We start from the raw sequence: 226387 nt of genomic DNA on the forward strand, positions 1-226387 counted from the left end.
CGAGATCCGTTCGCTGCTGACCGTGGGCTTCACGCTCGAGGACGCCAGGCCGTTCGTCGACTGCCTGCGCGCGGGGCACGCCACGGGCTCCTCCTGCGCGGAGTCGATGGCCGTCTCACGGCGCAAGCTCGCGGAGATCGACGAGGAGATCCGCGTCCTGCTGGCCCGGCGCGCCGAGGTCGCGGGACAACTCGGCAAGAGCTGCTCTGGATGCTTCGCCAAGGGAGAGACATGATCAAGCTGACCACCGACAACTTCGAGGAGCTCGTGCTCAAGAGCTCCGAGCCCGTCCTGGTGGACTTCTGGGCGGAGTGGTGCGGTCCGTGCAGGATGGTCGCGCCCGTCCTCGAGCAGATCGAGGCCGAGCGCGGGCTCACGATCGGCAAGCTGAACACCGACGAGAACCCCGAGATCATGACCCGCTACGGCATCATGGGCATCCCCACGCTGCTGCTGTTCGAGAACGGCGAGCCAGTCAAGCAGGTCGTCGGCGCCAAGCCCAAGCGCTTGCTGGAGGCAGAGCTCGGCCTGTCCTGACCCACTCGCCGTGTCCTGCCCGGGCCCGGTCGTGCCGAACCGATCGCGTCGGGCTGATCCGATCGGGGGGCGGCGGATTGTCGGCGGAGCAGGCTAGCCTGCTCGGCATGGCACCCAAGACCGCACAGAAGCCCGGTTACCGCTGCGCCGAGTGCGGTTGGCGCACCACCAAGTGGGTCGGCAGGTGCGGCGAGTGCCAGGCGTGGGGCACGGTCGACGAAGAAGGCGCACGGGCGGGCGTCCACGTGGTGCAGCCGGGCGCGACCAGCGGCCCCGCCGTCCCCATCGGCCACGTCAAGGCCGACATCGCGGCCGCCCGCACCACCGGCGTGAGCGAGCTCGACCGCGTGCTGGGCGGCGGTCTGGTGCCCGGCGCCGTCCTGCTGCTGGCCGGCGAGCCCGGCATCGGCAAGTCCACGCTGCTGCTCGAGGCCGCCGCCCGCATCGCCGAGCGGTCCACCGTCCTCTACGTCACGGGCGAGGAGTCCGCCGCCCAGGTGCGCCTGCGGGCCGACCGCATCGGCGCGATCCGCGACAACCTCTACCTCGCCGCCGAGACCGAGCTGTCGGCGCTGGTGACCCACGTGGAGAAGGTCGAGCCCCAGTTGCTCGTCGTCGACTCCGTGCAGACCGTCGGCTCGGCGCAGGCCACCGGCGTCCCCGGCGGCGTGACGCAGGTGCGCGAGGTGGCGGCCAATCTCGTCCGGCTGGCCAAGGAGCGCAACATGGCCACCGTGCTGGTCGGCCACGTCACCAAGGAGGGCTCGATCGCCGGCCCCCGCACCCTCGAGCACCTCGTCGACGTGGTGCTCAACTTCGAGGGCGACCGCCACTCCCGGCTGCGCATGGTCCGCGCGATCAAGAACAGGTTCGGCCCCACCGACGAGGTCGGCTGCTTCGACCTCCACGAACGCGGCATCGAGGGCATCACCGACCCCAGCGGGCTGTTCGTCTCGCGGCGCAGCGAGCCGGTTCCCGGCACCTGCGTCACCGTCACCGTCGAGGGCACCCGCCCGCTTCCCGCCGAGGTGCAGGCGCTCGTCGCCCGCACCGAGGCGCAGCAGCCGCGCCGCACCTCCTCCGGCCTCGACCCCTACCGCGTGCAGATGGTCCTGGCCGTCCTCGAACGCAGGCTCAACGCCCGCCTGGGCGGCTGCGACGTCTTCACCGCCACCGTCGGCGGCATCAAGCTGGCCGACCCCGCGGTCGATCTGTCCGTCATGCTCGCCGTGGCGAGCGCCGCCGGCGACAAGCCGCTTCCCTCGGGGCTCATCGCGCTGGGCGAGGTGGGGCTGGCCGGCGAGCTGCGGCCGGTGCGCGACGTCCGCCGCCGGCTGTCCGAGGCGGCGCGGCTGGGGTTCAAGCGGGCGCTGGTGCCCCGCGGCTCCCTCGAGGACGGCGGCCGCCGCCGCCCCGACGAGGAACGGGCTCTCGTCCCCGTCGGGCCCGTCGCCTTCGCGCCCGGGTTCGAGGTGATGGAGGCGGAGAACGTCTGGGACGCGCTCACGCACGTCACCTGACCTTGGCTTTTTCGGAAAACCTGGCGTAACGGCGCCCCGCCGCATGGGCCCGCAGTAGCGTGAAGGACGTGGGCCGGCCATGGGGCTGCCTTGGCCTATCGTTGGCTTGCCGTAGACGACGGAGAAGTAAAGCGTCAGCGGCGGACGGCGGAGGTCGGCCGGTAAGCTGAGATTTGACTAGGACACGGGGGTCAGGTGGCAAACGACAGGAGTCTTGACGACCGTCGTCGCACAGCCCTTGCCTCGGTCGCTCCGGGCACGGCACTGAGAGACGGTCTGGAGCGCATCCTGCGCGGCCAGACGGGCGGGCTCATCGTGCTCGGCTACGACAGCGTGGTCGAGGAGCTGTGCAGCGGCGGCTTCGAACTCGACGTGGAGTTCTCCGCGACGAGGCTGCGCGAGCTGGCCAAGATGGACGGCGCCATCGTGCTGCGCAGCGACGACCACAAGCTCGTGCGCGCGGCCGTGCATCTCGTGCCCGACCCCTCGATCCCGACCGACGAGTCGGGCACCAGGCACCGCACGGCGCAGCGCGTCGCCAGGCAGACCGGCTACCCGATCATCGCGATCAGCAAGTCGATGCGCATCATCGCCCTCTACCTCGACGGCATCCGCTACGTCCTGGAGGAGTCGGCGGCGATCCTCTCCAAGGCCAACCAGGCCCTGGCCACGCTCGAGCGCTACAAGCACCGCCTCGACGAGGTCTCCGGCACGCTGTCCGCGCTCGAGATCGAAGACCTCGTCACGGTCCGCGACGTCGCCGCGGTCGCCCAGCGGCTCGAGATGGTGCGCAGGATCTCCGAGGAGATCCAGGGCTACGTCGTCGAGCTCGGCACCGACGGGCGGCTGCTCTCCCTCCAGCTCGACGAGCTGGTGGCGGGCGTCGACTCCGACCGCGAGCTGATCGTCCGCGACTACCTGCCCACCTCGGCGGCGCGCGGCAAGCGCAAGGTCACCGACGTCCTGCAGGGCTTCGACGCCCTGTCGGCCAGCGAGCTGCTCGACCTGTCCGCGGTGGCGAAGGTGCTCGGCCGGGGGGCCAGCGAGACCCTCGACAGCCCCGCGAGCCCGCGCGGCTTCCGCCTGCTCGCCAAGGTCCCCAGGCTGCCCGCCACCGTCGTCGACCGGCTGGTCGACCACTTCGGCGGGCTGCAGAAGCTGCTCGCGGCCAGCATCGACGACCTCCAGGCGGTCGGCGGCGTCGGCGAGTCGCGCGCCCGCAGCGTCCGCGAGGGGCTGTCCAGGCTGGCCGAGTCCAGCATCCTCGAACGCTACGTGTAGCCCGTCAGCGCAGGTGGAAGACGGCCTTCGGGCTGCGCAGCCCGCCGGTGCGCACCACGGCCACGTACGTGCCGGGCAGCGCCGCGGCCCGCGTGCCTCCACACTCGCTCCCTGAGCGGCGGCGGTCCCAGTCGAGGCTGCGGACATAGGGGATCCCGCGCTCCAGCCTGCGCAGCTCCACGCCCTCACCGTTGACGCAGTCGGAGGTCGACCACACCCGATCGCTGCCCGAGGTGATCCGGACCTCCATCGAGCGCGCCCCCACATCGGCCACGCACATGACCGGGCCCGTGTTCACCAGGGTGACCAGGAAGTTCGGACGGGCGCCCGCGCCGTAGACCTCCTGGCGTCCCTGGAGGTTGAGCACCAGGTCCTTCTCCGCGCACGGCATGCCCGGCTTCGGCTTCGGCTTCGGCGTAGGCGTGACAGGGAGCGCCGCTCGCGGCTTGCCCGGCCTGGACGGCTTGGGCGTCGGCGTGGGCGCCATCGTCACTGTGGGCAACCCCGCCAGCACCGATTGCTCCGACGCCGACGAGCTCGGCGCCGACGTGCCGCTGGACGTGCTCTGCGGTCCGTCGGGGCTGCCGGAACAGGCCCAGGCCACCACGGCCACGACGACCAGCACTCCGACGAGCACGGTCATGCGCCGCCGCCAGTAGACATCGCCAGAGCCGCCACGCAGAGTATCCGGATCCATACGCACAGCATGCTTATTCCTTGCGCACGCAGCGTGACGACACGCCGTAACGCACTACGCTGGGCGGGTGGCCGACCCGAACCTCCTACGAGAGCCCATTCTCGACTGGTACGCGGACAATGCCCGCGATCTTCCCTGGCGCCGCTCCGACGCCACGCCCTGGGGAATTCTGGTCAGCGAGATCATGCTGCAGCAGACCCCCGTCGTCAGGGTGCTGCCGGTCTGGGAGCAGTGGATGGAGCGCTGGCCCGCCCCCGCCGACCTCGCCGCACAGCCCCCAGGCGAGGCCGTACGCCACTGGGGCCGCCTCGGCTACCCGCGCCGCGCCCTGCGCCTGCACGCCTGCGCCAAGGCCATCACGGCCGAGCACGGCGGCGAGGTGCCCGCCGACCACGCGACGCTGCTCTCGCTGCCCGGCATCGGCGAGTACACCGCGGCGGCCGTCGCCAGTTTCGCCTTCGGCGGCACGCATCCCATCCTCGACACCAACGTCCGCCGCGTCCTGGGCCGGGCGGTGCGGGGCGAGGAGTATCCCCCGAACGCCACCACGGCCGCCGAGCGCCGCCTGGCCCTCGATCTGCTGCCGGCGGTGGGCGCGCCGCTCTGGGGCGTGGCGGTCATGGAACTCGGCGCCCTCGTCTGTACGGCCCGCAGCCCACAGTGCGGGGCGTGCCCGGTTCAAACGGTGTGCGCTTGGCGGCTGGCGGGCAGGCCGCCGGGGGTGGCGCGCAGGGGCCAGACGTACGACGGCACCGATCGGCAGTGCAGGGGACGCCTGCTCGCGGTGTTGCGGGCGGCGCACGGGCCCGTCCCCAAGGCGGCGCTGGACGTGGTGTGGGACGAACCGATCCAGCGGGAACGCGCCCTGGACGGGCTGGTCACGGATGGCCTGGCGGAGGTCATGTCCGACGGCACCTACCGCCTCCCTGCCTGACCCGCCTCCCTACCTGACCCAGCCGCCCTGACCCTCGCCGCTCCCCACCAACGAAACCTCGACGACGGCCATGCTCCCCCGACCACCGACCACGCCCTCATCGCCGCACCTGGGCCTACGGGTCGTCAGGCCCCCGGGGTTCTCCTGATCGGCCCCTCAACTTCGGGCCCGGAGCCCTCAGCTCGGGCTCGGAACCCTCGATTCAGGGACGCGTGATCCTCAGCTCGGGCCCGGACCCTCGATCCAGGGACACGTAATTCTCGACTCGGACTCGGACCCCTCGGCTCGGAGGGCGTGACCCTCGACTCGAGCTCGACCCCTCAGCTCGGAGGGCGTGACCCTCGACTCGAGCTCGGGACCCTCGGTTCAGGGGTGAGCGCCCTCCGACTCGGGGATGAGACGGGGACCTCGGCCCGGGGTTCGGCTCGGATGGGTCCGGGGGACCGCCGCCGGGTCCTGCGTTGGCACCCTCGGGCCGGGCCCATAGTGAGGTCGCGACCTCGGGCCGGGCCCATAGTGAGGTCGCGACCTCGGGCCGGTTCGGAGTGGGGTCGCGACCTCGGGCCGGGATGTCCGGTTCGGGTCAGGCGGCGAGTTGGAGACCCAGGGCGGTGAGGTTGGTGCGGGCCCAGTCGAGCTCCTCAGCCAGCAGGGACACCAGCGCGCCAGGACCCTTCGCCCGGCCCGGCACCATCAGGTTGTGGGTCTCGACCTCGATGTGCGCGGTCCCGTTGACCGCGCCCGACAGGATCGCGTTGAGCGTGTCGTGCAGCACCGCGCCCGTGTCGGTGTGGTTGTGGACGTGCCCCAGCTTGACGACGGGCGCCCCCACAGCGGCCAGCCCTCGCAGCGCCGCGCCGGACTCCTCGCCGCCCCCGCAGGCCAGGTGGCACGCGTCGAGACAGACCCCGAGGTGCTCGGAGTCGATGCCGCCCACCCGCTCGACGGCCTGCTCGGTCGTCTCCAGCACGCATCCGGGCCAGGGCTCGAAGCCCACCCTGATCGTCTTGCCGGTCACGCTGTGGATGCCGCGCAGCTCCCTGGCCAGCCGTTCGAGCCTGCGCGTGGCGATCGAGTGAAGGTCGGCGGGCCAGTCGCGGCGCCACCCGATCGGGATAGTGGAGATGCTGCCGAACCGCACGTCCTCGGGCAGCAGGAAGGCGAGGATCCTCGCGAGGGCCATCGTGTAGCGGTAGCGCTCGGGCTTGGCCCAGTCGGGGCCTGGCACTTCCTGGTTGCGTCCGCCGGTGCCGTTCAGGCTGACGACCTCCAGCCCGCGCTCCTCCAGCGAACGGCGCAGCCGGACCAGCTCGATGCGGTCGGCGGTCAGGTGGTCGGCGACCGCGGGTGACAGCCACAGCCCCACACCCATCCGCTCCACGCCGAGGCGCTTGCGCACCGGCACGGCATAGCGGGTGAGGTGGGCGATCAGGTTCTCGAGGTCTTCCGCGGGGTGCACGCCGGCGTTGTAGGCCAAGTGAACGAGCGTTCCGTCATCGTGACGCAGGCGCATCGGCTTCCTCCACGGCTTGCACTGGGTGTCTGTGTCCATCGCCTCGGACTGTGCCGAGCTTGCCCGCCCGACGGGCGCCTGCGCGTCCGCCCTGGGTTGATTCCTTCGTACGCCCCAGGGATGAGTCCAACGTAGGGACGCCGTCTTGCGGGCCACTTGTGCGGGACTTGGCGACTCTTCTTTGCTCTACAGATTGTAGTACTACTTCTGGTGGCGGTATAGCCGATCTCCACCTGGAGTTCCGATCCGACATCGAACCGATGCATGCCCCCAAAACGCTTCGAAGGCGGCGTGACGGATCGCCGTTGCGGCGGTCGGCCGGTGAGCTCGAGGAGCGTTTCCCTGGAAGGAGCCTGGCCGGTGACGAGGGTGGCGCTTACGGTGGCTTGCCGTACGAGAAAGAAAGAGCAAGACGGCAAAGGGCCCGCGCGGAGAATACCGCGCGGGCCCGTTGTGCCGGTTGCTACTTCTTGATCGGCTCCACGATGGACGCGGCCGAGTCGGGGACCTGCGAGGCGGCCTCGCCGGTGAAGGTGAACTTGGCGGCGTCGCCCTCACCCTCGATGCCGACCTTGACCACCTGGCCGGGACGCAGCTCGCCGTACAGGATCTTCTCGGAGAGAGAGTCCTCCAGCTCGCGCTGGATCGTACGGCGGAGCGGACGAGCACCCATGACCGGGTCGTAACCGCGGTCGGCCAGCAGCTGCTTGGCGGCCGGGCTGACGTCGAGGCGCATGTCGCGGTCCTTCAGCCGCTCGTCCACCTGAGCGAGCATCAGATCGACGATCTTGATGATCTCGTTCATGGTGAGCTGGTGGAAGACCACGATGTCGTCGACACGGTTGAGGAACTCGGGCCGGAAGTGCTGCTTGAGCTCCTCCTGCACCTTGGACTTCATCCGGTCGTAGTTCGACTCGGCGTCGTTGGACTTCGCGAACCCGACCCCGATGCCCTTGGAGATGTCGCGGGTACCGAGGTTGGTGGTCATGATGATGACCGTGTTCTTGAAGTCGACCACCCGGCCCTGGGCGTCGGTCAGGCGACCGTCTTCCAGGATCTGCAGCAGCGAGTTGAAGATGTCGGGGTGGGCCTTCTCGATCTCGTCGAACAGGACCACGGAGAACGGCTTGCGCCGCACCTTCTCCGTCAGCTGGCCGCCCTCCTCGTACCCGACGTAGCCGGGAGGCGAGCCGAACAGCCTGGAGACGGTGTGCTTCTCCATGAACTCCGACATGTCCAGCATGATCAGAGCGTCTTCGTCGCCGAAGAGGAACTCCGCCAGAGCCTTGGACAGCTCGGTCTTACCGACACCGGACGGGCCGGCGAAGATGAACGAGCCGCCGGGACGGCGCGGGTCCTTCAGACCGGCGCGGGTGCGCCGGATGGACCGCGACAGGCCCTTGATGGCGTCGTCCTGGCCGATGATCCGCTTGTGGAGCTCGTCCTCCATGCGGAGCAGGCGCTGGGACTCCTCCTCGGTCAGCTTGAAGACCGGGATGCCGGTGGCGGTGGCCAGGACCTCGGCGATGAGCTCCTCGGTGACCTCGGCCACGACGTCCATGTCGCCGGCCTTCCACTCCTTCTCGCGACGCTCGCGCTTGAGCTGGAGCTGCTTCTCCTGGTCGCGGAGGGCAGCCGCCTTCTCGAAGTCCTGCGCGTCGATCGCGGACTCCTTGTCGCGACGGACGTTGGCGATCTTCTCGTCGTACTCGCGCAGGTCCGGCGGAGCGGTCATCCTGCGGATGCGCATCCGGGAACCGGCCTCGTCGATGAGGTCGATCGCCTTGTCGGGCAGGTAGCGGTCGCTGATGTAGCGGTCGGCCAGCTGCGCGGCGGCGACCAGCGCGCCATCGGTGATCGAGACGCGGTGGTGCGCCTCGTAGCGGTCGCGCAGACCCTTGAGGATCTCGATCGTGTGGCTGAGCGACGGCTCGGCCACCTGGATCGGCTGGAAGCGGCGCTCCAGAGCGGCGTCCTTCTCGAGGTACTTGCGGTACTCGTCGAGAGTGGTGGCGCCGATGGTCTGCAGCTCGCCACGGGCCAGCATCGGCTTGAGGATGCTGGCGGCGTCGATCGCGCCCTCCGCGGCGCCCGCGCCGACGAGCGTGTGGAGCTCGTCGATGAACAGGATGATGTCGCCGCGCGTGCGGATCTCCTTGAGCACCTTCTTCAGGCGCTCCTCGAAGTCACCGCGGTAGCGGGAGCCCGCGACCAAGGCGCCGAGGTCAAGCGTGTAGAGCTGCTTGTCCTTCAGCGTCTCGGGCACCTCGCCCCTGACGATCTTCTGTGACAGGCCCTCGACGACGGCGGTCTTGCCGACGCCGGGCTCGCCGATGAGAACGGGGTTGTTCTTGGTCCTCCTGGAGAGGACCTGCATGACCCGCTCGATCTCCTTCTCACGGCCGATGACCGGATCCAGCTTGCCCTCGCGGGCCGCCTGGGTCAGGTTGCGGCCGAACTGGTCGAGCACCAGGGAGGTGGAAGGCGCGGACTCCTGCGGACCACCCGCGGCGGCCGGCTCCTTGCCCTGGTAGCCGTGGAGCAGCTGGATGACCTGCTGCCGCACACGGTTGAGATCGGCTCCAAGCTTGACCAGCACCTGGGCTGCCACACCCTCACCCTCACGGATGAGCCCGAGCAGGATGTGCTCGGTGCCGATGTAGTTGTGACCCAGTTGCAAAGCCTCACGGAGCGACAGCTCAAGAACCTTCTTGGCCCGCGGGGTGAACGGAATGTGCCCCGACGGAGCCGACTGGCCCTGGCCGATGATCTCCTCGACCTGCTGGCGCACACCCTCAAGGCTGATGCCGAGGCTCTCCAGAGCCTTGGCGGCTACGCCCTCACCTTCATGGATCAAACCAAGAAGAATGTGCTCAGTGCCGATGTAGTTGTGGTTGAGCATCCTGGCCTCTTCTTGGGCCAGCACGACAACCCGCCTTGCTCGGTCGGTGAACCTCTCGAACATCTTGTCGCTCCTCACAGAGCGGTCAGTCAGGCCGGTAAATCCGGTCCCGTCCTCCCGCATGCTAGCCCTGGCTCGGCGAACCATGCCTCTTGCCGCTGACACGCTCTATAGCAGAGACGTTCCCCGAGAGCAGGGCGTTCACCCTCCATCCAACTACTGTCTGGGGGTGCTGTGTTCCCGATACGCCGCAAGCGAACGACGTTTACCCACCTGGCGATCGGCTGCGCGACACGCCCGGTATTCGCAGGCAAACACGATCATGCGCTTATGGCGATCTCCGGGGTTCTAGGCGATCGTCATAAGCGCATGATGTCAGTGAGCCGCTTCGTACTTCTCCACGACGGTGGAGGCGATCCTGCCGCGCTCGCTGACGGGGAGCCCGTGAGCCTTGGCCCACTGCCGAATCTCCGAGCTCTTCTCACGGCTCATCGAACGCGTGCCGCCCCGCACCCTGCGACGCGCGGTGGCAGCACCCGACTTGCGTGCGGCCTGCTGGAAAGGCGACAGCGCGTCGCGCAGCTTCTTGGCGTTATCGACGCTGAGGTCAATCTCATAGGACGCCCCGTCAATGGCGAAGCTGACCGTCTCATTGGCCTCGCCCCCATCGAGGTCATCGATGAGAATCTCCTGGATCTGCTTGGCCATCTACGGAATCCTTTCCCGGAGCATTGTTTCATTCGCCTGCCAAACATATACCCGAAAAGGCAGCGAGACAATTCAGCGCTTCGCGGATTCCGCTGACTAGTGAGCCAGGTCTGGTTCTCCGGTGGATCCGCCCGGTTTGGACGATGTCCAGCGGCTGCATTCCGTCCCCACGGCGCCTCATCAGGTTTGTGGGGACGCGCCCTTTATGCACAAGCTGCCGACGACACCTACGGGCGGCTGGATGGTCGCCGCCCGCCCCGACCATAGCGCCCCATAGACGGTGGCTACCTGGCGGGGGTGTCAGACCCAGCCTAATGCCAGTCTCTCCAGACTCCTTACCCGATCGCCCGGAAAATCCCGAAAAATCTGGATCTGGGGTGGATGCACACTTCAGCGGGGCTCTTTGATCACTCGGGAGCCGGCCACTCTGTCATGGAACCCCTGCTGGAACGGCCTGTCGATCAAGATGGACAACCCCACGGCGAACGCGAGGATTCCGGCAAGGAGATTGACCCCGGGAATCCCCACGAGGAGCATCGCGCCGGGATACAGGAGCGCTCGTTTCGCCAGATCTCCCCGAGTAAGGCTCCGGCCCGGTACGGCCACCAGCCTAATCTTCATGATCACCTTGCCGAACGTGCGACCGCGCCGGTAATGCGCGAGGCAGTCATAGGCCGCATAACCCGAGCCGACCACGAGCCAGGCGAACAACCCGGGCAGCCGCCCCTCGAAGCTGTCGAGAAGCCCGACAGTCCGCAACAACCCCCAGGCCGCGATGAACAGAATGTAATAGAAGACACCGATGACGAGTGTCTCAATACTTCGCGCCGCGAGCCGTTCCCACCAATCCGCGGGTACGGCAGGCACTCCGGACGCGACCATAACGCCCATTGTGTACGGCGGGCGACCGCGATTACAGGGCCCACGCGCGAAATCAGGGGCCGGCGTCAAGCCGACCCCTGATTTCTTAAGATTCCGCTTACTTGATCTTCACGACGACCGTCTTGGCCACCTTGTCGGCGAAGGTCTGGTGAAGCGGCTTGTCCCAGAACTGCGAGACGGCGTTCACGATGATCAGCAACGCGCCGATGAGGCTGCCCAGAGCGAACGGAAGAACGCCCAGGATGTTGCCGCCCCACGTGACACCCGCCCGCTTCAGCGCGGCGTCACTCGGGAGCCCGCCCTGCGTCAGCGGCGCGCCCACCTGGGCGATCTTGATGCCCATGACCATCTTGCCGACGGTCTGCCCCTTGGACTTCGTGAGGAAGAACTCGTAGGCGACGTAGAGCACGGTGACGAGCACCACGGTGATCGCGTTGAGGGTCCAGTAGCCGGAGCCCTGCGTGAGGATGCCCGTGTTGATGTCGTAGCTGGCCTGGGTGACCAGGATGCCGCCCAGGATAAAACCGAGGATCAACCCGATGATCACACCGCCGACACCGATGATCAGACCGTCGATGATGCGGGCGACCAGACGCTGCCACCACTCGGCGAGCGGAGCGGGCGCGCCGGGAGGCTGCACCCCCGCGGGCGCGCCGTACGGCTGGCCGTAGCCGGGCTGCTGACCGTAGGCCGGCTGCTGCTGGCCGTACCCGGGCTGGCCGTACGGCTGCTGCTGGCCGTAGGGCGACTGCTGCCCGTAGCCGGGCTGCGACTGCCCCTGCTGGCCGTAACCCTGCTGCGGCTGCTGGCCGTAGCCGGGCTGCTGGCCGTAGTCGGGCTGCTGGCCCTGCTGGCCGTACGAAGGCTGGCCGTAGCCGGGCTGGCCCTGCTGACCCTGACCTGGCTGGCCGTAGGCAGGCTGACCGTAGCCGGGCTGCTGACCCGAGGAAGGCTGCTGCTGGCCGTAGCCGGGCTGGCCCTGCTGGCCGTACCCGGGCTGCTGCCCGTAGCCGGGCTGACCGTACTCGGGCTGCTGGCCCGAGGCGGCCTGCTGGCCGTAGCCCTGCTGCCCGTAGGACGGCTGCTGCTGGCCGTAACCCTGCTGCCCGTAGTCGGGCTGCTGGCCCTGGCCCTGCTGGCCGTACGAGGGCTGGCCGTACGAGGGCTGGCCGTAGCCGGGCTGCTGGCCGGAGGAGGCGGCCTGCTGGCCATACCCCTGCTGGCCGTGGCCCTGTTGGCCATAACCCTGCTGCTGCTGGCCGTACTGCTGCTGACCGTAGCCCTGCTGGCCGTAGTCGGGCTGCTGCTGGCCCTGGTGACCGTAGCCGCCGCCGTCTTGGCGATAGCCCACGATCGTCACGTCTGGATCGGGGTCGCCCTGGCGTCCCGCGTTCTGCTGACCGTACCCAGGAGTCCCGCCGGAATTGTCGTCAGGTTGGTCCTGCGGATACGGCGGCTGTCCGGTGCTCACCGTGTCACCTCGCTTCGATGGCGCATGTGGCACATGTCAGGACACATGCTTGCTGTTGCCCAACGTATCGACATGAGTATCAACAATCACCTTTCCCCTTGGTCAACCCCGTAGTCAACTGCGTCCAGATGGAGCAACATGCGGGTGTTGCCGAGGGTGTTCGGCTTCACATGCTCAAGATCGAGAAACTCCGCTACGCCTTCGTCGTAGGAAGCCAGCAACTCGGCATAGACCTCGGGCGATACGGGCGCGCCCTCGATCGGGACGAAGCCGTGCCGGGCGAAGAAGTCCACCTCGAACGTCAGGCAGAAGACCCTGCGCAGACCCAGGTCACGGGCGGCCGCGACCAGCGCGGTAACAATACGGTGACCGATTCCCGCGCCTCTGCATTCGGGGTCCACCGCGACCGTGCGAATTTCCGCGAGGTCCTCCCACATCACGTGGAGCGCGCCGCAGCCGACGACCTCACCGCCGCGCTCGGCGACCCAGAATTCCTGGACGTCCTCGTACAGCGTGACGGTCGCCTTCTCCAGCAGCCTCGGGCCCGCCCCCGCGTACGTGTCGACCAGGCGTCGAATGGCCCGGACGTCGGGCGTACGGGCACGCCGTACGACGATCTCGGTGTCCTGCGCTGTGCGCTCGGCGACCTGCTCCATGGCCCTTCAGCGTACCTAGCTTGTTTCGGACAATACTTAACTACCGTCCCATGACTCTCTGTATTTGGCCGCATACGGCGTGCAGTACCGGAGCGCCTGCCGGACAAATGCTCCTAAAGTCGAGCAAAGAGCCCGCAACGGCCTGGTAGATCGAGGTTTTACGTGATCACGCCGTGATCTTTCGGTGGCGGAACCTCAACTGGATTGACAGTTCTGGTTGAGCACGAACCTGGCTTGCACTAGTGTCCAGCGACGATGTCACCCACGCGACCATGCGTGGAGACGCGCCTAATCCCCGCACGCGGGGAGCCGGGGACCCGCCGGCGGCCTGCGCCGCCAATGGGGTGAGTCCGAGCCCGTGCTCGGTAGGGCTGCTCCGGCCCGAACCCGTCAGCTAACCCGGTAGGCGGCAACGAGAGGAGCTGGTTGGTGAAGCGCACGCGTACCCACGAGGGGAAGTCCGCGGGCAAGCATGCCCGCCCCCACGAACCCAGCCCCCTCAGGAAGCGGTTCGCGATCGTGGGCGCGGCGGTGGCCGCCCTGGCCCTCACCGTCCCTCTCGGCTCGGCCGCCGCCGACCCCAAGCCGACGCTCAAGGAGCTCTCCCAGCAGGTCGAGAAGCTCCACAACGACATCGAGACGCTGACCGAGCAGTACAACGGCCAGCGCGAGAAGCTCAAGAGCGTCAAGAAGTCCGCCGAGGCGGCCAAGAAGGTGCTGGCCACCAGCGAGGCCGACCTCGCCGCCAAGCGGGCGCGCGCCACGCTCCTGGCCGAGAGCACCTACATGAGCGGCGGCTTCGCCGACGGCCTGGCCTTCGCCACGTCGTCCGACCCTGACGCCTTCCTCGACGGCGCCGCCACCTCCTACGCTCTCGGGCAGCAGCAGGGCCAGGAGGTCAAGGAGCTGGCCGACTCCATCGCCGCCGCGGAGCGGGCCAAGGCGACGGCCAAGACGCGGCTGGCCGAGGTGCAGAAGCTCGTCGACGACCTCGGCGCCAAGCGCAAGAAGATCACCTCGATGGTGACCAAGGTCGAGAGCAACCTGTTCAGGCGGGCGATCGGCGAGGCAGGACGGCCCGGCACCAGGGCCACCAAGGTCAACCTTCCGATCATCGGCAGCGGCAAGGCGGCCGAGGCCGCGCGATGGGCGCTCACGCAGCAGCTCAAGCCGTACGTGTGGGGCGCGGAAGGGCCCAACTCCTACGACTGCTCCGGCCTGGTCATGGCCGCCTACCAGCGCGTCGGCATCAGCCTGCCGCACTACACGGGCGACCAGTGGACGGCCGGCACCCACATCACCCGCGAGCAGATGCGCCCTGGCGACCTGGTCTTCTTCTACAGCGACCTGCACCACGTGGGCATCTACATCGGCGGCGGGATGATGGTCCACGCGCCGCGCACCGGCGACGTCGTCCGCATCGCCACCATCGGCAACCGCCCGTTCGCGGGAGCCGTGCGCATCGCGGACTGACGCCGCCTAGATCAGTCTTCGGCGCGCGGCCCAGGCCACCGCCTCGATCGCGGTGGCGACGCCGATCCTGTCGCAGATGACGCGCAGGCGGCGACGCACCGTCCGGCCGCTGATGTCCATGGCCCGACCTACGCGGTCGACGGTGACACCCTTGGCCAACTGCGCGAGGAGATCCAGGTCGTCCTGGCTCAGCTCGACGCCTTCGGTGAGCACATCCATCGGGAGCCCTCCCCCCAACAGCACAAACTCGGAGACGTCTCGCTCAAGCTGGCTGCTCGTCCCGCAGACGGTAAACGCATACCGGAAAGGTCGTCAAGGCCGATTCGGGCCGTTACTTGACGACTGCCATTGACTTGATCGTTCCTATCTGAAGAACATTCCATGCCTGGAGTGCTGAGAACGGTCCACAAGGCCCTTACTGCAATCCATCCGTCTCATGAATTTCACGGCGAATTTCCAGAATCGGCGTGATAACGATGGCGCCGCCTCGACGTCCTCGATGCTGACACGGGCGTGAGCGATGGGGAGTCCTACCGTCCCCGCGCCGTCGTCGACGGTGAGACCTCGACGAGGTGGAGCGGCACCTGGGGTCGAAAAGGCTGTCTACTGGAAGTCGGCGGAGGCACATCGCCGGAGACCGTCCCAATGAGGCTGGGCTCGCTCTGCATAACGGCGTCAGCTTGCGATCCCGCCTCACTCGAAGGAACCCGCCGAACCAGGCCAACGTCGCGGGGGCCGGCAGGCCGCCCGGCAAGGGGGTGTGGGGGAGCTCGGCTCCCCACACGGACCAGCCCGCCTCAGACACGCGCGAAGCGCGCCACCGGGAGACCCTTGCCCTTGAGGCCCGATGCCAGACCGACCCCGAGACGTGCGAAGGCTTAGTGGGACGGCTTGACCAGGGGGAAGAGGATGGTTTCCCTGATGTTCTTGCCGGTGAAGGCCATGATCATTCGGTCGATGCCCGCGCCCATCCCGCCCGTCGGCGGCATCGCGTACTCCAGGGCCTGCAGGAAGTCCTCATCCAGTTGCATCGCCTCGGGGTCGCCCCCGGCGGCGAGGATCGACTGCTCGGTGAGGCGGCGGCGCTGCTCGATCGGGTCGACCAGCTCGGAGTACGCGGTGCCCAGCTCGGTGCCGAACCCGATGAGGTCCCACTTCTCGGTGAGCAGCGGATTGTCGCGATGCTGGCGGGTGAGCGGGGAGGTCTCCAGCGGATAGTCCATGACGAACGTCGGCTGGACCAGCGTGTGCTCGACGAGCTCCTCGAAGAGCTCCTGGACGAGCTTGCCCTGGCCCCACTTCGCGTCCCAGTGGATCTCCCGCTTGTCCGCATATTTCCTGACCTGGTCGAGCGGGGTGTGGGTGGTGATCTCCTCGCCGAGGGCCTGGGAGACCGAGCCGTACAGCGTGATCCTCGGCCACTGCGCGAGGCCCAGGTCGATCTCGACGCCGTCGTGCACGACCACGGTGGTGCCCAGCGCGGCGACGACCGCCTTCTGGTACATCCGCTGCGTGAGGTCGGCCATGTCGTTGTAGTCGAGGTAGGTGCCGTACGCCTCGAGCATGGTGAACTCGGGGTTGTGCGTGGAGTCCGCGCCCTCGTTGCGGAAGTTGCGGTTGATCTCGAAGACCTTCTCGATGCCGCCCACCACGAGCCGCTTGAGGTAGAGCTCGATCGCGATGCGAAGGTAGAGCTCCATGTCGTAGGCGTTGATGTGCGTCTTGAAGGGACGCGCCGCCGCGCCGCCGTGGATCGGCTGTAGCATCGGCGTCTCGACCTCGAGGTAGCCCTCCTCGTGCCAGAAGTCGCGCACCGCGCGGACCGTGGCGCTGCGGACGTGGGCCATCTTGCGCGCCTCGTCGTTGACGATGAGGTCGACGTAGCGCTGCCGTACCCGGGCCTCGGGATCGGTGAGGCCCACGTGCTTCTCCGGCAGCGGGCGCAGGCACTTGGAGGTGATCTGCCAGCTGTCGGCCAGGATCGACAGCTCGCCGCGGCGGGAGGTGATGACCTCGCCCTCGATGCCGACATGGTCGCCGAGGTCGACGTCGCGCTTCCAGGCGGCGAGCGACTCCTCCCCCACCTTGTCGAGGGAGATCATGACCTGCAGGTCGCCGCTGCCGTCGCGCAGGGTGGCGAAGCACAGCTTCCCGCCGATGCGGTTGAGCATGACGCGCCCCGCGACGCCGACCTTGTCGCCTGTCGCGGTGTCCGGTTCGAGGCCCTGGTATTTCTCCCTCACCTCGGCGTTGGTCGCCGTACGGGGAAAGGACACCGGGTAAGGATCGACGCCCTCGTCGCGAAGGCGGTCGAGCTTCTCCCTCCGGATGCGCATCTGCTCGGGAAGTTCGTCGGTCACAACCCCCAAGGGTACCGATATGGCGCGATGCAAGAGTTCGTCAGCTCTTTGCAAAGGGAGTGCAACCAGGCGGGGTTATCAATGTCCTACAGAGCCCAGGGGGGATCCGGCAGGGAGCCGGAACCGTGGGGGCTCAAGGAGAGATCATGATGAAGAAGCTCGCGACAGGCTTCCTCGCAGTGGCCGCCACCGGCACACTGGCCCTGTCGCTCCCCGCCTCGAGCGCCGGCGCCTCGACTTCCCCGGCCACCACCAGCGCCTCCGACTGGGACGACTACTGGGGCCCCTACTACGCCAAGCACGGCCTCGCCAAGGCCGGCGGCTGGATCGGCGTCGAGGGCGACTACGAGGACGGCAACTCCGTCCACGTCAAGGGCCGCCTCTACGACCTCGACAACCGTACCTACAACCAGGGTGGCAAGTGCGCGTACGTGAAGTTCGAGGCGGCCGACGACGAGTACGACTGGTACCAGGTCTACGCCCGTCACTACTGCGGCTACCCCGGCTACAAGACCTTCCAGTTCCACGAGGACGACGTCTACGCGGTGCGCGCCAAGGTCTGCCAGTACAACCCCTACACCCACAAGGTCAGCAAGTGCGGGAGCTGGTGGGACATCTACGACGCCGAAGAGGTGTGATCGGCCGTAAGGAAGGGCCCCTCGGAAGAGGGGCCCTTTGTCATGTCGTGTTGCGGTGGTAGATGAGCCTGAGCCCGATCAGCGTGAGCCACGGCTCGTGCACGTCGATCGAGCGCGACTCGCTCACCACGAGGGAGGCGTGGCCGCCGGTCGCCACCACGGTGACGTCGTCGGGGTCCTCGGCCAGCTCGGCCGCCATGCGCTCGACGATGCCGTCGACCTGGCCGGCGAAGCCGTAGATGATGCCCGCCTGCAGCGCCTCGACGGTGTTCTTCGCGATGACCGAGCGAGGCCTGATCAGCTCGACCTTGTGCAGCTGGGCGCCCGCCGCGGCCAGCGCGTCGACGGAGATCTCGATGCCGGGGGCCGTGACCGCGCCGACGTACTCACCCTTGGCCGACACGGCGTCGAAGGAGGTCGCCGTGCCGAAGTCGACGATGATGCAGGGCCCGCCGTACTGGTCGATGGCGGCCAGCGAGTTGACGATGCGGTCGCTGCCGACCTCCTTGGGATTGTCCATCCTGACCGGCACACCGGTGCGGATGCCGGGCTCGACGATGACCGCGGTGACGTCGCCGTAGTAGCGGCGGCACATCTCGCGCATCTCGTTGAGCACCGAGGGGACGGTCGAGCAGATCGCGATGCCGCTCACGTCCGCGCCCTTCAGCAGGGGCGACTGGGCCAGCAGCCCCTGCAGGACGACCGCGATCTCGTCGGCGGTACGGCGGGCATCGGTGGCGATCCGCCAGTGCTCGATGACCTCCTCGCCCTCGAAGAGGCCGAGAACCGTGTGCGTGTTGCCGACGTCGATCGCGAGCAGCATCAAATCCCCCGGAGGTCCAATGCGATGTCCAGCGCGGGAGCAGAGTGCGTCAGCGCTCCCACAGCAACGTAGTCCACGCCAGTGTCGGCTACATCACGGGCCGATTCCAAGGTCAATCCTCCGCTGGATTCGAGTCGCGCCCTCCCGCCGACCAGTCGTACGGCCTGCGCCAGCTCCTCGACGGTGAAGTTGTCGAGCAGGATCTCCTCAGCTCCCTCGGCCAGTACGGGCTCGATCTGGTCGATCCTGTCCACCTCGACCTCGATCGGCAGTCCTGGATACATGTCTCTCACCTTACGGAAAGCCTCGGCGACACCTCCAGCGGCGACGACGTGGTTGTCCTTGATGAGCGCGGCGTCCGACAGCGACATGCGGTGGTTGACCCCGCCGCCCGCCCTGACCGCGTACTTCTCCAGCGCCCGTAGTCCGGGCAGCGTCTTCCGGCTGTCGCGCACCTTGGTCCCCGTGCCTTCGACGGCCTCGACCCAGCGGGCGGTCAGCGTCGCGATGCCGGACAGGTGGGTGAGCAGGTTCAGCGCGGTGCGCTCGGCGGTGAGCAGGCTCCTGGCCGACCCGGAGACGGTCATCAGCACGTCGCCGCGCCGCACGCGCTCGCCGTCCTTGGCCCGCGGGTCGATCTCGGTCACGCCGAGCCTGCGGAAGACGGCCTCGGCGGCGGGCAGGCCCGCGACCACGCCGTCGGCCCTGGCGACCACGTCGGCGACCGCCCGCTGCTCCTCGGGGATGGTGGCGCGGGAGGTGACGTCGCCCGCCTCCTGGAGGTCCTCGGCGAGCGCGCGCGTGACGACCTCCTCGATCACCGCGGGGTCGAGTCCCTCGGCCTCCTCGTGCGGCGTGTAGGTCATGTGCAGCCCCTCCCTGGTGAGCGTGATGTCGAGGTGTCCGAGCCAGTTCTCGTCGTCGCGGTCGGGGAAGTCCTCCCGCCAGTGCGACCCTCTGGTCTCCAGCCGCGCGTGGGCGGCGGCGACCAGCACCGTGGCCACGGTGAGGAGGTTCGTGGTCTCCCACGACTCCACGCACGGCTGGACCGCGACGGGGGTCCACCTGGCGTCCCGCAGCGCCGCGGCGGCCTCGGCGACCGACGCCCTGCTGCGGAGCACACCCGCGCCCCTGCTCATGTGGGCCTGGATCCTGCTCCTCGCCCGGGGGTCGATCAGGCCGGGGAGCAGGTCGTCCTCGACGGGCTCGCCCGGCGCGTGCCGTACCTCGTGGAGGTCGGCGGCGATGCGCTCGGCGAAGACCAGCCCTTCGAGCAGCGAGTTGGAGGCCAGCCTGTTCGCGCCGTGGACACCGGTGCAGGCGACCTCGCCGCAGGCGTACAGGCCCTCGATGGAGGTGCGCCCGCGCAGGTCGGTGCGGACCCCGCCGCTGGCGTAGTGGGCGGCGGGCATGACGGGCACCAGGTCGAAGGCCGGGTCGATGCCGTGGTCCTGGCAGATCGCGTAGATGGTCGGGAAGCGCGATTTCCACTTCTCCAGCCCGAAGTGGCGGCCGTCGAGGTAGACCTGGCCGGGCTGACGCATGATCGCCTTGGCGACCACGTCGCGCGGGGCCAGCTCGTCGGTGAACCTGTTGCCCTCGGCGTCGACCAGGTAGGCGCCCTCGCCGCGCACGGCCTCGGAGATCAGCGGCTGCTGGCCCGTCGACTCCTCGCCCAGCCAGAGCACGGTGGGGTGGAACTGGACGAACTCCAGGTCGCGGACCACCGCTCCCGCCCTCAGCGCGAGGGCCACGCCGTCACCCGTGGAGACGACCGGATTGGTGGTGGCGGCGTAGACCTGGCCCATGCCGCCCGTGGCCAGCACCACCGCCCTGGCCCGCACCGCGCCGACGCCGTCGCGCGCGCCCTCGCCCATCACGTGGAGCGTCACCCCTCGCGCCCTGCCCTCGGCGTCCTTGAGCAGGTCGAGCACCAGCGCGTGCTCGACCACCTCGATCCCGCCGTGCGCGATCACGGCCTCGATGAGCGCCCGCTGCACCTCCGCGCCCGTCGCGTCGCCGCCCGCGTGCACGATGCGGTCGCGGTGGTGGCCGCCCTCGCGGGTCAGCTGGAGCTCACCCCGCTCGTCGGTGTCGAACCTGGCGCCCCGGGCGATCAGGTTCCTGAGCGCGCCCGGCCCCTCGGTCACCAGAGTCCGTACGGCCCGCACGTCGCACAGCCCCACCCCCGCGACCAGCGTGTCCTCGAGGTGGTCGGCGGGCGAGTCGGCCGGGTCGAGAACGGCCGCGATCCCGCCCTGCGCCCACCTGGTCGAGCCGGACGACAGCACGTCCTTGGTCACGACCAGCACCTTCGACTCCGGTTCGAGCTCGGCGTAGCGCAGGGCCACGGTCAGGCCCGCGACGCCCGAGCCCACCACGACCACATCGGCCTCGACCGTCCATCCGGGGGCGGGGGTGAGCTTCAGGGGGATCGCCGGTGCACTCATGGGGGCCTCCTCACAGGCTTTCGTCAACATGACGATAACGCCCGCGAACCCGTGCCGTCTTCCCGCCCCCGCCCTAGAACGTGACGAGGACGTTGTCGATCAGCCGGGTGGACCCGACCCTGGCCGCCACCGCGAGCACGGCCTCGCCCCGGTAGGAGTCGGGCACCTCGGCGAACGTGGCGGGATCGACCAGCACGAGGTAGTCGACCTCGAGCGCCGACGAGGCCAGCACGTCGAGGGCGGCGGCCCTGACCGCCGCCGGCGCGGACTCGGCCGCTCCCGCGCGCAGGGCCCGCGACAGGGCGAGCGCGGCGTGGCGGTCGTCGGGCGTCAGGTACCGGTTGCGGCTGGACAGCGCCAGGCCGTCGGACTCGCGCACGGTGGGCGCGCCCACGATCTCGATGGGCAGGTCGAGGTCGACGACCATCCGCCTGATCAGCGCCAGCTGCTGAGCGTCCTTCTGGCCGAACACCGCGACGTCGGGCCGGACCAGGTTGAACAGCTTGAGCACCACGGTCAGCATGCCGTCGAAGTGTCCTGGGCGGACGGCTCCTTCGACGATCGTGCCCATCTCCCCCGCCGAGACGCCCACCTGGCGGTCGGGGCGGTACATGTCGTCGGCCGAGGGGGCGAAGACCACGTCCACCCCCTCGGCCGCGCAGACGTCGAGGTCGGTGGAGAGCGTGCGGGGGTAGCGGGCGTAGTCCTCGCCTGGGCCGAACTGCAGGGGGTTGACGAAGATGCTGACGACGACCTGGTCGCCGAGAGTGCGGGCCAGGCGCATGAGCGAGCGGTGCCCCTCGTGCAGGGCGCCCATGGTCGGGACGAGCGCCACGCTCCCCGAGGAGCGGGCTTTGTCCAGTTCCGCGCGGTCGTGCGCGACGATCGGTTCCATCGGTGACCTCCTAGACTGATCAGGTCCAGGCGGAACGTCCCGGCCCGATCAGGTCCAAATGTTCCCACCGAGCGCGTCGAGCAGTCGCTCGGCCGCCTCGGGTTTGAGCAACCCGGCGGCGAGCGCCCGGTCCGCCGTGAGCCTAGCGAGTGCCACGTATGCGTCGGCCGCCTCGGGCGCGGCCAGGATGAGCGCGTCGACGTGCCTGCGCACGGTGGCCGCGTCGCCGCGGACGACGGGGCCGGTCAGCCCCGAGATGCCCAGCCTGAGCACGTTGTCGAGCGCGGCCCCGAGCAGCGGGCCCAGCATCCGGCCCGGATGCTCGACGCCGATGCGCTCCAGCAGCTCCGAGGACTCGGCGATCAGGGTCACCATGTGGTTGGCCGCACCCGCCAGAGCGGCGTGGTAGAGCGCCCGATCGGCGTCGGCGATCCAGACGGGCTCGCCGCCCATTTCGATGACCAGCGCCTCGGCGATGGGCCGCAGCGGCTCGGGCGAGGTGACGCCGAAGGAGATGCCGGTGATGCGGTTGAGGTCGTCGTCCCTGCCGGTGAACGTCATCACCGGGTGGAGGGCGAGCGGCAGGGCGCCCTTCTCGGCGGCGGGGTCGAGGACGGCCAGGCCGTACGCGCCGCTGGTGTGGACGAGCAGCTTGCCACGGAGGTCGGCGCCCGTGGCGGCGAGCCCGGTGACCAGGCCGGGCAGCGCGTCGTCGGAGACGGTGAGCAGGATCAGCTCGGCCGCGCCGACGACCTCCTCGGGGCTGCGCGTCCGCACGCCGAGGCGCTCCGCGGCCCAGCGCTGCGAGGTGTCGGAGACTCCGCTCGCGGCCACGACCCGGTGGCCCGCCTGGGCGAGCGCGGCGCCGAGCACCGATCCCACCCTGCCTGCGCCGAGCACGCCGACGGCCAGCCGACCCGGGCGATCCCCTGCGTCCATGACGTCCTGCCCCCCTGTCAACGACACTGCTGAACAGGGTAACCGCCGGTGCTTCACGGCTCGGGTCATGGCTCTTTTGCCGCCCATGAAGATGCCACAAGGACGGATAAGGAGAGATAAAAAGTACACCGCTGCCAGAAGCGGGCGTCGAGCCCAGGTGACCTGATGCCCGCGCTGCGACAAGGAGGCCGGCCCACCGCCGACGGGCCGGCCCTCGCGTGCCGGTGCACGCCCGCAGGCTCCGCCGCCCGCGGGCTGCGCATCGGAGCGTCAGTGCTGGTGGACGTCCACGGAGGCGCCACCCTTGCAGCCGGCGACAGCCACGCCGAACACCGCGATGGCGTTGCCGCACACATTCACCGGCACCGAGATCGGGGCGAAGATCTGGTTGCCGGAGAGCACGCCGTTCCTGCCACTGGTGTTGTTGTCGGCGTGGGCGGCGGGGGCGCCGAGCGCCATCATGGCCATCACACCGGCGACGACGACAGACTTCTTCAGCATGGGGGTCTCCTCTCATTGCGCGGCCTGAGAGCCGCTATCCGGGTGCCTGCGCCGGGGACCGGACCGCGCCCACTGGGGGTAGGGCCGGGCGATCGCCCGGTGACGTTCCGTAACGCTAGCGCAAAGCGAAGACAGTAAGTAGTCATACGGTCACTTGGCGTGCCAGCGGAGCCTCATGAGATAGTCCGTTCCATGTGGCTCACCTGGCGGGCGGCGATGGAGCGGGCGCTCTACGGGGACAACGGGTTCTACCTGCGCGAACGGCCTTCAGGGCACTTTCGCACCTCGGTCGGCGCCTCTCCTCTCTTCGCCGAGGCGATACTGACCGTGCTGATGCGACTCGACGAGAAGCTCGGCCGGCCCGAGCCACTCGACCTGGTCGACATCGGCGCGGGTGACGGAGCGCTGTCGGCCGGCGTGCTGGCCCTCGCCGAGCCCGGCCTGCGCAAGAGGCTGCGCGTCACGGCCGTCGACCTGTCCTCGCGCCCCGCCGAGCTGCCCGAGGCGATCGCCTGGAGCCACACGACGCCACCTGCGATCAGCGGCCTGGTGATCGCCAACGAATGGCTGGACAACATACCGTTCGACGTGGCCGAGCAGACCCCCGACGGACCGCGGCTGGTGCTGGTCGACACCGAGACCGGTGACGAGCGGCTGGGCCCTCCCCCCGACGAGGAGGACCTGCGCTGGATGGAGCGCTGGTGGCCGCTGCGCGCAGTGGGTCAGCGCGCGGAGCTGGGGAGGTCACGGTGCGCGGCGTGGGCGGGCGTGATCGGACGGCTGGTCCACGGTCAGGCGATAGCCATCGATTATGCACACCCTGTGGATAACCGGCCCGCTCGCGGCACGCTGACCGGATACAGGGACGGTTCGGTCGTTGCGCCTATACCCGACGGGACCTGCGACATCACCGCGCATGTCGCACTTGACGCGTGCGCGGAGGCGGGCGAGCGGGCCGGTGCGATATCCACAACCTTGTCCACACAGCGCGACATGCTGCGCTCTCTCGGCGTCACCGGCACGCGTCCCTCACTCGACCTGGCGCGGACCGATCCGCCCGCCTATCTGAGGGCGCTGGCGCGCGCCTCGCAGGAGGCCGAGCTCATCGACGCCGAGGGCCTTGGTGCGTTCGGGTGGCTCAGCCAGCTACGTTAAAAGGCGTGGAGATCGAACAGACCTCGCTTCCAGGCATCGGGCTCAAACACGAGTTCAGCACCCATTCGGGTCGCCGCGTCGCCGTCGTCTCACACCGCTCGGGGCGGCGTGACCTGATCATCTACGACCGGTCGGATCCCGACAGGGCGTGCGAAGCGATACAGCTCAACGACGAAGAGGCCGACGCGCTGGTCGAACTGCTCGGCGCCCCGCGCATCGTCCAGCGGCTCAACGCCCTGCACAGCGAGATCGAAGGGCTGGTGAGCATCCAGCTCCCGATCCTGCCCGGCTCGCCGTACGACGGCAGGACGCTGGGTGACACGCGCATCCGCACCCGCACCGGCGCCTCGGTGGTGGCCGTGGTGCGCGGTCCGCAGGTCAACGCCAGCCCGACCCCCGACTTCAGGTTCACCGCGGGAGACGTCGTGGTCGTCGTCGGTGACGATGAGACGACCCGGGCGGTCGCCGACATTCTCACGGACGGCGGATGAGAAACGAGCTCATCAGCCCGCCATACCGCCTTTGCGGGGGCCGGGCAGCGTGATGGCGGTCCATTTGGCACGTTTCTCATCCGAAGTGCACGACACCGCGATCGTCTTCCTCGAACTCGGCGGCATCATCCTCGCTCTCGGGGTGCTCGGCGCGCTGGCGTTGCGAGCGGGAATCTCCGCCATCCCCCTCTATCTCCTGGCCGGTCTCGCCTTCGGGCAGGGCGGCCTGCTCCCTCTCGCCACCAGCGAGGAGTTCATCGCCATCGGCGCCGAGATCGGCGTCGTGCTCCTGCTTCTCACGCTCGGCCTCGAGTACAACGCGAGCGAGCTGGTCTCCAGCCTGCGCGGCAACGCCAGGGCCGGCCTGGTCGACATCGTCCTCAACGCGGCGCCTGGCGCGATCGCCGCGCTGCTGCTGGGCTGGGGCCCGGTCGCGGCCGTGGCCATGGCGGGCGTCACCTACGCCACCTCGTCGGGCATCACCGCGAAGGTGCTGTCCGATCTCGGGTGGATAGGCAACCGCGAGACACCGGTGGTGCTGTCGCTTCTCGTCTTCGAGGATCTGGCGATGGCCGTCTACCTGCCGTTGCTCACCGCCATGCTGGCGGGCGTCTCGCTGATGACGGGCGCGATCTCGCTGGGCATCGCCCTCGGCACGGTCACCGTCGTCCTGGTCATCGCGCTGCGCTTCGGCAGGTTCATCGAGGCGTTCGTCTCCAGCCCGAACAACGAGGTGCTGCTGCTCAAGGTGCTCGGCCTGGCGCTGCTGGTGGCCGGCATCGCCCAGGAGCTCCAGGTGTCGGCCGCCGTGGGCGCGTTCCTCGTCGGCATCGCGCTGTCGGGCGAGCTGGCGCACGAGGCGAGAGCGCTGCTGATGCCGCTGCGCGACCTGTTCGCCGCGGTGTTCTTCGTCTTCTTCGGCCTGCAGACCGACCCCACGAAGATCCCGCCCGTGGCGCTGCTCGCGCTGCTGCTCGCGCTGGTCAGCATCATCACCAAGCTGCTCACCGGCGCCTATGCGGCCCGCAGGGCAGGGATCGCCAGGGCGGGCCGCATGCGCGCGGGCATCGCGCTGGTCCCGCGCGGTGAGTTCAACATCGTCATCGCGGGCCTCGCGGTCGCGGCGGGGGCCCATCCCGATCTCGGCCCGCTCGCCGCCACCTACGTGCTGATCCTCGCGGCCTTCGGCCCGCTGGCCGCCAAGCTGGTCGAGCCGATACTCACGCGGCCTCCGTCGTCGGCCCCGTGAGTCGCTTCGCTCACTCGCAGGAAACGTCGAGCGAGCGAAGCCCTCGAATGATGTAGCCGGGGTTCCACTCGGGCTCCCTGGTGAGCTCGAGCGAAGGCGCCCTCTTCAGGAGGGCGCCGAAGGACTCCACCAGCTCGATCCTGGCCAGCGGCGCGCCCAGGCAGAAGTGGATGCCCGCGCCGAAGGAGATGTGCGGGTTGTCCGCCCGGCCGACATCGAGGGTGTCCGGATCGGCGAAGACCTCGGGGTCGCGGTTGGCCGAGCCGAACAGCAGGGCGACCTCCACGCCCTTCGGAATGGTCACGCCGCCTACCTCGATGTCCTCCAGCGCCCAGCGCTCGAACATCTGCAGCGGCGTGTCGTAGCGCATCAGCTCCTCGATGGCCGTGGGCAGCAGCGAGAGGTCGTCGCGCAGCCGTACGAGCTCGGCGGGGTTGCGGAACAGCGACCACCAGCCGTTGCCCGTGACGTTCACGGTCGCCTCGTGACCGGCGTTGAGCAGGAGCACGCAGGTGCCGACCAGCTCGTCCTCGGTCAGCTCCTCGATCTGGGCGAGCGCGCTGATGAGGTCGTCGCCAGGAGCCGACCTGCGGGCGCGGGCCAGGCCCTTGAGATAGTCGGAGAACTCCGCCGCGGCCCTGACCGCGGTGTGCTGCGCCGCCGCCGAGGGGTTCAGCTCGTACATGCCGCAGATGTCGGCCGACCACGGACGCAGCAGGTGCCGGTCGGCGTCGGGCACCCCGAGCATCTCGGCGATGACGGTGACCGGCAGGGGCTCGGCCACCTCCGCGATCAGGTCGCCGCCGCCCTTCTCGACGAAGTCGTCGACGAGGCCCTCGACGATCGCGCGGACCCTCGGGCGCATCGACTCGACCATGCGCGGCGTGAACGCCTTGGAGACCAGGCGGCGCAGGCGGGTGTGGACGGGCGGCTCGACGTCGAGCATGCCCGCCCTGATCACCCGCCAGAAGGGCTCCTGGAAGTCCGGCTCGGGCTCGCGCCCGAACTCCTCGTGCGTGGCCAGGTGCAGGTAGGACCTGCCCAGCCTGCGGTCGCGCAGCAGCGCGTTGACGTCGGCGTGCCTGGCGATCAGCCACTGCCCCGTGGGCTCGAAGAAGCTGACTGGCGTCTCGCGCCTCAGCTCGTCATAGACCGCGTAAGGCGAAGCCACGAAATCCGGATTCCAAGGATCAAAGCGCACTAGTCAATACTAGATTCCGCCTTCGCGTGCCTGCTCCGCATCTTGATGTTGAGCAGCTCCACGACCACCGAGAACGCCATCGCGAAGTAGATGTAGCCCTTGTCGATGTGCTGCCCGAACCCCTCGGCCAGAAGCAGGACGCCGATCAGCACGAGGAACGCCAGCGCCAGCATCTTGATGCTCGGGTGCCTGTCGACGAACCTGCTGATCGGCCCCGAGGCGAACAGCATCACCAGTACCGCGACGATCACCGCGGCGACCATCACGCCCAGTTCCTCGACCATGCCGACGGCGGTGATGACCGAGTCGAGCGAGAAGACGATGTCGAGCACCATGATCTGCAGGATCACCGAGGTGAAGGAGGTGACCTTGCGCTGCTTGCCCTCCTTGTCCTTCAGCTCCATGCTGTCGCCGATCTCGATCACGCTCTTGGCCAGCAGGAACAGGCCGCCCAGGATGAGAATCAGATCTCGGCCCGAGACCCCGTGCCCGAAGATCTCGAACAGCGGCTCCCTCAACCGCACCACCCATGCCAGCCCGAGGAGCAGCAGGAGGCGGGAGATGAGCGCGGCGGCCAGTCCGAGGACCCTGGCTCTGTCGCGCTGTTCGGGTGGGAGTTTGCCCGCCAGGATCGAAATGAAGATGATGTTGTCGATGCCCAGGACGATCTCCAGGGCCACCAGGGTGAAGAACCCGATCCAGATCTGGGGGTTTGTCACCCAGTCCAGCATCACATACCTCCTCGGTTAGTCGTCCCCAACCCCAACGAGCCGATCACTCCGAAAGTTCGTGGCCCTCCGCACCCCCGGCCCGCCAACCGGCACCCGATGGCGCGGGCTTGCGAAATGGGGCCACGTGTCGGTTATAGTTCCGGCGTAGGTCATGAGTGCCAGCGCTTAGCCCCGGCTTGCTGGCCGGCAACCCTCGCGTCCGCGGCGGGGTGCCCCGGGTGAAGACCTGGTCCGTCACGAGGTGTGGCGGGCAAGCGCGGGCTCCGAGGTGCCACAGCCGGGGGTCCGATGACCCCAGGAAGGCTGTGCCATGTCCGTTGCGACGATCTCCGCCCCCGTTGCCGTCAAGGTGCTCGGCGAGGACCTCGAGGTGCCCGTCAAGGGCGGCCGTCTGGTCTCCTACGCCAACCTCGACTACGCCGCCAGCGCCCCGTGTCTCGAGCCGGTCAGCGCGGCCGTCGCCGCCGCGCTCCCGGCCTACTCCAGCGTGCACCGCGGCGCGGGCTACGCCTCCCAGCTCACCACCGCCCGTTACGAGCAGGCGCGCCACACCGTCCGCGCCTTCGTGGGAGCCCGCCCCGACGACGCGGTGATCTTCACCCGCAACACCACCGACGCCACGAACCTGCTGGCGAGCTGTCTTCCTCCGCAGACGACCGTGGTCGTCTTCGACACCGAGCACCATGCGTCGCTGCTGCCGTGGGAGCGCGTCGTCAGGCTCGCCCCGCCCGCCTTCCCCGGCGAGGCCGTACGGCAGGCCGACGCGGCGCTCGCCGAGATCGACGGCCCCAAGCTGCTCGTCGTCACCGCCGCCTCCAACGTGACGGGCGAGCTGTGGCCGATCGCCGCGCTCGCGCACATCGCGCACCGGCACGGCGCCCGCATCCTGGTCGACGCCGCCCAGCTGGTCCCGCATCGCAGGCTCAACCTGACCGCGCTCGACCTCGACTACGTCGCCTTCTCCGGTCACAAGCTCTACGCTCCCTTCGGCGCGGGTGTACTGGTCGGGCGGCGAGACTGGCTGTCGGCGGGCCAGCCGTACCTGAAGGGCGGCGGCGCGGTGAAGGCGGTCACCGACAGCGCCGAGTGGCACGAGGACGCCGAGCCCAGGCACGAGGCGGGCACCCCGAACGTGCTCGGCGCGATCGCGCTGGCCGCCGCGTGCGACGCGCTGACCGCCACCGGCTGGACGCCCCTGGTCCGTGAGGAGGAGCGCCTCGTCGCCAGGCTGCGCGAGGGCCTGTCAGCCATCGAGGGCGTGCACGAGTTGTCGCTGTGGGGCCCCGACCACCCCAGGGTCGGCATCGTGTCGTTCGTCGTGGACGGCTACACCGCGCGCGAGGTCGCCGAGGCGCTGTCCGGCGAGTACGGCATCGGCGTGCGCGACGGCAAGTTCTGCGCGCACCCGTTCGTGCGCCACCTGCTCGGCACGTCGAGCGCCGACGGCGGCTGCGAGGACGGGACCACCGCGGCCGTCAGGGCCTCCATCGGCATCGGCACCACCGAGGAGCACATCGACCGCCTGATCGGCGCGTTGCGCGACCTGGTCACGCGACACTAGGGGCTCGACAGCTCGCGGTGCTGCTGCGACACGTCGATGGGAGCACGGGCCGCGGCCTGGTCTTCGGCCCGGCGGCGGGCCCGTCTGCCGAGGACCCCCTTGTAGATGCCGTCGACGCCGAAGCGGCCGCCGCCCGTCGCGGCGAGCACCAGGTTGGCGGCCCCCAGCGTGCCGACCAGCTCCCACCCTCGGTCGGCGAGGAAGATGCCGTTGTCCACGTGCACGAACAGGAACGCCCCCGCCATCACCACCACCAGGGCCAGTGCCGCGATCGGCACGAACAGGCCGATGACGAGCAGGAAGCCGCCCACCGGCTCGGCCACCATGGTGAAGGCCGCGGCCAGCCGCGGCTGCGGCACCCCCCCTTGGGTGAATCCCTGCGCCGTGGCGTCGTAGCCGTTCTGCCACTTCTGCACGCCGTGTGCGATGAAGATGAGGCCGACCACCACGCGCGCGACCAACGCGGCGAGATCGAACAAGACTCTTTTCATGCCTTTCTTCTCCCCTGGCTCACCAGCGGAAATGCGCGAATAGACCATTCCTTGACTGGATCACCCCCACCGTCGGTGGCAGCATGGCGGGTATGGAAGAACGCGTGGTCGGAATCGGCGCAGGCGCCAAGGAGCTGGCCACGGAGGACATGATCCTCAACATCGGGCCACAGCACCCCTCGACGCACGGCGTTCTGCGCCTTCGCCTCACCCTCGACGGCGAGCGCATCGCCACCGCCGAGCCGATCATCGGCTACATGCACAGGGGCGCGGAGAAGCTGTTCGAGGTCCGCGACTACCGGCAGATCATCATGCTGGCCAACAGGCACGACTGGCTGTCTGGGTTCGCCAACGAGCTCGGCGTGGTGCTGGCCGCCGAACGCATGCTCGGCATGGAGGTACCCGCCAGGGCGGTGTGGACGCGCACGCTGCTCGCCGAGCTCAACAGGGCGCTGTCGCACCTGATGTTCCTCGGCTCGTACCCGCTCGAACTGGGCGCGATCACCCCGATCTTCTACGCGTTCAACGAGCGCGAGCGGATCCAGGCCGTCATGGAGGAGATCTCCGGCGGACGGATGCACTACATGTTCAACCGGGTGGGCGGGCTCAAGGAGGAGCTGCCCGCGGGCTGGCTCGACCGCGTCAGCGCGACCGTCGCCGCCACCAGGGCCAAGGTGCCCAACATCGAGAACCTCATCCTCGGCAACGAGATCTTCCTGGCCCGCACCCGCGGCGTCGGCGTCCTCGACCGCGAAACGATCATGCAGTACGGCGTGAGCGGCCCGATCGCCAGGGCCTCGGGCGTCGACTTCGATCTGCGGCGCGACCAGCCGTACCTCGCCTACGGGGAGCTGCCGGTCAAGGTGGTCACCAGGACGGCGGGCGACTGCCACGCCCGCTTCGAGGTGCTGCTCGAGCAGCTCAAGGTCTCGCTCGACCTGGCCGACGCCTGCGTCGAGCGGCTGCGCGCGCTGCCCCCAGGCCCGATCAACCAGCGCCTGCCCAAGGTGCTGAAGGTGCCGGAGGGCCACACCTACGCCTGGACGGAGAACCCGCTGGGCATCAACGGCTACTACCTGGTCTCCAGGGGAGACAAGACCCCGTGGCGGATGAAGCTGCGCTCGGCCTCCTACAGCAACGTCCAGGTGCTGCGCGAGATGCTGCCAGGGCACCTGGTCGCCGACATGGTCGCGATTCTCGGCTCGATGTTCTTCGTGGTGGGTGACATCGACAAGTGAGGGACAAATACGTCGACTGGCTGCGCGCGGTCAGCCTGATCACCGTCGTGGTGTGGCACTGGGCGTTCACCATCCTCCGGTGGTCGCCCGACGGGCCCACCCCCACCAGCCCGCTGGGCTTCACCTCAGGGCTGTGGATCCTCACCTGGCTCTTCCAGGTGCTGCCACTGTTCTTCTACGTCGGCGGCTACGTCCACCTGCTGTCGTGGAACAGGGCCTGCGAACGCGGGACCGGCATCGGCGCCTTCGTCTGGCGGCGCATCAAGGCCCTGGCCGTCCCCGGCCTCACCCTGTCGGGCGTCTGGATCGGCATCGGCGCCGTCGTGACCGCGCTGTTCGACATCCCCTGGATGTGGCGGGTGGTGCTGCTCGTCCTCAGCCCTCTGTGGTTCCTGATCGTCTACCTGATGCTGATCGCGCTGCTGCCCGTGGCGCTGTGGCTGCACCGCCGCTACGACGTGCTCGCGCTCATCTGGCTGGGCGGCGCGGCCCTGGTCGTCGACGTCGTCCGGCTGCGCTACGGCGTCGAGTGGGCCGGCTGGCTCAACATGATCCTCATCTGGGGCCTGGCCCACCAGGCGGGCTTCTTCTACGAGCGGGTCGTCGTCCTGCCCCGCCGCTACGACGTGGCCATCCTCTGGACGGGCCTGTTCGGCCTGTTCGGCCTGGTCTACTCGGGGCTGTATCCGGGCTCGATGGTCGGCGTGCCGGGCGACAAGCTGTCGAACATGGCGCCGCCCACCTTCGTCATCGTCAGCCTGCTCATCTTCCAGATCGGCCTGGTCGAGGTGCTCCGCCCGACCATGGAACGGGTGCTCGAACGGGTCAGGTGGAAGCGGGTCAACGAGACGATCAACCGTTTCGCGCTGCCGCTGTTCCTCTTCCACACCACGGGGATGGCGATCGCGCTCGGACTGTGGTGGGGGGTGTTCGGCTTCCCCGCCGCCGATCCCCGGCCCAACCTGATGTGGTGGCTGGAACGGCCCTTCTCCATCGTCGGCCCGCTGCTGTGCACCCTGCCCGTCATCTACCTGTTCTCCAGGAGAAAAAGAGCAGAGCGCGCTCCCGTGTCCACGTGACCGCTACCTGCTGAAGTCGTGCCGCTCTCCCTCGGGGTCCTTGGGCACCCTGCAGGAGTTCTCCAGGTAGAGGGCCGCGGCGATCAGCGCCACGGAGGCCAGCAACGACCCTGTCGCCACGAAGAACTCCGAACGAGGCGTCTCGCTGGTCAGCAGTTGCACCGTGGTCAGCGAGAACCCGGCGAACAGACCCGCGAAGACCGCCCCCGCGTAGGCCGACGCCTTCGCCAGAGCCGCCAGACGGGCGACGGCGAGCGGCTCGACCGGCTTGGTGTCGGGCTTGCGGGCGATGCGCGCACGCGTCATCCAGCCGCTGTAGCCCTCGCCGACCGCCAGCAGCAGCACGGTGGGGATCGCGGTCCACGGCAGGAGCGGCAGGTCGGAGTAGATCTGCCTGACGATCAGCCAGGTCAGCAGGGCGACGACGACGAAGATGCCGACCAGGACGGCCGGGCGGGTGGGCTTCAATCCGGCCCCTGCAGCTTGAGGTCGTCGCGCAGCCGTACACCGCTCTTGTCGAGCCCCGCCAGCAGGTCGGCGACGGGACCGCGGCCGGGCAGCACGGCCTCGGGGTCGGCCTTGAGCCACGGGATGAGCACGAAGGCCCGCTCGTGGGCGCGCGGATGCGGCAACGTCAGCTCCGGGTTGTCGGAGACGACGTCACCCGCGGCGATGACGTCGACGTCGAGCGTGCGCGGGCCCCAGCGCTCCTCCCTGACCCTGCCGAAGGCGTTCTCGACGCTCTGCGCGCGGTCGAGCAGTGTTTCGGGGGTGAGCTTGGACTCGGCCACGACCACGGCGTTGAGGTACGGCTGCTGCCCGTCGGGGCCGCCCACGGGGTCGGTCTCGTAGACGGGAGAGACGGCGACGAAGCGCAGCCCCGGCGCGTCGAACAGGGAGTCGAGGGCGCCCTGGAGCGTCTCGAAACGAGGTCCGAGGTTGCTGCCGAGAGCGAGGACGACCCTCATGCCCGGCTCCGCAGAATCGTCACGGCCACGTCGTCGAAGGCGAGCGGGATCGGCGCGGCGGGTTTGTGCACGGTGACCTCCGCGGCCTGGACCAGCTCGCGAGCCAGGGAGACGTCGGCCAGGCGCTCGGCGAGTGTCTCGATCAGGTTGACGGGCTCGCCCTCGGCGACCTTGGCCAGCTCGAGGGCCAGCTCGCCGTAGTGCACCGTCCTGGTGACCTCGTCGCTCTCGGCGGCGGGTCTCGTGTCGAGGAACAGGGTGATGTCGATCACGAACTCCTGTCCCAGCTCGCGCTCGGCGGGCAGGACGCCGTGGCGGCCCCTGAAGCGCAACCCCTTGAGGGTGATCCGGTCAGCCGTCAAGATCGGCTTCCTCCTCCTCGTCATCGTCGCTCTGCAGTACGGGCGAGCCGTGGTGCATCCACAGCCGCCAGCCCTGACCCGACCTGACGTAGACGTTGCTGGCCACCACCTTGCCCGCCGCGAAGCTGGCCTCGCCCTCCTCGCCCGCGGTGAGGATGTTCTCCACGCAGGTGAGCACGGCGAGGTCGCCGAGCACGGTGGTGCGCACGTCGGTGAGCACGAACTGGATGTAGGTGGTGTTGGCCATGATGAGCGCCCACGAGCGCAGCACCTCGCCCCTGCCCGCCAGCATCGACCAGCCCGGATGCACGCAGGTCACCTGGCCGTCGGCGGTGTCCTCGGCCCAGATCTCGGTCATCTTGTCGAGATCGGCGTCCTCTATGGCGGTATAGAAGGACTGGTTGATCGTCTCGATCGCAGCGGTGTCGACGCTCATCGGCCGCCTCCTCGCTTCCAGGCGGCCGCCACGCGGACGGCATCGGCGTTGGGCCCCACCTCGTGCACCCGCACGCACCACGCGCCCGCGTAGGCGGCCAGCGCGGTGACCGCGGTGGTGGCATGGTCGCTACGGCTGAAGGGGCGCGGGGTCCCGTCGGGATCGGCCAGCAGGCGGCCGAGGAACCTCTTGCGCGAAGCCCCGATGAGCAACGGATAGCCCAGCTCGTTCAACTCCTCGATGCCGTTGAGCAGCGCCCAGTTGTGCTCGGCGTTCTTGGCGAAACCCAGGCCGGGGTCGAGGACGATCTGGCTCTCCGCCACGCCCTCGGCCAGCACCAGATCGACCCGCTTGGCCAGCTCCTCGCGCACCTCGGTGACGACGTCGGAGTAGACCGCCCTGCTGTCCATGTCGTGACTGTGACCGCGCCAGTGCATGACGACGTAGGGCACACCGGTGTCGGCGACCACCCGTGGCATGTCGGGGTCGGCCAGCCCACCGCTGACGTCGTTGACCAGCTCCGCGCCCGCCTCGACCGCGGCCCTCGCGACCTCGGCCCGCATGGTGTCGACGCTCACCCGTACACCCTCGCCGCTCAGGGCGCGGATCACCGGGACGACCCTGGCCAGCTCCTCTTCCAGCGGCACCCTCGCGGCGCCGGGCCTGGTGGACTCGCCGCCGACGTCGACCAGGTCGGCGCCCTCCTGGACCAGCTCGAGGCCGTGACGGACGGCGGCGCTCTCGTCGAACCACAGGCCGCCGTCGGAGAAGGAGTCGGGGGTCACGTTGACCACGCCCATGACGAGGCAGCGCTCCTCACCTGGCAGCCCCATCTTCATATCCCCAAGCCTAGGTGCATCACCCGCGTCGCCTCCCCAGGGGGTGTCCGGTTGTGGATAACGATCTGGGTGGCCGGTCCGTTGGAGCGCCCGGCCCCGTGCGCTCGGTGACGCGTGTCCCTGGACGGACGCCGGCCCCGCGCCTTGGGGGGCGCGGGGCCGGGCATGCCGTACGTAAGAGGAACGATCAGCGGCCGATGATGAGGGACATCGCCTCGGCGCGCGTCTTGTCGCTGGTGCGGAAGTCGCCACGGACCGCGGAGGTGAGCGTCTTCGCCCCCGGCTTGCGCACCCCGCGCATGGTCATGCACAGGTGCTCGCACTCCAGGACCACGATGGCCCCGCGCGGCTCGAGGATCCGCATCAGCGCGTCGGCGATCTGCGAGGTCATCCGCTCCTGCACCTGCGGGCGCCTGGCGAAGACGTCCACCAGGCGGGCCAGCTTGGACAGGCCCGTGACCTGCCCCTTGTCGTTCGGGATGTAGCCGACGTGCGCCATGCCGTAGAAGGGGACCAGGTGGTGCTCGCAGGTCGAGTAGACCTCGATGTCACGTACGAGGATCATCTCGTCGTGGTCGACGTCGAACACCTTGTTCAGCACGTCCTCGGGGCTCTGGTTCAGCCCCGAGAACTGCTCGGCGTACGCCCTGGCCACCCGGGCCGGGGTGTCGATCAGGCCGTCACGGTCGGGATTCTCGCCGATCGCGTAGAGGATCTCCCTGACGGCCTTCTCGATCCGAGCGTGGTCGACGTCGTGCGGCTTCACGCACCCTCGCCGGAGGGAAGAGCGTTGTCCGCGTGCCCCGCGGTCAGAGCGCCGTTGCCGGACTGCTCCTTCGGGGTGAGCACCGGCGGGCGGTCCGAGGGGAGCCGCTTGCCGTAGCCCGCGTAGGACGGGCGGTGCTCCCTGACGACCACCGGGGAGAAGATCTCCACCACCTGCTGGCGGGAGAGGGTCTCCTTCTCCATGAGCTCGAGCACCAGGTTGTCGAGGACGTCGCGGTACTCGACCAGGATGTCCCACGCCTGGTCGTGCGCCGTCTCGATCATCCGGCGGACCTCCTCGTCGATCGTGGAGGCGATCTTCTCGGAGTAGTCGCGCTCGTGGCCCATCTCGCGGCCGAGGAAGACCTCGCCGTTGCCGGTGCCGAACTTACGGGCGCCGAGCTGCTCGCTCATGCCGTACTCGGTGACCATGCGGCGGGCGACGGCGGTGGCCTTCTCGATGTCGTTGGAGGCGCCGGTGGTGGGCTCGTGGAAGACGAGCTCCTCCGCCGCGCGGCCGCCGAGCAGCATCGCGAGCTGGTCCATCATCTCCGACCGCGTGGCGAGGAACTTGTCCTCCATCGGCAGGGTCATGGTGTAGCCGAGCGCGCGGCCGCGGGAGAGAATCGTGATCTTGTGCACGGGGTCGCTGTTGGGCAACGCGTGCGCCACGAGCGCGTGACCGCCCTCGTGGTAGGCGATCATCTTCTTCTCCTTGTCCGACATGACCCGCGTCTTGCGCTCCGGGCCCGCCATGACGCGGTCGATCGACTCCTCGAGGATCTCCATCGTGATCAGCTTCTGGTCGGCGCGCGCGGTGAGCAGCGCGGCCTCGTTGATCACGTTGGCCAGGTCGGCGCCGGTGAAGCCGGGCGTGCGGCGCGCGATGACGTCGAGCTCGACGTCGGGCGCGAACGGCTTGCCGCGACCGTGGACCTTGAGGATCCCCTTACGACCCTCGAGGTCGGGACGGTCGACGGTGACCTGCCGGTCGAACCGGCCCGGACGCAGCAGCGCGGGGTCGAGGATGTCGGGCCGGTTCGTCGCGGCGATGAGGATCACGCCGCCCTTGACGTCGAAGCCGTCCATCTCGACGAGCAGCTGGTTCAGCGTCTGCTCGCGCTCGTCGTGACCGCCGCCGAGGCCGGCGCCACGGTGGCGGCCGACGGCGTCGATCTCGTCGATGAAGATGATCGCCGGGGCGTTCGCCTTCGCCTGCTCGAAAAGGTCGCGCACGCGGCTGGCGCCGACACCCACGAACATCTCGACGAAGTCTGAGCCGGAGATGGAGTAGAACGGCACGCCCGCCTCACCCGCGACCGCGCGGGCGAGCAGGGTCTTGCCGGTGCCGGGCGGGCCGTAGAGCAGCACGCCCTTGGGGATCTTGGCGCCGATCGCCTGGAACTTGGCCGGAGCCTGCAGGAACTCCTTGATCTCCTGCAGTTCCTCGATGGCCTCGTCCGCGCCGGCGACGTCGGCGAAGGTCGTCTTGGGGGTGTCCTTGCTGATCAGCTTCGCCTTGGACTTGCCGAACTGCATCACCCGGCTGCCGCCGCCCTGCATCTGGTTCATGATGAACAGGAAGATCAGCACGATGATGACGATCGGCAGGAAGCTCACGAGGAGGCCGATCAGGAAGTTCTCCTGCGGCACCTCGACGGTGAAGCCGCCCTTGACCTTGCCTGCGGCGTCCTGCTTCGCCAGCTCGTCGACGAGCTGCACACCTTGACCCGTCACCCAGTTCGACTGGATGCGGTTGGTGGAGGTCTCGCCGACACTGACCGGGCTATTGAGCGTGAGCTCGATGCGCTGGTCCTTGTCCACGACCTTCGCGTTGGATACGTTGCCGTCGCGGATCTGCTTGAGCACCATGGACGTGTCGGCGGTCTTGAAGTTGCCCTCGCCGCTCCACATTGTGGTGACAAGCAGGAGCAGCACGACGATGCCCAGGATCCACAGCAGTGGCCCACGTGTAAATCGCTTGAGATCCATCCGATGCGGAACCCCTGCGGGCCCGTCCCTTCCTGACCAAGGCCTGGAACCCCGGTGTGACCCGGGGCTGCGGCATCCGTCACCGCTCCTTCTGACTACCCGAGGGCGACACTGGGTCACCCCCCGCGTGTCAGAAGGTACACCGGGGGAGGCGCAGGGTCACTGCCCGCTCCTCCGGCCGTTGCCCTACCAACGTACGTCAGGTCGCGCGATGTTCCCGGCCATTCCTCGTCGATGAGCCTCGACTATGGGCTCCGTCTACGAACCGCTGTAGACGTGTGGGGCGAGAGTGCCGATGAAGGGGAGGTTGCGGTAGCGCTCGGCGTAGTCGAGTCCGTAGCCGATCACGAACTCGTTGGGGATGTCGAAACCGACGTACTTCACTGCGATCGGCACCTTGATGGCGTCGGGCTTGCGCAGCGCCGTACAGATCTCCAGGGAGGCGGGATTGCGCGACTTCAGGTTGTCGAGCAGCCAGCTCAGCGTGAGGCCGGAGTCGATGATGTCCTCGACGATCAGCACGTGGCGGCCGGTGATGTCGGTGTCGAGGTCCTTCAGGATCCGCACGACGCCGGACGACTTGGTGCCCGCGCCGTAGGACGAGACCGCCATCCAGTCGGTCTGAACGGCCAGGTGAAGGGCCCTGGCCAGGTCGGCCACCACCATCACCGCGCCCTTGAGCACGCCGACGAGCAGCAGGTCCTTGCCTGAGTAGTCTGCGTCGATCTGAGCGGCCAGCTCCTTGATCTTCGCTTGGAGCTCGTCTTCGGAGATGAGGACCTTCTCGAGGTCCTTGCCCATGTCGGCTGCGTCCACCTGGGTGTCCTTACGCTTGGTTCTCTTGCGCGGGGGCGAAGACAAGGGTGCCATACCGCCGAACCACGCCGACTCCCCCGGGTAGGTCGGCCCTTCCCTGCCCGCGCCACGCCGTGATCAGCCGATCCGCCGCCATCACATGGGTCGCCGACAGCGCGCCCGCGGGCGCGCCCGCCGCGATCGCCGCCCGCCGCAGCACCCGCCGCCTGACGGCGTCGGGAAGGTCTTCAAGACCCGGTACGGCCAGCGTCACAGCTTGGTCGATATCGCTAAGAGCGCAATCGGCGAAGGCTCTGCTCGCCCATTCGTCGAGGGCGTCCGAGTCTTCTCTCGCCAGATCCGCGGTCCGCGCGAGCGCCTGGGCGACCCCCGGGCCGAGCTCGGCCTCGAGCAGCGGCATGACCCTGGTTCGCACCCTCACACGGGTGTAGCGCGGGTCGGCGTTGTGCGGGTCGTCCCAGAAGGGGAGCAGCAGCGCCCGGCAGGCGCGCTCGGTGGTGTCCCTCCCCAGATGGAGGAAGGGCCTGCGGTAGCGGCCCGCCCTCGGCGCCATCCCCGAAAGCGACCTCGGCCCGCTGCCCCTGGCCAGACCCAGCAGCACGGTCTCCGCCTGGTCGTCACGGGTGTGGCCGAGCAGGACCGTGCGGGCGCCGAGGCGGTCGGCGGCCGTGGCCAGCGCCTCGTAGCGGGCGTCGCGCGCGGCTGCCTCAGGACCTCCGGCGGCGCCGACACGGACCGTCAGCACCTCGGCGGGCGCGAGGCCCATCGCGGCCGCGCTTTCCAGCACCTCGGCGGCCCGCCGCGCCGAGCCGTCCTGGAGCTGGTGGTCGACGGTGAGCAGGCCCGCCCGCAGCCGGGCCCTGGGCGCGACGAAGGCCAGCGCGGCGGCCAGCGCGAGGGAGTCGGCCCCGCCGCTGCACGCGGCCAGCACCAGGTCGCCCGGGCTCAGGTCGGCCAGCGCCTCGCGTACGGCACGCCGGACGTCGGCGACGGCGGGGTGTGGGCCCATACCCGTCATTGTCCCGCCCTCGCGGCCACGGGCTCACCGCGCCGCCGCCGCGAGGGAGGCGGTCAGGCCTCGGGGTCGGCGGGCTGTGCGGGGATGGCCGGCGGCTCCTGCGGGACGACACGGGCGAGCCAGCGGTCGGGCGCCGCGATCTCGTCGGAGGTGGGCAGGGTCTCGGGCGAGGTCCAGACGCGGTTGAACCCGTCCATCCCCACCTTGCCGACCACGTGGCGGACGAAGGCGGACCCCTCGGCGTACTGCTTCATCTTCATCTCGAGGCCCAGGAGCTTGCGCACGGTGCGGTCCAGGCGCGAGCCGCCTTCGCGGCGCTGGCTGAACTTGGCCCTGATGTCGGCCACGGACGGCACCACGGTGGGCCCTACGGCGTCCATCACGAAGTCGCCGTGCCCCTCGAGCAGGGTCATCACCGCGGTGACCCGGTCGAGGATCTCCTTCTGCTCCGGCGTCTGGATCGCGTCGATGAGGTTCCCCTCGCCGGTGCCGCGCACGACGTCCGCCACGGTGTCGGCGGCGTTGCGCAGCCGCTCGAGCAGGGTGGGCAGGTCGAGGTCGGAGGCGAGCAGGAACTCGGTCATCTGCGACCTGACGTACTCGCGCAGCCACGGGACCCCGGTGAACTGCACCCGGTGGGTCTCCTCGTGCAGGCACACCCACAGGCGGAAGTCGCGGGGGTGCACGCCCATCTCGCGCTCGGCGTTGACGATGTTGGGCGCCACGAGAGTGAGGCGGCCGATCGGCTCGCGCCCCGTGGGGTCGGGCGGAAGGAACAGCTCGTACTGGCCGAGCACGCGCGAGGCGAGGAAGGCGAGCACGGCGCCCACCTCGACGCCGGTGATGCGGGAGCCCACCGCGCTGACGATGGCCGGCGGCGGGTTGTCGCGGCTGGCCATCCGCTCGGTGAGCGGTTCGAGCACCACGCGGAAGCCCTCGACGTTGGCCCTGATCCAGCCGGGCCTGTCGACGATGGTCGCGGGCTGCGGCGGAGTCGCCGCGTCTATCCGGGTGAACTCGCGGACGTGACCCTCCGCCTCTCGGGAGAGGGTGCGCAGTTCGGTGACGGCGTGGCGGGCCTCCTCACGAGTCACCTGTGGTCCGGGGCGCACCAGGCGCGTGCCGGTCGAGACGGCCAGATCCCAGTCGATCACCTGCATAACGTCCACCGTACGTGGTTCCCTCCCCACCCGCGAAGAACTGCCCCCGGGGTTCGGGTCCAGCCGGGGAAAGCGGGGAGAGCGCGGGGGTCAGGAGCGGGCGACGATGGCGGCGAGGCGGTCGAGGACCGGTTCGGCGGTGCCCGGCACCTTGTCGGCCATGAAGGCGAAGGTGACCAGCCGCCCGCCGCGCGTGGTGGCGAAGCCCGCGAGCGTGTTGACGTTGTTGAGCGTGCCCGTCTTGGCGCGGACGAGGCCGACCTCTCCCTTGCTGTCATCACGGGTGAACCTGCTGCCCAGCGTGCCGGTGAACCCCGCGATGGGCATGCCGGACAGGATCGGCCTGAGCGCCGGGTCCTTGCTGGCGATGGCCAGCACGCGGGCCATGCCGTCCGCGCTGACCCGGTTCCTGATCGACAGGCCGGAGGCGTCGGAGAGCATGACGCCCTTGGCCACGCCGATCCGCTTCAGCACCGCCGCGATGGCCCGCGAGCCGCCCTCGAAGGAGGCGGGCTGCCCCTCCTTGATCGCCACGTGCCGCGCCAGCGCCTCGGCGAGGTCGTTGTCGCTCATCGTCAGCGTGCGCTCGACCAGCGCGTAGACGGGTGCCGACTCGACCGTCGCCAGCGCGGGGGCGCCGGCCTGGGCCTTCGAGGGGCGCACGGTCTTGCCGACGCTGATGCCGTACTTGCCGAGGAGCCTGGCGAAGGCGGCGGCCGCGAAGGCGGAGGGATTGGCGACGCGCGGCGCCCTGGAGGAGGGGTGCCGGCGGCCCACGTCGATCGTCAGGGCGTGGACGGGAGCCACCTCGCCGTCGGGGATGTAGTTGGGCTTCCAGCCCAGGGCGCTGGTGGGGCCGGTGAAGAGAGTGGCGTCGTAGGAGAGCGTGACCTTGGTGACACCCGAAGATTTGAGCGCGGCGGCCGTGCGGGAGGCCAACTGCGCCATCGACGCCTGCTTCGGGTACGCGCCCGCCTTGGCGAAGGGGCCCGCGAGAGTCGGGTCGCCGCCGCCGACCAGGACGATCGAGCTCTTGTTCGCACCCTGCACCACCGAGGTCTTCAGGCGCGCGTCGGGGCCGAGGGAGGCCAGGGCGGCGACGCAGGTGACCACCTTCGTGGTGGAGGCGGGGACGATGCCCGCCGCGGGGTTGGCGGCGAAGATCTGCTGGCCGGTGGCGGCGTCGAGGACCACGGCGCCCACCCTGCCGCCGAGCGCTTCGTCCCCCAGGGCGTCCGTGAGCTGCGAGGTCAAAGTACCCTTAGTCGGGAGAGGTCCGTTCCCACCCGTGGCCAGCACTGGTCCCGAGGTGATCACCGGAACGGGAGAAGGCTCCGCCGGCACGCTCGGTTGTGACTCTGGCCTCGTCAGCGCGCCCAGGCTGAAGTCGTTGGTGACGGCGTACGCGCCGGTCACGATCGTGACGGCCTGGAGCATGGCGAGCGTGGTCAACGTCACCCACCGCTCGCGCCGTACCACGTCGCCGACCTCTCTCTTAGTTCGCCTACGAGACATTAACGCCCATCCGGGGGTGCCCGGGGGATCGAGCGGAGGAACCGCGGTGGAGTTCGACGTTGTCGTTGAAATTCCGAAGGGACAACGGAACAAGTACGAAGTGGACCACGAGACCGGCAAGATCAGACTTGACCGGCTGCTGTTCACCTCCACGCAGTACCCCGCCGACTACGGGTTCATCGAGAACACCCTCGGTGAGGACGGCGACCCCCTCGACGCACTGGTGCTGCTGCAGGAGCCGACCTTCCCCGGCTGCTACATCACCTGCCGCGCCGTCGGCATGTTCCGCATGACGGACGAGAAGGGCGGCGACGACAAGGTCCTGTGCGTCCCCGCCACGGACCCGCGCATGGAGCACATCCGCGACATCCACCACGTCCCCGAGTTCGACCGGCTGGAGATCCAGCACTTCTTCGAGGTCTACAAGGACCTCGAGCCCGGCAAGTCGGTCGAGGGCGCCAACTGGGTGGGCAGGGTCGAGGCCGAGGCCGAGATCGTGCGCTCCTTCCAGCGGGCCAAGGACGAGGGCTACGGCGCCCACTGACGCCCGTCGCCGAGAGCCGCGGGGTCCACGGGTCCACGGCTCCCGGCGTCAACGGGGCCTGGTCGCGCCGACCAGGTCCCTGCGCCACATCGAGGCGACGCGGACGACGTCGCCAGTCTGCGGGGCGTGCACCATCAGGCCTCTGCCGATGTACATGCCCACGTGGTGGATGTCGCCGGGGTCGTCGGTGATCTTCCCGAAGAACAGCAGGTCCCCCCTGCGCAGCTGGTTGAGCGGGATGTGCGGGCCTGAAGTCCACTGGGTGCCCGTCCAGTGGTCGAGCCGCACCCCGACCTGCTCCCACGCCCGCATCGTGAGCCCCGAGCAGTCGTAGCTGGAGGGGCCGTCGGCCGCCCACACGTACGGCTTGCCGAGCTGCGACAGCGCCCAGTCGGCGGCGATGTCGCCCATCGTGGCGCTCGACCCGCCGGAGGCACCGAACCCGTGCCTGGTCAGCTGGGCGGCCGCCCGCTCCTCGCGTTCGAGCCTGGCACGTTCCAAAGCCGCTTCACGCTGCCTCGCCAGGCGCTGGGCCTCGCTCCGTGCCGCGTCCACTCTGCCCTGGAGCCGCTCCTTCTCCGCCTCGATCCGCCTTGCCTCGCCGGCCTGCCGGTCGAGCGCCTCCTGCGCAGCGGCCTTGGCCGCCTCTGCCTGCCTGAAGGCGTCCTGCTGCTCGAGGTAGGCCTCCTCGGCCTGCGCGCGGAGGACGTCCGCCACCTCCTGGGCGGAGCGCGCCTGCTTGAGCGTCTCGCCCTGCTCCTCGCCGATGGAGGCGAGCATGCCCGTCCTGTGCAGGTATCCGGCGATGCCGCCGTCGTCGCTGAACAGCCCGACCATGGGGTTGCTCAGGTCCATGCCGCCGTAGGACTGCGCCGCCAGCATGGAGACGGCCGCCCTCGTCTCCTCCACCTTGGCCTCGGCCGCCCGGAGCCGCTCCTGGGCCGTGGCGTGGTGGACCTTGGCCTGCTCCAGCCGTACACGCTGGCCGTTGTAGACCTCCACCTTCCGCTCGGCGTCGGCCGCCAGTTCCTCGAGGCGGGTCTGGGCGGTGGCCAGCTTGACGCTCGCCGCTCCGAGCGCCTTGGCCCGCTCCCGTACGGCGGCGCGCGCCTCGGCCACCTCGCCCGCGGAGGGGGCGGGCTCTGCGGCGGCGGGCGGGCACAGCGCCAGGACCAGGCAACAGGCCACCAACAGCCGTTGATGGACGGTGTGCATAGATTCCCCCTCCGCGCATGCGTCGTCACTCTATGCACACAGTTCCCATTGCTCACGCTGCGCACACATGTACCTCACGTACCGTCATCATCGCAGGCGAAGCAGGCGTTCTATCCAGGGACGAACGGACATGGCGGCAGGTATCGCCCCTCGGGGATAGGTGAAGACCGGGGTCTCACTCCCATACGCAGCGTGAAGTTCAGCGGCCTTGCACCAGTCGGCGGTGACGCGGGCGGCGGCCCACGCCGCGGCGATCGCTGGCCTCGACTCCGGGTAGCGGTCGTAGGTCTGGAAGAGGGTCATGGTGGCGTGCGCGGCCTGGTGACCGTCGCGCGGGTAGGCGCTGCCCGCGAGGTAGGGGGCGGTGACCCTGCCGCCGTAGGCCGTGCCGAGCACCCAGGTCCAGTCGGCGACGACCAGCGCCAGGACGGGGTCGGGCACGGCGGCCGCCGCGCCGTACATGCGCTCCTGGCGGGGGCCCGTCAGCCTGCGCCGGGTCCACAGCCATTCGAGGTCGGCGGGCGACTCGCCGCAGGCCAGCCACGAGAGCGTGGCCAGGGCGCGGGCGGTCAGCAGGCGGCACTCGTCGAGGACGTCGCGCAGCATGCGGGGGCCGGGATCGAGCCAGGTCGGCCAGTCGACCTCATGGATGCGGGGCACCAGGTCCGCCAGCTCCCCCTCGACTGGGAGGGGGCAGACCCGGTGCCCCTTCACGGTGAAGCGACTGCCCTACGCGTTCTCCCTCGCGCCCGACGGCTCGCCGGCCTGCTGCTCTTGTGCGGGGGTTTCCACGAGGACCGGCGGCTGCTCGGCCGCCGCGTCCGACGGCGTGGCGGCGCCACCCGACCCGTCCCCCGAGCCGCCGCCCGGAGTGGTGGAGCCGCCGTCGGAGCCCTGCTGGGGGTCCTTCGTCGGCGCCGGATCGGTGGGCGTGAAGGTGGGAGTGGGGTCGGGCTTGGGGGGATCGGTCGGGGTCACGGTGGGCGCGGGGGTCGGCGTCGGCTCCGGCCTGGTCGTCGGTGTGGAGGTGGGCGTCGAGGTCGCCGTCGGTCGCTTCGTCGGGCACGGCGACTTCGTGGGGCTGCCATGGTGGTCACGCGGCGGGTTCGGGCCTTGTGGCTCACCCGGCGACAGCGTCGGCGGCGGCTCGCCAGGCGCCGTCGGAGAAGGGGCGGGCCCCGTGCGCGTCGGCACCGGGACGACGGGCAGATCCCTGCGCGTGGGCACCACGTCGGGCGTCGTCACGGTCACCGGGGCGGTCGAGCGGTAGGCCCCGATCGGGTAGGTCGCCGAGCTGTCGAGGATGGGCTCCACCGTGATCGGCGTCTCGTGGGGATCGGGCAGCCACGGCAGTCTGATGCCCGGCGGCTCTCCGGTCGCGGGAAACGCCCCCGAGGCGATGCCCGTGAGTCCGTCGCCGTCGTCGCCGAAATAGCTGAAGATCATCCCGATGGCCGCGACGGTGGCCACCGCCGCCAGCGCGCCTGCCAGCGCCTGTGACCAGCGCCGCCCCCTGCCGTCTCCGGCCAGGGGAAACCCCGCGGCGTCGAGCGCCGCCGACCTGCGCGCCACATACCTCCTGTATGGCAGCAGCTCGGGATCGACGAAGCAGCTCATCACCCTGACCCTGAGCGTCTCGGGCAGCACCACGGTCGGCAGCAGCTCGAACACCTTCGCCGTCGACACCTGCCTGGACCGGTGCGGCGCGCAGGTCTCGCACCTGGGCAGGTGGGCCACCACCTCCTCGCGCATCTCCGCGGTGAGCTCGCCCGCGAATCCGGTCAGGATGGCGACCCGCTGCGCGCAGTCGTAGGGCCCCTTCCTCGCCAGGACCTCGGCCGTGACCACGTCGCCGAGCCGCTCGCGCGCGCTCTCGTGCGCGGTTTCGACCTGGCGCGGCGTGACCCCGAGAACCGCCGCGACGTCGAAGGTGGACAGCTCGTGCCTGGCGGTCAGCTCCAGCAGCTCGCTCTCGGCGGCCGTGAGGGCGCGGACGGCGTTCCACGCCATGACCCGCAGCTCCGCGTCGGCGGGATCGGCCACCGGAGGAACCGCGACCATTGTCTCCGTCGCGTCGTCCGTCACGTCGGCCGACTGCCGCCGCAGGCACTCCTGCCGGGCCAGCGCGTAGAGCCACCCTCGCAGTCGGTCAGGGTCGGCCAGCGCGCCGACGTGCGCCTCGGCCGCGATCAGCGTGTCGCGCAGGGCGACCTGGGCACTGTCGGGGCTGTTGAGGATGGACCAGCAGTATCGGTAGATGCCCTCGGCGTGCGAGTCGTAGAGCGCTGCGAGGGCACCCGGGTCGCGGGAAAGGAGAGCTTCGACCAGGACGCGGTCATTCATGTGACCGAAGGTAATGGATTGGTAACTAGTAGTTCTACCGATTCATTCTTGCTCGCAGAGAAAAGGGCCGCACCGCATGCCAACAATGACCGATTTATCGTCTTATCGGAGCACGAGAGAGCCGCCGACGTCGGTCTTTCCCCCGGCGACGGCGGCCCCAAGCTGCTCCGGAGCCAGGATCCCGGAATGCGCCCGGAGAGTCCGGATATTTCGCTAATTAACGTTGGATAACGCTCGGTCAGGGCTTGTTCTCGGCGGTGACGGCGTACCGGCCCCTGTCCTTGGCGAAAGGCGGGGTGCTCGGCTTGACCGTGTGGACGGGTACCGCTCCCCCCACCGCCAGCTCCTCGTAAGGACGGCCCGTCGACCCCCAGGTCCGCGCCACCACCTCGGTCCTGGCGACCTGCGTCGAGGCCGGCAGCCCTTCGACGGTGAGGATGAAGCGCGGCGTCTTGCCCGCCCGCACGTCGTCCACGAACGTGCTGGCGCCGCCCAGCAGCTTGCCCGACCTGTCGCGCAGCAGCGCGCTGACCGTCAGGCTGCTAGCGGGCAGCACGTAGGGGTTGCCGACGTCGCCGGTGACCAGGTAGGTGCCGTCCTTCTGCTTGATGGTCTGCACCCGCGAGACGGGGAACTTACGGAGCGACGAGGGGATGCGTGCCACCTGCCGCCACTGCGCGGACCTGTGGGTGATCGTCACCCTCTCCGGCTTGGCCCCGGTGACGGCCTGCCCGGTGAACGCCAGCGTCCCCGAGGGGGGCACCGCGTCGAGCGGCTGGTCCATGCGGAGCACCTCGGCGCCCTTGGCGTCGATGCCGACGATCGTGGCCACGACGTTCTCTCCGAAGTGCCACGGGTTGCTGTTGCCGAGCACACCCGCCCAGCTCACGACGTACCCGCCGTCGCCCTTGGCGACCGAGGAGGCCTGCTCCTTGAGCGCGAGCGGCTGCATCTGCTGCGTGGAGGGCTCCTCGGCGGTGGAGGAGCAACCCGCCACGAGGATCAGGGCAAGGGCGGCGAACATACGGCTACGCGGGATCACTTTGCCGTGATAGCCCGTCAGAGAGGTACAGCAGGCAGGGACACGCGCCTGCCGTACCAAGTCTTTAACGCCGGCGTGCGACGCGGGCCTCGTCCCAGACGGGTTCGGGCGATTCGTACACTTTTCCATCCGCGCCGAACACCAGGAAGCGGTCGAAGTCGGCGGCGAACCATCTGTCGTGGGTGACCGCGACCACGGTGCCGTCGAAGGCGTTCAGACCGTCCTGGAGCGCCTCGGCGCTGGCCAGGTCGAGGTTGTCGGTCGGCTCGTCGAGCAGCAGCAGCGTCGCGCCGGACAGCTCCAGCAGCAGGATCTGCAGGCGCGCCTGCTGCCCGCCCGACAGCGTCTCGAAGCGCTGGTCGGCGACCAGCCCCGCCAGCTCGTAGCGGGCCAGGATCTTCATGGCCTCGTTCTTGAGCCTGGCGTGCTCGGTCATGACGATCTCGCACGGCGTGCGCGCGTGCAGTTCGGGGCGGGCGTGGGTCTGCGCGAAGTGACCCGGCACGACGCGCGCGCCGAGCCTGGCGACGCCGGTGTGGCTGACCGGCTCCTCGGCGAGCAGGCGCAGGAAGTGGGACTTCCCCGAACCGTTCGAGCCGAGGACGGCGACCCGCTCGCCGTACCAGATCTCGAGATCGAAGGGCTTCATCAGCCCGGTGAGCTCCAGCTCCTCGCAGATGACGGCGCGCTTGCCCGTGCGACCGCCCCTGAGCCGCATGCTGATCCGCTGGTCGCTCGGCGCCACCTCGGGCGGGCCCGCCTCCTCGAACTTGCGCAGGCGCGTCTGCGCGGCGTGGTAGGCGGCGGCCATGCCGTCGTTGTACCTCGCCTTGTTCTTGAGCATGTTGACCAGCGCCTTGAGCTTGGCGTGCTCTTCGTCCCATCGCCTGCGCAGCTCGTCGAGGCGCGCGTTGCGGGCTCGGCGCGCCTCGGCGTACGTGGTGAACCCGCCGCCGTGGATCCAGATGCCGCCCGACTCGACGGTGACGATGCGGTCGGCGGCGTTGGCCAGCAGCTGGCGGTCGTGGCTGACGAGCAGGACCGTCTTGGGAGTCTCCCTCAGTTGCTGCTCCAGCCAGATCTTGCCGGGCACGTCGAGGTAGTTGTCGGGCTCGTCGAGCAGCAGTGTCTGGTCGGGACCGCGCAGCAGCGCCTCCAGGACCAGGCGCTTCTGCTCCCCGCCCGACAGCGTGGACGTCTCCCGGTACTTCACCCTGTCGTACGGCACGCCGAGCGCCGCGATCGTGCAGGTGTCCCAGAGCACCTCGATGTCGTAACCGCCCGCGTCGCTGTAGTCGGTGATCGCCTGGGCGTAGCGCATCTGGGTCTTCTCGTCGTCGCGCTCCATCATGGCCAGCTCGGCCTCGCCGAGCTTGTCGGCGGCCTGCCGTACGGCTGGAGGGGCGACGCTGAGCAGCAGGTCGTGCACGGTGCTGTCGTCTCGGACGCTGCCGATGAACTGGCGCATCACGCCCAGGCCTCCGGAGCTGGCCACGCTGCCCTCGACCGGCTGGAGGTCGCCGGCGACCAGGCGCATCAGCGTGGTCTTGCCCGCGCCGTTCGGCCCGACGAGCGCGGCCTTGACCCCCTCGCCGATGCGGAAGGACACGTCGTTGAGCAGCGGCCTGCCGTCAGGCAGGACGTAGGTGAGGTGCCCGACCTCGACGTGTCCCATGACGTTTCCCTCCCTGTGGCCCTCGCGCAGGCTATCCGGCTATGTCAGGGCCCGGCATCTGGATTTCGCTGTCGGACCGAGCTGCTCCTACGAGGGACCGCCGTCTCCGGAACCGCCATGATCACTGGCAAGATCACGCAATGGCCCGATGCCTGCGACAGAGGGGTACCGCGCCCTGCGCGCAAGGGCCGGGCTGCTCGATGCGAGGCGACGCCCGAACCGCCGACCACGTAGCGGCTGGGGGCATTGAGCGGAATATCTTGATCAATGTAAAATATGATAGCGATATAAGCGGTGGGCGGAAAAGAAACTGTTCATCGTCCCACCGATGCCCAGGGGCTTTCCGAAGGCCTGACCCTTCCTTAGCGGGATCTGGATCGACACTCACAGGCCGGAAATCTAGCGTGTTCAAGGATCGGTACTGGTAACTCGGTCAGATTAACCAACCATTTCGGAAAGGGGTTAATCATGGTCAGAAACCTGTTCACCGCCGGCGTCATAGTGGCTTCGGCATTCGTCGCCCCGGTCACCATGACCGCCACACCTCTCCTCGCGCCGGCCAGCGCCGCAACATCGTCGCCGACGAGCACTGCCGAGAAGGCCGACTGGCACAGGGGGCCCACGTTCGGCAGTCGATCGGCATGCCGGTCATACGGGGAAGACCAGCGCTGGAACCGGTGGGAGTGCCGTCAGCACAACGGTTCCTGGACCTACTGGTACTGGAACTAGAGACCACCGACCCCGGTTTCCAGTAGCGCCGCGCAAGGTAACCGCCGAACACCGGCTACTCGGCGGTGCCCGCCGTACGCCGTTTCGTCACCTAGGTAGCGCGTCAACGCCTCAGGGCTCAAGGCGGACGTGGTCACCGGTCTGGGCGCCTCCCCTCCTCTCCCAGGCGGCCTACCGGTTTCCAGGGGGCGGGCATGCGAGAATTCGCCGCCAGGAGCACCGACGGGACGGCGGGGTGGGCATGAACGGACTCGAACCCACGGCGGACGTGTCGGTGGGCGACTGGATAGCCGAAGGGCTGGGCGGGCCGCTCGGCACGGTCGGCTCGGTGGTGCCACGCGGCTTCGCGGCCTATGCCCGCATCCTGCACCCGGTGGAGTTCGACGACGACGAGAGGCCGCCGGTGACGTGGGCGGAGGTCTGCATGCTCACGGGGCGCGTCCCGCACGCCCTGATGCAGTGGGCCGCCGTCGTCACCCCGGCGGCGGGGGCGGCGGTCGTGGCGGGACCGTCAGGGATATGGGAGGACGGGGACGTGCGGGTCGGCGATCTGGCTCCTGCCGCGCTCGGCGCGCTGATCGACGTCCTGGAGCCCGCAACCGGCGAGCAGGACTGCTTCCACGCCCTGTGGGAGGGCTGGGGCTGGGTGGACGGCAGCGGCGTGGCGATCTTCAGCGTCAGTGACGACGGCCGCGTCGAGCGGGGTCCCGCGCCGGAGCCGGGCGTGCCCGCCGAGGTGTGGGCGCTACCCCGCCTGCGCCTTCCGGACCGCGACTACCTGCTCTTCCGCGGGCCGTTGCGGGCGGCGCTCGACATGGGCTGGCAGGGGTCGCCGCTCGGGTTCGAGCCGCAGTCGCCCAGCCTGCTGTGGCCCGCCGACCGCTCGTGGTGCGTCGGCACGGAGATCGACTTCGACTCCACCCTCGTCGGCGGGTCCGCCGACCTCATCGCCGCCGTGCTGGCCGCACCCGATCTCGAGGCGTGGCCCGTCGAACCCGACGACGACCTCAGCGCATCGGGCGACCTGATCAACCCCGCACCCGCGGTGGACGGCTGACGCAGGAGCACTCAGGGGGCGAAGTAGACCATCACGAGCGCCACCATCGGCGGCGGTGCCCTCGCGGGATGGCCGGACGCCAATGGGCGAGCAGCAGGGCCACCCCCGCGACCACGTACGGCACCGCCTGCGCAGAGGGCCAACGAGCGGCGGCGAGGACGGCCAGCAGGGGAACGGCCAGGAGGGCCACGAGGCGACGGCCGGTGAGGTGGGCGGCGGTCACGGCGACCGCGACGAGCACCGCCCAGAGGAACCCGGGGTCGAACACGAAGGCCGGGTCCCGATAGCCGGCCCCCAGAAAGCGGCCGGCGTCGCGCTCCCACGCCCAGGAGAGTGCGTGGACCAGGCGTTCCAGCTGTTCCCACGCTGTGGCGGCAACCGCGACCGCCCAGGCGAGGCCGGTGAACAGCGCGGGCCGCTCCCCACGGAAGCCGCGCCGCCACACCAGCGCCAGGACGACGAGTGCCGTCACGTGGCAGGCGATGGCGAACCAGGTCCCGTCGCCGGTCACCAGCGTCTCCACCGCGAGCGCCACACAGGTCGCCGCCACACCCACGGGCCCCAGCAATCGGGGCGCCCACAGCGCCAGCCCACACAGGACGAACGGCAGCCACGGCACGTCCGGAAGCGGCGCCGGGGCGTACGCGAACCAGCCGAAGCTCGCGGCCGGAGGAAAGGCGTCCACCAGCGACGGGAGAGCGGACAGCAGGATCGCGATCAGAGGCATGCCCGCATTCCACCAGAAAGTCCTGGACAGCAAGTGATCTGATGACTAGAACTATTAACAGATCCCCCAGCCGATAAGGGGCTGCGATGCGGCGTCTTCTGCTTTCCCTCGTCCTCGTCCTCGTCTCCCTGGCCGCTCCACCGGCCGTGGCGGCGGCGACCACCACCTGCGATCTGCCCACCTTCCGCGCCACCACCACCGATGCCAGGCTGACCGCCCTGTTCACCGCCCAGGGCAACGACAACAGCCGCACCGACGACTGGACCGGCGCCGACGGCACCTACTCGGTGCGGCTCCCCGGCGGCAAGGAGCTGTGGATCTTCTCCGACACCTTCCTCGGCCAGGTCAACCCCGACGGCTCACGCCCGCCGGTCAGGGAGGAGGGCGGCACCACCGTCTTCCTCAACAACACCTTCGCCGTGGAGAGGGACGGCAGGCTGTCCACGATCTACGGCGGCACGTCCGAGGAGCCCAAGGCCGTGATGCCGCCGCGGGACAAGGACCACTGGTACTGGGCGGGCGACGCGACCCTCGCGGGCGGCGTGGTCGAGGTGACCTACCAGGAGTACGAGCGGTACGGCCCCGGCGCGTGGGACTGGCGCTGGCACCGCAACGTGGTCGCCCGCTTCGCCCCCGGACGGCTTGACCGGCCGATCAGCGTCCACGACCTGCCCTCGGGGCACAAGGTTGCGTGGGCCTCGGGCATCCACAGGGACGGCCGCCACACCTACGTCTACGGCGTGGAGGACCTCGGCGCGACCAAGTACATGCACCTGGCCAGGGTGCGCGGCGCCAGCCTGCTCGGCAGCTGGGAGTACCTGAAGGCCGACGGCACCTGGTCGGCGAACGAGGCCGACTCCGCGCGGGTGATGGACGGCGTGGCCAACGAATACTCGGTCAGCCGGGTCAAGGGCGGCTACGTCCTGATCACGCATGACACGACCGAGATCCTGAGCGCCAAGATCGTCGCCTACACGAGCTGCACGCCGTACGGACCGTTCACGAACAAGACCACCGTCTACACGACCCCGGAGACCGGCGGGAACATCTTCACCTACAACGCCCACGCGCATCCCGGGATCGCCGGGCCGGGGCTGGTGGTCTCCTACAACGTCAACAGCTTCGTCAACACCGACCACTACCGCGACGTGACGATCTACCGCCCGCGCTTCCTCGACCTGGTCTTCGAGTAGAAGAGTGAGGCGCAACTGGGCCGCCAGGCTGCGGGAGATCACGATCGAGGGCATGCGCGCGCTCGTGCTGGAGAACGAGCACCTGCGCGTGACCGTGCTGGCCGACAAGGGCGGCGACGTCGTGGAGTTCCTGCACAAGCCGTCCGACACCGATCTGGTGTGGCTCTCGCCCCAGGGGCTGCGCCGGCCGCTGCCCCCGCAGGCGGCCGACGACGTGGGCGCCTTCGTCGACCACTACGAGGGCGGCTGGCAGGAGGTCTTCCCGAACGGCGGCGCGCCCAGCGTCTACCGGGGCGCGCGGCTGGCCCAGCACGGGGAGGTCGCGGGGCTGCCGTGGTCGGTCGAGGTGCTGACCGACTCGGCCCGCGAGGTGGCGGTACGGCTGGCGGTGCGCACGCGGCGCCTGCCGTACCGGGTGGAGAAGACGTTCAGGCTCGCCTCGGGCACGGCCGCGCTGGAGGTCGAGGGGCGGGTCACGAACGAGGGTGCGGTGGCGCTGCACGCGATGTGGGGCCACCACCTCGCCTACGGCCGGCCGTTCCTGCGGCCGGGGGCGCGCATCAGGGTGCCCGAGGGGGTGACCGTGATCCCGCACGCCACGTCCATCGATCCGCAGGGACGGCGGGCCGCCGAGCTGTTCACGGTGCCGCCGCCCGGCTCGCCGAGCGACATCGTCTACCTGACCGGCTTCGACAAGGGCTGGTACGAGGTGGAGTCGCAGGTCGGGCTGCGCGTGGACTGGGACGCCACGGTCATGCCCTACTTGTGGCTGTGGCAGGAGCTCGGCGCCTCGACGGACTGGCCGTGGTGGGGCAGGGCGTACGTGGTGGGGCTCGAGCCGTTCTCCAGCATGCCCACCGACGGGCTGGCGGCGGCCGTGGACAACGGGACGGCGATGCTCCTCGGCCCCGCCCAGTCGAGGACGTCGCGACTGCGCGTGGAGGTGATCGGGTGAGCGAGTTCGAGGGCAAGGTGGCCCTGGTGACCGGCGGATCGCTGGGCATCGGGAAGGCGGTCGTCGAGCGGCTGGCCGCGGGCGGCGCGTCCGTGGTCTCCTGCGGTCGTGAAGCGGGGGACGGCAGCGCTCCCGGGGTCACCCAGGTGGCCGACGTGCGCGACGAGGGCCGGATGCGCGAGCTGGTCGACCTCGCCGAGCGCACGTACGGCGGGCTCGACATCGTGGTGACCTGCGCAGGCGTGCAGCGCTACGGCACGGTCGAGGACACGCCCGCCGAGGTGTGGGACGAGGTGCTCGACATCAACCTCAAGGGCGTCTTCCTGACCTGCAAGGCGGCCGTGCCCGCGCTGCGCAGGCGCGGCGGCGGGTCGATCGTGGTCATGTCGTCCGTGCAGGCCTTCGCCTCGCAGACGCAGGTGGCCGCCTACACCGCGAGTAAGGCCGCGCTGAACGGCCTGACCAGGGCGATGGCCCTCGACCACGCCCCCGACGGGATCAGGGTGAACGTGGTCTGCCCCGGCTCGGTGGACACCCCGATGCTGCGGTGGGCGGCCGACCTGTGGCGCGGGCCGCTGTCGCAGGAGGAGCAGGTCGCGCAGTGGGGCCGCACGCATCCGCTCGGGAGGGTGGCGCGGCCCGAGGAGGTCGCCGAACTGGTCGCCTTCCTCGCCGGGCCGCGCTCGTCGTTCATCACGGGGGCCGAGCACCGGGTGGACGGCGGCCTGCTCGCCCGCAACCCCGCCGCCCTGCCCGACTAGCTCACGGCGCCGCGTAGGGGTCGGCGAAGCGCTCATTCGGCACCTGGGCGTACCAGCCGGGCCGCCCTGGGTCGCGGTCGTAGGGGTAGCCGCCGAGCTCCTTGTAGAGCTCGGCGTAGCGGGCCAGCCGCTCCCTGTCCAGCCGCACCCCGAGCCCCGGCCCCTCCGGTATTGCGATGCGCCCGTCGCGGTAGGCCAGCTTGCCGCCCACGATCACGTCGTCGCGCAGCTGGTGGTAGTGGGCGTCGGCGGCGTAGGTGAGGTTGGGCAGCACGGCCCCCAGGTGCAGCATGGTCGCCAGCTGGATCCCCAGCTCGCCGGAGGAGTGCACCGCCACCCCTAGCTGGAAGGTCTCGCACACCCCCGCCGCCTTGAGGCAGGGCCTGATGCCGCCCCAGAACGTCGTGTCGAGCAGCACGACGTCCGCGGCGCGGCGCAGCACGTTGGAGGCGAGCTGCTCGAAGTTCACGACGACGGTGTTCGTCGCCACCGGCACCCTGACCTGCTCGCGGACCAGCCGCAGACCCTCGAGACCGAAGACGGGGTCCTCGAGGTAGTCGTTGTCCAGCCCCTCGATCGCGCGGCCGAAGCGCAGCCCCTCGGCCATGGACAGCACCGCGTTCGGGTCGTAGCGCAGCCGGTCGCCGGGGAAGGCGGCGGCCAGCGCCCGGTAGCACTCCAGCTCGTAGTCGGGAGGGAACACCCCGCCCTTCAGCTTGTGGACGGTGAACCCGTGCGCCCGCTTCAGCTCCCTGGCGTGCTCGACGAGCTGGTCGGGGGTGCGCACCTCGGCGAAGCCCTCGCCCTCGTACCGGAAGAAGAGGTAGGAGGCGAACGGCACCTCCGCGCGGAGCGTGCCGCCCAGCAGGTCGTGGACGGGCACGTCGAGGTGCTGGCCCATGAGGTCGAGGCAGGCGAACTCCAGAGCGGCCAGCAGCTGGGTGCGGTTGTTGTAGAGCGACGCCGTCGGATTGGCGATCTTGAAGCGCAGCGCCTCCAGCTGGAAGGGGTCGTGCCCCGCCAGGTACGGCAGGAGCGCGCGGAAGGCCGCCTCCGCGCTCTCTCCCCCGCCGCCCATCTCGCCGAGCCCGACCAGGCCGTTGTCGGCCTCGACCTCGACGATCGTCCTGACGAAGCGGCCCCAGTGGGCGCCGTTGCTGTGCCGCAGCGGCGCCTCGAGGGGAACGGCGACCGTCGTGGCCCGGATGTCAACGATCTTCACAGGTCCCCCAAACGGCGGCCACTCCGCAGGCGGGCAGCCGTACCCTGACCTTCTCCGCACTGACCTCGAGCGGCGTCCTTCCCCGCGCGAGCCCGGCGCTCACCTGCGCCGACCGCAGCCCGCGCAGGCCGACCTCGACCTCCACGGGCTCGTCGGCGAAGGACTGCAGCCTGACCACGACGCCCTCGTCGAAGCGGCCCAGCGAGGTGATCTGCACCTCGGGATGGTCCACGGTCGCGAAGACGCCCTCCTTCGCCGGAGGAGCGGTTCCCGTGGCGAGGACGCCGAGGAAGGGGTCGGTGAGACCCGCGGCCGCCAGCGCGCCCAGCGCCACGCCCTTCACCTCCGTCGAGGAGGTCACCGCGTAGCGGAAGGTCGTCTCGCCCTGCTGCTGCGTGGGGAAGTTGGTGTCCCAGATGTTGTTGAGCGCCCAGGAGTAGACCGTTCCCTGCTCCTCGTCCAGCGTGGCGGGGAAGGGCGCGTAGGGCATGTGGATGGTGCCGAGCTGCACCAGCGGCGCCTCCAGCGTCGCCCACGCGATGGACAGGGCCGGGTCGTCGAAGGTGATCCAGTGCCTGATCGGCAGCATGTAGGCGGCCGAGCCCGGCACCCTCGCGCCCCCTCCGACGCCGCCGGTCAGCTCCCACGCCGACGGTGGACCTTCGCTGGCGAAGGGGAAGGCCACGAAGACCGCCTCCTTGGCGGGCGTGCCCTGCTTGGCGAGCTGGTAGGTCAGGTCGAGCCTGGGCACGCCGGCGTGCAGCTCGATGGTCGTGCGTACCCAGTCCACGCCCTTGGCCTGCAGCTCCACGACCAGCTTCTCGCCGATCGCGGTGCGCTCCGCCTTGACGACCGCGGCGTGCCGGCCGATGGCCCGGTCGCCGAGGAGCGTTCTGTCGTGCGCGCCGACGTGGCCCGACATGTGGTTGAAGTGGGGGGCCGTGGCGTAGCGGTCGTAGACGTACTGCCCGAACCCGGCGGCGGCGTCGGCGTTGACCAGCTCCCTGCCCGCCACCTTGTCGAAGATCGAGCGGAGGTAGCCCTCGCGGATGTCGTAGCTCACCCGGTAGAACTCGTTCTCGATCGCCGCCTCGTCGATCTCCCGCGTCTCGACGGGCTCGCCCGGCTGGATCGACACGAACGCGTAGCCGTACCCGGGAAGATCCCTGACCACCGCGCTGACGTGCCGGCCGATCGGCCGCGTCGGCCAGTCGACGGGGTGCACGACCTCCTCGTGGTGCGCGATCCGCTCGCCCGTCCGCTCGTCCACCAGCGCGATCGGCTGCTCCAGCGGCACGATGTCGCGCGGCAGGAAGGCCCGCACCACGTCGGTGCGGGTCTGGGTGCCGGGGTTGACCACCACGAAGCCGGTGCCGCCGAACTGCCGCCCGAATCTGCGCATGCCCGCCTGCAACAGATCGGCCGAGTCGTCCTGCGCGTCGTAGGCGCCCGCCGACTTGCGCGTCCACTGCAGCCCGCCCGAGTCGCCGGCCTCCTCGGCGTCCTCCCACGGGTTGGCCGCGCCCCAGGTGTGCTCGTTGAACAGCGCCACCTTGTCGTAGGCCAGGTCGATCCGCTCGGTGGCGTCGGCGCCCGCCAGCGTGTGGAGCGTCTCGGCGGCCCGCAGCGCGCTCTGCGCCCGCCGTACGTAGCCCAGCGGGCGCGCCCCCGACCCGAGCCCGTCGGCCCACCAGTCGGTCCAGTCACCTTCGTGTACGGCGAGGCGGTCGTGGTAGCGCTCCTCGACGTGCGCGAAGAAGTCGCTGTTGATCGCCGAGCGCAGCCGGGGATAGGCCCACCTGGTGTTCCACTCGCGCACGATCGACGCCGGGACGATCGAGGGGCCCGCGTTGTCGGCGTGCGCTCCCTGCACGCGCAGGTGCAGGGCGTCGAGCTCGTAGGGGGCCCGGTCGGCGTCGGGCCCCTGCCAGCCGAACGTGCCGGGGCCGTACGGGTAGCCCTTCCCCGCGAGCGCGGACAGGTAGCGCGGCAGCAGGTCGTCGGCCAGCTCGAAGGAGTCGGCCAGGCCGACCGTGTTGCCCTCCATGTAGGCCATGCCGTGCGGGGTGTCGGTGAACCAGACCAGCAGCTCGTTGCCGCTGGGCGCGCGCCACCTGAAGGGCCGCGTCAGCTGGTCGCCGCCGTGCAGGTACGGCACGGACCGCCCCGCCCAGTTGTGCGCCGCCGCGAGGTAGCGCACCCCCGCCGCGTTCAGCGCGTCGACCAGGCCGACGACGGCGCCGGGCACGTCGGTGTGCATCGCCGAGCGGGTCGGCAGCTCCTGGGTGAAGCGCAGCTGGCGGTAGAGCTCCTCCGTCGAGCAGGCCTCGGTGTGCAACTGGAAGGGCAGCGCGGTCACCTCGATCAGCCCTTCGCGCACCCGCTCCTTGAACGCCTCCACCAGGTCGCGGGGCCGTACGGCCAGCCAGCGCAACGCCGGCATCGACGACTCCACCGTCCAGCGGAACCTCGCGTCGTCGGGCCAGTCGGCGCTCTCCTCCGTCAGCCGCAGCGCCGCGTCCAGATAGTCGAGATGGTGACGCAGCACGGTGCCCTGCGGGTCGGTGTAGCCGATGTCCAGATGGGAGTGGTGCACGACGAAGACGTCCCAGTGGCGCTGGGGCGTGACCGTGATCGTCGCCTCGCCGATCAGCCCCTCGCCGTCGCTCAGCCGCAGGGTGAAGTCGGTCGGCCGCGACACCTCGGGCACGAGCAGGGTCACGTCCGCGCCCTCGGCCCGATCGACGCCGACCAGCTCGTGTTCCATCCGGGCGGGCACCAGGCCGGTCACCGAGACCCTGACCGCCTGGCGCCCCTCGTGCGTGATCAGCGGCAGCACGGAGGCCCGCGCCTCCAGACCTCTGACGGAGATCACCGGGACGGAGGTGTCCTCGCGCAGCGCCTGCCGTATGCCGTCGTAGTCGGGGGAACCGAGGCTCGGCTGCAGCAGCCGACTGGTCATGACAGTCCTCCTAGGGCGAGTCCACGGGCGAACATCCGCTGGGTGGCCACGAACAGCACCACCGTGGGCAGTGACACGACCAGCCCCGCGGCGAGGCCGACGGGCACCGGGGTGCCCGCGTAGACGTCGGTCACCAGACCGGCCAGCGCGGTCATCACCGGCCGCACCTCGGCGGTCTGGGTCAGCGTCAGGCCGAAGAGCAGGTCGTTCCAGATGAAGGTGAAGTTGAGGATGAAGACGGCGGCCAGCGCGCTGGTGGCCAGCGGCAGGTAGACGCGCCAGAAGATGCGGAAGGTGGAGGCGCCGTCCATCCTGGCCGCCTCGAAGATCGAGAAGGCCACCCCGGTGAAGAAGTTGCGCAGCACGAAGGCCGACAGCGGCACGCTGATCGCGGTGTAGACGAGGATCATGCCGAACCTGGAGTCGTACAGCCCCGCGGCGCTGTACCCGACGAAGAGCGGGACCAGGAGCATCTGCGAGGGGAAGACGGTGCCGCCGAACAGCAGCATGAACCACCAGAACCCGTAGCGCAGGCGCAGCACCACGATCGTGTACCCGGCCATCGCGCCGATCAGCACGCCCAGAGCGGGCGAGACCAAGCTGTAGAGCGCGGTGCTGGCCAGGCTCTCCTGGAGGTTCGCCGACTCCCACGCCTGGGCGAAGTTCCTGAACAGCGCCAGGTCGGGCGAGGGGATCCAGGCCCTCGACGCGTCGTAACCGTCGGCCGGGCGCGCGGCGTTGACGAGCAGCAGGTAGGTGGGGCCGAGCCAGATCAGCCCGAGCACCACGAGAACGGCTCTCCTGATCACTTCCGCCCCCTCAGGTAGAGGTAGGAGGCGAGCCCCGTCACGACCGTGAGCAGCACCGCGACGGCCGAGCCGTAGCCGTACTCACTGGCCACGAAGGTGTCGCGGTACATGGTCACGGCCAGCGTCTCGGAGTTGCGTCCCGGGCCTCCCTGCGTCATCACCCAGACGATGTCGAAGCTCTTCAGGCTCGCCACCAGCGCCAGGCCCACCACGACCGCGGTGAGCGGCGCCATCAGCGGCCAGATGACGTGCCTGAACAGCCGCCATCCCGTCGCCCCGTCGAGCCGCGCCGCCTCGATCGGCTCCTTCGGGATCGACTGGAGCCCGACCGCGAACAGCAGCGTGTTGACGCCGAGCTGCTGCCACGTCCAGACCAGCAGCATCGCGATCGTGTTGTGCGGCGCCTCCTGCAGGAAGGCGGTGTCGACGCCGAGCAGCTTGTTGGCGATGCCGTCGTGCGACAGGATCGGGCTCCACACCAGGCCGAGCCCCGCCCCGCTGAGCGCGTACGGCAGCATGAACGGCACGCGGAACCACGCGCCGCCCCTGATGTCGTAGGACAGCACCGCCACCAGCAGGCCGAGCCCGACCGGCAGCACCATGGTGCCCGCGACCCAGATGAGCGTGTTGCGGATCGCGGTGAGCAGCGCCGGGTCGTCGAACAGCTTGGCGAAGTTGTCGAAGCCGACCCACTCGGGCGGGATCAGGCCGTCGTAGCGGGTGAGGCTGAGGTAGCCCGTCCACACGAAGGGCGCGTAGAGCAGCCCCGCCACCAGCAGCACCGACGGAGCCACGTACCCGGCGCGGAACCTGCCCAGCAGCGGGGCCGCCCTGCCTGTCACTGGTGCGTGCTCCAGTACTCGTCCGCCTTCTTCTGGATGTCCTCGAGGACCTGCCGGTAGCTCTCCGGTTTGGTGACGAACAGCCCGAACCCGTCGAGCGCGGCCGTCAGGATCGGCGGCGGCGTCGCCTCGAAGTAACGGTTGACCAGGCGGTACTTCCCGCTGCCCGCGTCCTTGGTGACCTGTCCGAGGACCTCGCTCTTGATGGTGACCTTGGGGTTGGCGCTGACGTCACCGCGGGCCGAGGCCCACTTCGCCTGCGCCTGCTCGGTCGTCCACCACTTGAGGTACTTCGTGCTCGCCGCGGGGTCGGGGGCCTTGGCCAGCGAGCACAGCGGGCCGCTCTCGAAGATCATCGAGGTCTTCGGGAGCGACGCGTTGACGTTGGGGATGACGAAGAAGCCGGCGTCGAGGTTGCGCTGGGTCATGCTCGTGTTGAACCAGGTGCCGAAGGAGACCATCGCCACCTTCTCGTTCTTCAGCGCGTCGGCGGGGTCGGTCTTGTCGCCCGGGTTGCTGAAGTATCCGGCGTCGATGAGCGACTTCCACTTCTCCATCACCTGGACGACACCGGGGTCGGTGTACTTCGCCTTGCCCGTCGACAGCCGGTCGTAGAGGTCGGGGTCGGTGCCCGCGAGGAGCTGCTCGAACCAGACGAAGGAGAACAGCACGGAGGTGTGGTAGAAGGCCTTGATGTTCGCCTTCTTCAGCGTTTCGGCGACCGTGATCAGCTCGTCCCAGGTCGTGGGCGGCTTCAGTCCGTGCGCGTCGAAGATCTTCTTGTTGTAGAACATCCCCCAGTAGGCGACGTTCAGCGGCACGCAGTATTGCTTGCCGTCCACGGTGTAGTAGGTGGCGACGTCCTGCGAGAGGTCGCCGTTCTTGATCGCCTCCTGCCAGATGGCGGTGGTCTCCGCGACCTGCTTCTGCCCGACGATCTCCTTCAGCTGGCCCCCCGTCTGCCAGGTGAACAGGTCGGGTTTCACGTCGGTGCGGAAGGAGGCCTTGATGAAGGCCTGGTAGGTGGGCTCGTCGGTGTAGCCGACCGGCTTCATGCCGAGGCCGATCTGCTGCTTGGACAGCGCGCCCATCTCGGTGAAGTACTTACTCCATGCGCCCTTGTCGTTGTAGAGGGTCAGCTCTGTCTTGGGCTGGCCCGTGGGAGTGCTTCCACACGCGGCCAGCAGGACTGATGCGGCAATCAGGATGGGGGTACGCCGGATCATGACCGGCCTCCTGTTCTACACGAGCCGTTGCTGGATCACCGTTTTCACGTCAATCAGATGCGCGCGCATGAGCTCCTCAGCCGCCTGCGCGTCGCCTGCCTCGATGGCCTCGAGGATCGTCAGGTGCTCGTCGTAGTCGCGGCGCCTGTCGTCGTAGATGCGCAGGATCTCCCGCTGCTCGGAGGCGTGCACGCTGAGCAGCGAGTCGACGACCTCCTCGAGCACGATGTTGCCCGCCAGCCGCGCGGTGACCCGGTGGAAGGTCATGTTCGCCTCGTGCAGCTCGGCGTCCCTGCCGCGCAGGTGCCTGGCGGCCTCGCTCAGCACCTCCCGCAGCTCCTCCACCCCTGGACGGCCCGCGGCGCGGCCCGCCAGCGGCGGCTCGATGAGGATGCGCGCGTCGAGCAGGTCGAGCAGCTGCCCTCCGGGCATCGAGCGCATGTTGGGGTTGGGCAGCACGATGCGCTCGATGTCCGCGCCGACGTACAGCCCGGAACCGTGACGCATCTCGATCGCGCCCGTCGCCTCCAGGCGGCGCAGGGCCTCCCTGAGGGTGGGCGTGGTCACCGCGAACCGCTGCGCGAGTTCGCGGGTGGTGGGCAGCCGGTCGCCAGGCTGCAACCCGCTGTCGCTGATCAGACCGAGCACCTGCTCGGTCAGCACGCCTGAGAGGGAGGGCCGGGCAACCATCATCTAATGATTAGATCACTTATCGCCTGCATTTTCACCCCATCAGAGTCTCCCGAGGGGACCGTCGCCTTTAGGCGACGGGGGAATCGGGAGCGGGAGGGCCGCCAAGGCCCGAGCGTGCCCTGACCTATCAGTTCTGCGCATCACAGACTTCCTTCCGGGTTTTGTCGGTGCCGGCCGATACCGTGGTGTTCTCGTTACCGAACGTGGGAGGTGGGCGTGCGCAGGTCGTTCAAGTTCCTGCTGCGCCCCACCAGCAAGCAGGCCGCCGCGCTCACGCGGTGCCTGGAAGACCACCGGGAGCTGTACAACGCCGCTCTCGAACACCGCCGTGCGGTCTACCGCAAAGCCGGGGTGACGGTGCGCTACGGCGACCAGTCAGCGGAGTTGAAGCACATCCGCGCCGACGACCCCGACGGTCAGGGCCGGTGGTCGTTCTCCTCCCAGCAGGCCACGCTCCGCAGGCTGGACAAGGCGTTCCGCGCGTTCTTCGACCGCGTCAAAGCAGGCCGCACGCCAGGATTCCCGCGTTTCAAGGGGCGGGGCTGGTTCGACACGGTTGAGTGGCCCAAGGACGGCGACGGGTGCCGGTGGGACTCCCAGCCCCACCACCCGAGCGCGACCTACGTGCGGTTGCAGGGCGTCGGGCATGTCCAGGTCCACCAGCACCGCCGGGTGCTGGGCACCGTCAAGACGATCAGCATCAAGCGGGAAGGCGCCCGCTGGTTCGTTGTGCTGTCGTGTGACGACGTGCCCGCCGAGAGGCTGCCCGCGACGGGCGCGGTCGCCGGGATCGACATGGGAGTCGCGTCGCTGGTGACGACCAGCGATGGCGAACATCTGGCCAACCCGCGCTACCTCGCCGTGACCGCTGACCGTCTCGCGGCGGCACAGCGTGACCTTGCCCGGAAGAAACGGGGCGGTAAGCGGCGGCGTAAGGCCGTCGCTCGTGTCGCTGCTTTGCACGCGAAGGTGCGGCGGCAACGCCTCGACGGTGTACACAAGGCTGCGCTCGCGCTGGTCCGCGACCACGACGTGATCGTGCACGAAGCACTCAAGGTCACCAACATGACCAAGCGGGCAGTACCCCAACCGGACGGCAACGGCGGCTACCTGCCCAACGGCGCCGCCGCGAAGTCCGGGCTGAACCGTTCGATCTTGGATGCGGGTTGGGGGGCGTTCCTGACGATCCTGTCGCACAAGGCTGAAAGCGCCGGTCGAGAGCTGATCGCGGTGAACCCTGCCAACACCTCCCGCACATGCGCCGAATGCGGGCATTGTGCGAAAGAGAACCGCGTCACCCAGGCCGTGTTCCGATGTACGGCGTGCGGGCACACCGCGCACGCCGATGTGAACGCGGCGATCAACATCTTGAGGGCAGGGCTTGCCCTTCGCGACGCTGCGGGAGCGGCTTAGCGAGAAGCCGCTCCCTTCAGGGAGCGGAGGAGTCACGAAGAGAATCGTCGGCTGGGTGGGTGGCCGCCTTATCAGCGGTCCTCGCCCTGGTCGGCGTGGCCGGCGCGGGCTGGTACTACTCCGGCATGGTCATCGACCCCTCCCACGGCGCCTCCTACCCGCTGGAAGTGGTCTCCTACGACGGCTCCCGGGTGACGCTGAAGGGCGGCTCCGACACCGACGCCCCCGGCGTCTACGGCCTGACCTGGGCCTCGGGCAACGCCACGCTCGGCGCGGTGGTCTCCCGCGCTCCCGGCACCGTCACCCGCAAGGTCTCAGCAGTACGGCGGGGCACGCTCAAGCCCGGCGTCCGCGCCTATCTCGACAGGTGGATGTGGGGCCACGAGGACCCTCGCTCGGCGGTCGGCGTGCCGTACACGAAGGTGAAGATCACCTCGAAGCTGGGCGACTTCCCCGCGTGGCGCACCGAGGGCACCGCCAAGACGTGGGTGATCGCCGTGCACGGGCGCAACGCCGGCCCGGCGGAGGCGCTGCGGGTGGTCCCGCTCTTCCACAGGCTGGGGATGCCGGTGCTGAGCATCACCTACCGCAACGACGAAGGCGCCCCCGCCAGCGACGACGGCAAGTTACACCTCGGCGCGACCGAGTGGGAGGAGGTGGCCGCCGCGATCTCCTACGCCCGCGGCGAGGGCGCCACGGACGTCTACCTGTACGGCTGGTCGATGGGCGGCGGGATCGTCCCGATGGCCGCCAGGCGGTTGCCGGGCGAGCCGATCAGGGGGCTCATCCTCGACAGCCCCGTCATGGACTGGACCTCACCGATCGAGCTCGGCGCCCGGCAGCGGGGAGTGCCGCTGTGGCTGGCGTCGGTGGGGAGATTCGTGGTCGAGCGGCGGACCGGGCTGTCGTTCGAGGAGCTGGACCACGTGGCGCACGCGGCCGACTTCAAGGTGCCCATGCTGATCTTCGTCGACACGGACGACCGGACCGTGCCGGTGGAACCCGCTGTGGAGTTCGCCGCCCTCCGCCCCGACCTCGTCCGGCTCGTCAAGACAGCGGGCGCGGGGCACACGGGGTCGTGGAACCTCTCGCCCGACGCCTACGAGCGGGCCGTGACCGCGTTCGTCACTGCTCCAGCACGGTGAGCAGCAGGTCGATCTGCGCCTTGCGCGACGCCGCGACCTGCCTGGCCCACTCCTTCACCTTGGGGTTCTCGCCGTTGTAGACCTCGACCCTGGCCATCTGGACGGCATCGTCCTGGTGCGCGATCAGCAGGTTGACCAGGTCGCGCTCGTTCTTCACCGCGGCGATCCGCTCCCTGTCGGTCTCCGGCAGACCGCCGTGCCCCGCGTGGGCGTCCGTCGGCGCGGTGAGCGGCTGGTCCCATTCGGTCAGCCACTTCGTCATCGCCTGGACCTCGGTGGCCTGGGTCCGCTCGATCGCCGCGGTCAGGTTCCTGACCGCGGGCGTGGTGGCCTTGGGGCCCGCCAGCCGGACGATCTCGATGCCCTGCTTGTGGTGCGGGATCATCATCTGCAGGAACATCACGTCGTCGGCGTTGACCCGCTCAGGCGGCGGCCCGCCGCAGCCCGCTCCGAGGAGCAGGGCCGCGGCGAGGGCTGCGATCAGACGCGCTTCCACAGCGCCGGAACGTTGGGCGGCTCCCACCCGGCGATGGCCGTGTGCGGCTGCAGGCACTCATAGGACAGACCGGCGTAGGTCACGCGGTCACCTCCCTTGTACGCCTTGCCAGCCTGCCACGTGCCCGCGGGGACTGTCGAGGTCGGCGTCGGGGTCGGCGTCGGGGTGGGCGTGGGGGTCGGCGTCGGGGTCGGCGTGGGTGTGCCGCCACCGCCGAAGTCCACGTCCGAGCAGGTGTAGAAGGCTTCGTTGCTGCCGACGACGCGCTGCCAGATCGAGTAGAGGATGTGCCGCCCCGAGCGCTGCGGCAGGTTGATCGTCCAGTTCGTGAACGTGGTGGGGTTCTGGTTGTTGAACGTCCTGAGGTGCACCAGATCCGACCACCTGAGGGGCATGGTCGGGTTCCAGCCGTCGCGGGTGATGTAGAACTCGAAGTTGCTGTTGGAATGGGGTGCGGTCGCGTGGTAGGTGAGGGTGAAGCTGCCGGGCCGCACCGAGGTGGCGGGCCAGTCGGCGCGCTGGAGGTCGAGCCCCCGGTACTTGTCGCGGCCCGCGCTGCAGAGCTTGCCGTCGGGGATGATCTCGCGGTGCCGTCCGCCCGCTTCGAGCAGGGAGACCTCGTTCCAGTCGTAGAAGGCCTGGGTGCCACCGGCGGCGACGGCCGCCTTGCAGGCGGCCGACTTCGGCGCCTCGGGGCCTTCGTTCTTACAGACGTAGACGCGGCTGGGCGGGTTGGACATCGTGCCGTGGGCGTTGGCGGCGCCGGCGGGGAGGAGGACGAGGGCGGCCGTGCCTGCGGCTAAGGCGGCGGTCTTCTTGTTCACGGGAGCTCCCGATGGGGTTAACTAAAAGGAAACCTTCCTAAGAATTAACTCCTTTGCAACCGCGCGCGCAAGGGCCCCCTGTCAATCAGATCGCCGGCGCCATCCACCAAACGGTGGATTTTCCGGTCAGCCGCATTCACCCGAGATCATGGCTTCGCGGCCGATTCGCGCGGCGGGCCCGCGCCAGATGCTTGTGCCATGGCAGTCATCGAAGTCACCGACCTCACCAAGAGGTACGCGGGCCAGACGGTTCTGGACAGGGTGTCGTTCTCCGTGGAGGAGGGCGAGATCTTCGGCATCCTCGGCCCCAACGGCACCGGCAAGACCACCACCGTCGAGTGCGTGGAGGGCCTGCGGCGGCCTGACGGCGGGTCGATCAGCGTGCTCGGGCTCGACCCGATCAAGGACGGCCGACGGTTGCGCGAACTGATCGGCGTCCAGCTCCAGCACACCCAGCTGCCGGAGAACATCAAGGTCTGGGAGGCGCTCGACCTCTACGCCTCCTTCTACGCCAACCCGCGCGACTGGCGGGAGCTGCTGGACCAGTGGGGACTGGCCGACAAGCGCGACGCCCGGTTCGGAAAGCTGTCGGGCGGCCAGAAGCAGCGGCTGTTCATCGCCCTGGCTCTGGTGGGCAATCCGAAGGTGGCCTTCCTCGACGAGCTCACCACCGGACTCGACCCGCAGGCCCGCCGTGCCACCTGGGAAGTGATCAAGCAGGTCCGCGCGTCCGGTGTGACCGTGGTGCTGGTCAGCCACTTCATGGACGAGGTGGAGGAGCTCTGCGACCGGGTCGCCGTCTTCGACCGGGGCGACATCGTCGCCATCGACACTCCGGCCGGACTGATCGACGGGATCGACGCCGAACACCAGATGCGGTTCAGGCTGATGACCGGAGACGCCGCACTGCGGGTGGACGCACCCGACGGTCTCCAGGGCGACGTACCCGGAGCTCTGTTGAGCGACGTTCCCCGTGCTCTTCTGAGCGGTGTTCCCGGGGTGACCGGGGTGACCAGGACGGGAGACCAGGTCGTCGTCACGGGCAGGGGCGACTTCGCCACCGCCGTCACCGCCGTCCTGGCCCGCAACCACATCCTGGTCGCCGACCTGCGCATCGACAAGCGCACCCTCGACGACGCGTTCGTCGCTCTGACCGGCCGCTCGTTCCACCTCTGAGGAGAACCCCCCATGACCAAGCTCACCATCGTCGAACTGAAGCTGCTGGCCCGCGAGCCGGGCTCGATGTTCACGATCCTGATTCCCCTCTTCATCCTGGTGATCTTCGGAAGCTCGATCTCGCCGGGCGACACGGTGCTCCTGCCGATGACGCTGGCGATCGCCGTCGGACTCGTGGGCCTGTACCTGCTGCCCACCACCCTGGCCACCTACAGAGAGAGGGGCATCCTGCGGCGCCTCTCCACCACTCCGGTGCGCCCGCGAAGCATGCTGGTGGTGCAACTGCTCCTGCAGCTCGTCCTCGCCCTGACCGCCTGCGCGCTGCTCCTCAGCGTCGCGGGCACCGTCCTGGGCGCGCACCTGCCCACCCGGGTGCTGCCGGTCGCGGTCACCTTCACGCTCGGTACGGCCGCCATGTTCGCCGTCGGCCTGCTCATCGCGGCCGTGGCCCCGAACGGACGCACCGCCAACGGCGTGGGAATCCTGCTGTACTTCCCCATGGCCTTCCTCGCCGGGCTGGTCCAGCCCACGCACCAGATGCCGGTTATCCTGGCCCGCATCGGCGAGTTCACCCCCCTGGGCGCTTTCAGGCAGGCGCTTCAGGACGTCTGGGCGGGCGGTTCTCCGAGCCCCCTGCTGCTGGGGGTCATGGTCGCGTACGCCGTGGTCATCAGCCTCGCCGCAGCCAAGTTCTTCCGCTGGGAGTAGTCATGCCGACGCGCCTCGACGAATGGGAAGGTCGGCTCGACCGGCTCATGGGCGCCGTGCCGTACGTGCTCCTGGTCGTCTCCACGGCGCTGTTCCTGCTCACCGACACCCACTCGGGTGACTACCGCCTCGTCACGCTCGGCCTCGCCGTACTGACCGCCGGATGGATCCAGCTGATGACCGGGCGGCCCGCGGCTGGGTGGAACCAGCTGAAGACGAGCCGGCCCGCGCTCTACGTCGCCGGCTTGGTGATCCTGATCGCGGCGCTCAGCGCACGCGGGGTGTGGTTCGCCAGCTTCTTCGCCTTCACCGGATACCTCCACTCGTGGCAGTTCCTGCGCGGGAAGTGGAGGTTCGTCGGGGTGACCGCAACGGCGGCGATCAGCATCGTCGCCTACAACGGCGGGCTCCCCGAGCCCACCCCCACGGCGATCCTCACCTACCTGTTCTTCGTCGCCGCCATCGTGGCCCTGGTCGGACTGTTCAGCTTCGTCGGCGAGCTCACCACCGAGCGCAGCGCCGAGCGGAAGCGCATGGTCGCCCAGCTCGAGGAGGCCATGCGCGAGAACGCCGGCCTGCACACCCAGCTGCTGGTCCAGGCGCGGGAAGCCGGCGTGCTCGACGAACGCCGGCGCATGGCGGGCGAGATCCACGACACCCTCGCGCAAGGGCTGACCGGCATCATCACCCAGCTCCAGGCGGCCACCCACGCCAAGGAGGCCGGCGACCGGCAGCGCCACATCGACAACGCCACCCGCCTGGCGCGCGAGAGCCTCGCCGAGGCGCGCAGGTCCGTGCACGCCATCGCGCCAGGCCCGCTGGAGGCGGCCCCGCTGGCCGACGCGCTGGCGGAGGTCGCCGCCGAGTGGGTGCGACTCAACGGGGTGCGCGCCGACGTCACCACGACCGGGACGGTCCGGCCCATGCATCCCGAGGTCGAGGCGACCCTGCTCCGCATCGCCCAAGAGGCCCTCGCCAACGTGGCCAAGCATGCCGGGGCCACGCGGGTCGGTCTGACCCTGTCGTACATGGAGGACCTGGTCACCCTGGACGTACGCGACGACGGCGCAGGCTTCGACCCCGAGCGGGCCAGGGACGGCGGAGGCTTCGGCCTGACGTCGATGCGCAAACGGGTGACCCGTCTGGCGGGCACACTGGAGATCGAGTCCGAGCACGGCGTCGGCACCGCGATCTCCGCGGCCCTTCCCGCCGTCCCCAGGGAGGTTCCCGGTGTCTGAGACCCCCGTCCGGCTGCTGATCGCCGATGACCACCCCATCGTCCGCGACGGCATCCGCGGCATGTTCACCGGCGACCCGCGCTTCGAGGTGCTCGGCGAGGCGGGTGACGGCGCGCAGGCTGTCGAGCTGGCGCGGGCGCTGCGACCTGACGTGATCCTCATGGATCTCCGGATGCCCAGGATGGACGGCGTCGCGGCCATCAAGGAGCTCGGCAGGCTGGGCATCGAGGCCCGCGTCCTGGTGCTCACCACCTACGACACCGACAGCGACGTCCTGCCCGCCATCGAGGCGGGCGCCACCGGCTACCTCCTCAAGGACGCCCTGCGCGAGGAGCTCATCCGCGCCGTCCAGGCGGCGGCCATGGGCGAGGCGGTCCTGTCACCATCGGTCGCCACTCGGCTGCTCAGCCAGGTACGCACACCGGTGGACCCGTTGAGCGCGCGGGAACGCGAGATCCTGGAATTGATCGCCCAGGGCACCACCAACCGCGAAGCGGCGGCCCGCCTTTTCATCAGCGAGGCGACGGTGAAGACGCACGTGCTGCACATCTACACGAAACTCGGCGTCAACGACAGGGCGGCGGCGGTCGCCGTGGCCTACCAACGCGGCCTCCTCAGCTGACCGGCCCGCTCCTGCACCATCCGCAGGACGCGTATCGTCCGAGGACCGGCATGGCGTCGACGGTCAGACGTCGCTGAAGCCGTACTCCCTGGCCAGGTCGGCGACGCGCAGTGTTCGGCCCGCGTGCCGTCCCACCTCGGGGTCCTCCAGCAGGACACGGACGGCGCGCCCCGGGAACTCGATCGAGTCGGCGCCCGGCACGTCCTCGCCGAGCGCCGCCGTGATCGCCTCGGTGCGCGTGAACCCGGGAGACACCGCGAGCGCGGTGACCCCGTGCGGACGCAGGTCATGGGCGAGCGAGCGGGCGAGGCGGCTGACGCTCGTCATCGCCAGGTCGTAGAAGAGGTGGCCGGCGATCACCTCGGCGTCAGGATCGGCGTACCCGGTCAGAACGGCCAGCCCGCGCCGCTCGATCAGCAGCGGCGCCGCATACCAGGCCGACACCAGGTGGCTGCGAACCCCGATGTCGATCATGTTGTGCCAGTGCTCGAGCGGGAGCGTCCAGAACGGGCCACCGGCGAAGGGCAGGGCGTTGCCGTCGCAGGCGTTGGCCACCAGCAGATCCAGACCGCCCTGCTCGTCGCGGACCCGGTCGAACAGCGACTCGACGGCCTTGTCGTCGGCGTGGTCGACCCGCACGGGGATGCCGTGCCCGCCTCGCTCGGTCACCTGCTCGGCGGTGTCCTCGACGGTGCCGGGCAGCTGCGAGTGGCGGTGGTCACGGCTCTCGCGGTCGGTGACGTAGACGGTCGCCCCGGTCTCGCCGAGCACGAGGGCGACGCCGCGCCCGACGCCTCGGGCGGCTCCGGTCACGACAGCGACAGTGCCTTCCACCCCGCCAGAGTCCCCGGCCCTGCCCGCGAAGTCAACGCCCTCAGAACTCCGGCAGGCCCGGCGCCGTTCGCCCGCCCACCGGCTTCATCACCCGGCGGGGGGCCGGCCTTCCGGGCCGCCCAGGTCCTTCCACGACGGGTCGTCGACGAGGACGCCCGGCCTGACCTGGCCGGAGATCAGCACATGCTCCAGAGCGCCCGCGGCTGGTCCTCGTTCTCGACGACCTCCCTCGAGTGTCGATCGTCACCCCGCCGTCCTCATGGGTGAGTACGGCTTTTCCGCAGCGAGGAGTCGACATCCGGATCTCCCGCTCTCGAGGACGACGAGTTCGCGGAGGAGCCTAGACCTGATCGCTCGAGCCGTACTTGAGTCACTGCCGGGCCCCTGCTCCGGATCGTTCAGCGGCGGCCGTGACAATGTTTGAACCTTTTTCCCGATCCACAGCCGCACATGCCGTCCAACGTGTGAGAAATGCTCTGCCGCAGGGTCTTTGCTTGCGGATGGTCGGGGCCCAGCGCCGCCTCGGTGATGGCCAGCGCCCGCTCGAACAGGGCCACCGCCTCACCTGCCCGGCCCAGAACTCGAAGGCTCACCGCCAGATTCCCCAACCGGATGGCCACGGTCGGGTGATCAGGGCCCAGCGCCGCCTCGATGATGGCCAGCGCCCGCCGCTCCAACTCCACCGCCTCGCCTGTCCGGCCCAGATCGCTAAGGCTCACCGCCAGGTTCCCCACCCGGAGGGCCATGTCGGGATGATCGGGTCCCAGCGCCGCCTCGGAGATGGCCAGCGCCCGCCGCTCCAACTCCACCGCCTCACCTGCCCGGCCCAGAACTCGAAGGCTCACCGCCAGATTCCCCAAGCAGGTGGCCACGTCCGGGTGGTCAGGGCCCAGCGCCGCCTCGGCGATGGCCAGCGCCCGCTCCTCCAACCGCGCCGCCTCGCCCACCCGGCCCAGATCCCGAAGGCTCGCCGCCAGATTCCCCAACCGGATGGCCACGTCCGGATGGTCAGGGCCCAGCGCCGCCTCCGTGATGGCCAGCGCCCGCTCGGACAGGGGCACCGCCCCACCGGCCCGACCCAGCGCGTGCAAGCTCGACGCCAGATTCCCCAGCAAGGTGGCCACGGTCGGGTGGTCGGGGCCCAGGGCCGCCTCGGTGACGGCCAGCGCCCGCCGCTCCAACGGCACCGCCTCACCTGCCCGGCCCAAGGCGGTGAAGCTCGCCGCCAGATTTCCCAACCAGATGGCCGCGTACGGGTGGCCAGGACCCAGCGCGGCCTCCGTGATGGCCAGCGCCCGCTCGAACAAGGGCACCGCCTCACCCACCCGGCCCAGATCGCGGAAGCTCACCGCCAGATTCCCCAACCGGATGGCGACATCCGGGTGACCAGGGCCCAGCGCCGCCTCGGTGATGGCCAGCGCTCGCTGGAACAAGGGCACCGCCTCACTCGCCCGACCAAGATCGCGGAGGCTCGACGCCAGATTCCCCAAGCAGGTGGCGACGTCCGGGTGATCGGGACCCAGCGCGGCCTCGGCGATGGCCAGCGCTCGGCTGGAGAAGTCCCGGGCATGCTGGTGCCGGCCTTGTGTGGAGGAGAAGAGGGCGGCCTGATTGAGGACCCTGCCGAGTTCCTCTGGTTCGCTTCCTTGCCGGTAGCGAAGAACGAGCGCGTTCACATGCGGGAGGAGATCACGCCAGAGGGGCCAGCCCGCCACGTTGGAATGCGGGTCGGCCGGGAGCGCCTGACTCAGACGGGCGAGGGCGCTCTCGCGCGCGGCGTGGCTGCGCGGGTCGTGGTAGTCCAGGCCGTTGTAGATCACCGATTGGAAGAGCCGGTGCATGCTCACCGTCTCCTGCTCCTCCCCCTCCCGCGTGATCATGCTGTAGGAGGCGAGCAGCTCCAACGCGTCATCGAGATCCAGGTCGTCGGCGTCCCCTATCAACAGAGTGCGGGGGACGTTGTCCGGGGCGTAGCACGCCAGCGTGCGCAGCAGGTGTTCCGCCTTCAGGTCCGCACGCTCGCGGACGGCCTCCAGGTGGGTGTCCCACAGGCGCGCCATCGTCTGTTCGGCGCTGCCCCCCGCCGTCGACGTGGCATACATCCGGGCCGGATGACGGCGGAGCCGCGCCAGGTAGCGGCCGGGACTCTTGTGCGATTGGCGGATGTAGGCGGCGGCCTGTTCCAACGCCAGCGGCAGGTGACCGAGCTCAGCGGCGATCGCCGCCACATCCGCGTGGTCCTGCGGCCTCTCGCACCCGCCGACCTTGGTGATCAGCTCTACCGATGAGCGTTCGTCCAGGACGTCCAGGGAGACGACGCGGGTTCCCGGCCAGTGCACGTCACGGCGCGTGGTGATCAGAACATGGCCGGCGGCCAGGTGGTCGAGCCAGGGCCGCACAGCGGCGGGATCATCAACGTTGTCCAGCACGACGAGCCATCCCGGATGGGCGCGCAGCCAGCCGAGCGCCCACTGGGAGGCCTCCCGCACGTCCCCGACCAGTGCGATGGGCGGGTGGATCTCCGCGGCCAGCGCGGCGAACCCCTTCTCGATGTTCTCCACCGTGTCCGCGGTGATCCAGTAGGCCACCGGGTAGCCGGCCTGATGGGCGTGGGCGTAGTGCCGGACCAGTTCTGACTTGCCCACGCCCCCCATCCCGCGCACGAGCTGGCGAATGACCACCTGCTCGCCGTCGCCGGCGAGCATCTGTTCCAAGGCCGTCAGCGCGTCCTCGCGTCCGACGAACTCCGCCGCGCGGGGCTCCTGAAGGAACCTGATCGGAGCGGCCACGTCGACCTGCCCGGGCGCCAGCAAACTTCCCGGCTCCAGTCGAGCCGTCCTCGCGTCGATCGGCGAACCATCGCCCGTGGTCACCGGCCCGGTGATGTCACGGCCCGCCGCCACCGCGCGATTCGATGCGGTGAGCCGCTCCCCCTGCTGGGTCATGGCCTAGCCTCCGGTGATGGACGAGTCGTCTCCCGTGGTCACCGGCCCGGTGATGTCACGACCCGCCGCCACCCCGCGATTCGACGCGGTCACCATGTTGCCTGCGACCGTGTGGCCGGTGGCGGTCTCGGCCTGCTCCAGCATGTCGCGCACGTCGTCGGCCAGCTGCGGGTCCTCCTGCAACTGCTCCGCCAGGTAGACCCGCAACGCGGCCTGGAAGTCAGCGTTGTCAGGGTCTCGGATCAGCCTTTCCAGCTCCCTGGGCACCTCTGCCTGCTCGGGCTCGGCGCCGAAGAACCGCTGAAGGATCTTCCGCCCCCACTGCACCGTGGCGTCGGCCGCGTCCTCCTGCACCCGCCCGAGGACCGCTCCTCCATACGCACTCACCGCCGCCACCACGTAAGGCGACGCCGTACCGACTAACGCTACGAGTTCCCCGCTCATGAGACACCCCTCTGGACGGCACCGACCCCCGGGCGATGCGACCACCACACCTCGTCAAGAGAAAGGTAACCCGCCCCTCCCGACAACGGCTTCGCCGAAATCACGGCTCTCGTCTGGATGGTCCTCCCACCGGTCGCCTCCCAGCTCTTCCACGTCCTCCTGATCCAGGAAGTCGAGAAGACGGCTCGGCTGATCACCTGGGCGCCCCCATCTACCCGGCCACGGTCACGAACCAGCCCCGGCAAGCTGATCGAGGCATCTGCACTGCTCTTGGAGGGCGTCCCCCTTTACGTCGCCGCTGCCCCGCTCGCGGCCTACCTCGTGGACCGCGATCACCCCGAGCACTCGGCGATGATCGCGGACCACATCAAGCCCGTCCTGTCTGGCGCGCCGCCGTGCAGTTCAACCTCGAGGCGCCTCGTCGGTCCAGCCGAGCCGCTTGATTATCGCTCGGGGTCGGCGACCGCTCCGTCGAGGGACATAGTCATGCAAGGTTCTCTCTTGGCGGGGAACATGGATAACAGTGATTGCCCGTTCCCGGGAGACCCTTCCGTCAGATCGCCCCACCGACCGCTACGAACCCAAACGCCTGTTCGCCGCGGCCGCACGCGTGCGCAAAGACCACCGATGGCGTCGGTGTAGCCGACGACCACGCGTACAGCCGCAGCTCGATCGGGCCGGGTCACCTCGATGGGCGCATCCAGGATCGGGGTGCTCGGGGCGAGCCGTTCCTGTCGGTTCCCGCTCCTCGCTGATCGCGTCGAACACCTCATCCCCGCTCACCCGCAGCAGGCTCGTCACCGAACACGCCGGCCCGGAGGCGCGCCGGGTCTTGCGGTTCGTCCCAGGACTTCGTACGGTTCGCCCGGATCCAGTGAGCACAAGTGAGCACCGAATGGCCTGCTTCTCGCCCTCGTAAGTGAGCGATCACCGGCGTTAGCCTCCCTGCGGTCCGGCCCCATCCTCGCCGCCCCCCGGGAAAGTGCCACGCACGATCGGCCTGCGCGTGCTTCGGCGCCGTTTTGACATGCCATTCCAGGTGAACCGACCCCGGTGACCTGACCTCTCTCAGGAGGAGACCTGTGTATCTCACTCAAGGACTGCACCGAGCCGTCCAGCTGACGCCGGACCTGCCCGCCACCATCTGCGGAGACCGAGTGCGCACCTGGCGGGAGAGCGCGGACCGCGTCGCCCGGCTCGCCGGGGCGCTGCGCGAGCTGGGCGTGACCAAGGGAGACCGGGTCGCGATGCTGTCGCTCAACTCCGACCGCTACCACGAGTACCTGCTGGCCGTCTGGTGGGTGGGCGGCGCGGTGAACCCGGTCAACATCCGCTGGAACCCGGTGGAGATCGGATACTCGCTGAGCGAGTCCGAGACCACGGTCCTGCTGGTGGACGACCTCTTCGCCGCCTATGTCCCGGCGCTGCGCGACTACTGCCCGGACCTGGCCACCGTGATCCACTGCGGGGACGGCGCCACTCCCGATGGGATGACGCCATACGAAGAGCTGATCACGAACGCCGACCCGGTCGCCGACCTTCGGCTGGGCGGAGACTCCCTGGCCGGCCTGTTCTACACCGGGGGCACAAGTGGACGTCCCAAAGGCGTCATGCTCAGCCATGCCAACATGCTGGTTTCTGTGATGGGCTCCGTGGCGCAGGGCGGCCCCGCGGTGCCGGGCGGGCGGATGCTCCACTCCGCCCCGCTGTTCCACATCGCCGGCCTGGCGGCATGGATCGGGCAGTACCTGGTCGGCGGCACCCATGTCATGGTTCCGGCGTTCGACCCGGTGAGCGTCATGAAGGCCGTCCAGGAGCATGAAGTCACCTCGGCATTGATGGTCCCCTTGATGATCCAGGCCCTGGTGGATCACCCTCAACTCGGTTCCTACGACCTGTCGAGCATGACCTCGATCATCTACGGGGCCTCGCCGATCTCCGAGGACGTCCTCACTCGCGCCATGAAGGAGTTCCCGGCGGCCGGGTTCACCCAGGGTTACGGGATGACGGAGCTGGCGTCGACGGCGACCCTGCTGAGGGCCGAAGACCACGTGGCGGGGGGCAGGCTACTGCGCAGTGCGGGACGGGCCGCCACACACTGCGAGGTACGGATCGTGGACGCCGACGGCAACGAGGTACCGCGCGGCACCGTCGGCGAAGTAATCGTCCGTGGCGGCCATGTGATGCTCGGCTACTGGAACGATCCGGACGAGACCGCCGCCGTGGTGCGCGACGGCTGGATGCACAGCGGCGACGGGGGCTACATGGACGAGGGGGGGTACTTGTACATCGTCGACCGGATCAAGGACATGATCGTCACGGGCGGGGAGAACGTCTACTCCACCGAGGTGGAGAACGCCGTCTCGCAGCATCCGGCGGTCGCCGCCTGCGCGGTGATCGGCGTACCGGACGAGCAGTGGGGCGAGCGCGTCCACGCCATCATCGTCCTCCAGCCGGGCGCCACCGCGACCGCCGAGGAGATCCGCACGCACGCGAAGGGCCTCATCGCCGGCTACAAGGCCCCCCGCACCTGCGAGTTCGTCGAGGCACTCCCCATCTCTGGCGCGGGCAAGATTCTCAAGCGCGAGCTGCGCGGAAAGTACTGGGACGACAGCGATCGGCAAGTCGGCTGACAGGACTGATCTATGAAGTGATCGGCTACACCCTGAGCCTGTTGCGACCCGTGCTTGTCCGAGTCATTGATCAGCCCAGACCTCATCGTTACCGTGTGTGAGTGGCGAGGATTTGCTATGCGATGCGGCTCTTGCTGCTCATCGCGGCCACCAGCCGGCCCCTTGAGCGAGCAAGGGCAGCGGCTTGCACCAGCGCACGCCCAGCGCAGTTGCCGCAGTTCCATGCGGGCACCCTTTCCAGGCTGCATTCAGCCGATTCTCCCGTCTGGCCCTCAAGGAACGTGGGGCAGCCAGCGGCCGCCTTAGCCGTAAGAGATCACCGGCTATGGCTCGTCAGACGTGCCCCAGCTCTAGCCTGAACGCAGAAGACCGGCCAGCGGGAGTCGGTGACCTGGACGTCGTAGTCGCCCTGCGCCAGCAGATGCGCGTCCTGTCAGCTCGCCTCGCGCTCATGGGAGAACATCGCCAGGCGTTCCCCGGCATCGGCGGGACGGTGAAGGTTGCCCCGCGGTCCACGCTGACGAACCGGTGGGTGTGGCGGTCGACCCATGTCTCGTAACTCGTCGATGCCGACCACGTCGGCCAGCGGCCCGCGCCGCGTCGCGCGCCGCATCCAGGGCTCAAGCGCGGGCGGCGAGGCCGGCGAACGCGCGAATCCTGGCGTTCTCCCTCGTGGTGTTCCAGACCAGCCGCAGGCGGCCTCCGGCGCGTCCGCGATGGGGATGTAGGCGATGTCCGGCCCGTAGTAGCGGGTGGCCTGGCAGGTGAGCGGGACCACCGCCCTGCCCGCCGCCACCAGAGCGAGTGCCGCCTGGAAGGTTGTCACCGACGGACTGCCTGCGCCCCATTGGTGAAGATTGCTCACCAATGGTGAGCCAGATCGCGATTGTTCCAGCAGGCCCGCGCATCGAGGCTGGATGCGCGTCACCAACCGTGACGATCAGAAGAGAGAGGCAGAAATGCAGGACCGATTCCACACCCCCTTGACCGCGGACAACGCCGCCCTCCTGCTGGTGGACCACCAGATCGGGCTGTTCACCGGGGTGCGCGACATTACCGTGAGCGAGCTGAAGCACAACGTCACAAGCCTGGCCAAGGCCGCACTGCGCCTGAAGCTGCCGATCGTCGTCACCACCACGGCCGCTGACAGCATGTGGGGACCGCTCATCCCTGGATTGCAGGCCGTACTCCCCGAGGAGCTGAAGGTGATCGACCGGAGCTCGGTGAACGCCTGGCAGGACGACCGGGTACGCGACGCCGTCGAGGCGACCGGACGCAGCAAACTCCTCATCGCGGGGATCTCACTCGAGGTCTGCGCCGCGTTTCCCGCGATCTCCGCGACCGCGGCAGGCTATGACGCTTACGTGGCCGTCGACGCCTGTGGCACCTTCTCCCGGACCAAGCGGGAGACCGGGCTCCTCCGGTTGCAGCAGGCGGGTGTGATCGTGAGCGACTACGCCACGCTCGCCGTAGAGATCCTCGCCGACAACGCGCACCCGATCGCCGGCGAGGTCTACGGCGACCTCGACATGCCGTTCGCCACCCTCGTCGGACAGCTCGCCGCGGCCTACAGCCGCTGACCCCGGTGTGGCCTGCCCGCCTTGAGACCAGAGTCGGAATTCACTCGCGATCCTGAGCGGAGCAGGCCCACGTAACCAGAGGAAGGAGCCGCGAAATGGCGGTCATCGTTTTCATGCACGCGTTCGGATCCAGCGGGCGCGCCTGGCAGCCGCAGATCCGCCAGTTGGGAGACAGCCATCGGGTGCTCGCTCCTGACCTACCCGGTCACGGCGCGACGCCGGGACCGTTCTCGCTGGAACGGGCAGTCGCATCGATTCGTTCGGTGATCCTTGGCGAGGCCGAGCCCGTCCACCTCGTGGCTGTCTCCGGTTCGGTCAGCGTGGCGCTGCTGGTCGCGCTGGCCGAGCCAGCTCAGGTCGCTGGCTTGATCTTGTCCGGGGGTACGGCACACGGCGGGCGCGGAGACGCTGTGCAACGCCTCATGGTGCGCCTGATGCCGGAGGGGCTGATCGTGAGCATCCTCAAGGGCATGTACGCCGGAGGCAAGGCCGAACACCTGGACCAGGCCGCCCAGGACCTGCGCCACGCGGGGAAGGCCACCATCCTCGCGGGACTGGCGGAGCTGGGCCGGCTCGATCTGCGCGACCGACTCGGCGAGATCAAGGTCCCGGCCCTCGTGCTCAACGGAGCCAAGGACAAGGCCAACCTGCCGCATGCCGAGGAGATCGCCGCCGGCATTCACGGCGCCGAACACCGGGTGATCCCGAACGCCGGTCACATCTGGAATCTCGAGCAGCCCGAGCTGTTCACCCGGACAATCCACGAGTTCGTCAGGGCGGTGTCGGCGCCCAGCCCGTCCAGCACCCGGGCGTAGGCACTTTCCAGCGCACTGGCCATCTCGGCAAGATGCCCGGCTGGTTCCAGTGCTAGCGAGGTCAGCACGCGTGGCCGCCCCTGGTCCCACGCATCCCCGCCCAGCAGTCGGGCCCGCGGGTCGCTCCATCGATCCGAGCCCTCGGCGAACACATCCCGCCGCCGCAACCCCTGGTGCCAGTGCATGAGGGCGCACAGCACGAACGCGGCCTTGTCGATGTGCCTTTCAGGGAGGTCGAGGTTGCGGTAGATCAACGGCCGCCACGATCCGGGAATCAGTTCATCGTGGTCGGCGATGTTCGCCGGGCCGTGGCGGCGGTGGTTCTTGGCCATCGCCGCAGCGGCGCGCACCATCGCCGGCACCGCCGCCCCGGCCTCGACCGCCCGGAACTGGATGGTGGTCAGCAGCGACTCGATGAAGCCCTGCACCGTGCGCAGGGCGTATGACCACGTCTTCCTGACCGCCTGGGGCGGCCCCATCTACCCCACCACGGTCACGAACTTGCCCCGCAAGCTAATCGAGGCCCACAACAAGACCACCGCCGACAAGCTCCCGATGATCCGCCTACACGACCTCCGCCACCTGCACGCGACCATGCTGCTCCTGGCTGGCGTCCCCGTTCACATCGTCGCGGCTCCGGCGAGCTGTCTCGCGCGGCTGGGACTACGAGCAGCGAGGCTCTGCGTTCGCCCTCACCGTCGCTGAGGATGAGCTGGCCACCCCGCCAGGCCACTACGACACCTGATTCTGATCCCTGTTAGCCGCGAGTCCAGAGGATGGAGCTACCGAAGATCGACTAAGGCTCTGTCAGCAAGGGTGTTAGCCAAAGGCCCCCTGTGATCATCACAGAGGGCCTTTCACCTGGAGCCGCCTTCGGGATTCGAACCCGAGACCCCTTCATTACGGAGCAAAATCGAACATAGGTTCGATGATTGAGATAGCCCTCTACGGCCAGCATCGGACCGTCCGTCGGCGTCCACCTACGTCCGCGATCGACTTCCGTCGTTGTCACCCAGTTAGACACCCAGAGCCCAAAGCAAAGAAGGCGCTTCGCGCGCCCCTTGGGCGCTCCGCGCTGGGACGCTTCGCGCCCAAAAGCGGCTGCACCATCTTTTGGGGTTGATCTCGAGATGCAGCAGGGAGGGGCCTACATGTCCGGCACGGCTCACGATGACTGCGCCCGGTGATCCCCCCAGAATGGTTCAGCCGCTCCTGGACGCGAAGCGTCCCAGCGCGAAGCGCGGACAAGGCGCGCGAAGCACCGCTACGGAACTCAGACTTCACACTGTAGCCGGGGACAGGGGGACAGCCTGTCCCCGACAGTGTCCCCGGACGTTCTCAGCGTTTCCCCTGGTCAGCACTCGTTCGGGGACAGCAGGGACACTTCCTACCTCACTGCCCCGGCGGGCTCTCGCTCCAGATCGCTCAGCAGTACGAGAAGCTGCTTGGCCAAAGCGTGTTCAAGCCTCCTGAACTCATCGAGCTGGATCGAGACGTTGCGCTGAACCTGGATTGCCCTTCCGCCGGTGGAAGGCTCGAATAGGTCCGCCACCACGCCGTAGGGCTCACTGCCGCCGACGGAATAGACGACCGCTCCCCGCCGCAAGCGTGGACATGAGACCAGCGCGTCGGGGATACAGGTCAAGCAGGTTGGGGGCGCGTTCGTGTACCCGGCCGTTCCCGGCGCGCCATTGGGCCCGTCGGCCAGCAGCCACCAGATTCGGCCAGTGGCACGGTCAACGGCGGAGTCTCCGCACACCTGGCACAACCGGTGAAGCATGCATCGTCGCTATCTGAGGGTGTTCACCAACTTCCACTCTGGGCGCCCTCGTGTTGAGAGCCCCTGCCGAGCCCATAGGACGCCGTACATCCAGTCCTGTGGGCGTGGGTCTGCGTAGGCGAGCCGGAGTCCAGCCGCTTCGTCAGCCCACGCGAACCCGAGAGGGTGCGGCACGGTCTCCTCGAACCAGGCCGTGATGTAGGGCACGCGAAGGGCTGTGGTCAGGCAAGGCTTCCCGTGTGGAGTGGGTCAGCACACCTCTATGGTTGGGCTATTACGCAATAGCGTAAAGGTGCAGGAGCGCTATAGCGCCAGAATCATGGGACGGTGCAGGTTGATCCGAACTCATTCACGCCGCTCTACCGGCAGGTGGCCGACCTTCTGCGCGCCCAGATCGAAGAGGGCGAGCTACGGCCCGGAGACAAGCTCAAGAACGAGGATGCCCTGGCGGAGGAGTTCGGCACCGGTAAGGCCACGGTCCGCCAGGCGCTTCGACTGCTGCGGGCTGAGGGGCTCATCGATACGGAGAACCGGCGCGGCAGTACCGTGCGGAAGCCGCCGGAGCTGACGGTGGTAAGCCTCGAAAAGCCCGCGAGGATCACTGCACGAATGCCGACAGCCAAGGAGCGTACGGCCTTGAGCGTGCCCGAGGGTGAACCGGTGTTGGTCATTACCTACGCCGACGGCCGCACTGAGGTGCTGGCGCGGTCAGCGATCGACGCTGGCCCGTTGACGGACGATCAGTGACGCGCCCAAGACAAGAGTCTGGCTCGCCCACTCGATAATGGGCTATGGCCAAGCTTCCCGAAGAAGTCCGATCCAGCCTGCGCTTTTTCGCCTTCTACCTCGCCAACGGAACCCTAGACATGGAGTTGCTCGAGGACATCGACTACAGGCCAGCCTTGGTTGACTTCGGCTCCACGCTGGAGATGGTCTTCACCATCTACACCAACGTGCTGGAGATCGATGAAGATGGTCTGGTAGACGACGGACACGCCCAGTACCGGGTAGCCCAATGGATCCGCCGATACTGCGATCCTAGCTACGTGGTCGACCCCCCGTTCGAAGAGTGGGAGACCCGTTTGATCGGCCCTTGATGCCGCCAGCGGTCCCGGCCCGTGCTCACTTCGAACCTGCAGGCAATAGACACCCAGTTAGACACCCAAAGGCCCCCTGAGATCTCTCAGGGGGCCTTTGACCTGGAGCCGCCTTCGGGATTCGAACCCGAGACCCCTTCATTACGAGTGAAGTGCTCTGGCCGACTGAGCTAAGGCGGCGCGCCATACGGCGTGTTGAAGTCTACAGGAGCCGGAGGGGTCCTCGCGCCCTCCGATCACTCGATCTCCGGACACCGCATGCCATCCCTCGGAATCCGCCCCCACACCAGGTATGCGTCCACCGTTCCGTCCACACAGGACGAGCCGTTCAGGTACGCGGTGTGGCCGTCGCCGTCCAGGGTGAGGAGCACACCCGACTCCAGTTGCGCGGCCATCGCGCGGGCCCAGCCGTACGGCGTGGCGGGGTCTCGCGTGGTGCCCACGACCAGGATCGGGGGCGCGCCGCGCGCCGCCAGCGGTCGGTTGGGCTCCGCGGCGGGGACGGGCCAGAAGGCGCACGGCAGCGAGCCCCACATCACGTACGCCCCGAACCCCGGCGCGCGCCGTTCGGCCGCCTTCGCCGCCGTCGCGAAGGCGGAGAGCTTGCCGGGGTAGGGGCTGTCGACGCAGTTGACGGCCATGTTGGCCTCGGTCTGGTTGGAGTAGGTGCCGTCCCGCGCCCGTCCGACGAGCTGGTCGGCGCTGTGCAGGAGCAGCTCGCCCTCGCCGGTCGAGGCCTGGCGGAGCGCCTCCGTGAGCACGGGCCACGTGCGCCGGTCGTAGAGCGGCGTCAGCGCGCCCAGCGTGGCCAGAGCCTCGGTGACCGAGCGTCCGTCTCCCCGCAGGGGTTCCTCGTCGGTACGGCGCAGCAGGGACGTGAGCTCGGCCACCGCCCCGTCCACCGTACGGCTCGTCAGCGGGCAGTCGGGGATGGCGAAGCAGTGCTCGGCGTAGGCCTTGAACGCGACGGAGAAGCCCTCCGCCTGCCCCTCGTTCAGCTCGACGCGGTTCAGGGCGGGATCGACGGCCCCGTCGAGGACGAGCGCACGCACCCTGGTGGGGAACAGGTCGGCGTACATGGCGCCCAAGTAGGTGCCGTACGACTTGCCCAGGTAGGTCAGGCGCTCGTCGCCGAGGGCGGCGCGGAGCACGTCCATGTCGCGGGCGGCGTTCGCCGTCCCGATGTGGGGCAGCAGGCGCGGCGACATGGCCTGGCAGCCATCGGCGAACCTGCGGGAGCCCTCCTCCAGAGCGGCCAGCTCGGCCGGGGAGTCGGGGGTCGCGTCGAGGGCGAGGAAGGCGTCGAGCCCCTTGTCGCTCAGGCACTCCACCGGCGCGGATTCGCCGACGCCGCGCGGGTCGAAGGCGACGACGTCGAACCGGTCGCGCACCTGGGGGCTGAGCACCGATCGCGCGGCCCTCCCGTAGTCGATGCCGGATCCGCCCGGACCGCCGGGGTTGATCACAATGGAGCCGAGGCGGTCGCCGGTGGCGGGGAGGCGGATCACGCTGATGGCGAGCTCTTCACCCCGAGGGTGGCGGTAGTCGAGGGGGACCCTCAGCTTGGCGCACTCGAACCCGTCACCGCAGTCGTCCCAGGCCGGCCGCTGGTCGTAGAAGCCTTGAGACAGGGTGTCGGTGCCGCATGCCGTGATCGTCAGGCTCACGGCGACACCCATCACGGCCGCGCGACGCCACAACCGCCCGAGCCGCCTCCTCACCTCGCCCGTCGCCCTCCTCGCCTCCCGCCTCGAGCCCCGTGGTGGGTCCTACGCCTCGTCGGCTGGAGGGCGGTCGTCGGCTCCGTACGTCGAGTCGTAGGCCTTGCGGGGACCGCACACGCTCGCCTTCGAGCACGAGCATCTCCGGCCGCCGTCGTTGAGCCTGACCACCACCGAGTCGGAGGGGACGTTGTGCCCCACCACGGTTCCGGCGCCTTCGGGCGTGTCGACGGCGAGGCCGACGCGTGGTGCGGTGGCCCTGAACTCCTGGTAGAGCGGATGTTCGTACTTCAGGCAGCACATGAGCCGACCGCAGGCCCCCGCGATGCGCAGCGGGTTGACCGGGAGGTCCTGCTCCTTGGCCATCCGCACCGAGACAGGCTCGAAGTCCTTGAGGAACGTGGCGCAGCACAGGTCGCGTCCGCACGGTCCGATGCCGCCCTGCAGCCTCGCCTCGTCGCGCGGTCCGATCTGGCGCAGTTCGACCCTGGCGCGCAGGTTACGAGCCAGGTCGCGGACCAGCGCGCGGAAGTCGACGCGATGCGGGGCCGAGAAGTAGACCGTGTAGACGTTGTCGCTGTCGAGGTAGTCGACGCCCACCACCTTCATCGGCAGCGTGTGACGCTTGATGAGCCGCTTGGAGACGCTTCGGGCCTCGGCGCGCCTGCGTTTGTTGGTCTCGTCGCGGGACAGGTGCTCGTCAGCCGCGAGCCCCTGACACACGGGCAGGCCGTCGATCTCCTCGCTGGTGTACTGCGGCGCCCACACACACTCGGCGACTTCCGGGCCCGAGTCGGTGGGCACCAGCACCTTGTCGCCCACCTTGGGAGTGTGCCCGCCGGGGTCGAGGTAGTAGAGCCTTCCGTAACGGGTGAAGCTCACGGCCATGATCATTCCCATGGGCTCGCGCTCGCCTCCTGACGGCCTCGTGGTTCGTACGGCCTTCCGCCCCCACCTTACGAGAGGCTCTGCCCGTTAGGGAGCTGTGCAGACCCCGCCATCCTGGTCGTAGACCCCCGACGTGAAGCGCTCGATCAGGTCGGCCTGGTCGCGGAAGCATGCGTGATTGACCACCGTTGCCACGCCGTCGAGGTCACTCGCCGCGACGACCACCGCCCCGCCGCCGACGCCCGGCCGCAGCTTCACCCTGAACGATTCCGGCATGTCGCTGACCTTGACGATCGAGCGAAGCTCGCCGCTGGAGCTGGACTGCTGGAACTTCCTGTAGGCGGTCTCCTGATCCTCGAACACCACGGACTCGACCTCCGGTCTTGCCAGGAGCGCCTGCTTGATCGCGCCGCGGTCAGGGGGCGGACTCTGCAGGCACCTCACGAGCGGTGAGTTCTCCCGGCAGAGAAACACCGCGATCTCCGGCTCTCCCTGGCTCCATTTCGCCGGCACCATGCCCGCCGCCAGCACGGGAAGAGGCGCCTGGTGCATCGGTCTGAGCACGAGGAACATGGCCACCCCGGCCACCGCGGCCGCCACGGCGACCAGGCGCAGATCGACGCGAGAACGCCGGCCCCCCGCCGGTGCTCGCAGCGGTGTCACCGTCTCGTGCTCGATCGTGGCGCCGGCCGCGACCAGGGCATCGCGAAGGCGGTCTTCCATCGGGCTGTTCATGCGTCCTCCCCAAGTGCGCGGGCCAGAGCCGACAGGCCCCTGGCGATGGTGGATCGGGCGGTGCTCCCGCTCACGCCCATGGCGGCGGCCACTTCCTGGTCGGTGAGGTCGAAGTAGTAGCGCAGCGTCAGCGCCTCGCGCTGACGCTGGGGCAAACCCTGCAGCGCCACGAGCACCTCCCTGCGCTCCTCACCGAGCAGGGCCGCGCTCTCCGCCGACCAGACCGGCGGCTCGTACGGCACCGGCCGTCTGAACACCGTGGCGCGGCGCCGCAGCACCGACCTGCAGCCGTTGAGCACGGCGGAGCGGACGTAGGCCAGCGCGCTGTCGGGATCTCGCAGCCTGGCCCGACCCGCGTGGGTGCGGGCGAACGCCGGAAGACGAGGAACCGGAAGATGACGGGCCGAGGACTCCCGGGGAGCCAAGCTCAGGGGCGGCGCAGGCCCAGCATCATCGCCTCCACCGCGATCTGGGGGTTCACGTTCGCCGCCAGCCGCTCCCTGCACTGCATGATCACATCGATCCGCCGCAGCGTCTCCTCAGCCGTCGACCCTCTGGCGATCGAGTCGAGCTCGAACCGATGGTCGTCGTTGGCCAGCTCCACCGTCGCCCCGAGCTGCATCGCCAGAACGTCGCGGTAGTACGACACCAGCTCGAGCAACGCGCCGTCCAGGGAGTCGCGCTTCACGCGGGTGGCGCGCGACTTCTGCCGGTCCTCGAGCTCCCTCAACGCCCCGGCGCCGCCCCTGACCAGCCCCCTGTTCAGGCCCTTGCCCGTGGACCCCTCGCCGTAGAGCCTGCGCAGGTCTGACGTCTCGCTCTCGTTCAGGAGCGTGGTGGCCGCGGCGGCCTCCTCCTCGGCGGTCTTCACCAGCCGCTCGGCCGCCGTGATGCACTCCCCCACCCCGCTCAGCGAACGGGGGATCGCCAGCACGGCGTCGCGGCGCCGCCGTACGCCTTCGTCGAGAGCGAGCTGGCGGGCACGGGCGAGGTCTCCCTGGGAGGCCCGCGCGGCGAAGGTGGCCATCTCCCACGGCACACCGTCGCGGGTGGCCAGCACGTGCGCGACGGCCTCGCCCGAGGGCGTGACGAGGCTGACGACCCTGCACCTGGACCTGATCGTGATGATCATGTCGTCGGGGGCGGGCGCGCACAGCAGCCAGACGGTCCGCGGCGGCGGCTCCTCGATGGCCTTGAGCAGCGCGTTGGCCGCCGACTCCGTGACCCGGTCGGCGTTCTCGAACAGGATGACCCGCCACCGGCCCTGGGTGGGCGCGCCCGCAGCGCGCAGGATGAGCTCGCGGGTCTGCTTGACGCTGTAGGACAGCCCCTCGGGTTTGACCGCCTCGAGGTCGGGGTGCGAGCCGATCATCACCTGGTGGCACTGGTCGCAGTGGCCGCAGCCGCCCGACGGGCACATCAGCGCGGCGGCGAAGGCCCGCGCCGCGTCCTCGCGGCCCGATCCGGGCGGTCCCGTGAACAGCCAGGCGTGCGTCATGCCCGCGCCCCGCCCGCCCGCGACCGCCTCCGCGGCGGCGTGGGCTGCCCGCGAGAGTACGGCTGAAGCCTGCTCCTGGCCCACCAGGTCGTCGAAGACGCTCACCGGCCCAAGGTTAGTCGCGGATGGCGGGCATGGTGCCGGTGATGTCCTCGGACTCGCTCGGCACCGGGTCGGGCAGGATCTCGCGCACCCTGTCCTGGACGGCCCTGCTGATCTCCTCCTGCGACAGCGTGCCGTCGACCACGAGATAGCGGTCGGGCGCGGCCGCGGCCAGCGAGCGGAACTCCTTGCGCACCCGCTCGTGGAAGGCGAGCGGCTCGGACTCGATCCGGTCGGCCGCGCCGCCCAGCCTGGTCAGCCCGATCGACGGCGGAGTGTCGATCAGCACGGTCAGATGCGGGACGAGGCCGCCCGTGGCCCAGGCGTTGACCTTGGACACGTCGGAGGGGTCGAGCGCCCTGCCCGCCCCCTGATAGGCGAGCGAGGAGTCGACGTAGCGGTCGGTGATCACCAGCGCGCCCCTGTGGAGGGCCGGCCTGATCACCTTCTCCACGTGCTCGGCCCGGTCGGCGGCGTAGAGGAGGGCCTCCGCCCTGGGTGACAGTCCCTTCTCGGCCGCGTCGAGCAGGATCGCGCGCAGCCGCATGCCGACCTTGGTCGAGCCGGGCTCCCTCGTCTGCACGACATCGAACCCCTGGTCACGCAGCCAGATCGCGAGCAGCCTGGACTGCGTCGTCTTCCCCGAACCTTCGCCGCCCTCGAAGGCGATGAACACCCCCGGCACTTCTTCCACGACCCCCGGTGAATAGCTCTCGCCACGCAGCGCGGCGAGCAGGTCCTCCGAGAGTGGCACACCTCGCCTGTCGTCCATGTGGCGCAACGCCAGCATGCCCACGACCATCGCGAACACACCACCCAGGAGCAGCACCAGGTTGGCGCCGTCGAAGACGTAGGAGCCCACCAGATGGCTGCCGAACAGGCCCGCGACAGGCCCGGCCACCGCCACCACGAGCAGGAGCGTGACCCGCGCGGTGGACTGCAGGAAGGAGAACGTCCGCCCGCGCAGGGAGTCGTCGACCTCCAGGCCGATGAGGGTGTAGCCGATGATCCACGCGATGCCCGCGCAGGCGCCGAGCACCACGGTCAGCATGACCACGATCACCAGGTTGTGGATGAGCGCGATCGCCGCCAGTGTCAGGCCCGCCACGGTGATGGCCAGCCCGAACAGCCGCCGCCGCGACAGCCCGGCCAGCAGCCGCGGCCCGAAGAACATGCCCGCCGCCATGCCGACGAAGACCGCGCCGAACACGACACCGTAGGCCGCGTCGCCGCCGCCCAGCGAGACCACGTAGACCTTCGCGACACCGATGACCGCGCCGCCTGCCGCGAACGCGCCCAGCATGCCCACGATCAGCCCGCGCACCAGCTGGTCGCGGCCCACAAAGCGCCAGCCCTCGACGATCTGCTTCAGCACCGAGGGCGTGGAGATGCCGCCGTCGCGCCCGGGCAGGTCGCGCAGCGTGAAGATCAGCGCTGCCGACACCAGGTAGGCGACCGCGTTGACGCCCAGCGCCAGATCCGTCGGCCGCATCCACGACAGGGCGGGTACGGCGGAGCCCGCCAGCTCCCCCGTCAGCGAGAGCACGGCGAACAGCAGCGCAGCGACGGGCGCCGTGCCGTACGTCACCAGCAGGTTGAGCTGGTTGGCCTGCTCGAGCCGCTCCTTCGGCACCAGGTTGGGCACCGTGGCGTCCTTGGCCGGCACCCAGAACAGGTTCACGCACTCGACCAGGAAGGTCGCGACGATCACCCACTGGTAGACGCCGACCAGCGGGATCGTCAGCACCAGGGCGAAGCGCGACAGGTCGGCCACGACCATGGTCAGCCGCCGGTCGAAGCGGTCGGCGAACGCCCCCGCCAGCGGCCCGAGCAGGATCGCGGGCAGCATCTTGGCGAGGAAGACGCCGCCGACGGCCAGGGACTGCGTCTGGAAGCCCTGTCCGGCGGTGAGGTTCCCGGCCAGGGCGGTCAGGGCGAGGATGTTGAGCCAGTCGCCGAGGCTGCAGACGGACATGGCCATCCACAGCCGGCGAAAGGGAGCAATAGCCAGCACATGGGCCGGTCTGCGGATGGTCATAGTGTCACAGTATCCAGGGGGGTTCGGGGGGCGAGCCTGATATGCCCGGCTGCTCGTGGCCTGAGGGTAATACCTAGAGACCCCCCTCGTGAGTGAGTTCGGCCAGCGTGATCTCAGGAGGTGCGCCCACGCGCACCGGTGGCCCCCAGAACCCCGCCCCTCTCGTGACGTACACGCGAACGCCGTCGATGGTCGCCAGGCCCGAGACCACCGGCTGCTGCATCGGGACGATCAGGTTGAAGGGCACCATCTGGCCGCCGTGGGTGTGCCCCGACAGCTGCAGATCGACCCCGTAGCCCGCGGCCTTCGCCACCTGGACCGGCTGGTGCGCGAGCAGCACCGAGGCCCTCGACCTGTCGCGCCCGCCCAGCGCCCGCTCGAAGTCGGGCCTCCCCGTGACGTCGTCGACGCCGGCCAGGTCGAGCACCGCTCCCCTGTGGACGATCTCCACCCGCTCGTTGCGCAGCGGCCGCACGTCGAGCCGCTCGAGCTCGGCCATCCACTCGCCGGGCCCGTTGGCCGTGTAGTACTCGTGATTTCCGGTCACGAAGTAGGACCCGTACCGCGACTGGAGGTCCTTGAGCGGCTCGGCCAGCGGCCCCAGCTCCGCGACCGTGCCGTCGACCAGGTCGCCGACGATCGCCACGTCGGCGTCGAGCTCGTTGATCATGCGGACGATCCGCTCGGTGTGCCGCCGCCCGGTCAGCGGCCCCAGGTGGATGTCGCTGACCACCGCGAACCGCAGCCCGCTCAGGCGCGGGTCGAGCCTGGCCAGCGCGATCCTGACCGGCTCCACGACCGGCGCGCCGAGCGCGGTGCTGATGCCGTACCCGACCGTGGCCAGGGCGCTGACGCCCGCTACCGCGGCCGTCGCGCGCCCCAGGAACAGCCGCCTGCTCCAGAGATCGGGCTCCGCGGGATCCACCTCTTGTACGGCAGGCGGCACGGTCAGCGCCTGGACCACCGGCGTCTTGCGGCGCAGCAGCACCACCGCCACGCCCCGCGGGATCTCCAGCAGCGCCAGGAAGACCACGAGGTAGAACATGAGCGCCAGCCACAGGAAGCCCGGCCAGGCCAGCCAGTGAGCGAACCCCGACCTCGAGGCCACCAGCGTGACCGGCACCAGCACGCCGAGGCCGACCAGCGACCAGGTGAGCGCCCTGCGGGCCCGGCCCGGACGGGTGGTGCCGCGCACCAGCCGCCGCCACAGGTAGTAGTGCACCCCTGCGACGGCCAGCGTCAGCACCAATCCGAAGACCACGGCGCCATGCTACGAGCCCCCACCGACAACCCGCGCCGACGCCCCTGAGAGTCTTCTCAGGACTTGGCGGCCGGCTTCTTCTTCGTCGTGGTCGTGGCCTTCTTGGCCGGAGCTTTCTTCTTCGGCGCGGGAGCGCGCTCCCGCCGTTCGGCCAGCAGTTCGGCGGCCCGCTCGATGGTGATGTCCTCGACCGTGTCGCCCTTGCGGAGCGAGGCGTTGGTCTCCCCGTCGGTGACGTAGGGCCCGAAGCGGCCCTCCTTGACCACGACCGGCTTCTTGGAGTTGGGGTCGTCGCCCAGCTCACGCAGCGGCGCGGCGGCGGCCGCGCGACGACCGCGCTGCTTCGGCTGCGCGAACAGCTCCTTGGCCTGCTCGATCGTGATCGTGAACAGCTCCTCCTCCGAGCCGATCGACCGGGAGTCGGTGCCCCTCTTGATGTAGGGGCCGAACTTGCCGTTCTGCGCGGTGACCTCCTCGCCGTCGATCTCGCCGACCACACGCGGGATCGACAGCAGCTTGAGCGCGTCGTCCAGCGTGATGGTGTCGAGCGACATCGACTTGAACAGCGAGCTGGTGCGCGGCTTCGGCGCGTCGGCCTTCTTCGTCCGCTTCTTCGGAGCGTCCTCGTCCTGCTCGGCAGGGAGAATCTCCGTCACGTAGGGCCCGAAGCGGCCGTCCTTGGCGACGATCATGTTCCCGCTCACCGGGTCCTTGCCCAGCTCGCGGTCGCCGGTCGGGCGGGAGAACAGCTCCTCGGCCTTCTCCGAGGTCAGCTCGTCGGGCGTCATGTCCTCGGGGATGTTGACCCGGACGCCCTCGCGGTCGAGGTAGGGACCGTAGCGGCCCACCCTGATCACGATGTCGCTGCCCCTGATGGGGAAGGAGCTGATCTCCTTGGCGTCGATCTCGCCGAGGTCGGTGACCATCTCCTTCAGGCCCTCGTCGCCCTCCTGGCCGTAGTAGAAGCGCTGCAGCTCGGGGACGCGCTCGGCCCTGTCGTTGGCGATGTCGTCGAGGACCTTCTCCATCTCGGCGGTGAAGTCGTAGTCGACGAGGTTGCCGAAGTGCTGCTCCAGCAGGTTGACCACGGCGAACGCCAGGAAGGAGGGCACCAGCGCGGTGCCCTTCTTGAACACGTAGCCCCTGTCGAGAATCGTGCCGATGATGGAGGCGTAGGTCGAAGGACGACCGATCTCGCGGTCCTCCAGCTCCTTGACCAGCGAGGCCTCGGTGTAGCGGGCCGGCGGCTTGGTCGAGTGCCCGGAGACGTCGAGCCTGCTGAGGTCGAGCGCGTCGCCCTCCACCAGGTTCGGCAGCCGCTTCTCGGAGTCGTCGCGGTCGGTGGCGGGGTCGTCCGCGCTCTCCACGTACGCCTTCAGGAAGCCGTAGAAGGTGATCGTGCGGCCCGAGGCGGTGAACTCGGCGCCGCCGCCGTCGACCTTCACGGTGACCGACTCGCCGACCGCGTCCTTCATCTGCGAGGCGACGGTGCGCTGCCAGATCAGCTCGTACAGGCGGAACATGTCGCCGCTCAGCCCGGTCTCGCCAGGCGTGCGGAACTCCTCGCCCGAGGGGCGGATCGCCTCGTGCGCCTCCTGCGCGTTCTTCACCTTGCTGGCGTAGACGCGCGGCTTGTCGGGCACGTACGCCGAGCCGTACAGCTTGATGGCCTGTGACCTGGCGGCCGCGACCGCGGTCTCCGACAGCGTGATGCTGTCGGTACGCATATAGGTGATGAAACCGTTCTCATAGAGCCGCTGCGCCACCTGCATGGTGTACTTCGCCGAGAAACCCAGCTTCCTGCTGGCCTCCTGCTGCAGCGTGGTCGTCCTGAACGGCGCGTACGGCTTGCGGGTGTAGGGCTTGCGCTCCACCGACCTGACGGCGAACGACGCGCCCCTGAGCCGGCCGGCCAGCTCGCCGGCGGCCTGCTCGGAAAGGTGAAGGACGTTGGCGTTCTTCAGCTGCCCATCGGAGCCGAAGTCGCGGCCCTGCGCGACGCGCTTGCCGTCGACGCCGGTCAGCGTGGCGGTGAAGTCGCGCGGCGTCTCCTCGGGCTTGCGTGAGTCGAACAGCGCCGACAGGTCCCAGTAGTGGGCGGCGGTGAACGCCATGCGCTCGCGCTCGCGCTCCACGACCAGGCGCGTCGCCACCGACTGCACGCGGCCGGCGGACAGCCGCGGCTTGACCTTCTTCCACAGCACGGGACTGACCTCGTAGCCGTAGAGGCGGTCGAGGATGCGCCTGGTCTCCTGAGCGTCGACCAGCCGGAGGTTGAGGTCGCGCGGATTGGCCACGGCGTCACGGATCGCCTGCGGGGTGATCTCGTGGAAGACCATGCGGTGCACGGGCACCTTGGGCTTGAGCACCTCACGCAGGTGCCACGCGATGGCCTCGCCCTCGCGGTCCTCGTCAGTGGCAAGGTAGAGCTCGTCGGCGTCCTTCAGCAGCTGCTTGAGCTTGCTGACCTGAGCCTTCTTGTCGGGATTGACGACATACAGCGGCTCGAATTCGTGGTCGACGTTGACGCCGAGGCGTGCCCATGCCTCCCCCTTGTACTTCTCGGGGATGTCATCTGCCTTCTCGGGCAGGTCGCGGATGTGGCCGATGCTGGACTCGACGATGTAGCCGCGCCCAAGGTAGCCCGCGATCGTCTTCGCCTTGGCCGGCGACTCGACGATCACCAGGCGGTTTCCGCCGGCGCTGCCGTTGTTGGCTGGCACGCTGCTTCCTACCTCGCTGTTCGCTTGCTTATCCCCCTGCCGGGAGCGGGCACAGATCTGAAAGGTAACCCGTGTCGGGGGATTTTCCTTCCCCCGGGCTCACTGTCTCACTCAAGGACGCAGAATAAGGCCGAGTGAGTGCCGTCGCTCCCTAACTCACCCTGGAGACTAATCGCTGTGCTGGCCTACTCCTACATGGATGTCTATATCCCCCGCGACACTTCGCGCGAAGCCGCACGTCAGATGCTGACCGAACATGCTGAATACGGGCAGTGGGAACTGGCCAGGGTGCGACTGTACCCCGACGGCAGCAGACATGTACGGCTACGCCGCAAGATCATCCGTGTCCGAAGCACTCTCTGACATGGCTTTGCCCGTTCCGGGGCCGCGCCCCCCAGAACGGGCAAAGCGTCTACCTTTGCCCACCCCGGGACGATGCGCCCTCTCGGTGCGGGCAAAGCGTCTTTCTCCAGGCCCGCGTCCGATGAACCTGCGGGTCTAGCGGTCTACCTGTGCCCGCCCCGATGAGTCTGGGGGCCTGGCGGTCTGCCGCTGCCCGCTCACTGTGAGCTTACGGGCCTTGCGGGTCTAACTGTGCCCGCACCCCGATGAACCTGCGGGTCTAGCGGTCTGCCTGCGCCTGCAGCTGATGAGCCTGGGGCCTGACGGTCTACCTGTGCCCGCACACCGTGAGCCTACGGGCCTTGCGGGTCCACCTGCACCCGATGAACCTGAGGGCAGCGCGTCCGCTTGGGCCCCGCCGAGGACGTGAGTCGCCACTGCGGGCCAGGCATCCGGTGCTCCCCTTCGGGAACGGGCTCCCCTTCGAGAACGGGCTCCCCTTCGAGGCATGGGCTCCCTCTTCGGGCGCTCCCCCTTCGGGAAGTGGGCTCCCCTTTGGGGAACGGACTCCCCTTCGAGGAACGGGCTTTGCCCGCCCCCTGGATGGGAGCGGGCAGTGGGGTCCTTGGCTACTCACCCGCCGGCTGCGGGCGGTGCCGTACCGTGATCAACCGGAATGCCGCGCCGCCCTACTTCTTGCCAGGGCGGAAGCGGCGGGTGGTCGCGAACAGCGTCGCCGACGCGGCGAACATGGCGCCCATGACCAGCGCGAGCAGCGAGTTGGAGTTCATCCCCGTGACGCCGGACGGCTGAGCGGCGCTCATCAGGCCGAGGTCGCCGACGGGCAGGGCGCCGGTGGCAGAACCGACCGCCCCACCGACCGGGGTCGAGGAGACGAGCTGCGTGGCGGGGCCGAGAGCCGAGACGGGGCTGCTCGGGGCAGGAGTGGCCTTGCCCTGGCGCTGGGCGGGCGTGGCGGGCTGGCCGGGCAGACCGGGCAGGCCCGGCAGCTCGGGCAGGCCGAGCGTGCTGGCGAGGTCGCCGACGACGGGCAGCGGAGGCAGACCGGCGCCGCTCATCTGCTGGGTGACGTTGCCCACATCCTTCAGCCCGGCCATGGCGGGCACGACGGGAAGGGCGGGCAGCAGGCCGCTGGCCTTGGAGTTGGCGACCTTGCCGCTGGAGCGCGTCCAGTGGTCGTATCCGTGGTCGTGCTCGTCGACCGGCTTGCCGACCCTGGCGCCGCCGAGGCACCCGGCGGCGGCGTCACCCAGGACGGCCACCGCGTTGCCGCAGACGTTGACGGGAGCGGTGATCGGCGCGATCACCTGGTTGCCGGCGAGGACGCCGGACCTGCCGGAGGTGGTGTTGCCACCGCCACCCACGCCGTCCTTCGGAGAGACGCTCGCGCCGCCCTTGCAGTGGGCCTCAGCCAGGCCCAGCGCCGCCACGGCGTTGCCGCAGGCGTTGATCGGAGCGGTGATCGGCGCGATCACCTGGTTGCCCGAGCCGACGCCCGACTGGCCCGAGGTCCTGTTGCCACCCGCGCCCTTGCCGCCGTTCTTGACCGAGACGCCGCCCTTGCACCCGGCGAAGGCCTCCCCGGCGAGCGCGACCGCGTTGCCGCAGACGTTGACGGGAGCGGTGATCGGCGCGACCACCTGGTTGCCGGACAGGACGCCCGAGCGACCCGAGGTGGTGTTGCCACCGGCGCCGCTGCCCGCGGCGGTGTTCTCGACCGTGCTGCCGCCCTTGCACCCGGCGGGGGCGTTGCCCACGGCGTTGCCGCAGGCGGTGATCGGCAGGCTGATCGGCGCGATCACCTGGTTGCCGCTGCCGGCGCCGAAGCGCCCGTCGGTGTCGTTGCCCGAGGAGCCCGGACGGCCGTGACCGCGGTGGTAGCCGTGCCCCGGCTTCTCGCCGCCGTTGGTGACGCTGGAGCCGCCCTTGCACCCGGCGAACGCCTGGCCGAAGACCGCGATCGCGTTGCCGCAGATGTTGATCGGGCCGCTGATCGGCGCGATCACCTGGTTGCCGCCCAGAACGGAGTTCCTGCCCGAGGTGGTGTTGCCACCGGCGCCGATGCCGGTGTTCTTGACCGACGAGCCGCCCTTGCACCCTGCCGTGGCGTCCCCGAAGATCGCCAGCGCGTTGCCGCAGGCGTTGATCGGCGCGCTGATCGGCGCGGTGACCTGGTTGCCGCCCAGGACGCTGTTGTCGCCGGAGGTCCTGTTGCCGCCCGCGCCGCCCTTGCCGGTGGTCTTGACCGTGGCGCCGCCCTTGCACCCGGCCTCGGAGCTGCCGAACAGCGACAGCGCGTTGCCGCAGGCGTTGATCGGCGCGCTGATCGGCGCGTTGACCTGGTTGCCGCCCAGGACGCTGCTGTTGCCCGAGGTCTTGCCTGGGATGCCGCCGCTCTGGCCGGTGTTCTCGACCGAGGCGCCGCCCTCGGAGCCGGCGGTGGACTCGCCGGCCACGCCGACGGAGTTGCCGCTGATGTCGACGGGAAGTGAGATCGGCAGGTTGACCTGGTTGCCGCCGCCGATGGAGGAGTCTCCGGAGGTGTCGGCGACAGCGGTACCGCTGCCGAAGGACATGACCGCTACCGCGAGCAGAGCCGCGGGGGTCGATGCCTTAGCCCACGTACGCATGATGAATGCTCCTAGTGGTTCTTGGGGGGAATGCCTGACCTGGTCGCGGGCAGCCGAGGCCGAACGAGGTCCACTGACGACCGCGCACAGCGGGAACCTCGGATTCGCGAACCAGCAAAGTGACTGATGTGTCACACGCTCTGCGGAGGGGACTCAGCCCACACTCCTGCTCTTGAGCGGAATCAGTCAGGTGAGAAAGAAGGGTCGTCCGCCGCTGTGCGGACGACGGGGGGCAGCACGCACGCCAGGGGGGCGCGCTGAGCCGTGTCCCGCGGGTCGATGACCGACCCCGCGATGTCCCCCATGCCCGGCCCGAACGGGCCGTTGCCTCCGCCGTTCGGCGCCAAGCCCTTGGCGCCCATGCTCTTGCCGGCGGAGGAAGGTGCGGGGAAGCCGGGCTTCGACTGGCTGGTGAGCCCGTCTACTTCAGCCCCGGCCATGGCCTCGGTGTTGTCCAGCACCAAGGCGGCGCCGTCTGCCGTGGGGAATCCGGCGACGGCTTGAGAGGTGTCGGCCCCTGTGGCCGCGGTGGTCTCCGCGGCCGCCGGAGCTGCTGCGAGCAGTCCGAAGAGCATGGCGAGCAGCCAACCGGCGACCAGCAGGCCGCCTACCGTGAGTGCTCGTGCGATGACCGGGCGGGCGCCGGCCGCGAACCGCGCCATCCGGGCGGCCCGATCGGTGGTCGCACGCTCTTCGAAGACAGCCACGGGCACGCGCCGAGCAGGGAAGGCCGTAGCCCTCCACTGCTGCACCGGCGTGCGTGCCACGTGACCTCCCGAGCTCCAGAACCGACCTCACTTGTGAGGCCAGTCCGTGGACTCACCCCTCAACGCTCGGTAACCGTAGCAGCACTCAAGGTGGCCGCAAGGGCTTTTCAGCAGAGTTCCAGGAATCGGTCAAGCACCCGGGTCCCAAACCGGAGCGAATCGACCGGCACCCGCTCGTCCACCCCATGGAACATCCCGGAGAAGTCCAGGTCGGCGGGGAGCTTGAGCGGCGCGAAGCCGTACCCGGTGATTCCCAGCCTGCTGAACGCCTTGAGGTCCGTCCCCCCTGAAAGCGTGTACGGCACGGCGACGCCGTCGGCGTCCTCGGCGGTGAGCGCCTGCGCCATCGCCCGCACCAGCGGCCCCTCGAAGGCGAACTCCAGCGCCACCTGGTGCTGCACGAACTCCCGCGTCACGTTCGGCCCGAGCAGCTCGTCGAGCGTGGCGAAGAACTCCTCCTCGTGCCCCGGCAGGAACCGCCCGTCCACCACGGCCTCGGCGCTCTGCGGGATGACGTTCGCCTTGTATCCGGCCTGGAACATCGTGGGGTTGGCGGTGTTGCGGAGCACCGCGCCGATCATGCGGGACAGCGGGCCGAGCCGGTCGACGTCGTCAGGGCCTATCTCCAGCTCCTCGAGCAGGCGCTTCACCGTGGGCGTCAGCCGTACGGGCCATTCGTAGCGGCCGATGCGGGCGACGGCGTCAGCGAGCTCGGTGACGGCGTTGTCGGCGTTGAGCATCGAGCCGTGGCCGGCCCGGCCCTTGGCCTTCAGCCGCATCCACGCCATGCCCTTCTCCGCTGCCTCGATGAGGTAGAGCCTTCTGTCGCCGAGAGTGACGCTGAAACCGCCGACCTCGCCGATCGCCTCGGTGACGCCCTCGAACAGCTCCCGATGGTTGTTCACCAGCCAGTTGGCCCCGTAGGCGCCGCCCGCCTCCTCGTCGGCGGTGAACATCAGCACCACGTCCCGCGGCGGCCGCCTGCCCGCGCCCGCCCACTGCCTGGCGACGGCCAGGATCATCGCGTCCATGTCCTTCATGTCCACGGCGCCCCTGCCCCAGACGCAGCCGTCGGCGATCTCACCTGACAGCGGATGGTGCGTCCAGTCGCCCGCGTCGAACGGCACGACGTCCAGATGGCCGTGCAGGAGCAGCGCTCCCCTGCTCGGGTCCTCGCCCGCGAGGCGGGCGACCACGTTGGCCCTGCGGTCGTCGCTCTCGAGAATGCGCGCCTCCAGGCCCACCTCGGCGAGCTTCTCGGCCACGTATTCGGCGGCCTGCCGCTCGCCCGGGCCCGCGTTGTCGCCCGCGTTCGTCGAGTCGATGCGGATCAGGTCTCGGCAGAGGTCGACGACCTCGTCCTCACCGGTGCGCGGGGTCATGCGGACTCCTTCGATCGGGTCTTGAGGAATCACGGTATGACGCACCCCGCAGAGTTTGCTAACCTTACTGAGCCGACGCGGGATGACGGTCCCGCGTGCAGGCACCAAGTCCGGGTGGCGGAATAGGCAGACGCGCTAGCTTGAGGTGCTAGTGCCCTTTGCGGGGCATGGGGGTTCAAGTCCCCCCTCGGACACAGACCCGTACCTCATATGGTCCTGGTTGCTGGAGACAGCGACCAGGACTTTGTGTTGTGAGGAGTGGTAGACCAGCTCCAGGCCGAGGTTGCCTGTAGATCTTTGCCTTGCGGGTTGGGTCGGCTCTCCCCAGAACCTCAACGAGACTCCCAAGTTCGCGCAGGGATGCGGCCAGGTGATCGCGGTCGAAGGGATCGGGACTGAGCAACGGGGAGACGCCTGAGCCTGTGTTCCAGCTCAGTCTTTCGGCCTTGTTCCTCGGCCATCCGAAGCCGAGCAGACCAGGGTCGGCGGCAGACGGGATGAGGCACGCGCATGCGCAGGTGCGCCATGGGATACCGCGTTCCATCGAGCGTCAGCCGAGCGCTTAGGGTGGCGGCATGGCGCAGATGACCTTGGTGGCCACAGCTCGATCCATGGCTGTGCCGGCTCTTCCTGAAGGGCTCGTGCTACGCGAACCCGAGCTCGCCGACGCCGAGGAGCTTGGCCGACTGTACTTCGAGTCCTACGCACCGGGGGTGGCGTGCGCCAGCCTTGCCGAGGCTATCGAGGAGATCCGCGCCGCCTTCAAGGGTGACTTCGGTGATCTCTGGACCGAGGCGAGCGCCGTGGTCGAGTCGCAGGGCGAACTTGTGACCGCGACTCTCGTCGTTCACCGGGCTCCGTGGCCGGATACGCCGGACTGCCCCTTCGTCACGGACCTGTTCACCGCCCCCAGGTGGCGACGCCAAGGCTTGGCTCGCACGCTATTGGCCCGCAGCCTCACGCGCGCGAGCATGATCGATCGACCCCGCCTTGCGCTTCGCGTCGAGAGCACCAACAAGCCAGCCGTCGCGCTGTATCAAGCCTTGGGCTTCCACGCCACTGACTAACACGTCACCGCAGCTCGCAGCCCTTAGGCTCCGCTACGGCGAACCAGCTGCCGCACGAGGCGCGAGACCCCCCATGCCTGAAACCAGCCCGCGACCATGAGGAACAAGGTCAGCGCGATCGGATTCGTCAGCTCTATCGGCAGCAGGTCCCACGCCTGCCAGATCAACCAGCCAAGGGGGAACGTGAGGTAGATGAGAGCCACTCCGGACAGCAGGATCGGATCCTGGACTGTCAGCAGGACCACGATCGAGTAGATACCCAGGGCCAGGACCAGGCCTGAGTATGCGAGAGCAAGGCACCCGACAGGACCGAGCTTGTGGGGCTTCGTCATTCTCACTCCAAGCGTTGACCTAGGCAAACGCGCCGAGTGTACTCACGGGTAGCCTGTTCGGCTCTCTCGATCACCTAGTCCACGGTTTGTGGTGCTCGTCACCGTGGTGGCCCCCTCGGGCCGGGTGGTCAGCGAGGTGTTCCCCCAGGCCACGGAGCGAAATGGCCTCCTTGCACGATCTGGAGATCGTCGTCCGCCGCCGGTGAAAACCGAGTGACATCTCACATCCCTTGCCGCAAGGTTGGGCACGGTCGACGAGTTTTTGTCGGTGGTGCCCGTCAGTATGTGCATGGCCATGACTGACCGTGAGACCGAAGGCTGGGACTCCAGCCACGACCCTGAGCCAACCAACCCAGATCGAGGTGCCGTGTCCAGCCCGCTGCTCGACTCACCCGCCAAATCCGCGGCGACCGCTCCAGGTCGCACCCCGCCCGTGATCCGGCTGCTGGTGCTCGCCACGTTCGTGGTCATTCTCAACGAGACGATCATGATCAACGCGATCCCGCGGCTGATGGGCGCGCTGCACATCACCGAGCAGACCGCGCAGTGGCTCTCGACCGCCTTCATGCTGACCATGGCCGCCGTCATCCCGATCAGCGGGTGGTTCCTGCAGCGGGTGTCCACCCGCCGCGCGTACGCCACCGCGATGAGTTTGTTCCTGCTCGGCACGGCGTTGGCCACCGTCGCGCCGTCGTTCGAGGTGCTGCTGGCCGCCCGCATCATCCAGGCGTCCGGGACGGCCGTGATGATGCCGCTGCTGATGACCACGCTGATGCAGGTGGTGCCCGAGTCAGATCGGGGCCGGGTGATGGGCAACGTCACGCTGGCCATCTCGGTCGCGCCCGCAATGGGCCCGGCGGTCTCGGGGGTCATCCTCCAGTTCGGGGACTGGTGGCTGCTGTTCGCCGTGGTGCTCCCCATCGCCGCCGTGATCACGTGGCGCGGCCTGAAGCAGCTCGAGAACATCGGCGAGCCCCAGTTCAGCACCATCGACTGGTTCAGCGTGGTGACCGCCGCTGCCGGCTTCGGCGGCCTGGTCTACGGGCTCAGCCGGTTCCAGGGCGGTGATGTCCGCGTTGCCGCCGCAATCGTGGCGGCCGGCCTGGTCACCATCGCCGTCTTCGTCTTCCGCCAGCTGTCGTTGCAGAAGCGCGGTGTGCCGCTGATGGACCTGCGTACCCTGCGCCACCGCACCTACACGGTCGCGCTGATCCTGATGTCGGTGGCCTTCATGGCCATGCTCGGCTCGATGATCCTGCTGCCGCTGTACCTCCAGAACGTCCGCGAACTCAGCGCCCTGCAGACCGGGCTCCTCGTGATGCCGGGCGGCCTCGCGATGGGGCTGCTCGGTCCGACCGTCGGCCGCCTGTTCGACCGGTTCGGCGGCCGGGTTCTGGTCATCCCAGGCGCGATCGGGATCACGCTCTCGCTCGCCGGCTTCACCCAGGTCACGATGACCATGCCGTACTGGCAGCTCCTCGGCCTGCACGCGCTGATGATGGTGAGTCTGGCCGCGACCTTCACCCCGGTCTTCACTCTCGGGCTCGGAGCAGTTCCCCCGCATCTCTACTCGCACGGCAGCTCGATCCTGAGCACGCTGCAGCAGGTCGCCGCCGCCTTCGGCACCGCGCTCGTGGTCACCGTGATGAGCGCGCGAGCCGACGCCCTGAAATCCGCGGGAGTCACCGAGGCACTCGCCAACCTCGACGGCATGCGGCTGGCCTTCATCATCGGCGCGGTGCTGTCCGTGGCTGTGGTCGTCACCGCCCTGCTCTTGCCAGCCCGGGCGGACAACGCCGGCAAGCTCGAGGGAACCGGCCACTGAAGTCGATCTCCCTTGCCGGACGGGCTCACCCTTCCTGGCGAGCATGCATCTCGCGGACGCGGTCGAGTACGCGAGCCGACCGTTGACGTACAGGGTTCGAACTGGACCGCGATGAACGGGATGTCCGCGACCGGCGGCGGTGGCACGGGGTGAGCCGCCGCCAGGCCCCAGTCACACGTCGACATACGGGGAAGAATCTCGTGCGGATCTTGGTGGGATGCTTAGCCGCCGTGGTGGTCGTTCCTTTGGCCGGGCTGCTCTTACTGTTTGTGCCGCCGATCTGGGAGGGCAATGGCCGGCTCGACGAGTTCCATGAGCGCGTGACTGCGTATCCGCTCCCACCGAAGGCTCAGGTCCGCGACAGCGACACATCAATCAGCAGGGCGCCAACCAATGGCGACTACTGCGAATATTCGGTCCGCCTGACGCTTCAGACCGATCTGTCTCCGGCGGCTGTCCAGGGTTACTACGGCAAGGCCGCCATCGTTGGATTGTCCGGGCCAGCGCAAGTCTCGGTGCGGCCCGGCGACAGTGATTCTGTCGTCGTGGAGTTCTTTGACCTCGACGGCAACCCGTGGGACCTACGTTGCACCTAGGTATCACCAACCAGGATGTACGGTGCTACGGAGGAGGGCAGACGCCATATGGCAGACGAGCAGATGACGACGATCGGCAGATGCTATGGATGCAAGCGCACCTTCAGTTTCATCCCTGGGAGCGTCACGACAGTCACGATCGACCCCGAGACCGGTCTTCCTCCCGGCATGACGGTGTTGGGTACCACCCGCGAGCCGACACCCGAAGCGACGGCCAGATCGGTTAAGGAACCCATCTGCCCCGACTGCCTGAACAAGGCGAAACAATTCATGCATCCGCCCGCCCCTCAATTCGAAACCTGGCAGAGCAACCCTGGAACTGATTGAAGGGCAGAGCGCACCGATAAATCGCCGATACCGCAAGAGCGGGCGCGACCACAAGGCGGCCAAGCCGGTCACACATGCAGGCGATCGCCCGAGCCAACCTCATGAACCAAGGGGGTCCGCGGGGGCAGACAAGACGATCAGGCAGGCGATGATGTCGGTCGGCGTTCGAAGCCCTGGCTGCGGGTCACAAGCGGCAGTGTCAGCCGATGCTTCCGGAGGCGAATGAGGTGATCTCGCCCGTTGTGGTGTCGGTGCTGCCGATGGCCGAGACTACGGCCACTATCGGCGCAAAGTCGTGCAGCACCTCTGTGGCCCGCACGACCTCTTCGCGCTTCAGCCCCACAGCAAGGGTGCAGTGTGGCACCCAATTGCCGGGGAGATAGCACGGCCAGTGCTTGATCGACTGATTCGCGAGAGCGGCGTGAACCCGGTTGTGGAAAGTCAGCAGCTCGTGGGTCACCGTCGCACCGAGAAAGAGCACACCTTCGGCACCGGGGAAAAGTCCCAGAGAGCTCAACTTCAAGGTGGGCCTGCTTTCGGCCAAGACCGATCGCAAGTCGCCCAGGTCCGTGCCGGTGAGGGATTCGGCGACGGTCAGTGACACATGAGGACGGTGGCGACGGTGAGTCAGCGTCGCCAGACTAGGGAGCCCGTGATCGTCGAGGATCTCCCACAGCTGATGGACCGCCGCTTCAGCGTGATCATCCAGGAACATCTCGATCGCGTGCGCCACTTGTTCACCTTGTCATGAGCGCCGTTCACCGGGCCAGGTCTGCCGGCCTCCCCGCTGTCGGCGCCGGTCAGGCTCCAGTGGTACGGGGTCGGGGTAGTTCCCAAGCTGCGGCCCGAAGGCGAGGGAGGAGCAAGCCCTTGAACCGAGGGCCGCAGGAGGGAACTCGTCATCTGCTGGTTGCCACGCATACCGGCTCACTGCTGGCCCAGTGCTCCCACCATGTCCGTCACCTCTCTTCGGCAGAGAGACGCCCGCCCAGACCCGTCTCCGGCCTGGTGTCATACGGCGAGCGGGCCGCCCGTCGGCGGTTTCCTAACGGGCTCGTCGACAACCGCGTCCGACCCGCCCGCCGTGCCGGGTTCCGCTGGTCGTCAGGTGAGCCTGGACCGGTAGATCGCCCTGGCTCGCTCGTACAGCGTCAGATGGGCCTCATACTGCTCCTCGGTGTCGAACCTGCCATCCACCTGAAGCAGCGACTGCAAGAGGTCCAGCCACCGAAGGCACCACTCCACATCGGCTCGCCTGGCCACGTGCCGGCCCGCCACATCCAGGTAGACCGGGCTGGTGTGCGCGTAGGCGCCAGACGGATGACATGACCGCGGATGCGGCCCTCCGGTGGCGACCGCGACCACGTAGGTCGGCTCGCGGACCACCAGTTCGGTCATCAGCTCGCCTGGGGCGCCATGGGCGATGATGCCCTCGTCGGTGCGAATCTCCAGTCTCTCCACCTCGGGCCCGATCGATCTGACCCTGATCTCGACGCTGTCGCCTGGAGCCAGCTGCGCGGTGTCGCCCGGGCCGTACCCACTGATCGTGAGATCCAGCCAAGGACCGGTAGTGGCGAACGTACGGCCCAGCCGGATCGCCTCGGCGAAGGACTCGGCGGTGAGGGCTTCGCCGACGTGGGCGTAGACCCGCTGCCAGCCGGGCGGGCTGGAGGCGGTCCCGCGGCGCGAGATCGACAGGACCGAATCGCTGCCGGCGGTGACCGCCAGCCGATTGCCCGCCCCGATCAGGCGCCGGTACACCACCGCCGTGGCCTGAATGGAGGAATGGTTGAGCACGTCGAGCGAGTCGACGAGACCGAGCGCCGCGTCGGCGACGATCTCTCTGGCCGAGCAGTTGCGCCCGGCGGCCACGCCCCCGTCGGGCGGGTCGGTATCCGAAAGGTCCGTGTGGAAGGGGTGACCGTAGCCGGTGACCGCCCCCAGCGCCCGTAACTCCTCGAGCGCGAAGGCGTTGGGCTCCCGGTCGGCTGTTGCGGCGAACCCGGAGTGAAACCGTGCCGGCGGGGCGGCGAGCCCGAAGGCGGTGACGTGCCCGAGCAGGTCGTTGCGGTATTCCACCCCGAATCTGGCCAGGTGCCGCTCGTCCGACCAGGGCAGGTCCTGGCCCGCCCAATGGGCCAGCGCCTCACGATCGTAGACGCGATCTCCAGCGACGTTGCCTGCCACCAGGTTGAGGACGTGCAGGTCCTCACCGTGCTGGACGGCCGCGGCCAGCTCCGGCGCCGCCGGTTCGTCGCCCATCCAATTGAGGTGGACGTGGAGGTCGCCGCCGTACCAGCCGAGGGCGGCCGCGTCGTAGAGCCGTTCGGGAGTCAGCTCGATCAGCCGTTCCTCGCCGGGCGCGAGATGGAGCGAGATCTCGGCGGTGGCGTACTCCATGCCACGAGTCACGGACACGCTGATCGGCTCGGCCGGGACCTCGAGCGTCACGTCGTCGCCGTGGAAGTACGGCCTGCGGTGGTGGTCGAGCTTGCGTGGCACGCCCTCGGGGTACCAGCCTTGGCCGTTCGTTCCTGCCACGCTCCACCGGCAGGGCATCCCTGCGCGCAGCCGGATCCTGGCCCCTTCGACCCGCCTGGTGAGCGTGCCGAGGTCGACCGGGTGTCCGTCGACGACCACCTCGTCGGTGCTGTCGATCTCGACCAGCCTGGCTCCGTGCGGTTCCAGCTCGTACGGCACGCCGCCGACGACGACCCTGACGGGCTCTTCCCTGCTCGAGTCGAGCATCAGCGTGGTGCGCAGCGGCGTGTCGTCGAGCACGACCAGGGTCGTGGCCTCGACCATGGAGCCCCGCGGGGTGAGACGCAGGGCGGCCAGGTTGTCGAGCACGTCACCGGCCAACGCGTCACGCACGACCTGGTCGAGATCGAGATCGGCCATGTAGTGATCCAGATCGCGGCGCCCCGCACCGGGGACCGAGCCGGCAAGCCGGCGGAAGCAGGCCCCCCAGTAGTCATAGCCCTTCATCAGGTACGCGCTGGTCCGCACCTCACCGACGTACGGGATGAGCTGCTCTCCCCAGCACACTCCGTGCCGATCGCGCAGGGCCCGGTACTCCCGCAGTGCACGGGCGACGGTCTCGGGCAGCAGCGGATCCTCTGGCACAGCTGCCTCCTCAGATCGGCTCGAGTTCCTCGAGCGCCTTCCGCACGTCCGCGTCCTCGGGATCGAGTTCGGCGGCACGGGCCAGGTCGAATCGGGCGGTCTCGGTCCTGCCGAGGTCGCGCAGGGCAACCGCCCTGTTGAAGAGGAAGGTCGGGTTCTCCTCCAGCTCGATGGCACGGCCCAGGTCGGCGACCGCGGCCTCGAGATCGCCGGTCTCGTATGCGAGCGCACCGCGGCTGGCAAGGGTCGCCGCGGAGCGCGGGTCGATCTCCAGGGCGGCCTCGAACGCCTTCCACGCCTCAGCCTGGCGGCCCGTGGCGGCCTCGGCCTGCCCCAGCGCCGACAGCAGGTACGCGTTACGTGGATCCAGTTCGAGACCTCGTACGGCATCGGCCCTGGCCTTCTCATACTCCCCGAGCGCCGCCCAGATCCCGGACCGGTTGATGTAGGCGTCGACGAATTCGGGGTCGAGTTCGAGCACGTAGCCGAGGTCGGTCAGTGCTCCTTCGAGGTCGCCTGCCGCGAAGCGGATCTCTGCCCGGTTGTAGTACGGCTCGGGGAACGGCAGTCCGACCCGCATCGCCGTCTCGTAGTCGGCCACGGCCTCGTCCGTACGGCCCAGCCGGTTCAGGAGGTTGCCTCGCTCGATGTAGTAGTCGGGGTAGCCGGGATCGGCGGAGATCGCCGCGTCGAGGTCGGGTAGAGCCCCTTCGGGATCGCCCATCATCGTCAGGAGGCTCGCCCGGTTGGCCCTCAGCACCAGGCGGTGGATCGGATGCTCGCCCTCCCCGAGGTCCCGGTCAGCTAGCGCGATGGCTTCCTCGACGAGTTCGAGGGCGGTGTCGAGCCGGTCGCGACGGGTCTGGACCAGAGCGGCGCCGTTGAGGTCGAAGCTCAGATGGAAGGCCCGCTCACGCCGGTCGGGCAGCAGCGAGGTGATGGTGATCGCCTCGTTGATCCAAGCCATCGCCTCCTCCGGGTCCCTGCGGGCGGGCACGTGGTGGCGGACCAGCGACATCGCGGTGGCGTAGGCCGCTGTCGCGCGGGCCTTCGGCTCGACACCCCGCCGACGCGCCTCGTCGAACAGTGCTCGCGCCGCGTCTTCGCGATCAGTGGCCGAGTAGGCCAGCGCTGTGCCGTACGAGATCCGCCACCAGGTCTCCACCTCGGCGCCGGGGTCGAGCAGCGCCAGCGCGCGCTCTCCGAAGTCGGCCGTGGCGTGGTGGAAACCCTCCATGAGGCAGCGGCTCATCGCCCCCCACAGCGCCTTCACCGCGAGCTCCCTGTCGCTGCCTCGCTCCCGGTGAAACGTGATCTCCCCGAACTGCGGTCGGATCAGCCCGGACTCCTCCAGCTCGTCGGCCAGCCTGTCGTGCTCCTCGGGGGCAAGTGGCTCGTACGGGCTCGCGTCGCCCTTGACGATCTCAAGCAGACTTCCATCCAGGCGGCGCTCCACCACCTCGAGGAACTCCCTGTCGGCGGCGTCGGCCCGGTCGGCGTTCGTCACAGTCAAGGTCATCGGCCCGACCGCGGCGAGATGATCGCGGACGAACTCGGCCAGGCCGTTGGCGATGCGCAGGGTGTGGCGAGAGCCGGGGATCAATATCCGTTCGGACTTGGCGAGCTGGGCTGCGATGGACTGGCGACGGGCAGGGACGTGCAGATCGGGGGCGACGGCACGCAGCTCCACGTCGTGCGCGGCGACCAGTTCGGGATGGCGCTCCATGGCGACGGGGACGAGGGCGTGCGCCAAGGTGGCGGCGACCGCGTACACGCCGTGTAGCCGCCCGTCGGCGTCGGCCGACAGCAGATTCATGGGTTTTCCTCCTGGGAACGAAGGGCGTGTCCGGTGTGGACGGGTACCTCGTGGAGCGACCGCAGAGGAGAGGCGAGCAGGACGGCGGTGGGCACGGAGAAGAGCACCGCCCCCACGGCGAGCGTCGCCCACAGGCCCCACCAGGTGGCAAGCAGGCCGAACAGGATGGCGAACACCGGCTTGGAACCCAGGGCCAGCCAGCGGGACGTAGCGTTCATCCGGCCCATGAGCTGGGGCGGGCAGATGAGCTGGCGGAAGCTGCGATTGGCGGCGATGTAGGCCATCTGAACGGCGATGGCCAGGCAGTGACCGACCGTGACCAGCACGTATCCCGCAAGCCCTGGCCCGGCGACCAGGGTGGGGATCAGGTCTAGCGCGTACCCGGTCACCGAAAGCAGCATGAGCCGGGGCAGTCCCAGCCAGTTGGTGAGCCGCTTGGTGAGCAGCCCTCCGGCGATGCCGCCCGCGGCGCTGATGGCCATGCAGATCCCCGTCTCGGCGGCCGTCCAGTGCAGTTCGCGGTAGACGTACACGATCCACAGCGACCACACGCCGCCGATCCCGGCTGAAACGAGCGCGTTGGCCACGACCGTGGGACGCATCAGCGGGTCGCCGAACACATAGCGCAGGCCCTCGGCGATGTCCGAACGCAGCCGCGAACCGGCCGGCCGCGGCGCCGGGGGCGGCTCGGGAGTCTTGATCAGCATGAGACAGACGGCGCTGACGAGATAGGACACCGCATCCACTGTCACCGCTCTGGCGGCCCCGATCACCGTGATCAAGCCACCGGCGCCGCCCTGGCCGACGACGGTGGCGAACGACATCGAGACCCCGAGCTTCCCGTGGCCCTCCACGAGCTGGTCGCCCCGGAGCAGGGTCGGCAGATAGCTCTGGTATGCCGTGTCGAACACCACGGCGAACAACGCCGCCACCAACGCCACCGCGTACAGCTGGGCGAAGCTCAGCGCCCCCATCGCGGCGGCGAAGGGAATCGAGCCGAGGACCACGGCCTGGCAGAGATTGCACCACACCATCAACGCCCGCCGTCGCCGCCGGTCCACTAACGCGCCAACCGGCAGCGACGCGACCAGATGGGGGATGTAGCCGGCCGCGCTGAGCAGGCTGACCTGCAGCGGGGAGGCCGACAGCATCGTCAGCGCGACGAAGGGAAGGGCGAGGGCGCTCAGCTCTGTTCCGGCCATGCTGATCGACTGGCCACCCCAGAGAAGCATGAAGTCACGGTGCCTCCAGAGTGACCTCGCACGGGCCATATGTGCCCTTCCTTTCGCCACGAAGATCACTCATCCTAATTAACGATCAGGTATGTGGCTAGACTTTCGATCTCTGTACGCACCCGTGATAGTGAGGATGAAATGACGAGAGAACCGAGATTTTCTCCTGGTCAAGCCCTCATTGACAGGGGAATCGCGCAGCGCAGGGCCGGAGAGTTCAGACGCGCGGAAGGGACACTCGCCCAGGCCTTGACGTTCTTCCGGGAGCGGGAAGACCGGCTCGGTGAGGCGGATACACTCGCCGAACTCTCCCTCGCGCACTCGACAATGGGTGATTCCCCGCTCGCTATCCGTGAACTGCTGTCCGCCATCGACCTCTACCGCGACGCGGACAATCGGCTGGGGCAGGCGGAAGCACTCGACCGGCTCGGCACCGTGCAACATCTCACCGGCGAATGCGCCGCCTCGATCGAGGCCTTCACCGAGGCTCTCGCCATCTTCCGGCAACTGGAGAATCGGCAAGGAGAAGCCAGAGCCGTCAAGAATCTCGGCTTCGTGCTCTACCTGACCGGCGACTATCCGCATGCGAAGAAACACCTTGCCACGGCGCTGACCCATTACCGGGAGTTGGGCGATCGGCTCGGCGAAGCCAACACGCTGAAAAACATCGGGGTCGTGCAGCAGTTGACCGGCGACCATTCAGCCGCGACCGTCAACCTGACGCAGGCCCTCGACCTCTACCGTGAGCTGGGAAACCGGATGGGCCAGGTCAACGCCCTCAACTGCCTTGGCGTCGTCCAATACCTCACCGGCGCCCTTGCCGCCGCGAACGCCGGCGTCTCCGAGGCGTTGACCCTGGCCCGCGACCTTCCCTATCGGGTCGGGGAGGCCGATTCCCTGCGGGAGCTGGGCTTCATCCATCACCTGACCGGCGACCACGAAGCCGCGCTACGCACCCTCAGGCAGGCCATTGAGGTCTTCCTCGAAACCGGCGATCGGCTGGGTCGCGTCGAAGCGCTCAACCGGCTCGGCCGGGTGCTTCTCGACGGCGCGCAGGCGCCGGAAGAGGCGCTTGCCGCCTATGTCGAGGCGCGCGAACTCGCCCATGAAACCGGCAGCCGACACGAGGAAGCAAGGGCTATGGAAGGCGTCGGCCGCTGTCTCACTCTTACGACGAACGGCACGGACGCAGCTATCAGGGAGCTGAATCGAGCACTCGAGCTCTACCGAGATTTGGACGTGCCAGAATTCGCTCGCACCGCCGAGTTCCTGAAGCACGTCCAACTCGCCACCAATCTCCCTATTGACACATGTGATCTCTCGACAGAAAGTGGTCAGGGCGTTCATCGATCATGAAGGAGTACACAATGAAGAAGGTCATCATCCACAAGCCTGGTACGGTGCGGCTGACCGGAGCGGCTACGCCGAAGCACGCTGACCCGACCTGCTGATTTCCGCTGAGGGCACGTCGCCGTATCCCACTTCAGGTGTCGGCCGGCGAGCAGGCGCATGCTTTCACGATCCATCTCTTTGCCAGAAAGGGCTTGCGCCTGCATGCCCCCTTGTCCCGAGTTGCTTTGGGCCTTTTCCGGAGAAGCGTTGACCAGTACTCCAGCACTTCCGGACGTAGCCAGAGAAACGCCAGGATCTGATGCTCATTCGGCGGCGGCTCTTGTGAGGAGCCATCCTCGGCGGGTGCTGCGCCGCATCCAGGTCACGGCTGTGCTCCTCATGCCCGCGGGCGGCATCCTGCAGATCCTTCCGTGCCACACCGATCAGCGCTGACATCACATCGCCCGCCACGGCAAGTGCTGCCCTGACCCGGTCGCTCCCCTGGCTGCGGCGAGCGCCTTCGCGTGACTCGACAACCAGCACGTCATCCTGGATTCCGCCAGCACGTCGACGGGCGGGCCACGTCGTGGTCGCTCCTGAGGGGCGGCGTGAAGGGAAGATCACAACCGGCCTGCACGGCTGGTCCTCATGTGCTGAGATATGGCGACATGGCGCAGACGAATGCACGGACCTCCGTCGTCAGGGGCGCGGTGGTGGGTCTGGTGGTCGGTCTGGCGGTGGCGGCCATCCACGCGGACGCGGCGGCCCAGGACCACGAATTCGGTACGGAGCTCTATTACCTGGCGATGCTCGCCGTTCCCTTTCCGCTCGGCGGCGGTGCGGCCCGCCTGCTGCGGATGTCGCGCTGGGGCGTCGTGTCGATCATCGGCGCGATCGCGACCTTGCTCCTGGGCACGGCCGTGTGGCGCGTTGTACCCGAGAACACCCTCTTCGGCGTCGACGACCCGCGGGCCGGCGGCGTGTGGGTGCTCGCCGGATTGATCGGCTACCTCGCGGCGGCCTGGTGGGCACGCGAGACCGGGGGCTGGTGGGGCCGGATCACCATTGCCGGCCTGTTGGTCACGGCGCAGGTGGCCACGCTCCAGGTGGAGGAGCCGTTGCGCCGCTCGCGGGAGGTGTCGGCTTTCGAGCGGGCGGGCGTCCCGTTGGTGGCCCCGGAGGTCGCGGGCCACACGTTGAACCGGGCCGAGGTGTGGTCCGGCGATCAGGAGGAAGGCGGCTCGGCGATCCTCCTCGAATACGAGCGTGGCCGCGGCGACGCCTATGACAGCACCTGGTCACAGGTCCGGGTGTTCGTCCGCCCGGTCTCGGCCGCCACCCCCGAGGCGGCGTGCGCCACGCCGTACCCGCTCCTGATGTGGGGCACCGAAGGCGGCCCGTGCCGGTCGGCCGGCGGCGGCCGGTGGGTCCGCCAAGACCCCGACGGCGTGACCGCGGTGTTCGCCAGGCACGGGAACGCCCTGGTCCAGCTCGACAGCGGAAGCGCGTCCGAAGCGGACCTCCTGGCCGTGCTCCGCACGGTGCGCCCGGTCTCGGCCGTCACTCTCGCGAACGTCTAGGTCGTGTCTCGAAGTCCGGTGTGTTGGTGTTCGTGAAGTAGATGAGGTCTCCGGTAGATGGGTTGATCGACCAAGAAAAACCTGAATACCGGAGACCTCGTGGCCACCCTAGCTGTGTCGCGGCGGTTCGATCTGACCGATGCGCAGTGAGCGCGGCTGGAGCCACTGCTGCCCGTGCCCGTCCGGTCGGGACGACCGCCTTCATGGACGAAACGGCAGCTCATAGACGGGATCCGGTGGCGGGTGAGGGTCGGCGCACCGTGGCGGGACGTCCCGGAACATTACGGATCCTGACAGGCGGTGTACTCGCTGTTCCGCCGATGGCAGCGGGCCGGTGTCTGGGCGGGGATCATCACCAAGCTGCAGGCCCGGGCTGACGCGGTCGGCCGGATCAGCTGGGAGATCAGTGTGGACTCCACAACAGCCCGCGCCCACCAGCACGCCGCCGGCGCACGATCTGCCCCGCAGAAAGAGCCCGCCGGTGGCGTCACGACCGAGCCCGCCGACCACGCTCGGGGACGTTCCCGAGGCGGGTTCACCACCAAGATCCCCCTCGCCTGTGAGCAAGGCCAGAAGGTGATGTCGCTGCTGCTCACCGCGGGCCAGCGTGGTGACTCCCCGCAGTTCCGGAACGTCCTGAACGCCATCAACGTCCCCCGGATCGGGGCCGGTCGTCCGCGCACCCGGCCTGACCGGCGACAAGGCCTACAGCTCCCGCGCCAACCGCGCCTACCTGCGCAGGCGCAGCATCCTCGCGACGATCCCCGAACCTGCCGACCAGATCCGCCACCGCAAGGACCGAGGCAGAGCCGGGGGACGTCCACCCCGCTTCAGCTGCGAGGACTACCGAGGCCGTCACGCCGTCGAATGCGGCATCAACCGACTCAAACGCCACCGCGGCGCCGCCACCCGCTACGACAAACTCGCCGTCCGCTATGAGGCCAGCCTCCACATCGCCATCATCAACGACTGGCTGCTGACCTCGCGTTGAGTCAGGGTCCTAGTCGTGCTTGGGCCAGGTCGGGCCCTGGTCGGTCCAGATGACACCCTTGTTGCGGCACAGGCAGAAGGGGTGGCCAATCGGGTCGGTATAGACCCGCCAGCCGTAGCCTTCGGGGCCGATGAAGTCCTGCTGCAGCGTCGCGCCGAGTTCGAGGACGCGGCGCTGCTCGGATTCGATGTCGTCCACTTCGAAGTCGAGGTGGAACTGCTTGGGGTGCTCGCTGTCGGGCCACTGCGGGGCGCGGTAATCGTCCACCCGGATGAAGGCCAGCTCGATCTCACCGAATTGGATACCGGCCCAGTTCTCGTGGCTGCCTTCCTTGATCGGGCGGCCTGTCACCTCGGAGTAGAAAGCCGCCAGCTTCATGGTGTCCGGGCAGTCGATGATGAAATCGGTGAGTTTGAGCATCCCGCGAGCTTGCCAGAAGATCACGGGAGCCTGAGAGTTGCCCCGAACACGAGGCCAGGCTCGGTAGTCCTCGAGCTTGGCAACGTTGGCACCGACCGCGCCATTGCTCATCAAACAGACTTCGAAACAGGCCCTAGGTCGGTCCCGAGATCGATCAACGAGCGGGGAGCGGCTCCGTGATGTCGGCGTCGAGGGTGTCGGGGTCGTCGGTGGCGGCGTCGTCGGTGGCGGCGTCGTCGTCCGAGGGGCGCGGCGCGGGCCTGCAGTGCCGGCTGCAGCCGCCGAACCTGGACGTGTTGATCGGGGTGAAGGACGCGGGCTCGACGTTCCTCAGCGCGGCGAGCATGGTGTCCTTCCAGATCGGCCCGGGGATGCTGGCGCCCTGGACCGAGCCGTAGTACTGGCCGCCGATCGTGACGCCGATCAGCTTGTGGTCCGTCGAGCCGCGCGGGTCGCCGATGCTCACCGCGCCGGCGAGGTCAGGGGTGAACCCGGCGAACCACGCGGCGGCGTAGCCGTCGGTGGTGCCGGTCTTGCCCGCCGCGTCGCGGCCGATGCCGCCGACGCCCCGCATCGTGCCGTGGGTGAACACGCCGGACAGCACGTCGGCCGCCGCGTCGGCGATCTCGGGGTCGAGCGCCTGGCGGCACTTGGGCTGGTATCTGGTGGTCCGTCCGTTGCGGTCGGTGATGTGGGTGATCGCCATCGGCGCGCAGTACCGGCCGCGGGCGGCGATCGCGGCGTACGCGTTGGCCACGGTGATCGGGTCCATCTCGTTGATGCCGAGCGCGAACGTCTCGAACTCCTGGAGCGCGAGCCCGTCGGAGCGATGGATGCCCAGCGACTTGGCCGTCTTGACCGTGTCGCAGAGTCCGACCCGCTGCTCCAGCTCCATGAAGAAGGTGTTCACCGAGCTCCAGGTGCCGGTTCGGAGGGTCTTCCAGCCGGGGCTGCCCTCGTCGTTGGTGACGGTGTGGGTCGGGTCGCCGATGCTCTTGCCCCGGCAGTTCTTGAACGCCGAGTAGCCCGAAGCGCGGTAGCCGGCGCCTGCGGTGAGGCCGTCGTCGACCTTCATGCCCTTCTTGAGCGCGTTGAGCAGGGCGAAGGTCTTGAAGGTGGAGCCGGGCTGGAAACCGACGCTGCCGCCGTGAGCGGCGTCGGCGACGACGTTGTACGCGATCTGCTTCCTGGCCTTGCTCCGGCCGTACGGCCTGCTGGCCGCCATGGCTCTGATCGCCCCGGTGCCCGGCTGTACCAGCGCCTCCGATGCGACCGGATCGTCGGAGGCGTGCACCCACCGCCTGATCGCCTTGTCCGCCGCCGCCTGCATGGCCGGGTCGATCGTGGTCCTGATCGTCAGCCCGCCGCGGTTGAGGAAGTCCAGGCGGTCCTCGGCCGTCTTGCCGAAGTCGGGGTTGCTGAGGATCTCGTGGCGGACGTAGAGGCAGAAGTACGGATAGGTGCTGGCCTCGCAGCCACCTGGCAGCTTCGTTCCCTTGTAGCCGAGCTTGGTGGCCTTCGCCTTCGCCGCCTCGGCCGCGGTGATCTTGCCGAGCTCGGCCATCCGGTTCAGCACGACGTCGCGCCGCTTCTTCAGCCGCTCGCGCTGCTTCCTGCCCAGGTTGGGGTCGGTGGCGTTGGGGTCCTGGACGGCGCCCGCCAGCGTCGCGGCCTGAGGCAGGCTGAGGGCGCTCGCCTTGACGCCGAAGAACCGCTTGGCCGCCGCCTCGACCCCGTAGGCGCCCGCGCCGAAGTAGGCGATGTTGAGGTACTTCTCCAGGATCTGGTCCTTGGTGTACTTCTCCTCGACGGCCATCGCGTGGCGCAGCTCGTTGAGCTTGCGCGCGTAGGTGGCCCCCAGAGCCCTGTTCCTCTCCTCGTCGGTGTCGGCGGCGTTGAGGAGCACCTGCTTCACGTACTGCTGGGTGATGCTCGACCCGCCCTGGCTCACGCCGCCCGCCTGCATGTTCCTGACGAAGGCGCGGATCGTCCCCTCGATGTCGATCGGACCGTGCTCGTAGAACCGGTAGTCCTCGATCGAGACGATCGCCGTCTTCATGATGTCGGCGATCTGGTCGAACCTGACGACCTCGCGGTACTCCTCGTAGAACCTGGCGATCTCGTTGCCCTTGGCGTCCCGCACGATCGTGACCTCGGCCGGCGGCGGCGCGATGAGGTCCGCGGGCTTGAGGTTCAGCTCCTCGGTCGCCGACATGAAGCCGAAGCCCGCGCCCCCTACGGCGGGGAGCGCGATCCCCGCGACGAGCGCACCCGCCAGTGCGCTCGCGGCGGCCAGGCGTGCGATCTTCGACGCGGCGCCCGAGCGACGCCGGCCTTGTTCTGGCATGAGGAGAGACACCTATCTGGAAGGGGACGGCACGACCAGAAGGAAAACAGAACGGATCATTTGCTGTCTAATACCGATATCACGAAGAGGCTGATATCGGTTTCCGTATAGGTGCAGCTCAGAGGGCGATGAAGCGGCCGAACCTGCCCTGGTGGTAGAGAAGGGGACGGCCCGGGTCGTGCACGTTCGCCTCGGCGACCAGCCCCACGACGAGGACGTGGTCACCGACGTCGAGCGTCTCGTGGGGCAGGCAGATCAGGTGCGCCGAGACGTCCTGGAGCAGCGGTGCCCCGAGCGGCCCCGGCCGCCACCTGGTGGGCTCGGCGAACCTGTCGATGTCCTTGCGCGCGAACCTGGCGGCCAGCTCGGCCTGACCGCTGGCCAGGACGTTGACCGCGAAGTGGTCCGCCGACCGCAGCCAGGGCCACGTGGTGGAGCTCTGGTCGACGTAGAAGGAGACCAGAGGGGGGTCGAGGCTGACCGAGGAGAAGGACGTCGCGGTCAGACCCACAGGGATGCCCTCGCTCTGCGCGGTGATCACCACGACGCCCGCGGCGTGCACCGCGAGAGCCCGGCGATAGTGTTCCGCGTTCACCGTACGGTCCGGCAGGGTGTCCGTCATGAGGTCGCCACCCTCTCCTTGAGGGGCACGGCCACCTGCGGAGCGACCCGGTCCGCCCATGCCCCGAGGCGCTCCTCCCGGTGCGGGATCTCTGATTCGAGCAGGGCGAGGCCAGGGGTGGGCACGGTGGCTCCGAGCTCCACCAGCAGGGGCCGCAGGTGCACCTCGACCGCCAGGGAGTGGGCGGGATCGCCCATGACAAGGAGCGGCAGCGCCGTGGTGCCGGCTCGGGCATGTTTGATCTTGATCACGAATGCTTCCTCTGGAGGAGGCGCGTCAGTACGCGAGACGCGCGGGGGGAAGGGGTCGCAAGGGAAGTGATCAACGACACTGCGCGCTGGCGACGTGGCCGAAGTCCACGTGCGGGCGCCTGGTCAGGTAAAGGCCCTGGCTCATACCGCGAACGTACGAGCCTGATGAAGCAAAGTCAACATTTCCTACTTGATATACATGGATGTCCTGGCCTTGGTCAGCATCGGCCTCGAGTTCGGGTCTCCTCACTACGCGAGGCGGGCTGGCGCCCGATCGCCGTGTTCGCCGGTGCCACGGTGGTCAACGTGGTCGTCGCGCCGGCCTTGGCCGCCCTGCTGTTCAGCGGCTTCACCGCCGGATGGGCCGACGCCCATGCTTAAACACGAATTTACCCATTGATCCATTTCTGTCCCAGGCGCACACTGACGCTGCCCGCGTGACCCGATCGAGGAGAAGTACGGCATGCGCATGCGTCACGGATTCGCCGCGATTCTGTCCGGCGTCCTCTGCCTGACAGGCCTCCCGGCGACAGCCGACCCCGGCCACCAGCCAGGCGGACCCTGCATCCAGGACAACCAGAACGTGAGCCTCAGCAGCGTCGCCAACTACGCCGACGTGGTGCAGGGCCTGGACCGCATCGTCCGCACCAGCAAGGGCCTGGTCACCGTCCACAACGCCGGGCGGTCGGGCGAGGGACGCGACCTGTTGTACGCCACAGTCGGCCACGGACCGGACGTGTTCTGGCTGCAGGCGCGCATCCACGGCAACGAACTGCACTCCACCGAGTCCGCCCTGCAGATGCTCGACCACCTGGCCTCCGGTGACCCCGACGCCCGGCTCATCAGGGAGCGGATGACCGTGATCGTCATCCCGATGTACAACCCCGACGGTGCCGAGGCCAACATCCGGCAGAGCACCACCCCGGCCCGCGTCGACCTCAACAGGGACTGGGAGAACTTCGCGCAGCCCGAATCCCGCGCCTGGTACGCCGTCTGGGCCGCCAAGCGCCCCCGCCTCGCGCTCGACCTGCACCACATGGGCACGGCGCCGGTGGTCAACGGCACGGACGAGCTCAACCAGTTCCAGATCGGTGTCCGCCCGATCGACCCCAGCCGCATGACGGCGGCGCAGTGGCTCACGAACCGGCAGATGTCCATGGTGTCGGTGAAGGCGCTGGACGGCTTCGGGCAGACGCACGTCGCCCGCTACCCCGACATCGACATCACCAACGCCGTGTTCTCCCGCATGCTGCTCGGCGGGCCCGGGCCTGACGGATCCCGTCCAGGCTTCACCACGCAGGGCGCCATCTTCTACGAGGTCCGTTCCGTCGGCCAGAAGAGTAACGGCTACCTGGAGCGGCTGTTCACCGTCCCGGCCATGGCGCTGCTCACCTCGGTGGCACGAGGCGAGCTGTCCGGCACCGACGTCTCCGGCGTCGACGCCGTCCCTCGCGCCACCCAGGGCCCGTGCGGCGTGTGATCGCGGGCATCCTGATCGAGACGGGGCGTGCTCGGCGGCTCACCGATGAGCCGTCCCGTCTCATGGGAGCAGGCTGAGGGCCTTCGCCAGGCCCGGGTCCTTTCCTGTGGAGAGGTCCTTCGCGGTCAGCGGGACGTAGTGGTCGGGCGCCACGCCGATCCCGTTGACGACCGCCCGGTCGGGCCCCCGGTGATGCCGGTCGGGCAGGGACAGGATGCTGTTGTCGTCGAGCAGGAGCGGCCGGCCCGCGCCTGAGACGACTCCGGCGGTTCGGGTGCCGACCACGGGACCGAGCTTGTGGTGCTTGACCGCGGAGACGAAGTGGTCGCACGCCGAGGCGCAGTCGCGGTCGACGAGCACGACAAGCGGCAGGTTCAGCAGCGCCACGCTGTCGTCGGTGCGGTCGGCGGCACACCTCTCGTCGGCGTCGCAGTGGTAGGCGGTGATCTTGCCATGGGCGAACGCGCCGAGCAGCCTGTTGACCTCGCCGGGGATTCCGCCGGTGTTGCCGCGCAGGTCGAGGACCACCCCGCGCTGCTTCTTGCCCTTGCCCAGGTCGGAGATCGCCTTGCGGGCCGTGTCCGCCACGCGCGGTCCGAAGGCGGCCACCCTGGCGTACGCGACGCCTCCCTTCAGTGCCTTCGCCGTCACCATCGGGGTGGTCTTCGGGTTCGGCCGGTAGCCGGCGGGCTTCATGGTCACCGTCCAGGTGCGGCCGGTGGCGGGGCGGTGCAGCCTGAGCTCGACCTGGTCGCCTGGCCGGCTCTGGAAGAGCGGCCGCACGGCGCCGACGGACAGGATGCCGCCGACGAACGGCGGTGCCCCATTGACCGACCGGATGATGTCGCCTGGACGCAGGCCCTTGTCCGCCGCGGGTCCGCCGCGGACGACGGTGACGTGGAGCGGCGGTGTCGTCTGCTGCGGCGCGCCGGTCACGACGCCTGCGAAGGGAGAGGTGTCGAACCCCAGCCCGAACTCCGTGCCGGGTCTGCGGTCGACGCCCCCTTCGGGACGCACCCATCGGGCGTGGTTGTCACCCAGGCTGTCCACCATGCCGTTGATCGTGGCGGCGGCCAGGTGCTGACGCAGGTCGTCGCCCGCCATCTGGTCGATGACGCGGGTGTGGACAGCGCTGAACGCCGCCCAGTCGCTCTGCCGCTGACCGGACAGCGCGGGCATCGCGGCCTCAGGCAGGTCGCGTCCGCGCCGGTGGAGCTCCCGCGCGAGCCCGGCGAAGGCCGCGGTCAGCAGCCGCCGGCTGTCCAGCTTCTCGCCGCCGTAGTAGTGCTTGAAGAGGCAGTGGTACACCTGCTCGACGGTGCTGATCGTGGTGGCCGTCACCGGCCGCGGCTGCGGCCGTCCGGTCGGCTCGGCGCAGGCAGGGGCGGTTCCGGCCGGAGCGGTGCTGGCCGGAGCGGTGCTGGCCGGAGCGGTTCTTGCCGGAGCGGTTCTGGCCGGTACGGCCTGCGCGGGTGCGCAGGCCCCCAGCGCCACCACCGTGCCGAGGCATACCGGTACGGCGGCGAGCCATCCCCTGGTCTTCGAAGGGCGCGTCATGTCGTCTGTCACGGGCACCGGTTCTACCGGGACGGCGGTTTCCCGAGTGTTTCCGCTACCCGTTGACCTTCTTCTTCGGGAGGTTCTGCGGCTGGTGCTTCGCGCAGGCCGCCTCCGCCTTCTTGAACCGCGGGGACCGGGGATCGACGCCCTCAGGGAGGATCAGGCGGCTCCGTCGAGCCGTACGGTGACCGTCGCCGAGCCGCCGTCCAGGTCGGCCGGCCGCTCGAAGGCCAGGGTGAGCCGCGGCCCGGTCGTGGTGGCGGCCAGGGAGGGATGACCGTCGAGCACCCCGGCCACGGGCCGGTCCCAGGTCACGGCCAGCTCGCTCAGGTCGCATCGCGGATCCGACACGGTCAGCGTGGCCGTGCCGTCGCCGCGCTCCCGTACCAGGACCGCGCACGGGTCGGAGGCGGTCAGGCCGCCGGCGGCTCCGCCGTTCCAGAAATTGACCGCGGTGAGCCCCAGCGACGGCACGTGGATCCCCTGCCGCCCGGCGGTGTTGGCGAGCACGCGCGCCCACAGCGGGTCGGCGGCGCGCGCCCTGGTCCGCGACAGGCTGGCGCCCGGCATGAGCTGGTAGACGTACGCGGCCGAGCGGGGATCGACGCCGTGGTCCAGCCAGAGGGTCACGTAGCCCCTGCTCGCCGAGCCGCCGGAGCGGTATTCCCGCACCGTGCGGAGGCCGTCGCCGGTGGGCAGGACGTAGCCGCCGTGCCCCTCCAGATGGGCCAGGCCGGCGTCGAGGGTGAGGCCCCCGTCGGCTCGGCGGTTGTCGACGATGGTCTCGACCGGCACGCCGTCTCGGGAGGTGATCCCCGCGCCCATGCAGACGATCGTGTCGTCGAGGAAGAACCACGACTTGAAGGCCTCCATCGTGCTCTCGAGGCCGTACAGGTGCTGGCCGACGGTCGCGTACCAGCCGTCGGTGGCGCCGCCCACCCAGCGGGCCGGCGGGCAGGTGTCGCCCCACCCCTTCCCCGCGCCGTCGGGCAGCCGCCGCATGGAGACGGTGGTGCCGGGCAGGCGGTAGGGGTCGACGGTGTGCCAGAAGGAGTCGGAGTACTGCTCGCCGTGGCCCTCGGCCCACCAGTAGAGCATGCCCGAGCCGGTGTGCCAGCCGCGTTCGTTCTCCCCGTTGCCGTGCTCGTAGTGGCCGATCCGGTGGGAGGCCATGCTGAGCCCCGCGCACCAGCCCTGCCTGCGGTGGACGGCACGGGCGCTCATCGGCAGCAGCCGGTGCCCCTCGGGCTCGGGAAGCGCCGGAACCGTGTCGTCGGCCACGAGTGCGGCGAACCGGCCGTCGGTGCGGGCGCTGCGCGTCGCCCATCCCTTGACCATGCCGCGCCAGCGGGCCCGCTCGGCGGCCGGGGCCGACTCGCTCAGCAGGAGGATGGCCGAGCCGAGGGCGTCTCCCCTCCGGTAGTCGCCGTACGCGCGCCTGCTGATCCCCCGGCCGTTGACCAGGTCCATGCAGAAGCCGTCGTGGACGAAGGGCGCGAACGACCTCTCGACGCTGTCGAGGACGACCTTGCTGGTGATCTCCCAGGGCGAGCCGCGCAGCACCGCGAACAGGGTGGCGAGTCCCGACAGCAGCACCACGCCGTACCCGCCCTGGTAGGGGACGGACGTGTGCTGGATGAACGAGCCGTCGCGGTAGAACCCGTCGCCCTCCCTGACGTAGGAGAAGACGGGCGACAGCGCCGAGACCGCCAGCGCCACCTTCCCCGGGTCCGACCTGAGGACGGCGCGCAGCAGCATCACCGTGCACAGGTCCACCCTGTTGGCCCCGGTGCTGGTGCGCCGGTAGTCGGCCAGGCGGCGCTCGGGCACGAAGTGGTCCACCGCGTCGCGCAGCGCCCTGCTCCGCCGCTCCGTCAGGTGCGGGGCGATCAGCACGGCCGCGTCGAGCAGCCGTTTCGGGACGCCGATCTGCCAGGTCCACCAGTTGCCCACCGGGTCCCTGCCCGCGGTGTACACCCGCCGCCGGTAGTGGTCGAGGCCGGTGGCGACGGCCGCCGCCAGGCTCGCGTCGCCGGTGAGTCCGGTCCCCTCCATGGCGTACGCGCGGGCCATCGTGAGGAGCCGCTCGGGGGTGTCGTCGAAGGAGGGGAAGGCCAGATCGGGCCAGAGCGACGCGCGGGTGGGCGCCATGGTGTCCCGGTAGCCGGCCGCCGTCATCCCCAGGCGCTCCGGCCTGCTCCGGTACGGCTCGACCGTCACGTCCCGCCACCGGTTGCGCAGCAGGGCGAAGGACTCGGGCCAGATGTGCTCGGCGGAGGAGCGGGCGGCGCTCGCGGGGATCACCGCTCCCGCCGCGGCGACGCCGCCGAGCCGGAGAGCCAACCGCCTGGAGTATCCACCCACGCCTGGGATTTTGACTTCCTCCTCACGGCTCAAAGCCGGGGGATTCCAGCCGGCGGCCGTGACCGCCCGATTGGTGGTTGACGTTTCGCAGACCGCCCAACGGCGAGGTCTCCACGTCCTGACACGGACTGCCCGCCCGCGTTCTTGATGTTGATGGCGGCGTTCACGTCGGCGTGCGCGACCAGGCCGCAGGCCGTGCACCGAAACACCGCTTGACTCTCGCGGGACTTCGGGTTCACATGCTCGCAGGCCGCGCACGTCTGGGACGTGTACGCCGGATTCACTTTCACGATCTGCGTGCCCGTATAGCGGGCCGCTCCCGTCAGGGCGATTTCCAGCCCGTGCCAACCTTTGTCCAGGATGGCGCGGTTCAGCCCGGCCTTCTGCCTCACCCTGCCGCCGGGGGTCTCGACGGTCCCGGACGCCGAGCTGGTCATGTTCCGGGTCTTCAAGTCTTCCAGCACGACCGTGCCATACCGAGACACCAGCACGGCAGCGGTCTGGGCGTTGAAGTCCTGACGGCGTTGCCGTACCCGAGCCATCACCGCCCCCAGCTTGGCCACCACCCGCTTGCGCCGGTTCGATCCCTTGCGGGTGCGAGCGAGCTGCTGCTGAATGTTGCCGTTCGTGCGGAGGGTCACGGCCACACGATCATTATGCCGCGATGCGGTGTCTGACCGCTCAAAGATTCGAGAGAACGGCTTACCCCGATGGCTGAAACCAGGGGTCCGCGCCCTCGATGGTTGATGCCAAGGCGTAGCTGCGGCGATAGGGAGAGGGCGCCGATCCTCGAAGTGTGACAAACCGCCGCCGGCCGCATGCGGATGGCGGCCAAGCCCCTCCCGTGGCCGAGCTCAGGGCCGGAGGGTAGGCAGCAAGCGACCCGGGACCCCGCCGCGGAGCCTCGCACGCCTGTGAGGGGCCGCGGCGGGGTGGGGGCCGTTCCGCGTGGCCGTGGGGGTGGTCACGCGGCGGGGATGGTCACGCGGCGGGGGTGGTCATGCGGCGGGGGTGGTCATGCGGCGGACGCGGCGGCCTTCGTCGCCCGGGCGAACTTCAGCACCCGCTCGGTCTGGACGCGGGCCGCGGCGCGGGTGATGTCGTCCACGGCGTGCGTGCCGCCCCTGTCGCAGTGGGAGGTGCCGTACGGGTTGCCGTCGGCCCACTTGTCGGGGTGGGTGTAGCCCGGCGGGACGATGACGCCGCCGAGGTGGATGAAGGTGTTGTACAGCGCCAGCAGCGTGGACTCGTGGCCGCCGTGCGCGGTGCCGGTGGAGGTGAAGCCGCTGTAGACCTTGTCGGCGAGCAGATTCTGGCTCCACGGCCCTGACAGCGTGTCGAGGAACTGCTTGAGCTGCGAGGAGATGTTCCCGAACCGGGTTGGCGAACCCATGATCACCGCGTCGGCCCAGACCAGGTCGTCGGCCGTGACGATGGGGACGTCCGCGGTGGCGGCGGCATGGGCGGCCCAGGCGGGGTTGGAGTCGATGGCGGACTGCGGGGCGAGCTCGGCCACCCTGCGCAGGCGTACCTCGGCACCCGCCTTCTCCGCGATCTCGGCCATTTCCTGGGCGATCGCGGCGATCGTCCCCGTGGAGGAGTAGTAGACGATGGACAGGTTCACGGGAGTGTTCACGATGGCTCCTGAAAGAAGGATGCAGCGGGAACACCGACGATATAGTCAGAATCCTTTATAGTCAAAAATCGTGACTGTTTGCTCAACCGACGATGACTCGCTCCTCGGGGAGCTGGTAGCGACGGGTGCGGTCCTTGAGCGCCAGGGCCGAGCCGAGGGTGAGCGGCCCGGTCCTGCCGACGAACATGAGCAGAACCAGCAGCACCTGGCCCGCCGTGCCGGTCTGCGCGGTGATGCCGGTGGACAGCCCCGTCGTGCCGAAGGCGGACACCACCTCGAACAGCACCTGGTCGAGCGTGTGCGGGGTCAGGACCAGCATCACGTAGGTGGAGACGGCGACCAGGGCGACGCTGATCAGGCTGATCGAGATGGCCTGACGCTGCGCCGTCTCGGGCAGGCGGCGGTGGCCGATGTTCACCTCGGGCTCGCCGCGCATCTCGGCCCAGATGACGAACGCCAGCAGGCCGAACGTGGTGACCTTGATGCCGCCGGCCGTCCCCGCGCTGCCGCCGCCGATGAACATCAGCAGGTCGGTCGCCAGCCAGCTCGACGGGTACATCGCCGCGATGTCCAGGCTGTTGAAGCCGGCCGTCCTCGGCATGACGGCGGTGAAGAAGGCGGCGAGCACCTTGCCCGGGTCGTCGAGCGCGCCCAGCGTCCTGGGGTTGTGCCACTCGGTGGCCAGGAACACCAGGGTCCCGCCGACCAGCAGGATCGCGGTGATGCCCACGGTCAGCCTGGTGAGGACGGACCACTTGCCCGGGTGCCGCCACGAGCGGACCAGCTCGAACATCACGGGGAAGCCGAGCCCGCCCACGATCACCGCCACGGCGATCGTCAGGCAGATCCACGGGTCGGACACGAAGCCCATGAGGTTGTCGGACCACAGCGCGAACCCCGCGTTGTTGAACGACGAGACGGCGTGGAAGACGCCCAGGTAGACCGCCCTGCCGAACGGCTCGCCGTACCCGAAGGCGAACCTGGCGGTGAGCAGCACCGCGACGACGGCCTCGCAGGCCAGGCTGAACAGCACGACCTTGCGCACCACGTGCCTGATGTCGACCATGCGCACCGTCTTGGTCTCGGCCTGGGCGAAGATCCGCACGCGGAGCCCGACCCGGCCGGAGACCAGCACGGTGAACAGCGTCGCCAGGGTCATGATGCCGAGACCGCCGATCTGGACCAGCGCCGCGATCACCACCTCGCCGAAGACGGACCAGTGTGTCTCGGTGTCCACGACCACGAGGCCCGTCACGCAGACCGCCGACGTGGCCGTGAACAGCGCGGCCAGCCAGCCCGCCGACTGCCCCGACGTGGTGGCCAGAGGCAGGGCCAGCAACGCCGTACCGAGAAGGACCGCGGCCCCGAACCCGGTGACGATGACTTGGGCGGGGTGCTGAAAACGCTCGAGTACGGCTGACGCCCGCCTCATGACCAACCTCTTCCGCTGATGGAGCAGCACACCACTAGGGGATATACAGCGCCAAAAGCGGGATTCGTCCAATCTTGACGGCGTCTTGACGGCCTGGGAGCCGCATGTCACAGCCCGTCAGGCGGGGGCTTTCATCAGAGGAGGCCGCGCCGGTAGGCGCGGATCAGGCGGCGGGGAACCAGCAGCTCGCGGCCCGCCACCGTGATCGGGACCAGGTCGGGCCTGGCGGCCTTCCACTGGGCGCGGCGGTGACGGGTGTTGGCACGGGAGGTCTTCCGCTTGGGAACGGCCATGGCTACCAGCTCGCCTTCGTGATGCCGGGCAGCTCGCCGCGGTGCGCCATCTCCCTGAACCGCACCCGCGAGAGGCCGAACCTGCTCAGGTGCCCGCGCGGCCTGCCGTCCACGGAGTCGCGGTTGCGGATCCTGGTGGCGCTCGCGTCGCGCGGCTGGCGGGACAGCTCGCGAGCCGCCGCGACCCGCTGCTCGGGGTCGCCGGTGCGGATGAGCTCCTTGAGCTCGGCGCGGCGAACGGCGTGGCGGGCGACGACGGACTTCCTGCGCTCGTTGGCGGCGATCTTGCTCTTCTTGGCCATCAGACCCTCTCTCCTCTGGCGCGGATGCGGGCGACGGCCCGTTCCACACCGATCTTGTCCACGGTCCTGATCGCTCGGGCGCTCAGCGTGAGCCGGACGAACCGGTTCTCGCTGGGGAGCCAATAGCGATGGTGCTGGATGTTGGGGTTCCAGCGGCGCCGGGTGCGCCGGTGGGAGTGCGAGACGTTGTTGCCGAAGACCGGTTTGGTCCCGGTGAGCTGACACACGGCCGACATCAGATCCTCCTTCTCGGTTGACAGCGCATGCCATGATACCGATAACGATTTTCATTTTGCTTCGGAGGAACTCGTGCCGACACCCGTCGTCCTCGTCGCGGGCCTGCATGCGGGCGCCCGCGCCGCCGCCGTGGATCGACTGCTCCAGGAACATCAGGGGGCGGTCGCCCTCCACCACGACCTGCGCGCCGTCACCACCGGCCGGGTCAGCAGGCTCGTCCGCGACCGCTTCCGCGTGCTCGACCTGACCGAGATCCGCCTGGCCCACGGCTGCGTCACGTGCACCGTCCGCGAAGACCTGCTCCCCCAGCTCGTACGGCACGCCGCCACGGCCGCCCCGCTGATCGTCGACCTGTGGGACTCCGTCGAGCCCCGCTCGGTGGCCGAGGCGCTCGACCCCGAGCTGTTCGCCCTGACCTGCGTCCTGACCGCGCTGGACGCCGAGCACCTGCCGCACGACCTCAGCAGGGGCGAACCCCTCGCCAGGTCGGGCAGGCACGCGGCGGCGGGCGACGAGCGCCACCTGGCCGAGGTGCTGGCCCGCCAGATCGAGTACGGCACCGCGCTGTACCTGCACGGCTCCGACGAGGACGACGTCGAGCTCTCGACGGCCGTGCTCGGCCACCTGGCCCCGCACACCCCCGTCCTGCACGACGCGCTTCCCCCGGTGACCGGCGCGGCGCTGTGCCCGCAGGAGCTGGCCGACCGCGTCGACCCCGCCACCGCCCAGCTGCCCAGCGAGGCCACGACCGACGAGATCGTCACCGTCGTCTGGAACCGGCGCGGGCCGCTGCACCCCGGCCGCTTCTTCGACGCCGTGGACGAGCTGGTCACCGAGTCGGTCCGGTCGCGCGGCAGGTTCTGGCTGGCCACCAGGAGGGACCGGATGCTCGCCTGGGACGCGGTCGCGGGCGTGGTCTCGGTGGAGGACGCCGGGCCGTGGCTGGCCGCCCTTCCCGAGGCCGCGTGGGAGCTGACCTCGCCGGCCCGCCGTACGGCCGCCGCCCTCGACTGGGACCCGGTCTTCGGCGACCGCGTGCAGCACCTCGTCTTCACCGGGCCCGACCTCGACCGCGAGCGCTTCCACGCGCTGCTCGACTCGTGCCTGCTCACCCAGGGGGAGTCCGTCCCCTGTGACGATCCGTTCGCCCACGTCCTCGACCTGAGGGAGATCGCATGAAGCCGCGCCGTCCGCCGAGGAAGAAGAGCAACCCGCTGGAGCACGTCGGGTTCGTCGACTACAAGGACACCGACCTGCTGCGGAAGTTCATCTCGGACAGGGGGAAGATCCGCAGCAGGAGGGTGACGGGGGTGACGGTCCAGCAGCAGCGGCAGCTGGCCAGGGCGATCAAGAACGCCAGGGAGATGGCGCTGCTGCCGTACGCCACCAGGCAGCGGTCATGACTCCTCGAGATAGGGGTCGGTGACACCCTCGATCCTCGGCACCAGCGCCGCGTCGCAGCCGGTCAGCTCCGCGCCCGCCTGGTAGGCGCTCTCCAGGAAGCCGAGCACGGTGGCCACGGGGTCGTCACTCAGCCTGGCGTCGTCGTACTTCAGGATCGCGAGGTGGCTGCCTCTCGACGGAAACCAGACCGCCTGGTCGGGCCAGAGCGGGCGCGTGTCCAGGCCCTCGGGCTCGGGCGCGGTGTAGGAGTAGAACGCGGGCCACGGCCGCTCCTCGTCGCCGAACCAGAACCCAGCGCTGATCACCTCCCAGCTGTAGGCCTCCCTGGTGACGGAGTCGCTCTCGCGCGAGACGCTCACCACCCTGCCGGTGAAGCGCGTGACCGCGATGTCGAAGGTGTGCCAGAAGTGGTGGACGGGGCTGGTCTTCCCGGTGAAGTCGGCGGCGTAGCGCTCCAGCACCTGCCCGACCTGCGACAGGACCGTCCAGTAGCGGGTGACCAGCGCGGGGTCGTAGGCCGCGTGCTTGGTGTCCTGCGCGAACGGGGTGCGGTCCGTCAGGTCGTATGGCACCGCGAGGATCTCCACCCCTATCCCGAGATCGTCGAGAAGCTGGAAGAGGTTGGCGTAGAAGTCCGCCACCGACAGTCCGATCAGCGAGAACTCCGCGCAGCGCCCGTCCGCCTTGTCGACCACCAGCCGATGCCTGACCAGGTCGAAGTCGATGCTGAACGGCTCGGGCAGGCCCATGGGCCTGGTCGTCAGGCCACGCCCGGTGAGGTGGAAGGGCACGTTCCACCAGTGGTTGCGCCGCGTGCTGACGGCCAGCCGTACCTTCCCCACGATCTGCGCGAACCTGTGGACGGTGTCCTTGGTGTCGAGCCAGTCCTCGTAGGGAATGGCGGGAAACAGCTCCATGCGCCCATGCTGCCCCTCCGCCCACCACGGCGAACGTGGCTTTGGTGCTTTTTGTCGCAGGCCACGACAGAGCCAACCGACGCTAGGCCATACCCCTTGGCGCCCACCCCTGCCACGCCACTTTTCGCCCGATCAGGCATAGCGCAAGTCAAACCTCTACTCGCAAATCCCGACATACAGCGCTTTTGTCGTACGTAGGGGCATGAACGCGATGGGGGAGGGATTGGCATGTTGAAGAGAATCACCAGCGATCTCGCACTGCTCGTGGCCCGCATCGTGGTCGGCGTCATCTTCATGGCGCACGGGCTGCAGAAGTGGCAGGGCGGCCTGGAGAACACCACTGCCATGTTCTCGCAGCTCGGCGTGCCCAGCCCACAGCTGGCAGCCGTGTTCGCCACCGTCGTCGAGATCATCGGCGGGGCGATGCTCATCATCGGTCTGGGCGTACGGCTGGCGGCGGCGTTGCTGTTCGCCGACATGGTCGGCGCGGGGTATTTCGTCGAGAGCCGTGCCGGTGTCTTCAACAGCACGCCGAGGTGGGAACTCGTTGTCGCTCTCGCCGCCGCCTGCCTGCTGCTGATGGCGTTGGGGGGCGGCCGGATCAGCGTGGACGGCCTGCTGAACCGCGCCATGGCCAAGCGCAGGGACCGTCGCGAAACCGAGGCCGCGACAGCCGCGGCGGCGGCGGCGACCGCCGAGCCCCGAGGCTCCGTGATCGTCTCGCGTCCATCCGACGAGCCGGGCTCGGCCGCCTCCCAGCCCGACACCACCCAGCCCGAAACCACGCCGACGCTCGCCGACAGCACGACCACCGCACCACTCGCGGGCGCGACGGCCGTGAGCCCCCTCCCAGGCGACGCGGACGCCACCGGCACCGAACGAGCGGACAACGACTCGGACGCCGAACGTCCGCCCTCCGGCCCGCGCCCGGACCAGCACACCGAACCTCCGTCCACCGGCCGCCCACCCTCCGGCGAGGGGGCCTCTGACGCTGACACCGAGCGCAGGATCCCCGGCACGAGCGCCGAAGGCCCGGCCTCCGGCTCGAGGACCGGCCCCGCCGACGCCGACGCCGAGCGCCGTCCGTCCGGCACGGGTTCGGGTCCTGGCCCTGTCGCCATGGGAGCGGCCGGGATGGCCGTGGGCGCCATGGGGATGTCGGCGATGTCCGGCGGCTCGAACTCCCGCCACGGCGCCGACAAGTTCCATGACGCGGGTGACCCTGCCCACGACACCCTCGGCGAGATCCCGCACAGCGCGGAGGACACCCCGCCCAGCCCCATCTACGACTCGTTGATGGGGTCATCAGGTGGACCGAGCGAGGACAAGTGGGCCGGCATGGCGGGCCGCATGCCGGGAAACCCCGGCCCGACCCCCCGCGACCCGGCCGACGACAGAAGCGACATGAACCCGGACGAAGGACGCCCGAGCTGGCTGGACGAACCCGCCAGGCCCGGAACCACCGCCTCGGATCACTCCACCGGCGAGGACGAGACGAGACCGCGCCCCTTCATGGGCAGCGATGACGCCGCGTCGGAGCGGCCCGGCGGAAGCGAGGAGAAAGCGGAGCCCGACTTCCGCAAGACACCCGAGGATCTGCAGCCCAGGGACGCGGCCGAGGAGGAGAGCCCCTCGGATCCCGATGTCCCCGAGGGCGAAAGGACGTCCGAGCCCAGACCGCTCGACAGCGCCAACGGCTTCGAGGAAGAGGCGGCGCCGGAAGATCGGGGCACCCCGGGGAGCGGCACGCGGGAGACGCCGATGGGCGGGCATTCCGTGCCGGCGCAGGGAGGAGCTCCCGAACCGCCGTCCGACGACGAGCGCCAGGCCTACCGGACCGAGCTGGAGGAGCTGCGCGCCGAGGTGGACCGGCTGAAGGGCGAGCTGGCCGCGGTCAGACGCAGGCTGGGCGTCGGCGGACAGGTGTGATCCGGCGGGAACCCGCGAGCCGTCAGCAGAGCACGGGTTCCTGGGGCGGCTCGGTGGCGGGTTCGGCCGGTTCGGGACGGTCCGGGTCGTCGGCCGGTTCCTGACCCGGCAGGTCCATCGGCGGCACCGAGACCCGCCTGCCCGCCCGCGGTCGCCGCTCGCGGGCCGGTCCGGTCCCGTCCGGATGTCGCAGTCGCATGAGAGCCCCTTCCCCCTGCCATTTCCGCCGGGGCGCAGGAGATTTCCCCGGAAACGACGTCGTCGTCCCTGAGCTACCTGTCTATCGGGGCCTCGCATGGGATTACGCGCGTGCGGAGAAGATCCGGTTAGCCGCGTGTCGGGAGAAAAGGCAGGGGAAGGGCGGCTCAGGCGGACCAGTGGGGGTCGCGGCCGAGGTAGCGCAGCAGGGTCGCCACGTCGTCGCCGTCCTCCGCCTCCAGCGCGGCGGCGTAGACGCCGTACGCCCGCAGCGGCTCGATGTGCTGCTTGGCGATCTCCAGCAGTTCGCGGGCCATGGCGGGAGTCAGGGGGGACGGCTGCCGGGTGGCCATCGCGATGTCCCACGCGTGGACGGCGGCGTCGAGCGCGCAGGCGCCGATGCCCAGCGTGTAGGTCATCGTGTTCGGCGGCACGGGAACGGGCACTTCCTCCGCGTCGGGAGAGACCGTCGCCCAGGCGTCGGCGGAGGCCTTCATCGCCTGCTCGGCCACCACCTCGGGCGCTTCGGCCAGCCGGCCGGAGGGGGCGAACGGGTTCTCGGCGGGCATCGGGCCACCGGTGATGAAGGCGGCGTAGCCGATCTGGTCGCCGGCCGCGTGCTGGAGCACCTGGGTGACGTTCCACTCGGCGCAGGGGGTGGGCAGCTCCCAGCCGTCGGCGGGAACGTTGCGGACGACGGTGCGAAGGGCTTCGTGTGCCTCGTTCAGGATCATGTCTCCACTATAGCAGAACGGAACACTCCATTCCACTGTTTTCCCGTTAGGCTCGGTCGAGTGCGCCAGAAAGACAGCCTGTACGGCAGAACCCCCGAACGGACGGCCATCGCCGAGGTCCTGACCAGCGCGGCGAAGGGCGAGGGCAGAGCGCTCGTCGTCCGGGGCGAGGCGGGCATCGGCAAGTCGGCGCTCCTGGAGTACGCGTCAGCCGAGGCGGGGCCGATGCGGGTGCTGCGCGCCACCGGCGCCGAGAGCGAGACCGGCCTGGCCTTCGCCGCCCTCCACCAGCTGCTGCACCCGGTCACCGGCGGCCTCGACGCCCTTCCCGCACCGCAGCGGGACGCGGTGGCCGGAGCGCTGGGCCTGGCCGCCACCAGGAGCGACGACCGGTTCCTCGTCTCGGCGGGCGTCCTTTCGCTGCTGATCGAGGCGGCGGCCGACGACGGCCTGCTGGTCGTCGTCGACGACTTCCAGTGGATCGACCAGGCCTCCGCCGACGCCCTGCTCTTTTCCGCCAGGCGGCTCGGGAGCGAGCGCGTCGCGATGCTGCTGGCCGTACGAGGTGAGGCCCGCACCCCCGGACTGCCCGAGCTGGCGCTGACCGGGCTCGACCAGGAGAGCGCCACCGCGCTGCTCGCCGAGCGCGCCGCGCCCGCGCAGGAGGTCGGCGCGCGGCTGGCGGAGCTGACCGGCGGCAATCCGCTGGCGCTCAGGGAGACGGTGGAGCTGCTGACCGCCGACCAGCTGGCGGGCCGGGCCGCGCTGCCCGAGCCGCTGCCGGTGGGCGCGGGCATCTTCGGCGAGCAGGTGCGGCAGCTGCCCGGCGACACCAGGCGGCTGCTCCTGGCGGCCGCGCTGGAGAGCGGGGGTGAGCTCGGGCTGGTGCTCGACGTCGCGGGCGTCGGCGCGGAGTCCCTGCGTCCCGCCGAGAACGCCGGACTGGTCACCGTCGGCTCGGCCATCAGGTTCAGGCATCCGCTGGTGCGGTCGGCGGTCCACGCGAGCGCCGACCCCGCCTACCGGCGGGAGGTGCACGAGGCGCTCGCCGCGCGGGTGCGCGACCCCGACCGGCGCGCGTGGCACCGGGCGGCGGCGACCGTGGGCCAGGACGAGGAGGTCGCCGCCGAGCTGGCCGCCTCGGCCGAGCGCGCCAGGGAGCGCGGAGGGTACGCCGACGCGGCCACGGCGCTGGTGCGGGCGGCCGAGCTGACGCCGGACCCCGAGGCCCGCGCCGTACGGCTGGCGGCGGCGGCCACCTCCGCCTGGCTCGGCGGCCGTCCAGGTCAGGCGGAGAGCTGTCTGGCCGAGGCCAGGTCGCTCGCCGACCGGCCGGAGTTCGCGCAGCTCAGGGGCAGGTTCGAACTCAACTCGGGTGACGCGGCCGAAGCGCTCAGGATCCTGGAGGGCGGCGAGACCCTGGAGATGCTGGCCGACGCCGCCGAGGCCGCCTCCTACGTGGGCGACGTCGAGGCGCTCGTGGCGCTCGGCCGCCGCGCGGAGGCCTTCCCCGAGAGCTTCCTGCGTGACGCGGTCGCGGGTATCGGCGCGATGCTCGCCGGCGACCAGGACCGGGCGACGCCGATGCTGCGCAGGGTGCTGGCTCGTCGGGAGGAGCTGCGGGAGGCCGCCCAGTTCCTGTGGGCCTCGGCGGCGGCCACGTATCTGGGCGAGGCCGACGTCTCCACCGAGCTGGTCGCCATGGCGGGCCGCGCGGCCAGGGTCTCCGGCATGGTGGGCCAGCTGCCCGTCGTCCTGGAGTTCGTGGCGACGGCCGAGCGCATCGAGGGCAGGTTCGCCCACAGCGCCGCGCTCGCCGAGGAGGGCCTGGAGCTGGCTCGAGAAGCCGGGTACACCAACTCCGTCGCCGCTCACCTGGCCAACCTCGCGGCGGTCGCGGCGATCCAGGGAAGGGAGGACGACTGTGCGCGCCACGCCCACGACGCCCTGACGATCGCGATCCCCCATCACCTCGGCATGCGCGCCAGTACGGCCCGCTACGCGCTGGGCCTGCTCGACCTGGGGATGGGGCGCTACGCGGCGGCCCACGACCGCTTCCAGTCCCTGGCCGCGACCGGGCATCCGACCGCGGTGTGGCGCTCGACGCCCGACAGGGTGGAGGCCGCGGTCGGCTGCGGCGAGCTCGACGCGGCCCGTGCCGCCTTCGCCTCCTACGCGCGCTGGTCGGCCACGGCGGGCACGCCGCAGGCGAAGGCGCTGCTGGCCAGGTGCAGGGCGCTGACCGGCGATGACGCCGCCTTCGACGAGGCCATGGAGCTGCACCCCGAGGGCTTCGAACGGGCCAGGACCGCCCTGCTTTACGGCGAGCGCCTGCGCAGGTTGCACCGCCCGGGAGAGGCCAGGTCGCACCTGCGGTACGCCGCGGAGACGTTCGAGCGGGCGGGCGCCGACCCCTGGGCGCGCAGGGCGCACGACGAGCTGAGAGCGGCGGGCGAGACCAGGACCAGGCCCGAGCGGGACGTCTTCGCCACCTTGACCCCGCAGGAGCTGCGCATCGCCAGGCTGGTGGCGGGCGGCGCGTCCAGCAAGGAGGTGGCCGCCCAGCTCTTCCTCAGCCCGCGCACGGTGGAGTACCACCTCTACAAGATCTATCCGAAGCTGGGCGTCACCTCACGTACTGAACTGGCACTAGTAGTCCTACGGATGGCGGGCGAGTCCGCCCACGGCATGCTCTGACCCATGCAAAAAAACATCTTCACCGAAGAGTTCGGCGACAGCGCCCACCAGCCCATCCTGCTCATCGCGGGCTCCATGTCCCAGGGACCCGCCAGCTGGCCCGACGCGTTCGTCGGCCGCCTGGCGGCCGGAGGGCGCAAGGTGATCCGCTACGACCACCGCGACACCGGCCGCTCCGCGACGACCGACTTCGCGGCCGACCCCTACACCTGGCGCGACATCAAGGACGACGCGCTGGCCGTCCTCGACGCCCACGGGATCGAGTCGGCGCATCTCGTCGGGCACTCGGCCGGCGGCCTGCTCGCCCAGTGGATCGCGGTCGAGCACCCCGAGCGGGTCACCACGCTGACCGCGATCGGCGCCTCGCCGCTCGGCAGGCAGGAGGGTCTCACCGTCATGCGGGCCCTGATGGGCGAGGAGCAGCCGGAGGGCAGCCTGCCGCCGCCCACGCGGGAGTTCGTGGAGTTCTACCGGAAGATGATCACCTCTCCTCCGCCCGCGACCAGGCGGGAGCAGATCGACTTCCAGATCGCCGAGGCCAGGGTGCTCGCGGGCGGCGGCTTCCCGATCGACGAGGAAGAGGAGCGCCGCCAGGCCGAGCGGCTCCACGACCGGGCCCTGGACGTGTCCGCCCTGGCCAACCACCGGCTGGCCGCGGCGGCCGACATGGCCTTCGAACCGGTGGGGCTGCTGCACACGGTGAAGGCGCCCACGCTGGTCGTCGAGGGCACCCACGAGCCCGTCAAGCCGGGTCACGGCGCGCTCATCGCCGAGGCCATCCCCGGGGCGGAGTTGCTGCTGGTCGAGGGCATGGGGCACATGCTGGCCCCTCAGGTGCACGAGACCCTGGCCGACGCCGTCCTCCGGCACACGGATACTGTGCGAAGGTGACCTATCGTCGCCGGATGCTGGTGCTGGCGATCTGCTGCATGAGCCTGCTGATCGTCAGCCTCGACACCACGGTGCTCAACGTCGCGCTGCCGACCATGCGCCGCGAGTTCGACGCCTCGGTCTCAGGGCTGCAGTGGACGATCGACGCCTACACCCTCGTCCTGGCCTCGCTGCTGATGCTCTCGGGCTCCACGGCCGACAGGTTCGGCCGCCGCCGGATCTTCCGGCTCGGCCTGGTGCTGTTCACGCTCGGTTCGTTGCTGTGCAGCCTCGCGCCGGGCCTCGGCTGGCTGGTGGCCTTCAGGATGATCCAGGCCGTAGGCGGCTCGATGCTGAATCCGGTGGCCATGTCGATCATCGCCAACGTCTTCACCGAGCCGCGCGAGCGGGCCAGGGCCATCGGCGTCTGGGGCGGCGTGGCCGGCATCAGCATGGCGGCGGGCCCGCTGGCCGGTGGCCTGCTGGTGGACACGCTCGGCTGGCGCTCCATCTTCTGGCTCAATCTGCCGCTCGGCGTGGCGGCGCTGGTGCTGACCATGCTCTTCGTGCCGGAGTCCAAGGCGCCGAAGGCCCGCAGGTTCGATCCCGTCGGACAGCTTCTGGTGATCGTGCTGCTGGGCTCGCTCACGTTCGGGATCATCGAGGCCCCCACCGCGGGCTGGACGTCCCCTCTCATCCTCGGCTGCCTCCTGCTGGCCGTGATCTCGCTGGCCGTCCTGCTCCGCTACGAGCCCAGGCGCCAGGACCCGCTCATCGACCTGCGCTTCTTCCACAGCGCGCCGTTCACGGGCGCCACCGTGATCGCGGTGTCCGCGTTCGCCGCGCTGGGCGGGTTCCTCTTCCTCAACACGCTCTACCTGCAGGACGTGCGCGGCCTGTCGGCGCTCCAGGCGGGCCTGTACATGCTGCCCATGGCCGGGATGACGCTGGTCGCCGCGCCGCTCTCGGGACGGATCGTCGGCAGCAGAGGCCCCAGGCTGCCCCTGCTGCTGGGCGGGATCGCCATGCTGGCCAGCGGCGTGCTGGCCGCCGGGTTCGGCGCGGAGCGCTCCGACCCGCTGCTGTTCACCGCCTACGTCCTGTTCGGCATCGGCTTCGGCATGGTCAACGCCCCCGTCACGAACACCGCGGTCTCCGGCATGCCTCGCGACCAGGCGGGGGTGGCCGCCGGCATCACCTCGACCAGCCGTCAGATCGGGACCTCGCTGGGCGTCGCCGTGATCGGCTCGGTGATCGCCGCCGCCGGTCACGCCCAGGCCGCGGGTGACCCCGCGTGGTGGATCATCGCGGGCTGCGGCGCGGCGGTGCTGGTCGTCGGCCGGCTCACCACGGGCGCATGGGCTGCCAGGACGGCCGAGCGCGCGGCGGCGCGCATCGCCGGCGCTCAGCCGGTGCGCTCGTAACCGGCCAGGCGCCAGAGCGGCCGCACCCGCTACCGGGCCGGCAGCACGACCGCCCCCCGGCAACGAGCCCGCCGTCATCAGGACTCCGCCACCCCTGGCGTCGAGCACTCGCCCGACCACCGGCGCGACCAGCCCCACACCAGGACGGCGAGCGTCAAAGCGCCCGCCACCTGTGTGATGCTCGCTCGCAGCTCCACCCGCACAGGGGGAGAAAGACCGAGGAGGCGTAGAGCACGCCGTAACCAGCGGTCTGGGTGACGGCCGGCGCGGCGGCCATCTGCCCGGTTCGGGCGATCACGCCAGGTACACCCCTGGCCGACCGCCCGTCATACAGTGCTGAGCGTCACCCGGAGGACGACGTCGCCGAATCGCGCGACGACTCCGTGGACCTCGTGTCTTCCCTCGGCGAGTCGGCGCCGAGCTCTTCGCGCAACCGCTCGTAGTCGATGTGGTGGTTGGTGTACTTCAGCTCGCGAGCGACCTTCGTCTGCTTCGCCTTGGCTCTGCCTCGCCCCATGGCTCCACTCCCTCGATGCCCGCCATCATCCTATCAAGTTGAAGAATTGTGCAACTCGGTATATTACGATAGTCGCATGCCCGTTCCGCTGTACCAGGCCAAGGCAGATTTCTTCCGCACGCTCGGGCATCCCGTGCGCATCCAGGTTCTAGAGCTCCTCCGGGAGGGTCCACGACCCGTCCGAGACCTGCTCACCGAGATCGAGATCGAGGCCTCCAGCCTTTCGCAGCAACTGGCGGTGCTGCGCAGGGCCGGGATCGTGAACGCCACCCGTGACGGCGCGACCGTCGTCTACGAGCTGTCGAGCCCCGACCTGGCCCACCTGCTCGCCGACGCCAGGCGCATCCTCACCGACATGCTCGCCGGGCAGGGCGAGCTGCTGGCCGAGCTGCGCGCCGAGGGGCGGAAGGTGGGCTAGGCACGACGCGGCGGGAGTGGGCCGGGTGGGCCGAGCGGCAGATCCGTTAGGCTCTTGAGCCATGGTCTCCGAGCTGTTCGACCCCAAGGCCTGGCAGGTCGTCGAGGGTTTCGACTTCACCGACATCACCTACCACCGAGCCGTCGACCAGGGCACCGTACGCATCGCCTTCAACCGGCCCGAGGTGCGCAACGCCTTCAGGCCGCAGACCGTCGACGAGCTCTACCGCGCGTTCGACCACGCCAGGCAGACCACCGACGTGGGCTGCGTGCTGCTGACCGGCAACGGCCCCTCACCCAAGGACGGCGGCTGGGCGTTCTGCTCGGGCGGTGACCAGCGCATCCGCGGCAAGGACGGCTACCAGTACGCCGACGGCACCGCGTCGACCGGCCGCCTGCACATCCTCGAGGTGCAACGGCTCATCCGCTTCATGCCGAAGATCGTCATCTGCGTGGTGCCCGGCTGGGCCGCGGGCGGCGGGCACAGCCTGCACGTCGTCGCCGACCTCACGCTGGCCAGCGAGGAGCACGCCCGCTTCAAGCAGACCGACTCCGACGTGGCCAGCTTCGACGGCGGCTTCGGCTCGGCCTACCTGGCCCGCCAGGTGGGCCAGAAGTTCGCCCGCGAGATCTTCTTCCTCGGCGACACCTACACGGCGGCCGACGCCCATCGGATGGGCATGGTCAACGCGGTGGTGCCGCACGCCGAGCTGGAGTCGACGGCGCTGGAGTGGGCCCGCAAGATCAACGGCAAGTCGCCGACCGCGCAGCGGATGCTGAAGTACTCCTTCAACCTCATCGACGACGGCCTGGTCGGCCAGCAGCTGTTCGCGGGCGAGGCCACCCGGCTCGCCTACATGACCGACGAGGCGGCCGAGGGCCGCGACTCCTTCCTCGAGAAGCGCGCGCCCGACTGGTCTCCCTTCCCCTGGCACTTCTGATGATCGAGGTGCCCGCCGAGCTGGCGGCCTACCACCTGAAGTACGCCCACGACTCGGGTCCCGAGTGGACCGCCGACCTGCCCGCCCTCGTCGAGACCTTCCTCGACCTGTGGGAGCTGCGGCCCGACGGCGGCGTCATGCACGGGGTGGTGTCGCTGGTCCTGCCCGTCGTGCGGGCCGACGGCACCCGCGCCGCGCTCAAGCTCCAGCCCGCCACCGAGGAGAACATCGGCGAAGGGGCGGGGTTGCGCGCGTGGGCGGGCGACGGCATCGTCCACCTGCTCGACGAGGCGACCCTGCCCGCGCCCACCTCTCCGCACCTGGCCAACGCGCTGCTGCTCGAACGGCTCGACGGTGACCGCTTCCTCGAGGAGGTCCCCGACACCACCAAGGCGCTGGAGATCCTCACCGGGCTGCTCGCCCGGCTGGTCGCCCATCCGGGCCCCGAGGGCGTCCGCACGCTGGCCGACATCGCCGCGGACATGCTGGAGGAGGTGCCCGAGCAGTTCCGCAAGGCGCACCCTGACGACCTGCCGTGGCTGGAGCGGTGCGCGGCGGCCGTACGAGAGCTCGTGGGCGAGCCCGGTGACCGGCTGCTGCACTGGGACCTGCACCTCAGCAACGTCCTGGCGGCCGAGCGCGAGCCGTGGCTGGCCATCGACCCCAAGCCGCTGGTGGGCGACCCGGGCTTCGAGCTGCTGCCCGCGCTGCGCGACCGCTTCCCGTCCACCGACGTGCGCAAGACGGTGCTGCACCGGTTCGACCTGATGGTCGACGGGCTCGGGCTCGACAGGGACAGAGCGGTCGGCTGGACACTCGGCCGCGTCCTTCAAGACTCCCTATGGGACCTCGAGGACGGCGAGAGCAGGATCTCGCCGGACGAGATCGCGATCGCGGAGGCGCTGCTGAGCCGGTGATACCTGACCCGGCACTCAGCCGAAGACCGGCCGGCGAGCACCTGATCTCCGCGGTTGACTCACGTGAGACGGGGTAAAACATGATCGCCCCCGGCCACGGTATTCCAGCCGGGGGCGCCAATCCGGTCAGCAGGCGCAGGCCACGCCCGACACCGGAGCGGTCAGGGGGTCGATGGCACGCCTGGCCACGCCGCTCGCCGTCTCGACAGGGAAGCCCTCGCGCGCCCAATACTCGAAGCCGCCGATCATCTCCTTGACGCGGTAGCCGAGCTTGGCGAATTCCAGCGCCGCCCTCGTCGCGCCGTTGCACCCGGGGCCCCAGCAGTAGGTCACCACGGTCGCGTCCCGCGGCACCAGGGTCTCCGCCCTGGCCGCGATCTCGCGGGTGGGCAGGTGGAGGGCGCCCTCGACGTGCCCCTGGTTCCAGCTCTCCAGGCTCCGCGAGTCGACGACCACGACGCCCTCCGCCTTGTCGGCGAGATCGGCGGCGACATCGGAGACGTCCGTCTCGAACGCCAGCCGCGCCGCGAAGTGAGCGAGCGCGGCGGCGTTGTCGGCGGCGGGGACGACGGTGACAGCGGACATCGGGGGCTTCCTTTCACTGCGGGGAGGTACGCACCCATGGTGACCGCCGAGGGCCCACCCGAGACAGTGGCGGGAAAGCCGCCTATCGCTAAGATTCCGCCAATTCGATCATGACACCAGGATGACCACCTTGCCCCTGCCGTGTCCCGTCTCGATCTCCCTGTGCGCGTCGGCGGCCTGGTCGAGGCGGTAGGTGCGGCGAACGGGGAAGGTGAAGGCGCCCTCCGCGATCAGCGCCGCGTACCTGCCGAGCCGCTCCGCCGTACGGCCCGCGTTGACCACCTTGATGCCCAGCTCGGCCGCCCTGCCGTGCTCGACCAGCGTGATGATCCGCGACCGATCCTTCACCAGTTCGAGCGACACCTCGAGCGCCTGACCTCCGGCGCCGTCGAGGACCGCGTCGATCTGTCCGAGCGCCCGCACCCTGTCGGCCAGCCCCTCGCCGTAGACGACGGGGATCGCGCCGAGGGAGCGGAGGTGGTCGTGGTTCTCGGCCCGGCCGGTGCCGATCACCTTCGCGCCGCGCCGCCTGGCGATCTGCACCGCCGCCGTGCCCACCGAGCCGGAGGCCCCGTGCACCAGCAACGTCTCGCCGTCGCGCAGGCCGATGCCGTCCAGCGCCAGTTCGGCGGTCTGCACCCCTGCCGTCAGGCCGCCGGCCACCTCCCACGGCACCTTCGCGGGCTTGGGCGCCACCTGGTCGGCGCCGACCACGATGTACTCGGCGTAACTGTTCAGCAGGGAGAAACCGAGCACCTCGTCACCCTCGGCGAACCCGGTGACCCCCGGGCCCACCTGGTCGACGATGCCCGCGAACTCGTTGCCGGGAACGCGGGGCAGGTCTCCCGTCACGCCCTGCGGGGTCCATCCCGCCCGCACCGCCGCGTCGTACGGCTGGACACCCGCCGCCTTCACCCGCACCCGCACCTCGCCAGGACCCGCGTGCGGGGTCTCGATCTCCATCACCTGGAGCACCTCGGGACCACCGGGGGTCGCGAACGCCGCTGCCTTCATCTGGATCAACTCCTCGTCGTCAGTCACCCCACTCTGCAACCTCGACTTTGGTTGAGGTCAACTCGGCGAACGGATCGGGATAGGTCTCCCACACCAGTGACCCCGCGACCGCCTCCTCGGGAGTGAGCAGGCAGGAGTCGAGCAGGGCGATGACGCGGTCGGGGTCGAGGCCGCCGCAGCCGGTGAAGACGAGGTGCTGGACCCTGTCGCCCGTGATCGGGTTCCAGTCGAGCGCGGCGGCGGCTCTGCGGGCCGTACCGACCTGGTCCCATGCGGCCTCGGGGAGTGCGGCCAGCCACGTGCCCGCCTCGGCCACCGAGACCGCGCCCGCCACGGCGTCCCACGCGAGCAGCGAGGCGTGCCTGCTCGCGAGCCAGAACCTGCCCCTGCTGCGCACGGTCGTGGTGACCAGCTCGTCCATGGCGTCGAAGAGCCGCTGGGGATGGAGGGGGCGCAACCTGCGCCACACGATGGTTTCGAAGTCCTGCGTCTCGAGCGCGCACGGCAGCTGCGCGGTCGCCGGGTCGACCCGCGCGCCCAGCTCCTCGACGTCCACCGCCGGACCCGTCACGTCGGGCAGACCGATCGGCGTGAGCGGCGCGAGGTGGGCGAGCGCGGGCAGGGCGAGCTCGGGATCGTCGCCGACCACGACCAGTCCTGTGGCGTACTCGATCTGCCTGGCCAGCACCGCCGCCACGTGCCTGCCGCAGGGCAGGCGATCGCCCCTGCAGATGTCGAGCGGCATGTGGTCGGCCTCCAGCGCGGCGAGCACGCCGGTCAGCCGCAGCTCGGGCCGTACGGCCAGCGCCTCGGCCACGGGGCGCGGCTCGTCCGTGTCCCCCAGCTCGACGATCAGCAGCGGGGCCGCCACCGGTGGATCACCTGGCCCGATCGTCACGGCCCCCGGATGGCGGCGGGCCAGCTCGGCGACGACCTCGGCGCGGGCCTGCGCGTGTATCCCTGCGACTATCACCACGGGGACCGACATCAGAGCTCCCTTCCTTCAGGGGCATCATGCTATCGATAATCATTTTCAAAATCCCTCCCGAGAGTGAGCCAAGACCGCTCCCACCGGCGATCCGCGACTCCTCTCCGATCGCCGACGATGTCTCGGGACGATCCGCATAACTCCGGACCAGGCTCGGAGCATCCCCAAAGAGGAGGAAGATTGGACGCCGTGTCCGATCTGCCGCAAATCGCCAGGCTCAAGGAGCGCTTGCGGGCGCTGCCTGCGGTGCAGGTGGATCTCGCGCTGACCGCGTTCGTGCTGCTCATCCAGCTGTGGCCGTTCTTCGGCGAGAACCGGGACGGCCGGCCGTGGCACTGGTGGGGCTACGTGGTCGTGGTCGCGGCCGTCCTCCCGCTCGTCTGGCGGCGCCGGGCCCCGGTGACGAGCATGCTGGTCTCCCTGCTGGCCCTCTCGCTCTACGACCTGGCCGACGCCGTGCCGGCGCAGCCGATCTGGTACGGCAGCCTCATCAGCATGTACACCGTGGCCGCCCACACGCCCCGCTGGCCCAGGCTGGCGATGCTGGCGATCACCGTCGGCGGCGGGCTGCTCCTGGTCGGCTCCTCGGAGACCGCCGTCCGGGGCACGGTCGGCGCCGTCGCCGCCTACGCGATCGGCAGGGCCACCGCGACCTCCAGGGCCTACGCGGCCGCGCTGGAGGAGCGGGCCGTACGGCTGGAGCGCGAGCGCGCGCTGGAGGCGGAGCGGGCCGCCGAGCTCGAACGCGCCAGGATCGCCCGCGACATGCACGACATCCTGGCGCACGCGGTCAGCCTGATGGTCGTGCAGGCGGAGGCGGGCCCGGTGGTGGTCAGGAGCGACCCGGCGCGCGCCGAGGCCGCCTTCGACGCCATCGCCGGCGCGGGACGCGACGCGATGGTCCAGATCCGGCGGATGCTCGGGGTGTTGAAGGAGGAGGAGAGCTCGCGCGCTCCCCAGCCGACGGTCGCCGACCTGTCCACGCTGACCTCCCGGCTGCCGCTGCCCGTCTCGCTCGAGGTCCGCGGCGCCGAGCGGGAGCTGCCGCCCGACGTCGAGGTGGCGGTCTACCGCATCGCGCAGGAGTCGTTCACGAACATCGTCAAGCACTCCGGAGCGACCAGGGCCGGGCTGCTCCTCAGGTGGGAGGCGGACGCGCTGCTCATCGACATCACCGACGACGGCAGGGGCGCGGGGCTGCGGCTCCCGTCGGGCGGTCACGGCCTCATCGGCATCCGCGAGCGCGCCGCCTCCTGCGGTGGCACCGCGACCGCGGGCCCCCGGGCCGACGCCCCCGGTTTCCAGGTCTCGGTACGGCTCCCGCTCCCCCCGACCCACGCCATGGCCGAATCCCGCCCCGTCACCGGAGAACCCGTCTTCTTGGGAGAATCCGCCCGCAGCGCGCCCGTCCCGCCGGGAGGACCGGCGGCCGCGGGGTCGACGTCCGCAGACCTCTCGAAGGAGAGCCGATGAGCATCACCGTGGTGGTCGCCGATGACCAGGAGCTGGTCCGCGGCGGATTCAGCATGATCCTCGACGCCCAGCCCGACATCGACGTGGTCGCCGAGGCCGGTGACGGGATCGAGGCGGTCGCCCTGGTCCGCGAGCACCGCCCCGACGTCCTCCTCCTCGACATCCGCATGCCCAGGATGGACGGCATCGAGGCGGCCCGCCTGGTGGGCAAGGAGACCAAGGTCCTCATGCTCACCACCTTCGACCTCGACGACTACGTCTACGACGCGCTGCGGGCGGGGGCGAGCGGGTTCCTGCTGAAGGACGTGCGAAGGGACGACCTGGTCAACGCGGTCCGCGTGGTGGCGGCGGGAGAATCGCTGCTGGCGCCCAGCGTCACCAGCCGCCTGATCGCCGAGTTCACCTCGCGCCCCGCCGCCGCCTCGGTGTCGGCCGAGCGGCTGGCCGTCCTCACGACCAGGGAGCAGGAGACGCTCGCGCTGATCGCGCGGGGGCTGTCCAACGCGGAGATCGCCGTCGAGATGGTGGTGAGCGAGCACACGGTGAAGACACACGTCAGCAACGTCCTCACCAAGCTGGGTCTGCGCGACAGGGTGCAGGCCGTCATCGTCGCCTACGAGACGGGGCTGGCGACAGCAGGGCATTAAGCCCTTTTCAAGCGGTTTGCAACCCCTACTTGGATATATTCGCCCCACTACGGGGCCATTATCCGAGGGAACTGATGCCCGCTTTTGTCGACGCCGCGTTGACCTTCCCGACCGTTCTCTTCACCTTTCTGCTCGTCGTGGTCGTCGGCTACTGGCTCGTGGTCATGTTCGTGGGCGGCGACGCCGACCTGGACGGCGTGCAGTTACCGCTGGGGCTCGGCGGCATCCCCGCGACGGTCGCCTTCTCGCTGTTCGTCGCACTGTCGTGGTTCGTCAGCCTCGCAGGGGTCGTGCTCCTCGGCCACGGACCGCTGGTGCTCGGCGCGGCGCTCGCGGCCGGATGGGTGGGCACGAAAGCCCTGATCATCCCCATGCGCAGGCTCTTCCCCGAGCAGCGCGAACCCTCGCGCCACGACTTCGTCGGCCGGCGGTGCGTGGTGCGGACCGGCAGGGCGGACGCCGCCTTCGGTCAGGCCGAGGTCACCGCGCCCGACGGCTCCTCCGCCGTCGTCCAGGTCAGGACGACGGGCGGCGACGTGCTCACTCGCGGCCAGGCCGCGCTGATCTTCGACTACGACGCAGAGGGCGAGTTCTTCTGGGTCATGGAGGACCACTCATGAGTGTCATCTCGACCGGATTCGGCATTCTGCTCGCCGTCATCCTGATCATCGTCATCGCGTTGATCTTCGTCATCAGCCGGCTGTTCAGAAAGGTCGAACAGGGCAAGGCGCTCATCGTCTCCAAGGTGCGCAGGGTCGATGTGACCTTCACCGGCGCCGTCGTCCTGCCGGTCCTCCACAAGGCCGAGGTCATGGACATCTCGGTGAAGACCATCGAGATCGCCCGCACCGGCGGCGAGGGCCTGATCTGCCGCGACAACATCAGGGCCGACATCCGCATCACGTTCTTCGTGCGGGTCAACAAGACCATCGAGGACGTCATCAAGGTGGCGCAGGCCATCGGCACCGAGCGGGCCAGCGACGAGACGACGCTCCAGGCGCTGTTCAACGCGAAGTTCTCCGAGGCGCTCAAGACGGTCGGCAAGCAGCTCGACTTCGTCGACCTCTACACCAAGCGCGACGAGTTCCGCGACCAGATCATCCAGGTCATCGGCACCGACCTCAACGGCTACAGCCTGGAGGACGCGGCGATCGACTACCTGGAGCAGACCCCGATGGCCAAGCTCGACCCGGCCAACATCCTCGACGCCCAGGGCATCCGCAAGATCACCGAGCTGACCGCGACGGAGAACGTGCGGACCAACGAGTTCAGGCGCAGCGAGGAGAAGGAGATCACGCGCCAGAACGTCGACGCCACCGAGGCCATCCTCGAGCTGAAGCGCCGCCAGGCCGACGCCGAGATCAAGCAGAAGCGCGAGATCGAGACGATGAAGGCGCGCGAGGAGGCCGAGATCGCCCGCGTGCAGGCCGAGGAGCGGCTGCGGGCCCAGGGCGCGCACATCAAGACCGACGAGCAGCTCGGCGTGCAGACCGAGAACCGCAACCGCGAGATCGCCGTGGCCGAGAAGAACCGCGAGCGGGTCATCGCCATCGAGAGCGAGCGGATCGAGAAGGACCGCATGCTGGAGGTCATCGCCCGCGAGCGGGAGACCGAGCTGTCGCGCATCGCGAAGGACAAGGAGGTCGAGACGGAGAAGCGCTCGATCGCCGAGGTCGTGCGCGAGCGGATCGCGGTGGAGAAGACGGTCGCCGAGCAGGAAGAGAACATCAAGAAGCTGCGCGCCCTCGAAGAGGCCGAGCGGTTCAGGCAGACCACGATCATCCACGCCGAGGCCGAAGCCCAGGAGGGCCTGGTCAAGGACATCAAGGCCGCCGAGGCCGCGGAGGCCGCCGCCAAGCACAAGGCCCGCGAGGACGTCGTGCTGGCCGAGGCCAGGCAGCAGGCGGCCGAGCTCGACGCGCGGGCCAAGATCCGGCTGGCCGAGGGCCTGCAGGCGGAGGCCGCCGCCAAGGGGCTGGCCGACGTGCAGGTCCGCGAGCGCGGCGCCGACGCCATCGAGAAGGTCGGCCGCGCCGAGGCGATGGCGACCGCCGAGAAGCTCAAGGCCGAGGCCGAGGGCGCCAAGGCGATGGCGCTGGTCGAGGGCGACCGGCTCAAGGCGCAGGCCGAGGGCGAGCAGGCGATGGCCCTCGTCACGGGGGACAAGCTGAAGGCCGAGGCCGAGGGTCTGATCGAGAAGGCCAAGGCGATGGCCGCGATGGACGAGGCCACCAGGACGCACGAGGAGTACCGGCTGCGTCTGGAGGCGGAGAAGGAGATCAGGCTCAAGCACATCGACGTGCAGCGGCAGGTCGCCGAGTCGCAGGCGAGCGTTGTGGCGGCGGGCCTGGCGAAGGCCAACATCGACATCGTCGGCGGCGACACGATGTTCTTCGACAGGGTGGTCGGGTCGATCACCGCGGGGAAGGTCGTGGACGGCTTCGTCGAGCACTCGTCGGTGACGCAGACGCTGGCCGAGCCGTACCTGAACGGGACGGCGAGCCTGACGGACGACCTGGCCAAGCTGGTCGGCGGCGTGAGCAGCGAGGACGTGAAGAATCTGACGGTCTCCGCGCTGCTGATGCAGCTCATCTCGCACGGCGGGCCTGACACCGCCAAGCTGAACGAGCTGCTGGAGAGCGCGCGCAGGCTCGGGGTGGCCGAGTCGTCGGTGGCGGCGCTGCGGTGACCACGTCTCTCGAGGCCGGGACCTACGAGGTCCTGCGCAACCGTCTCGGCGCCCAGGCCAAGGAGCTGGCCAGAGCGGCCGAGGCGGTCAACGCCGAGCGGCTGGCGGTCTTCGGCGGGGCCGAGCTGCGCCTGATCGGCACCGAGCGGATCCGTACGGAGAACAACTGCGTCCCCCGCGACATCGTCTCGGTCGGCGACCTGATGCTCTTCGGCTACAACGTCTTCATCGGGCTGAAGCCCGAGACGGCCGTGGACGACGTCTTCTCCGTCCACCGGTTCACCCGTGACGGCGACGCGTTCAGGTTCGACGCGGAGCAGCTGGACGCGCTCGGCGACCCCGCCTTCCGCAAGGACTTCGCGGAGCTGTACCGCTACTACAAGGAGACCAGGCTCCTGCAGCTCAGGCGCCTGGAGGGCAAGCTGCTCGCGGTCTTCCAGACCGGCCCCTCCGACCTGCGCGTGCTCAGGTGGAGCGTCGGCCACGACGTGAAGTACCTGGACAACAGGGGCGAGCGGGACCACGTCTTCCCGCCCTCGCACGACTTCGAGTGGACCCCGACGACCCGCGACGACCACGTGCTCGGCAGGCACCCGCACATCTCGATCCAGGACGAGGTGTTCGTCGAGACGGTCGGCGGCGACCTCACCATCAAGATCGAGAACAACACGGAGTCGGGCGAGGGCATCTACACCGAGCCCGTCGCCGAGCCGCTGCAGTCGCTGGCCGACGCCGAGGTCGACCACGCCAGGATCGGCCCGCTCATCCTGCTGCGGGTCAGGCCGTACAAGGAGAGCGAGTGGCGGCACCTGGTCTTCAACACCCGCACCAGGACGGTCACCAGGCTGGACGGCATCGCGCTCGCCTGCCAGCGGCTGCCCGAGGACCAGGGCATCATCTTCCCCGGCGGCTATTACCTGGCCACGGGGGTGTCCAAGACGTTCGACACCCAGGTGGCCGACCTGGAGTTCGAGCGGGTGATCCGCTCCCCCAACGGCGAGGACGTGCTCTACGTCTTCCACGCGCGTGAGGACGGCCGGTCGCTGCTCCTGCCGTACAACGTGATCAGGAAGGAGGTCGCCAACCCGCTGCCGTGCCACGGGTACTCCCTGTTCGACGACGGCACGCTGGTGGTGTTCAGGGCGACCTCGGACGAGCCGACCAGGGTCCACCCGATGCAGGTGTGGCAGACGCCGTACGTCTCCGACACCTACGCCGCCGCCCAGCCGACCGGGACCGGGCCGCTGGAGCGGATCGGCAACGCCGAGCTGGTGCGGGGCATCTCCGACTGCCTGTCGGTCGCGCGCATGGTCGAGGAGATGGCCCCTTCGGAGGCCACCTTCGAGGCGCTGATCGCGGCGTGCACGCGGGCGTTCGACCACTACCACTGGCTGGGCGAACACGGCCTGAGCACCCCGCTCGACGACGTCAGGGCCACCGCCGAGCAGGTGCTTGACGAGTACGAGAACGTCGCCCAGCTCACCGCGCAGGCCGCCGCCACACTGGAGACCGCCACGGCGCGGACCCTCGCTCTCGTGCGGCACTCCGAGACCCTCACCAGCGCCGACGCCTGGGTGTCCAGGCTCGCGTCGCTGCGCAGGGCGCAGGGTCACCTGGTGACGCTGCGGGAGGTCCGCCACATCGACCTGGCCGGCCTCGACACGCTCGGCGCCAGGGTGAGCGAGGAGCTGCGGTCGGTGGGACGGAGGGCGGTCGACTTCCTCCAGGGCGCCGACGCCTTCACCGGCTACCACGCCGCCGTCGCCCAGCTGGAGGCCGACGCCTCGGCCATCGCCACCGTCGCGGAGGCGGCGCCCGTCTCCGAGCGGCTGGTCGCCCAGGCCGAGGGGCTCGAGGTCGTCACCGAGGTGGTCGGCTCGCTCGACATCGCCGACGCCACGGTCCGCACCGCCATCCTCGAACGCATCGGCGAGGTCCTGGGCGGGGTCAACCGGGCCCGCGCCGTCCTCGAAGGCCGCCGCCAGGAGCTGCTCGCCACCGAGGGCAGGGCCGCCTTCGCCGCCGAGTTCGCGCTGCTCGGCCAGGCCGTGACCGGCGCGCTCGCCATGGCAGACACCCCCGAGCGCTGCGACGAGCAGCTCGGCCGCCTCATGCTCCAGCTCGAGACCCTGGAGTCGCGCTTCGGGGAGTTCGACGACTTCGCGCTCCAGCTCACCGCCAAGCGCGAGGACGTCTACGAGGCCTTCTCGGCCCGCAAGCAGACCCAGCTCGACGACAGGGCGAGGCGCGCCGACCGCATCTCCGCCTCGGCCGACCGCATCCTCGCCAGCGTCGCGCGCCGGGTGGCCACGCTGGCGTCGCTGGACGAGGTCAACACCTACTTCGCCACCGACCCGATGATCGCCAAGCTGCGCTCGTCCGCCGACGAGCTGCGCGGCCTCGGCGACGGCGTGCGCGCGGAGGAGCTGGAGGGCCGGATCAAGGCCGCCCAGCAGGAGGCCGGCCGCGCCCTGCGCGACCGCCTCGACCTGTTCTCCGCCGACGGCGAGACCCTCAGGCTCGGCAGGCACCGCTTCGCCGTCAACACCCAGCCCATCGACCTGACCCTCGTGCCGCACGACGGCGCCATGCACTTCTCCATCACCGGCACCGACTACCGCTCTCCCGCTCCGGACTCCTTCGCGGAGACCAGGCCGTTCTGGTCGCAGCTGCTGGTCTCCGAGACGGCCGACGTCTACCGCGCCGAGCACCTCGCCGCCGCCCTGCTGCCCGCGGTCCCGCCCGGCGCCGACCTGGCCGCGCTGGTACGGCTGGCCGCCGAAGAACGCTACGACGAGGGCTACGAGCGCGGCGTCCACGACCACGACGCGACGGCGATCCTGGAGACCCTGCAGCGCCTCCACGACGGCGCCGGGTTGCTGCGCTATCCCCCTGCCGCTCGGGCGTCCGCGCAGCTCTTCTGGGCGTTCGGCGTGGACGATGTTTCACGTAAAACATTGGCCACGCGCGCGGGATCACTGGTCAGGGCTCGTGACGCCTTCGGCGGCATCGACGCCCTCGACGCCTTCGGGGGCGAGTTGTCGGCGGCGATCTCCGGTTTCCTGCCCGGCTTCGGGGCGCACCCCGATCTCGCCGCCGAGTACCTCATCGAGGAGCTGGCCGGGAAGCCCGAGGGCTTCGTCACCAGCCAGGCCGCCCGGGGGATCCTCGACCGGTTCCGCCAGACGCTCGGCCCCTCGCGCGTCCGCGAGTTCGAGGAGGACCTGGCGGCGCTGGACCTGCCCGACCGTATCCAGCTGGCCCAGGCGTGGCTCGGCGCGTTCGACCGGTCCGACGAGCTGCCGGAGGCGCTGGCCGTCCAGCTGTGCGACCTGCCGAGGCACGACTCCAGCGCCGCGCTCACGGCCACCGTCGAAGGACTGCTCGGCACCCACCCGAGGATCACCGACAGGTCGCTCACGCTGCGCCTGGACGAGACCCTGGCCAGGACCCGCGCGTTCAGGACCGAGCGGGTCCCCGCCTACCGCGCCTACCAGAAGCAGCGCGGCGAGCTGGTCGCGCGGGAGCGCGACCGGCTGCGCCTCGAGGAGTACAAGCCGAAGGTCATGAGCGCGTTCGTGCGCAACCGCCTGCTGGACGAGGTCTACCTGCCGCTCATCGGCGACAACCTCGCCAAGCAGCTCGGCGCCGCGGGCGAGGGCAAGCGCACCGACCAGATGGGCCTGCTCCTGCTCATCTCGCCGCCCGGCTACGGCAAGACGACGCTCATGGAGTACGTGGCCAGCCGCCTCGGCCTGCTGTTCGTCAAGGTCAACGGTCCCGCGCTCGGCCACGAGGTCACCTCGCTCGACCCCGCGGACGCTCCCGACGCCACCGCCAGGCAGGAGGTCGAGAAGATCTCCTTCGCCCTGGAGTCGGGCAACAACACCCTGCTCTACCTGGACGACATCCAGCACACCTCGCCCGAGCTGCTGCAGAAGTTCATCTCGCTCTGCGACGCCCAGCGCCGCATCGAGGGCGTGTGGAACGGCCGGACGCGCACCTACGACCTGCGCGGCAAGCGCTTCGCGGTGTGCATGGCGGGCAACCCGTACACCGAGTCGGGTCAGCGCTTCCGCATCCCGGACATGCTCGCCAACCGCGCCGACGTCTGGAACCTCGGCGACGTGCTGTCCGGCAAGGACGACCTGTTCGCGCTCAGCTACATCGACAACGCGCTCACGTCCAACCCGATCCTCGCTCCGCTGTCCACGCGCGACAGGGGCGACGTCGAGCTGCTGGTGCGCATCGCCAGGGGCGACTCCGACGTGCGCACCGACCAGCTCAGCCATCCCTACTCGAAGGTCGAGCTCGAGCAGATCCTCAGCGTCCTGCGCAAGCTCGTCAGGGTGCAGGAGGTGGTGCTGGCCAACAACCAGGCCTACATCGCCTCCGCCGCCCAGTCGGACGACTCGCGCACCGAGCCGCCGTTCCGCCTGCAGGGCTCCTACCGCAACATGAACAAGCTGGCCGAGCGCATCGTCCCCGTCATGAACGACGCCGAGCTCGAGCAGCTCATCGACGACCACTACCTCGGTGAGGCGCAGACCCTCACCTCCGGCGCCGAGTCCAACCTGCTCAAGCTGGCCGAACTGCGCGGCAGGCTCACGCCCGAGCAGGAGGCGCGGTGGGCCGCGGTCAAGACGGCCTACCTCAGGACGAAGGCGCTGGGCGGCGCCGAGGACGACCCGATGACGCGCGCGGTCGGCGCCATCGGGCTGCTGGCCGATCGGGTGGGTGACATCGGCCAGGCCCTCAGGCCGCCCGGCGACGGGTCGCGATCTCACCCCGGGCCAGCTCCAGGCGCGTCCCGCTGAACGCGGCCCTGATGCCCCTGTCGTGCGTGACCATGACCACCGCCCCCGAGTAGCCGGCCAGCGCCTCCTCCATCTCGCCCACCAGGAGCGGAGACAGGTGGTTGGTCGGCTCGTCGAGCAGCAGCAGGTCGGCGGGCTCGCTGACCACCCTGGCCAGCTCGATCCTGCGCCGCTGCCCGACCGACAGCGCGCCCACCCTGACGCCCAGCTCGGCGGGGCGGAACAGCCCCAGCGCGAGCAGGGCGTCCGCGTGGTCGTCGAGCGTGCCCGGACGCCCGTGCGCGTAGGCCCGCAGCACGGTGTGCCGGGGATCGGCGCCCGACGACTCCTGCCGGAGGTAGCCGATCCTGGCCGGCCGCCGTACCGTGCCCGCGTCGGGAGCGATCAGGCCGGCCAGCACCCGCAGGAGCGTGGTCTTCCCCGCTCCGTTGAGCCCGGTGACCAGCAGGCGCTCCCCCTGCTCGACGCGGAACGAGGGGATCCACAGCCGCGACCCCACGCGCACGCCGTCCAGCTCCACCAGGGCGCGCCGCCCGTCCTGCGAGGCCCGGCGAGGCGTGGCGGTGAAGCGGAGCGGCTCGGGCGGCGGCGGCACCGGGTTGGCGTGCAGCCACTCGACCCGCTGCTGCGACTGCCTGATACGGCCGGCCGCGCCGTGCACGCGGGAGCGCGCCCGCCACGAGCCGGTGCCCATGCCGGCCTTGGCCATCTTGCGGGGGATGGCGGCCATCCGTCCCGCGTTCGCCACGACCAGTGCCTCATGGCGGGCCAGCTCCGACTTCCACTCCTCGTGCTCCTCGGCCCACGCCGCCCTCTCGGCCGCCTTGGCCGCGAGGTAGCCGGTGTAGCCGTTGCCGTAACGGCGCACCTTGCCGAGGTCCACCTCGAGGATGGTCGAGGTGATCCGCTCCAGGAACACCCGATCGTGGGTGATCACGATGACGGTCCCCCTGTGCCCGCGCAGATGGTCCTCGAGCCAGGACACGGCCGAGTCGTCGAGATCGTTGGTCGGCTCGTCGAGCAGCAACAGCTCGGGCGCGGAGGCGAGCGTCGCCGCCAGCGCGAGCCGCGACCGCTCCCCTCCGGAGAGGGTGCCGAGCCGCCGCGACCTCGCCAGGTCGGGCAGGCCGAGCCCGTGCAGCGCCACGTCGACGCGGGCGTCGGCGGTGTAGCCGCCCCTCGCCTCGAAGCGGGCGATCAGCTCGGCGTAGGCGTCGAACCGCGAGGGCGTCAGCGACGCCTCCATCGCGCGCATCTCGGCGGCGAGCTCACGGATCTCGGCCAGCGCCAGGTCGACGGCGTCCTGCACGGTGGCCGAGCCGGGGAGCTCCAGGGTCTGCGGGAGGTAGCCGATCCCGCCGGGGACCGACACGGTGACCGAGCCGTTGGCCGGCACGACCCGGCCCGCCAGCAGCCGCAGCAGCGTCGACTTGCCCGACCCGTTGTCGCCGATCACCCCGACCTTCTCGCCGGGCTTGATCGTGAACGAGACCTGGTCGAGCACGACCCGGTCGGCGTAACGGTGGGAAACATGAGAAAGGGCTATTTGGGCGGCACGCATGGAAGCGTCCTCCTGGATTCTGGTATCGCGAAACGGACATGACAGCGCTCAACGCGTCGCGAGAATCACAGGGAACCCATGCCGGAGAGATTATGGGACGGACCTAAGTTTGTCCAGCGATTTATTCGAGCAGTTCCAGCGCGTGTGAGACCGACGCCGACGTGGCCGGCACCAGCGGAAGCCGGACGTCGGGGGTCGGGATCAGGCCCTTCGCGTGCAGGACGCCCTTGATCACGGTCGGGTTCGGCTCGGCGAACAGCGTCGCCGACATGGCGGCCAGCCGGTGCCCGAGCGCACGGTCCCACGAGGCGGCCATCGACACGAACGACGCGGTGCGCAGGTGCGCGGAGGCGAGGATGCCCCCGGAGGCGCCGAGGGCGAGCATCGGCGAGAGGTAGAGGTCGTCGCCGGTCAGCACCGAGAACCCGGACGGCGGGTTCCCGAGCAGCGAGACCGCGTCCTGGTCGACGGCGCCCGTGGCGTACTTCACCCCGGCGATCATCGGGTGCTCGCCGAGCCTGCGCAGGACGCCGGCGGTCAGCGGCTGACCCGTCCGGTAGGGGATGTGGTAGATCACCAGCGGCACCTCGGAGCGGGCGGCGAGGTGCTCGAAGTGGGCGATGACGCCGCGCTCGCCGGGGCGGACGAAGGCGGGCACGGTCACCAGCGCGGCGGTGGCCCCGTCCGTGAGGTCCAGGTCGCCCACGATCAGCTGCGCGTCGTAGGACGCCGCCACCTCCCGGCAGATCCGGACGACGGAGCGGCGCTCGGCGGCGGACAGCGTCGACGGCTCCCCCGTCGTCCCCAGCGCCACCAGCCCCGCGGCCCCCTGGTCGAGCACCGAGGCGGCGAGCTTCTCCAGCGCGGCGTGGGCCACCGCCCCCGAGTCGTCGAAGGGCGTGATCAGCGGCACGTAGATTCCCGAAAGCATGCCTCCAGCCTGCAGGGCAGGCGACCTTCAGCACCAGTTCACGTTTCTGCGGTCGCCCATAAGCTGACCTTATGCTCGATCCGCGAAAGCTTCGGCTGCTGCGCGAACTCTCCCGCAGGGGCACGATCGCCGCCGTCGCCGAGGCGCTCACGTTCACCGCCTCCGCCGTCTCCCAGCAGCTCAGCGCCCTCGAACGCGAGGCGGGCCTGCCGTTGCTCGAAAGGACGGGCCGCACGGTCGTCCTCACGCCGGCGGGCCGGGTGCTGGTCGAGCACGCGGGAGCCGTACTGGAGAGCCTGGAACGGGCCGAGGCCGCGCTCGCCGCCACCCGCACGGGGCCCGCGGGGCCGCTGCGGATCGGCGCGTTCCCCACCGCCGCCCGCGCCCTGCTGCCCGAGGCGCTGACCATCCTGGGCGAGGAGCACCCCGGGCTGGAGCCGATGGTGGCCGAGATCGATCCCGCCGACGTCTCCGCCGCCCTGCGGGCGGGCACGCTGGACGTCGCGCTGGTGCACGAGTACGACTTCGTCCCGCCCGTCGTCGACGACAGCGTCGAGACCAGGCCGCTCCTCACCGAGCCGATGTACCTGACGACCAGGAGCACCCTCGAGGAGGCGAGCCTGGACCCGTGGCTCGTCAGCACCCCGGGCACGCTCTGCCACACGATGACCGTGCGGGCCTGCCAGGCCGCGGGGTTCGAGCCGCGCGTGCGCCACCACATCGACGACTTCGACACCGTGCTGCTGCTCGCGGCGGCCGGGCAGGGCGTGGCCCTGGTCCCGAGGCTCGCCGCGGCGAGCCCGCCCGAGGGCGTACGGCTGACGCGGGTGGAGATCCAGCGCCGCACCCTCATCGCCTTCAGGAGAGGGTACGGCGAGCACCCCGCGCTGAGCCCGTTCACAGCCGCTCTCAGGAAATCCACAGCACGCGCGACGCAGGCTGGAGGACATGGATGAGCTGTTGAACACCCCCGCCATCGCCCACGGTCTGCGCAAGGTCGAGACCAGGATCAGGCGCCTCGCGGGCTCCTCCGCGCTGCCCGGCATCAACACGAGCGCCGGCCGGATCATCACCGCCGGAGGCAAGCGCCTGCGCCCCGCGCTGACCCTGGCCACCTCGCTGGCGTTCGGCAGGACCCCCGACCGCAGGGTGATCACCGCCGCGGCCTGCGTCGAGCTGATCCACGCCGGCTCGCTCGTCCACGACGACCTCATGGACCACGCCACCCAGCGCAGGGGCGCCCGCACGCTCAACGCCGAGCTGGGCGAGGGCAAGGCGCTGGTCATCGGTGACTTCATGCTCGCGAGGGCGGGCCTGGCCGCGATCACCTCCGTCTCCAGGCCGGTGGCGGAGGTGCTGGCCGCGACGGTGGTGGAGCTGGCCGAGGGCCAGTACCTGGAGACCACCGACCTGCACGACCCGCACCGCACCATCGAGAGCGCGCTCCGCTCCATCACCGGCAAGACCGCCGCGCTCTTCCGCGCCTCCTGCCTGGTGGCCGCCATCTGCGCGCGGGCCTCGGCCGAGGAGCGGGCCAGGATGGCCGCGTACGGCGAGCGCTTCGGCCTGATCTTCCAGATCCTCGACGACCTGCTCGACCTGACGGCGCCCGCCGAGACGCTGGGCAAGCCGGCGGGCAACGACCTCAGACAGGGCGTCTACACCCTGCCCTTCCTGACCGCCCTGGCCAAGGACCCCTCGCTCCTGCACGACGACGTGGACGCGACCCTCGCCGCGCTCAGAAGGTCCACGATCGTGGAGGACACCCTGGAGCACTGCCGCGGCCTGGCCTCCGACGCGCTCGCCGCCCTCCCCGTGATCCACGACAGGGAAATAGCCGCGATCATGTACGGCCTGCCCACCGCCTACATCGACCACGTCGAGCGGCAAACTTTGACCAGAGCAAGTTGAGATTTGTTGGTACAAAACTCAAGACGGCCGCTCATACTGGAAGCAGCTGGCATTCCAGGAGCACGCTCATGCGGAAACCCCCGACGCCGCTCGAAGCGACGCAGTTCCTCCAACTGGCCGCAGTCGATTTCAGCGGGATCTACGCGGTCCATCTAGCCGCCAAGGACGAGCGGCTGAAAATGACGAGGCTGGCGATGAGCCTGCTCTCCGCCCCGTTCGCCGCCGCGATCGCACTGGCCAGCACGAAGGTGGTCGATCCCGCCGACCTGACCAGGTGGGACACCGTTCCCTGGTACCTCTACGCCCTGGTCGCCGCCTTCGGCCTGCTGGCCGTGCTGCCGTTCCTGCGACTGATCGAGGCGGTGAACGCCCACGCCAGGACCGCCCGCGCGCTCAACAACTTCAGGCTGCTCTACGTCACCCGCCTGAAGGACGAGTTCGACTGGTCGCCGAACCTCCCCGTCGACCCGCGATTCCCCGAGACCTACGCCCCGCTGGCCTGGCCGGGGATCAACGTCATGATGCTGTCGATCGTCAACTCCGCCTACCTGACGGTCGGCGTCACCGGACTGAGCAAGGGCGAGCTCAACGTGCCGCTGCTGCTGCTCAGCATCATGCTCGTGGCGCTCGTGCACTACTCGGTCTACTACGTGCGGTGCAATGTCACCCGACGGCGCCGCCTTCCCCGTAACCCCTACAACTTTCCGAACGTGGAGACCTGATGGACGAGCCCACCAGGTGGGCGTCTTGTGGGGAGGCGTGGATATGGCTGATGCGGCACGTGCGGTCGTCGGGCGAGCCCGCCGACGACGACCGGGGACCCGTGCTCGAGGGCCCGGCGGTGCTGTTCGAGATCAGCGACGTGCGGTGGGACGACCCGATACTCAGGGAGTACGGCGACGCCGCCAAACGCTCGCTCTACGCCCGTAAGTTCACCGAGGCCGAGGTCATCCCGCCGTTCAAGTACAGCTACGGGCAGCGTCTGACGCCGCAGATGGAATGGGCGATCACGCTGCTGCGGGCGCGGCCGTACAGCAAGAGCGCATGGGTGTCGCTGACGCGGCCGGGCGAGCCGTACGACGCGGTGCCCTGCCTGGCGGCGGTGGCGGTCAGGATCAGGGACGGCGCGCTGGCACTGACGGCCACCTTCCGCTCGCAGAACGCCTACACCTGCTACCTGAACTACGTGCCGCTCAGGGAGGTCCAGGCCGGGATCGCGCGGGAGCTCGGCCTGGGCTGCGGCCCCATGCGGGTGTTCGTGGACGTGCCGCACCTCTACCTGGCCGACCTCTCCCACGTCGAGCGGATCGCGCGGTCGTGAGGGAGCCCGGCAACCGTTCTGCAAGCCCGGGTGGCTACGGTGCTCCGTGTGAAGGCGCGCATAGTGGACATAGCGACATATCTCCCCGGCCATACGCGGAGCAGCGCGGAGGTCGAGGAGCGGATCGAGGGGTTCAGGGCGCCCAGAGGGATCATCGAGCGGCTGACGGGCATCGCCACCCGCCACGTGGCCGCCGACGACCAGCAGGCCTCCGACCTGGCCGCCGAGGCCGCCAGGCGTCTCGACACCGACGTCGACCTGCTCATCTTCGCCTCGGCCTCACAGGACATGGTGGAGCCCGCCACCGCCCACATCGTGGCGGCCAAGCTGGGCCTGTCGTGCCCGGTGTTCGACGTGAAGAACGCCTGCAACAGCCTGCTCAACGGGATCCAGGTGGCCGAGGCGCTGATCCGCATGGGCGCCCACCGCCGGGTGCTGGTGTGCACGGGCGAGATGCCGTCCAGGGCGATCAGGTGGCAGGTCAGGAACCGTGAGCAGTTCGTGGACTCCTTCGCGGGCTACACGCTCTCCGACGCGGGCGCGGCGGTGCTGGTCGCCGCGGACCGGCAGCGCGGCATCTTCTATCGCGATTTTTCGGCGCGAAGTACGGCGTGGGCGGTCGGCACCCTTCCAGGTGGCGGCTCGGCGCATCCGCGAGATCCCGAGTACTCCTACTTCCGCGGCGACGGCCGCCGTCTGAAGGAGGCGTTCGAGCAGGTGGGGCCCGACCTCTTCTTCAACGCGCTGAAGCGCACCGGCCTGACCTGGGACGACTTCGCGATCGTGGCGGTGCACCAGGTGGCGCTGCCGTACCTGCGCTTCCTGGCCGACACGCTGGGCATCCCGGAGGACCGGCTGGTCGTCACGCTGCCCGGGCACGGCAACTGCGCGTCGGCGACGCTCCCGCTGCAGCTCCAGCTCGGCGGCTGGGCTCCGGGCGACAGGGTCGCGCTGCTCGGCCTCGGCGGGGGCATCAGCATGGGCGTCATGCTGGCGGAGATGTAGATGAAGCTCTGGGTGATCGTGCCCGCCTACAACGAGGCGGCGGGCATCGGGGCGACGCTGCGCGCCCTCGAGGCACAGCGCGACCGCGACTTCACCGTGCTCGTCGTGGACAACGCCAGCACCGACGGCACCGCCGAGGTCGCCAGGGGCTTCGGCGTCGAGGTGATCCACGAGCCGCGCAAGGGCACGGGCGCCGCGTCCGACACCGGCATGCGTCACGCGATCGCCCACGGCGCGACCCACCTGGCCAGGACCGACGCCGACTGCCTGCCGCGCGCCGACTGGACCGCCAACATCCGCCGCGCCTTCGCCGACGGACTGGAGCTCGTCGGCGGCAAGCTGCGGGCGAGGACCGACGAGTTCCCGCTCAAGCTGTGGGAGCGGCGCCTCATCCCGGCGGTGGTCGAGATCGCCGCGTTCTTCGGCAAGGCCAGGCCGAGCAACCGCGCGCCCGAGTACCGGGGACCCTACGTCATGATGCCGGGGGCCACCCTCGCCATCACCGCGGACCTCTACGAGCGCGCGGGAGGCTTCCCCCGCACCGCGATCGAGGAGGCGCACGAGGACCGCGTGCTGGTCAACAGGGTCCGCCGGATCACCGGCGCGTACGGCTCCCGCCGCGACGTCGTGGTGTTCGGCTCGGTCCGCCGCCTGCGCGCCTACGGCCTGGTCCGCACCCTCGCCTGGTACATCGACCATCACTACGAACCCGAGGTGATCGACATCCGATGACCGAAGAGACCAGGCTCTACCTGGCGGCCCACCCCTTCGCCTACCCGTTGATCCGCCTCCTGGCGCGCCTCGGGCCCGTCGTGCGCGTGCCCGGCGTCGGCGTGGTGGTCAACGACGCCGCCACCGCGCGCCGCGTGCTCATGGACCCCCGCTTCCGCAAGGACGGCCCCGGCTCGCCCGGCGACCTGTGGACACCCGTGCTCGGGCCGTCCGTGCTGCTCAACATGGAGGGCGCCGCGCACGCCGCGCTGCGCGCCAAGCTCGCTCCGCTGTTCACGCCCTCGTCGGTGTCGGCGCTGGTGTCCGACGTGCTCGCGCAGCCGCTCAAGGACCTGTCCGCACGGCTGGAGCGGGGCGAGAGCGTCGACCTGGTCCACGCGATGCGGCTGATGGCGGGGGCGGTGATCTGCAGGGTGATCGGGCTGGGCGAGGTCTCGGCAGAGCGCGCCCTGGCCCTGTTCGCCGACGGGGAGCGGGTCGCCTCGATGGTGTCGCTCCGCACGAGACGGCTCAGCACCCGCCAGGTCGCGGTCGCCCGCGAGGTCCTGGACGGGATCGGCGACATCGCCTCGACCGCCTACCGCGCCGAGGACCCGTCCACGGTCATGGGCCGCATGCGCGCGCTGGGCCTGTCCGAGGCCGAGGCCAGGGGCGCCGCCGGAGCCTTCTTCCTCACTGGCACCGAGACCGTCGCCACGTTCGTCCCCCGCCTCGTCGCCCTCCTCCACGACCACGGCGCGGGCGACGGGTTCGACCTCGATGTCGCGATCGAGGAGGCCATGCGGGTGACCACGCCCACCCCCGTGATGCTCCGCTCGGTCGCCGAGCCCGCCCACGTGGCCGCCACACCGGTACGGCCGGGCGACCGCGTGCTCATCGCCACCCACAACTGCGCCCGCGCCTACGGCCCCTTCGACCTCTCGCGGCGGCACCCGCCTGAGCTGCGCAGGCTGTGGTTCGGCGCGGGCGCGCACTTCTGCCTGGGCTACCCGCTCGCGCTCGCCGAGATCCGCGCCGTCGCCGCCGTGCTGCTCCGGCACGATCTGCGCATCGTGGGACGGCGCGCGGCCAGAGGCGTCCTCATCCCCACCTACGAGCACCTCTGGATCAGAGCCGCATGATCGACATCGTCTCCGGCGTCCTGGACGTCGCCTCGGCCACCCCCTCCAGGACCGCCCTGATCGCACCCGACGGCACGCCCGTCTCGTACGGGACGCTCCGCGAGCGGGTCCTCACCATCGCCCACGCCCTCTCCTCCGAGGCGGCCGGCTCGGGCGACCTCGAGTTCGGGGTGCTCTTCGCCGTCCGGCCAGGCCCGGACGCGGTCGCCATGGCGCTCGGCGCGGTGGCGGCCGGAGGGACCCTCGTGCTGGCCGATCCAGGGCTCGCCCCCGAGGTCTTCGCCGGGCGCATGGCGCTGACCAGGCCCCGCTGGGTGCTCAGCGAATCGCTCCTCTACCTGCTCAGCGGCCCGCTGAAGGGGCTGGCCAGGCGCAGGGGGCTGTCGCTGCCCGCCCTGCGCGACCCGTTCCCGCACGCCCGCCACCTCTACACCGGCCGGTGGCTGCCGGGCGTGCCCAGGGGCGCGCTGCGGCTCGGCGGGCTGCCGGCCGTCCAGGCCATGCCCCGCGTCCACGACCACGCGGCCGTGGTGGCCTTCACCTCCGGGACCACCGAGCAGCCGAAGGGCGTCGTCCACACCAGGCGGTCGCTGTCGGAGGGGCTGCGGCTGTTCAGCACGGCCGTCTCGCTCGGCCCCGAGGACGTGGTGCACACCGACCAGTTCATCCTCGGCCTGCCCGCGCTGATCGCGGGCGCCACCTGGTCGATGCGGGGCCGCGGCGACTACGCCGAGGAGCTGGCCGCGCGCCGGGCCACCCACGCCTTCTCGGTCCCGGTGCAACTGCACGAACTGCTCTCGCGCACCCCGGCTCTTCCCGACACGCTCCGCTGCCTGCTTCTCGGCGCCGCCCCCGCGCCGCCAGCCGTCCTGAGGAAGGCCATGGCGGCCGCGCCCCGGGCCCGGGTGCTGTCGGTCTACGCGATGACCGAGGCGCTGCCGATCGCGATCGCCACCGCCGAGGAGAAGCTCGCCACCACCGAGGGCGACCTGCTCGGCGCGCCGCTGCCGGGGGTGGGCGTCCGCGTCGCCGACGACGGCGAGCTCTTCGTCGGGGGCCCGCACCTCGCCCGCGGCTACCTCGGCCACGAACCCCTCACCGAGCTGCCCACCGGCGACCTCGTCAGGCTCGACGGCGAGGGCCGCCTCGTCCTGCTCGGCAGGAAGAAGGACATGATCCTCAGGGATGGCGTGAACATCTATCCCGGCCTGTACGAACCGGCCATCGCCGCCCTTCCCGGCGTGCATGAAGCGGCCATCGTCGGGCTGCCCGACCAGGAGACGGGCGACGAGGAGGTCGTCCTCGCGCTCACCACGACGACGGGCTACGACGAGAGGTCGCTGCGCAGGGCCCTGCCGGAGCTCGTGGACGCCGCCGCGCTCCCCGACCGCGTGGTGACGCTCCCCGAGCTGCCCCGCAAGGGGCGCAGCGACAAGCTCGACCGGGCGGCGATCAGGACCATGGTGGCCCGATGAGGATCGCGGTCACCGGCGCCTCCGGCTTCGTGGGCGGCGCGGTGTGCCGGGCGGCGGCCGCGAGAGGCTGGGAGGTGCTCGCCTTCGGCCGGCGGCCCCACGCGGATCTGGGCGGCGTGCCGTACGCCTCGTGGGACCTCGTCCACGACGAGCCGCCGAGAGAGCGGGTCGACGCGGTGATCCACTGCGCGGGCAGCGTCACGGACTGGGGCCCGCCGCGCGAGATCTGGCAGGCCAACGTGACGGGCACCCGCAACGCCAGGGCCGCCTTCCCCGGCGCCCGGTTCGTCCACGTCAGTACGGCCAGCGTCTACGACCCCTTCCGCCCCACCGTCATGGCCACCGAGAGCGAGGCCCCCGTCAGGCGCTACGCCAACGCCTACGGCGCCGCCAAGGCCACCGCCGAGCACGCCGTCAGGGGTGAGGCGGTGATCCTGCGCCCGCACGCGATCTACGGCGCCGGCGAAACCACCCTGCTGCCCCGCCTCCTGCGCTCGATCAGGGCCGGCCGGCTCCTCGCGGTGGGCAGCGGCGCGACCAGGCTCAGCCTCACCTCGGTCGACAACCTGGCACGAGCCTGCCTGCTGGCCACGACCGGCCGGCTCGGCGTCTACAACGTGACCGACAGCCATCCCGTCACCCTGGACTCGGCGCTGCGCGCATTCCTTCGCGAACGCGACATCGACGCCGAACCCGTCTACCTCTGTCAGGGGCTCGCCATGCGCATGGCCGCCTTCGCCGAGACCGCCGCCCTGATCACCGGCCGCGCACCTCGGCTGACCAGGTACGCGGTCGGGCACCTGGCCGTGGAGCGCACGCTCGACATCACCAGGGCGAGGAGAGAACTCGGCTACGACCCCGCTCCCACGTCGTTCGAGGGCGCCGCCTCCTGGTGACGCATGCGGGATTTTGCCGAGCCGCGAGGCTTAGCTTGGCTCGTTGATCCTGAAACCGTTACTAACCTGTGATGGATGTGGATGGCTGGCAAAGAGCGCGACTTCGGTACCGGCGAGAGCGTGGGATTGACGATCGGCTCGGCGCTGTTGTGGGGGGTGGCGCACATCGCCACGGGCCGGCAGCGCACCGGTTTCGCGCTCATGACCGTCTATCTGGTGCTCGTCGCGGTCATCGTCACGCTGGCGACGGCGTTCAGGGGGCAGCTGCTCTCGCTGGCCGTACGCCCCTCGTGGCTGATGGCGCTGACCATCGCCATCGCCGCGATCGCCGTCATCTGGTCCGTGGTGATCCTCTGGTCCTTCTGGCTCGTACGGCCGGCCGCCTCGGGCCGCAACCCGGCCGCCGCCACCGCGGGACTGCTCTGCCTGATGATCATCGCGCCGAGCGCGTGGGCCACTCGCCTGGCGTACGTCTCCCATGACGTGGTGAGCAGCGTCTTCTCCGCCACCACCTCGACGCCCGTGGTCTCCATGGACCCGTGGAGTGGCGCGACACGCCTCAACATCCTGCTGGTCGGCGCCGACGCGGCGGCGAACAGGATCGGCGTGCGGACCGACAGCATGACAGTTGCCAGCATCGACACCGTCACGGGGCGGACCACACTGTTCGGCCTGCCGCGCAACCTGGAGCAGGCCCCCATGCCCAAGGGCCCCGCCCGCGACCGCTTCCCCTACGGGTTCACCGGCGAGGGCCCGCGTACCCCCGGGCTGCTCAACGAGGTCTACCAGTACGCCGAGAACCACCCCGAGGTGGTGCCGGGCGTGCGGTCGGGCCATCGCGGTCCCACGCTGCTCAAGGAGACGATCAGCGGCATCCTCGGCATCCCCGTCGACTACTACGCCATGGTCGACATGGCAGGCTTCGCCGAGATCATCGACGCCATGGGCGGGGTGAAGGTCACCATCCGCGAGCCCATCACCTACGGCAGGCACAGCGAGGGCGTCCTGCCCGCGGGCACCCGCAGGCTGTCGGGCGAGGACGCGCTCTGGTACGGCCGCTCGCGCACCAACAGCGACGACTACGTCCGCATGGGCCGCCAGAAGTGCCTGCTCAACGCCGTCGCCCAGCAGGCCGACCCGGTGACGCTGCTCAACAGCTTCGAACGTCTCGCCGGCGCCACCAAGCGGGCGATCTCCACCGACTTCCCCCAGGACCTGCTACCCGCCCTGATGGATCTCGGGCAGAAGGTGAAGCGCACCCACATCAGGAGTGTGCAGTTCGTGCCGCCGCTGATCAGCACGGCTTATCCTGACTGGGATCTGATCAGGGAGACGGTCGCGGACGCGCTGAAGGACCGGCCGAAGGTCGCGAAACCGGCCTCCGCCACGCCCAGCTCCACCCCCAACGCGGGAGACGCGATCTCACTCGACGACGTCTGCGGCTAGCAGCAGGGTGACGAACCCGAGCACGCCCCGGTAGCCGTTCAGCCACAGGCCGCGGTGCTCCAGCGCCGCGGCCCTGGCCTGGTCGCCGTCGGGTCCCGGGTGGGCCAGCGCCCAGCGCAGCAGCGAGCCCGTCCACGACCACTCGTACTCGTCCCACTCGCCCGGCTCGCTGGTATGGGCGTGGATCGTGCGGAACCCGGAGGACTCGGCCCTCGCCACGGTCCGCGCCAGGTCCTCGTATTCGCCGACGTCGGCGCGCAGCTCGTCGCTCGGCTCCCTCTCGTAGAACCCCTCGCCGACGAGCGCGAGCCCGCCGGGCCTGAGGAACGACTTCATCTGCTCCAGCGTCGGCGTCAGCCCGCCGAAGGCGTGCGTGGAGCCCACACAGAGCACCAGGTCGTACGGCTCGGCGGCGCTGAAGTCGGTCGCGGACACCAGGTGCAGCCCGAGCCGCTCGGACACGCCCTTCTCGGTGGCGGCGGCCCGCGCGGCGTCGAGAGCGGGCTGGGAGATGTCGACGCCGTCGGCGGTGGCGCCGCCGTACAGCTCCAGCAGCCTGATCAGCCAGAAGCCGGCGCCACAGCCCAGGTCGAGAATGCGCGCGCCCTCAGGCGGCTTCACCCTGCGCAGCAGCCGGTCGAGGTGCTCTTCGCTGATCGGCGCGGCGATCGGGTGGTCGGCATGGGCGAGGTGGCTGATCAGCTGGCGGTCCATGGCCGATCACCATACGCGGACTTGACGAGCTCGAGCCAAGCGGTTTTCATGTACACATAGCCGACTTATTAAGTAGGAAATAGGGAGAAGCGATGAAGAGGCTTGCCGCCGCTGCCGCCGTCCTGGCTCTGACCACGCTCGCGGCGGCCTGCGGGTCCTCCCCGGGCACGCCCTCAGCCGAGAGCAGGCAGGTGCGCCTGGGCTACTTCCCCAACATCACGCACGCCACCGCGCTCTACGGCATCGAGAAGGGCCTGTACGCCAAGTCGCTGGGCGTCCCGCTGAAGACCAGCACCTTCAACGCGGGGCCCGCCGCCATCGAGGCGGTCTTCTCAGGCGCCGTCGACGCCACCTACATCGGCCCGAACCCGGCCATCAACGCCTGGGAGAAATCCAAGGGCAAGGCGATCAACATCGTCGCGGGCGCGGCCTCCGGCGGCGTCTTCCTCGTGGTCAAGCCCGGAATCGACTCCGTCGAGGACCTCAAGGGCAAGAAGATCGCCACCCCGCAGCTCGGCAACACCCAGGACGTGGCCCTGCGGCACTGGCTGCTGGAGAAGGGCATCAAGACCGACACCAAGGGCGGCGGCGAGGTCAGCATCGTCCCACAGGAGAACTCCCAGACCCTCCAGACCTTCGCCACCGGCGACATCGACGGCGCGTGGGTGCCCGAGCCGTTCGCCAGCCGCCTGGTGATCGAGAGCCAGGGCAAGATCCTTCAGGACGAGCGCGAGCTCTGGCCCGGCAAGGAGTTCGTGATCACCCACCTGATCGTCCGCCAGGAGTGGGCCAAGGCCAACCCCGACCTGCTCAAGAAGCTCGTCGAGGCGCACGTGCAGTCCACCCAGGAGATCAACGCTGATCCCGACGCCGCCGCGAAGGTCGTCAACGCCTCCGTCGAGAAGCTGACCGGCAAGCCGCTCAAGCCCGAGGTGCTGGCCGGCGCGTTCAAGAACATCACCTTCACCAACGACCCGATCGCCTCCTCGCTGACCGGCAGCGCGGACCACGCCGTGAAGGTCGGGCTGCTCAAGCCCGTCGACCTGAACGGCATCTACGACCTGAAGATCCTCAACGAGGTCCTTGCCGCCAAGGGCCAGCAGTCGATCAAGGACAAGTGACATGACCGTGCAGCTGGACCACCAGATCGCGGTACGACTCGAAGCGGTCTCCAAGCGCTACGGCGACCTGCTCGCGCTCGACAGGGTCGGGCTGAGCGTCGCCCCCGGCGAGTTCGTCTGCCTCCTCGGCGCCTCGGGGTGCGGCAAGAGCACGCTGCTCTCGCTCGTGGCGGGGCTCGACCGGCCGACGGCAGGACAGATCACCACCACCGGGCGCAGGGTCGCGATGATGTTCCAGGAACCCGCGCTGTTCCCCTGGCTCACCGTCTCGGCCAACGTGGAGATGGCCATGCGGGAGCTGCCCAGGCGCGAGCGCCGGGCCAGGGCCGAGCAGTTCCTGGAGATGGTCCACCTGGGCGGCTTCGGGAAGAAGCGCCCGCACGAGCTGTCGGGCGGCATGCGGCAGCGCGTCGCCCTGGCCAGGTCGCTGGCCCAGGACGCCGACGTGCTGCTCATGGACGAGCCGTTCGGCGCGCTCGACGCCATGACCCGCGACCTGCTGCACGACGAGCTGGAGCGGATCTGGCGGGAGCGGGAGCTCTCGGTCCTGTTCGTCACCCACAACGTCCGCGAGGCCGTCCGGCTCGGCGACCGCGTCGTCCTGCTGAGCAGCAGGCCGGGCAAGGTCGTCGAGGAGTTCCCTGTGCGGTTGGCGCGGCCCCGCCGTACGGACTCGGCCGAGGTGGCGACGCTGGCCGCCCGCATCACCGACCAGCTCAAACAGGAGGTCGCCCGCCACGCGGAGACCTCCCGCCCGCCGACCGCCCACCACGCGCAGACCTCCCTTCCGCCGGTCGCTCACCGCGCGGAGACCTCCGGGCAGACGGGAGTGCGTTCATGAGCACCGACACGCACGCGGCCCAGCTGGCCGGACTCGACGCCCTGGAGATCGTGGAGCGGCGGCGCCGTCACCTGCCCGCCCGCCTCTGGGCCAGGCTGTGGCCGATCACCCTCGCCGCCGGCATCGTGCTGGCCGTATGGCAGGGCGTGGTCTGGGCGGGATTCTGGGAGCCGTGGGTCTTCGCCGGGCCCACGGAGGTCTTCCCCGTCCTGTTCGAGCGGCTCGGCACCGCCGAGTTCTGGCAGGCCGTCGGCGTGACCATGCGCCGCGCGGTCACCGGCTTCGCCGCCGCCGTGCTCATCGGACTGGTCGTCGGCGCGCTCGTCTCCAGGGTCAAGGTGCTGCGGGCCGCGTTCGGCTCCCTCATCACCGGCCTGCAGACCATGCCGTCGATCGCCTGGTTCCCGTTGGCGATCCTGCTGTTCAAGCTGAGCGAGAGCGCCATCCTCTTCGTGGTCATCCTCGGCGCCGCGCCCTCCATCGCCAACGGCCTGATCACCGGCGTCGACTACACCCCGCCCCTGCTGCTGCGCGCCGGGCACGTGCTGGGCTTCCGCAGGATCCAGCTCTACCTGCACGTGATCCTGCCCGCGTCGCTGCCGTCGTTCCTCGCGGGGCTCAAGCAGGGCTGGGCCTTCGCCTGGCGGTCGCTGATGGCCGGGGAGATCGTGGTCATCATCGCCAACCAGCCCTCACTCGGCGAGCAGCTCCACTACGCCCGGGAGCTGGCCGACTCGGCGGGCCTGCTGGCCACGATGATCGTCGTTCTGGCGATCGGCATCGTCATCGACCTTCTCTTCGAGACCGGCGACAACGCCCTGCGCCGCCGCTGGGGCCTGCGGACAGGCTGATGCACCTGTCCGCGCGAACCCAGTACGCGCTGCGGGCGCTGACCGAGCTGGCCGCGGCGCCACCGGGGCCGGTGCCCGCCGATCGGATCGCCACGGCGCAGGGCATCCCCCGCAAGTTCCTCGACAACATCCTGCTCCAGCTGCGCAGGGCCGGGCTCATCCGCAGCCAGCGGGGACCTGACGGCGGCTACTGGCTGGCCAGACCCGCCGACGAGATCACGCTGGCTGACGTGATCCTGCTGATCGAGGGACGGCAGGACCACGGCGACTACCCGGGCGTGGCGCAACCGCTCGCCGAGGTATGGACCTCGCTACGCGAACACGAGGAACGCCTCCTCACCGAGATCACCTTCGCCCAGATCATCACCCCCCGCTCCCCCGTCCAGCCGCCCGTGCACAGAACCCCGGTGAAGGGCTCCGCACGGACGGACGGCTAACGCATCGCTCTCACGGGCGACAGGGCACTCGGAGGTGACCACCGGAGACGGCGGGCGGCTTACGGGGCGACAGGGCGCTCGGAGGCGAGACCGCCAGACGCGGCCCGCTCACGGGCGACAGGGCACTCGCACGGGCCCTTCGGAGGCGCGCCACCCGGTCCTCCCGAGGCGACCGCCACTCGGGGGCAGAGGGGCACCCTGATCCGGTGGGCTGGCTGAGTGAGTGGTTCGGCCGACGCCGGCGGATCCTTCGGTGCGGGTGGATCACCTCCCAAGCGGGCGGATCACCCTCCGAGCGGAGGGATCACCCTCGGAGCGGGTGGGCTGCTGCATCGGCAGGCGGCGCAGGTGCTCGTTCGGGCGATGGCGAGCCTCAGGCTGGTGTCCGGTTTGCCGGATTAAGGGTGGGTTCTTTCGAAGGTTTCGGCAAAATCCTTGGCCATCCGCCCAGCCGGACTCCTTCCGCTGTGCCATGCTCGACCGGAAACGGTTTTCATACTCAGATGGGATCGTCGACGTGAGAGTGGCGTTCGTTGGCAAGGGCGGCAGCGGCAAGACCACGGTGTCCGCGCTGTTCGCGAGGTACGTGGCGAGTCAGGGTGACCCGGTGGTCGCCGTCGACGCCGACATCAACCAGCACCTGGCGCTGGTGCTCGGCCTGGACCAGGCGCCGGAGCCACTCGGCGGCCATCTCACCGAGATCAAGGAACTGCTGCGCGGCTCCAACCCCCTGATCGGCAGCGCCGAGGCCATGGTCAAGACGACCCCGCCCGGACGCGGCTCGCGCATCCTCCGCTTCGACGACCTGCCGTACACGGTGGAGACACCCGAGGGGCCGCGCCTCATGGCCACCGGGCCCTTCAGCGAGGACGACCTGGGTGTGGCCTGCTACCACTCCAAGGTCGGCGCGGTGGAGCTGCTGCTCAACCATCTGGTCGACGGGCACGGCGAGTACGTGGTCGTGGACATGACCGCGGGCGCCGACTCCTTCGCCTCCGGCCTGTTCACCAGGTTCGACCTGACGTTCCTGGTCGCCGAGCCGACCAGGCAGGGGGTGAGCGTCTACCGGCAGTACCGCGAGTACGCCGCCGACTACGACGTGCCCATCGCGGTGGTCGGCAACAAGGTCCACGGGCCCGACGACGTGGAGTTCCTGCGCGAGCACGTCGGCGACGACCTGCTGACCTGGATGGAGCACTCCACCGCCGTGCGCGCCATGGAGCAGGGCCGTCCCTTCACCCTCGACGACCTGGAACCCGCCAACGCCGAGGCGCTGTCGGTGCTGGTCAAGACCGTCGACTCGGGCGAGAAGGACTGGGTCCGCTTCGGCCGCCAGGCGGTGGAGTTCCACCTGCGCAACGCCCGCGCGTGGGCCAACGAGCGCACCGGGCTCGACCTGTCCGCCCAGATCGACCCCGGCTTCGTGTACGGCCCCGCGTCACTCGACTGTCGCCCTTAAGCCATCTGGAGCACTCCCCACTCCCCACCTAGCGTCAAGTAGTTCCCCTTTGAGAGGAGACAGCATGTCGCTGACCGTTCCGAACGATCTACTCGAACAGGCCAAAGCAGGACCCGTCGACGACGCGGCCTTCGTCGCCTGCGTCCGCGACTCCCTGCCCTACGCCTGGTCGATGATCAGCGAGCTGGTCAAGCAGCGTGAGCACTCAGGAGCCGAGTTCACCGACAACCACACCCCGCCGCCCGACGAGGAGGCCCGCGGCCAGCTCCTTCGCTGCCTGGCGAGCGACTCGATGCGCGGCGCCCTCGAACGTCACTTCGGGGTACGGCTGGCCTTCCAGAACTGCCACAGGGTCGCGGTGTTCGACCCCTCGGCCACCGAGGCCCTGCGCGAGTTCGTCACGCCGAGGGCGCAGATACTCAACCAGAGTCCCGAGCTCGTCGACTGCTGAGCCTCGGTAGCACCTCGGCGCCCAGGCGCCTGATGTTCTCGAGGGTGCGGGCCATGTCTCCCGCGCCCTCGACCATCAGGATGAGGTGCTCGATCCCGGTGACCTCCCTGGTCCTCTCGATCGCCGCCACGCAGTGATCGGCGTCGCCGACGGGATGTACCTCCGTCAGGAACTCCACGTACTTCCCGACGTCCCGCGCCGGCCGCGCGTGCCCGTCCACCGGCACGTACCCCGCGAGCCCAGGCTCCAGCCACTTCGGCATCGCCTCTCTCAACTCCCGTACGGCCCGCGCGGTGCTGTCCCCCACGAACCCGACGGCCGCGGCCACGTGCGCGACGCCCTCGCCTGCACCCAGGCCGCCGCCTTCACCCAGGCCGTCGCCTTTGCCCGGGCCGCCGCCTTTGCCCGGGCCGTCGTCTGAGAGCGTCGAGTGGCGGGTCGCCTCGTAGGAGGCGATGGCGGCTGCCTTCTCCTCGTCGTCGATGTGCATGCCGAGCAGCATCGGCAGGCCGCGTTCGGCCGCCAGCCGGGTCGTCTCCTGCGACGTGCACGCCACCACCGGCGTCAGGCGCGCCGACGGCACCATCTCCACCTCCCGGAAGGCGAAGAACTCCCCCTCCGCCGAGACCCGGTCCCGGCCCAGCGCCGCGCACAGCACGTCCAGGGACTCGGCGAACCCCCGCTCGAACCTCGGCAGCCCGGTGCCGAACACCTCCAGATCCACCCACGGGCCGCCCCTGCCGACGCCCAAGGTGAACCGTCCGCCCGACAGGTGGTGCAGCATCGCCGCCTGCTCGGCCAGCGCCACCGGGTGCTGCGTGGACAGCACACTCACGGCCGTCCCGAGGTGGATGCGCGAGGTCCTCCCGAGCGCCATCGCGGCCATCGTGATCGCCGAGGGGCACACGCCGTAGGACATGAAGTGGTGCTCGGCGATCCACGCGTCGTCGAACCCCGCCTCCTCCGCCGCCACGACCGCCTCGACCGCGTCCCGCAGCACCTGACCTGGGCGCATGCCCGGAAACTGGGCAGCGATCAGAAATATCCCGATGCGCACCTTACCGATACTGACTGATTCTTGAAGGTCGGGACAGGGCATGGTTTGGAGGTATTACAAGTGACACATGAACACGAGAATCGGTGATCGCAGTATGCGGATCAACAGCAAGGGACAGGTCACCATCCCTGCGCCGCTCCGGGAGAAATACGATCTTCATGAAGGAGACGAGGTTGATGTAGTGGAGGTCGGCGACTCCTTGCAGATCATCCGAAGGGGAGGCGCCGAATCCCGCGGAAAGCGGCTCACGCGTCACATGCGAGGCAAAGCCACGAGGCGGATGAGCACCGATCAACTGATGGAGCTTCTCCGTGGCGAGTAGACCCCATCTCGCCTCAGTGTCACCCCGTCCAGTGACGCTGATAGATACCTGTGTCCTTCTTGACGTCCTCATGGAGGATCCGACCTGGGCAGACTGGTCCGACGACGCTATAGCCCAAGCCAAGACGGAGGGCAGCGTCATCATCAATCCGATCATCTATGCCGAAGTGTCGGTTGGCTTCGACCGTGTCGAGAATCTCGATGACGCGTTGCCACACACGGAGATCGAGCGCGTGGATCTTCCTTATGAGGCGGCTTTTCTCGCGGGGAAGGCCTATCTGACGTACAAGGAAAGGGGCGGCATCAAGAGTTCGCCTCTGCCCGACTTCTACATCGGCGCACATGCGGCCGTGGAGTCCTACCGACTTCTCACACGCGACGTCCAGCGCTTCAGGACCTACTTCCCCACCATCGAACTGGTCTGTCCCAACTAGCCGAAGAGGGAGATCTGGCCCTCGCCGACCGCCGCGTCTCGGTGGATCTTGAGGTGGCGCCACTGCGGGAGGTCATCCAGGTACGACCACGACAGCCGATGGTGCGCCGTGGGCCCATGCGTCGCCAAGGCGCCCTGGTGCACGGGCGACGGATACCCCGCGTTCTCGCCGAACCCGTACTCCTCGCACCCGATCGTCCCCATGTACGCGTCGCGTCGCTCCTTGGCCAGCACCGACGCCGCCGCCACCGAGATCGACGCCTGGTCTCCCTTGACCTCGAGCCGGACCGGCCACGGCGAGCCGATGTAGTCGTGGGACCCGTCCAGGATTACCACGTCGGGCCGCACCGGTAGCGCCTCGAGCGCCCGGTGAGCGGCGCGGCGCAACGCCTCGGTCATCCCCAGCGCGTCGATCTCGGTGTGCGACGCCTCGCCGTAGCCGATGCCGCGGGCCCACGACTCGAGAAGGGGCACCAGCGCGGCCCGGCGTCCGGCGGACAGCTGCTTGGAGTCGGTCAGGCCGGCCGGCGGCGGCGACAGGTCGGTCACGACCGCGCAGACCGTGACGGGGCCCGCCCATGCGCCGCGTCCGACCTCGTCGATGCCCGCGACGATCTTCCCGCGCGGTCCCGACAGCAGCGTCTCTATGGAGTACGTGGGTGCCACGGCACCGAAGGCTACCGGTGGGCCAGCCGTACGGGCTCCAGATCGGCGGCGAGATAGCGGGCGGCCACGTGGATGGCGCGCAGCGTCACCGACACCGAGGGACGGTGCACGCTGGAGCCCCGGGCGACGGCGTGCACGTCGCGTCCGACGGGAGAGCCGGGGAACTCGCGGACGGCGATGCCGCGCACCCCCGCCGCCAGCGCGAGCGCGGGCACCGCGGCGATGCCGATGCCCTTGGCCACGAGGGAGAGGATCGTTCCGAGGCCCTCGAACTCCCAGGGCGTCGGCCTGGCGCCGCCGACGTCGGCGAAGAGCCGGTCGACGGCCAGGCGGGACGGCTCGCCGTCGGGCGTGGCCATCCAGGGCTCGTCGCGCAGTTCGCGCAGGTCGATGGGCACATCGGCGGCGGCCAGGCGATGCTTGCGGGGCACGACGAGGACGAGGGGGTCGTGCAGGAGCGGGAAGACCCTGAGGGACTCGCTGTCGCGCGCCCTGCCGTACCAGTCGTCGACGAGGGCGATGTCGACCTCGCCGGACTGCACCTCGCGCATGCCCCTGCCGGACCGGGACTGCCCGAGCCGCAGCGTGAGCCCGGTGTGGCGGCGCAGGGAGCGCGCCAGCGCGGGCGCGAAGGCCACGGCGGCCGTGGGGAAGGCGGTCAGCACGATGCGCCCCGTGGGGGTGCCGGCCTGGGCGGACAGGTCGGACTCGGCCTCCTCCACCATCGTGAGGATGCGCTCGGCGTGGGCGACCAGCCGGCGGCCCGCGTCGGTCAGTTCGGCGCTGCGCGCGGTGCGATCGAGCAGCGCGGTGCCGGTCTCGCGCTCGAGCGCGGCCAGTTGCTGGGAAACCGCCGAGGGGCTGTAGCCCAGCGACTCGGCCGCCGCGGCGATGCTCCCCCTGCGGGCGAACTCGCAGATCAAGATGAGACGGCGAAGATCGAGCATCGGACTTCCTTATGCCTACCCACGAAAAGCCTCGCTTGTGCTGATGCCATCCATCCAATCACGCTGGGAACGTGACAAACATGACCGTGACACTGTCGGCCACCTTGGCTGTCAACGAAGACATCGAACGAAGACGGCGCGCCGGGGAACGCGTGCTGCACCTGGCCTTCGGTGAGGCAGGTCTGCCCGTCCACCCGGCGCTGCGCCACAAGCTCGTCGCCGCTTCCGACCGAAACGGCTACGGGCCGGTCGCGGGCGCCGCGGAGTTGCGCAAGGCGGCGGCGGGCTACTGGACTCGACGGGGGCTCATCACCGATCCCGAGCTGGTCGTGTGCGGGCCGGGCAGCAAGTCACTGCTGTACGGTCTGCTGCTGGCCATCGGCGGCGACATCGTGCTGACCAGGCCGAGCTGGGTCAGCTACGCCGCGCAGGCCGACCTGGTCGGCTCCAGGCCGATCATGGTTCCCGCGCCCCCCGGCGAGGGAGGGGCGCCAGACCCTGATCGCGTCGTCTCCGCCGTGCTGCACGCCCGCGCCCAGGGCAGAACCGTGCGCTCCGTGCTCGTGACCCTGCCCGACAACCCCACGGGACGGCTCGCCACGCCGCAGACAATCGGCCGCCTGGTCGAGGTCGCCCGCGAGCTCGACCTCACGATCATCTCCGACGAGATCTACCGCGACCTCGTCCACGACGCCGAGACGCCGTTCCTGTCGCCCGCGGACCTGGCTCCGGAGCGAACCGTGATCACCACGGGTCTGAGCAAGAGCCTCGCGCTCGGCGGCTGGCGCATCGGCGTGGCCAGGCTGCCGAACCAGGATCTGCTCGGCAAGATGCTCGCGATCGCCAGCGAGATCTGGTCGGCGCCCGCCGCGCCCGTCCAGGAGGCGGCCACCTACGCCTTCACCGAGCCGACCGAGCTGGTCGAGCGCATCGTGCAGAGCCGGCGCCTGCACGGCGTGGTCGCCAACGCCGTCCACGCGGCCTTCGTGGCGGCCGGCGCCAGCGTGCCTGTGCCGCAGGGTGGCTTCTACCTGTACCCGGATCTCGGCTACCTCCGGGCGGGAGGCTCCGTCGAGGTCACCAAGCTGCTGCTCGACGATCACGGCATCGCCGTCCTGCCCGGGCAGGCCTTCGGGGACGACCCCGCGGCGGCCAGGGTGCGGGTGGCGACCAGCCTGATGTACGGCGAGCGCACCGAGGAGCGGCTGGCCGCGCTGACCTCCTCCGACCCGCTCGCCCTGCCGTGGATAGCGGCGAATCTGGAGCACCTGTCGACGGGCCTGCAGGACCTCTCGGCCCAGCGGAGCGCGCCCAGGCGAGCGCGGCGCGCGGCGCTGCTTCCAACCCCGGTGCACGGCTAGGCATCGGTTTGGCAAACTTTGCCCCTCAGGCCGCTCGGAGGGCCCTACGATCAGCCCGTTGACCTGGGCAAACGGCATCATTGCAGAAAGCTGCAAAAGTTCGCTCGTGAGTCCTGGTATCTCGTAGGGCGCGCAAGCCCCATCATGTGCTCATGCCCGCTTTTGTCACCCTGTCCGGGCGCCTCGTGCGCCTGGAACCTCTCAGCCTCGCGGCGGTCGATGACCTCGTCGCCGCGGCGAGTGAAGACCGCTCCACGTATGCCTTCACTCGTGTTCCCGATGGGCGGGAAGAGATGGTCTCCTATGTGGAGGCCGCTTTGGCTGAGCAGGCGGAAGGCCGGACGATGCCTTTCGCCATCCGGTGGCTCCACACCGACCGCGTCGTCGGTGCCACCCGCCTCATGCACCTGGAGTACTGGCAGGGCCCCATGCCCTGGCCTCCGGGCACGCGTGGCGCGGTGGGCGAAGTCCCTTCCGTGGCCGACATCGGCTACACCTGGCTCTCCGCTTCGGCGCAGGGCACGGGTGTGAACAGGGAGAGCAAGTTCCTGATGCTCTCGCTGGCCTTCGACACCTGGGGCGTCCACCGCATCACCCTCAAAGCAGACGTTCGCAACACGCGATCCCGGACCGCGATCGAGGCTCTCGGCGCGCACCTTGACGGTGTGCGACGGGCAGACAGCCGAGGCGCCGACGACACGGTCCGAGATACCGCCTACTACTCGATCCTGAGCTCGGAATGGCCGATGGTTCGAGAACGGATGGCTCAGAGACTCGGTCTCGTCGAAGCCGCCTAAGCACGTTCCTACGAAAAATCCGGACACGAAGGCCCTGCCCGCTACCGTCGGGCAGGGCCTGGTGTTCTTTCTGGGCCTGAAAGGCACGACCGCCCCCGTTGAACTGGGTCATGCCCTTGTGAGATCCAGCATCCGATGGAGGGCTCAACGCCCGATCAACACGGAATCAACGCTTTGGTGAACGAAGTGACCTGCCTCTATGGCGACAACGGCCATGGATCTATCATTTGGTAGCAAATTATTCCATTGCGTTGGAGACTCAAAGCATGGCTGGTGAGGGACTGCGGTTCGCCGTGCTCGGTCCCATCCGCGCGTGGCGTGGGGGCGACGAACTCGATCTGGGCACACCGCTTCAGCGTTCGATCCTCGCGATGCTGCTCCTCAGGGAGGGCCGCGCGGTCACCCCGACCGAGATGATCGACGCGGTGTGGGGCGAGGACGCCCCGCCCAGGGCGCTCGGCGCGCTGCGCACCTACGTCTCGCGGCTGCGCACGGTCCTCGAGCCGGACCGCTCGCCGCGCTCGCGCCCCGAGCTGCTCACCTCCGTCGGCAAGGGCTACGCGCTGCGCACCTCGGCCCTCGATCTGACGCAGTTCGAGCGCGGCGCCCAGGAGGCCGAGGCACACCGCAAGGCGGGCAGGACCGCGGAGGCCGCCGAGAGCCTGCGCGCCGCCCTCGCGCTGTGGGAGGGCGAACCGCTGGCGGGAGCCGTCGGCCCCTACGCCGAGCACCAGCGCGACCGGCTGATCGAGCGCCGCATCAGCGCGATCGAGCTGCTCATGGATCTCGACCTGGAGCTCGGCAGGCACGCCGCCGTCGTCTCCGAGCTCATCGCGCTCACCGCCGACCACCCCCTGCGCGAACGGCTGCGCGCCCAGCTCATGCTGGCCTACTACCGGTGCGGACGGCAGGGCGATGCGCTGGCGGTGTTCACCGACACCCGCGACGCGCTCATCGAGGAGCTCGGCATCGAGCCGGGGCCTGAACTGACCGCCCTGCACCAGAAGATTCTGGCCGCCGATCCAGGCCTGACGGTGGACGAGCCCGCCGCCGAGGAGCAGGAGAGCGCCCACGACCTGCACCGTCCCGCCCAGCTGCCCGCCGCCGTCAACGACTTCACCGGACGGCGGGAGCTGGTCGCCAGGCTGAGGACGATGCTGTCCACCCAGACCGACAGCGTCCCTGTCGCGGCGATCTGCGGCATCGGCGGGGTGGGCAAGACCGCGCTCGCCGTCCACGTGGCGCACGCCTGCGACGACCTGTTCCCCGACGGGCAGCTCTACGCCGACCTGCGCGGCTTCACCGACGAGGCGACCGCGCCCGAGTCGGCGCTCGGCGCGTTCCTCCGCGCGCTCGGCATCCCGCCCGACGTCATCCCCGAGGGGCTGCCCGAGCGGGCCGCCCTCTACCGCTCGCTGCTCGCCGACCGGCGCATCCTGGTGCTGCTGGACAACGCGCGCGACGCCCAGCAGGTCAGCCACCTGCTGCCGGGTTCGCCGGGGTGCGCGGCGATCGTCACCAGCAGGGTGAAGCTGGCCGACCTGCCCTCCGCCAAGCTGATCGACCTCGACGTGATGGAGCCGGACGAGGCGCTGTCGCTGTTCGCGGCGGTGGCCGGGCCCGAGCGGGTGGCCGCCGAGCGGGCCGCCACGATGGACGTCGTCGCGGCGTGCGGCTTCCTGCCGCTGGCCGTCCGGATCGTGGCCGCCAGGCTGGCCGCGCGGCCCTCGTGGACCGTCGCCTCGCTGGTGCCGCGTCTCGCGGACGAGCAGCGCCGCCTCGACGAGCTGCGCGTGGGCAACCTGGCCGTGGAGGCCACCTTCGCGCTCGGGTACGGCCAGCTCGACGCCGCGCAGTCCCGCGCCTTCAGGCTGCTCAGCCTGCCCAACGGGCCCGACATCTCGATCGGGGCGGCGGCCGCGATCCTGGCCCTGCCCACGCTGGAGACCGAGGACCTGCTGGAGTCGCTGGTGGACGCCAGCCTCCTCGAGGCGCCCGCGCCCGGCCGCTACCGCTTCCACGACCTGCTCAAGCTCTTCGCCCGGCGGATCATGGACAAGACGGAGCGGCCGCAGGCCAAGGTGCTGGCCCTGCGGCGGCTGCTCGGCTTCTTTCTGGCCTCGGCCCAGTCGGCGCACCGGCTCGCCTACGAAGGCAGCATGATCGCCGACAACCTGGTCGTGGTGGGCAGCGGGCGCTCCTTCGCCTCCGCCGACGACGCCGTGGCCTGGCTCATCTCCGAGGGCGACACGCTGTTCGCGGTGATCGGGCAGGCCGCCGAGTCGTCGCGCACCTCCGAGCAGCTGCTGCCCGCGGCCGATCTCATCGTGGCCATGGAGCCGCTGCTGGAGTCGGGCACCCACGCCCGTGAGTTCGACCTGGCCGCCAGGGCCATCCTGGCCACCGCGAGGAAGATCGGCGACGCGGCCAGCGAGCTGCGGGCGCGCTACGTCCTCGGGCGCACCCTGTTCGGCGCCAACAAGCTGACCGAGGCGGAGGAACAGTTCAGGATCGTGCTGGAGCTGTCCACCGCCCGGGGCGAGCGCGTCGTCATGGGCGAGGTGCTCAACGCGCTGGCCGTGGTCTCCGGACGGCTGCGCCGTCACGACGAGGCGCTCGGCTGGTTCGACGCGGCCATGAGGTTCTACAGGGAGAACGGCGTGCCCGCGGGTGAGGCGCTCGTGCTCAGCTACTCGGCCCGCGACCATCTCGGCCTCGGCCGTCCTGACGACGCCATCGTCGCCGCGGAGAAGGGCCTGGCCATCTTCACCGAGATCGGCAGCGGCGCGGGCACCGCCCGCGCCCGCTACCACCTCGGCATCGTGCTGTCGCGCGTCGGACGCCTCAACGAGGCCGTCCATCACCACGCCGAGTGCCTGGCCTTCTTCAGGGCCAGCAACCAGCGGGTGTGGGAGCAGCGGGTGTGCGCCAGGCTGGCCGAGACGTTCATCGCGGCCAAGCGCTTCGCCGACGCGGTGCGCCACGCGGAGCAGGCCCTTGCCGTGAGCCGCGAGATCGGTCACCCCTACGGCGAGGGACTCTCGCTCGCAGTGCTCGGCAAGGCCCTGCGCGGCATGGGGAACTCCGCCAGGAGCATCGACTGCCTACGGCAGGCTTTCGACATCTTCACCAGGCTCGGCGCTCCCGAGGCCGGGGACCTCAAGATCCTCCTCGCCGGGGTTCCCGTCGTCGTCGAGTCCTGAGTACAACTCCTCGTCCAGACGTGTCATCCACACATGGTTGATCAAGGCCGGGTCTCTTTTCGGGTGCGGTGCGTGTTGGCCCGACCGACCGTCTGACCATCACGCTTCGCCAGGGGGCCCGGTTTTCCGGATGCTCCACGTGACGGCTAGCCGCCTCACATCGACGGCCGGCCGGGCGACACGCCCCGCTTCTTGCGAACCCCCCGGGGCGTGTCCACGGCTTCGAGCCTGCTCCGGCCCGCATGCAAACCAATCAACACCCGATCAAACCGGGAAATTGGCGCGGATGACCTGCTGCGGGTCGCGCGCCCGCTTGACCTCCCTCAGCCTGGCGTGCGTCTCCTCGGGGAAGGCGTCCGCCGCCCGCTCACCGGGGGCCAGGAAGGTGTACGGCTTGCGCCCGCTGACGTAGCCGCCGAGCGCACGGGCGAGCCGGTCCTGGGTCGCGGTGACGGCCTGGGCCAGTTGCGGGTTGAGCGACAGGCCGAGCATGTAGAGCAGATAGGGCTCGGTCACGGCCGCGACCGCTCCGGGCCCCTGCTCGGCCAGCGCCCCGCCCAGGTGCCTGAGCTGAACGTTGATCAGCGGCTCCGCCGGCTCGGCCAGCAGGATCTCCACGGCCGCGTCGTCGAGCCCGGTCAGCAGCTCCGCACGGGACAGCGCGGGGCCAGGGTCCTTCGGCTCCGCGGCGATGTCGCCCAGGTCGGCCACCGCCATGCCGGCGCGCGTGTCGCTCATCACCCCGTCGATCTTGTCGAGGCGGCTCAGCAGGGACTGCGCCTCGGCCGTCTGGCCCAGGTAGGTGACGTCCACGGCGACCATGGGCGGCGCCGAGGGGAAGCGCAACCGGTTCAGCCAGACCGACAGCTCGGGCGGGGCCTCGGCGGTGATCTCCCTGAAGGCGCCGAGCACCTCGGCCGCGCGGTCGGCCGGCCAGATCATCCGCCCGCCGTACAGGTCGGGGGCGGGGTGGAGGTCGAACTCGATCGCGGTGACGAGCGCGTGGTCGCCGCCACCGCCCCTGAGCGCCCAGAACAGGTCGGCGTCGGAGTCGGCGCTCACCGTGGCCCTCGTGCCGTCGGCGTCGACGACCTCGAAGGCCCTGACGCTGTCGGCGGCCCAGCCGTACCTGCGGCCGAACCAGCTCAGGCCGCCGCCCAGGGTGTAGCCCGCCACGGAGACCACGGGCGAGCTGCCCGCGAGGCCCGTCAGGCCGTGCGCGCCGGCCGCCGCCTGCACCTCGCCCCACTTCGCGCCCGCCCCCACGCGGGCCCACCACTCCTCGGCGTTGATCTCCACCTCGTCGAGCCTGCCGGTACGCAGCAGGATCACGCCCTCGGTGTCGCCGGAGGCGCCATGACCGCTCGGCTGGGCGGTCACCGACAGGCCCGCCTGCCTGGCATGGCGGACGACGGCGGCCACGTCGTCGGCGTCCTGGGCCGTCACCACGGCCGCCACGGGCTGGGTGACCGACAGGTTCCACGGCTTGGCCGCCTGCTCGAACCCCTCGTCGCCGGGAAGGAGCATCGTGCCCTTGATGTTCGTCATCTCTCGCTCCTCTAGGCCCAGTCGCCCGCGACCTGCTTGGTGCTCCCATTGAGCCTGTTCCACAGATTGACCGTGGCGATCGCCAGCACCAGGGCGCCGAGCGCCTGCTCGTCGTAGTGGTCGGCGGCCGCGTCCCAGATCTCGTCCGACACCGACTCGGGCCGGTCGGCGAGGCGGGTGACGGCCTCGGCGAGCGCCAGCGCGGCCCGCTCCTCGTCGGTGAAGTACGGCGTGTCCCGCCATCCTGCCACCGACCAGAGCCGCTCGTCGGTCTCCCCCGCCTTCTTGAGGTCGCGGGAGTGCATGTCGACGCAGACGCCGCAGCCGTTGATCTGGCTCGCGCGGAGGTAGACGAGGTGGAGCGTGCGCTCGGGCACGCCGCTCTTCGTCACGGCCTTCCCGAGCTTCAGCAGGGCCGGCATGGCGTCGGGGACGACGATCGCGGGGTTGCCCATTCGTGCTTTCATGAGTGGTTCCTCCACTGTTCTTGGCCTGTCACCTCCATGACGACCCACGACGAGAGAATGTGACCGATGGACGCATCTGATGTTCTCGCCCTTCGATTCGAGGAGCACCGAGCCCATCTGAAGACGGTGGCCTACCGGATGCTCGGCTCGTTGAGCGAGGCCGACGACGCCGTCCAGGAGAGCTGGCTGCGGCTCAGCCGTACCGACACCAGCGAGATCGAGAACCTGGGCGGGTGGCTGACCACGGTGGTCGCGCGGGTGTGCCTGGACATGCTGCGCTCGCGAGAGCGGCGGGAGGAGCCCGTGGGCGAGCGGCTGCCCGACCCGGTGGTGGTCGCCGACGCGCCGGGCGATCCCGAACGTGAGGCGATGCTGGCCGACTCGGTGGGTCTCGCGATGATGGTGGTGCTCGACACGCTGGCTCCCGCCGAACGGCTGGCCTTCGTGCTGCACGACATGTTCGCGGTGCCGTTCGAGGAGATCGCGCCTATCGTGGAGCGCGCCCCCTCCGCCACCAGGCAGCTCGCCAGCAGGGCGCGCCGCAGGGTGCAGGGAGTGACCCCGGTGCCGGACGGCGACGTGTCGCGTCAGCGCAAGGTGGTCAACGCCTTTCTCGCGGCGGCTCGCGGCGGCGACTTCGAGGCGCTCGTCGCGGTGCTCGATCCGAGCGTCGTGCAGCGCGCGGCCACTCTCGGCCACCTGAAGGTGCTGCGTGGCGCCGCCGCCGTGGCCGAGCAGGCGATGACCTTCGCGCGCGTGGCCTCCGGCGCGTACCCCGTGCTGATCAACGGCGCCGCCGGTGTGGTGGCGGCGACGCCGGACGGCCGGCCGTTCTCGCTGCTGGCCTTCACGATCGTGGACGACAGGATCGTCGAGATGTACGCCTTCGCCGGGCCCGAACTCGTGGACGAGTTCGTCGGTCAGAGGTGGAAGTAGCCCTCGGCGATCAGCGGGCGGAGGGCGTCGGCGAGCAGCCGCTCGCCGTCGCCCACCAGCTCGGCGATCACGTTGAGCAGCGGCCCGAGGGCCAGCTCGCCGTCGCAGACCCCGGCCAGCGCCGCCTCCACCGTGCCGACGTCGGTGCTGCGGAGCAGGCCGCGGGTCTGGCGCAGGACGATGCGTGAGGGGTCCTCGGCTCCCGGCGCGCCGATGCGCTCGTCGAGCAGGCCCTCGGCGACGCGCAGCCTGGCCGTCTCGAGATCGCGGGTGCGGTGGGCGGCGGCGATCGAGTCGAGCACGTCCTCCACGTAGCCGCCCACCGGGAGCGAGACCTGGTGGGTCAGGCGCTCGACGCGGACCACGGGGTCGAGGCTGCCCGAGTTGCGCAGCGTGATCCAGCCGAACCCGATGCCCTCCACCCCGTGCGCCTCGAACCAGGACAGCCACTCGTCGTAGTGGGCGGCGTAGGCGGGGGTGCCCTGCTCGGCGGCGTCGCGCAGCCACAGCTCGACGTACTCGGCGGGGTCCTGCACGTCGCGCTCGACCACCCAGCCGTCGCAGCCGGTCTCGCCCACCCAGCCGCCCACCCTGTCGCGCCAGTCCTCGCCCTTGACGTGCAGCCAGTTGGCGAGGAACTGGGCGTGGCCGTCCGGGTTGAGGTGCGCGGGCGCCTGCCGGACGAGATCGCGGCAGAAGGCGTCACCCTCGGCGCCGGTCTCGCGGTAGGTCAGGCGGCCGCCCGGGGAGATCACGAAGGGCGGGTTGGAGACCACGAGGTCGAACCGCTCGCCCTCGACGGGCTCGAACAGCGAGCCGTCGCGGGCGTCGACGCCCGCGACGCCGGACAGCCGCCAGCTCAGCCGCGCCAGCTCCACGGCGCGCGGGTTCAGGTCGGTGGCGACGATCTCGTCGGCCCGCTCCGCCAGGTGCAGCACCTGCACGCCGCAGCCGGTGCCGAGGTCGAGCGCGCGCTCGACCGGCTTGCGGGAGACCAGCTGGGCGAGGTTGGCCGAGGCGCCGCCCGCGCCGACGACGTGGTCGGGGCGCAGACTCGGGTCGCCGGGCCGCACCTTCCTGTCGGAGACGACGAAGTAGTGCTCCTCCCACGGCTGCAGGTGCACCGTGGAGCGCACCTCGTCGCCGTCGAACTCGACCAGCCCCGACTCCATCACCTCGAACGGCAGGCCCGCCGCGCGCACCGGCACGCCGAGCCACCACAGCCTGATCATCGTGTCGAGCGGGTCACCGCCCCTGGTCGCCCGCAGCGCCGGGACCAGCTCCTCCCTGGCCAGCGCCGAGGCGGCCATGTCGCCCAGCCGTTCGCGCACGCCGTCGATCGTGTAGCCGGTCTTGAGGAGATGGTCGCGCAGTCGTTCCACCCGCTCATCCTAGATCCGGGACTGAGGGTAATCGCACCGTTACGTCTGTCATACTCCTTGTGCCCCACCATTCCGCGCCAGAGGAACGGAACCGATGCTGCTTCCCTGCCTCGCCTGCGAGACCAGGTTCAGGCCTGACGAGTACTTCAGAGCCTGCTCCGACTACGACCGCGGTCTCGACCGGGTCGCGTGGACCTGTCCGAGCTGCGGCAACCGCGACGACCTGCGGGTCTTCACCGGCGAGCTGGGCTTCGGCACGGCAGGGCACGGCCGTTTCGACGTCCACGACCGGGTGCCCGTCCCCGGCCTGCGGCGGCAGCGGCACGAGGTCGCCCTCGACATCACGCTCGACCGCCGCCACTGGCAGGTGCCTAGGCGGTGATGCCCGCCTCGATGGGCGTGCAGGCGTGCATGGGTGCCTCGCCGCGCAGGAACCTGGCGATGTCCTCCACGATCGACTCGGCGCGGTCCTCGGCCGTCTCGCCCGTGGCCTGGCCCAGGTGCGGGGTCAGCACGACGTTCGGCAGCCTGGTGAGCGGGTGCGCGGGATCCAGCCACTCGCCCTCGAAGTGGTCGAGCCCCGCCCCGCCGAGATGGCCCCAGCGCAACGCGTCGACCAGGGCCGACAGGTTGTGCAGGGCGCCGCGCGAGGTGTTCAGGAAGATCGCCCCCGGCCGCATCGAGGCCAGCTCGGTGTCACCGATGAATCCCCTGGTCTCGGCCGTCACGGGCACGTGCAGCGACACGACGTCCGCCTCGGCGAGCAGCTGGGGAAGGGTGTGGGTGGCCTCGGGCACGTGGGGGTCGCAGGCGATGACCCGCATCCCGAGCCCCTGGGCCCGCCACCGCACGGCGTTGCCCACTCTGCCGAGGCCCACCACCCCGAACGTACGGCCCGACAGCCGCGAGCCCCGGTAGCGCTCGGCGGCGGGCACCCGCTTGCGGCCGGCCGTGCCCCGCCGTACCTCCCTGTCGGCGGCGACGATGTACCTGCTGACCGCGAACAGCAGCGCGAGCGTGAGCTCGGCGACCGCGTCGGCGTCCTGGTCGGCGTCGTGGAGCACGGTCACGCCGCGCTCGGCGGCCAGCGCCAGGTCGATGGTGGTGAGGGCGCCCATACAGGCGACGATGTCGAGGGGAAGGTCGAGGACGGATCTGCGGACCTCGTCGTGATCGACGATCAGGACGCTGGCGCCCGTCTCGATCACCAGGTCGGCCAGTTGCTCGTCGGAGAAGCCGAGGCGGGGCCGTTCGGCCGCCTCGACCACGTCGGCCACCTCGCGCAGCCGCGCGAGGGCGTGCTCCGGCAAGCCGGTCAGAAGGAGCGCACGCGGTCGTCTCACATTCGCGACAATAACACCACAGAGGGTGCCTGGATCATTGCTCCCTGTCGCTCTGCCGCAGGCTCTGCCAGGCGGCCTGGCCCAGACCCTTGATCTCCTCGTCGCTGGGAACGTGCGCCCCCGCGAACCACAGGCGGCACATCTCCTGGGCGGGGCCGAGCCACAGCACGTAGCACATCGTCGGCGCGACCGGCTGGAGCAGGCCGTTCTTCATGTGCGGGCGCCACCAGTCGGCGACCTGGCGGAAGAAGGCGCGGCGCGCCTCGGCGACCTCGGGACCGCCCGGCTCGTTCTTGCGCGGCGGACGCTCGCTGATCAGGATCCTGGCCCGCTCGGGGTGCTCGCCCGCCCAGCGCATGTGGAAGGCCACGACCGCCTCGATGCCCGCGCGGGCGTCCTGGTGGCCGACCAGCTCGGCGACGAACGCCTGCTGGTAGGCGTTGAGGATCTCCGTGTAGAGCACCCCGAAGACGTGCTCCTTGCTGGCGAAGTGGTGGTAGAAGCTGCCGACGCTGACGCCACTCTCCTCGCGGAGGCTGGCCAGCGTGGTGGCCGAGACCCCGTCCTGGCTGAAACGCCGGAGCGCGCCCTCGATGATGCGGGTGCGTCCGTCGCGTCCGTTCTTGGCACCACTGGCGTGCGTCTTCATGAGGTCAATGGTGGGCCAACAGAACGTTGTTCCGCAAATACCACGGCCGGTTGGATCATAGCGGTCACTTCAACACACCCGGAAGAGACCTTCATCCTGGCGTCGGGCCAGATCCTCCTGATAAGTCGGAGCACCCTCCTGTTCTCTCCGAGGACGTCCATGCCGACGGTCGTCGCGCCGGCGCAGGCGGCTCTGCCGAGGATCGTGGCGATCAGCTTCCGTCCGAGACCGCGGCCCTGCCACTCGTCGGTGACCACGATCGCGATCTCCACGTCCGCCAGACCGCTCCGGTAGCTCATCGCGTGACCGATGATCTCGCCGTCCCGCTCGGCGACGATCGCGTCGCGCCGGCCGTCCACCGCCAGCAACGCGCGTACGAGGCCGGCCTTGGGCGAGGAGATCCCGGTGAAGAACCGCAGAGTCTGGGTCTGGAGCGACAAACCCACCAGAAAGCGCCTGATCCGTTCCTCGTCGTACGGCCCGGCGGGACGGATCTGAGTTCCGATCATAGACTCAGCATTCCGGCGCCAGCTGAGTCTGTCAATTGGACTCAGCAGAATCGGGAAGTACCCTTCACCTATGAACGTGCGCTTCCGGGTGGACAACTGCTCGATCGAGCGGACCCTGGACATCGTCGGGGAGAAGTGGACCTTCCTGGTGCTACGCGAGGCGTTCAGCGGTGTGCGGCGCTTCGCCGATATGCAGGCCGTCACAGGCGCCCCGCGCCAGGTGCTGAGCGCGCGGCTGAACCGCCTGGTGGACGAAGGGCTGCTGCGCAAGGTGCCCTACCGCGAGCCCGGTCAGCGCCAGCGCGACGAGTACCGCCTCACGCAGAAGGGCCTCGATCTCTATCCGATCCTGGTCGCCCTGATGCACTGGGGCGACAAGCACATGGCGGACGACGACGGGCCGCCCGTCCTGCTGACTCACCGCGGCTGCGGGGCCGCGCTCGAGCAGCACTTCAGGTGCGCCGACGGGCACGAGGTGGAGGGTCCGCGCGAGGTGACGGCGGTGCCGGGCTCAGGGGCGAAGCTGCAGAGCGCCTAGGGTCCTGCGGAAGTCGAGCACCGACCCGAGGGCGACGCTGCCCAGGAGCAGGGCGACGCCGGTCGTGCGGACGATCAGGAAGATCCCCATGGCCTCGTGGAACAGCATCCACAGGGTGAAGGTGCCGTTGACGAGCTGCGCGCATCCCCACAGGACCGACTGCCGGACGAAGAAGCGGCGCATCAGCGGGTGCCGCTGGACCTCGTCGGGCATCGGCACCAGGTCGGCCGCCACCCGCTGGAGCATCGGCCGGCGCGCCATCATGGTGCACAGGAAGGCCGCGCTGGCGCAGAAGATGCCCAGGGTGGGGATGAGGAAGAACCACTTCGGATCGTGGAACACCACCGCGAGCAGCAGCCGGACGGTGACCATCAGCCCGGCCAGGAGCACCGAGCCCGGCACCTCGGAGCGCCGCACGAGCCGCCAGGCCGCGCCGCCGTAGACCCACAGGACCGTCGCCGCGATGCCGCCGGGGATGCCGGCGACGATCAACCCCAGATAGAAGGAGGCGACCGGCATGATCATGCTCTCCAGAACCCTGGGCGCGGCATGACGCAGGATCGCCGACATACGCGGCATGGTGACCGCGGCGGGCGCGGCGAGCACGACCATGGAGATGTGCAGCTCCTGGAGGGGAAATGGGAGACAGATCCCGACCGTAGACGATGACCGCGCACCCTGTCCCTTTTTCGGTGTCCCTCGTTTCGGGCCCGGGTTCGGTGCCGGACCGGTGTGGGCAGTGCCTACCCTGAAGACGTGTACCGGTTCCTGCTCACGCCCAGGTGGCTGGCGCTCCACGTCGTGGTGCTGCTGGTCATCCCGGCCTTCGTCTTCCTGGGCCAATGGCAGTTCGGGCGGTACGAGGAACGCTCGGCCAACAGCGACGTCGTCACCCGGAATCTCAACGCCAAGCCCGTTCCCATCGGCGAACTCGTGGCTCCCGGCCAGGACGTGGACCACCGCGACCGCTACAGATCCGTCACCATCCAGGGCAGCTACGACCCGGCCCAATCGCTGCTGGTCCGCAGGCGCACCCAGAACAGCCAGCTCGGTTTCTACGTCCTGACCCCGATGGTGACAGGCGAGGGTCAGGCGGTGCTCGTGAACAGGGGCTGGGTCAAGGCGGGCGCGACGGCCGACGCGCTGCCGGAGGTGCCGCCCGCGCCGCCGGGCCGGGTGTCGGTCACCGGAATGCTGCGGCCGAGCGAGACCGAGGCGTCGTCGGGCATCAGGAACCGGGGCCAGCTGCCCCCTGGCCAGGTGCTGCTGATCAACATCGACGCCATCGGCAAGGGCCTGCCGTACGAGCTGGTGGGCGGGTACGTCTCGCTGACGGAGCAGCGGCCCGCGACCTCGCCCGCGCCCGAGCCCGTGCCGCCGCCCGACGTGGGCGCCGGTGGCGGCCTCAACTTCGCCTACGGCATCCAGTGGTGGCTGTTCATCGGGGTGGCCGTCGGCGGCTGGCTGCTGATGATCAGGCGAGAGGTGAAGGACAGGTCAGCCGAACAGCGCGCCGAGACCGATGAGGCCGAGCCCGCTGACCAGGGCCAGGAGCAACGCCATCAGGCAGCCGCCCCCTCCGTCGAGACGTGAGCGGGCGGGCGGCATCGGCCCGTCCATGGCCGCCCAGATCGGCTGCGGTTCCAGCAGCAGGTAGAGGGGGGCGCCGACGCCTCCGAAGAAGAACATCCAGAACCAGCCCCACCGGTTGGCGTAGCGGGGCCGCGATCTGGCCAGCATCGCCAGCAGCGTGGCGAACCAGGCGAGGGGCACCAGCCAGCCGTAACGGGCGGGCACGTCCTCGAACCAGGCGGGCGGCCAGTTGTCGCCGTCGGCTCGCACCACCGTGACCCCACGGAGCTCGGCGGCGGCGAGCAGGACGTCGATCTCCCGGGGCTCGTCGGGATCCTCGGGCGCGGGGTCGGAATCCCCGCCGATCCGCCCCTCAAGGTCGAGACCGGCGTCGCTGCTGAGGGAGCCGTCCTGGTTCACGATGAGCCTGCGCCAGTGGAGCGGATGGTTCGACCAGCGCACCTCGCGCGCGTCCACCAGGTAGACGATGGTGTCCTTGTCGTCGAGGGCTGCGCGCAGTTCGGCCGCGGTTCCCTCCCGGGGGAACGTGCTCAGCCCGCTCACCACTCCGCCCCAGAGCAGGATCGCCAGGAGCACCACGCGGACGACCAGTCCGACGACCCGCCAGGGGGTCTTTACCACTGGTTGTCCTTCCATGCCTCCAACGTAAGGTATTGCCGTGACGCGCCATCTCGATTTCCTACGGCTCCATAATTTCCGCGACATTGGTGGATATGTCACCCGTGACGGACAAGCCGTGCGATGGCGGCGGTTCTACCGGGCCGACTCCCTCGGCTGGCTGTCGGGCGACGACCTCGACAGGTTCCGGGCTCTGGGCGTCCGCACGGTGCTCGACCTGCGCCATCCCTTCGAGATCGAGCGCACCGGCCGCGTGCCCGACGCGGACGGCCTGACCTACCACAACCTGCCCATCGAGGGGCGCCGCTGGGACGTCGAGACCTTCGACCCCGAGCTGGGCGTCGGCAGGTTCCTCGCCGACCGCTACCTGGAGGTCGCCGAGGACGGCGTCGACCGGCTCAGGTTCGCCGTCGAGGCCATCGCGGGCGACGGCGCCGCCCCCGTCGTCGTCCACTGCGCGGCGGGCAAGGACCGCACCGGCATCCTGACCGCGCTCGTCCTGTCCCTGGTCGGCGTCGCCGAGGACGACATCGTCGCCGACTACGCGCTGACCGGCCTGGCCACCGAGCGCTTCATCGCCGACTGGCGCATCAGACATCCCGAGGCCCCGATGTGGCCGGGCTTCGGCATGGCGCCCGCCGAGGCTATGCGCTTCTTCCTCGCCGACCTGGCCGAAAGGCACGGCTCCGTCGAGGGCTACTGCGCCGACGTGCTCGACGTCGACCAGGCGACGATCGGGCGGCTGCGGGCCGTCCTCCTGGGTGATCCCGGGTGAGCGCCCGATACCAACAGGTGACCAGTCGGCTTGTTCGACGTGATGCCCACGTCGTACCGTTGCCTGCGTGACTACGCCGCTCCTTCCCGACCCCGAGCCGAGGCGGCGCGACTATGTGATCATCTCTGCCGATGATCACCTGATCGAGCCTCCAGACCTTTTCGAGGACCGAGTGGCGGCGAAATACGCCGACGCGGCCCCCAAGGTGGTCGAGACCGAGGCTGGTCACCAGGTCTGGCGGTACGGCGGAGCCACCTACCCCTGCGCGGGGCTCGACGTCGGCGCCGGCCTGCCCCGCGAGCAGTGGACCCTCGACCCCGTCAGGTTCGAGGACATGCGGCCGGGCTGCTACGACATCGAGGCCCGCATCGAGGACATGGACCTCGCCGGCATCTGGGCCGCGCTCTGCTTTCCCGGCATGCTCGCGGGACAGTCGGGCATGCCGTTCGCCAGGACCCGCGACCAGGAGCTCGGCCTCGCGCTGACCAAGGCGTGGAACGACTGGCACATCGACGTGTGGGCGGGCACCTACCCCGAGCGCATCATCGGCCTGCAGCTCCCCTGGTTGCCCGACCCCGAGGTCGCCGCCAAGGAGATCCGCGCCAACGCGGCCCGCGGTTTCAAGGCGGTCGTCTTCCCCGAGTTCCCCACCAGGCTGCGGCTGCCGTCGATCCACTCCCAGCACTGGGACCCGTTCTTCGCCGCCTGCGAGGAGACGGGCACCGTCGTCTGCCTGCACACCGGCGCGTCCTCCTGGTCCCCGGTCCCGTCGCCCGACACGCCCATCGAGGCCATCACCACCCTCATGCCGGCGAGCGCGATGTTCGCCTGCGCCGACTGGCTCTGGTCGGGGATCCCGCTGCGCTTCCCCAACCTGCGCATCCTCATCGTCGAGGGGGCCGTGGGCTGGCTGCCCATGCTGGCCGAGCGCGCCGACTACGCCCTCGACCACCCGGTGGGCACCGAGGCGCTGTGGGAGGGCGGTCTCAAGCCCAGCGAGGTCCTGCGCCGCAACTTCTACTTCGGCACCCTCGACGACCACGCGCTCTCGGGCGTACGGCTGGCCGTCGGCCTCGACCACGTCCTGCTGGAGAGCGGGTATCCGCACTCCGACTCCACCTGGCCCGACACGCAGCAGGCGGTCTCCCGCAACCTCGGCACGCTGCCGCCCGCCGACATCGCCAGAGTCGCCTACGGCAACGCCGCCCGCCTGTTCGGCCACCCGCTCCCCTCCCGCGCCTGGCTCAGGATGGAACAGCTCTGAGGGCTGCGTGAGTCACGCGACTGCCGGACGACGACGAATCCGAACGCCCTGAAGACCCTCCGGAGCGCCCCGGGCCCGCTCCCTCATTCTGTGATGCGCTCGACCCGTCCCATGATGCGCCTGCGCTCCCACTCGACGTAGCGCCCGCTCTCGCCGAGCATCGAGGCCGCCAGCCAGAGGAACACGCCGAAGTCGTCCGCGACGCCGATGAGCACCAGGAACTCGGGGACCAGGTCGACGGGCGAGACGATGTAGGCCACGCCGAGCGCCATCATGGCCAGCTTGCTCTTGCCCATGCCCTCGTATTCGCCGCGCAGCACGCCGCCGATCAGGCGCGGGATCGCCCTGATCCTGGTCATGAGGCCGGGCGTGCCCGGCTTGCTGACCTCTCGGTACGTCTTCCAGGCCGCAGCGGCCCTGGATGCCTTCACCATCGCGAGTACCTCCTCTTCGCGATATAACGCATTACCCACGACCGTGGTTCCCTAACGCATCGCGGCGTGCTCGAAGGGGCGGGCCCGCTCGATCTGGGCGGCCAGCCGTACGAGGAGGTCCTCTCTGCCGGCCGCGGCCACCAGTTGCACGCCGACCGGCAGACCGGCGGCGGTCCTGTGCAGGGGCAGGGAGATCGCGGGCTGGCCCGTGGCGTTGAACGGGGAGGTGAAGGCGACGGCGGGACCGGTGCGGCCGAACGTGGTGCTCAGGTCGTCGGGCGGCAGCCAGCCCAGCGGGAAGGGCGGGATGCCCAGCGTGGGGGCGAGCAGCACGTCGTGGTCGGTCCACCAGGCGGCCATCCGGCGGCGGAAGCCGTCGAGCCACTGCAGCGCGAGCATGTGGTCGACGGCGCTGCGCTCGCGCCCGGCCCTGGCCATGGCCTGGTTGCGCGGCTCCAGCTCGGCCAGGTCGACGGGCTTACCGCGCCACCTGCCGACGTTCTCGACCTCGGCGGCCATGTTGATGGCGACGATCGCGCCGAAGTGCTGGGCGAAGTCCGGCTCGGCCAGAGCGTCGGGGTGGCCAGGCGTGACGTCATGCCCCAGCCCTTCTAGCAGGGTGGCCGCCGCCGTGACGGCAGCCGCCAGCTCGGGCTCGCCGGGAACATCCTCGCGCGGGTGCTCGGTGACGAACCCGATCCTCAGCCGCCCGGGGTCGGCGCCCACCTCCGCCTCCAGCGGGCCGGGAAGCGCGGGAGCGTCGTACGGGTCGCCGTGCACGTAACCCGTGAACACGTCGAACACCGCGGCGGTGTCCCGCACGGTGCGGCTGAGCAGGCCCTGCGTGGACATCCCGCTCCAGGCCTCGCCCGACGCGGGGCCGTAGCTGGAGCGGCCCCTGGTCGGCTTGAGCCCCACCAGCCCGCACATGCCGGCCGGGATCCTGATCGAGCCGCCGCCGTCGCTGGCCGTCGCCACCGCCACCATGCCCGCCGCGACCGCCGCCGCCGACCCGCCGCTGGAGCCTCCCGAGGAGTAGGCCGGATCGTAGGGGTTGCGGGTCGGCCCGTACGCCAGCGGCTCGGTCGTGATCGTGGTGCCGAACTCGGGGGTGTTCGTCCTGCCCAGGATGACGAATCCCGCGTCGCGCAGCCTGGTCACCGCGTGCGTGTCCACGCCGACCTCCACGCCGTCGAGGGTCCTCGACCCCGCGGTGTACGGCTCGCCCGCCTGCGCCCACCCGAGGTCCTTCAGCAGGATCGGCACGCCCCTGAAAGGCGCCCCCACGGGCAGGCCGTCGAGTTCGGCCAGTGCCCTGTCGAACCTCGGGTGGACGACGGCGTTGATCTCACCGTCGTGCGCCTCGATCTTCGCGATGGCCGCCTCGACCAGCTCTCTCGGGCTGACCAGCCCCTCGCGTAAGGCCTCCGCCTGTCCGACCGCGTCCAGCCTCAGAACCTCGTCCACGCGCGTCTCCCTTTCCGGCGATCTCTCTCCACACTCCCTGGGGATCCCGCCCTTGAGAACCCCGATCGGGGCCGTGTGAGCAAGCCCACGTGGAGGCCGTTCAGCGAGCCAGCGCGCGGACGGCGTCCGGGATCGGGAGGTCGGCGGGGACGGGCGCGAGAACGGGGGTGTCGAGCCCGTTGTCGACGTACTCCTGCACCCGGGCCCGGCAGGTCGCCGCGTCGCCGTGGACGATCAGCGCGTCCACCACCTCGTCGGGGATCGCCTTCAGCGCCGCCTGCCGGTCGCCCGCCGCCCACGCCTCGTGCATCGGGCGCAGCACCTCGGCCCGCCCCAGCCAGTCGTGGAAGGCCGCGTACGCGGGCACGGTCAGGTAGCTGGCCAGCATCCACCTGCCCATCTCGCGCACCCGGTCGGCGTCCTCGCTCACACAGACGAAGATCCGCGCGATGAGCTCGGTCGAGGGCCCGACCTCGGCGCGGATCTGCCGGACGTCCTCGGGCGACAGCCAGTTGGTGATCGCCCCGTCCGCCTCGGCGGCCGCCAGGTGCAGCATCCGCGGCCGCAGGGCGGCCAGCACGATCTTGGGCGCGACCTTGGGCGCCCGCTCCAGCTTGAACCCCTTCACCCCGAAGGTCTCGTACTGCTCGGAGACCTTCTCCCCCGCCAGCGCCTTCCTGAGGAAGCGCAGGGTGTCCCTGGTCCTGGCGTACGGCTTGCCGAACTCGGCCGCGTTCCACCGCTGCACGATCGCGGGAGAGGAGGAGCCGATGCCGAGCACGAACCGTCCGGGCGCCAGGTCGGCCAGCGTCGCCGCCGACATCGCCAGCAGGCCGGGGCCGCGGGTGAACACCGGCACGATGGCCGTGCCCAGCCTGACGCCCTGAGCCCACTCCGCGGCCAGCGCCAGCGGCACGAACGCGTCGGCGCCGTTGACCTCGGCCGACCAGACGTCGGTGTACCCGAGCGCGGGCAGTTCGGCGATGAGCTCCTTCGACTCCGCCAGCGAGCGGTCGAAGAAGGGGATGGTCATGCCCCAGTTCTGGGCCATCGCTTGCCTCCAGGGAGGTGTCGGGTCACTACCGAGGACCATACCAACCAGACGGTATGCCGCCGCCTCGCCGATTCCCAGACCACAGGCTCGCGGATCTCACCCCGGCGGCTCTGCCAACCAGAGTCACGCGCGGAGTTCGTGCACCGCCGCGATGAAGTCCTTGGCGATGCCGCGCAGTCCAGGCAGGTGCGAGAGGCCGACGAGGCGGTCCACGAGCGGCACCGTCACCTCGATGAGCCGGTAGGTGCGCGCGCACCCTGGCGAGGTGTCGTGGACCCAGTAGAGCACGATGCCCATGGACATCAGCCACAGCAGCTCGGGCAACTCCTCGCGCAGCTCGGGGTCCATGCGGTCGCGCGAGCCCTCCACCACCTGCCGGTAGATGGCGATGGACGCCTCACGAGCGGGCGTGGACTGGGCGCTGAACGGGCTGAGCGGGTTGGTGGGCTCGGCCGCGTGCTTGAAGAACTTCACCGCGAACTCGTGGTACGGCTCCGACACCCGTACCCACTCCCTCAGCACGCCGGTCAGCCTGGCGGCGAAGGAGCGCTCGGTGGCCAGCAGCTCGCGGCAGGCCTCCTCGTGCGCGATCTGGGCACGGTCGTAGTACGCCTGCACCAGTTCGTCCTTGGAGGCGAAGTAGTAGTAGGCGTTTCCCACGGAGACCCCCGCCTCCGCCGCGATCGCCCGCATCGTGGTCGCGTCGAAGCCGCGTTCCCTGAACAGACGCAAGGCCGTCTCGACGATGAGGTCGCGGGTGCTCTCCGATCCTCGGCTGCGCGGTTCGGACACGCTCGTCACTTTACGTGAGACGGGGCCGTGAGGTCATGGAGCCGCACGGTGATCACCGCCACAGGGTAAAGATCGCTTCGGAGGAGGGATCAACCGCCAGGAAGCGTGGGATTGATCCCATTGCCGGAAGGGCAACTCCGCGAAAAGGCCATCACATGTGGATACGTTGGTTGGTGCGGTTCTTCGTGGCCGCGCTCATCGCCATACAGACCTGCATCATCATGCTGTCGGGTGCGGCCTCGGCCGCGCCCGCGCGGTTCACCCCGGCCGCTGACGATGCTTCCGCCGAGGCTCCGCCTCCGATTATGGGAACCTATCGACCAGGGGGCGTCATCGAGACGGCCCGCTGGTACGTGGCCGAGGCCCACCAGCCGAAGGCCCACCTCGCCAAGGCGCGCCGGTTCGAGACCCGCCGCTCCGAGGCCCGCCCGTCCCAGGCTCACAGGCCTGAGACCCGCCCGTCCCAGGCCCAATGGCCCGAGGCGCGCCAGTCTCAGACGCACTGGTCCGGGACGCGTCAGTCCCACGCCCACTGGCACGGGACACGTCCGGCCCAGAACCACTGGCACCTGACACGTCAGGCCCAGGACCACTGGCACGGGACGCGTCCGTCCCAGACTCGCCGGTTCGAGACGCGTCAGTCCCGGGCGCGCGCGTCCGAGGCGCTCCTGTCCAGGGCCATGCCCCGCCACGCGGTGCGCGTCTCGCACGCCTTCGCCACCGACCAGCTCGCGCTCGCGGGGCTGACCTGGAAGTCCAGCGGCCACTGCGCCGACCGGCACAACAGTGTCTGCACGTCGATGCAGGCCATCAGGTCGGAGACGCTCGTCGGGGTGATCGACCTGAAGCGGGAGAGCGGCTGCCCGGTGGTCGTCACCGGGGGCACGGAGGCGGGCCACGCGCCGGGCGCCTTCAGCCACGCGGCGGGCTACAAGATCGACATCCGCCACAACAAGTGCGTCGACCGCCACATCACCAAGAAGTACCCGAGGGCGGGCGTCCGGAGCGACGGCTCGGCCCTCTACCGCTCCGCCAGCGGCGACATCTTCGCCAGCGAATCCGACCACTGGGACATTCTGTTCCGCTGATCTTTCTTTGTTCTTCTGTACGGCACAGCCACGTCGAGCGCCTCCGTCCCAGCGGGGTGCCGTCCGTCGAAGGCGCGCCGCCCAGCAGGACTCCGGCTGAGCACCGCAACGGCGCCCGGGACACCCGTAAGAACGGGCCTGGCAAGGCGGTCTCAACGGGCCTGGGGAGGCAGGCGGTCCGTAACGGCGCCCGGGCACGTGCGCCCGAGGAGCGTCCCTTGGACGGACGGCAGCCGGTGACCGCGGAGGCGGTGGGGATGGCTTGCCGTAAAGGAGAGAAGGCGGGGAGGCTCATCGCACAACAGAGCACCGCACAACAGAAAGCACCCGACAACACCTGACCCCCGGTCGTGCGGACCGGGGGCCGGGTGGGGGCTGAGAGCGCCCAGGAAGGCCGTTCCAGGGCGGCTCGGACTACGGGCGGGTCAGAACTCGGCGGCCACCAGTTCGGCGATCTCCGCCGCGTTGAGGGCCGCGCCCTTACGCAGGTTGTCGCCGCACACGAACATGTCGAGCGTGTTCGGGAAGTCGACCGCCTGGCGGATGCGCCCGATGTAGGTCGGGTCGGTGCCCACCACGTCGACCGGCGTCGGCCACACGCCGTTGGCCGGGTCGTCCATGAGGACCACGGTCGGCGCGGCCTCCAGGATGCGGTGCGCGTCGGCCACCGTGATCTCGCGCTCGAACCTGGCGTGGACGGCCAGCGAGTGCGTGGTGACGACCGGCACCCGCACGCAGGTGGCCGAGACCTTGAGGTCGGGGATGCCGAGGATCTTGCGTGACTCGTTGCGCAGCTTCAGCTCCTCGGAGGCCCAGCCGCCCTCCTTGTACGAGCCCGCCCACGGCACCACGTTGAACGCGATGGGCGCGGGGAACGGCGAGTCGGCCTCGAGCTTGTTGGCCAGCGCCTTGCGCACGTCACCGGCGCTCTGGCCGACCGTGCGGTCGCCCGCCAGCGCCTCGATCTCGTCGTAGAGCCGGGCGGGGCCCGCCACGCCCGCGCCCGACACCGCCTGGTAGGAGGCGACGACGAGCTCCTTGAGCGTGTACTCCGCGTGCAGCGCGCCGATCGCGGCCATCATCGACAGCGTGGTGCAGTTGGGCGTCGAGATGATGTTGCGCGGCCGGTTACGGGCGTCGAGCGGGTTCACCTCGGGGACGACCAGCGGGACGTCGGGCTCCATCCGGAACGTGCCCGACTTGTCGATGGCGATGGCGCCGCGGGCGGCGGCCACCGGCACCCACTCGGCCGACACCTCGTCGGGGACGTCGAAGATGGCGACGTCGACGCCGTCGAACACCTCGGGGGCCAGCGCCTGGACCACGACGTCCTCGCCGCGGACCTGGAGGACCTTGCCCGCGCTGCGGGCCGAGGCGACCAGACGGATCTCGCCCCAGACGTCGTCACGGGTCGAGACCAGCTCGCGCATCACGGTGCCGACCGCTCCGGTCGCGCCGATCAGCGCGAGAGTGGGCTTGCTCATCGTCCGCTACCTCCGTACACCACTGCTTCCACCTGGTCCGAGTCGAGGTCGAACGCGCGGTGCGCCGCGGCCACGGCCGCGTCGACGCCGTCCTGACCCACGATCACCGAGATGCGGATCTCCGAGGTGGAGATCATCTCGATGTTGACGCCCGCGTCGGCGAGGGCGGCGAAGAACGTCGCGGTGACGCCGGGGTGCGAGCGCATGCCCGCGCCCACCAGCGACACCTTGCCGATCTGGTCGTCGTACTGCAGCGACTCGAACCCGACCTGGTCCTGGATGCGCTTCAGCGCGGCCAGCGCCGTGGAGCTGTCCGTCGAGGGAAGCGTGAAGGAGATGTCGGTACGACCCGTCGCCGCCGCCGAGACGTTCTGCACGATCATGTCGATGTTGATCTCGGCTTCGGACAGCGTTTTGAAGATCGCGGCAGCCTCTCCGACCTTGTCGGGAACACCGACAACGGTGATCTTGGCCTCGCTCCGGTCGTGCGCGACGCCGGAGATGATCGGCTGCTCCATCTCGGTTCCTTCGGTGTAAGGGTCGGCCACGACCCACGTGCCTTCCTTGGTGCTGAAAGAGCTGCGCACGTGGATCGGCAGGTTGAACCTGCGAGCGTACTCGACGCAGCGCAGGTGCAGGATTTTCGCCCCGCAGGCGGCCATCTCCATCATCTCCTCGTAGGAGATCCTGGGGATCTGCTGCGCCTGGGGCACGATGCGGGGGTCGGCGGTGAAGATGCCGTCGACATCGGTGTAGATCTCGCAGACGTCGGCCTCCAGAGCCGCCGCCAGCGCCACCGCGGTGGTGTCGGAACCACCACGGCCCAGCGTGGTGATGTCCTTGGTGTCCTGCGAGACGCCCTGGAAGCCGGCCACGATGGCGATCTGGCCTTCGTCGAGCGCCTCACGGATACGGCTCGGCGTCACGTCGATGATGCGCGCCTTGCCGTGCGTGGAGTCGGTGATCACGCCGGCCTGCGAGCCGGTGAACGAGCGCGCCTCGTGGCCCAGGTTGGCGATCGCCATCGCCAGCAGGGCCATCGAGATGCGCTCACCCGCGGTCAGCAGCATGTCGAGTTCGCGCCCAGGGGGCAGCGGTGACACCTGCTCGGCCAGGTCGAGCAGTTCGTCCGTCGTGTCGCCCATCGCAGAGACGATGACGACGACCTCGTTGCCGGCTTTTTTCGTCGTGACGATCCGCTGCGCGACCCGCTTGATGCAGGACGCGTCGGCGACGGACGAACCACCGTACTTTTGCACAACGAGCGCCACGAGAGTCTCCCAGTCTGGACTGTGAGCTGCCAGTCTACTGGGGGGCTTCCATGGAGCAGATGGTATGGACCACTATGTGGACAATGCCTCTTCTGCGACGTCCAGGCGGGAATGTGCGGCCAGCGCCTGGAGTGCGCGCATCGCCGCGCCCGCGTGGTTGCCCCAGGTGTTGAAGTAGGAGTACTGCCACCACCACAACGCCTCCAGCGGCCGGCCCGCGTGGTAGTGGCGCAGCCCGTGGACGAGGTCGGCGGCCACCGCGGTCAGGTCGTCGGACAGCCGGTACGGCGTGACGGCGGTGTCCTTGTAGGGGTCGAACACCTCGGCGTAGTCGTCCACCGCCTCGAGGCGCTCGGCCAGCGCCGTACGGACGCCGTCGACGTCCGGGTCCTCGCTCAACGGCGGCTCCCAGTTGCCCGACAGGATGACGTCCTGGCTCGCGCCGAGCTGGGCACCCGCGAGGCTCACCTGAGCGACCTCCACGAGCAGCAGCGACCAGATCGCGTCACCGCCCTCGCCGCCCGCGACCCTGGTCAGGCCGTCCAGATAGTTCTGCGCGTGCCCTGCGATCTCGTCGGCGAGAGCGCTCCACTGATCAGACATCCAGCAGCCTCCGTCCTTCGAAAGCGCGGCCCAAGGTGACCTCGTCGGCGTACTCGAGATCACCGCCCACAGGCAGGCCGCTGGCCAGTCGTGTCACTTTCACGCCCATCGGCTTGACCAGCCGGGCGAGATAGGTCGCCGTCGCCTCCCCCTCCAGATTGGGGTCGGTGGCGAGGATGAGCTCGGTCACCCGGCCGTCGGCCAGCCTGGTCATGAGCTCACGGATGCGCAGGTCGTCGGGGCCGACGCCGTCGATCGGGCTGATCGCCCCGCCGAGCACGTGATAGGTGCCGCGGAACTCGCGCGTCTTCTCGATCGCGACGACGTCCTTGGACTCCTCCACCACGCAGATCACATGAGGGTCGCGCCGCGCGTCGCGGCAGATCCGGCATTCCTCTTCGGAGGCGACGTTGCCGCAGACACGGCAGAACCGGACCTTCTCCTTGACCTCGAGCAGCGCGTGGGCCAGCCGCTTCACGTCGGTGGGATCGGCCGCCAGCAGGTGGAAGGCGATCCGCTGCGCGCTCTTGGGACCGACGCCCGGCAGCAGGCCCAGCTCGTCGATCAGGTTCTGGACGACCCCTTCGTACATGTCTAGAGCCCGGGAAGCTGGCCGAGGCCGCCGCCGCCGAGACCCTGGGCGAGCGGGCCGAGCTTCTCCTGCTGCAGGTCGGCTGCCGCTCGCACGGCGTCGCGGACGGCCGCGATGACCAGGTCGGCGATCGTGTCGGCGGTGTCCTGCGGGTCGTCGGCGTCGATGACGGTCGGGTTGATCTTGAGCTCGAGCAGCTCACCTGAACCGTTGACGACGGCCGTGACCATGCCGCCCCCGGCCGAGCCCTCGATCTGCGCGTCGTTGAGCTCCTGCTGGGCGCTCACGAGCTGCTGCTGCATGAGCTGTGCCTGCTCCAGCAGCTGCTGCAGGTTGACATCCCCTGGGTTCACCTTCGTGCGCTCCTCGCCTGCTCCGCGTCCTTAACTGTCACGAGCCTACGGTGTCTGAGCGCCGTCATGTACTGGGGAGCACATGCGTTTCATCTGCATGCCATGGACCAGGGGTTTATGGCCGGATCCCAGCCCCCCTCCAGCGTCCGGGACCCGGCCCTCACGCCGACCGGAGCGGCCGCACCATGTCAGCGTGGGCCGTGACACTACCGAGACCGACGTTGCACACACGTTGCGAGCATTCAATCACCCTAAGCAATCCCCCGAATGGGTTGCGGATGTCGGTGATAACACGGATGCTTCGCCGTACAGCTCGACTACTTGGAGTGGCCGATGAGTGACGCGAACCTCGATGCGTACTCTCGCCGGCTTCGCCGGATCCACGAGACGACGGTCGGAGAGCCGCGGCAGCTGATCAGCGCGTCGTGGCGGAGGTCGAAAGAGGCTGGGGTCGATCCGGAGAGCCGTGCTGCGCCGCTGGTGTACGACGGCTCCCTCATCAAGGACGTCCGCCAGTCGCACCCGCTCCAGCCGCTGCTGCCCATGCTCGCGGACACGCTGAGACGCATGGCCGACGAGGCCGAGCACATCATGATCGTGACGGACGCCGAGGGCAGGATCCTGTGGCGCGACGGCGACTTCGGCACCATGCGCCGCGCCGACATCGTCGGCCTGGCCGACGGCCACCACTGGTCCGAGATCTCCGTCGGCACCAACGGCATCGGCACCGCGCTCGCCACCCGCAAGCCCGTCCACGTCTACTCCGAGGAGCACCTGCTGCGCGTGCTCCACTGCTGGTCGTGCAGCTCCGCGCCGATCATCGACCCCGACACCGACACCGTGCTCGGCTGCGTCGACGTCAGCGGCACCACCCGCAGCCTCCACCCCGCGACCGTCGCGCTCGTCGCCACCACGGCCAAGCTGGCCGAGGCGCGGCTCGCGCTGATGATGCACGAACGCGACGAGCGGCTGCGCAGGAGATACGACTCGCTCGTCCAGCGCGAGGGCGTCCTGATCACCAAGACGGGACGGGTCCTCGCGGGCGACCACTGGGGCAGGCTCGGCGCGCGAATCACCCTCCCCGAGCCGGGCGACATGGCCTGCCAGGCCGGAATCCTCGAGCCGTTCTTCGACGGCTTCCTCCTGCGGCCCGTCTCCCAGGCGGAGGCGCTGCCGCTGCGCCTCGCCTTCCTCGGCGAGGGGCCGCCCATCGCCCGCTACGGTGACCGCTACCTGACGCTCTCGCTGCGCCACGCCGAGATCCTGACCCTGCTCGCGCTGTACCCCTCGGGCCTTACCGCGGAGCAACTCTCCTATTACCTCTATGGCGAGGACGGTAACCCCGCCACGATCAGGCCCGAGATCTACCGGCTGCGCGCGCAGCTCGGCGAGGCGGTGGCGGCCAAGCCGTACCGGCTGGTCGCGCCCCTGTCCGCCGACTTCCTCGAACTCAAGCCATTGCTGGCGGCCAACGACCACGAGGCCGTCGCCCGGGCGTACACGGGGCCGCTGCTGCCGCGCTCGGAGTCACCCGAGATCCGCAGCGCTCGCGACGAGCTGGAGGTGCAGGTACGCACGAGCCTCCTCACCCACGGCTCGGCCGACGACCTGTGGACGTACGCGCAGACGGCCAATGGGCGTGACGACTTCCAGATCCTCGAACGCGTCGCCGCCGCCCTCCCCTCCTCCGACCACCGCGCCGCCGCCGCCCGCGCGCGCCTCTCTCCCTGACTTTTCTGTACGGCAGGCACCGCCCGCTGCTCACAGCTTTCTCCCGGTGACCGCCCTCTCTGCACGACAGGCACCGCCCGCTGGTCACAGCTTTCTCCCGGTGACCGCTCTCTCTGCACGACAGGCACCGCCCGCTGGTCACAGCGTTCTCCCGGTGACTGCTCTCTCTGTACGGCAGGCACCCTTGAGCGCCCCGCTGGTCACGGGGCCGGGGTCTGTCCAGGGATACGCATTACCGAGCGCCCATGGCTGGCCACCCCAACGGAAGGGCCATTCCCGGGATACCGACGCGCCTGGACAGCCACGCCCTGGGGATCAACCTCGCGGGAAGCCCGACCCTGAAAACCAGCACGTCTGAGAATCCGACCCCCCGAGCAACCAGCACCCTTTGGGAAGCCGACCCGGAGGCAACCAGCCCCCGAGAAACCAGCACCCTGGAGGCCGGTTCCGATCGCTCGGAAGGTCGGCCCTCGGAGGTTGGTCCTCAGAATGGCCGATCCCCGGATGGTCGATCAGGTGTGGTCGATTTCGCCGATCATTTGGGCGCCGAGTTCGCGTTGGAGCAAGGCCATGCCGCTGAGCTCGTCGACATCCGCGTTGGCGTCGTTGAGCGGGTCGACGTCGTCGGACTCGGGACCGCGCTGCCGTCCAGGAATCGCGTCGGGCCACCCGCCCGAGCCGCCACCCTGCCGGGACGCGGGCACACGGGGACCCGCCTGCGCCGCCGCCTGGGCCGCGGCCTTCGCCGCCGACCGCGCCGCCGCCAGACCGGGGCTGGGCGTCCGGGCCGCCTGCGCAGAACCTGAGGATCGGCTCGTCCCCTGCGTGGGGCTCGGCATGGGCGGCATGCCAGGATCCGGATCGTCGGGCGCCTGCGGCCAGGACTCGTCGGTGGTCAGCCGCTCCCGCTGATCGCCACCGGACACGCCTCCCTGACCCCCGTCACCGAGGCCCTCGGAAGCACCCCCTCCGGGAAAACCGCCGCCGGGAGCAACGGCTCCAGAAGCAGCGCCCTCAGGAACCCCGACTCCAGCGACGCCCACGCTCGATGCGCCCGCAGGAGCGCCTGCACCGGACGCGCCTCCGACAACGCCGCCCCCGGGAACACCTGCCCCCGGCGCTCCTGCGGAAGCACCTCCCCCGGGAACACCAGGAACAGGCACTCCCCCAGAAGCGCTTCCCCCGGGAACACCTGCGCCAGGCGCGCCTCCGGAAGCACCTCCGCCAGGAACGCCGGCACCGGGCACTCCTCCGGCAGCACCTCCGCTGGGAACGCCCGCACCGGGCGCGCCTCCATAGGCGTCGCCACCTGGGACACCAGCTACCGCGGCACCACCGGCAAAGCCGCCGGTCGAAGCAGCCTCCTCAGGAGCACCGCCTCCAGCGACACCAGTTCCGGCGACACCGGTTCCAGCGGGAGCGCCGCCATGGCCGCCGTTCCCGGCGGGACCACCCTGAAAGCCGCCGGGCGAGACACCAGGACCGCCGGGTGAGACACCGGGGCCACCGCTCGGCCCGCCATGCGGAGCCTGGGGAGCGCCGGGACCGGGCTGAGGCGGGCGACCCTGCGGCGCGGGTGAGCCCCCGACCACCGCCTCGACTCGCCACGTGCCGCCCAGGACGTCGCCCAGCGCACCGGCCACGACGGCGTCCTTGCCGCCACCGGTGAAGTTCTTCATCGCGCCGACCTGGCTGAACCCCAGCGTGACGACGTTGCCCTCGACGCCGACCACCTGGGCGTTGGTGTTGACGTTCGCCCAGACGACGATGCTGCGCTTCTTCAGCGCGGCCAGAACGGCGGGCCACTGCTGCTGCAACTGCCCCGCACCACCGGCAGCGGGCGGAGCGTAGGCGGGAGCCTGCTGAACCGGCTGCTCGGGCTGCGGCGTGGGAGCTCCAGGCCTGACCGTCTCCGGCCAGTCGTCCCCTGCACTGGCCGCGCCGGAGCCAGAGGCGGCCCCCATCACACCGGGAGCGCCCGAACCAGTGCCCCCCGTCCCGGGGGTGCTCGGCGCCGCCGCGCCCGAGGGGGCGGACGCCGTACCCGCCTGCCCGGATCCCGCATCGGAGGTGACGGCGGCCGGGGAACCGGCGGCGTCGCCGGAAGCGGCAGCCGCCCCGGAAGGCCCGGACGTCGTCATGGAAGCAGCAGGCTCGCCGTAGGAGCCGGCCGCGGCTCCGGCGCCGTGGGTGCCTGCCGTACCACCAGGGGCTGGACGGGACGCCATCTGGGCGACCACGCCGCCGCGCTCCAGGCGTTCGAGGCGGGCCAGCAGCGCGCCCTCGCCCTGGGCAGCGCCGGGCAGCAGCACCCGCGCGCACATCAGCTCGAGCAGCAACCGGGGCGACGTGGCGCCGCGCATCTCGGTGAGGCCCGCATTGAACAGCTCGGCCGCACGGGTCAGCTCGGCGGGACCCATCGAGGCGGCCTGGGCGACGAGGCGTTCGAGCTCGTCGGCGGGACGGTCGAGCAGGCCGCTGGTCGCCGCCTCGGGGACGTTGGCGAGGATCACCAGGTCGCGGAAGCGTTCGAGCAGGTCGGCGGCGAACCTGCGCGGGTCGTGCCCACCCTCGATGACCCGGTTGACGGTGTGGAAGACCGCGGCCCCCTCGCGCCTGGCGAAGGCGTCGACCACCTCGTCGAGCAGGTCGCCGTCGGTGTAGCCGAGCAGGGAGACGGCCTTGGCGTAGGTGATGCCGTCGTCATCGGCTCCGGCGAGGAGCTGGTCGAGGATGGACAGCGAGTCACGCGCGGAGCCCGCGCCCGCCCTGACGACCAGCGGCAGCGCGGCAGGCTCGTAGGGGACGCTCTCGGAGGTGAGGATCTCCTCCATCAGCGCCTTGAGCGTCGCGGGCGGCATCAGCCGGAACGGGTAGTGGTGGGTGCGCGACTTGATCGTGCCGATGACCTTCTCGGGCTCGGTCGTCGCGAAGATGAACTTCAGGTGCGGCGGGGGCTCCTCGACGAGCTTGAGCAGCGCGTTGAAACCCTCGCGGGTCACCATGTGCGCCTCGTCGATGATGTAGATCTTGTAGCGCGCCGAGACGGGGGCGAAGAACGCCCGCTCGCGCAGGTCGCGCGCGTCGTCGACGCCGCCGTGGGAGGCCGCGTCGATCTCGATGACGTCGAGGTGACCAGGACCCGTGGGGGCGAGCGCCACACACGACTCGCACTCGCCGCAGGGGTCGGGCGTCGGGCCCTTCGCACAGTTGAGGGAGCGCGCCAGGATGCGCGCACTGGAAGTCTTGCCGCACCCGCGCGGACCGCTGAAGAGATAGGCGTGGTTGATCCGGCCGGTGCGCAGCGCCTGCCGCAAGGGATCGGTGACGTGTTCCTGACCCTTGACCTCGGCGAAGGTTCCGGGCCGGTACTTGCGGTAAAGCGCAAGACTCATGCGACCATCCCGCCTGCGAGGGGGCTTCCAATGAAGAGACCCCTCGCACACCCGCCAGAGCCCGCTTATCCTTGCTGCCTTCCGGCCCTGGGGAGGTTCACAGGATGACGCCGCGCGAGGGGTCCTACGACAGTCTAGCCCCGTACGGCAGTGCTCGCTCACGCTAAATCGTGGTCTCTTCATCGCGAAGAGTCCGGTAAGCTTCTCGACGGAGGATTCGCCTAGTGGCCGAGGGCGCACGCTTGGAAAGCGTGTAAGGGGCAACCCTTCAGGAGTTCAAATCTCCTATCCTCCGCCAGTTCGAAGGGGCCATGCCGAGATCATCGGCATGGCCCCTTCGGCTTTGTGGCCCTTCGAGGTCGTTCGCCGACTCCCAAAGCACCACTGTGTCCCGAACGGCATCCGTGACGTGCTGGTACCGGCGCGCTAGCCTATTCCGGATATTGATCGCTGATCTCGGGACAGCCCGGCGGCTCTACGATCTCCACTCCCATGGGCGCCACAGTCCCAACCTTCACATCGGGCACGTAGCCCCTGGACACCATCACGGACGGAGTCGGGCTGGGCAGGAGAGCCTCTGCCTTCCGCATCGCCTCCAGGAACAGCGCCTCCCGCGAGAGGTGTTCGGCATCTGCGAGGGGTTGCACTCCGCAATCTGGTGGAGCGCTGGTGCTGAGCGTCGGCATCGCCGCCAACGCCAGAATCAGCAGGAAGGCCATGCTCCGCCGCTTCACTCACCCTCACTTCCAACCGATGGCACCGTGCGCCCGCCCAAAGAGCCAGCCGGGCAAGGGATTCCGCACGTTCGGGTCAGACGTCCAATTCCTCCGACGCCACCGTCTCATCCGCGGGCGGCGGCGGATGTCCGCCTTCATCCCCCAGCCGACAACCGGAGGTCCTCCGCGTAGGCGTAGGACGGCTCATCGTCAGCAAATGGGCTGACCACATCGTGACCAGCATGGAACGCCGGGCTCGCTCAGTACTCGGCGTAGATCTCGATCACATTGTCTTCGGGATCGCGGAAGAACAGCGTCCGGTGCCGCCACTCGGGCAGGTCGGTCGGTTCCCTGACGATGGTGACGCCCTTGGTGACCAGCTCCGCATGGCAGGCGTCCACGGCAGGGGGTGGCACGCGGAACGCGAGCTGGACAGCCGCGGCCCCTGACACTGAGGGGCCGTCGTCGTCCCAGGCCGGCCCCCGCCCCCTTGGCCGCAGCGTCAGCAACGTGACGCCCACCCTGAAGGTCACCCAGTTTTCGAGGTCGAGTTCGAGGGGAAAGCCCATCACGTCCTTGTAGAAGGCTCTCGTCTCCTTCATCTTCTCGCAGAGCAGGATCGTGTAGTCGAAATTACGGATCTCCTTGAGACTCATCCTGATCATCCTGCCAGTGCGGCCGACGCCGACCTCGCGCCATGGCACAGGAAGGTAGGGCCCAGCTCAGACAGGTCATGTCGAGATCATCGGCATGGCCCCTCCGGCTTTGGGCCCCGATCGGCCTCTCGACTGTGATCAACTGAGTCCCATGGAAGCCGTCCTCGCCGGGCTCTTCGCGATCGGGGGAACCCTCTTAGGTTCACTCGTCACCTACCTCTTCCAGCAGAGGACCGCCCAGAGAGCCGAACAGTTCACGATCTCCGCGCGCCTCCGTGAGGAACGAATGGCGGTCTACAGCGGGTTCGCCGGGACCGTCCTCGAATTCCGCTCCGCCCAGTACAACCGCGCCTTGCTGAGGTTCGAGGGCAGGGAGAGCGCGGCCTATGACGAGGCCAAGGCGACGTCGTACCGGCTTCGCGCGGCGTCATGGCACTCTCTCTATCGGGTTCGCCTCCTGGCCGATGACCCCGAGATCACGCGCCTTGCGGAGAACGCCATGACCCTCGTGGCCGACATGCACGATTCCACGGAGCGGGCCGCTCTGACCCAGCGGGGCGACGCTGTGCGTGAGGCGGTCGAGGAGTTCATCACCGCTGCGTCAGCGGAGGTCACGAGGGCGAAACCCTTGCCGAGGTAGGAGGCCGCCCCCCAATCGCGATGGCGCTTCTCAGCCTCGACAAGGCTGACCTAGCTCCCTGCGGGGGGTGGGGCCACCGAGGAGCGCAGGATGAGGCGGGAGCTCAGGGTGTGCATCTCCCTGCGGGGTTCGGTGCCCGCGATGGTGTCGAGCAGTACCTCCGCCGCCTTCGCGCCCAGTTGGTGCACGGGCTGTTCGATCATCGTGAGGGGCGGCTCCATGACCGCCGCCCATGAGCTGTCGTCGAAGCCGATCAGGGCGACGTCACGCGGGCAGGACAGCCCCGCCGTACGGAGGGCTCGCAGGGCGCCGGTTACCGCGTCGGTCTCGGTGCAGAACACCGCGGTGATGCGGTCGGGGAGGGCCAGCATGCGGGCGACCTCCTCGGTCGCCCGCTCCTCCGTCTTGCGTCCGACCATCACGAGGTCGGGGTCGAAGGGGATGCGGGCGTCGTCGAGCGCGTCGAGGTAGCCGCGCAGGCGCTCGCCGTCCGTCCAGAGGTTGCGGGAGGCCGCGGTGAGCAGTCCGCGCCGGGTCGCGGGGGCCTGCGCCACCGGCGGGCCCCAGACGAACCCGATACGGCGGTGGCCCGCCGTGATGAGCACCTCGACCGCCTCCCTGGCCGCGTCGCGGTTGTCGATGACGACGGCGTCGAGGTCGAGCGAGGCGACGGCGCGGTCGACGAGGACGACGGGGATGCCGCGGTCCATCGCCGCCTTGATGTGGGCCACCTCCGTACGGTCGACGGCCGCCGAGGCGATGATGACGCCGTCGACGCGCTTGTCGATGAGCACGTTCGTCGCCGCGACCTCCTCGTCGAGGTCCTCGTAGGTGCTCAGCACGATCGTGTCGAAACCTCTGGCACGGGAGGTGTCGGAGATCCCTCGCACGACACCGGCGAAGAAGGGGTTGCCGATGTCGGCGACGATCACCCCGAGGGTGTGGCTCACGCCCGTCGACATGCTGCGGGCGAGCGCGTTCGTGCGGTAGCCGAGCTTCTCGGCCGCCGCGAGCACCCGCTCGCGCAGCTCGGGACTGACGTACCCATACCCGCCGAGGGTCCTGGCCGCGGTGGCGCGGCCGACACCTGCCTCGGCGGCCACCTCGGAGATCGTCGGCGGCCCCGCCGCACGGCCCCGGTCAGCTGGCATGGATGGCGTCCCTCATCTCTCGTGTTCGGCGGCTCGCCACATGCTAGCCACGGGCGGTGTCACGGTGGCCCGGCCGTAGCCGAAGGCCCCTTCGACGAAGCACTGGTCGTACGCGGCCGCGGCGCCGTCATGCAGAGCCCGCTCGATCGCGCCCTCCGCCGGCGAGGACCCCGTCCGCGCGAACCGCGCAGCCCGCGCCCCCGCCGAACTCGCAGAGGTCGCCGAGCCGGTCGACGTCTTCGAGCCTGCCGCGCCCTCCGAGCGCACGGAGGTCTCTGAGTCTGAGCCGCCCGAGCCGGTCGACGTCGATGACCCTGCCGCGCCCCCCGCGGCCGACGAGCCCGAGCTCCCCGAGCCCGAGGCGCCGAACGAGGGGGGCCTCGCTGACCAGCCGCTGCGCAGGAGCGAGACGGCGAAGCCGGCCAGGAAGGCGTCGCCGCAGCCCATCGTGTCGACGACCTCCTCCTCCCCTACCGGCCGAGCCGCCACCGCCACCGTGACGCGTCCGTCGTGGGCGATCGCCCCCTCCACCCCCCGAGTGGCGAGCGCCATGCCCGCGCCCCGCCGTACGGCATTGGCGAGCAGGGCGCGCGTGGCGGCCTCGTCGAGATGGGAGCAGGAGAGCAGCAGCAGGTCGGCGTGCGGGCAGACCCGATCGAGATAGGCGGGTGTGCGGAACTCCTCCTCGCTGGAGAGGTCGAAGCTCACCAGCGGCCCGAGCCCCGCCAGCTTGGGCAGTTCGCTCTCGCTGCGGGAGTAGACGCTCGAGTGGACGAGGTCGAAGGACGACACGTAGTCGAGCAGGTCGTCGTCGAGCACCAGCGGCTCGCTGACGGTGACGCCGCCGCCGTTCCAGCCGAGGAAGATCCGGTCGCCATCGTCGACGCGCAGCGTGGAGACGCCGCTCTCCCCCTCCTTCACCGCGCAGCGGTCGACGGCGACCCCCTGGGCGGCGATCGACTCGCGCAGGAAGCTGCCGAGGTCGTCGTCGCCGAAGACCCCGAGGTAGGCCGCGTCGAGGCCGAGTCTGCGCGCGTAGACGGCGACGTTGACGCTGTTGCCGCCCGGGTAGTCGATGCCGCGGTCGACGAACCGGTCGACGATGTTGTCACCGAAGCCGAGGACTCTCATGGTTCTCCTGTGCGCGGGCGAGTGAGGGCGAGGGTGCGCGCCCCGCCCAGGTGGTCCAGGCGGGGCACCGAGGTGCTCAGTACTCCATGACCCGGTAGTAGCGGCGCAGGTCGAGCGAGTGGTCGCGAACCCGCTCCAGGTGCTTGCTGACCCTGCTCAGCACGGTGTCGAGCACCAGCGGGGCGAGCAGGCCGCGGAACTCGGGGCTGACGCCCTCGAGCGGGTAGTCCTTCGTGTCGAAGACGGTGACGTCGTTCGAGACACGCCTGGCGAAGGCCTCGACCCGGTCGGTGAGGGGGCGGGTCTCGTCCTCGCCCTGGAAGATGATCACGCTGGTGTCCTTCTCGATCAGCTCGAGCGAGCCGTGGAAGAACTCGGCGCTGTGCACCCTGGTGGTGCGCAGCCACTGCATCTCCTCGAGGATGCACATGGAGTAGAGGTAGGTGAATCCCCAGAGGTTTCCGCCGCCGACCAGGAAGTGGTAGTCGGTGTCCTTGTGGGCCTCGGCGAAGGCGGCGGCCACGGGCTCGGCCTGCTTCGCCACCTCGACCAGGACGCCCGGGATGCCGGCGAGCTCGTCGGCGAGCTTCTCGTAGCCGTCGAACTCGCCCCTGCGGGCGAGCAGCCGTCCCATGAACAGCAGCATCTGCATGTCGAAGGGCCACGTCTTGGGCTCGGAGATGAGCGCCACGTCGACGCTCTTGGCGACGGGTGAGTCGGCGTAGCCGGTGAAACCGATCGTGTAGGCGCCCCTGGCCTTGCAGTACTCGATGGCGCGGATGCTGTCGTCGGTGGTGCCCGAGACCGAGGTGAAGATCGCCACCGAGCGCTCGCCCAGGGTGGCGTCACCGGAGACGATCAGCTCCGCCGCGATCGCGGACCGCACGGGAAGGCTCGAGCCACGCCTGGCGAGGTGCTCGTACGGCCACATCTGGGCATACGTGCCGCCCGCGCCGACGAGGAAGAGGTTGTCGAACCCCTCGTCCACGAGGCGGTCGACGAGCTCCTCGATCTGGGGGCGCAGGGCCACCGCGCTCGCCGTCTGTGAGAGGAATTCGGGCTCGTTGAATCCGAGCATCATCGCGTCCTTTCGGGAGTGGTTCGGTCAACCTGAGACCGGTATCACGCGGGGATCACGCTGACACAGAGAAACCGGTGACGTCAATCCCGCAGTTCAGAGCCATGTTTATAAAGATCTTGGCTGTGAGTCTGGTACCGGTATCAGTTCCTCTGTACAGTCAGCCCTCACCAAGCGCCCCCTCTCCCCCCGAGAGAAAGGAAGCCCATGCGCCCACTGACGACGTTCGCGGCACTGCTCGGAACGCTCGCCCTCACCGGCTGCTCCGGTGGCTCGGGCAAGGCTCCCGCAGCCGACGTCACGGCGAAGCCGGAGTACTCCGGCACGCTCAGCGTCCTCACCAAGTTCGCGGGCGACCCGCTGAGCCCGTACTTCGAGAAGCTGGCCGCCGCCTACGAGAAGCAGCATCCGGGGGTGAAGGTCGAGCTCATCCAGGAGACCGACCAGAGCATCAAGGACAAGTCGAAGACGCTGACCGCCTCGGACGCGCTGCCTGACATCTACTTCACCTGGACCGGCAACTGGGCGGAGAACTACGTCCGCGGCGGTCGCGCGGCCGACCTCACCAAGGTGATCGGCCCCGACACCGAGTGGGGCAAGACCTTCAGCAAGGCCTCCCTGTCGGCCTTCGCCTACGACGGGCGCTACTACGGCATCCCGCTGTACAACAACGGCAAGTTCATGGGCTACAACAAGGCCGCCTTCACCAAGGCGGGCGTCAAGGTGCCCACCAGCTTCGAGGAGCTCATCGGCAGTTGCGAGACGCTACGCAAGGCCGGATACGAGCCCATCGCCTTCGGCAACAAGGACGGCTGGCCCGCGCTGCACTACCTCCAGCAGCTCTTCGCCTACAACGTGCCGAGCGCCACCCTGCGCGCCGACTTCCACCCCGCGACGGCCAAGCTCGACCACACCGGTTACGTCACCGCGCTGAAGCAGTTCAAGACCCTCGTCGACACCTGCACCGACACCGGCAGCGGCACCAACGGCGTGCTCTACACCTCGGCGCAGGAGGCCTTCTCCAACGGCAAGGCCGCCATGTACTACCAGGAGATCCTGGAGTTCGACAGCACGACGGCCGGCCGCGGGCTCACCCCCGAGAACTTCGGCATCTTCCCGCTGCCGGTCCCCGCCGGCGCGGCCGGCAACCCCAAGGTGATCGAGGGCGCGCCCGAGGGCTACCTGGTCAACGCCAAGTCGCCGCGCGCCGCGCTCGCCGTCGACTTCATGAAGTTCGTCACCTCGAAGGAGAACGCGAAGACCCTCTCCTCTCCCCCGTACGGCCAGCCGAGCACGGTCGTCGGCGCCGTCACCCCCGAGACCTCGAGCAAGGCCGTCTACGAGGGGATCGAACTGGTCAACCAGGCGCCCGAGCTGGCCAGCTGGCTGGACATGGTGACGGTGCCCGAGGTCGCCGACGCGTGGCTGGCGGGCGGCGAGGCGCTCATCACCGGCGGCAAGAAGCCCGAGCAGGTGCTCGAGAGCGTCCGCCAGGCCTCAGAGTCTGCCAAGTAGTCCGGTGCGCGCCATCGTCCAGCGGACGCTCGGGCTCGCGTGGGTCGTCCCCGCCCTCGTGCTCGTCGGGGTGTTCGTCTACCTGCCGCTCGTGCAGAACTTCGGGTTCAGCACGCTCAAGTGGGACATCTACAGCGGAGACCAGGAGTACGTCGGGCTCGACAACTACGCCAAGCTCCTCGACGACCCGATCTTCTGGTCCTCGTTCGGGAACAACCTGCTCTACGCGGTGATCTCGATCGTCTTCCAGGTCTTCGGCGCGCTGCTGCTGGCCGCGCTCATCGAGAGCATCCGCAGCGACCGGTGGCGGCGCAGCCTCAGGGCGATCTACTTCCTTCCCTCGGCCATCTCGCTGACGGTCGCGGGCCTGCTCTTCTACTTCATCTACGAGCCGAACCTCGGCCCGCTCAACCACGCGCTCGAGGCGGTGGGGCTCGGGCTGGTCGACCAGTCGTGGCTGGGCCAGGAGAGCACCGCGATGCTCGCGATCATCGCGATGAGCCAGTGGCAGGGCTTCGGGTACTCCACCCTGCTGTTCGCGGTCGCCATCCAGCGCATCCCCGCCGAGCTGTACGGCGCGGCCGCCATCGACGGCACCGGCCCGATCCGCCGTTTCGTCCACGTCACGGTCCCGCTGGTTCGCGAGATGACGGGACTCATGACGATGGTCACCATCTCGGGGGCGTTCCAGGTGTTCAACGAGGTCATGGTCATGACCAGCGGAGGGCCGAACAACTCGACGCAGGTCATGGGCACCTGGCTCTACCGCAGCGGTTTCGTCCGCAACAACTTCGGCTACGCCGCCGCGATCGCGACGGTGATCTTCGTGATCACGCTCGGCGTCGCCATGGCGCAGCTGTGGGTCACCCGCAGGAGAAGGGTGGAATGGTGAGACGCCTGAGCTTCCTCGGCGTGATCGCACGCGTGTTCATGTGGGCCTTCCTGCTCGGCCTCGCCGTGGTCGTGCTGTACCCGCTGCTGTGGATGGCGCTCAACGGGTTCAAGTCCAACGCCGAGCTGTTCGGCAACCCGTTCGCGCTGCCCGTCGACTGGAGCTTCGCGAACTACCAGAAGGCGTGGAACCGGGGGGTCAGCGACTACCTCACCACCAGCGTGCTCGTCACGGTGACGTCGACGATCGTCACCGTCTTCGTCAGCGCCTGGGCCGCCTACGGCCTGACCAGGGTCGCCATCCCGTTCAACAAGGCGATCACCGCGCTGATCCTCGGCGGGCTCATGCTCGCCCCGACCGTGGCGCTCGTCCCCCTGGTGAAGATGTTCCAGGCGATGGGGCTGTACAACAGCTTCTGGGCGCTGCTCATCCTGTACACGGCCTTCCGGGTGCCGTTCACCACCTTCCTCATCCGCGCCTACATGATCGATCTCCCGCGCGAAGTCGACGAGGCCGCCGAGATGGACGGCGCCGGCCGGTGGACCGCGTTCTGGCGGATCATCCTGCCGATGAGCAAGCCGATCATCACCTCGACGGTCCTGCTGCACGTGCTGTTCGCCTGGAACGAGTACCTCTTCGCGATGGTGTTCACCAGCGGCAGCGGCGTGCAGACTCTTCCCGTGGGTCTGACCAGCCTGATGAGCAAGCACGGCACCGACTACCCCGTCGTCTTCGCCGGCATGGTGATCGCGGCCGTCCCCGTGGTGCTGCTTTTCTTCTTCGGCCAGCGTTACATCGTCAAAGGCCTCGCTGACGGAATCGGCAAGTAACGGAGCTCCCCATGACCCTCTCCCTCCAGCAGCTCACCGGCTCGAACTTCGGCTACCAGCACCTGCCGTTCGAGCGCTTCCTCGACGACGCCGCCGATCTCGGCCGGGAGCGGCTGGAGCTGTGGGGCATCGCGCCGCACTTCCACGTCCCGCAGGTGAGCGACGCCGAGGCGCGGGCCGTCCGCCGCGCGGCCGCGTCGCGCGGGCTCGGCGTGCACTGCCTCACGCCTGAGCAGGTGTCCTACCCGGTCAACGTGGCCTCGCCGGTCACATGGCTGCGGGCGGCGAGCATCGCGATGTTCCGCCGCGCCGCCGAGTTGGGCGCGGAGCTCGGGGCCGAGCTGCTCCTGCTGACCCCCGGACGGGGCTTCGAGGACGAGCCGCTGGAGGCGGCCTGGCGTCGTTCGGTGGACGCCATCGGCGAGATCACCGCCTACGCCGGGACGCTGGGGGTGGCCTGCGTGCTCGAACCGCTCCAGCGCGTGGAGTCGAACCTCGTCAACGACTCGCGGACGCTCGCCAGGATGCTCGACGAGATCGGCTCGCCGAACCTGGGCGCCGTGCTCGACACCGTGGGCATGGCGGTGGCCGGAGAGGGCGTCGACGACTACTTCGACTCCCTCGGCGACCGGGTGCGCCACGTGCACCTCATCGACGGCAGTCCTGCGGGCCACCTGGCGTGGGGCGACGGCGAGCTGCCGCTCGCCGCGTACCTGTCCGCGCTGGAACGCAGGGGGTACGGCGGGCACATGACGTTCGAGCTCTTCGGCGACGGCTCATACGCGTTCGGCCCCAGGCCCGTCGTCGAGCGCTGCCTGTCGGCGGTGACGTACGCACTGCCGAGATAGGCGACGAGATAGGGCGATTGGACAGCCGACGGCCACGCCGCCGATGCTGAGGGCATGGAACAACGGATCATCGGCAGGACCGGCCAGAAGGTCTCGGTCGTCGGGCTCGGCACGTGGCAGCTCGGCGCGGACTGGGGCGAGGTGACGGAGAAGGACGCGCTGGCCGTCCTCGACGCGGCCGTCGAGTCGGGCGTGACCTTCTTCGACACCGCCGACGTGTACGGCGACGGCCGCAGCGAGCAGCTGATCGGCGCCTACCTGCGCGACCGTCCCGACGCCGGCCTCCTGGTCGCCACCAAGATGGGCCGCAGGGTGGCGCTCGACCCGGCGCTCTACACCCTCGACAACTTCCGCGCGTGGACGGACAGGTCCCGCGCGAACCTGGGGGTGGACCGCCTCGACCTGGTGCAGCTGCACTGCCCCCCGACGCCGGTCTACTCCGCCGACGCGATCTTCGACGCGCTGGACACGCTGGTCGAGGAGGGCAGGATCGCCGCCTACGGGGTGAGCGTCGAGACCTGTGAGGAGGCGCTGACCGCGATCGCGCGGCAGGGGACGGCCAGCGTACAGATCATCTTCAACGCCTTCAGGCTCAAGCCGCTCGAGCAGGTGCTCCCGGCCGCCGCCGAGGCGGGGGTGGGGATCATCGCCCGCGTGCCGCTCGCCTCGGGACTGCTCTCCGGCAGGTACACCAAGGACACCGCGTTCCCCGCCGACGATCACCGCACCTACAACCGGCACGGCGAGTCGTTCGACCAGGGCGAGACGTTCTCGGGGGTGGACTTCGCGACCGGGGTCGAGGCGGCCGCGGAGTTCGCCGCGCTGGCACCCGAGGGCGCCACCCCCGCGCAGACCGCGCTGCGCTGGATCATCCAGCAGCCCGGCGTGACCACCGTCATCCCCGGCGCCCGCTCGCCCGAGCAGGCCCGGGCCAACGCGGCGGCCGCGGCGCTCGCGCCGCTACCCGAGGCGGCGCTGCGTGCCGTACGGGAGATCTATGACGGGAGGATCCGCGCGCAGGTGCACCACCGCTGGTAGCCGCTCACGCCGCGATGGCGCGGGAGCGGTCCGTGGCCAGGTGGATGGCCATGCCGCCGAGGACGGTGCCCATGAAGTAGCGCTGCATCCGCAGCCACAGCGGACGGGCGGCGAGGAAGGCGGCCAGGGTGCCCGCAGTGATGGCGATCAGGCCGTTGACCGTGGTGGCGACGACGATCTGGACCGACCCGAGCGCGAGGCTCTGCAGCAGGACGTGACCGGCGGCGGGGTCGATGAACTGGGGCAGCAGCGAGAGGTAGAGGATCGCGATCTTCGGGTTGAGCAGGCACGTGAGCAGGCCCATCGAGAAGAGCCTGCGATTGGAGGCGTGCTCGAGCTCGCGCGTCTCGAACACCGATCCGCCGCCGGGCTTGAGCGCCTTCCACGCCAGCCACCCGAGGTAGGCGGCGCCGGCCAGCTTCAGCGCGGTGTAGGCGGCGGGCACGAGGGCGAAGATCGCGGTCAGGCCGAGACAGGTCGCGGTCAGATAGATCGTGAACCCGAGGACGACGCCCGTCAGCGAGACGAGGCCCGCGCGCCTGCCTTGGGTAATAGACCGAGAAATCAGATAAATCATGTTCGGCCCTGGTGTGAGCACCATGCCGAGAGAGACCAATGTGATCCCGATAAGTCCGCCCGTCATATGCACACCATAGCGACCAGGGCCGCTGCGACACCTTCACCGGCGGCATCTGACTGATCCGCGGCCTGGAGGGCAGGTGCGGGGCATGGATTTCCGAGACGAGGCCCAGCTCGACGCCTCACAGGTCGAGCAGCGCGGCGGCCGCCGTATCCCCGGTGGGGGACTGACCATCGGGGGCGGCATCGCCGGCATCATCGCGCTCATCGCGGCCGTGATATTCGGGGTGAACCCCGGCGACATCACGGGCAGTGATCCGGCCGGACTGCAGCCCACCTCGAACCTGTCCGAGCAGTGCAGGACGGGCGCCGACGCCGACCAGTCCGAGGAGTGCAGGGTCGTCGGCGTGGTCAACAGCATCCAGGACTACTGGGGCCATCTCGACGGCTACCAGCAGGCCAAGACCGTGCTGTTCGCCCAGGCCGTCAACACCGGCTGCGGGGCGGCCGACTCCTCCGTCGGCCCCTTCTACTGCCCGCGTGACCAGCAGGTCTATCTCGATCTGAGCTTCTTCGACCAGCTCCAGTCGAGGTTCGGCGCGGAGGGCGGCCCCTTCGCCCAGGCGTACGTCATCGCCCACGAGTACGGTCACCACGTGCAGAACCTGACCGGCCAGATGGAGCGCGTCGGGCAGGACCGCCAGGGCCCCGACAGCGGCGCGGTGAAGCTGGAGCTGCAGGCTGACTGCTTCGCGGGCGTCTGGGCCAAGCACGCCGTGGACACCGGGTTCTACGAGAAGCCGTTCACCCAGTCCGACATCCGGCAGGCGCTGGACGCCGCGGCCGCGGTGGGAGACGACCGGATCCAGGAGCGCACCCAGGGCCGGGTCGACCCCGAGGCGTTCACGCACGGCACCTCCGAACAGCGCGTCACGTGGTTCGGCACCGGCTATCGAACCGGCAATCCTGACGAATGCGACACCTTTCGGAAGGGCGTCTGACCTGCGGCGGGAGCAGTGAATAACGCAAACATGCGAATTCTCTTCTAAACTCAATGGGGTGATCTTCAAGTTGGTCGGCGACGGACGCCCTTATCCCGAACACGGTCTGAGCAGTCGCGAGTGGGCTCAGATCCCGCCGAGGCAGGTCCGGCTCGACTCCCTGGTCACCACCAAGGCCATGCTCGACCTGCACTCGCTGCTCGCCGCCGATTCCACCTTCTACGGTGACCTGTTCCCGCACGTCGTGCAGTGGCAGGGCGAGCTCTACCTGGAGGACGGCCTGCACCGCGCCCTGCGCGCCGCGCTCCACCAGCGCTCCATCCTGCACGCCAGGGTGCTGGAGCTGCCCTCCTGACCGGCACCACACCGCCCGGCTCGGAATCCCCGCCGGACACGCCGAAGGCCCCTGAACCGACTGCGGTTCAGGGGCCTTCGTGGTGGCGGTGGTGGTGGGATTTGAACCCACGGATGAGTTGCCCCATCACACGCTTTCGAGGCGTGCGCCCTCGGCCACTAGGCGACACCACCGCCGACGAGCTTACCGGATTCTCCGAGTAGCGAAGAACTTCTTGAGTACGGAGGAACACTCCTCCTCCAGAACACCGAGGATCACCTCGGGCCGATGGTTGAGCCGCCGGTCGCGCACGACGTCCCACAGCGACCCGACCGCCCCGCCCTTGGCGTCGACCGCCCCGTAGACGATGCGATCGACGCGGGACAGCACCGCGGCGCCCGCGCACATCGTGCAGGGTTCGAGCGTGACGACGAGCGTGCACCCGCTCAGCCGCCAGGAGCCCAGCGCGGCGGCGGCCCCGCGCAGGGCCAGGATCTCCGCGTGCGCGGTGGGGTCGTGACCGGACTCCCTGTCGTTGCCCGCCCTGGCGAGGACGTCGGGGGGCTCGGCTCCCACCACCACCGCGCCCACGGGGACCTCGCCCCGCTGTCCGGCCAGCTCGGCCTGCTCCAGCGCGAGACGCATGGCGCCCTCCCACGGGCTCACCACGAGTTCACCGCAGGCGGTCGAGCTCGTCGGCGAAGGCCAGCCGCTCGGCGATCACCGAGAGGATGTCGGCGGGCAGCACGCCCTCCTCCATGCTCAGCTCGAGCAGCTCCTCCTTGCTGACGCCGAAGTCGCTCAGCAGCTCGAAGTCGCCCGCGGGCCGTACCCCGAGGTCGGGGTTCTCTCTGTCGGGGGCGACGCCGGCGAACTCGGCGAACAGCTCGCCCAGCGGGCCGGCAAGGCCCGCCTGGGCGTCGGAGAGGAAGACCCTCGGCTCCTCGTCGCCCCGGTAGCGGGCGATGGCGAACCACTCGTCCTCGACCTCGACGCACAGCAGCGCGAGCTCGTCGCCGGTCAGGCCGAGGCTCTCCTGGACGGCGTCGCCGAGGTCGTCGACGATCTCCGCGTCGCCCAGGTCGACCTCCGCGCCGCTCCACCCTTCGGGCGTCCTGACGAATGCGGCCGAGAAGATGGCGCTGGAGGGCATGCCGGTGCTCCCGAGGTCAGCCGAAGACCGAGTCGATGGCGCGCTCGAACGGCTCGGAGAAACCGAGCCGCGCGGCGATGCTGGACAGCACGTCCTCGGGGTGGAGGTCGATGTCACCGGAGAGGATGCCCAGCTCCATCTCGTCCAATCCGAGGTCCACGAAGATCGACAGATCTCCCGCGGGCAGCACGGTGTCCTCGTCCTGGAGGATCTCGTCGAGCTCGTCCTCGTCGGGGACGGGCACGTCGAGGTATTCGAGAACCTGCTGCGCCAGCGGGTAGTCCCACGAAGCGGCGATGTCGGAGAGGAACACGTCCACCCGATCGCCCAGCACGCGCAACGCCACGAAGAACTCGTCACCGACGGCCACCAGACCGATGGTGCCGCTCTCGCTCGGTTGCTGTTTCAGCGCGTGGATCAGCCCGTGGAGATCGGAGGTGAGAGCCACGGGAAGCAGTTCGGCATCCCAGCACTCGTCCTCTCGATAGACCACGATGGCGAAGTCGAGCGCATCTTCGTCTGTCATCGTCCACCCCACCCGACGTGGCCTCTACGACCTTCAATGCTTCCAGAAGCGTCCACTGAGCGTAGGGCCCTCCGACCAAATTGTGATCAAATCCAAGTACGCGACGTGCCGGTACCTTCCACACAAGATAGCGTTGTCCGTTATGGAGACCCTCGTCGTCGATCACCCCCTTGTCGCGCACAAGCTGACCACGCTGCGCGACGTTCGTACCGATTCGCCCACTTTCCGGCGGCTGGCCGACGAACTGGTGACTCTCCTGGCCTACGAGGCCACCCGCGACGTCCGGGTCACCGACGTGACCGTGCAGACCCCGGTGGCCCAGGCCGAGGGCGTACGGCTGGCCAAGCCGTCCCCACTGGTGGTGCCCATCCTGCGGGCCGGGCTCGGCATGCTGGACGGCATGATGCGCCTGCTGCCCACGGCGGAGGTCGGCTTCCTCGGCATGCTCCGCAACGAGTCGACGCTCCAGGCCGAGACCTACGCCACCCGGCTGCCCGACGACCTGTCCGGACGGCAGTGCTACGTGGTCGACCCGATGCTGGCCACGGGCGGCACGCTGGCGGCGGCGATCCAGTTCCTCTTCGACAGGGGCGCCGTCGACGTGACCGCGCTGTGCCTGCTGGCCGCGCCCGAAGGCCTGGCCTACATGGACAAGGTCTTCGCCAACTCCGGCAAGCCCATCAGGGTCGTCACGGCGGCGCTCGACGAGCGGCTGAACGAGCACGGTTACATCGTTCCCGGCCTCGGAGACGCGGGAGACCGTCTCTACGGCGTGGTCTGATCAGCTCTTTTCCTCCTCTAGGCGCTCCACTTCGTTACATACTGTGGTTGCATGGGTACGAAGAGTAACGAAGGCATCTCTTAGGCGCCGCTTTCCCAGCGGCGCACACCGGGGAGCACCATGAGCGAGCCAGCCACGAGTCCTTACGCGGAGGTCGAGTCGGCCCTCCGTGACGAGTTCGCGGGGATCCACTCCGCGAGCACGGTCACCCGCTGCGTCGAGGCCGCGCATTACGGCGCACTCGAGGTCACCGGCTATGCCCACCCGGGCCTGGTCGAGCGGATCGCTCGTAAGCACCTTCATGTCCTCGCCCTGGTGGCCAGCGAGCGAGGTTAGTCAAGATCCAAAATCCCGCGACGCTTAAGACTTGTCGTGGTCTGTTGCGCTTTACCCGGCCACTCGGGTGGGTAATGTATACGGCGGGTGTAGTGGGTACGTGGTAGTGGAGGCGACAGTGCAGGTCAAAAAGGTCCTCACCTATGGTGGTATCGCATTCGTTGCGTACTACCTCTTCGCGCGACCATCCGACGCAGCGGACGCGGTTCGAGGCGCGTTCGACACGATGTTCAACGCGGCCGACTCGCTAGCTCAATTCTTCAACAGCCTCGCATGAGACTTGTGACCCACGGGGACTCTGCTCCGTCGTCGGTCAACCGGTACCTACTCCCCCACGAACACCAGGTCATCATGGTACGGCGGCACCCAGCCGTACTTCTGCGTCCGGTCGCCGAGGTCTTCGGCGGCCTGATCATCGCAGGGCTGCTCAGCAAGTTCTTCGGCGACCAGGGCGGCGGTACCGCCTTGGTCGTCGTGTGGTGGCTCTGGCTCCTGTTGCTCATCCGTTTCGTGTGGAAAGTCGCGGAGTGGTCGGTTGACTACTTCGTGGTGACCTCGAAACGGATGTTGCTCACCACGGGCCTGATCACGCGCAAAGTCGCGATGATGCCGCTACAGAAAGTCACCGACATGAGCTTCCAACGCTCACTGCTCGGCCGCATGCTCGGTTATGGCGAGTTCATCCTCGAGTCAGCAGGTCAGGACCAGGCGCTGTCGACCGTGGAGTACATCCCGTATCCGGAGACCCTTTATCTCGAGGTCTGCCAGATGCTTTTCCCGAGCAAGGACGAAGGGGACGATTAACCCTCTGTGAAGAGATTTCTCGGGTGGGGATACCCGATTCGGTCGCTTCATGCAATCATTGCGACACATTGACCCTTCCCCGCCCTGAGAGATGAGATGCCGAGTCAGGGAACAATCGGTGACCGCGTCCGCGGACTGCGGCTGAACAGGCGGATGTCCCAGGCCCAGCTGGCCGGGCCCGACCTATCGGATAGTTACGTCTCGCTCATCGAGTCGGGCAAGCGCACGCCGACTCCGGTTGTGGCACGCCTCCTGGCCGAACGGCTGGGATGCACCACCGAGTTCCTCCTTCACGGGATAGAACCTCGGCAGCGTATCGATACCGAGCTCGGCCTTCGCCATGCCGAGCTCGAACTGCGTCATGGCGACCCCCAGCTCGCCGCCGAGCGCTTCACCGAGATCATCAAGGCGGCCGGCGAGGAGAACGCGTTGCTCGCCGCGCACGCCAGGCTCGGCAGGGCGCGCGCGCTCGAGGCGCAGGGCAGGCTCGGACCGGCTGTCGAGGCTTATGAGCGGCTGCGTAGGGAGGCAGCCGCTCATCCCGAACGCCTTGCCGACCTGCCGCTGACCGTCGCGCTGTCGCGCTGCTACCACCTCGCCGGCGACCGGCTGCGCGCCCGCGACCTCGGCACCACCGCCTACCAGCAGGCCGCCAGGCTGGCCGTCACCCAGGGCGAGCTGGCCGTGGAGCTGGCCGCCGCGCTGGTCGCGACCCGTTCCGAAGACTCCGCGGAGCTCGCCTACGTACGACAGGTGCTCGCCGCGACAGGCTTCCCTGAGGTTGTGGACCGTTCCGCTGAGATCCACGCGCTGTGGAAGGCCAGCATCGTGGCCGCCTCAGGCGAAGACTCCGCGCTGGCCGTACGGCTCGCCGACGACGCCATCGCCGCAGGTCGCCCGGCTCGTCTGGCCGTCCGCCTCGGGCACGTGGCGATGGAGTGGGCCAGGCTCGGCCTGTCCTCCGCCGAGGAGGCCGAGGATTTCGCCGTGGCCGCGAGCCGGATCCTGTCCGGCTTCGCCGACACGGTCGCCGGCCACGCCGAGAGCCTGATCGTGCACGGCCGGGTGCGACTTCGCGCAGGTGACGCGGCCCGTGCGACCGAACTGGGCACCAGTGCTCTCGCGCTGCTTCGAAACGTTCCAGGAACGGTCCCGGCCACCGGGCACCTGCTCCTGGCCGACGCCGCCCTCACCGGCGGCGGCGAGCCCTTCGAGCACCTGCGCTCGGCGCGCCTGCTGCTCGACAGCCTGCACGGGCCCCTCTACGGCACCGACAGCAAGGCGGCCCGCTGCTGGCGCGAGCTCGGCGACCTGTACGGCAGGGCCGGTAACCGAGAAGAGCAGACGGCGGCGTATCGTAGAGCACTTGAGGCTGCCGGAGTGCGTTCCGCCATGGCAGGAGTGAAGGTCGACGTACCGATTTCCCGATGAGAATGCACCCTCCGGGAGCTCCAGATTTGTGTTTTCAGGTCTGGAATAATTAGGGTCTACCAGTCATTGACTCATAGGATGATTGGTTTCCCGGAGGAGGCGGACTGTGAGTCTGCGTACGGCGCAGCGGGCTTCGCTCGTCGACCAGGTGATCGATCAGCTCAAGGAGCAGATCACCTCAGGGTCGTGGCAGATGCACGGCAAGATCCCCACGGAGACCGTGCTCGCTGAGCAGTTGGGCGTGGGCCGCAACACGGTCCGCGAGGCCGTGCGCGCGCTCACGCACGCGGGGCTGCTCGAGTGCCGCCAGGGCGACGGCACCTACGTCAGGGCGACCAGCGAGCTATCCGGCGCGATGCTGCGCCGGCTGCGGCAGGCCGAGCAGTTGGAGATCCTCGAGGTCCGGCGGGCGCTCGAGGTCGAGTCGGCCCGCCTGGCCGCCACCCGGCGGACCGACGACGACATCATGCTCATCGAGGCCCGGCTGGCCGAGCGCGACAGGGCCTGGGAGGCGGGCGACCCCGAGGCGTTCGTCGAGTCGGACCTGGCCTTCCACATGGCCGTGGTGCACGCGACGCACAACCTGGTGCTGATCGACCTCTACGAGGACTTCTCCGCCGCCCTGCGGGCCAGCATCACGGCGGCGGGCACCTCGATGGACGCGCTGAACAGCAGCTACATCCCGCACGACGCGATCGCCCGCGCCATCGCGGCGGGCGACGCGGCCGCCGCCGAGCGCGCCGGCCACGCGTGCATGGAGCACATCCTCATCGCCCTCACCGACGTCTGACCCGCATTATCTTCCTTTACGGCAGAGCCCGCTTACGGCCACCGCAGTCAGCCGGTGGCCGTCTGTCTTTCACGCGTACTCCAGCGGGACTTCGGCCGTCCGCCGTTACGTCGATTCGTTCAGCCCCTCCCCTCCACAACCTGTCTCTGGGAAGGGCTCAGTGGCGGCGGTGGCTTTACGGGCGCCGTTTCGACCCCTGGCCACGCGCGCTCGAGGAGCGTCTCCCTGGATGGATACCGGCCCCGTGCCGTGAGTGGCGCCGAGGGTGGCCTGCCGTACCGGATTGTGCGGTTTTCAGATGATGCGCAGGGACATGACCAGGTAGTGGAAGGCGGGGGCGGCGTCGCCGGGGACGTCGGTGATCAACGCCGGGCGGGTGGAGGACTCCATGTTGATGCGGGCGAACTCCGTGTCGATGCCCGTCAGCCCGTCGAGCAGGAACTGCGACTGGAACGCGATCTGGATGTCGTCGCCCCGCAGGTCGCACTCGACGACCTCGGCGCCCCTGCCCACGTCTCCCCCGCCGGCCTGGATGAGGACCTGATCCTTGGTGAAGGAGAGCTTGACTCGGGTGTTGCGCTCGGCCACCAGCGCCACGCGCTTGATGGCCTCCACGAAGGGCCCGACCCGCACGTCGGCGCGCAGTGGCCAGTCGCCCGCCAGCCTGGCGCGGTAGTCGATGAACTGCTCGTCGAGCAGCCTGACCGTGGTGCTCCTGCCGACGCTCTCGAAGCCCGCCACCCCGTCGCCCATCGCGATCGACACCTCGCCGCCGCGCAGCGACTTGGCCACCTCGACGAGCACCCTGGCGGGCACCATCGCCGAGACGTGGAGATCGGGCCGCTCGGGACGCCAGGCGAAGTCGCGGGCGCCGATGCGGTAGCGGTCGGTGGCGGCCATGGTCACCATGTCACCCGCGATGTCGACCCTGATGCCGGTCAGCATCGGCAGCGTGTCGTCGCGGCTGGCGGCGGGGGCCACCTGGCTCACCGCGCTCGCGAACACGCCCCCGCCGACGGCGCCGATGGCGGGCGGCATCTGGGGCATCGTGGGGAAGTCTTCGACCGGCATCGTGACCAGGCCGAACTCGGCGCTGCCGCAGGTCAGCACGGCTTCGGCGCCGTCGGTGACGATCTGCACGGGCTCCTGGGGCAGGCTGCGGCTGATCTCAGCGAGCAGCCTGCCCGGGATCAGCACCTTGCCGGGCTCGTCGACGTCGGCCTCGACCTGCGCCTGGGCGGAGACGTCGTAGTCGAACGCGGACAGCGTCAGCTCCTCCCCCGCCTCGAGCAGCAGACCGGAGAGCACGGGAGCGGCTGGACGGGTGGGGAGAACTCGGGCTGCCCACGCCACCGCGTCGGCCAGAACATCGCGGTTAACCCGGAACTTCACCTGAGCCATCCCTTCGTCGCCGGTTTCTCACCAAACGGTAGCCTGCGCGACCGACAAAGCTGACGGTGCGTCAGGAACTCGTCCGGGAGAGCGACCGGGGCTCAGCGCCGCGCGGCGTTGAGATAGGCCAGGACGGCCAGCACCCTGCGGTTGTCGTCATCGGAGGGAACCAGGTCGAGCTTGGCGAAGATGGCGGCCGTGTGCTTGGCCACGGCGCTCTCGCTCAGGTAGAGGCGCTGGGCGATCGCCGCGTTCGACCTGCCCTCCGCCATCGCGCCGAGGACCTCACGCTCACGCGGCGTCAGCCTGCCGAGCGGCTCGTGCCTGGCGTTGCTGGCCAGCAGCTTGGCGATGACCTCGGGGTCCATGGCCGTGCCACCCTCGGCGACCCTTCGCACCGCGTCGACGAACTGCGCGGCGTTGAAGACCCTGTCCTTCAGCAGGTAGCCGACCGCTCCGGAGCCGTCGGCCAGCAGCTCCCTGGCGTACAGCTGCTCCACGTGCTGCGACAGCACCAGGATCGGCAGCCCGGGGATCTGCTTCCGCGCCGACAGCGCGGCCTGCAGCCCCTCGTCGGTGAAGGTGGGCGGCAGCCGTACGTCCACCACCGAGACGTCGGGGCGCAGCTCGATCAGGGCCCGCTCCAGCGAGGGTCCGTCGTCGACGGCGGCCACGACCGTGAAGCCATGGGCCTGGAGCAGATGGATCAGTCCTTCCCTGAGCAGGTAGAGATCTTCGGCGATCAGCACGCGGTTCAGCATCGGCTGAACCAGGGGCGGCGGGGAGAGGCCTCGGCGATCCAGCGTTCGCGCGAATGCCGCATCGGCAGGTACAGAGCCACGCCGTACATCAGCATGCCGAGCGACACCATTCCGACGATCGCCGGCCACTGCCAGAAGTCCGGCAGGTACAGGGCGAGGAACCAGCTCCTGTGCTCGAACCCGATGGTCTTGAACACCCCTGCGACCAGACCCTGGGGAAAGAGCGGGAGCCAGGAGAACGCCCAGCAGAACACCACGACGGCCGACTGCCACTTGGGCATCGGGTGCTTCTTCTTGCCGTACTCCTCGGGCAGCACCTTCGGCACCGACATCGCCACGGTCGTGGGACCGCCCTGCGGGCTGGACAGGGCGAGCACGCCGTCGAAGGCGGCGAGCCTGCGCTCGATGCCGTCCAGCCCGCTGCCGCGCGAGGGGTCGGCGCCGCCCTCGCCGTCGTCCCAGACCATCACGGCCACGTCGCGCTCAGTGTGGCTGATGTCGACGATGACGTTGTCAGCGCCCGAGTGCTTCGCCGCGTTGGACAGCAGCTCGCTGATCGCGAAGTACAGAGCGGTCTCGACGGGAGTCTGCAGCCTGACGGGCAGGTCCACCTCGACGCTGGTGCGCAGCGGGCTGTCCAGTGCCAGCGCCTTCACCGCGTCGCCGAGCCCGCGCTCGGCCAGCACGGGCGGGTGGATGCCGCGCACGACCCCGCGCAGCTCGACCAGCGTCTCCGCGGAGGCCTCACGCGCCTTGGCCAGCAGCGCCACAGCCGCCGCCGGGTCGGTTCTGACCAGCTCCTCGACCGAGCCGAGCGTCATGCCGAGCGCGACCAGCCTGGCCTGCACGCCGTCGTGCAGGTCGCGCTCGATCCTGCGCATCTCGGCCGCCTGGGAGTCCACGGTCAGCGTGCGCGACTCCGACAGCTTGCGCACCTGCCCCGCGAGCTCGCTTTTGGCCGTCGGCCCGAGCAGCCACGCCGCCCAGTACCCGTAGACCCGCTGCGCCTGCCCGGGCAGCACCAGCAGCGGTACGGCCAGCACCAGCTTCACCACCGGGTCGAACAGCAGCCACAGAAAGTCGCGCCAGGTCGAGGGGTCGCCGAACAGCCACTTCCACCTGTCGTTCCACGCGGGGATTCTGGGCGTCTTGTACAGCGTGCGATCCGAGCGGTACCAGCCGTCGGCCTGCGGCACGGGAGGCGGCGGCTGAGGATGGTAGGGCGCAGCGATGCCCATCAGCGTTCTCGTCCGCCGCGTCACGCGCCTGACCAGCGCCACGCAGGGCGGGAAGAACGGGACCAGTCCCAGGGTGAAGGAGCCCAGCAGCACGAGGACCGACAGCAGCACCAGCGGCACCTCGACGACCACGAGCGCGAGCAACCAGAGGCTTCTGCGCAGCATGCCCTCCAGTCTGAGCGATGGCGCCGCCTTCGGGTACTGCACCTAGGTACACCATTACCGGGCATCTAGCCGTCTTATCCGCTGATCAGCGACTTCCTACCGTGATGGCCATGAAGGTCATAGAGGTCACGAACCTCCACAAGCGCTATCGCGACCAGGTGGCGGTGGACGATGTCTCGTTCGCCGTCGACGAGGGCGAGATCTTCGGCGTCCTCGGCCCCAACGGGGCCGGCAAGACGACCACGGTGGAGTGCGTCGCGGGGCTGCGCACCCCCACGAGCGGCACGATCACCGTCGGTGGCAGGACGCCGCTGGAGGCCAAGCACCTGCTCGGTGTCCAGCTGCAGAGCGCCCAGCTGCCCGAGAAGATCAAGGTGTGGGAGGCGCTGGACCTGTTCGCCTCCTTCTACCGCGAGCCCGCCGACTGGCGCGCGCTGCTCGAGCGGGTGGGCCTGGCCGACAAGCGCGACACCCGCTTCGCCAAGCTCTCCGGCGGCCAGAAGCAGCGGCTGTCGGTGGCGCTCGCCCTCGTCGGCAAGCCGCGCGTGGCCATCCTCGACGAGCTGACGACCGGCCTCGACCCGCAGGCCCGCAGGGACACCTGGGAGCTGATCGAGCAGGTCCGCGCCGACGGGGTCACGATCGTGCTGGTCACGCACTTCATGGAGGAGGCGGAGCGGCTGTGCGACAGGGTCGCGCTGATCTCCTCGGGCCACGTCGTGGCCATGGACTCGCCAAGGGCGCTCATCGGCCAGGTGGAGGAGTCGCAGCGGGTCAGGTTCCGGCCCTCGGCGCCGGTCGAGGACGCGGTGCTGCTCGCCGTACCCGAGGTCACAGGGGTGCGTCGGAACGGCGAGCAGGTCGCGGTCACCGGCACCGGCAACCTGGCGCCCGCGGTCACGCTCGCGCTGGCCGAGCACGGGATCGTCCCCACCGACCTGCGCATCGAGCAGGCGACGCTCGAGGACGTCTTCCTCGCACTGACCGGAAGGACGCTGTCATGAGCAAGATCCTGCTCGTCGAGACCAAGCTGCATCTGCGCGACGGCTGGTCGCTGCTGTTCACGCTCGGGCTGCCGCTGCTGCTGCTGGTGTTCCTCGGCAGGGTCGCGGGTCCCGGCTTCCCCGCGCTGATGGTCATGCTGTCGGTGCTGACGGTGTCGTTCAGCGTGCTGCCCGGCGTACTGGCCGCCTACCGGGAGCAGGGCGTGC

The 226387-nt window shown here is 69.7% G+C and carries 212 protein-coding genes, 4 tRNA genes, 1 other RNA gene, 3 pseudogenes and 2 riboswitches (2 of these 222 running past the window's edge); of the genes and pseudogenes, 99 read left to right on the forward strand and 121 right to left on the reverse strand.

The genetic code is table 11. The features are described 5' to 3' along the window. The 4 genes from H4W81_RS34090 to disA all read left to right on the forward strand — a co-directional run. Positions 1 to 235, forward strand: the 3' portion of a protein-coding gene (locus H4W81_RS34090) for a MerR family transcriptional regulator (RefSeq protein WP_192778557.1). 140 nt of this gene lie to the left of the window's left edge; 235 of the gene's 375 nt are visible here — the last part of the coding sequence; its start codon lies beyond the left edge, outside the window; it ends in the stop codon at positions 233 to 235. Beyond that, complete coding sequence (trxA, locus tag H4W81_RS34095) at positions 232 to 537, forward strand: thioredoxin (protein WP_192778558.1); 306 nt, start codon at positions 232 to 234, stop codon at positions 535 to 537. Before H4W81_RS34090 ends, trxA begins: the two co-directional genes overlap by 4 nt. Positions 538 to 644: 107 nt before the next feature. Then, positions 645 to 2057 carry a DNA repair protein RadA gene (gene radA / locus H4W81_RS34100; RefSeq protein WP_192778559.1) on the forward strand — a complete coding sequence of 471 codons (1413 nt, stop codon included), beginning with the start codon at positions 645 to 647 and terminating at the stop codon, positions 2055 to 2057. 195 nt (positions 2058 to 2252) lie between these two features. Further along, entirely contained in the window at positions 2253 to 3338 is a 1086-nt protein-coding gene (gene disA / locus H4W81_RS34105) for a DNA integrity scanning diadenylate cyclase DisA (RefSeq protein ID WP_192778560.1), read from the forward strand. Between the two features lie 4 nt (positions 3339 to 3342). On the opposite strand, the gene H4W81_RS34110 is transcribed toward disA, so the two are convergent. Continuing rightward, entirely contained in the window at positions 3343 to 4035 is a 693-nt protein-coding gene (locus tag H4W81_RS34110) for a hypothetical protein (RefSeq protein ID WP_192778561.1), read from the reverse strand. A gap of 67 nt (positions 4036 to 4102) precedes the next feature. Between H4W81_RS34110 and H4W81_RS34115 the strand changes: the two genes are divergently transcribed. Then, complete coding sequence (locus H4W81_RS34115; protein WP_318782159.1) at positions 4103 to 4969, forward strand: HhH-GPD family protein; 867 nt, start codon at positions 4103 to 4105, stop codon at positions 4967 to 4969. A 583-nt stretch (positions 4970 to 5552) separates the two neighbouring features. Here the strand turns inward: H4W81_RS34115 and H4W81_RS34120 are convergent. From H4W81_RS34120 to H4W81_RS34145, 6 genes are all read right to left on the reverse strand, one after another. Then, complete coding sequence (locus H4W81_RS34120) at positions 5553 to 6521, reverse strand: TIM barrel protein (protein ID WP_225958931.1); 969 nt, start codon at positions 6519 to 6521, stop codon at positions 5553 to 5555. A gap of 424 nt (positions 6522 to 6945) precedes the next feature. Continuing rightward, positions 6946 to 9447 carry an ATP-dependent Clp protease ATP-binding subunit gene (locus H4W81_RS34125; RefSeq protein WP_192778562.1) on the reverse strand — a complete coding sequence of 834 codons (2502 nt, stop codon included), beginning with the start codon at positions 9445 to 9447 and terminating at the stop codon, positions 6946 to 6948. Positions 9448 to 9759: 312 nt separating this feature from the next. Beyond that, positions 9760 to 10092 (reverse strand): histone-like nucleoid-structuring protein Lsr2, encoded by a 333-nt coding sequence (locus H4W81_RS34130; RefSeq protein WP_192778563.1) that lies wholly within the window; start codon positions 10090 to 10092, stop codon positions 9760 to 9762. A 390-nt stretch (positions 10093 to 10482) separates the two neighbouring features. Beyond that, complete coding sequence (locus tag H4W81_RS34135; RefSeq protein WP_192778564.1) at positions 10483 to 10974, reverse strand: RDD family protein; 492 nt, start codon at positions 10972 to 10974, stop codon at positions 10483 to 10485. A 97-nt stretch (positions 10975 to 11071) separates the two neighbouring features. Continuing rightward, positions 11072 to 12445 carry an RDD family protein gene (locus H4W81_RS49570; protein ID WP_192778565.1) on the reverse strand — a complete coding sequence of 458 codons (1374 nt, stop codon included), beginning with the start codon at positions 12443 to 12445 and terminating at the stop codon, positions 11072 to 11074. A gap of 86 nt (positions 12446 to 12531) precedes the next feature. Further along, positions 12532 to 13101, reverse strand: coding sequence for an amino-acid N-acetyltransferase (locus H4W81_RS34145; protein ID WP_192778566.1), 570 nt, complete (start codon positions 13099 to 13101; stop codon positions 12532 to 12534). A gap of 275 nt (positions 13102 to 13376) precedes the next feature. Further along, a riboswitch (cyclic di-AMP (ydaO/yuaA leader) is annotated at positions 13377 to 13525 on the forward strand. A 5-nt stretch (positions 13526 to 13530) separates the two neighbouring features. Here H4W81_RS34145 and H4W81_RS49575 point away from each other — a divergent pair. Further along, entirely contained in the window at positions 13531 to 14574 is a 1044-nt protein-coding gene (locus H4W81_RS49575) for a C40 family peptidase (protein WP_318782161.1), read from the forward strand. Between the two features lie 6 nt (positions 14575 to 14580). Here the strand turns inward: H4W81_RS49575 and H4W81_RS34155 are convergent, their stop codons facing one another. Both H4W81_RS34155 and lysX read right to left on the reverse strand, forming a co-directional pair. Beyond that, positions 14581 to 14793 carry a LuxR C-terminal-related transcriptional regulator gene (locus H4W81_RS34155; RefSeq protein WP_192778567.1) on the reverse strand — a complete coding sequence of 71 codons (213 nt, stop codon included), beginning with the start codon at positions 14791 to 14793 and terminating at the stop codon, positions 14581 to 14583. 659 nt (positions 14794 to 15452) lie between these two features. Continuing rightward, the gene (gene lysX, locus H4W81_RS34160; protein WP_420538730.1) at positions 15453 to 16934 is read right to left on the reverse strand and encodes a bifunctional lysylphosphatidylglycerol synthetase/lysine--tRNA ligase LysX; all 1482 of its coding nucleotides are present in this window, start codon (positions 16932 to 16934) and stop codon (positions 15453 to 15455) included. A 146-nt stretch (positions 16935 to 17080) separates the two neighbouring features. Here lysX and H4W81_RS34165 point away from each other — a divergent pair, with 146 nt between their 5' ends. Then, positions 17081 to 17572, forward strand: a complete 492-nt coding sequence (locus H4W81_RS34165) for a hypothetical protein (protein WP_192778569.1) — start codon at positions 17081 to 17083, stop codon at positions 17570 to 17572. Between the two features lie 40 nt (positions 17573 to 17612). Here the strand turns inward: H4W81_RS34165 and H4W81_RS34170 are convergent, their stop codons facing one another. The 5 genes from H4W81_RS34170 to H4W81_RS34190 all read right to left on the reverse strand — a co-directional run bounded on the left by H4W81_RS34170 (position 17613) and on the right by H4W81_RS34190 (position 23180). Further along, positions 17613 to 18395 (reverse strand): type III pantothenate kinase, encoded by a 783-nt coding sequence (locus tag H4W81_RS34170; protein WP_192778570.1) that lies wholly within the window; start codon positions 18393 to 18395, stop codon positions 17613 to 17615. After that, the gene (locus tag H4W81_RS34175; protein ID WP_192778571.1) at positions 18395 to 20845 is read right to left on the reverse strand and encodes an L-aspartate oxidase; all 2451 of its coding nucleotides are present in this window, start codon (positions 20843 to 20845) and stop codon (positions 18395 to 18397) included. The genes H4W81_RS34170 and H4W81_RS34175 overlap by 1 nt, the downstream gene beginning before the upstream one ends. A gap of 73 nt (positions 20846 to 20918) precedes the next feature. Continuing rightward, a complete protein-coding gene (panC, locus tag H4W81_RS34180; protein WP_192778572.1) occupies positions 20919 to 21740 on the reverse strand; it encodes a pantoate--beta-alanine ligase in 822 nt (273 codons plus the stop codon). Between the two features lie 48 nt (positions 21741 to 21788). Further along, positions 21789 to 22679, reverse strand: a complete 891-nt coding sequence (locus tag H4W81_RS34185) for a Rossmann-like and DUF2520 domain-containing protein (RefSeq protein ID WP_192778573.1) — start codon at positions 22677 to 22679, stop codon at positions 21789 to 21791. Positions 22680 to 22949: 270 nt separating this feature from the next. Beyond that, positions 22950 to 23180, reverse strand: a complete 231-nt coding sequence (locus H4W81_RS34190; protein ID WP_192778574.1) for a chaplin — start codon at positions 23178 to 23180, stop codon at positions 22950 to 22952. Positions 23181 to 23372: 192 nt separating this feature from the next. Here H4W81_RS34190 and H4W81_RS34195 point away from each other — a divergent pair, with 192 nt between their 5' ends. The 3 genes from H4W81_RS34195 (at position 23373) to H4W81_RS34205 (ending at position 26075) form a co-directional block, all read left to right on the forward strand. After that, positions 23373 to 24335 (forward strand): SAM-dependent methyltransferase, encoded by a 963-nt coding sequence (locus tag H4W81_RS34195; RefSeq protein ID WP_192778575.1) that lies wholly within the window; start codon positions 23373 to 23375, stop codon positions 24333 to 24335. A 5-nt stretch (positions 24336 to 24340) separates the two neighbouring features. Next, positions 24341 to 24826: a cation:proton antiporter regulatory subunit gene (locus H4W81_RS34200; RefSeq protein ID WP_192778576.1), complete on the forward strand. Its 486-nt coding sequence runs from the start codon at positions 24341 to 24343 to the stop codon at positions 24824 to 24826. Positions 24827 to 24911: 85 nt separating this feature from the next. Beyond that, positions 24912 to 26075: a cation:proton antiporter gene (locus H4W81_RS34205; RefSeq protein WP_192778577.1), complete on the forward strand. Its 1164-nt coding sequence runs from the start codon at positions 24912 to 24914 to the stop codon at positions 26073 to 26075. Positions 26076 to 26085: 10 nt separating this feature from the next. On the opposite strand, the gene H4W81_RS34210 is transcribed toward H4W81_RS34205, so the two are convergent. Continuing rightward, a complete protein-coding gene (locus tag H4W81_RS34210) occupies positions 26086 to 27246 on the reverse strand; it encodes a cytochrome P450 (protein ID WP_318782162.1) in 1161 nt (386 codons plus the stop codon). Positions 27247 to 27275: 29 nt separating this feature from the next. Further along, positions 27276 to 27995: a TerC family protein gene (locus H4W81_RS34215; protein WP_318782163.1), complete on the reverse strand. Its 720-nt coding sequence runs from the start codon at positions 27993 to 27995 to the stop codon at positions 27276 to 27278. Between the two features lie 159 nt (positions 27996 to 28154). Next, positions 28155 to 28270: riboswitch (SAM riboswitch) on the forward strand. Between the two features lie 47 nt (positions 28271 to 28317). Here H4W81_RS34215 and H4W81_RS34220 point away from each other — a divergent pair. After that, the gene (locus tag H4W81_RS34220; RefSeq protein WP_192778580.1) at positions 28318 to 29568 is read left to right on the forward strand and encodes an aminotransferase class V-fold PLP-dependent enzyme; all 1251 of its coding nucleotides are present in this window, start codon (positions 28318 to 28320) and stop codon (positions 29566 to 29568) included. Here H4W81_RS34220 and H4W81_RS34225 read toward each other — a convergent pair. Beyond that, a complete protein-coding gene (locus H4W81_RS34225) occupies positions 29565 to 30059 on the reverse strand; it encodes a DoxX family protein (protein WP_192778581.1) in 495 nt (164 codons plus the stop codon). The genes H4W81_RS34220 and H4W81_RS34225 overlap by 4 nt on opposite strands. A gap of 92 nt (positions 30060 to 30151) precedes the next feature. Between H4W81_RS34225 and H4W81_RS34230 the strand changes: the two genes are divergently transcribed. Both H4W81_RS34230 and H4W81_RS34235 read left to right on the forward strand, forming a co-directional pair. After that, complete coding sequence (locus H4W81_RS34230) at positions 30152 to 31297, forward strand: NADH-quinone oxidoreductase subunit D (RefSeq protein WP_192778582.1); 1146 nt, start codon at positions 30152 to 30154, stop codon at positions 31295 to 31297. Continuing rightward, on the forward strand, positions 31294 to 32376 hold the full coding sequence (locus tag H4W81_RS34235; RefSeq protein ID WP_318782164.1) for an acyltransferase family protein: 1083 nt from the start codon (positions 31294 to 31296) through the stop codon (positions 32374 to 32376). The genes H4W81_RS34230 and H4W81_RS34235 overlap by 4 nt, the downstream gene beginning before the upstream one ends. A gap of 3 nt (positions 32377 to 32379) precedes the next feature. Here the strand turns inward: H4W81_RS34235 and H4W81_RS34240 are convergent, their stop codons facing one another. The 11 genes from H4W81_RS34240 to dacB all read right to left on the reverse strand — a co-directional run bounded on the left by H4W81_RS34240 (position 32380) and on the right by dacB (position 42247). Further along, on the reverse strand, positions 32380 to 32844 hold the full coding sequence (locus tag H4W81_RS34240) for a DUF3180 domain-containing protein (RefSeq protein ID WP_192778583.1): 465 nt from the start codon (positions 32842 to 32844) through the stop codon (positions 32380 to 32382). Continuing rightward, complete coding sequence (gene folK / locus H4W81_RS34245) at positions 32841 to 33344, reverse strand: 2-amino-4-hydroxy-6-hydroxymethyldihydropteridine diphosphokinase (protein WP_192778584.1); 504 nt, start codon at positions 33342 to 33344, stop codon at positions 32841 to 32843. The genes H4W81_RS34240 and folK overlap by 4 nt, the downstream gene beginning before the upstream one ends. Further along, positions 33341 to 33706, reverse strand: a complete 366-nt coding sequence (gene folB / locus H4W81_RS34250; RefSeq protein WP_225958932.1) for a dihydroneopterin aldolase — start codon at positions 33704 to 33706, stop codon at positions 33341 to 33343. The genes folK and folB overlap by 4 nt, the downstream gene beginning before the upstream one ends. Then, positions 33696 to 34142 (reverse strand): nuclear transport factor 2 family protein, encoded by a 447-nt coding sequence (locus H4W81_RS34255; protein ID WP_192778586.1) that lies wholly within the window; start codon positions 34140 to 34142, stop codon positions 33696 to 33698. Before H4W81_RS34255 ends, folB begins: the two co-directional genes overlap by 11 nt. Continuing rightward, positions 34139 to 34981: a dihydropteroate synthase gene (gene folP / locus H4W81_RS34260; RefSeq protein ID WP_435832296.1), complete on the reverse strand. Its 843-nt coding sequence runs from the start codon at positions 34979 to 34981 to the stop codon at positions 34139 to 34141. Before folP ends, H4W81_RS34255 begins: the two co-directional genes overlap by 4 nt. Before the next feature lie 187 nt (positions 34982 to 35168). Further along, positions 35169 to 35747, reverse strand: coding sequence for a GTP cyclohydrolase I FolE (folE, locus tag H4W81_RS34265; RefSeq protein ID WP_192778587.1), 579 nt, complete (start codon positions 35745 to 35747; stop codon positions 35169 to 35171). After that, positions 35744 to 37738: an ATP-dependent zinc metalloprotease FtsH gene (gene ftsH / locus H4W81_RS34270; RefSeq protein WP_192778588.1), complete on the reverse strand. Its 1995-nt coding sequence runs from the start codon at positions 37736 to 37738 to the stop codon at positions 35744 to 35746. Before ftsH ends, folE begins: the two co-directional genes overlap by 4 nt. 258 nt (positions 37739 to 37996) lie before the next feature. Then, positions 37997 to 38554, reverse strand: coding sequence for a hypoxanthine phosphoribosyltransferase (gene hpt / locus H4W81_RS34275; RefSeq protein WP_318782166.1), 558 nt, complete (start codon positions 38552 to 38554; stop codon positions 37997 to 37999). Between the two features lie 10 nt (positions 38555 to 38564). After that, on the reverse strand, positions 38565 to 39563 hold the full coding sequence (gene tilS, locus H4W81_RS34280) for a tRNA lysidine(34) synthetase TilS (RefSeq protein WP_192778589.1): 999 nt from the start codon (positions 39561 to 39563) through the stop codon (positions 38565 to 38567). A 62-nt stretch (positions 39564 to 39625) separates the two neighbouring features. Then, positions 39626 to 40732, reverse strand: a complete 1107-nt coding sequence (locus H4W81_RS34285) for a zinc-dependent metalloprotease (protein WP_192778590.1) — start codon at positions 40730 to 40732, stop codon at positions 39626 to 39628. Positions 40733 to 40822: 90 nt separating this feature from the next. Then, positions 40823 to 42247, reverse strand: coding sequence for a D-alanyl-D-alanine carboxypeptidase/D-alanyl-D-alanine endopeptidase (gene dacB, locus H4W81_RS34290; RefSeq protein WP_225958933.1), 1425 nt, complete (start codon positions 42245 to 42247; stop codon positions 40823 to 40825). 46 nt (positions 42248 to 42293) lie between these two features. Between dacB and H4W81_RS34295 the strand changes: the two genes are divergently transcribed. Continuing rightward, a complete protein-coding gene (locus H4W81_RS34295) occupies positions 42294 to 42791 on the forward strand; it encodes an inorganic diphosphatase (protein ID WP_183660335.1) in 498 nt (165 codons plus the stop codon). A 48-nt stretch (positions 42792 to 42839) separates the two neighbouring features. Here H4W81_RS34295 and H4W81_RS34300 read toward each other — a convergent pair whose 3' ends face one another. The 5 genes from H4W81_RS34300 to H4W81_RS34320 form a co-directional block, all read right to left on the reverse strand. After that, entirely contained in the window at positions 42840 to 44006 is a 1167-nt protein-coding gene (locus H4W81_RS34300; protein WP_192778591.1) for a C40 family peptidase, read from the reverse strand. Positions 44007 to 44093: 87 nt separating this feature from the next. Then, positions 44094 to 44666 carry a hypothetical protein gene (locus H4W81_RS34305; RefSeq protein WP_192778592.1) on the reverse strand — a complete coding sequence of 191 codons (573 nt, stop codon included), beginning with the start codon at positions 44664 to 44666 and terminating at the stop codon, positions 44094 to 44096. A 69-nt stretch (positions 44667 to 44735) separates the two neighbouring features. Then, a complete protein-coding gene (locus tag H4W81_RS34310; protein ID WP_192778593.1) occupies positions 44736 to 46349 on the reverse strand; it encodes a sigma-70 family RNA polymerase sigma factor in 1614 nt (537 codons plus the stop codon). 238 nt (positions 46350 to 46587) lie between these two features. Further along, complete coding sequence (locus H4W81_RS34315; RefSeq protein ID WP_192778594.1) at positions 46588 to 47391, reverse strand: hypothetical protein; 804 nt, start codon at positions 47389 to 47391, stop codon at positions 46588 to 46590. 64 nt (positions 47392 to 47455) lie between these two features. Continuing rightward, entirely contained in the window at positions 47456 to 49066 is a 1611-nt protein-coding gene (locus H4W81_RS34320) for an ABC-F family ATP-binding cassette domain-containing protein (RefSeq protein ID WP_192778595.1), read from the reverse strand. A gap of 468 nt (positions 49067 to 49534) precedes the next feature. Between H4W81_RS34320 and H4W81_RS34325 the strand changes: the two genes are divergently transcribed. After that, complete coding sequence (locus H4W81_RS34325) at positions 49535 to 49795, forward strand: hypothetical protein (protein WP_192778596.1); 261 nt, start codon at positions 49535 to 49537, stop codon at positions 49793 to 49795. Positions 49796 to 50036: 241 nt separating this feature from the next. Then, the gene (locus tag H4W81_RS34330) at positions 50037 to 50852 is read left to right on the forward strand and encodes a hypothetical protein (RefSeq protein WP_192778597.1); all 816 of its coding nucleotides are present in this window, start codon (positions 50037 to 50039) and stop codon (positions 50850 to 50852) included. 31 nt (positions 50853 to 50883) lie between these two features. Here H4W81_RS34330 and H4W81_RS34335 read toward each other — a convergent pair whose 3' ends face one another. Continuing rightward, complete coding sequence (locus H4W81_RS34335) at positions 50884 to 51579, reverse strand: hypothetical protein (protein WP_192778598.1); 696 nt, start codon at positions 51577 to 51579, stop codon at positions 50884 to 50886. A gap of 86 nt (positions 51580 to 51665) precedes the next feature. Between H4W81_RS34335 and H4W81_RS34340 the strand changes: the two genes are divergently transcribed. Genes H4W81_RS34340 through H4W81_RS34350 form a run of 3 tightly spaced genes read left to right on the forward strand, consistent with a single transcriptional unit; the run spans position 51666 to position 54488 of the window. Next, positions 51666 to 52772 (forward strand): DUF4185 domain-containing protein, encoded by a 1107-nt coding sequence (locus H4W81_RS34340; RefSeq protein ID WP_192778599.1) that lies wholly within the window; start codon positions 51666 to 51668, stop codon positions 52770 to 52772. Positions 52773 to 52776: 4 nt separating this feature from the next. Further along, on the forward strand, positions 52777 to 53727 hold the full coding sequence (locus H4W81_RS34345) for a DUF4432 family protein (protein ID WP_192778600.1): 951 nt from the start codon (positions 52777 to 52779) through the stop codon (positions 53725 to 53727). Further along, complete coding sequence (locus H4W81_RS34350; protein ID WP_192778601.1) at positions 53724 to 54488, forward strand: SDR family NAD(P)-dependent oxidoreductase; 765 nt, start codon at positions 53724 to 53726, stop codon at positions 54486 to 54488. Before H4W81_RS34345 ends, H4W81_RS34350 begins: the two co-directional genes overlap by 4 nt. A gap of 1 nt (position 54489) precedes the next feature. Here the strand turns inward: H4W81_RS34350 and H4W81_RS34355 are convergent, their stop codons facing one another. From H4W81_RS34355 to H4W81_RS34380, 6 genes are read right to left on the reverse strand one after another with little or no spacing between them, the layout of a single operon-like run. Further along, positions 54490 to 55710, reverse strand: a complete 1221-nt coding sequence (locus H4W81_RS34355) for an enolase C-terminal domain-like protein (protein ID WP_192778602.1) — start codon at positions 55708 to 55710, stop codon at positions 54490 to 54492. After that, complete coding sequence (locus tag H4W81_RS34360) at positions 55697 to 58672, reverse strand: glycoside hydrolase family 38 N-terminal domain-containing protein (RefSeq protein WP_192778603.1); 2976 nt, start codon at positions 58670 to 58672, stop codon at positions 55697 to 55699. Before H4W81_RS34360 ends, H4W81_RS34355 begins: the two co-directional genes overlap by 14 nt. Next, positions 58669 to 59481 carry a carbohydrate ABC transporter permease gene (locus H4W81_RS34365; protein ID WP_192778604.1) on the reverse strand — a complete coding sequence of 271 codons (813 nt, stop codon included), beginning with the start codon at positions 59479 to 59481 and terminating at the stop codon, positions 58669 to 58671. The genes H4W81_RS34360 and H4W81_RS34365 overlap by 4 nt, the downstream gene beginning before the upstream one ends. Continuing rightward, positions 59478 to 60323 carry a carbohydrate ABC transporter permease gene (locus H4W81_RS34370; RefSeq protein WP_318782170.1) on the reverse strand — a complete coding sequence of 282 codons (846 nt, stop codon included), beginning with the start codon at positions 60321 to 60323 and terminating at the stop codon, positions 59478 to 59480. Before H4W81_RS34370 ends, H4W81_RS34365 begins: the two co-directional genes overlap by 4 nt. Then, positions 60320 to 61549, reverse strand: coding sequence for an ABC transporter substrate-binding protein (locus H4W81_RS34375; RefSeq protein ID WP_192778605.1), 1230 nt, complete (start codon positions 61547 to 61549; stop codon positions 60320 to 60322). The genes H4W81_RS34370 and H4W81_RS34375 overlap by 4 nt, the downstream gene beginning before the upstream one ends. Positions 61550 to 61564: 15 nt before the next feature. After that, the gene (locus H4W81_RS34380; protein ID WP_192778606.1) at positions 61565 to 62242 is read right to left on the reverse strand and encodes a FadR/GntR family transcriptional regulator; all 678 of its coding nucleotides are present in this window, start codon (positions 62240 to 62242) and stop codon (positions 61565 to 61567) included. A gap of 216 nt (positions 62243 to 62458) precedes the next feature. Between H4W81_RS34380 and H4W81_RS34385 the strand changes: the two genes are divergently transcribed. After that, entirely contained in the window at positions 62459 to 63655 is a 1197-nt protein-coding gene (locus H4W81_RS34385) for an RNA-guided endonuclease InsQ/TnpB family protein (protein WP_192778607.1), read from the forward strand. Between the two features lie 59 nt (positions 63656 to 63714). Continuing rightward, positions 63715 to 64800 (forward strand): alpha/beta hydrolase, encoded by a 1086-nt coding sequence (locus H4W81_RS49580; RefSeq protein ID WP_192778608.1) that lies wholly within the window; start codon positions 63715 to 63717, stop codon positions 64798 to 64800. On the opposite strand, the gene H4W81_RS34395 is transcribed toward H4W81_RS49580, so the two are convergent. Continuing rightward, positions 64781 to 65296 carry a DUF305 domain-containing protein gene (locus H4W81_RS34395; protein ID WP_318782171.1) on the reverse strand — a complete coding sequence of 172 codons (516 nt, stop codon included), beginning with the start codon at positions 65294 to 65296 and terminating at the stop codon, positions 64781 to 64783. The genes H4W81_RS49580 and H4W81_RS34395 overlap by 20 nt on opposite strands. Then, a complete protein-coding gene (locus H4W81_RS34400; RefSeq protein WP_318782173.1) occupies positions 65281 to 66120 on the reverse strand; it encodes a lytic polysaccharide monooxygenase in 840 nt (279 codons plus the stop codon). The genes H4W81_RS34395 and H4W81_RS34400 overlap by 16 nt, the downstream gene beginning before the upstream one ends. A gap of 198 nt (positions 66121 to 66318) precedes the next feature. On the opposite strand from H4W81_RS34400, the gene H4W81_RS34405 reads away from it, so the two are divergent. The 4 genes from H4W81_RS34405 to H4W81_RS34420 are packed head-to-tail and all read left to right on the forward strand — an operon-like array spanning position 66319 to position 69864. Continuing rightward, positions 66319 to 67296, forward strand: coding sequence for an ABC transporter ATP-binding protein (locus H4W81_RS34405; protein WP_192778609.1), 978 nt, complete (start codon positions 66319 to 66321; stop codon positions 67294 to 67296). A gap of 12 nt (positions 67297 to 67308) precedes the next feature. Next, positions 67309 to 68004: an ABC transporter permease gene (locus tag H4W81_RS34410; RefSeq protein WP_192778610.1), complete on the forward strand. Its 696-nt coding sequence runs from the start codon at positions 67309 to 67311 to the stop codon at positions 68002 to 68004. Between the two features lie 2 nt (positions 68005 to 68006). Next, the gene (locus H4W81_RS34415) at positions 68007 to 69242 is read left to right on the forward strand and encodes a sensor histidine kinase (RefSeq protein ID WP_192778611.1); all 1236 of its coding nucleotides are present in this window, start codon (positions 68007 to 68009) and stop codon (positions 69240 to 69242) included. Next, complete coding sequence (locus H4W81_RS34420; protein ID WP_192778612.1) at positions 69235 to 69864, forward strand: response regulator; 630 nt, start codon at positions 69235 to 69237, stop codon at positions 69862 to 69864. Before H4W81_RS34415 ends, H4W81_RS34420 begins: the two co-directional genes overlap by 8 nt. A 63-nt stretch (positions 69865 to 69927) precedes the next feature. Here H4W81_RS34420 and H4W81_RS34425 read toward each other — a convergent pair whose 3' ends face one another. From H4W81_RS34425 to H4W81_RS34435, 3 genes are all read right to left on the reverse strand, one after another. Next, on the reverse strand, positions 69928 to 70677 hold the full coding sequence (locus H4W81_RS34425) for an SDR family oxidoreductase (protein ID WP_318782174.1): 750 nt from the start codon (positions 70675 to 70677) through the stop codon (positions 69928 to 69930). Positions 70678 to 71096: 419 nt separating this feature from the next. Continuing rightward, entirely contained in the window at positions 71097 to 73643 is a 2547-nt protein-coding gene (locus H4W81_RS34430) for a tetratricopeptide repeat protein (RefSeq protein WP_192778614.1), read from the reverse strand. A gap of 3 nt (positions 73644 to 73646) precedes the next feature. Beyond that, a complete protein-coding gene (locus H4W81_RS34435; protein ID WP_192778615.1) occupies positions 73647 to 74030 on the reverse strand; it encodes a hypothetical protein in 384 nt (127 codons plus the stop codon). Between the two features lie 1139 nt (positions 74031 to 75169). Between H4W81_RS34435 and H4W81_RS34440 the strand changes: the two genes are divergently transcribed. Continuing rightward, the gene (locus H4W81_RS34440) at positions 75170 to 76720 is read left to right on the forward strand and encodes an acyl-CoA synthetase (RefSeq protein WP_192778616.1); all 1551 of its coding nucleotides are present in this window, start codon (positions 75170 to 75172) and stop codon (positions 76718 to 76720) included. A 433-nt stretch (positions 76721 to 77153) separates the two neighbouring features. Here the strand turns inward: H4W81_RS34440 and H4W81_RS34445 are convergent, their stop codons facing one another. Then, positions 77154 to 77546 carry a hypothetical protein gene (locus tag H4W81_RS34445; protein ID WP_192778617.1) on the reverse strand — a complete coding sequence of 131 codons (393 nt, stop codon included), beginning with the start codon at positions 77544 to 77546 and terminating at the stop codon, positions 77154 to 77156. 133 nt (positions 77547 to 77679) lie between these two features. Here H4W81_RS34445 and H4W81_RS34450 point away from each other — a divergent pair, with 133 nt between their 5' ends. Beyond that, positions 77680 to 78300, forward strand: coding sequence for an isochorismatase family protein (locus H4W81_RS34450; RefSeq protein WP_192778618.1), 621 nt, complete (start codon positions 77680 to 77682; stop codon positions 78298 to 78300). A gap of 95 nt (positions 78301 to 78395) precedes the next feature. Then, positions 78396 to 79115 carry an alpha/beta fold hydrolase gene (locus tag H4W81_RS34455; protein WP_192778619.1) on the forward strand — a complete coding sequence of 240 codons (720 nt, stop codon included), beginning with the start codon at positions 78396 to 78398 and terminating at the stop codon, positions 79113 to 79115. On the opposite strand, the gene H4W81_RS34460 is transcribed toward H4W81_RS34455, so the two are convergent. Beyond that, positions 79016 to 79594, reverse strand: coding sequence for a hypothetical protein (locus tag H4W81_RS34460; protein WP_192778620.1), 579 nt, complete (start codon positions 79592 to 79594; stop codon positions 79016 to 79018). The two genes, H4W81_RS34455 and H4W81_RS34460, sit on opposite strands and share 100 nt — an antisense overlap. Positions 79595 to 81222: 1628 nt before the next feature. On the opposite strand from H4W81_RS34460, the gene H4W81_RS34465 reads away from it, so the two are divergent. Together H4W81_RS34465 and H4W81_RS34470 are read left to right on the forward strand one after the other, a co-directional pair. Then, positions 81223 to 81642, forward strand: coding sequence for a GntR family transcriptional regulator (locus tag H4W81_RS34465; RefSeq protein ID WP_192778621.1), 420 nt, complete (start codon positions 81223 to 81225; stop codon positions 81640 to 81642). A 44-nt stretch (positions 81643 to 81686) separates the two neighbouring features. Then, a complete protein-coding gene (locus H4W81_RS34470) occupies positions 81687 to 81992 on the forward strand; it encodes a DUF7677 family protein (protein WP_192778622.1) in 306 nt (101 codons plus the stop codon). Between the two features lie 103 nt (positions 81993 to 82095). Here H4W81_RS34470 and H4W81_RS34475 read toward each other — a convergent pair. The 9 genes from H4W81_RS34475 to topA all read right to left on the reverse strand — a co-directional run bounded on the left by H4W81_RS34475 (position 82096) and on the right by topA (position 92958). Beyond that, positions 82096 to 82172: transfer RNA gene (locus H4W81_RS34475), tRNA-Thr, on the reverse strand. Positions 82173 to 82228: 56 nt separating this feature from the next. Next, positions 82229 to 83659, reverse strand: a complete 1431-nt coding sequence (locus H4W81_RS34480; protein WP_318782177.1) for an alpha/beta hydrolase — start codon at positions 83657 to 83659, stop codon at positions 82229 to 82231. A 102-nt stretch (positions 83660 to 83761) separates the two neighbouring features. Continuing rightward, the gene (locus H4W81_RS34485) at positions 83762 to 84607 is read right to left on the reverse strand and encodes a PSP1 domain-containing protein (RefSeq protein ID WP_192781223.1); all 846 of its coding nucleotides are present in this window, start codon (positions 84605 to 84607) and stop codon (positions 83762 to 83764) included. 81 nt (positions 84608 to 84688) lie between these two features. Further along, positions 84689 to 85336, reverse strand: a complete 648-nt coding sequence (locus H4W81_RS34490) for a permease-like cell division protein FtsX (RefSeq protein WP_192778623.1) — start codon at positions 85334 to 85336, stop codon at positions 84689 to 84691. Beyond that, the gene (locus tag H4W81_RS34495; protein WP_225958934.1) at positions 85333 to 85761 is read right to left on the reverse strand and encodes a sigma-70 family RNA polymerase sigma factor; all 429 of its coding nucleotides are present in this window, start codon (positions 85759 to 85761) and stop codon (positions 85333 to 85335) included. Before H4W81_RS34495 ends, H4W81_RS34490 begins: the two co-directional genes overlap by 4 nt. Positions 85762 to 85763: 2 nt before the next feature. After that, a complete protein-coding gene (locus tag H4W81_RS34500; RefSeq protein ID WP_192778624.1) occupies positions 85764 to 86939 on the reverse strand; it encodes a DNA polymerase III subunit delta' in 1176 nt (391 codons plus the stop codon). Positions 86940 to 86949: 10 nt separating this feature from the next. Further along, positions 86950 to 88974: a dTMP kinase gene (tmk, locus tag H4W81_RS34505; RefSeq protein WP_192778625.1), complete on the reverse strand. Its 2025-nt coding sequence runs from the start codon at positions 88972 to 88974 to the stop codon at positions 86950 to 86952. A 73-nt stretch (positions 88975 to 89047) separates the two neighbouring features. Beyond that, on the reverse strand, positions 89048 to 90235 hold the full coding sequence (locus H4W81_RS34510; protein ID WP_192778626.1) for a metallophosphoesterase: 1188 nt from the start codon (positions 90233 to 90235) through the stop codon (positions 89048 to 89050). 56 nt (positions 90236 to 90291) lie between these two features. Then, a complete protein-coding gene (gene topA / locus H4W81_RS34515; protein WP_192778627.1) occupies positions 90292 to 92958 on the reverse strand; it encodes a type I DNA topoisomerase in 2667 nt (888 codons plus the stop codon). Between the two features lie 177 nt (positions 92959 to 93135). Between topA and H4W81_RS34520 the strand changes: the two genes are divergently transcribed. Further along, positions 93136 to 93321, forward strand: coding sequence for a DUF5703 family protein (locus H4W81_RS34520; protein ID WP_192778628.1), 186 nt, complete (start codon positions 93136 to 93138; stop codon positions 93319 to 93321). A gap of 668 nt (positions 93322 to 93989) precedes the next feature. Here H4W81_RS34520 and H4W81_RS49585 read toward each other — a convergent pair. The 3 genes from H4W81_RS49585 to H4W81_RS34535 all read right to left on the reverse strand — a co-directional run bounded on the left by H4W81_RS49585 (position 93990) and on the right by H4W81_RS34535 (position 98100). Beyond that, a complete protein-coding gene (locus tag H4W81_RS49585; protein ID WP_192778629.1) occupies positions 93990 to 95951 on the reverse strand; it encodes a chaplin family protein in 1962 nt (653 codons plus the stop codon). A gap of 182 nt (positions 95952 to 96133) precedes the next feature. Then, positions 96134 to 96664, reverse strand: coding sequence for a hypothetical protein (locus H4W81_RS34530; RefSeq protein ID WP_318782179.1), 531 nt, complete (start codon positions 96662 to 96664; stop codon positions 96134 to 96136). Positions 96665 to 96825: 161 nt separating this feature from the next. Continuing rightward, a complete protein-coding gene (locus tag H4W81_RS34535; RefSeq protein ID WP_192778631.1) occupies positions 96826 to 98100 on the reverse strand; it encodes a M20/M25/M40 family metallo-hydrolase in 1275 nt (424 codons plus the stop codon). 108 nt (positions 98101 to 98208) lie between these two features. On the opposite strand from H4W81_RS34535, the gene H4W81_RS34540 reads away from it, so the two are divergent. Together H4W81_RS34540 and H4W81_RS34545 are read left to right on the forward strand one after the other, a co-directional pair. Further along, a tRNA-Leu gene (locus H4W81_RS34540) sits at positions 98209 to 98294 on the forward strand. 381 nt (positions 98295 to 98675) lie between these two features. After that, positions 98676 to 99167, forward strand: coding sequence for a GNAT family N-acetyltransferase (locus tag H4W81_RS34545; protein ID WP_192778632.1), 492 nt, complete (start codon positions 98676 to 98678; stop codon positions 99165 to 99167). A 23-nt stretch (positions 99168 to 99190) separates the two neighbouring features. On the opposite strand, the gene H4W81_RS34550 is transcribed toward H4W81_RS34545, so the two are convergent. Further along, on the reverse strand, positions 99191 to 99499 hold the full coding sequence (locus H4W81_RS34550; RefSeq protein WP_192778633.1) for an SCO4225 family membrane protein: 309 nt from the start codon (positions 99497 to 99499) through the stop codon (positions 99191 to 99193). 367 nt (positions 99500 to 99866) lie between these two features. Here H4W81_RS34550 and H4W81_RS34555 point away from each other — a divergent pair, with 367 nt between their 5' ends. The 3 genes from H4W81_RS34555 to H4W81_RS34565 all read left to right on the forward strand — a co-directional run bounded on the left by H4W81_RS34555 (position 99867) and on the right by H4W81_RS34565 (position 102247). Continuing rightward, complete coding sequence (locus tag H4W81_RS34555; RefSeq protein WP_318782180.1) at positions 99867 to 101324, forward strand: MDR family MFS transporter; 1458 nt, start codon at positions 99867 to 99869, stop codon at positions 101322 to 101324. 200 nt (positions 101325 to 101524) lie between these two features. Further along, on the forward strand, positions 101525 to 101920 hold the full coding sequence (locus tag H4W81_RS34560; protein ID WP_192778635.1) for a hypothetical protein: 396 nt from the start codon (positions 101525 to 101527) through the stop codon (positions 101918 to 101920). Between the two features lie 48 nt (positions 101921 to 101968). Next, positions 101969 to 102247, forward strand: coding sequence for a hypothetical protein (locus H4W81_RS34565; protein WP_192778636.1), 279 nt, complete (start codon positions 101969 to 101971; stop codon positions 102245 to 102247). Between the two features lie 199 nt (positions 102248 to 102446). Here the strand turns inward: H4W81_RS34565 and H4W81_RS34570 are convergent, their stop codons facing one another. The 4 genes from H4W81_RS34570 to H4W81_RS34585 all read right to left on the reverse strand — a co-directional run bounded on the left by H4W81_RS34570 (position 102447) and on the right by H4W81_RS34585 (position 108460). Beyond that, positions 102447 to 102980: a 2'-5' RNA ligase family protein gene (locus H4W81_RS34570; protein ID WP_192778637.1), complete on the reverse strand. Its 534-nt coding sequence runs from the start codon at positions 102978 to 102980 to the stop codon at positions 102447 to 102449. A gap of 371 nt (positions 102981 to 103351) precedes the next feature. Beyond that, complete coding sequence (locus H4W81_RS34575) at positions 103352 to 105373, reverse strand: CehA/McbA family metallohydrolase (protein WP_318782182.1); 2022 nt, start codon at positions 105371 to 105373, stop codon at positions 103352 to 103354. Between the two features lie 10 nt (positions 105374 to 105383). After that, positions 105384 to 107189 (reverse strand): tetratricopeptide repeat protein, encoded by a 1806-nt coding sequence (locus tag H4W81_RS34580; RefSeq protein ID WP_225958935.1) that lies wholly within the window; start codon positions 107187 to 107189, stop codon positions 105384 to 105386. Continuing rightward, positions 107186 to 108460, reverse strand: a complete 1275-nt coding sequence (locus H4W81_RS34585; RefSeq protein ID WP_225958936.1) for an MFS transporter — start codon at positions 108458 to 108460, stop codon at positions 107186 to 107188. The genes H4W81_RS34580 and H4W81_RS34585 overlap by 4 nt, the downstream gene beginning before the upstream one ends. Positions 108461 to 108670: 210 nt before the next feature. Between H4W81_RS34585 and H4W81_RS34590 the strand changes: the two genes are divergently transcribed. From H4W81_RS34590 to H4W81_RS34600, 3 genes and pseudogenes are all read left to right on the forward strand, one after another. After that, positions 108671 to 109777: a tetratricopeptide repeat protein gene (locus H4W81_RS34590; protein WP_192778639.1), complete on the forward strand. Its 1107-nt coding sequence runs from the start codon at positions 108671 to 108673 to the stop codon at positions 109775 to 109777. A 644-nt stretch (positions 109778 to 110421) separates the two neighbouring features. Beyond that, positions 110422 to 111333 carry a hypothetical protein gene (locus H4W81_RS34595; RefSeq protein WP_192778640.1) on the forward strand — a complete coding sequence of 304 codons (912 nt, stop codon included), beginning with the start codon at positions 110422 to 110424 and terminating at the stop codon, positions 111331 to 111333. A gap of 156 nt (positions 111334 to 111489) precedes the next feature. Then, positions 111490 to 112324, forward strand: a pseudogene (locus H4W81_RS34600) (IS5 family transposase). Positions 112325 to 112333: 9 nt separating this feature from the next. Here the strand turns inward: H4W81_RS34600 and H4W81_RS34605 are convergent. From H4W81_RS34605 to H4W81_RS34620, 4 genes and pseudogenes are all read right to left on the reverse strand, one after another. Beyond that, positions 112334 to 112744 (reverse strand): VOC family protein, encoded by a 411-nt coding sequence (locus H4W81_RS34605; protein WP_192778641.1) that lies wholly within the window; start codon positions 112742 to 112744, stop codon positions 112334 to 112336. 154 nt (positions 112745 to 112898) lie between these two features. Beyond that, a complete protein-coding gene (locus tag H4W81_RS34610) occupies positions 112899 to 115091 on the reverse strand; it encodes a transglycosylase domain-containing protein (protein ID WP_192778642.1) in 2193 nt (730 codons plus the stop codon). A gap of 118 nt (positions 115092 to 115209) precedes the next feature. Further along, on the reverse strand, positions 115210 to 115713 hold the full coding sequence (locus H4W81_RS34615; protein ID WP_192778643.1) for a flavin reductase family protein: 504 nt from the start codon (positions 115711 to 115713) through the stop codon (positions 115210 to 115212). Next, a pseudogene (locus H4W81_RS34620) lies at positions 115710 to 115946 on the reverse strand (NADPH-dependent oxidoreductase); the annotation flags it as partial. The pseudogene H4W81_RS34620 and the gene H4W81_RS34615, both read right to left, overlap by 4 nt. Positions 115947 to 116427: 481 nt before the next feature. Between H4W81_RS34620 and H4W81_RS34625 the strand changes: the two are divergent. Then, positions 116428 to 117444, forward strand: a complete 1017-nt coding sequence (locus H4W81_RS34625) for a M14 family zinc carboxypeptidase (protein ID WP_192778644.1) — start codon at positions 116428 to 116430, stop codon at positions 117442 to 117444. A gap of 60 nt (positions 117445 to 117504) precedes the next feature. Here the strand turns inward: H4W81_RS34625 and H4W81_RS34630 are convergent, their stop codons facing one another. The 8 genes from H4W81_RS34630 to rpmB form a co-directional block, all read right to left on the reverse strand. Then, positions 117505 to 119013, reverse strand: a complete 1509-nt coding sequence (locus H4W81_RS34630) for a S41 family peptidase (RefSeq protein WP_192778645.1) — start codon at positions 119011 to 119013, stop codon at positions 117505 to 117507. A gap of 150 nt (positions 119014 to 119163) precedes the next feature. Beyond that, the gene (locus tag H4W81_RS34635; RefSeq protein ID WP_192778646.1) at positions 119164 to 121368 is read right to left on the reverse strand and encodes a polysaccharide lyase family 8 super-sandwich domain-containing protein; all 2205 of its coding nucleotides are present in this window, start codon (positions 121366 to 121368) and stop codon (positions 119164 to 119166) included. Positions 121369 to 121397: 29 nt separating this feature from the next. Then, on the reverse strand, positions 121398 to 122015 hold the full coding sequence (locus H4W81_RS48925; protein WP_192778647.1) for an RNA-guided endonuclease InsQ/TnpB family protein: 618 nt from the start codon (positions 122013 to 122015) through the stop codon (positions 121398 to 121400). A gap of 368 nt (positions 122016 to 122383) precedes the next feature. Further along, positions 122384 to 123004 (reverse strand): NAD(P)H:quinone oxidoreductase, encoded by a 621-nt coding sequence (gene wrbA / locus H4W81_RS34645; RefSeq protein WP_192778648.1) that lies wholly within the window; start codon positions 123002 to 123004, stop codon positions 122384 to 122386. An 82-nt stretch (positions 123005 to 123086) separates the two neighbouring features. Then, on the reverse strand, positions 123087 to 124481 hold the full coding sequence (locus H4W81_RS34650; RefSeq protein ID WP_192781227.1) for a TrkH family potassium uptake protein: 1395 nt from the start codon (positions 124479 to 124481) through the stop codon (positions 123087 to 123089). 89 nt (positions 124482 to 124570) lie between these two features. Beyond that, positions 124571 to 124729, reverse strand: coding sequence for a 50S ribosomal protein L32 (gene rpmF / locus H4W81_RS34655; RefSeq protein ID WP_192778649.1), 159 nt, complete (start codon positions 124727 to 124729; stop codon positions 124571 to 124573). Between the two features lie 2 nt (positions 124730 to 124731). After that, positions 124732 to 125031: a 30S ribosomal protein S14 gene (gene rpsN / locus H4W81_RS34660; protein ID WP_192778650.1), complete on the reverse strand. Its 300-nt coding sequence runs from the start codon at positions 125029 to 125031 to the stop codon at positions 124732 to 124734. Then, positions 125031 to 125267: a 50S ribosomal protein L28 gene (gene rpmB / locus H4W81_RS34665; protein WP_192778651.1), complete on the reverse strand. Its 237-nt coding sequence runs from the start codon at positions 125265 to 125267 to the stop codon at positions 125031 to 125033. Before rpmB ends, rpsN begins: the two co-directional genes overlap by 1 nt. A gap of 73 nt (positions 125268 to 125340) precedes the next feature. On the opposite strand from rpmB, the gene H4W81_RS34670 reads away from it, so the two are divergent. Next, positions 125341 to 126447 carry a CobW family GTP-binding protein gene (locus tag H4W81_RS34670; protein ID WP_192778652.1) on the forward strand — a complete coding sequence of 369 codons (1107 nt, stop codon included), beginning with the start codon at positions 125341 to 125343 and terminating at the stop codon, positions 126445 to 126447. Further along, the gene (gene rpsR, locus H4W81_RS34675) at positions 126444 to 126671 is read left to right on the forward strand and encodes a 30S ribosomal protein S18 (protein ID WP_192778653.1); all 228 of its coding nucleotides are present in this window, start codon (positions 126444 to 126446) and stop codon (positions 126669 to 126671) included. The genes H4W81_RS34670 and rpsR overlap by 4 nt, the downstream gene beginning before the upstream one ends. On the opposite strand, the gene H4W81_RS34680 is transcribed toward rpsR, so the two are convergent. After that, positions 126666 to 127589: a DUF5996 family protein gene (locus H4W81_RS34680; RefSeq protein ID WP_192778654.1), complete on the reverse strand. Its 924-nt coding sequence runs from the start codon at positions 127587 to 127589 to the stop codon at positions 126666 to 126668. The genes rpsR and H4W81_RS34680 overlap by 6 nt on opposite strands. A 228-nt stretch (positions 127590 to 127817) precedes the next feature. Between H4W81_RS34680 and H4W81_RS47905 the strand changes: the two genes are divergently transcribed. After that, positions 127818 to 129518 (forward strand): DoxX family membrane protein, encoded by a 1701-nt coding sequence (locus H4W81_RS47905; protein WP_225958938.1) that lies wholly within the window; start codon positions 127818 to 127820, stop codon positions 129516 to 129518. 22 nt (positions 129519 to 129540) lie between these two features. On the opposite strand, the gene H4W81_RS34690 is transcribed toward H4W81_RS47905, so the two are convergent. Both H4W81_RS34690 and H4W81_RS34695 read right to left on the reverse strand, forming a co-directional pair. Next, on the reverse strand, positions 129541 to 129717 hold the full coding sequence (locus tag H4W81_RS34690) for a hypothetical protein (protein WP_192778655.1): 177 nt from the start codon (positions 129715 to 129717) through the stop codon (positions 129541 to 129543). A gap of 166 nt (positions 129718 to 129883) precedes the next feature. After that, positions 129884 to 130450: a TIGR03086 family metal-binding protein gene (locus tag H4W81_RS34695; RefSeq protein ID WP_192778656.1), complete on the reverse strand. Its 567-nt coding sequence runs from the start codon at positions 130448 to 130450 to the stop codon at positions 129884 to 129886. Between the two features lie 60 nt (positions 130451 to 130510). On the opposite strand from H4W81_RS34695, the gene H4W81_RS34700 reads away from it, so the two are divergent. From H4W81_RS34700 to H4W81_RS34710, 3 genes are read left to right on the forward strand one after another with little or no spacing between them, the layout of a single operon-like run. Further along, positions 130511 to 133147: an AAA family ATPase gene (locus H4W81_RS34700; RefSeq protein WP_318782186.1), complete on the forward strand. Its 2637-nt coding sequence runs from the start codon at positions 130511 to 130513 to the stop codon at positions 133145 to 133147. Positions 133148 to 133150: 3 nt separating this feature from the next. Continuing rightward, positions 133151 to 134038, forward strand: coding sequence for an alpha/beta fold hydrolase (locus H4W81_RS34705; protein WP_192778657.1), 888 nt, complete (start codon positions 133151 to 133153; stop codon positions 134036 to 134038). Continuing rightward, positions 134035 to 135441 (forward strand): MFS transporter, encoded by a 1407-nt coding sequence (locus tag H4W81_RS34710; RefSeq protein ID WP_318782187.1) that lies wholly within the window; start codon positions 134035 to 134037, stop codon positions 135439 to 135441. Before H4W81_RS34705 ends, H4W81_RS34710 begins: the two co-directional genes overlap by 4 nt. Before the next feature lie 343 nt (positions 135442 to 135784). Here the strand turns inward: H4W81_RS34710 and H4W81_RS34715 are convergent, their stop codons facing one another. After that, the gene (locus tag H4W81_RS34715) at positions 135785 to 135958 is read right to left on the reverse strand and encodes a DUF3073 domain-containing protein (RefSeq protein ID WP_192778658.1); all 174 of its coding nucleotides are present in this window, start codon (positions 135956 to 135958) and stop codon (positions 135785 to 135787) included. 76 nt (positions 135959 to 136034) lie between these two features. Here H4W81_RS34715 and H4W81_RS34720 point away from each other — a divergent pair, with 76 nt between their 5' ends. The 3 genes from H4W81_RS34720 (at position 136035) to H4W81_RS34730 (ending at position 138233) form a co-directional block, all read left to right on the forward strand. After that, the gene (locus tag H4W81_RS34720; RefSeq protein WP_192778659.1) at positions 136035 to 136376 is read left to right on the forward strand and encodes an ArsR/SmtB family transcription factor; all 342 of its coding nucleotides are present in this window, start codon (positions 136035 to 136037) and stop codon (positions 136374 to 136376) included. A gap of 61 nt (positions 136377 to 136437) precedes the next feature. Beyond that, complete coding sequence (locus tag H4W81_RS34725; protein ID WP_192778660.1) at positions 136438 to 137316, forward strand: 1,4-dihydroxy-2-naphthoyl-CoA synthase; 879 nt, start codon at positions 136438 to 136440, stop codon at positions 137314 to 137316. Continuing rightward, positions 137316 to 138233, forward strand: a complete 918-nt coding sequence (locus tag H4W81_RS34730; RefSeq protein WP_192778661.1) for an aminoglycoside phosphotransferase family protein — start codon at positions 137316 to 137318, stop codon at positions 138231 to 138233. Before H4W81_RS34725 ends, H4W81_RS34730 begins: the two co-directional genes overlap by 1 nt. A gap of 126 nt (positions 138234 to 138359) precedes the next feature. On the opposite strand, the gene H4W81_RS34735 is transcribed toward H4W81_RS34730, so the two are convergent. The 3 genes from H4W81_RS34735 to H4W81_RS34745 all read right to left on the reverse strand — a co-directional run bounded on the left by H4W81_RS34735 (position 138360) and on the right by H4W81_RS34745 (position 140820). Then, positions 138360 to 138818, reverse strand: a complete 459-nt coding sequence (locus H4W81_RS34735; RefSeq protein WP_192778662.1) for a rhodanese-like domain-containing protein — start codon at positions 138816 to 138818, stop codon at positions 138360 to 138362. Between the two features lie 108 nt (positions 138819 to 138926). Continuing rightward, positions 138927 to 139859, reverse strand: a complete 933-nt coding sequence (locus tag H4W81_RS34740; protein ID WP_318782188.1) for an NADP-dependent oxidoreductase — start codon at positions 139857 to 139859, stop codon at positions 138927 to 138929. After that, positions 139852 to 140820, reverse strand: a complete 969-nt coding sequence (locus tag H4W81_RS34745; RefSeq protein WP_192778663.1) for a CobW family GTP-binding protein — start codon at positions 140818 to 140820, stop codon at positions 139852 to 139854. Before H4W81_RS34745 ends, H4W81_RS34740 begins: the two co-directional genes overlap by 8 nt. A gap of 189 nt (positions 140821 to 141009) precedes the next feature. On the opposite strand from H4W81_RS34745, the gene H4W81_RS34750 reads away from it, so the two are divergent. The 5 genes from H4W81_RS34750 (at position 141010) to H4W81_RS34770 (ending at position 150446) form a co-directional block, all read left to right on the forward strand. Next, entirely contained in the window at positions 141010 to 142293 is a 1284-nt protein-coding gene (locus H4W81_RS34750) for a sensor histidine kinase (RefSeq protein WP_318782523.1), read from the forward strand. Then, entirely contained in the window at positions 142290 to 142940 is a 651-nt protein-coding gene (locus H4W81_RS34755; protein ID WP_192778665.1) for a response regulator, read from the forward strand. Before H4W81_RS34750 ends, H4W81_RS34755 begins: the two co-directional genes overlap by 4 nt. A 74-nt stretch (positions 142941 to 143014) precedes the next feature. Next, a complete protein-coding gene (locus tag H4W81_RS34760) occupies positions 143015 to 143560 on the forward strand; it encodes a hypothetical protein (protein ID WP_192778666.1) in 546 nt (181 codons plus the stop codon). Beyond that, entirely contained in the window at positions 143557 to 145629 is a 2073-nt protein-coding gene (locus H4W81_RS34765) for an SPFH domain-containing protein (protein WP_192778667.1), read from the forward strand. Before H4W81_RS34760 ends, H4W81_RS34765 begins: the two co-directional genes overlap by 4 nt. Then, positions 145626 to 150446 (forward strand): DNA repair ATPase, encoded by a 4821-nt coding sequence (locus tag H4W81_RS34770; RefSeq protein ID WP_192778668.1) that lies wholly within the window; start codon positions 145626 to 145628, stop codon positions 150444 to 150446. The genes H4W81_RS34765 and H4W81_RS34770 overlap by 4 nt, the downstream gene beginning before the upstream one ends. On the opposite strand, the gene H4W81_RS34775 is transcribed toward H4W81_RS34770, so the two are convergent. Then, positions 150385 to 152007 carry a TlrC/CarA/OleB/SrmB family ABC-F type ribosomal protection protein gene (locus tag H4W81_RS34775; protein WP_192778669.1) on the reverse strand — a complete coding sequence of 541 codons (1623 nt, stop codon included), beginning with the start codon at positions 152005 to 152007 and terminating at the stop codon, positions 150385 to 150387. The two genes, H4W81_RS34770 and H4W81_RS34775, sit on opposite strands and share 62 nt — an antisense overlap. Before the next feature lie 121 nt (positions 152008 to 152128). Beyond that, positions 152129 to 152938 carry a dihydrodipicolinate synthase family protein gene (locus H4W81_RS34780; protein WP_192778670.1) on the reverse strand — a complete coding sequence of 270 codons (810 nt, stop codon included), beginning with the start codon at positions 152936 to 152938 and terminating at the stop codon, positions 152129 to 152131. A gap of 71 nt (positions 152939 to 153009) precedes the next feature. Between H4W81_RS34780 and H4W81_RS34785 the strand changes: the two genes are divergently transcribed. From H4W81_RS34785 to H4W81_RS34830, 10 genes are all read left to right on the forward strand, one after another. Next, a complete protein-coding gene (locus tag H4W81_RS34785) occupies positions 153010 to 153894 on the forward strand; it encodes a LysR family transcriptional regulator (RefSeq protein ID WP_192778671.1) in 885 nt (294 codons plus the stop codon). Next, positions 153887 to 154849, forward strand: a complete 963-nt coding sequence (locus H4W81_RS34790) for a polyprenyl synthetase family protein (RefSeq protein ID WP_192778672.1) — start codon at positions 153887 to 153889, stop codon at positions 154847 to 154849. The genes H4W81_RS34785 and H4W81_RS34790 overlap by 8 nt, the downstream gene beginning before the upstream one ends. A gap of 68 nt (positions 154850 to 154917) precedes the next feature. Then, the gene (locus tag H4W81_RS34795) at positions 154918 to 155571 is read left to right on the forward strand and encodes a hypothetical protein (RefSeq protein WP_192778673.1); all 654 of its coding nucleotides are present in this window, start codon (positions 154918 to 154920) and stop codon (positions 155569 to 155571) included. Then, complete coding sequence (locus H4W81_RS34800; protein ID WP_192778674.1) at positions 155571 to 156170, forward strand: thymidylate synthase family protein; 600 nt, start codon at positions 155571 to 155573, stop codon at positions 156168 to 156170. The genes H4W81_RS34795 and H4W81_RS34800 overlap by 1 nt, the downstream gene beginning before the upstream one ends. A gap of 48 nt (positions 156171 to 156218) precedes the next feature. After that, the gene (locus H4W81_RS34805; RefSeq protein ID WP_192778675.1) at positions 156219 to 157175 is read left to right on the forward strand and encodes a 3-oxoacyl-ACP synthase III family protein; all 957 of its coding nucleotides are present in this window, start codon (positions 156219 to 156221) and stop codon (positions 157173 to 157175) included. Further along, a complete protein-coding gene (locus H4W81_RS34810; protein WP_192778676.1) occupies positions 157176 to 157907 on the forward strand; it encodes a glycosyltransferase in 732 nt (243 codons plus the stop codon). Then, complete coding sequence (locus H4W81_RS34815; RefSeq protein ID WP_192778677.1) at positions 157904 to 159028, forward strand: cytochrome P450; 1125 nt, start codon at positions 157904 to 157906, stop codon at positions 159026 to 159028. Before H4W81_RS34810 ends, H4W81_RS34815 begins: the two co-directional genes overlap by 4 nt. After that, positions 159025 to 160503 (forward strand): class I adenylate-forming enzyme family protein, encoded by a 1479-nt coding sequence (locus H4W81_RS34820; protein WP_192778678.1) that lies wholly within the window; start codon positions 159025 to 159027, stop codon positions 160501 to 160503. Before H4W81_RS34815 ends, H4W81_RS34820 begins: the two co-directional genes overlap by 4 nt. Beyond that, the gene (locus tag H4W81_RS34825) at positions 160500 to 161399 is read left to right on the forward strand and encodes an NAD-dependent epimerase/dehydratase family protein (protein ID WP_192778679.1); all 900 of its coding nucleotides are present in this window, start codon (positions 160500 to 160502) and stop codon (positions 161397 to 161399) included. The genes H4W81_RS34820 and H4W81_RS34825 overlap by 4 nt, the downstream gene beginning before the upstream one ends. Before the next feature lie 81 nt (positions 161400 to 161480). Beyond that, positions 161481 to 162845 (forward strand): LCP family protein, encoded by a 1365-nt coding sequence (locus tag H4W81_RS34830; protein WP_192778680.1) that lies wholly within the window; start codon positions 161481 to 161483, stop codon positions 162843 to 162845. On the opposite strand, the gene H4W81_RS34835 is transcribed toward H4W81_RS34830, so the two are convergent. Next, a complete protein-coding gene (locus H4W81_RS34835; protein ID WP_192778681.1) occupies positions 162822 to 163559 on the reverse strand; it encodes an SAM-dependent methyltransferase in 738 nt (245 codons plus the stop codon). The two genes, H4W81_RS34830 and H4W81_RS34835, sit on opposite strands and share 24 nt — an antisense overlap. A 92-nt stretch (positions 163560 to 163651) precedes the next feature. On the opposite strand from H4W81_RS34835, the gene H4W81_RS34840 reads away from it, so the two are divergent. The 6 genes from H4W81_RS34840 (at position 163652) to H4W81_RS34865 (ending at position 168719) form a co-directional block, all read left to right on the forward strand. Further along, complete coding sequence (locus tag H4W81_RS34840) at positions 163652 to 164680, forward strand: ABC transporter substrate-binding protein (protein ID WP_192778682.1); 1029 nt, start codon at positions 163652 to 163654, stop codon at positions 164678 to 164680. A gap of 1 nt (position 164681) precedes the next feature. Continuing rightward, positions 164682 to 165521: an ABC transporter ATP-binding protein gene (locus tag H4W81_RS34845; protein ID WP_192778683.1), complete on the forward strand. Its 840-nt coding sequence runs from the start codon at positions 164682 to 164684 to the stop codon at positions 165519 to 165521. Next, on the forward strand, positions 165518 to 166372 hold the full coding sequence (locus tag H4W81_RS34850) for an ABC transporter permease (RefSeq protein WP_192778684.1): 855 nt from the start codon (positions 165518 to 165520) through the stop codon (positions 166370 to 166372). Before H4W81_RS34845 ends, H4W81_RS34850 begins: the two co-directional genes overlap by 4 nt. Then, complete coding sequence (locus tag H4W81_RS34855) at positions 166372 to 166809, forward strand: RrF2 family transcriptional regulator (protein WP_192778685.1); 438 nt, start codon at positions 166372 to 166374, stop codon at positions 166807 to 166809. Before H4W81_RS34850 ends, H4W81_RS34855 begins: the two co-directional genes overlap by 1 nt. Before the next feature lie 517 nt (positions 166810 to 167326). Beyond that, positions 167327 to 168268: an ATP-binding protein gene (locus H4W81_RS34860; RefSeq protein ID WP_192778686.1), complete on the forward strand. Its 942-nt coding sequence runs from the start codon at positions 167327 to 167329 to the stop codon at positions 168266 to 168268. Between the two features lie 64 nt (positions 168269 to 168332). Further along, on the forward strand, positions 168333 to 168719 hold the full coding sequence (locus H4W81_RS34865) for an SCO5389 family protein (RefSeq protein ID WP_192778687.1): 387 nt from the start codon (positions 168333 to 168335) through the stop codon (positions 168717 to 168719). On the opposite strand, the gene H4W81_RS34870 is transcribed toward H4W81_RS34865, so the two are convergent. Then, positions 168688 to 169776, reverse strand: coding sequence for an LLM class flavin-dependent oxidoreductase (locus H4W81_RS34870; protein WP_192778688.1), 1089 nt, complete (start codon positions 169774 to 169776; stop codon positions 168688 to 168690). The two genes, H4W81_RS34865 and H4W81_RS34870, sit on opposite strands and share 32 nt — an antisense overlap. A 67-nt stretch (positions 169777 to 169843) precedes the next feature. On the opposite strand from H4W81_RS34870, the gene H4W81_RS34875 reads away from it, so the two are divergent. Both H4W81_RS34875 and H4W81_RS34880 read left to right on the forward strand, forming a co-directional pair. After that, entirely contained in the window at positions 169844 to 170098 is a 255-nt protein-coding gene (locus H4W81_RS34875) for an AbrB/MazE/SpoVT family DNA-binding domain-containing protein (protein ID WP_225958941.1), read from the forward strand. Positions 170099 to 170129: 31 nt separating this feature from the next. Next, on the forward strand, positions 170130 to 170531 hold the full coding sequence (locus H4W81_RS34880; protein WP_318782191.1) for a type II toxin-antitoxin system VapC family toxin: 402 nt from the start codon (positions 170130 to 170132) through the stop codon (positions 170529 to 170531). On the opposite strand, the gene H4W81_RS34885 is transcribed toward H4W81_RS34880, so the two are convergent. Continuing rightward, positions 170528 to 171196 carry a ribonuclease HII gene (locus H4W81_RS34885; protein ID WP_192778689.1) on the reverse strand — a complete coding sequence of 223 codons (669 nt, stop codon included), beginning with the start codon at positions 171194 to 171196 and terminating at the stop codon, positions 170528 to 170530. The two genes, H4W81_RS34880 and H4W81_RS34885, sit on opposite strands and share 4 nt — an antisense overlap. A gap of 11 nt (positions 171197 to 171207) precedes the next feature. Then, on the reverse strand, positions 171208 to 172143 hold the full coding sequence (locus H4W81_RS34890; protein ID WP_192778690.1) for a LysR family transcriptional regulator: 936 nt from the start codon (positions 172141 to 172143) through the stop codon (positions 171208 to 171210). Positions 172144 to 172223: 80 nt separating this feature from the next. On the opposite strand from H4W81_RS34890, the gene H4W81_RS34895 reads away from it, so the two are divergent. From H4W81_RS34895 to H4W81_RS34905, 3 genes are all read left to right on the forward strand, one after another. Continuing rightward, positions 172224 to 173504: a pyridoxal phosphate-dependent aminotransferase gene (locus H4W81_RS34895; protein WP_192778691.1), complete on the forward strand. Its 1281-nt coding sequence runs from the start codon at positions 172224 to 172226 to the stop codon at positions 173502 to 173504. Positions 173505 to 173656: 152 nt separating this feature from the next. Next, positions 173657 to 174301: a GNAT family N-acetyltransferase gene (locus tag H4W81_RS34900; RefSeq protein ID WP_192778692.1), complete on the forward strand. Its 645-nt coding sequence runs from the start codon at positions 173657 to 173659 to the stop codon at positions 174299 to 174301. A 266-nt stretch (positions 174302 to 174567) separates the two neighbouring features. Further along, entirely contained in the window at positions 174568 to 177504 is a 2937-nt protein-coding gene (locus H4W81_RS34905; RefSeq protein ID WP_192778693.1) for an AfsR/SARP family transcriptional regulator, read from the forward strand. Between the two features lie 264 nt (positions 177505 to 177768). Here H4W81_RS34905 and H4W81_RS34910 read toward each other — a convergent pair whose 3' ends face one another. After that, on the reverse strand, positions 177769 to 179052 hold the full coding sequence (locus tag H4W81_RS34910; protein ID WP_192778694.1) for an FAD-binding oxidoreductase: 1284 nt from the start codon (positions 179050 to 179052) through the stop codon (positions 177769 to 177771). Between the two features lie 11 nt (positions 179053 to 179063). Beyond that, the gene (locus H4W81_RS34915; RefSeq protein ID WP_192778695.1) at positions 179064 to 179519 is read right to left on the reverse strand and encodes a carboxymuconolactone decarboxylase family protein; all 456 of its coding nucleotides are present in this window, start codon (positions 179517 to 179519) and stop codon (positions 179064 to 179066) included. Between the two features lie 66 nt (positions 179520 to 179585). Between H4W81_RS34915 and H4W81_RS34920 the strand changes: the two genes are divergently transcribed. Then, positions 179586 to 180455, forward strand: a complete 870-nt coding sequence (locus H4W81_RS34920) for a sigma-70 family RNA polymerase sigma factor (protein ID WP_192778696.1) — start codon at positions 179586 to 179588, stop codon at positions 180453 to 180455. Here the strand turns inward: H4W81_RS34920 and H4W81_RS34925 are convergent. Continuing rightward, positions 180440 to 181837 (reverse strand): DUF7059 domain-containing protein, encoded by a 1398-nt coding sequence (locus H4W81_RS34925; RefSeq protein WP_318782193.1) that lies wholly within the window; start codon positions 181835 to 181837, stop codon positions 180440 to 180442. The two genes, H4W81_RS34920 and H4W81_RS34925, sit on opposite strands and share 16 nt — an antisense overlap. A gap of 94 nt (positions 181838 to 181931) precedes the next feature. Between H4W81_RS34925 and H4W81_RS34930 the strand changes: the two genes are divergently transcribed. After that, positions 181932 to 182219: a hypothetical protein gene (locus tag H4W81_RS34930; RefSeq protein WP_192778697.1), complete on the forward strand. Its 288-nt coding sequence runs from the start codon at positions 181932 to 181934 to the stop codon at positions 182217 to 182219. On the opposite strand, the gene H4W81_RS34935 is transcribed toward H4W81_RS34930, so the two are convergent. Genes H4W81_RS34935 through H4W81_RS34945 form a run of 3 tightly spaced genes read right to left on the reverse strand, consistent with a single transcriptional unit; the run spans position 182209 to position 184434 of the window. Continuing rightward, positions 182209 to 183180 (reverse strand): NAD(P)-dependent oxidoreductase, encoded by a 972-nt coding sequence (locus tag H4W81_RS34935; protein ID WP_192778698.1) that lies wholly within the window; start codon positions 183178 to 183180, stop codon positions 182209 to 182211. The two genes, H4W81_RS34930 and H4W81_RS34935, sit on opposite strands and share 11 nt — an antisense overlap. Positions 183181 to 183214: 34 nt before the next feature. Beyond that, a complete protein-coding gene (locus tag H4W81_RS34940) occupies positions 183215 to 183829 on the reverse strand; it encodes a TetR/AcrR family transcriptional regulator (protein WP_192778699.1) in 615 nt (204 codons plus the stop codon). Further along, on the reverse strand, positions 183826 to 184434 hold the full coding sequence (locus H4W81_RS34945) for a GNAT family N-acetyltransferase (protein ID WP_225958942.1): 609 nt from the start codon (positions 184432 to 184434) through the stop codon (positions 183826 to 183828). Before H4W81_RS34945 ends, H4W81_RS34940 begins: the two co-directional genes overlap by 4 nt. Between H4W81_RS34945 and H4W81_RS34950 the strand changes: the two genes are divergently transcribed. Beyond that, positions 184409 to 184876, forward strand: a complete 468-nt coding sequence (locus tag H4W81_RS34950; RefSeq protein WP_192778700.1) for a winged helix-turn-helix transcriptional regulator — start codon at positions 184409 to 184411, stop codon at positions 184874 to 184876. The two genes, H4W81_RS34945 and H4W81_RS34950, sit on opposite strands and share 26 nt — an antisense overlap. Here H4W81_RS34950 and H4W81_RS34955 read toward each other — a convergent pair. Further along, positions 184850 to 185488 (reverse strand): VC0807 family protein, encoded by a 639-nt coding sequence (locus tag H4W81_RS34955; protein WP_192778701.1) that lies wholly within the window; start codon positions 185486 to 185488, stop codon positions 184850 to 184852. The two genes, H4W81_RS34950 and H4W81_RS34955, sit on opposite strands and share 27 nt — an antisense overlap. A 144-nt stretch (positions 185489 to 185632) precedes the next feature. Between H4W81_RS34955 and H4W81_RS34960 the strand changes: the two genes are divergently transcribed. Next, a complete protein-coding gene (locus H4W81_RS34960; RefSeq protein ID WP_192778702.1) occupies positions 185633 to 186469 on the forward strand; it encodes an SURF1 family cytochrome oxidase biogenesis protein in 837 nt (278 codons plus the stop codon). Here H4W81_RS34960 and H4W81_RS34965 read toward each other — a convergent pair. Next, positions 186374 to 187105 (reverse strand): hypothetical protein, encoded by a 732-nt coding sequence (locus H4W81_RS34965; RefSeq protein WP_192778703.1) that lies wholly within the window; start codon positions 187103 to 187105, stop codon positions 186374 to 186376. The genes H4W81_RS34960 and H4W81_RS34965 overlap by 96 nt on opposite strands. A gap of 22 nt (positions 187106 to 187127) precedes the next feature. On the opposite strand from H4W81_RS34965, the gene H4W81_RS34970 reads away from it, so the two are divergent. Further along, a complete protein-coding gene (locus H4W81_RS34970; protein ID WP_192778704.1) occupies positions 187128 to 187862 on the forward strand; it encodes a tyrosine-protein phosphatase in 735 nt (244 codons plus the stop codon). Positions 187863 to 187929: 67 nt separating this feature from the next. Further along, positions 187930 to 189126, forward strand: coding sequence for an amidohydrolase family protein (locus H4W81_RS34975; RefSeq protein ID WP_192778705.1), 1197 nt, complete (start codon positions 187930 to 187932; stop codon positions 189124 to 189126). An 83-nt stretch (positions 189127 to 189209) separates the two neighbouring features. Here H4W81_RS34975 and H4W81_RS34980 read toward each other — a convergent pair whose 3' ends face one another. The 4 genes from H4W81_RS34980 to H4W81_RS34995 form a co-directional block, all read right to left on the reverse strand. Beyond that, positions 189210 to 189560, reverse strand: a complete 351-nt coding sequence (locus H4W81_RS34980; RefSeq protein ID WP_192778706.1) for a YkvA family protein — start codon at positions 189558 to 189560, stop codon at positions 189210 to 189212. 51 nt (positions 189561 to 189611) lie between these two features. After that, positions 189612 to 191027 carry an amidase gene (locus H4W81_RS34985; RefSeq protein ID WP_318782194.1) on the reverse strand — a complete coding sequence of 472 codons (1416 nt, stop codon included), beginning with the start codon at positions 191025 to 191027 and terminating at the stop codon, positions 189612 to 189614. Positions 191028 to 191127: 100 nt separating this feature from the next. Continuing rightward, positions 191128 to 192078: an LLM class F420-dependent oxidoreductase gene (locus tag H4W81_RS34990; RefSeq protein ID WP_192778707.1), complete on the reverse strand. Its 951-nt coding sequence runs from the start codon at positions 192076 to 192078 to the stop codon at positions 191128 to 191130. Positions 192079 to 192204: 126 nt separating this feature from the next. Then, a complete protein-coding gene (locus H4W81_RS34995; protein WP_192778708.1) occupies positions 192205 to 192873 on the reverse strand; it encodes a TetR/AcrR family transcriptional regulator in 669 nt (222 codons plus the stop codon). A 305-nt stretch (positions 192874 to 193178) separates the two neighbouring features. On the opposite strand from H4W81_RS34995, the gene H4W81_RS47910 reads away from it, so the two are divergent. Then, on the forward strand, positions 193179 to 193961 hold the full coding sequence (locus tag H4W81_RS47910) for a hypothetical protein (RefSeq protein WP_225958943.1): 783 nt from the start codon (positions 193179 to 193181) through the stop codon (positions 193959 to 193961). Between the two features lie 425 nt (positions 193962 to 194386). Here H4W81_RS47910 and H4W81_RS35005 read toward each other — a convergent pair whose 3' ends face one another. The 5 genes from H4W81_RS35005 to H4W81_RS35025 all read right to left on the reverse strand — a co-directional run bounded on the left by H4W81_RS35005 (position 194387) and on the right by H4W81_RS35025 (position 198264). After that, entirely contained in the window at positions 194387 to 195445 is a 1059-nt protein-coding gene (locus H4W81_RS35005; protein ID WP_192778710.1) for an aspartate-semialdehyde dehydrogenase, read from the reverse strand. After that, on the reverse strand, positions 195442 to 196716 hold the full coding sequence (locus H4W81_RS35010) for an aspartate kinase (RefSeq protein ID WP_192778711.1): 1275 nt from the start codon (positions 196714 to 196716) through the stop codon (positions 195442 to 195444). Before H4W81_RS35010 ends, H4W81_RS35005 begins: the two co-directional genes overlap by 4 nt. Before the next feature lie 72 nt (positions 196717 to 196788). Then, the gene (locus tag H4W81_RS35015) at positions 196789 to 197319 is read right to left on the reverse strand and encodes a DUF5063 domain-containing protein (protein ID WP_192778712.1); all 531 of its coding nucleotides are present in this window, start codon (positions 197317 to 197319) and stop codon (positions 196789 to 196791) included. Then, positions 197312 to 197911: a recombination mediator RecR gene (gene recR / locus H4W81_RS35020; protein ID WP_192778713.1), complete on the reverse strand. Its 600-nt coding sequence runs from the start codon at positions 197909 to 197911 to the stop codon at positions 197312 to 197314. The genes H4W81_RS35015 and recR overlap by 8 nt, the downstream gene beginning before the upstream one ends. A gap of 2 nt (positions 197912 to 197913) precedes the next feature. Continuing rightward, positions 197914 to 198264: a YbaB/EbfC family nucleoid-associated protein gene (locus H4W81_RS35025; RefSeq protein WP_192778714.1), complete on the reverse strand. Its 351-nt coding sequence runs from the start codon at positions 198262 to 198264 to the stop codon at positions 197914 to 197916. 333 nt (positions 198265 to 198597) lie between these two features. Here H4W81_RS35025 and H4W81_RS35030 point away from each other — a divergent pair, with 333 nt between their 5' ends. Beyond that, positions 198598 to 199995, forward strand: coding sequence for a helix-turn-helix domain-containing protein (locus H4W81_RS35030; protein ID WP_192778715.1), 1398 nt, complete (start codon positions 198598 to 198600; stop codon positions 199993 to 199995). A gap of 1526 nt (positions 199996 to 201521) precedes the next feature. Here the strand turns inward: H4W81_RS35030 and H4W81_RS47915 are convergent. Both H4W81_RS47915 and ffs read right to left on the reverse strand, forming a co-directional pair. Then, positions 201522 to 203390: pseudogene (locus tag H4W81_RS47915) on the reverse strand (DNA polymerase III subunit gamma and tau); the annotation flags it as partial. Positions 203391 to 203421: 31 nt separating this feature from the next. Further along, an RNA gene (ffs, locus tag H4W81_RS35040) (signal recognition particle sRNA small type) lies at positions 203422 to 203517 on the reverse strand. Positions 203518 to 203600: 83 nt separating this feature from the next. Here ffs and H4W81_RS35045 point away from each other — a divergent pair. Further along, a tRNA-Ser gene (locus H4W81_RS35045) sits at positions 203601 to 203688 on the forward strand. 133 nt (positions 203689 to 203821) lie between these two features. On the opposite strand, the gene H4W81_RS35050 is transcribed toward H4W81_RS35045, so the two are convergent. Both H4W81_RS35050 and H4W81_RS35055 read right to left on the reverse strand, forming a co-directional pair. Next, a complete protein-coding gene (locus H4W81_RS35050) occupies positions 203822 to 204109 on the reverse strand; it encodes a hypothetical protein (RefSeq protein WP_192778717.1) in 288 nt (95 codons plus the stop codon). A gap of 257 nt (positions 204110 to 204366) precedes the next feature. Next, on the reverse strand, positions 204367 to 204762 hold the full coding sequence (locus tag H4W81_RS35055; protein ID WP_192778718.1) for a VOC family protein: 396 nt from the start codon (positions 204760 to 204762) through the stop codon (positions 204367 to 204369). A gap of 151 nt (positions 204763 to 204913) precedes the next feature. Here H4W81_RS35055 and H4W81_RS35060 point away from each other — a divergent pair, with 151 nt between their 5' ends. Beyond that, positions 204914 to 205402 carry a hypothetical protein gene (locus tag H4W81_RS35060; protein WP_192778719.1) on the forward strand — a complete coding sequence of 163 codons (489 nt, stop codon included), beginning with the start codon at positions 204914 to 204916 and terminating at the stop codon, positions 205400 to 205402. 50 nt (positions 205403 to 205452) lie between these two features. Here H4W81_RS35060 and H4W81_RS35065 read toward each other — a convergent pair whose 3' ends face one another. The 3 genes from H4W81_RS35065 to H4W81_RS35075 all read right to left on the reverse strand — a co-directional run bounded on the left by H4W81_RS35065 (position 205453) and on the right by H4W81_RS35075 (position 208765). Then, the gene (locus H4W81_RS35065; protein ID WP_192778720.1) at positions 205453 to 206553 is read right to left on the reverse strand and encodes a LacI family DNA-binding transcriptional regulator; all 1101 of its coding nucleotides are present in this window, start codon (positions 206551 to 206553) and stop codon (positions 205453 to 205455) included. Between the two features lie 12 nt (positions 206554 to 206565). Next, positions 206566 to 207684: a PfkB family carbohydrate kinase gene (locus H4W81_RS35070; protein WP_225958944.1), complete on the reverse strand. Its 1119-nt coding sequence runs from the start codon at positions 207682 to 207684 to the stop codon at positions 206566 to 206568. A 76-nt stretch (positions 207685 to 207760) separates the two neighbouring features. Beyond that, positions 207761 to 208765: an SIS domain-containing protein gene (locus tag H4W81_RS35075; RefSeq protein ID WP_225958945.1), complete on the reverse strand. Its 1005-nt coding sequence runs from the start codon at positions 208763 to 208765 to the stop codon at positions 207761 to 207763. Positions 208766 to 208969: 204 nt separating this feature from the next. Between H4W81_RS35075 and H4W81_RS35080 the strand changes: the two genes are divergently transcribed. Genes H4W81_RS35080 through H4W81_RS35100 form a run of 5 tightly spaced genes read left to right on the forward strand, consistent with a single transcriptional unit; the run spans position 208970 to position 213885 of the window. Then, entirely contained in the window at positions 208970 to 210277 is a 1308-nt protein-coding gene (locus H4W81_RS35080) for an ABC transporter substrate-binding protein (protein WP_192778721.1), read from the forward strand. Positions 210278 to 210281: 4 nt separating this feature from the next. Next, complete coding sequence (locus H4W81_RS35085; protein ID WP_318782195.1) at positions 210282 to 211169, forward strand: carbohydrate ABC transporter permease; 888 nt, start codon at positions 210282 to 210284, stop codon at positions 211167 to 211169. Further along, entirely contained in the window at positions 211163 to 211999 is an 837-nt protein-coding gene (locus H4W81_RS35090) for a carbohydrate ABC transporter permease (protein ID WP_192778722.1), read from the forward strand. Before H4W81_RS35085 ends, H4W81_RS35090 begins: the two co-directional genes overlap by 7 nt. 11 nt (positions 212000 to 212010) lie before the next feature. Next, positions 212011 to 212847, forward strand: coding sequence for a TIM barrel protein (locus H4W81_RS35095; protein ID WP_192778723.1), 837 nt, complete (start codon positions 212011 to 212013; stop codon positions 212845 to 212847). Positions 212848 to 212901: 54 nt separating this feature from the next. After that, entirely contained in the window at positions 212902 to 213885 is a 984-nt protein-coding gene (locus tag H4W81_RS35100; RefSeq protein WP_192778724.1) for an aldo/keto reductase, read from the forward strand. Between the two features lie 4 nt (positions 213886 to 213889). Here the strand turns inward: H4W81_RS35100 and H4W81_RS35105 are convergent, their stop codons facing one another. After that, a complete protein-coding gene (locus tag H4W81_RS35105; protein WP_192778725.1) occupies positions 213890 to 214528 on the reverse strand; it encodes a LysE family translocator in 639 nt (212 codons plus the stop codon). An 85-nt stretch (positions 214529 to 214613) separates the two neighbouring features. On the opposite strand from H4W81_RS35105, the gene ypfJ reads away from it, so the two are divergent. Both ypfJ and H4W81_RS35115 read left to right on the forward strand, forming a co-directional pair. Beyond that, positions 214614 to 215465, forward strand: coding sequence for a KPN_02809 family neutral zinc metallopeptidase (ypfJ, locus tag H4W81_RS35110; protein ID WP_192778726.1), 852 nt, complete (start codon positions 214614 to 214616; stop codon positions 215463 to 215465). Positions 215466 to 215523: 58 nt separating this feature from the next. Then, entirely contained in the window at positions 215524 to 215820 is a 297-nt protein-coding gene (locus tag H4W81_RS35115) for a type II toxin-antitoxin system VapB family antitoxin (protein WP_192778727.1), read from the forward strand. A gap of 83 nt (positions 215821 to 215903) precedes the next feature. Here the strand turns inward: H4W81_RS35115 and H4W81_RS35120 are convergent. The 4 genes from H4W81_RS35120 to H4W81_RS35135 form a co-directional block, all read right to left on the reverse strand. Continuing rightward, positions 215904 to 215993: transfer RNA gene (locus H4W81_RS35120), tRNA-Ser, on the reverse strand. Between the two features lie 10 nt (positions 215994 to 216003). Beyond that, the gene (tadA, locus tag H4W81_RS35125; RefSeq protein WP_192778728.1) at positions 216004 to 216444 is read right to left on the reverse strand and encodes a tRNA adenosine(34) deaminase TadA; all 441 of its coding nucleotides are present in this window, start codon (positions 216442 to 216444) and stop codon (positions 216004 to 216006) included. Positions 216445 to 216472: 28 nt separating this feature from the next. Next, a complete protein-coding gene (locus H4W81_RS35130; protein WP_192778729.1) occupies positions 216473 to 216952 on the reverse strand; it encodes a tRNA adenosine deaminase-associated protein in 480 nt (159 codons plus the stop codon). Positions 216953 to 216968: 16 nt separating this feature from the next. Then, positions 216969 to 217478: a tRNA adenosine deaminase-associated protein gene (locus H4W81_RS35135; protein WP_183653300.1), complete on the reverse strand. Its 510-nt coding sequence runs from the start codon at positions 217476 to 217478 to the stop codon at positions 216969 to 216971. Positions 217479 to 217620: 142 nt separating this feature from the next. On the opposite strand from H4W81_RS35135, the gene upp reads away from it, so the two are divergent. The 5 genes from upp to H4W81_RS35160 all read left to right on the forward strand — a co-directional run bounded on the left by upp (position 217621) and on the right by H4W81_RS35160 (position 221620). Continuing rightward, positions 217621 to 218259: a uracil phosphoribosyltransferase gene (upp, locus tag H4W81_RS35140; RefSeq protein ID WP_192778730.1), complete on the forward strand. Its 639-nt coding sequence runs from the start codon at positions 217621 to 217623 to the stop codon at positions 218257 to 218259. A 120-nt stretch (positions 218260 to 218379) separates the two neighbouring features. Further along, a complete protein-coding gene (locus H4W81_RS35145; protein ID WP_183653294.1) occupies positions 218380 to 218595 on the forward strand; it encodes a hypothetical protein in 216 nt (71 codons plus the stop codon). Positions 218596 to 218868: 273 nt separating this feature from the next. Continuing rightward, positions 218869 to 219399 carry a PH domain-containing protein gene (locus H4W81_RS35150; protein ID WP_192778731.1) on the forward strand — a complete coding sequence of 177 codons (531 nt, stop codon included), beginning with the start codon at positions 218869 to 218871 and terminating at the stop codon, positions 219397 to 219399. 96 nt (positions 219400 to 219495) lie between these two features. After that, entirely contained in the window at positions 219496 to 220830 is a 1335-nt protein-coding gene (locus H4W81_RS35155) for a helix-turn-helix domain-containing protein (protein ID WP_192778732.1), read from the forward strand. Between the two features lie 106 nt (positions 220831 to 220936). Continuing rightward, entirely contained in the window at positions 220937 to 221620 is a 684-nt protein-coding gene (locus tag H4W81_RS35160) for a FadR/GntR family transcriptional regulator (RefSeq protein WP_192778733.1), read from the forward strand. A 294-nt stretch (positions 221621 to 221914) separates the two neighbouring features. On the opposite strand, the gene dnaN is transcribed toward H4W81_RS35160, so the two are convergent. The 3 genes from dnaN to H4W81_RS35175 form a co-directional block, all read right to left on the reverse strand. Continuing rightward, entirely contained in the window at positions 221915 to 223012 is a 1098-nt protein-coding gene (dnaN, locus tag H4W81_RS35165) for a DNA polymerase III subunit beta (protein WP_192778734.1), read from the reverse strand. Positions 223013 to 223113: 101 nt separating this feature from the next. Beyond that, complete coding sequence (locus H4W81_RS35170) at positions 223114 to 223773, reverse strand: response regulator (protein WP_192778735.1); 660 nt, start codon at positions 223771 to 223773, stop codon at positions 223114 to 223116. Continuing rightward, entirely contained in the window at positions 223767 to 225176 is a 1410-nt protein-coding gene (locus H4W81_RS35175; protein WP_192778736.1) for a sensor histidine kinase, read from the reverse strand. The genes H4W81_RS35170 and H4W81_RS35175 overlap by 7 nt, the downstream gene beginning before the upstream one ends. Before the next feature lie 110 nt (positions 225177 to 225286). Between H4W81_RS35175 and H4W81_RS35180 the strand changes: the two genes are divergently transcribed. Next, a complete protein-coding gene (locus H4W81_RS35180; RefSeq protein ID WP_192778737.1) occupies positions 225287 to 226180 on the forward strand; it encodes an ABC transporter ATP-binding protein in 894 nt (297 codons plus the stop codon). Further along, positions 226177 to 226387: the start of an ABC transporter permease gene (locus H4W81_RS35185; RefSeq protein ID WP_192778738.1), read on the forward strand. The gene runs 464 nt beyond the window's last position; only the first 211 of its 675 coding nucleotides appear in the window; it begins with the start codon at positions 226177 to 226179; the stop codon falls past the right edge of the window. The genes H4W81_RS35180 and H4W81_RS35185 overlap by 4 nt, the downstream gene beginning before the upstream one ends.

It is taken from the genome of Nonomuraea africana, assembly GCF_014873535.1.
GTDB lineage: Bacteria > Actinomycetota > Actinomycetes > Streptosporangiales > Streptosporangiaceae > Nonomuraea > Nonomuraea africana.

Bases quoted from the DNA above. Each gene is read 5' to 3' on its own strand.
- trxA (WP_192778558.1), top strand. From the start codon at position 232: ATGATCAAGCTGACCACCGACAACTTCGAGGAGCTCGTGCTCAAGAGC.
- radA (WP_192778559.1), top strand. From the start codon at position 645: ATGGCACCCAAGACCGCACAGAAGCCCGGTTACCGCTGCGCCGAGTGC.
- H4W81_RS34110 (WP_192778561.1), bottom strand. From the start codon at position 4,035: ATGGATCCGGATACTCTGCGTGGCGGCTCTGGCGATGTCTACTGGCGG.
- H4W81_RS34120 (WP_225958931.1), bottom strand. From the start codon at position 6,521: ATGGACACAGACACCCAGTGCAAGCCGTGGAGGAAGCCGATGCGCCTG.
- H4W81_RS34125 (WP_192778562.1), bottom strand. From the start codon at position 9,447: ATGTTCGAGAGGTTCACCGACCGAGCAAGGCGGGTTGTCGTGCTGGCC.
- H4W81_RS34130 (WP_192778563.1), bottom strand. From the start codon at position 10,092: ATGGCCAAGCAGATCCAGGAGATTCTCATCGATGACCTCGATGGGGGC.
- H4W81_RS34135 (WP_192778564.1), bottom strand. From the start codon at position 10,974: ATGGTCGCGTCCGGAGTGCCTGCCGTACCCGCGGATTGGTGGGAACGG.
- H4W81_RS34145 (WP_192778566.1), bottom strand. From the start codon at position 13,101: ATGGAGCAGGTCGCCGAGCGCACAGCGCAGGACACCGAGATCGTCGTA.
- H4W81_RS34155 (WP_192778567.1), bottom strand. From the start codon at position 14,793: ATGGATGTGCTCACCGAAGGCGTCGAGCTGAGCCAGGACGACCTGGAT.
- H4W81_RS34165 (WP_192778569.1), top strand. From the start codon at position 17,081: ATGATGAAGAAGCTCGCGACAGGCTTCCTCGCAGTGGCCGCCACCGGC.
- H4W81_RS34170 (WP_192778570.1), bottom strand. From the start codon at position 18,395: ATGCTGCTCGCGATCGACGTCGGCAACACGCACACGGTTCTCGGCCTC.
- H4W81_RS34175 (WP_192778571.1), bottom strand. From the start codon at position 20,845: ATGAGTGCACCGGCGATCCCCCTGAAGCTCACCCCCGCCCCCGGATGG.
- panC (WP_192778572.1), bottom strand. From the start codon at position 21,740: ATGGAACCGATCGTCGCGCACGACCGCGCGGAACTGGACAAAGCCCGC.
- H4W81_RS34185 (WP_192778573.1), bottom strand. From the start codon at position 22,679: ATGGACGCAGGGGATCGCCCGGGTCGGCTGGCCGTCGGCGTGCTCGGC.
- H4W81_RS34190 (WP_192778574.1), bottom strand. From the start codon at position 23,180: ATGCTGAAGAAGTCTGTCGTCGTCGCCGGTGTGATGGCCATGATGGCG.
- H4W81_RS34195 (WP_192778575.1), top strand. From the start codon at position 23,373: ATGTGGCTCACCTGGCGGGCGGCGATGGAGCGGGCGCTCTACGGGGAC.
- H4W81_RS34220 (WP_192778580.1), top strand. From the start codon at position 28,318: ATGTCCGTTGCGACGATCTCCGCCCCCGTTGCCGTCAAGGTGCTCGGC.
- H4W81_RS34225 (WP_192778581.1), bottom strand. From the start codon at position 30,059: ATGAAAAGAGTCTTGTTCGATCTCGCCGCGTTGGTCGCGCGCGTGGTG.
- H4W81_RS34230 (WP_192778582.1), top strand. From the start codon at position 30,152: ATGGAAGAACGCGTGGTCGGAATCGGCGCAGGCGCCAAGGAGCTGGCC.
- folK (WP_192778584.1), bottom strand. From the start codon at position 33,344: ATGAGGGTCGTCCTCGCTCTCGGCAGCAACCTCGGACCTCGTTTCGAG.
- H4W81_RS34255 (WP_192778586.1), bottom strand. From the start codon at position 34,142: ATGAGCGTCGACACCGCTGCGATCGAGACGATCAACCAGTCCTTCTAT.
- folP (WP_435832296.1), bottom strand. From the start codon at position 34,981: ATGAAGATGGGGCTGCCAGGTGAGGAGCGCTGCCTCGTCATGGGCGTG.
- ftsH (WP_192778588.1), bottom strand. From the start codon at position 37,738: ATGGATCTCAAGCGATTTACACGTGGGCCACTGCTGTGGATCCTGGGC.
- tilS (WP_192778589.1), bottom strand. From the start codon at position 39,563: ATGGGCCCACACCCCGCCGTCGCCGACGTCCGGCGTGCCGTACGCGAG.
- H4W81_RS34285 (WP_192778590.1), bottom strand. From the start codon at position 40,732: ATGCAGGTGATCGACTGGGATCTGGCCGTCTCGACCGGCACGCGCCTG.
- dacB (WP_225958933.1), bottom strand. From the start codon at position 42,247: ATGTCTCGTAGGCGAACTAAGAGAGAGGTCGGCGACGTGGTACGGCGC.
- H4W81_RS34300 (WP_192778591.1), bottom strand. From the start codon at position 44,006: ATGCACACCGTCCATCAACGGCTGTTGGTGGCCTGTTGCCTGGTCCTG.
- H4W81_RS34310 (WP_192778593.1), bottom strand. From the start codon at position 46,349: ATGAATGACCGCGTCCTGGTCGAAGCTCTCCTTTCCCGCGACCCGGGT.
- H4W81_RS34320 (WP_192778595.1), bottom strand. From the start codon at position 49,066: ATGGGACACGTCGAGGTCGGGCACCTCACCTACGTCCTGCCTGACGGC.
- H4W81_RS34325 (WP_192778596.1), top strand. From the start codon at position 49,535: ATGGTCAGAAACCTGTTCACCGCCGGCGTCATAGTGGCTTCGGCATTC.
- H4W81_RS34330 (WP_192778597.1), top strand. From the start codon at position 50,037: ATGAACGGACTCGAACCCACGGCGGACGTGTCGGTGGGCGACTGGATA.
- H4W81_RS34335 (WP_192778598.1), bottom strand. From the start codon at position 51,579: ATGCCTCTGATCGCGATCCTGCTGTCCGCTCTCCCGTCGCTGGTGGAC.
- H4W81_RS34340 (WP_192778599.1), top strand. From the start codon at position 51,666: ATGCGGCGTCTTCTGCTTTCCCTCGTCCTCGTCCTCGTCTCCCTGGCC.
- H4W81_RS34360 (WP_192778603.1), bottom strand. From the start codon at position 58,672: ATGACCAGTCGGCTGCTGCAGCCGAGCCTCGGTTCCCCCGACTACGAC.
- H4W81_RS34375 (WP_192778605.1), bottom strand. From the start codon at position 61,549: ATGATCCGGCGTACCCCCATCCTGATTGCCGCATCAGTCCTGCTGGCC.
- H4W81_RS34380 (WP_192778606.1), bottom strand. From the start codon at position 62,242: ATGATGGTTGCCCGGCCCTCCCTCTCAGGCGTGCTGACCGAGCAGGTG.
- H4W81_RS34405 (WP_192778609.1), top strand. From the start codon at position 66,319: ATGGCAGTCATCGAAGTCACCGACCTCACCAAGAGGTACGCGGGCCAG.
- H4W81_RS34410 (WP_192778610.1), top strand. From the start codon at position 67,309: ATGACCAAGCTCACCATCGTCGAACTGAAGCTGCTGGCCCGCGAGCCG.
- H4W81_RS34415 (WP_192778611.1), top strand. From the start codon at position 68,007: ATGCCGACGCGCCTCGACGAATGGGAAGGTCGGCTCGACCGGCTCATG.
- H4W81_RS34430 (WP_192778614.1), bottom strand. From the start codon at position 73,643: ATGACCCAGCAGGGGGAGCGGCTCACCGCATCGAATCGCGCGGTGGCG.
- H4W81_RS34450 (WP_192778618.1), top strand. From the start codon at position 77,680: ATGCAGGACCGATTCCACACCCCCTTGACCGCGGACAACGCCGCCCTC.
- H4W81_RS34455 (WP_192778619.1), top strand. From the start codon at position 78,396: ATGGCGGTCATCGTTTTCATGCACGCGTTCGGATCCAGCGGGCGCGCC.
- H4W81_RS34460 (WP_192778620.1), bottom strand. From the start codon at position 79,594: ATGGGGCCGCCCCAGGCGGTCAGGAAGACGTGGTCATACGCCCTGCGC.
- H4W81_RS34470 (WP_192778622.1), top strand. From the start codon at position 81,687: ATGGCCAAGCTTCCCGAAGAAGTCCGATCCAGCCTGCGCTTTTTCGCC.
- H4W81_RS34485 (WP_192781223.1), bottom strand. From the start codon at position 84,607: ATGATCATGGCCGTGAGCTTCACCCGTTACGGAAGGCTCTACTACCTC.
- H4W81_RS34490 (WP_192778623.1), bottom strand. From the start codon at position 85,336: ATGAACAGCCCGATGGAAGACCGCCTTCGCGATGCCCTGGTCGCGGCC.
- tmk (WP_192778625.1), bottom strand. From the start codon at position 88,974: ATGACCATCCGCAGACCGGCCCATGTGCTGGCTATTGCTCCCTTTCGC.
- H4W81_RS49585 (WP_192778629.1), bottom strand. From the start codon at position 95,951: ATGCGTACGTGGGCTAAGGCATCGACCCCCGCGGCTCTGCTCGCGGTA.
- H4W81_RS34535 (WP_192778631.1), bottom strand. From the start codon at position 98,100: ATGACCCCGCGCACCGGTGAGGACGAGGTCGTCGACCTCTGCCGAGAC.
- H4W81_RS34545 (WP_192778632.1), top strand. From the start codon at position 98,676: ATGGCGCAGATGACCTTGGTGGCCACAGCTCGATCCATGGCTGTGCCG.
- H4W81_RS34550 (WP_192778633.1), bottom strand. From the start codon at position 99,499: ATGACGAAGCCCCACAAGCTCGGTCCTGTCGGGTGCCTTGCTCTCGCA.
- H4W81_RS34565 (WP_192778636.1), top strand. From the start codon at position 101,969: ATGGCAGACGAGCAGATGACGACGATCGGCAGATGCTATGGATGCAAG.
- H4W81_RS34580 (WP_225958935.1), bottom strand. From the start codon at position 107,189: ATGAATCTGCTGTCGGCCGACGCCGACGGGCGGCTACACGGCGTGTAC.
- H4W81_RS34585 (WP_225958936.1), bottom strand. From the start codon at position 108,460: ATGGCCCGTGCGAGGTCACTCTGGAGGCACCGTGACTTCATGCTTCTC.
- H4W81_RS34595 (WP_192778640.1), top strand. From the start codon at position 110,422: ATGGCGCAGACGAATGCACGGACCTCCGTCGTCAGGGGCGCGGTGGTG.
- H4W81_RS34605 (WP_192778641.1), bottom strand. From the start codon at position 112,744: ATGCTCAAACTCACCGATTTCATCATCGACTGCCCGGACACCATGAAG.
- H4W81_RS34610 (WP_192778642.1), bottom strand. From the start codon at position 115,091: ATGCCAGAACAAGGCCGGCGTCGCTCGGGCGCCGCGTCGAAGATCGCA.
- H4W81_RS34615 (WP_192778643.1), bottom strand. From the start codon at position 115,713: ATGACGGACACCCTGCCGGACCGTACGGTGAACGCGGAACACTATCGC.
- H4W81_RS34625 (WP_192778644.1), top strand. From the start codon at position 116,428: ATGCGCATGCGTCACGGATTCGCCGCGATTCTGTCCGGCGTCCTCTGC.
- rpmF (WP_192778649.1), bottom strand. From the start codon at position 124,729: ATGGCCGTTCCCAAGCGGAAGACCTCCCGTGCCAACACCCGTCACCGC.
- rpsN (WP_192778650.1), bottom strand. From the start codon at position 125,031: ATGGCCAAGAAGAGCAAGATCGCCGCCAACGAGCGCAGGAAGTCCGTC.
- rpmB (WP_192778651.1), bottom strand. From the start codon at position 125,267: ATGTCGGCCGTGTGTCAGCTCACCGGGACCAAACCGGTCTTCGGCAAC.
- rpsR (WP_192778653.1), top strand. From the start codon at position 126,444: ATGAAGCCGCGCCGTCCGCCGAGGAAGAAGAGCAACCCGCTGGAGCAC.
- H4W81_RS34680 (WP_192778654.1), bottom strand. From the start codon at position 127,589: ATGGAGCTGTTTCCCGCCATTCCCTACGAGGACTGGCTCGACACCAAG.
- H4W81_RS47905 (WP_225958938.1), top strand. From the start codon at position 127,818: ATGTTGAAGAGAATCACCAGCGATCTCGCACTGCTCGTGGCCCGCATC.
- H4W81_RS34690 (WP_192778655.1), bottom strand. From the start codon at position 129,717: ATGCGACTGCGACATCCGGACGGGACCGGACCGGCCCGCGAGCGGCGA.
- H4W81_RS34695 (WP_192778656.1), bottom strand. From the start codon at position 130,450: ATGATCCTGAACGAGGCACACGAAGCCCTTCGCACCGTCGTCCGCAAC.
- H4W81_RS34705 (WP_192778657.1), top strand. From the start codon at position 133,151: ATGCAAAAAAACATCTTCACCGAAGAGTTCGGCGACAGCGCCCACCAG.
- H4W81_RS34715 (WP_192778658.1), bottom strand. From the start codon at position 135,958: ATGGGGCGAGGCAGAGCCAAGGCGAAGCAGACGAAGGTCGCTCGCGAG.
- H4W81_RS34720 (WP_192778659.1), top strand. From the start codon at position 136,035: ATGCCCGTTCCGCTGTACCAGGCCAAGGCAGATTTCTTCCGCACGCTC.
- H4W81_RS34725 (WP_192778660.1), top strand. From the start codon at position 136,438: ATGGTCTCCGAGCTGTTCGACCCCAAGGCCTGGCAGGTCGTCGAGGGT.
- H4W81_RS34730 (WP_192778661.1), top strand. From the start codon at position 137,316: ATGATCGAGGTGCCCGCCGAGCTGGCGGCCTACCACCTGAAGTACGCC.
- H4W81_RS34735 (WP_192778662.1), bottom strand. From the start codon at position 138,818: ATGTCCGCTGTCACCGTCGTCCCCGCCGCCGACAACGCCGCCGCGCTC.
- H4W81_RS34745 (WP_192778663.1), bottom strand. From the start codon at position 140,820: ATGTCGGTCCCCGTGGTGATAGTCGCAGGGATACACGCGCAGGCCCGC.
- H4W81_RS34755 (WP_192778665.1), top strand. From the start codon at position 142,290: ATGAGCATCACCGTGGTGGTCGCCGATGACCAGGAGCTGGTCCGCGGC.
- H4W81_RS34760 (WP_192778666.1), top strand. From the start codon at position 143,015: ATGCCCGCTTTTGTCGACGCCGCGTTGACCTTCCCGACCGTTCTCTTC.
- H4W81_RS34765 (WP_192778667.1), top strand. From the start codon at position 143,557: ATGAGTGTCATCTCGACCGGATTCGGCATTCTGCTCGCCGTCATCCTG.
- H4W81_RS34775 (WP_192778669.1), bottom strand. From the start codon at position 152,007: ATGCGTGCCGCCCAAATAGCCCTTTCTCATGTTTCCCACCGTTACGCC.
- H4W81_RS34780 (WP_192778670.1), bottom strand. From the start codon at position 152,938: ATGCTTTCGGGAATCTACGTGCCGCTGATCACGCCCTTCGACGACTCG.
- H4W81_RS34785 (WP_192778671.1), top strand. From the start codon at position 153,010: ATGCTCGATCCGCGAAAGCTTCGGCTGCTGCGCGAACTCTCCCGCAGG.
- H4W81_RS34790 (WP_192778672.1), top strand. From the start codon at position 153,887: ATGGATGAGCTGTTGAACACCCCCGCCATCGCCCACGGTCTGCGCAAG.
- H4W81_RS34795 (WP_192778673.1), top strand. From the start codon at position 154,918: ATGCGGAAACCCCCGACGCCGCTCGAAGCGACGCAGTTCCTCCAACTG.
- H4W81_RS34800 (WP_192778674.1), top strand. From the start codon at position 155,571: ATGGACGAGCCCACCAGGTGGGCGTCTTGTGGGGAGGCGTGGATATGG.
- H4W81_RS34810 (WP_192778676.1), top strand. From the start codon at position 157,176: ATGAAGCTCTGGGTGATCGTGCCCGCCTACAACGAGGCGGCGGGCATC.
- H4W81_RS34815 (WP_192778677.1), top strand. From the start codon at position 157,904: ATGACCGAAGAGACCAGGCTCTACCTGGCGGCCCACCCCTTCGCCTAC.
- H4W81_RS34820 (WP_192778678.1), top strand. From the start codon at position 159,025: ATGATCGACATCGTCTCCGGCGTCCTGGACGTCGCCTCGGCCACCCCC.
- H4W81_RS34825 (WP_192778679.1), top strand. From the start codon at position 160,500: ATGAGGATCGCGGTCACCGGCGCCTCCGGCTTCGTGGGCGGCGCGGTG.
- H4W81_RS34830 (WP_192778680.1), top strand. From the start codon at position 161,481: ATGGCTGGCAAAGAGCGCGACTTCGGTACCGGCGAGAGCGTGGGATTG.
- H4W81_RS34835 (WP_192778681.1), bottom strand. From the start codon at position 163,559: ATGGACCGCCAGCTGATCAGCCACCTCGCCCATGCCGACCACCCGATC.
- H4W81_RS34840 (WP_192778682.1), top strand. From the start codon at position 163,652: ATGAAGAGGCTTGCCGCCGCTGCCGCCGTCCTGGCTCTGACCACGCTC.
- H4W81_RS34845 (WP_192778683.1), top strand. From the start codon at position 164,682: ATGACCGTGCAGCTGGACCACCAGATCGCGGTACGACTCGAAGCGGTC.
- H4W81_RS34850 (WP_192778684.1), top strand. From the start codon at position 165,518: ATGAGCACCGACACGCACGCGGCCCAGCTGGCCGGACTCGACGCCCTG.
- H4W81_RS34855 (WP_192778685.1), top strand. From the start codon at position 166,372: ATGCACCTGTCCGCGCGAACCCAGTACGCGCTGCGGGCGCTGACCGAG.
- H4W81_RS34865 (WP_192778687.1), top strand. From the start codon at position 168,333: ATGTCGCTGACCGTTCCGAACGATCTACTCGAACAGGCCAAAGCAGGA.
- H4W81_RS34875 (WP_225958941.1), top strand. From the start codon at position 169,844: ATGAACACGAGAATCGGTGATCGCAGTATGCGGATCAACAGCAAGGGA.
- H4W81_RS34890 (WP_192778690.1), bottom strand. From the start codon at position 172,143: ATGCTCGATCTTCGCCGTCTCATCTTGATCTGCGAGTTCGCCCGCAGG.
- H4W81_RS34895 (WP_192778691.1), top strand. From the start codon at position 172,224: ATGACCGTGACACTGTCGGCCACCTTGGCTGTCAACGAAGACATCGAA.
- H4W81_RS34900 (WP_192778692.1), top strand. From the start codon at position 173,657: ATGCCCGCTTTTGTCACCCTGTCCGGGCGCCTCGTGCGCCTGGAACCT.
- H4W81_RS34905 (WP_192778693.1), top strand. From the start codon at position 174,568: ATGGCTGGTGAGGGACTGCGGTTCGCCGTGCTCGGTCCCATCCGCGCG.
- H4W81_RS34910 (WP_192778694.1), bottom strand. From the start codon at position 179,052: ATGACGAACATCAAGGGCACGATGCTCCTTCCCGGCGACGAGGGGTTC.
- H4W81_RS34915 (WP_192778695.1), bottom strand. From the start codon at position 179,519: ATGAAAGCACGAATGGGCAACCCCGCGATCGTCGTCCCCGACGCCATG.
- H4W81_RS34920 (WP_192778696.1), top strand. From the start codon at position 179,586: ATGGACGCATCTGATGTTCTCGCCCTTCGATTCGAGGAGCACCGAGCC.
- H4W81_RS34930 (WP_192778697.1), top strand. From the start codon at position 181,932: ATGCTGCTTCCCTGCCTCGCCTGCGAGACCAGGTTCAGGCCTGACGAG.
- H4W81_RS34940 (WP_192778699.1), bottom strand. From the start codon at position 183,829: ATGAAGACGCACGCCAGTGGTGCCAAGAACGGACGCGACGGACGCACC.
- H4W81_RS34950 (WP_192778700.1), top strand. From the start codon at position 184,409: ATGAACGTGCGCTTCCGGGTGGACAACTGCTCGATCGAGCGGACCCTG.
- H4W81_RS34955 (WP_192778701.1), bottom strand. From the start codon at position 185,488: ATGGTCGTGCTCGCCGCGCCCGCCGCGGTCACCATGCCGCGTATGTCG.
- H4W81_RS34965 (WP_192778703.1), bottom strand. From the start codon at position 187,105: ATGGAAGGACAACCAGTGGTAAAGACCCCCTGGCGGGTCGTCGGACTG.
- H4W81_RS34980 (WP_192778706.1), bottom strand. From the start codon at position 189,560: ATGGTGAAGGCATCCAGGGCCGCTGCGGCCTGGAAGACGTACCGAGAG.
- H4W81_RS34990 (WP_192778707.1), bottom strand. From the start codon at position 192,078: ATGGCCCAGAACTGGGGCATGACCATCCCCTTCTTCGACCGCTCGCTG.
- H4W81_RS47910 (WP_225958943.1), top strand. From the start codon at position 193,179: ATGGGAACCTATCGACCAGGGGGCGTCATCGAGACGGCCCGCTGGTAC.
- H4W81_RS35005 (WP_192778710.1), bottom strand. From the start codon at position 195,445: ATGAGCAAGCCCACTCTCGCGCTGATCGGCGCGACCGGAGCGGTCGGC.
- H4W81_RS35015 (WP_192778712.1), bottom strand. From the start codon at position 197,319: ATGTCTGATCAGTGGAGCGCTCTCGCCGACGAGATCGCAGGGCACGCG.
- recR (WP_192778713.1), bottom strand. From the start codon at position 197,911: ATGTACGAAGGGGTCGTCCAGAACCTGATCGACGAGCTGGGCCTGCTG.
- H4W81_RS35030 (WP_192778715.1), top strand. From the start codon at position 198,598: ATGAGTGACGCGAACCTCGATGCGTACTCTCGCCGGCTTCGCCGGATC.
- H4W81_RS35050 (WP_192778717.1), bottom strand. From the start codon at position 204,109: ATGGCCTTCCTGCTGATTCTGGCGTTGGCGGCGATGCCGACGCTCAGC.
- H4W81_RS35055 (WP_192778718.1), bottom strand. From the start codon at position 204,762: ATGAGTCTCAAGGAGATCCGTAATTTCGACTACACGATCCTGCTCTGC.
- H4W81_RS35060 (WP_192778719.1), top strand. From the start codon at position 204,914: ATGGAAGCCGTCCTCGCCGGGCTCTTCGCGATCGGGGGAACCCTCTTA.
- H4W81_RS35065 (WP_192778720.1), bottom strand. From the start codon at position 206,553: ATGCCAGCTGACCGGGGCCGTGCGGCGGGGCCGCCGACGATCTCCGAG.
- H4W81_RS35070 (WP_225958944.1), bottom strand. From the start codon at position 207,684: ATGAGAGTCCTCGGCTTCGGTGACAACATCGTCGACCGGTTCGTCGAC.
- H4W81_RS35075 (WP_225958945.1), bottom strand. From the start codon at position 208,765: ATGATGCTCGGATTCAACGAGCCCGAATTCCTCTCACAGACGGCGAGC.
- H4W81_RS35080 (WP_192778721.1), top strand. From the start codon at position 208,970: ATGCGCCCACTGACGACGTTCGCGGCACTGCTCGGAACGCTCGCCCTC.
- H4W81_RS35090 (WP_192778722.1), top strand. From the start codon at position 211,163: ATGGTGAGACGCCTGAGCTTCCTCGGCGTGATCGCACGCGTGTTCATG.
- H4W81_RS35095 (WP_192778723.1), top strand. From the start codon at position 212,011: ATGACCCTCTCCCTCCAGCAGCTCACCGGCTCGAACTTCGGCTACCAG.
- H4W81_RS35100 (WP_192778724.1), top strand. From the start codon at position 212,902: ATGGAACAACGGATCATCGGCAGGACCGGCCAGAAGGTCTCGGTCGTC.
- H4W81_RS35105 (WP_192778725.1), bottom strand. From the start codon at position 214,528: ATGACGGGCGGACTTATCGGGATCACATTGGTCTCTCTCGGCATGGTG.
- ypfJ (WP_192778726.1), top strand. From the start codon at position 214,614: ATGGATTTCCGAGACGAGGCCCAGCTCGACGCCTCACAGGTCGAGCAG.
- tadA (WP_192778728.1), bottom strand. From the start codon at position 216,444: ATGCGTCTCGCGCTGGAGCAGGCCGAGCTGGCCGGACAGCGGGGCGAG.
- H4W81_RS35130 (WP_192778729.1), bottom strand. From the start codon at position 216,952: ATGCCCTCCAGCGCCATCTTCTCGGCCGCATTCGTCAGGACGCCCGAA.
- H4W81_RS35135 (WP_183653300.1), bottom strand. From the start codon at position 217,478: ATGACAGACGAAGATGCGCTCGACTTCGCCATCGTGGTCTATCGAGAG.
- upp (WP_192778730.1), top strand. From the start codon at position 217,621: ATGGAGACCCTCGTCGTCGATCACCCCCTTGTCGCGCACAAGCTGACC.
- H4W81_RS35145 (WP_183653294.1), top strand. From the start codon at position 218,380: ATGAGCGAGCCAGCCACGAGTCCTTACGCGGAGGTCGAGTCGGCCCTC.
- H4W81_RS35150 (WP_192778731.1), top strand. From the start codon at position 218,869: ATGAGACTTGTGACCCACGGGGACTCTGCTCCGTCGTCGGTCAACCGG.
- H4W81_RS35155 (WP_192778732.1), top strand. From the start codon at position 219,496: ATGCCGAGTCAGGGAACAATCGGTGACCGCGTCCGCGGACTGCGGCTG.
- H4W81_RS35170 (WP_192778735.1), bottom strand. From the start codon at position 223,773: ATGCTGAACCGCGTGCTGATCGCCGAAGATCTCTACCTGCTCAGGGAA.
- H4W81_RS35175 (WP_192778736.1), bottom strand. From the start codon at position 225,176: ATGCTGCGCAGAAGCCTCTGGTTGCTCGCGCTCGTGGTCGTCGAGGTG.
- H4W81_RS35180 (WP_192778737.1), top strand. From the start codon at position 225,287: ATGAAGGTCATAGAGGTCACGAACCTCCACAAGCGCTATCGCGACCAG.